General features: G+C 32.2%; 207 protein-coding genes and 2 tRNA genes (2 of these 209 cut by a window edge). 77 read left to right on the top strand and 132 right to left on the bottom strand.

Annotated features, from left to right (window positions below):
- Both ACH5TW_RS13145 and ACH5TW_RS13140 read left to right on the top strand, forming a co-directional pair.
- A protein-coding gene (locus ACH5TW_RS13145) for a YCF48-related protein (RefSeq protein WP_439336958.1) crosses the window boundary here: on the top strand, nt 1–781 show its 3' portion. Its footprint begins 494 nt before the window's first position; 781 of the gene's 1,275 nt are visible here — the last part of the coding sequence; its start codon lies off the left edge, out of view; it ends in the stop codon at nt 779–781.
- Nucleotides 782–876: 95 nt separating this feature from the next.
- On the top strand, nt 877–1,419 hold the full coding sequence (locus tag ACH5TW_RS13140; RefSeq protein ID WP_439336957.1) for a DUF2911 domain-containing protein: 543 nt from the start codon (nt 877–879) through the stop codon (nt 1,417–1,419).
- A gap of 92 nt (nt 1,420–1,511) precedes the next feature.
- On the opposite strand, the gene ACH5TW_RS13135 is transcribed toward ACH5TW_RS13140, so the two are convergent.
- Nucleotides 1,512–2,141, bottom strand: a complete 630-nt coding sequence (locus tag ACH5TW_RS13135) for a 7-carboxy-7-deazaguanine synthase QueE (RefSeq protein ID WP_439336956.1) — start codon at nt 2,139–2,141, stop codon at nt 1,512–1,514.
- A 153-nt stretch (nt 2,142–2,294) separates the two neighbouring features.
- Between ACH5TW_RS13135 and ACH5TW_RS13130 the strand changes: the two genes are divergently transcribed.
- From ACH5TW_RS13130 to ACH5TW_RS13115, 4 genes are read left to right on the top strand one after another with little or no spacing between them, the layout of a single operon-like run.
- Nucleotides 2,295–3,839 carry a helicase HerA-like domain-containing protein gene (locus ACH5TW_RS13130; RefSeq protein ID WP_439336955.1) on the top strand — a complete coding sequence of 515 codons (1,545 nt, stop codon included), beginning with the start codon at nt 2,295–2,297 and terminating at the stop codon, nt 3,837–3,839.
- 46 nt (nt 3,840–3,885) lie between these two features.
- Entirely contained in the window at nt 3,886–4,440 is a 555-nt protein-coding gene (locus ACH5TW_RS13125; RefSeq protein ID WP_439336954.1) for a hypothetical protein, read from the top strand.
- A gap of 42 nt (nt 4,441–4,482) precedes the next feature.
- Complete coding sequence (locus tag ACH5TW_RS13120) at nt 4,483–5,310, top strand: alpha/beta fold hydrolase (RefSeq protein ID WP_439336953.1); 828 nt, start codon at nt 4,483–4,485, stop codon at nt 5,308–5,310.
- Between the two features lie 19 nt (nt 5,311–5,329).
- The gene (locus tag ACH5TW_RS13115) at nt 5,330–6,097 is read left to right on the top strand and encodes a pseudouridine synthase (protein WP_439336952.1); all 768 of its coding nucleotides are present in this window, start codon (nt 5,330–5,332) and stop codon (nt 6,095–6,097) included.
- Between the two features lie 78 nt (nt 6,098–6,175).
- On the opposite strand, the gene folD is transcribed toward ACH5TW_RS13115, so the two are convergent.
- The 4 genes from folD to ACH5TW_RS13095 form a co-directional block, all read right to left on the bottom strand.
- Complete coding sequence (gene folD, locus ACH5TW_RS13110; protein WP_439336951.1) at nt 6,176–7,054, bottom strand: bifunctional methylenetetrahydrofolate dehydrogenase/methenyltetrahydrofolate cyclohydrolase FolD; 879 nt, start codon at nt 7,052–7,054, stop codon at nt 6,176–6,178.
- 39 nt (nt 7,055–7,093) lie between these two features.
- Nucleotides 7,094–7,471, bottom strand: coding sequence for a four helix bundle protein (locus ACH5TW_RS13105; protein WP_439336950.1), 378 nt, complete (start codon nt 7,469–7,471; stop codon nt 7,094–7,096).
- Between the two features lie 47 nt (nt 7,472–7,518).
- Entirely contained in the window at nt 7,519–8,847 is a 1,329-nt protein-coding gene (ffh, locus tag ACH5TW_RS13100; RefSeq protein WP_439336949.1) for a signal recognition particle protein, read from the bottom strand.
- 372 nt (nt 8,848–9,219) lie between these two features.
- On the bottom strand, nt 9,220–10,971 hold the full coding sequence (locus ACH5TW_RS13095) for a hypothetical protein (RefSeq protein WP_439336948.1): 1,752 nt from the start codon (nt 10,969–10,971) through the stop codon (nt 9,220–9,222).
- A gap of 114 nt (nt 10,972–11,085) precedes the next feature.
- On the opposite strand from ACH5TW_RS13095, the gene ACH5TW_RS13090 reads away from it, so the two are divergent.
- The 3 genes from ACH5TW_RS13090 to ACH5TW_RS13080 all read left to right on the top strand — a co-directional run bounded on the left by ACH5TW_RS13090 (nt 11,086) and on the right by ACH5TW_RS13080 (nt 14,943).
- On the top strand, nt 11,086–11,601 hold the full coding sequence (locus ACH5TW_RS13090; RefSeq protein ID WP_439336947.1) for an RNA polymerase sigma factor: 516 nt from the start codon (nt 11,086–11,088) through the stop codon (nt 11,599–11,601).
- A gap of 95 nt (nt 11,602–11,696) precedes the next feature.
- Complete coding sequence (locus tag ACH5TW_RS13085) at nt 11,697–12,596, top strand: FecR family protein (protein WP_439336946.1); 900 nt, start codon at nt 11,697–11,699, stop codon at nt 12,594–12,596.
- 37 nt (nt 12,597–12,633) lie between these two features.
- The gene (locus ACH5TW_RS13080) at nt 12,634–14,943 is read left to right on the top strand and encodes a TonB-dependent receptor plug domain-containing protein (protein ID WP_439336945.1); all 2,310 of its coding nucleotides are present in this window, start codon (nt 12,634–12,636) and stop codon (nt 14,941–14,943) included.
- Nucleotides 14,944–15,206: 263 nt separating this feature from the next.
- Here the strand turns inward: ACH5TW_RS13080 and ACH5TW_RS13075 are convergent, their stop codons facing one another.
- The 3 genes from ACH5TW_RS13075 to argS all read right to left on the bottom strand — a co-directional run bounded on the left by ACH5TW_RS13075 (nt 15,207) and on the right by argS (nt 21,147).
- Nucleotides 15,207–17,417, bottom strand: a complete 2,211-nt coding sequence (locus tag ACH5TW_RS13075) for a rhamnogalacturonan lyase family protein (RefSeq protein ID WP_439336944.1) — start codon at nt 17,415–17,417, stop codon at nt 15,207–15,209.
- 403 nt (nt 17,418–17,820) lie between these two features.
- Nucleotides 17,821–18,939 (bottom strand): hypothetical protein, encoded by a 1,119-nt coding sequence (locus tag ACH5TW_RS13070; protein ID WP_439336943.1) that lies wholly within the window; start codon nt 18,937–18,939, stop codon nt 17,821–17,823.
- Between the two features lie 423 nt (nt 18,940–19,362).
- Nucleotides 19,363–21,147, bottom strand: a complete 1,785-nt coding sequence (gene argS / locus ACH5TW_RS13065) for an arginine--tRNA ligase (protein ID WP_439336942.1) — start codon at nt 21,145–21,147, stop codon at nt 19,363–19,365.
- A gap of 446 nt (nt 21,148–21,593) precedes the next feature.
- Here argS and ACH5TW_RS13060 point away from each other — a divergent pair, with 446 nt between their 5' ends.
- Complete coding sequence (locus tag ACH5TW_RS13060; protein ID WP_439336941.1) at nt 21,594–23,666, top strand: tetratricopeptide repeat-containing sensor histidine kinase; 2,073 nt, start codon at nt 21,594–21,596, stop codon at nt 23,664–23,666.
- On the opposite strand, the gene ctlX is transcribed toward ACH5TW_RS13060, so the two are convergent.
- From ctlX to rpsL, 37 genes are all read right to left on the bottom strand, one after another.
- Nucleotides 23,663–24,598: a citrulline utilization hydrolase CtlX gene (ctlX, locus tag ACH5TW_RS13055; RefSeq protein WP_439336940.1), complete on the bottom strand. Its 936-nt coding sequence runs from the start codon at nt 24,596–24,598 to the stop codon at nt 23,663–23,665. The genes ACH5TW_RS13060 and ctlX overlap by 4 nt on opposite strands.
- 4 nt (nt 24,599–24,602) lie before the next feature.
- Nucleotides 24,603–25,517, bottom strand: a complete 915-nt coding sequence (locus ACH5TW_RS13050) for a dimethylarginine dimethylaminohydrolase family protein (RefSeq protein ID WP_439336939.1) — start codon at nt 25,515–25,517, stop codon at nt 24,603–24,605.
- Nucleotides 25,518–25,712: 195 nt separating this feature from the next.
- Complete coding sequence (locus ACH5TW_RS13045) at nt 25,713–26,999, bottom strand: citrate synthase (RefSeq protein ID WP_439336938.1); 1,287 nt, start codon at nt 26,997–26,999, stop codon at nt 25,713–25,715.
- 165 nt (nt 27,000–27,164) lie between these two features.
- On the bottom strand, nt 27,165–28,457 hold the full coding sequence (eno, locus tag ACH5TW_RS13040) for a phosphopyruvate hydratase (protein WP_439336937.1): 1,293 nt from the start codon (nt 28,455–28,457) through the stop codon (nt 27,165–27,167).
- Between the two features lie 155 nt (nt 28,458–28,612).
- Nucleotides 28,613–29,719, bottom strand: coding sequence for a glutamine-hydrolyzing carbamoyl-phosphate synthase small subunit (gene carA / locus ACH5TW_RS13035; protein WP_439336936.1), 1,107 nt, complete (start codon nt 29,717–29,719; stop codon nt 28,613–28,615).
- A gap of 89 nt (nt 29,720–29,808) precedes the next feature.
- Nucleotides 29,809–30,282 (bottom strand): 50S ribosomal protein L17, encoded by a 474-nt coding sequence (gene rplQ / locus ACH5TW_RS13030; RefSeq protein ID WP_439336935.1) that lies wholly within the window; start codon nt 30,280–30,282, stop codon nt 29,809–29,811.
- Between the two features lie 59 nt (nt 30,283–30,341).
- A complete protein-coding gene (locus tag ACH5TW_RS13025) occupies nt 30,342–31,334 on the bottom strand; it encodes a DNA-directed RNA polymerase subunit alpha (protein ID WP_415863350.1) in 993 nt (330 codons plus the stop codon).
- Between the two features lie 96 nt (nt 31,335–31,430).
- Nucleotides 31,431–32,036 carry a 30S ribosomal protein S4 gene (gene rpsD / locus ACH5TW_RS13020; RefSeq protein WP_439336934.1) on the bottom strand — a complete coding sequence of 202 codons (606 nt, stop codon included), beginning with the start codon at nt 32,034–32,036 and terminating at the stop codon, nt 31,431–31,433.
- Nucleotides 32,037–32,208: 172 nt separating this feature from the next.
- A complete protein-coding gene (rpsK, locus tag ACH5TW_RS13015) occupies nt 32,209–32,592 on the bottom strand; it encodes a 30S ribosomal protein S11 (RefSeq protein WP_298339242.1) in 384 nt (127 codons plus the stop codon).
- 97 nt (nt 32,593–32,689) lie between these two features.
- A complete protein-coding gene (gene rpsM, locus ACH5TW_RS13010) occupies nt 32,690–33,064 on the bottom strand; it encodes a 30S ribosomal protein S13 (protein WP_194766089.1) in 375 nt (124 codons plus the stop codon).
- Nucleotides 33,065–33,066: 2 nt separating this feature from the next.
- A complete protein-coding gene (gene ykgO, locus ACH5TW_RS13005; protein ID WP_013305171.1) occupies nt 33,067–33,183 on the bottom strand; it encodes a type B 50S ribosomal protein L36 in 117 nt (38 codons plus the stop codon).
- Nucleotides 33,184–33,187: 4 nt separating this feature from the next.
- Complete coding sequence (gene infA / locus ACH5TW_RS13000) at nt 33,188–33,403, bottom strand: translation initiation factor IF-1 (protein WP_007094967.1); 216 nt, start codon at nt 33,401–33,403, stop codon at nt 33,188–33,190.
- 15 nt (nt 33,404–33,418) lie between these two features.
- Nucleotides 33,419–34,777 carry a preprotein translocase subunit SecY gene (secY, locus tag ACH5TW_RS12995; RefSeq protein WP_439336933.1) on the bottom strand — a complete coding sequence of 453 codons (1,359 nt, stop codon included), beginning with the start codon at nt 34,775–34,777 and terminating at the stop codon, nt 33,419–33,421.
- A gap of 15 nt (nt 34,778–34,792) precedes the next feature.
- Nucleotides 34,793–35,245, bottom strand: coding sequence for a 50S ribosomal protein L15 (gene rplO, locus ACH5TW_RS12990; protein ID WP_439336932.1), 453 nt, complete (start codon nt 35,243–35,245; stop codon nt 34,793–34,795).
- A 12-nt stretch (nt 35,246–35,257) separates the two neighbouring features.
- Nucleotides 35,258–35,440, bottom strand: a complete 183-nt coding sequence (gene rpmD, locus ACH5TW_RS12985) for a 50S ribosomal protein L30 (RefSeq protein ID WP_439336931.1) — start codon at nt 35,438–35,440, stop codon at nt 35,258–35,260.
- 11 nt (nt 35,441–35,451) lie between these two features.
- The gene (rpsE, locus tag ACH5TW_RS12980; RefSeq protein ID WP_439336930.1) at nt 35,452–35,976 is read right to left on the bottom strand and encodes a 30S ribosomal protein S5; all 525 of its coding nucleotides are present in this window, start codon (nt 35,974–35,976) and stop codon (nt 35,452–35,454) included.
- Nucleotides 35,977–35,982: 6 nt separating this feature from the next.
- Nucleotides 35,983–36,339 carry a 50S ribosomal protein L18 gene (gene rplR, locus ACH5TW_RS12975; RefSeq protein WP_439336929.1) on the bottom strand — a complete coding sequence of 119 codons (357 nt, stop codon included), beginning with the start codon at nt 36,337–36,339 and terminating at the stop codon, nt 35,983–35,985.
- A 10-nt stretch (nt 36,340–36,349) separates the two neighbouring features.
- Entirely contained in the window at nt 36,350–36,892 is a 543-nt protein-coding gene (gene rplF / locus ACH5TW_RS12970; RefSeq protein ID WP_439336928.1) for a 50S ribosomal protein L6, read from the bottom strand.
- Between the two features lie 17 nt (nt 36,893–36,909).
- On the bottom strand, nt 36,910–37,308 hold the full coding sequence (rpsH, locus tag ACH5TW_RS12965) for a 30S ribosomal protein S8 (RefSeq protein ID WP_439336927.1): 399 nt from the start codon (nt 37,306–37,308) through the stop codon (nt 36,910–36,912).
- 74 nt (nt 37,309–37,382) lie between these two features.
- On the bottom strand, nt 37,383–37,652 hold the full coding sequence (rpsN, locus tag ACH5TW_RS12960; protein WP_298239217.1) for a 30S ribosomal protein S14: 270 nt from the start codon (nt 37,650–37,652) through the stop codon (nt 37,383–37,385).
- 3 nt (nt 37,653–37,655) lie between these two features.
- A complete protein-coding gene (rplE, locus tag ACH5TW_RS12955; protein ID WP_439336926.1) occupies nt 37,656–38,207 on the bottom strand; it encodes a 50S ribosomal protein L5 in 552 nt (183 codons plus the stop codon).
- 2 nt (nt 38,208–38,209) lie between these two features.
- A complete protein-coding gene (gene rplX, locus ACH5TW_RS12950; RefSeq protein ID WP_439336925.1) occupies nt 38,210–38,521 on the bottom strand; it encodes a 50S ribosomal protein L24 in 312 nt (103 codons plus the stop codon).
- Nucleotides 38,522–38,535: 14 nt separating this feature from the next.
- The gene (rplN, locus tag ACH5TW_RS12945; RefSeq protein WP_069831953.1) at nt 38,536–38,904 is read right to left on the bottom strand and encodes a 50S ribosomal protein L14; all 369 of its coding nucleotides are present in this window, start codon (nt 38,902–38,904) and stop codon (nt 38,536–38,538) included.
- A gap of 2 nt (nt 38,905–38,906) precedes the next feature.
- Nucleotides 38,907–39,164 (bottom strand): 30S ribosomal protein S17, encoded by a 258-nt coding sequence (rpsQ, locus tag ACH5TW_RS12940; protein WP_019386276.1) that lies wholly within the window; start codon nt 39,162–39,164, stop codon nt 38,907–38,909.
- A 12-nt stretch (nt 39,165–39,176) separates the two neighbouring features.
- Nucleotides 39,177–39,368 (bottom strand): 50S ribosomal protein L29, encoded by a 192-nt coding sequence (rpmC, locus tag ACH5TW_RS12935; RefSeq protein ID WP_298532135.1) that lies wholly within the window; start codon nt 39,366–39,368, stop codon nt 39,177–39,179.
- A gap of 13 nt (nt 39,369–39,381) precedes the next feature.
- Complete coding sequence (gene rplP / locus ACH5TW_RS12930) at nt 39,382–39,801, bottom strand: 50S ribosomal protein L16 (RefSeq protein ID WP_439336924.1); 420 nt, start codon at nt 39,799–39,801, stop codon at nt 39,382–39,384.
- A gap of 21 nt (nt 39,802–39,822) precedes the next feature.
- The gene (gene rpsC / locus ACH5TW_RS12925; RefSeq protein ID WP_439337516.1) at nt 39,823–40,548 is read right to left on the bottom strand and encodes a 30S ribosomal protein S3; all 726 of its coding nucleotides are present in this window, start codon (nt 40,546–40,548) and stop codon (nt 39,823–39,825) included.
- 7 nt (nt 40,549–40,555) lie between these two features.
- The gene (gene rplV, locus ACH5TW_RS12920) at nt 40,556–40,963 is read right to left on the bottom strand and encodes a 50S ribosomal protein L22 (RefSeq protein ID WP_439336923.1); all 408 of its coding nucleotides are present in this window, start codon (nt 40,961–40,963) and stop codon (nt 40,556–40,558) included.
- Between the two features lie 6 nt (nt 40,964–40,969).
- The gene (rpsS, locus tag ACH5TW_RS12915) at nt 40,970–41,248 is read right to left on the bottom strand and encodes a 30S ribosomal protein S19 (RefSeq protein WP_042499126.1); all 279 of its coding nucleotides are present in this window, start codon (nt 41,246–41,248) and stop codon (nt 40,970–40,972) included.
- 3 nt (nt 41,249–41,251) lie between these two features.
- A complete protein-coding gene (gene rplB / locus ACH5TW_RS12910) occupies nt 41,252–42,079 on the bottom strand; it encodes a 50S ribosomal protein L2 (RefSeq protein ID WP_439336922.1) in 828 nt (275 codons plus the stop codon).
- Nucleotides 42,080–42,089: 10 nt separating this feature from the next.
- Nucleotides 42,090–42,380, bottom strand: coding sequence for a 50S ribosomal protein L23 (rplW, locus tag ACH5TW_RS12905; RefSeq protein WP_439336921.1), 291 nt, complete (start codon nt 42,378–42,380; stop codon nt 42,090–42,092).
- A gap of 5 nt (nt 42,381–42,385) precedes the next feature.
- Nucleotides 42,386–43,015: a 50S ribosomal protein L4 gene (gene rplD, locus ACH5TW_RS12900; RefSeq protein ID WP_439336920.1), complete on the bottom strand. Its 630-nt coding sequence runs from the start codon at nt 43,013–43,015 to the stop codon at nt 42,386–42,388.
- Entirely contained in the window at nt 43,015–43,632 is a 618-nt protein-coding gene (gene rplC / locus ACH5TW_RS12895) for a 50S ribosomal protein L3 (protein WP_439336919.1), read from the bottom strand. Before rplC ends, rplD begins: the two co-directional genes overlap by 1 nt.
- Before the next feature lie 122 nt (nt 43,633–43,754).
- Nucleotides 43,755–44,060, bottom strand: coding sequence for a 30S ribosomal protein S10 (gene rpsJ, locus ACH5TW_RS12890; protein WP_007650482.1), 306 nt, complete (start codon nt 44,058–44,060; stop codon nt 43,755–43,757).
- Between the two features lie 11 nt (nt 44,061–44,071).
- Complete coding sequence (gene fusA / locus ACH5TW_RS12885; protein ID WP_439336918.1) at nt 44,072–46,198, bottom strand: elongation factor G; 2,127 nt, start codon at nt 46,196–46,198, stop codon at nt 44,072–44,074.
- 6 nt (nt 46,199–46,204) lie between these two features.
- Nucleotides 46,205–46,681, bottom strand: a complete 477-nt coding sequence (gene rpsG / locus ACH5TW_RS12880) for a 30S ribosomal protein S7 (protein WP_439336917.1) — start codon at nt 46,679–46,681, stop codon at nt 46,205–46,207.
- Nucleotides 46,682–46,704: 23 nt separating this feature from the next.
- Entirely contained in the window at nt 46,705–47,079 is a 375-nt protein-coding gene (gene rpsL / locus ACH5TW_RS12875) for a 30S ribosomal protein S12 (RefSeq protein ID WP_114299995.1), read from the bottom strand.
- Between the two features lie 364 nt (nt 47,080–47,443).
- Here rpsL and ACH5TW_RS12870 point away from each other — a divergent pair, with 364 nt between their 5' ends.
- The 6 genes from ACH5TW_RS12870 to rlmB all read left to right on the top strand — a co-directional run bounded on the left by ACH5TW_RS12870 (nt 47,444) and on the right by rlmB (nt 56,692).
- On the top strand, nt 47,444–49,087 hold the full coding sequence (locus ACH5TW_RS12870; RefSeq protein WP_439336916.1) for a POTRA domain-containing protein: 1,644 nt from the start codon (nt 47,444–47,446) through the stop codon (nt 49,085–49,087).
- Nucleotides 49,088–49,204: 117 nt separating this feature from the next.
- The gene (locus tag ACH5TW_RS12865; RefSeq protein WP_439336915.1) at nt 49,205–52,327 is read left to right on the top strand and encodes a SusC/RagA family TonB-linked outer membrane protein; all 3,123 of its coding nucleotides are present in this window, start codon (nt 49,205–49,207) and stop codon (nt 52,325–52,327) included.
- Between the two features lie 50 nt (nt 52,328–52,377).
- A complete protein-coding gene (locus ACH5TW_RS12860; RefSeq protein ID WP_439336914.1) occupies nt 52,378–54,036 on the top strand; it encodes a SusD/RagB family nutrient-binding outer membrane lipoprotein in 1,659 nt (552 codons plus the stop codon).
- Between the two features lie 15 nt (nt 54,037–54,051).
- Complete coding sequence (locus ACH5TW_RS12855) at nt 54,052–54,981, top strand: hypothetical protein (RefSeq protein WP_439336913.1); 930 nt, start codon at nt 54,052–54,054, stop codon at nt 54,979–54,981.
- A 33-nt stretch (nt 54,982–55,014) separates the two neighbouring features.
- On the top strand, nt 55,015–55,893 hold the full coding sequence (locus ACH5TW_RS12850) for a hypothetical protein (protein ID WP_439336912.1): 879 nt from the start codon (nt 55,015–55,017) through the stop codon (nt 55,891–55,893).
- Between the two features lie 64 nt (nt 55,894–55,957).
- Nucleotides 55,958–56,692 carry a 23S rRNA (guanosine(2251)-2'-O)-methyltransferase RlmB gene (gene rlmB, locus ACH5TW_RS12845; RefSeq protein ID WP_439336911.1) on the top strand — a complete coding sequence of 245 codons (735 nt, stop codon included), beginning with the start codon at nt 55,958–55,960 and terminating at the stop codon, nt 56,690–56,692.
- 5 nt (nt 56,693–56,697) lie between these two features.
- On the opposite strand, the gene ACH5TW_RS12840 is transcribed toward rlmB, so the two are convergent.
- Together ACH5TW_RS12840 and ACH5TW_RS12835 are read right to left on the bottom strand one after the other, a co-directional pair.
- On the bottom strand, nt 56,698–57,975 hold the full coding sequence (locus ACH5TW_RS12840; protein ID WP_439336910.1) for an aryl-sulfate sulfotransferase: 1,278 nt from the start codon (nt 57,973–57,975) through the stop codon (nt 56,698–56,700).
- Nucleotides 57,976–57,996: 21 nt separating this feature from the next.
- Nucleotides 57,997–58,725: a rhomboid family intramembrane serine protease gene (locus tag ACH5TW_RS12835; protein ID WP_439336909.1), complete on the bottom strand. Its 729-nt coding sequence runs from the start codon at nt 58,723–58,725 to the stop codon at nt 57,997–57,999.
- Between the two features lie 179 nt (nt 58,726–58,904).
- On the opposite strand from ACH5TW_RS12835, the gene ACH5TW_RS12830 reads away from it, so the two are divergent.
- The gene (locus ACH5TW_RS12830) at nt 58,905–60,182 is read left to right on the top strand and encodes a replication-associated recombination protein A (RefSeq protein WP_439337515.1); all 1,278 of its coding nucleotides are present in this window, start codon (nt 58,905–58,907) and stop codon (nt 60,180–60,182) included.
- A 109-nt stretch (nt 60,183–60,291) separates the two neighbouring features.
- Here ACH5TW_RS12830 and ACH5TW_RS12825 read toward each other — a convergent pair whose 3' ends face one another.
- The 4 genes from ACH5TW_RS12825 to radC all read right to left on the bottom strand — a co-directional run bounded on the left by ACH5TW_RS12825 (nt 60,292) and on the right by radC (nt 64,000).
- Complete coding sequence (locus ACH5TW_RS12825) at nt 60,292–61,155, bottom strand: hypothetical protein (protein WP_439336908.1); 864 nt, start codon at nt 61,153–61,155, stop codon at nt 60,292–60,294.
- 105 nt (nt 61,156–61,260) lie between these two features.
- Complete coding sequence (locus ACH5TW_RS12820; protein ID WP_439336907.1) at nt 61,261–61,953, bottom strand: YjjG family noncanonical pyrimidine nucleotidase; 693 nt, start codon at nt 61,951–61,953, stop codon at nt 61,261–61,263.
- Complete coding sequence (locus tag ACH5TW_RS12815) at nt 61,940–63,244, bottom strand: polysaccharide deacetylase family protein (protein ID WP_439336906.1); 1,305 nt, start codon at nt 63,242–63,244, stop codon at nt 61,940–61,942. Before ACH5TW_RS12815 ends, ACH5TW_RS12820 begins: the two co-directional genes overlap by 14 nt.
- 57 nt (nt 63,245–63,301) lie before the next feature.
- Entirely contained in the window at nt 63,302–64,000 is a 699-nt protein-coding gene (radC, locus tag ACH5TW_RS12810) for a RadC family protein (RefSeq protein WP_439336905.1), read from the bottom strand.
- Nucleotides 64,001–64,049: 49 nt separating this feature from the next.
- Between radC and ACH5TW_RS12805 the strand changes: the two genes are divergently transcribed.
- Nucleotides 64,050–64,508: a VOC family protein gene (locus ACH5TW_RS12805; RefSeq protein ID WP_439336904.1), complete on the top strand. Its 459-nt coding sequence runs from the start codon at nt 64,050–64,052 to the stop codon at nt 64,506–64,508.
- 20 nt (nt 64,509–64,528) lie between these two features.
- On the opposite strand, the gene ACH5TW_RS12800 is transcribed toward ACH5TW_RS12805, so the two are convergent.
- Nucleotides 64,529–65,884 carry a UDP-N-acetylmuramate--L-alanine ligase gene (locus ACH5TW_RS12800; protein WP_439336903.1) on the bottom strand — a complete coding sequence of 452 codons (1,356 nt, stop codon included), beginning with the start codon at nt 65,882–65,884 and terminating at the stop codon, nt 64,529–64,531.
- 216 nt (nt 65,885–66,100) lie between these two features.
- Nucleotides 66,101–67,051 carry a tetratricopeptide repeat protein gene (locus tag ACH5TW_RS12795; protein WP_439336902.1) on the bottom strand — a complete coding sequence of 317 codons (951 nt, stop codon included), beginning with the start codon at nt 67,049–67,051 and terminating at the stop codon, nt 66,101–66,103.
- Nucleotides 67,052–67,239: 188 nt separating this feature from the next.
- Here ACH5TW_RS12795 and ACH5TW_RS12790 point away from each other — a divergent pair, with 188 nt between their 5' ends.
- The 4 genes from ACH5TW_RS12790 (at nt 67,240) to ACH5TW_RS12775 (ending at nt 75,843) form a co-directional block, all read left to right on the top strand.
- A complete protein-coding gene (locus tag ACH5TW_RS12790; RefSeq protein ID WP_439336901.1) occupies nt 67,240–73,317 on the top strand; it encodes an alpha-2-macroglobulin family protein in 6,078 nt (2,025 codons plus the stop codon).
- 107 nt (nt 73,318–73,424) lie between these two features.
- Nucleotides 73,425–73,793 (top strand): DoxX family membrane protein, encoded by a 369-nt coding sequence (locus tag ACH5TW_RS12785; protein WP_439336900.1) that lies wholly within the window; start codon nt 73,425–73,427, stop codon nt 73,791–73,793.
- Nucleotides 73,794–73,900: 107 nt separating this feature from the next.
- On the top strand, nt 73,901–74,425 hold the full coding sequence (locus ACH5TW_RS12780) for a hypothetical protein (protein ID WP_439336899.1): 525 nt from the start codon (nt 73,901–73,903) through the stop codon (nt 74,423–74,425).
- Between the two features lie 2 nt (nt 74,426–74,427).
- Nucleotides 74,428–75,843: a M64 family metallopeptidase gene (locus ACH5TW_RS12775; RefSeq protein ID WP_439336898.1), complete on the top strand. Its 1,416-nt coding sequence runs from the start codon at nt 74,428–74,430 to the stop codon at nt 75,841–75,843.
- 10 nt (nt 75,844–75,853) lie between these two features.
- Here ACH5TW_RS12775 and ACH5TW_RS12770 read toward each other — a convergent pair whose 3' ends face one another.
- From ACH5TW_RS12770 to ACH5TW_RS12760, 3 genes are all read right to left on the bottom strand, one after another.
- Nucleotides 75,854–76,375: a DUF4136 domain-containing protein gene (locus ACH5TW_RS12770; RefSeq protein WP_439336897.1), complete on the bottom strand. Its 522-nt coding sequence runs from the start codon at nt 76,373–76,375 to the stop codon at nt 75,854–75,856.
- 281 nt (nt 76,376–76,656) lie between these two features.
- Nucleotides 76,657–77,655: a GTPase ObgE gene (gene obgE, locus ACH5TW_RS12765; RefSeq protein WP_439336896.1), complete on the bottom strand. Its 999-nt coding sequence runs from the start codon at nt 77,653–77,655 to the stop codon at nt 76,657–76,659.
- A 172-nt stretch (nt 77,656–77,827) separates the two neighbouring features.
- Nucleotides 77,828–78,937 (bottom strand): adenylate kinase, encoded by a 1,110-nt coding sequence (locus tag ACH5TW_RS12760; protein ID WP_439336895.1) that lies wholly within the window; start codon nt 78,935–78,937, stop codon nt 77,828–77,830.
- Nucleotides 78,938–79,073: 136 nt separating this feature from the next.
- Here ACH5TW_RS12760 and ACH5TW_RS12755 point away from each other — a divergent pair, with 136 nt between their 5' ends.
- From ACH5TW_RS12755 to ACH5TW_RS12715, 9 genes are all read left to right on the top strand, one after another.
- Nucleotides 79,074–80,228, top strand: a complete 1,155-nt coding sequence (locus ACH5TW_RS12755) for a 5-(carboxyamino)imidazole ribonucleotide synthase (protein ID WP_439336894.1) — start codon at nt 79,074–79,076, stop codon at nt 80,226–80,228.
- A gap of 2 nt (nt 80,229–80,230) precedes the next feature.
- On the top strand, nt 80,231–80,710 hold the full coding sequence (purE, locus tag ACH5TW_RS12750) for a 5-(carboxyamino)imidazole ribonucleotide mutase (RefSeq protein WP_439336893.1): 480 nt from the start codon (nt 80,231–80,233) through the stop codon (nt 80,708–80,710).
- A gap of 154 nt (nt 80,711–80,864) precedes the next feature.
- Nucleotides 80,865–82,901 carry a M3 family metallopeptidase gene (locus ACH5TW_RS12745; RefSeq protein WP_439336892.1) on the top strand — a complete coding sequence of 679 codons (2,037 nt, stop codon included), beginning with the start codon at nt 80,865–80,867 and terminating at the stop codon, nt 82,899–82,901.
- 28 nt (nt 82,902–82,929) lie between these two features.
- On the top strand, nt 82,930–83,712 hold the full coding sequence (locus ACH5TW_RS12740) for a hypothetical protein (protein WP_439336891.1): 783 nt from the start codon (nt 82,930–82,932) through the stop codon (nt 83,710–83,712).
- Between the two features lie 48 nt (nt 83,713–83,760).
- On the top strand, nt 83,761–84,264 hold the full coding sequence (locus tag ACH5TW_RS12735; protein WP_439336890.1) for a GbsR/MarR family transcriptional regulator: 504 nt from the start codon (nt 83,761–83,763) through the stop codon (nt 84,262–84,264).
- Between the two features lie 54 nt (nt 84,265–84,318).
- The gene (locus ACH5TW_RS12730; protein ID WP_439336889.1) at nt 84,319–84,759 is read left to right on the top strand and encodes a hypothetical protein; all 441 of its coding nucleotides are present in this window, start codon (nt 84,319–84,321) and stop codon (nt 84,757–84,759) included.
- Nucleotides 84,760–84,769: 10 nt separating this feature from the next.
- A complete protein-coding gene (locus tag ACH5TW_RS12725) occupies nt 84,770–85,645 on the top strand; it encodes a methyltransferase domain-containing protein (protein WP_439336888.1) in 876 nt (291 codons plus the stop codon).
- Nucleotides 85,646–85,728: 83 nt separating this feature from the next.
- Nucleotides 85,729–86,283, top strand: a complete 555-nt coding sequence (locus ACH5TW_RS12720; RefSeq protein ID WP_439336887.1) for a sigma-70 family RNA polymerase sigma factor — start codon at nt 85,729–85,731, stop codon at nt 86,281–86,283.
- Between the two features lie 2 nt (nt 86,284–86,285).
- Nucleotides 86,286–86,546, top strand: a complete 261-nt coding sequence (locus ACH5TW_RS12715) for a hypothetical protein (RefSeq protein WP_439336886.1) — start codon at nt 86,286–86,288, stop codon at nt 86,544–86,546.
- On the opposite strand, the gene ACH5TW_RS12710 is transcribed toward ACH5TW_RS12715, so the two are convergent.
- Nucleotides 86,539–87,372, bottom strand: coding sequence for a UbiA prenyltransferase family protein (locus ACH5TW_RS12710; RefSeq protein ID WP_439336885.1), 834 nt, complete (start codon nt 87,370–87,372; stop codon nt 86,539–86,541). The genes ACH5TW_RS12715 and ACH5TW_RS12710 overlap by 8 nt on opposite strands.
- A gap of 120 nt (nt 87,373–87,492) precedes the next feature.
- Between ACH5TW_RS12710 and gcvP the strand changes: the two genes are divergently transcribed.
- The 4 genes from gcvP to ACH5TW_RS12690 all read left to right on the top strand — a co-directional run bounded on the left by gcvP (nt 87,493) and on the right by ACH5TW_RS12690 (nt 92,898).
- Nucleotides 87,493–90,342 carry an aminomethyl-transferring glycine dehydrogenase gene (gcvP, locus tag ACH5TW_RS12705; protein ID WP_439336884.1) on the top strand — a complete coding sequence of 950 codons (2,850 nt, stop codon included), beginning with the start codon at nt 87,493–87,495 and terminating at the stop codon, nt 90,340–90,342.
- A gap of 101 nt (nt 90,343–90,443) precedes the next feature.
- Entirely contained in the window at nt 90,444–91,502 is a 1,059-nt protein-coding gene (locus ACH5TW_RS12700) for a 3-oxoacyl-ACP synthase III family protein (RefSeq protein ID WP_439336883.1), read from the top strand.
- Nucleotide 91,503: 1 nt separating this feature from the next.
- Nucleotides 91,504–92,025: a class I SAM-dependent methyltransferase gene (locus ACH5TW_RS12695; RefSeq protein ID WP_439336882.1), complete on the top strand. Its 522-nt coding sequence runs from the start codon at nt 91,504–91,506 to the stop codon at nt 92,023–92,025.
- Nucleotides 92,026–92,049: 24 nt separating this feature from the next.
- Nucleotides 92,050–92,898, top strand: coding sequence for a glycosyltransferase family 2 protein (locus tag ACH5TW_RS12690; RefSeq protein ID WP_439336881.1), 849 nt, complete (start codon nt 92,050–92,052; stop codon nt 92,896–92,898).
- A gap of 58 nt (nt 92,899–92,956) precedes the next feature.
- On the opposite strand, the gene ACH5TW_RS12685 is transcribed toward ACH5TW_RS12690, so the two are convergent.
- Nucleotides 92,957–93,763 (bottom strand): DNA/RNA non-specific endonuclease, encoded by an 807-nt coding sequence (locus ACH5TW_RS12685; RefSeq protein WP_439336880.1) that lies wholly within the window; start codon nt 93,761–93,763, stop codon nt 92,957–92,959.
- A 154-nt stretch (nt 93,764–93,917) separates the two neighbouring features.
- On the opposite strand from ACH5TW_RS12685, the gene ACH5TW_RS12680 reads away from it, so the two are divergent.
- Together ACH5TW_RS12680 and ACH5TW_RS12675 are read left to right on the top strand one after the other, a co-directional pair.
- A complete protein-coding gene (locus ACH5TW_RS12680; RefSeq protein WP_439336879.1) occupies nt 93,918–94,655 on the top strand; it encodes an MlaE family ABC transporter permease in 738 nt (245 codons plus the stop codon).
- A complete protein-coding gene (locus ACH5TW_RS12675) occupies nt 94,655–95,422 on the top strand; it encodes an ABC transporter ATP-binding protein (protein ID WP_439336878.1) in 768 nt (255 codons plus the stop codon). The genes ACH5TW_RS12680 and ACH5TW_RS12675 overlap by 1 nt, the downstream gene beginning before the upstream one ends.
- 1 nt (nt 95,423) lies before the next feature.
- Here the strand turns inward: ACH5TW_RS12675 and ACH5TW_RS12670 are convergent, their stop codons facing one another.
- The 3 genes from ACH5TW_RS12670 to ACH5TW_RS12660 form a co-directional block, all read right to left on the bottom strand.
- Entirely contained in the window at nt 95,424–96,890 is a 1,467-nt protein-coding gene (locus ACH5TW_RS12670; RefSeq protein WP_439336877.1) for a DUF389 domain-containing protein, read from the bottom strand.
- An 85-nt stretch (nt 96,891–96,975) separates the two neighbouring features.
- Nucleotides 96,976–98,055, bottom strand: a complete 1,080-nt coding sequence (locus ACH5TW_RS12665; RefSeq protein ID WP_439336876.1) for a mannose-1-phosphate guanylyltransferase — start codon at nt 98,053–98,055, stop codon at nt 96,976–96,978.
- Nucleotides 98,048–98,656 (bottom strand): SprT-like domain-containing protein, encoded by a 609-nt coding sequence (locus ACH5TW_RS12660; protein ID WP_439336875.1) that lies wholly within the window; start codon nt 98,654–98,656, stop codon nt 98,048–98,050. The genes ACH5TW_RS12665 and ACH5TW_RS12660 overlap by 8 nt, the downstream gene beginning before the upstream one ends.
- Nucleotides 98,657–98,919: 263 nt before the next feature.
- Between ACH5TW_RS12660 and ACH5TW_RS12655 the strand changes: the two genes are divergently transcribed.
- Nucleotides 98,920–101,424 carry a pectate lyase family protein gene (locus ACH5TW_RS12655; RefSeq protein WP_439336874.1) on the top strand — a complete coding sequence of 835 codons (2,505 nt, stop codon included), beginning with the start codon at nt 98,920–98,922 and terminating at the stop codon, nt 101,422–101,424.
- Between the two features lie 118 nt (nt 101,425–101,542).
- Here ACH5TW_RS12655 and ACH5TW_RS12650 read toward each other — a convergent pair whose 3' ends face one another.
- Nucleotides 101,543–102,229, bottom strand: coding sequence for an SDR family NAD(P)-dependent oxidoreductase (locus ACH5TW_RS12650; protein ID WP_439336873.1), 687 nt, complete (start codon nt 102,227–102,229; stop codon nt 101,543–101,545).
- Entirely contained in the window at nt 102,219–103,169 is a 951-nt protein-coding gene (locus ACH5TW_RS12645) for a M28 family metallopeptidase (protein WP_439336872.1), read from the bottom strand. The genes ACH5TW_RS12650 and ACH5TW_RS12645 overlap by 11 nt, the downstream gene beginning before the upstream one ends.
- Nucleotides 103,170–103,309: 140 nt before the next feature.
- Here ACH5TW_RS12645 and ACH5TW_RS12640 point away from each other — a divergent pair, with 140 nt between their 5' ends.
- From ACH5TW_RS12640 to ACH5TW_RS12630, 3 genes are all read left to right on the top strand, one after another.
- The gene (locus ACH5TW_RS12640) at nt 103,310–104,416 is read left to right on the top strand and encodes a nickel-binding protein (RefSeq protein WP_439336871.1); all 1,107 of its coding nucleotides are present in this window, start codon (nt 103,310–103,312) and stop codon (nt 104,414–104,416) included.
- Nucleotides 104,417–104,535: 119 nt separating this feature from the next.
- Nucleotides 104,536–104,910, top strand: a complete 375-nt coding sequence (locus ACH5TW_RS12635; protein ID WP_439336870.1) for a group I truncated hemoglobin — start codon at nt 104,536–104,538, stop codon at nt 104,908–104,910.
- A gap of 20 nt (nt 104,911–104,930) precedes the next feature.
- Complete coding sequence (locus ACH5TW_RS12630; RefSeq protein WP_439336869.1) at nt 104,931–106,322, top strand: FAD-binding oxidoreductase; 1,392 nt, start codon at nt 104,931–104,933, stop codon at nt 106,320–106,322.
- Between the two features lie 80 nt (nt 106,323–106,402).
- Here the strand turns inward: ACH5TW_RS12630 and ACH5TW_RS12625 are convergent, their stop codons facing one another.
- The 5 genes from ACH5TW_RS12625 to porU form a co-directional block, all read right to left on the bottom strand.
- Nucleotides 106,403–108,022: a pyruvate dehydrogenase complex dihydrolipoamide acetyltransferase gene (locus tag ACH5TW_RS12625; protein ID WP_439336868.1), complete on the bottom strand. Its 1,620-nt coding sequence runs from the start codon at nt 108,020–108,022 to the stop codon at nt 106,403–106,405.
- Nucleotides 108,023–108,025: 3 nt separating this feature from the next.
- Complete coding sequence (gene pdhA, locus ACH5TW_RS12620; protein WP_439336867.1) at nt 108,026–109,024, bottom strand: pyruvate dehydrogenase (acetyl-transferring) E1 component subunit alpha; 999 nt, start codon at nt 109,022–109,024, stop codon at nt 108,026–108,028.
- A gap of 211 nt (nt 109,025–109,235) precedes the next feature.
- Nucleotides 109,236–109,718 carry a cytidine deaminase gene (gene cdd / locus ACH5TW_RS12615; protein WP_439336866.1) on the bottom strand — a complete coding sequence of 161 codons (483 nt, stop codon included), beginning with the start codon at nt 109,716–109,718 and terminating at the stop codon, nt 109,236–109,238.
- 187 nt (nt 109,719–109,905) lie between these two features.
- Complete coding sequence (gene porV, locus ACH5TW_RS12610) at nt 109,906–111,144, bottom strand: type IX secretion system outer membrane channel protein PorV (protein ID WP_439336865.1); 1,239 nt, start codon at nt 111,142–111,144, stop codon at nt 109,906–109,908.
- A gap of 32 nt (nt 111,145–111,176) precedes the next feature.
- Nucleotides 111,177–115,055: a type IX secretion system sortase PorU gene (gene porU / locus ACH5TW_RS12605; RefSeq protein WP_439336864.1), complete on the bottom strand. Its 3,879-nt coding sequence runs from the start codon at nt 115,053–115,055 to the stop codon at nt 111,177–111,179.
- A 265-nt stretch (nt 115,056–115,320) separates the two neighbouring features.
- On the opposite strand from porU, the gene gldJ reads away from it, so the two are divergent.
- A complete protein-coding gene (gene gldJ / locus ACH5TW_RS12600) occupies nt 115,321–117,018 on the top strand; it encodes a gliding motility lipoprotein GldJ (protein ID WP_439336863.1) in 1,698 nt (565 codons plus the stop codon).
- Between the two features lie 85 nt (nt 117,019–117,103).
- On the top strand, nt 117,104–118,384 hold the full coding sequence (locus tag ACH5TW_RS12595) for a UDP-N-acetylmuramoyl-tripeptide--D-alanyl-D-alanine ligase (RefSeq protein ID WP_439336862.1): 1,281 nt from the start codon (nt 117,104–117,106) through the stop codon (nt 118,382–118,384).
- 182 nt (nt 118,385–118,566) lie between these two features.
- Here ACH5TW_RS12595 and ACH5TW_RS12590 read toward each other — a convergent pair whose 3' ends face one another.
- The 8 genes from ACH5TW_RS12590 to ACH5TW_RS12555 form a co-directional block, all read right to left on the bottom strand.
- On the bottom strand, nt 118,567–119,334 hold the full coding sequence (locus ACH5TW_RS12590) for a LuxR C-terminal-related transcriptional regulator (RefSeq protein ID WP_439336861.1): 768 nt from the start codon (nt 119,332–119,334) through the stop codon (nt 118,567–118,569).
- Between the two features lie 98 nt (nt 119,335–119,432).
- Nucleotides 119,433–119,507: transfer RNA gene (locus ACH5TW_RS12585), tRNA-Val, on the bottom strand.
- Between the two features lie 64 nt (nt 119,508–119,571).
- On the bottom strand, nt 119,572–120,789 hold the full coding sequence (locus ACH5TW_RS12580; protein WP_439336860.1) for a bifunctional folylpolyglutamate synthase/dihydrofolate synthase: 1,218 nt from the start codon (nt 120,787–120,789) through the stop codon (nt 119,572–119,574).
- Nucleotides 120,790–120,791: 2 nt separating this feature from the next.
- Nucleotides 120,792–121,667 carry an energy transducer TonB gene (locus tag ACH5TW_RS12575; protein WP_439336859.1) on the bottom strand — a complete coding sequence of 292 codons (876 nt, stop codon included), beginning with the start codon at nt 121,665–121,667 and terminating at the stop codon, nt 120,792–120,794.
- A 3-nt stretch (nt 121,668–121,670) separates the two neighbouring features.
- Nucleotides 121,671–122,060 (bottom strand): ExbD/TolR family protein, encoded by a 390-nt coding sequence (locus ACH5TW_RS12570; RefSeq protein WP_439336858.1) that lies wholly within the window; start codon nt 122,058–122,060, stop codon nt 121,671–121,673.
- Between the two features lie 3 nt (nt 122,061–122,063).
- A complete protein-coding gene (locus ACH5TW_RS12565) occupies nt 122,064–122,765 on the bottom strand; it encodes a MotA/TolQ/ExbB proton channel family protein (RefSeq protein WP_439336857.1) in 702 nt (233 codons plus the stop codon).
- Nucleotides 122,766–122,872: 107 nt separating this feature from the next.
- Nucleotides 122,873–124,273 (bottom strand): sodium:proton antiporter NhaD, encoded by a 1,401-nt coding sequence (gene nhaD / locus ACH5TW_RS12560; RefSeq protein ID WP_439336856.1) that lies wholly within the window; start codon nt 124,271–124,273, stop codon nt 122,873–122,875.
- Nucleotides 124,274–124,512: 239 nt separating this feature from the next.
- A complete protein-coding gene (locus tag ACH5TW_RS12555) occupies nt 124,513–125,577 on the bottom strand; it encodes an anhydro-N-acetylmuramic acid kinase (RefSeq protein ID WP_439336855.1) in 1,065 nt (354 codons plus the stop codon).
- Nucleotides 125,578–125,671: 94 nt separating this feature from the next.
- On the opposite strand from ACH5TW_RS12555, the gene ACH5TW_RS12550 reads away from it, so the two are divergent.
- From ACH5TW_RS12550 to ACH5TW_RS12505, 10 genes are all read left to right on the top strand, one after another.
- Nucleotides 125,672–126,814, top strand: coding sequence for an acyl-CoA dehydrogenase (locus ACH5TW_RS12550; RefSeq protein WP_439336854.1), 1,143 nt, complete (start codon nt 125,672–125,674; stop codon nt 126,812–126,814).
- A gap of 174 nt (nt 126,815–126,988) precedes the next feature.
- Entirely contained in the window at nt 126,989–127,324 is a 336-nt protein-coding gene (locus tag ACH5TW_RS12545) for an arsenosugar biosynthesis-associated peroxidase-like protein (RefSeq protein ID WP_439336853.1), read from the top strand.
- A 38-nt stretch (nt 127,325–127,362) separates the two neighbouring features.
- A complete protein-coding gene (arsS, locus tag ACH5TW_RS12540) occupies nt 127,363–128,418 on the top strand; it encodes an arsenosugar biosynthesis radical SAM (seleno)protein ArsS (RefSeq protein ID WP_439336852.1) in 1,056 nt (351 codons plus the stop codon).
- A gap of 20 nt (nt 128,419–128,438) precedes the next feature.
- Nucleotides 128,439–128,939, top strand: coding sequence for a rhodanese-like domain-containing protein (locus ACH5TW_RS12535; RefSeq protein WP_439336851.1), 501 nt, complete (start codon nt 128,439–128,441; stop codon nt 128,937–128,939).
- Nucleotides 128,917–129,561 (top strand): TIGR04282 family arsenosugar biosynthesis glycosyltransferase, encoded by a 645-nt coding sequence (locus tag ACH5TW_RS12530; protein ID WP_439336850.1) that lies wholly within the window; start codon nt 128,917–128,919, stop codon nt 129,559–129,561. The genes ACH5TW_RS12535 and ACH5TW_RS12530 overlap by 23 nt, the downstream gene beginning before the upstream one ends.
- Entirely contained in the window at nt 129,554–130,366 is an 813-nt protein-coding gene (locus ACH5TW_RS12525) for a purine-nucleoside phosphorylase (protein WP_439336849.1), read from the top strand. The genes ACH5TW_RS12530 and ACH5TW_RS12525 overlap by 8 nt, the downstream gene beginning before the upstream one ends.
- 68 nt (nt 130,367–130,434) lie before the next feature.
- Nucleotides 130,435–131,406 (top strand): arsenosugar biosynthesis arsenite methyltransferase ArsM, encoded by a 972-nt coding sequence (gene arsM, locus ACH5TW_RS12520; protein WP_439336848.1) that lies wholly within the window; start codon nt 130,435–130,437, stop codon nt 131,404–131,406.
- A gap of 164 nt (nt 131,407–131,570) precedes the next feature.
- A complete protein-coding gene (locus ACH5TW_RS12515; protein WP_439336847.1) occupies nt 131,571–132,449 on the top strand; it encodes a DUF547 domain-containing protein in 879 nt (292 codons plus the stop codon).
- A gap of 43 nt (nt 132,450–132,492) precedes the next feature.
- On the top strand, nt 132,493–133,212 hold the full coding sequence (locus ACH5TW_RS12510; protein WP_439336846.1) for a TIGR04283 family arsenosugar biosynthesis glycosyltransferase: 720 nt from the start codon (nt 132,493–132,495) through the stop codon (nt 133,210–133,212).
- A 77-nt stretch (nt 133,213–133,289) separates the two neighbouring features.
- Nucleotides 133,290–134,810, top strand: coding sequence for a carboxypeptidase-like regulatory domain-containing protein (locus tag ACH5TW_RS12505; RefSeq protein WP_439336845.1), 1,521 nt, complete (start codon nt 133,290–133,292; stop codon nt 134,808–134,810).
- A 2-nt stretch (nt 134,811–134,812) separates the two neighbouring features.
- Here ACH5TW_RS12505 and ACH5TW_RS12500 read toward each other — a convergent pair whose 3' ends face one another.
- Together ACH5TW_RS12500 and ACH5TW_RS12495 are read right to left on the bottom strand one after the other, a co-directional pair.
- On the bottom strand, nt 134,813–135,544 hold the full coding sequence (locus ACH5TW_RS12500) for a metallophosphoesterase family protein (RefSeq protein ID WP_439336844.1): 732 nt from the start codon (nt 135,542–135,544) through the stop codon (nt 134,813–134,815).
- An 80-nt stretch (nt 135,545–135,624) separates the two neighbouring features.
- Nucleotides 135,625–136,632, bottom strand: coding sequence for a glycoside hydrolase family 113 (locus ACH5TW_RS12495; RefSeq protein WP_439336843.1), 1,008 nt, complete (start codon nt 136,630–136,632; stop codon nt 135,625–135,627).
- A gap of 92 nt (nt 136,633–136,724) precedes the next feature.
- On the opposite strand from ACH5TW_RS12495, the gene ACH5TW_RS12490 reads away from it, so the two are divergent.
- The 4 genes from ACH5TW_RS12490 (at nt 136,725) to ACH5TW_RS12475 (ending at nt 141,984) form a co-directional block, all read left to right on the top strand.
- Complete coding sequence (locus ACH5TW_RS12490) at nt 136,725–138,068, top strand: NAD(P)/FAD-dependent oxidoreductase (protein WP_439336842.1); 1,344 nt, start codon at nt 136,725–136,727, stop codon at nt 138,066–138,068.
- A 10-nt stretch (nt 138,069–138,078) separates the two neighbouring features.
- Nucleotides 138,079–139,659 carry a 4Fe-4S binding protein gene (locus tag ACH5TW_RS12485; RefSeq protein WP_439336841.1) on the top strand — a complete coding sequence of 527 codons (1,581 nt, stop codon included), beginning with the start codon at nt 138,079–138,081 and terminating at the stop codon, nt 139,657–139,659.
- 145 nt (nt 139,660–139,804) lie between these two features.
- Entirely contained in the window at nt 139,805–140,497 is a 693-nt protein-coding gene (locus ACH5TW_RS12480; protein ID WP_439336840.1) for a glycosyltransferase family 2 protein, read from the top strand.
- Nucleotides 140,494–141,984: a cellulose synthase family protein gene (locus ACH5TW_RS12475; RefSeq protein WP_439336839.1), complete on the top strand. Its 1,491-nt coding sequence runs from the start codon at nt 140,494–140,496 to the stop codon at nt 141,982–141,984. The genes ACH5TW_RS12480 and ACH5TW_RS12475 overlap by 4 nt, the downstream gene beginning before the upstream one ends.
- 215 nt (nt 141,985–142,199) lie before the next feature.
- Here the strand turns inward: ACH5TW_RS12475 and ACH5TW_RS12470 are convergent, their stop codons facing one another.
- Together ACH5TW_RS12470 and ACH5TW_RS12465 are read right to left on the bottom strand one after the other, a co-directional pair.
- Entirely contained in the window at nt 142,200–142,685 is a 486-nt protein-coding gene (locus tag ACH5TW_RS12470; protein WP_439336838.1) for a hypothetical protein, read from the bottom strand.
- A gap of 123 nt (nt 142,686–142,808) precedes the next feature.
- Complete coding sequence (locus tag ACH5TW_RS12465; RefSeq protein ID WP_439336837.1) at nt 142,809–143,477, bottom strand: hypothetical protein; 669 nt, start codon at nt 143,475–143,477, stop codon at nt 142,809–142,811.
- Between the two features lie 165 nt (nt 143,478–143,642).
- On the opposite strand from ACH5TW_RS12465, the gene meaB reads away from it, so the two are divergent.
- Both meaB and ACH5TW_RS12455 read left to right on the top strand, forming a co-directional pair.
- Nucleotides 143,643–144,647: a methylmalonyl Co-A mutase-associated GTPase MeaB gene (gene meaB, locus ACH5TW_RS12460; protein ID WP_439336836.1), complete on the top strand. Its 1,005-nt coding sequence runs from the start codon at nt 143,643–143,645 to the stop codon at nt 144,645–144,647.
- A gap of 469 nt (nt 144,648–145,116) precedes the next feature.
- Nucleotides 145,117–145,416 carry a GIY-YIG nuclease family protein gene (locus tag ACH5TW_RS12455; protein ID WP_439336835.1) on the top strand — a complete coding sequence of 100 codons (300 nt, stop codon included), beginning with the start codon at nt 145,117–145,119 and terminating at the stop codon, nt 145,414–145,416.
- Nucleotides 145,417–145,975: 559 nt separating this feature from the next.
- On the opposite strand, the gene scpA is transcribed toward ACH5TW_RS12455, so the two are convergent.
- The 8 genes from scpA to mce form a co-directional block, all read right to left on the bottom strand.
- The gene (gene scpA / locus ACH5TW_RS12450; protein WP_439336834.1) at nt 145,976–148,108 is read right to left on the bottom strand and encodes a methylmalonyl-CoA mutase; all 2,133 of its coding nucleotides are present in this window, start codon (nt 148,106–148,108) and stop codon (nt 145,976–145,978) included.
- Nucleotides 148,105–149,922, bottom strand: coding sequence for a methylmalonyl-CoA mutase family protein (locus ACH5TW_RS12445; RefSeq protein ID WP_439336833.1), 1,818 nt, complete (start codon nt 149,920–149,922; stop codon nt 148,105–148,107). Before ACH5TW_RS12445 ends, scpA begins: the two co-directional genes overlap by 4 nt.
- Before the next feature lie 26 nt (nt 149,923–149,948).
- On the bottom strand, nt 149,949–151,238 hold the full coding sequence (locus tag ACH5TW_RS12440) for an acetyl-CoA hydrolase/transferase family protein (RefSeq protein ID WP_439336832.1): 1,290 nt from the start codon (nt 151,236–151,238) through the stop codon (nt 149,949–149,951).
- 50 nt (nt 151,239–151,288) lie between these two features.
- Nucleotides 151,289–152,608 (bottom strand): sodium ion-translocating decarboxylase subunit beta, encoded by a 1,320-nt coding sequence (locus ACH5TW_RS12435; protein ID WP_439336831.1) that lies wholly within the window; start codon nt 152,606–152,608, stop codon nt 151,289–151,291.
- Nucleotides 152,609–152,677: 69 nt separating this feature from the next.
- Nucleotides 152,678–153,103 (bottom strand): biotin/lipoyl-containing protein, encoded by a 426-nt coding sequence (locus ACH5TW_RS12430; protein WP_439336830.1) that lies wholly within the window; start codon nt 153,101–153,103, stop codon nt 152,678–152,680.
- A 24-nt stretch (nt 153,104–153,127) separates the two neighbouring features.
- A complete protein-coding gene (locus tag ACH5TW_RS12425) occupies nt 153,128–153,490 on the bottom strand; it encodes an OadG family protein (protein WP_439336829.1) in 363 nt (120 codons plus the stop codon).
- Complete coding sequence (locus ACH5TW_RS12420) at nt 153,490–155,049, bottom strand: acyl-CoA carboxylase subunit beta (protein ID WP_439336828.1); 1,560 nt, start codon at nt 155,047–155,049, stop codon at nt 153,490–153,492. The genes ACH5TW_RS12425 and ACH5TW_RS12420 overlap by 1 nt, the downstream gene beginning before the upstream one ends.
- Nucleotides 155,050–155,089: 40 nt before the next feature.
- Nucleotides 155,090–155,497, bottom strand: coding sequence for a methylmalonyl-CoA epimerase (mce, locus tag ACH5TW_RS12415; RefSeq protein ID WP_439336827.1), 408 nt, complete (start codon nt 155,495–155,497; stop codon nt 155,090–155,092).
- 184 nt (nt 155,498–155,681) lie between these two features.
- Here mce and ACH5TW_RS12410 point away from each other — a divergent pair, with 184 nt between their 5' ends.
- On the top strand, nt 155,682–157,082 hold the full coding sequence (locus ACH5TW_RS12410; RefSeq protein WP_439336826.1) for an MptA/MptB family glycosyltransferase: 1,401 nt from the start codon (nt 155,682–155,684) through the stop codon (nt 157,080–157,082).
- Between the two features lie 52 nt (nt 157,083–157,134).
- Here ACH5TW_RS12410 and ACH5TW_RS12405 read toward each other — a convergent pair whose 3' ends face one another.
- From ACH5TW_RS12405 to ACH5TW_RS12370, 8 genes are all read right to left on the bottom strand, one after another.
- Nucleotides 157,135–157,356, bottom strand: coding sequence for a hypothetical protein (locus ACH5TW_RS12405; protein WP_439336825.1), 222 nt, complete (start codon nt 157,354–157,356; stop codon nt 157,135–157,137).
- 15 nt (nt 157,357–157,371) lie between these two features.
- The gene (locus ACH5TW_RS12400; protein WP_439336824.1) at nt 157,372–157,692 is read right to left on the bottom strand and encodes a hypothetical protein; all 321 of its coding nucleotides are present in this window, start codon (nt 157,690–157,692) and stop codon (nt 157,372–157,374) included.
- A gap of 279 nt (nt 157,693–157,971) precedes the next feature.
- Entirely contained in the window at nt 157,972–158,826 is an 855-nt protein-coding gene (locus ACH5TW_RS12395; protein ID WP_439336823.1) for a pseudouridine synthase, read from the bottom strand.
- An 80-nt stretch (nt 158,827–158,906) separates the two neighbouring features.
- Nucleotides 158,907–159,809, bottom strand: coding sequence for a geranylgeranylglycerol-phosphate geranylgeranyltransferase (locus ACH5TW_RS12390; RefSeq protein WP_439336822.1), 903 nt, complete (start codon nt 159,807–159,809; stop codon nt 158,907–158,909).
- A 52-nt stretch (nt 159,810–159,861) separates the two neighbouring features.
- Nucleotides 159,862–160,788, bottom strand: coding sequence for a mevalonate kinase family protein (locus tag ACH5TW_RS12385; RefSeq protein ID WP_439336821.1), 927 nt, complete (start codon nt 160,786–160,788; stop codon nt 159,862–159,864).
- 50 nt (nt 160,789–160,838) lie between these two features.
- Nucleotides 160,839–161,918 carry a diphosphomevalonate decarboxylase gene (mvaD, locus tag ACH5TW_RS12380; protein WP_439336820.1) on the bottom strand — a complete coding sequence of 360 codons (1,080 nt, stop codon included), beginning with the start codon at nt 161,916–161,918 and terminating at the stop codon, nt 160,839–160,841.
- Nucleotides 161,919–162,458 carry a DUF1697 domain-containing protein gene (locus tag ACH5TW_RS12375; RefSeq protein ID WP_439336819.1) on the bottom strand — a complete coding sequence of 180 codons (540 nt, stop codon included), beginning with the start codon at nt 162,456–162,458 and terminating at the stop codon, nt 161,919–161,921.
- On the bottom strand, nt 162,459–163,670 hold the full coding sequence (locus ACH5TW_RS12370) for a BaiN/RdsA family NAD(P)/FAD-dependent oxidoreductase (RefSeq protein ID WP_439336818.1): 1,212 nt from the start codon (nt 163,668–163,670) through the stop codon (nt 162,459–162,461). It lies immediately after the preceding gene.
- Between the two features lie 49 nt (nt 163,671–163,719).
- Here ACH5TW_RS12370 and ACH5TW_RS12365 point away from each other — a divergent pair, with 49 nt between their 5' ends.
- Nucleotides 163,720–164,562, top strand: coding sequence for a hypothetical protein (locus ACH5TW_RS12365; protein ID WP_439336817.1), 843 nt, complete (start codon nt 163,720–163,722; stop codon nt 164,560–164,562).
- Nucleotides 164,563–164,674: 112 nt separating this feature from the next.
- On the opposite strand, the gene ACH5TW_RS12360 is transcribed toward ACH5TW_RS12365, so the two are convergent.
- Genes ACH5TW_RS12360 through msrB form a run of 6 tightly spaced genes read right to left on the bottom strand, consistent with a single transcriptional unit; the run spans nt 164,675 to nt 172,215 of the window.
- On the bottom strand, nt 164,675–168,376 hold the full coding sequence (locus ACH5TW_RS12360; protein WP_439336816.1) for a metallophosphoesterase: 3,702 nt from the start codon (nt 168,374–168,376) through the stop codon (nt 164,675–164,677).
- 43 nt (nt 168,377–168,419) lie between these two features.
- The gene (locus ACH5TW_RS12355) at nt 168,420–169,373 is read right to left on the bottom strand and encodes an aldo/keto reductase (protein WP_439336815.1); all 954 of its coding nucleotides are present in this window, start codon (nt 169,371–169,373) and stop codon (nt 168,420–168,422) included.
- Nucleotides 169,374–169,406: 33 nt separating this feature from the next.
- Entirely contained in the window at nt 169,407–170,969 is a 1,563-nt protein-coding gene (locus ACH5TW_RS12350; protein WP_439336814.1) for a protein adenylyltransferase SelO, read from the bottom strand.
- The gene (locus tag ACH5TW_RS12345) at nt 170,966–171,211 is read right to left on the bottom strand and encodes a glutaredoxin family protein (RefSeq protein ID WP_439336813.1); all 246 of its coding nucleotides are present in this window, start codon (nt 171,209–171,211) and stop codon (nt 170,966–170,968) included. Before ACH5TW_RS12345 ends, ACH5TW_RS12350 begins: the two co-directional genes overlap by 4 nt.
- Nucleotides 171,212–171,227: 16 nt before the next feature.
- Entirely contained in the window at nt 171,228–171,767 is a 540-nt protein-coding gene (msrA, locus tag ACH5TW_RS12340; protein ID WP_439336812.1) for a peptide-methionine (S)-S-oxide reductase MsrA, read from the bottom strand.
- The gene (msrB, locus tag ACH5TW_RS12335; RefSeq protein ID WP_439336811.1) at nt 171,760–172,215 is read right to left on the bottom strand and encodes a peptide-methionine (R)-S-oxide reductase MsrB; all 456 of its coding nucleotides are present in this window, start codon (nt 172,213–172,215) and stop codon (nt 171,760–171,762) included. Before msrB ends, msrA begins: the two co-directional genes overlap by 8 nt.
- A gap of 184 nt (nt 172,216–172,399) precedes the next feature.
- On the opposite strand from msrB, the gene ACH5TW_RS12330 reads away from it, so the two are divergent.
- The 3 genes from ACH5TW_RS12330 (at nt 172,400) to ACH5TW_RS12320 (ending at nt 177,390) form a co-directional block, all read left to right on the top strand.
- Nucleotides 172,400–173,602: a Pycsar system effector family protein gene (locus ACH5TW_RS12330; RefSeq protein ID WP_439336810.1), complete on the top strand. Its 1,203-nt coding sequence runs from the start codon at nt 172,400–172,402 to the stop codon at nt 173,600–173,602.
- Between the two features lie 177 nt (nt 173,603–173,779).
- Nucleotides 173,780–176,200 carry a TonB-dependent receptor domain-containing protein gene (locus tag ACH5TW_RS12325; RefSeq protein WP_439336809.1) on the top strand — a complete coding sequence of 807 codons (2,421 nt, stop codon included), beginning with the start codon at nt 173,780–173,782 and terminating at the stop codon, nt 176,198–176,200.
- Between the two features lie 59 nt (nt 176,201–176,259).
- A complete protein-coding gene (locus ACH5TW_RS12320) occupies nt 176,260–177,390 on the top strand; it encodes a PepSY-associated TM helix domain-containing protein (RefSeq protein WP_439336808.1) in 1,131 nt (376 codons plus the stop codon).
- Here the strand turns inward: ACH5TW_RS12320 and ACH5TW_RS12315 are convergent.
- The 11 genes from ACH5TW_RS12315 to ACH5TW_RS12265 all read right to left on the bottom strand — a co-directional run bounded on the left by ACH5TW_RS12315 (nt 177,387) and on the right by ACH5TW_RS12265 (nt 197,034).
- On the bottom strand, nt 177,387–179,771 hold the full coding sequence (locus ACH5TW_RS12315) for a GAF domain-containing protein (protein WP_439336807.1): 2,385 nt from the start codon (nt 179,769–179,771) through the stop codon (nt 177,387–177,389). The two genes, ACH5TW_RS12320 and ACH5TW_RS12315, sit on opposite strands and share 4 nt — an antisense overlap.
- A gap of 250 nt (nt 179,772–180,021) precedes the next feature.
- Entirely contained in the window at nt 180,022–181,527 is a 1,506-nt protein-coding gene (gene araA / locus ACH5TW_RS12310; protein WP_439336806.1) for an L-arabinose isomerase, read from the bottom strand.
- A 19-nt stretch (nt 181,528–181,546) separates the two neighbouring features.
- Entirely contained in the window at nt 181,547–183,136 is a 1,590-nt protein-coding gene (locus ACH5TW_RS12305; protein WP_439336805.1) for a solute:sodium symporter family transporter, read from the bottom strand.
- A gap of 47 nt (nt 183,137–183,183) precedes the next feature.
- Nucleotides 183,184–183,891, bottom strand: a complete 708-nt coding sequence (locus ACH5TW_RS12300) for an L-ribulose-5-phosphate 4-epimerase (protein WP_439337514.1) — start codon at nt 183,889–183,891, stop codon at nt 183,184–183,186.
- Nucleotides 183,892–183,895: 4 nt separating this feature from the next.
- Nucleotides 183,896–185,569: a ribulokinase gene (locus ACH5TW_RS12295; RefSeq protein ID WP_439336804.1), complete on the bottom strand. Its 1,674-nt coding sequence runs from the start codon at nt 185,567–185,569 to the stop codon at nt 183,896–183,898.
- A 124-nt stretch (nt 185,570–185,693) separates the two neighbouring features.
- Nucleotides 185,694–186,380: an NUDIX hydrolase gene (locus tag ACH5TW_RS12290; RefSeq protein WP_439336803.1), complete on the bottom strand. Its 687-nt coding sequence runs from the start codon at nt 186,378–186,380 to the stop codon at nt 185,694–185,696.
- Nucleotides 186,381–186,403: 23 nt separating this feature from the next.
- Nucleotides 186,404–187,060, bottom strand: coding sequence for a fructose-6-phosphate aldolase (gene fsa / locus ACH5TW_RS12285; RefSeq protein ID WP_439336802.1), 657 nt, complete (start codon nt 187,058–187,060; stop codon nt 186,404–186,406).
- A gap of 10 nt (nt 187,061–187,070) precedes the next feature.
- On the bottom strand, nt 187,071–189,107 hold the full coding sequence (locus ACH5TW_RS12280) for a transketolase family protein (protein ID WP_439336801.1): 2,037 nt from the start codon (nt 189,105–189,107) through the stop codon (nt 187,071–187,073).
- A 381-nt stretch (nt 189,108–189,488) separates the two neighbouring features.
- Nucleotides 189,489–192,782, bottom strand: coding sequence for a DUF5107 domain-containing protein (locus tag ACH5TW_RS12275; RefSeq protein ID WP_439336800.1), 3,294 nt, complete (start codon nt 192,780–192,782; stop codon nt 189,489–189,491).
- A gap of 8 nt (nt 192,783–192,790) precedes the next feature.
- Nucleotides 192,791–195,619 (bottom strand): DUF8487 domain-containing protein, encoded by a 2,829-nt coding sequence (locus ACH5TW_RS12270; protein ID WP_439336799.1) that lies wholly within the window; start codon nt 195,617–195,619, stop codon nt 192,791–192,793.
- Between the two features lie 11 nt (nt 195,620–195,630).
- Nucleotides 195,631–197,034 carry a sugar porter family MFS transporter gene (locus tag ACH5TW_RS12265; RefSeq protein WP_439336798.1) on the bottom strand — a complete coding sequence of 468 codons (1,404 nt, stop codon included), beginning with the start codon at nt 197,032–197,034 and terminating at the stop codon, nt 195,631–195,633.
- Nucleotides 197,035–197,233: 199 nt separating this feature from the next.
- Here ACH5TW_RS12265 and ACH5TW_RS12260 point away from each other — a divergent pair, with 199 nt between their 5' ends.
- The gene (locus ACH5TW_RS12260) at nt 197,234–198,109 is read left to right on the top strand and encodes an AraC family transcriptional regulator (RefSeq protein ID WP_439336797.1); all 876 of its coding nucleotides are present in this window, start codon (nt 197,234–197,236) and stop codon (nt 198,107–198,109) included.
- A 62-nt stretch (nt 198,110–198,171) separates the two neighbouring features.
- Here ACH5TW_RS12260 and ACH5TW_RS12255 read toward each other — a convergent pair.
- Nucleotides 198,172–198,253 (bottom strand) — tRNA-Leu (locus ACH5TW_RS12255).
- A 100-nt stretch (nt 198,254–198,353) separates the two neighbouring features.
- Here ACH5TW_RS12255 and ACH5TW_RS12250 point away from each other — a divergent pair.
- The 3 genes from ACH5TW_RS12250 to ACH5TW_RS12240 all read left to right on the top strand — a co-directional run bounded on the left by ACH5TW_RS12250 (nt 198,354) and on the right by ACH5TW_RS12240 (nt 201,657).
- Entirely contained in the window at nt 198,354–199,742 is a 1,389-nt protein-coding gene (locus ACH5TW_RS12250; RefSeq protein WP_439336796.1) for a dipeptidase, read from the top strand.
- Between the two features lie 193 nt (nt 199,743–199,935).
- Nucleotides 199,936–201,036, top strand: a complete 1,101-nt coding sequence (locus ACH5TW_RS12245; protein WP_439336795.1) for a DUF4407 domain-containing protein — start codon at nt 199,936–199,938, stop codon at nt 201,034–201,036.
- Nucleotides 201,037–201,228: 192 nt separating this feature from the next.
- Nucleotides 201,229–201,657 (top strand): YybH family protein, encoded by a 429-nt coding sequence (locus ACH5TW_RS12240; RefSeq protein ID WP_439336794.1) that lies wholly within the window; start codon nt 201,229–201,231, stop codon nt 201,655–201,657.
- Nucleotides 201,658–201,786: 129 nt separating this feature from the next.
- Here ACH5TW_RS12240 and ACH5TW_RS12235 read toward each other — a convergent pair whose 3' ends face one another.
- From ACH5TW_RS12235 to ruvC, 8 genes are all read right to left on the bottom strand, one after another.
- Nucleotides 201,787–202,365, bottom strand: a complete 579-nt coding sequence (locus ACH5TW_RS12235; RefSeq protein WP_439336793.1) for a PhnA domain-containing protein — start codon at nt 202,363–202,365, stop codon at nt 201,787–201,789.
- 110 nt (nt 202,366–202,475) lie between these two features.
- On the bottom strand, nt 202,476–203,303 hold the full coding sequence (locus tag ACH5TW_RS12230) for a hypothetical protein (RefSeq protein ID WP_439336792.1): 828 nt from the start codon (nt 203,301–203,303) through the stop codon (nt 202,476–202,478).
- A 160-nt stretch (nt 203,304–203,463) separates the two neighbouring features.
- Nucleotides 203,464–203,826 carry an MmcQ/YjbR family DNA-binding protein gene (locus ACH5TW_RS12225; protein ID WP_439336791.1) on the bottom strand — a complete coding sequence of 121 codons (363 nt, stop codon included), beginning with the start codon at nt 203,824–203,826 and terminating at the stop codon, nt 203,464–203,466.
- A 59-nt stretch (nt 203,827–203,885) separates the two neighbouring features.
- Nucleotides 203,886–204,494 carry a DUF4230 domain-containing protein gene (locus ACH5TW_RS12220; RefSeq protein ID WP_439336790.1) on the bottom strand — a complete coding sequence of 203 codons (609 nt, stop codon included), beginning with the start codon at nt 204,492–204,494 and terminating at the stop codon, nt 203,886–203,888.
- Between the two features lie 5 nt (nt 204,495–204,499).
- Nucleotides 204,500–204,850, bottom strand: coding sequence for a DUF4260 domain-containing protein (locus ACH5TW_RS12215; protein ID WP_439337513.1), 351 nt, complete (start codon nt 204,848–204,850; stop codon nt 204,500–204,502).
- Nucleotides 204,850–205,599, bottom strand: a complete 750-nt coding sequence (locus ACH5TW_RS12210; protein ID WP_439336789.1) for a cyclase family protein — start codon at nt 205,597–205,599, stop codon at nt 204,850–204,852. The genes ACH5TW_RS12215 and ACH5TW_RS12210 overlap by 1 nt, the downstream gene beginning before the upstream one ends.
- Nucleotides 205,600–205,611: 12 nt before the next feature.
- Nucleotides 205,612–206,760 carry a radical SAM family heme chaperone HemW gene (gene hemW / locus ACH5TW_RS12205; RefSeq protein ID WP_439336788.1) on the bottom strand — a complete coding sequence of 383 codons (1,149 nt, stop codon included), beginning with the start codon at nt 206,758–206,760 and terminating at the stop codon, nt 205,612–205,614.
- Complete coding sequence (gene ruvC, locus ACH5TW_RS12200; protein ID WP_439336787.1) at nt 206,760–207,314, bottom strand: crossover junction endodeoxyribonuclease RuvC; 555 nt, start codon at nt 207,312–207,314, stop codon at nt 206,760–206,762. The genes hemW and ruvC overlap by 1 nt, the downstream gene beginning before the upstream one ends.
- Nucleotides 207,315–207,380: 66 nt before the next feature.
- On the opposite strand from ruvC, the gene ACH5TW_RS12195 reads away from it, so the two are divergent.
- The gene (locus tag ACH5TW_RS12195) at nt 207,381–208,352 is read left to right on the top strand and encodes a lysylphosphatidylglycerol synthase domain-containing protein (protein WP_439336786.1); all 972 of its coding nucleotides are present in this window, start codon (nt 207,381–207,383) and stop codon (nt 208,350–208,352) included.
- A gap of 2 nt (nt 208,353–208,354) precedes the next feature.
- The gene (locus ACH5TW_RS12190; RefSeq protein WP_439336785.1) at nt 208,355–209,470 is read left to right on the top strand and encodes a glycosyltransferase; all 1,116 of its coding nucleotides are present in this window, start codon (nt 208,355–208,357) and stop codon (nt 209,468–209,470) included.
- Between the two features lie 60 nt (nt 209,471–209,530).
- On the opposite strand, the gene ACH5TW_RS12185 is transcribed toward ACH5TW_RS12190, so the two are convergent.
- Complete coding sequence (locus tag ACH5TW_RS12185) at nt 209,531–211,111, bottom strand: NADP-dependent glyceraldehyde-3-phosphate dehydrogenase (RefSeq protein ID WP_439336784.1); 1,581 nt, start codon at nt 211,109–211,111, stop codon at nt 209,531–209,533.
- Between the two features lie 258 nt (nt 211,112–211,369).
- Here ACH5TW_RS12185 and ACH5TW_RS12180 point away from each other — a divergent pair, with 258 nt between their 5' ends.
- Genes ACH5TW_RS12180 through ACH5TW_RS12170 form a run of 3 tightly spaced genes read left to right on the top strand, consistent with a single transcriptional unit; the run spans nt 211,370 to nt 215,369 of the window.
- On the top strand, nt 211,370–212,776 hold the full coding sequence (locus ACH5TW_RS12180) for a 3-keto-disaccharide hydrolase (RefSeq protein WP_439336783.1): 1,407 nt from the start codon (nt 211,370–211,372) through the stop codon (nt 212,774–212,776).
- Between the two features lie 14 nt (nt 212,777–212,790).
- The gene (locus ACH5TW_RS12175) at nt 212,791–214,140 is read left to right on the top strand and encodes a Gfo/Idh/MocA family protein (protein WP_439336782.1); all 1,350 of its coding nucleotides are present in this window, start codon (nt 212,791–212,793) and stop codon (nt 214,138–214,140) included.
- A 50-nt stretch (nt 214,141–214,190) separates the two neighbouring features.
- Nucleotides 214,191–215,369 carry a Gfo/Idh/MocA family protein gene (locus ACH5TW_RS12170; protein ID WP_439336781.1) on the top strand — a complete coding sequence of 393 codons (1,179 nt, stop codon included), beginning with the start codon at nt 214,191–214,193 and terminating at the stop codon, nt 215,367–215,369.
- A 10-nt stretch (nt 215,370–215,379) separates the two neighbouring features.
- Here ACH5TW_RS12170 and ilvA read toward each other — a convergent pair whose 3' ends face one another.
- From ilvA to ilvD, 5 genes are all read right to left on the bottom strand, one after another.
- A complete protein-coding gene (gene ilvA / locus ACH5TW_RS12165) occupies nt 215,380–216,645 on the bottom strand; it encodes a threonine ammonia-lyase IlvA (RefSeq protein ID WP_439336780.1) in 1,266 nt (421 codons plus the stop codon).
- 77 nt (nt 216,646–216,722) lie between these two features.
- Complete coding sequence (gene ilvC / locus ACH5TW_RS12160) at nt 216,723–218,198, bottom strand: ketol-acid reductoisomerase (RefSeq protein ID WP_439336779.1); 1,476 nt, start codon at nt 218,196–218,198, stop codon at nt 216,723–216,725.
- Nucleotides 218,199–218,212: 14 nt separating this feature from the next.
- A complete protein-coding gene (gene ilvN / locus ACH5TW_RS12155) occupies nt 218,213–218,746 on the bottom strand; it encodes an acetolactate synthase small subunit (protein ID WP_439336778.1) in 534 nt (177 codons plus the stop codon).
- Nucleotides 218,747–218,759: 13 nt separating this feature from the next.
- Entirely contained in the window at nt 218,760–220,493 is a 1,734-nt protein-coding gene (gene ilvB, locus ACH5TW_RS12150; protein ID WP_439336777.1) for a biosynthetic-type acetolactate synthase large subunit, read from the bottom strand.
- A 51-nt stretch (nt 220,494–220,544) separates the two neighbouring features.
- The gene (gene ilvD / locus ACH5TW_RS12145) at nt 220,545–222,227 is read right to left on the bottom strand and encodes a dihydroxy-acid dehydratase (protein ID WP_439336776.1); all 1,683 of its coding nucleotides are present in this window, start codon (nt 222,225–222,227) and stop codon (nt 220,545–220,547) included.
- 605 nt (nt 222,228–222,832) lie between these two features.
- Between ilvD and metK the strand changes: the two genes are divergently transcribed.
- The gene (gene metK / locus ACH5TW_RS12140) at nt 222,833–224,086 is read left to right on the top strand and encodes a methionine adenosyltransferase (RefSeq protein ID WP_439336775.1); all 1,254 of its coding nucleotides are present in this window, start codon (nt 222,833–222,835) and stop codon (nt 224,084–224,086) included.
- 83 nt (nt 224,087–224,169) lie between these two features.
- Here the strand turns inward: metK and gldC are convergent, their stop codons facing one another.
- Together gldC and gldB are read right to left on the bottom strand one after the other, a co-directional pair.
- Nucleotides 224,170–224,505, bottom strand: coding sequence for a gliding motility protein GldC (gene gldC, locus ACH5TW_RS12135; RefSeq protein WP_439336774.1), 336 nt, complete (start codon nt 224,503–224,505; stop codon nt 224,170–224,172).
- Nucleotides 224,505–225,467, bottom strand: coding sequence for a gliding motility lipoprotein GldB (gene gldB / locus ACH5TW_RS12130; protein ID WP_500691800.1), 963 nt, complete (start codon nt 225,465–225,467; stop codon nt 224,505–224,507). Before gldB ends, gldC begins: the two co-directional genes overlap by 1 nt.
- 92 nt (nt 225,468–225,559) lie before the next feature.
- Here gldB and nadE point away from each other — a divergent pair, with 92 nt between their 5' ends.
- Nucleotides 225,560–226,348 (top strand): NAD(+) synthase, encoded by a 789-nt coding sequence (nadE, locus tag ACH5TW_RS12125; RefSeq protein ID WP_439336772.1) that lies wholly within the window; start codon nt 225,560–225,562, stop codon nt 226,346–226,348.
- Nucleotides 226,349–226,451: 103 nt separating this feature from the next.
- On the top strand, nt 226,452–227,081 hold the full coding sequence (locus ACH5TW_RS12120) for a response regulator (protein ID WP_439336771.1): 630 nt from the start codon (nt 226,452–226,454) through the stop codon (nt 227,079–227,081).
- Nucleotides 227,082–227,292: 211 nt separating this feature from the next.
- Here the strand turns inward: ACH5TW_RS12120 and dnaG are convergent, their stop codons facing one another.
- Nucleotides 227,293–229,254 carry a DNA primase gene (gene dnaG, locus ACH5TW_RS12115; RefSeq protein ID WP_439336770.1) on the bottom strand — a complete coding sequence of 654 codons (1,962 nt, stop codon included), beginning with the start codon at nt 229,252–229,254 and terminating at the stop codon, nt 227,293–227,295.
- Between the two features lie 209 nt (nt 229,255–229,463).
- On the opposite strand from dnaG, the gene ACH5TW_RS12110 reads away from it, so the two are divergent.
- Nucleotides 229,464–229,874 carry an SMI1/KNR4 family protein gene (locus tag ACH5TW_RS12110; RefSeq protein ID WP_439336769.1) on the top strand — a complete coding sequence of 137 codons (411 nt, stop codon included), beginning with the start codon at nt 229,464–229,466 and terminating at the stop codon, nt 229,872–229,874.
- 190 nt (nt 229,875–230,064) lie between these two features.
- Here the strand turns inward: ACH5TW_RS12110 and ACH5TW_RS12105 are convergent, their stop codons facing one another.
- Nucleotides 230,065–230,686, bottom strand: partial view of a hypothetical protein gene (locus ACH5TW_RS12105; RefSeq protein ID WP_439336768.1) — the 3' portion only. The gene runs 440 nt beyond the window's last position; the window shows 622 of its 1,062 coding nt (coding positions 441–1,062); its start codon lies off the right edge, out of view — the gene reads right to left on this strand; the stop codon is at nt 230,065–230,067.

The raw sequence follows: 230,686 nt of genomic DNA, 5'->3' as shown, positions 1-230,686 counted from the left end.
TTACGCCAACGCATTGGTAGAAATTCATTTTTTAACAGAGAAAATTGGTTTTGTTAGCGGTAGAAACAATAGTGGAGCAACTGTACTAAAAACTATAGACGGTGGCAATACATGGACAGAAATTTTCAATTCTAATATTATAGGAGAATATGTATGGAAGCTTCAAATCTTTGAAAATGATACAGATATCATATTTGGTTCAATTTCGTCGATATCTCCTAATATTGGAAAATTAATAAAAACAACCGATGGTGGTATAAATTGGGATTCATTCGATGCTCCAGAAATAGACATACAAGCTATAGGTTTTATCTCTGAAAACCATGGCTGGATGGGAGGACATACTACTGGGTTTTATGAAACAATAGATGGTGGACAAAACTGGACAAACCTAAATATTGGAAATAACCTAAACAGGATTTTTATTATTAACTCTAATTTGGCTTATGCAAGTGGCACTTCCATTTACAAATTTACTGATGAAGCTCTTGGAAACAATAATACTAAAGAACAGAGTAGAAAAAAATTAAACATCAAATTTAAGAGCAACCCTGTTGAATCAACTTTAAATTTCAGCATCGAATTCTTATCAAGTGACAATATTCTAATTGAATTATACAATACCCAAGGTCAATACATTAAACAGTTATCTAGAGATATAATTACATCTCCAATTACTAAAAAATACAAATTTAATATTAACAACTTATCTTCAGGACCTTATATAATTAATTTCCACAACAACACAGGAAGAGAATCCATAAAATTTATTAAAAATTAAAATTATCAAAGTTAAACTTTAACATTAATAACCAACTTTTATAAAAACATTAAGACAGTTTCAGTTTATCTTTAAAAAAATCTAAAAAAAACATTATGAAGAAATCAACTTTTTTAACAACCATCGCTTTAGCATTTATAATGCTATTATCTTTAAATGTAAATGCTCAGGAATTTGCAAAACTAGACAAAAGCCCCATGGATGCTGCGGCATTTCCAACGAGCTATAAAGAACCTAACAAACTTATTAAAATAATTTATAGTAGACCTCAACTAAAAGGACGCGAATTAAGCAAACTTGCTCCTAACGGAAAAGTATGGAGAACAGGCGCAAACGAAGCCGCTGAGTTAACACTTTATACCGATATGAAACTAGGGAACACCATTGTTAAAGCTGGTACTTATACATTTTATGTAATTCCTGGCGATAATGAATGGACAGCTATTATTAGTAAAGAACTAAACGTTTGGGGGTCTTATTTCTATAAAGAATCAAATGATGTAGCACGTTTAACGGCTCCTGTAACCTCAGGAGAATCTATTGAAGCTTTTTCAATTGCTTTTGATGAAGCTGATGGAAATATAAATATGCATTTAGGATGGGGAACGACAAGAGTTGCTGTACCTTTTACAAAATAAACTAGCAGTTAGTAAAATTAAAAAGTTCCGATAGTATATTTACGTATCGGAACTTTTTTGTTTTATATCTTAGAGTAACTGAATACTGAAATTTAAGGAATATTCAAATACTTATGTGTTTGTAAAGACACTTTCCATTTAGGGTTTGCCATCACATAATCTACAATTTCTGGCACTACTTTATCGCGTTTGCTCCATTCGGGTTGTAAATATAAAATACAATCTTTATTAACCTTTGCTGCTTGTTCTTCCGCGAAGCGAAAATCATCTTTATTATAAACAATCACTTTTAATTCGTGAGCATTCTCATAAACTTCTTTAGTAGGAAGTTTCATTTTTTTAGGCGATAAACAAATCCAATCCCAAATACCAGTTAGCTTATAAGCTCCCGATGTTTCAATATGCACTTGCAACCCTTCGGCTTTTAACTGAGTTGTTAAAGGAGCCATATCCCAAGTTAAAGGTTCACCTCCTGTAATCACAATAGTATCACTGTACTTTTTTGCGTTTTCTACAATTTTTGTAATACCTGTAGGCGGGTGTAAATCGGCATTCCAACTTTCTTTAACATCGCACCAATGACAACCAACATCGCAACCTCCAACACGTATAAAATAAGCTGCTGTTCCTTTATGAAAGCCTTCGCCTTGAATGGTATAAAACTCTTCCATTAAAGGTAGCATCTCGCCTTTATCTACTAACTCTTGTATCTCTTTTTTCATCGTTTGCAAAGATACATATAACTTAAATTACTTTAGTAATTTTAAGTTTCAATTCTAAAAAACACTTTTGGTTGTTATATATGTTATAAGAATTAAAAAAGTCTATTTTTTTCTTGTTCGTTTTTCCTGTATTTTTACGCAAATTTATTTGGCATGAGTAACAAGGACACTTTTTTAAAACACATAACAGAAGGCAATACTACAAAGGGCGATTTTATTCCAGTTGGAGCTGCTATGTTAGATGGCGAAACCATAACAGGGGCTCATGTAAAAATTCCGCTAAAAACTCTAAACCGTCATGGTTTAATTGCTGGAGCTACTGGAACAGGAAAAACAAAATCGTTACAGGTTTTAGCCGAAAACTTAAGCGACAAAGGTGTTCCTGTATTACTAATGGATATTAAAGGTGATTTAAGTGGATTAGCTCAACCAAGTCCTGGACACGCTAAAATTGATGAACGTCATGAAAAAATTGGGCTTCCTTTTGAAGCTAAATCATTTCCAGTTGAAATTTTAACTTTATCGAAACAAGATGGTGTACGTTTAAGAGCTACCGTTAGTGAATTTGGACCGGTACTACTTTCAAGAATTTTAGATTTAAGTGAAACACAATCTGGCGTTGTTGCTGTTATTTTTCAGTATTGCGATGACAATAAAATGCCTGTTCTTGATTTAAAAGATTTTAAAAAGATTTTACAATATGCTACCCAAGAAGGTAAAGCTGAATTTACCGAAGCTTACGGAAGAATTTCTACCGCGTCAACAGGTGCTATTTTAAGAAAAATTGTAGAACTTGAACAACAAGGAGCTGATTTGTTTTTTGGTGAAACCTCGTTTGATGTTGATGATTTATTAAGAGTTAATGATGAAGGTCGTGGCTACATTAATATCATGAGACTGACTGATATTCAAGATAGACCCAAATTATTTTCAACGTTTATGTTGAGCTTATTAGCTGAAATTTATTCAACATTTCCTGAACAAGGTGATAGCGACAGACCAGAACTTATTATATTTATTGATGAAGCACATTTAATTTTTAATGAAGCTTCAAAAGCATTACTAAGTCAAATTGAAAGTATTGTAAAACTAATACGAAGTAAAGGTGTTGGTTTATATTTTGTTACACAAAACCCAACCGATGTTCCAGAAGGTGTATTAGGTCAACTAGGTTTAAAAATACAGCATGCTTTAAGAGCTTTTACTGCAAAAGACCGAAAAGCTATAAAGCTAACCGCAGAAAATTACCCAGATTCTGAGTATTACGATACTACCGAAGTTTTAACATCGTTAGGTATTGGAGAAGCTTTGGTGTCTGCTTTAGATGAAAAAGGACGTCCAACACCATTAGCTGCAACCATGATGCGCGCACCTATGAGTAGAATGGATGTTTTAACAGAAACTGAGTTAAGTAATTTACTTTCAAAATCTAAACTTGTAAAAAAGTATAACAAAACGGTTGATAGAGAAAGTGCTTATGAAATGCTTAATGAAAAAATTAAATTAGCTGAAACCGAAGAAGCTAAAGAAAAAGCAAAACAAGAAAAAGAAGCTCTTAAAAAAGCCGAATCTAAGAAGCGTACACGTTCTACATCAAGAAGAAAAAGTACAGCTATGAATCCTATTGTTAAAGTACTTACCAGTGCTACATTTATACGTAGCGTTTTTAGTATTCTAACTAAAGTCATGAAAAAATAAGTCGGCAACACGACATTTAATTAACAAGATAAACAAACCCCATTTAATGCGTCATTCATTTTTAGGCTTTTTAGCCATTACCCTATTATTAGCTAGTTGTAACCAAGAACAAAACCCATTTGAAATTAGCAAACAACATATTGGTTCCTTAACAGATTCTACACAAATAAAAGATTTAAAAACTATTTTCAGCAACGATTCTATTGTAAAATTTATTAGTGGTGATGAGTTTACTGGAAACAGAAATAATATAGACATCTTTGAGAAAGGTGGTAAAAAGCTATTAATCCTTACTCCAAAACAAACTTTAGATTCTACATCGGTAATTGAAAACATTCAAGTTATAGATCCGCGTTATAAAACGTCTAAAAACATATCTACATTAAGCACCTTTAAAGATATATCTAGCGCATATAAAATTTCAAAAATTAGCAACTTAATAAACTCTGTTCTTGTAACTGTTAATGAACTAAATGCTAGTTTTGTAATAGACAAAAAAGAACTTCCTGCTAATCTTAGATTTGATATGAATTTAAAGGTTGAAGCTATGCATATTCCAGATGATGCTAAAATCAAATATTTTTTCTTGAACTGGAATTAAAATACGACTCTTAAAAATTCATTGTAAATACAAATCATCTAAATGAGTAAATATATTCCTAAAATCATAGGACATACCATAAACTTTACAAGTTATTTTTCATCTAAATATGCTGCAAAACTGGCTGTTAAAATATTTTCGACACCCACGAAAGGTAAAATAAGTGAAGAAGAAGCAAGCTACCTTAAATCGGCTGTTCAAGAAGATATAACTTATAAAGATTTTTCTATAAAAACGTATCGCTGGAGCGGAAAAAAAGATACTGTATTATTAGCTCATGGTTGGGAAAGTAATGCTTATAGATGGAAAGACTTAATCGATCTATTAAAAAAACACGATTACAACATAATTGCTATTGATGCACCAGCACATGGTAATTCGGGCAGTAAAATATTTAATGCCGTTTTATATTCTGAATGTATACATCTGGTTGCTAAAAAATTTGATACAGACATTATCATAGGGCATTCTATTGGTGGTACTGCTGCTGCTATTTCATTAAACAAATACAGTTCGTTAACTACAAATAAACTAATATCGTTAGGAGCACCTTCTAACTTTCGCGGATTGGTTAATAACTATATTAATATAATGGCTTATAACAAAAAGGTTTCAAAAGCAATGAATGCTTATTATTTGAAACATTTTGGACAATTACCGGAATACTTTTCTGTTTCGAATTTCACAAAAAACATTCGAGCAAAAGGACTTATTATTCACGACAAAAAAGATAGAATCATTTCATATCGAGATGCTTTAGACTATTCTAAACACTACAAAAATTCTGAACTTATAAGAACCATTGGTTTTGGACATGGTTTAAAATCTGAAAAGGTTTACAATCATATTTTAGACTTTTTAAAGGCATAAAATATTGTACTTTTGCCCTATGGAAGAACAACTAAAACGCATCAATAAATTTTTAAGTGAAGTTGGTTATTGCTCACGTAGAGAAGCCGATAAACTTATTGAAGCAGGAAGTGTTACCATTAATGGTGTGATACCTGAAAAAGGTACAAAGATAGCGCCTAATGATGTCGTGCATGTTGATGGTGTAGAAATAGCAAACAAAAAAGAAGCTTTTGTTTATTTAGCGTTTAATAAACCTGTTGGCATTGTTTGTACAACCGATACCGGTGTTGAAAAAGACAATATCATTGATTTTATAAACTACCATAAACGTATTTTTCCTATTGGTAGATTAGATAAACCAAGTGAAGGCTTAATTCTTTTAACAGATGATGGCGATATTGTAAACAAAATTCTTCGAGCTAGTAATAACCATGAAAAAGAATATATTGTAACAGTAGACAAACCTATTTCTCAAACTTTTTTAGAGCGTATGCGCAATGGTATTTTACTAGAAGAGTTAAAGAAAACAACTAATAAATGCGCTGTTAAAAAGATAAACTCACATACCTTCAGTATTATTTTAACTCAAGGATTAAATAGGCAAATTAGACGTATGTGCGAATACTTAACGTATGAAGTTGAAACGCTTAAACGGGTTCGTATTATGAATATTAATTTAGATGTTCCTGTTGGGGAATACAGAGAACTTACTAAAGAAGAGTTCTTAGAATTAAATAAACTTTTAGAAGATTCTACTAAAGAATACAAAGCTAGTTTACCTAAAAAAAGCAAAAAACGCTTTTAATACATTTACAAAAAGCATAAAAAAACGCCTTATAAATTAAAATTTATAAGGCGTTTTTGCTAAGCTATATTTAATATTTTATTTCAAATTTCTTTCTCTAGCAAGTAACGTGTTTTTAAGTAGCATAGCAATTGTCATTGGCCCCACACCACCAGGAACAGGTGTTATATAACTCGCTTTTTTACTTACACTTTCAAATTCTACATCGCCAGCTAATCTGTATCCGTTTTTCTTGGTAGCATCTGGAACACGTGTAATACCAACATCAATAATAACAACATCTTCTTTAACCATATCTCCAGTTAAAAACTCAGAAATACCAATAGCAGCTACTATAATATCTGCTTGCTTAGTAATGTCGTTTAAATTTTTAGAACGACTATGAACTACGGTTACTGTAGCATCTCCCGCTTGCCTTTTCTGACTCATTAAAATACTCATTGGGCGACCAACAATATGGCTTCTTCCCATGACAACTACATTTTTACCAGAAGTCTCTACTTGATACCTTTCTAACAGCTCAAGAATTCCGTAAGGTGTTGCAGGTAAAAAGGTTGGTAAATCTAAAGCCATTTTTCCAACATTTGTTGGATGAAACCCATCAACATCTTTATCTGGATCTACTGCCATTAAAACCTTTTGTTCATCAATATGATCTGGTAAAGGTAATTGCACTATAAATCCATCAATATCATCATTATTATTTAGGTCATTTATTTTAGCTAATAATTCTTCTTCACTAGTATAATCTGGTAAATCTATAAGTGTAGAATTAAAGCCAATACGCTCACAAGCTTTTACTTTAGCATTCACATAGGTCATACTTGCACCATCTGTACCTACTAAAACAGCTGCAAGATGTGGTACTTTTTCTCCTTTAGAAACCATTGCCTTAACATGCTCAGCGATTTCATCTTTTATATCGTTACTTACTTTTTTACCGTCTAAAATTGTCATAAAAAATAGTGTTCAGTTGCAGTCGCAGTCACAGTTTGTTTACTCGTTTCCTGTGTTAACCCCGAACTTGCTTGGATTATTAATCATATAATTTATAAGTTTCCCAATTTCAACACCTAGCTGGGTTAACTTTAAATGTTTTTCTTTATCTATGTAATTACAGGCTAAAGCAAATTCTAACCATGTATTAGTTTCTGAATTTTCACCATCAGCATCAGTAAGTTTACTTATAAAATGCTTTGGGTATCTTCTTTTTCTATAAGCTTCTGATATGTTTGCACATACTGATCGTGAACTTCTTCTAATTTGATCTGTTAATGAATATGTTTCCTCTTTTGGAAAAGATTTAGAGATTTCAAAAATCAACATAGCTAATTCAAAAGATTTTTGATAAGCTAATAATTTTTTGAAATCCATAAAGTTTCTTTTTCTGTTTAAACTGAAAACTGAGACTGTAAACTAAATCACTTCATATTCTTCATCATCTGCATCATCTTTTTACCGCCACCACCTTGCATCATCTTCATCATTTTGCTCATTTGGTTAAACTGTTTTAAAAGCTGATTTACTTGCTGAACAGACGTTCCTGAACCTTTTCCTATTCTAATTTTTCTACTTGCATTTATTATTGAGGGGTTCGTTCTTTCTTTAGGCGTCATAGAGTGAATGATAGCTTCAATACCTTTAAAAGCATCATCGTCAATATCAACATCTTTCATCATTTTTCCAGCACCAGGAATCATGCCCATAAGGTCTTTCATGTTCCCCATTTTCTTAATCTGCTGAATTTGCTTTAAGAAATCGTCAAACCCAAATTGGTTTTTAGCAATCTTCTTTTGCAACTTACGAGCTTCTACCTCATCAAACTGTTCTTGAGCACGTTCTACTAACGACACCACATCTCCCATACCTAAGATACGATCTGCCATACGAGATGGATAGAACACATCAATAGCTTCCATTTTCTCACCTGTACCAATAAACTTAATTGGTTTATTTACTACAGATTTAATAGAAATAGCAGCTCCACCACGAGTATCACCATCTAATTTGGTTAGAATAACACCATCAAAATTCAAGACATCGTTAAAGGCTTTTGCTGTATTTACAGCATCTTGCCCAGTCATAGAATCTACAACAAACAAAGTTTCTTGTGGTTTAATAGCATTATGAATATTAGATATTTCGGTCATCATCGCCTCATCTACAGCTAAACGACCAGCGGTATCTATAATAACGACATTAAATCCGTTTGCTTTTGCATGGGCAATACCTGCTTTAGAAATAGCAACAGGATCGTTATTTCCTTTATCGCTAAAAACCTCCACACCAATTTGATCTCCAACTACATGTAATTGGTCTATTGCTGCAGGACGATATACATCACAGGCTACTAATAAAGGTTTCTTTGTTTTTTTATTTTTAAGGTAATTAGCTAGCTTACCAGAAAAGGTTGTTTTACCAGAACCTTGTAAACCCGACATTAAAATAACGCTTGGTGTACCAGAAAGGTTAAGCCCTTCGGCATCGCCTCCCATAAGTTCGGTTAACTCGTCTTTAACTATTTTAACCATTAATTGCCCTGGTTGTAATGTTGTTAAAACATCTTGCCCAAGAGCTTTTTCTTTAACTCTGGTAGTAAACTCTTTTGCTATTTTAAAGTTAACATCGGCATCTAGTAAAGCGCGTCTTACTTCTTTTAAAGTTTCGGCAACGTTTACTTCTGTAATACTTCCGTGTCCTTTAAGAACGTGTAAGGCTTTATCTAATTTATCGCTTAAATTATTAAACATAGGTTTATATATTCTGTAAGCAGTGTGGTATTAATAATCTGCTTTATGATTAAAAATGAAGTTGCAAAGTTAATGATTTGCTATGTATTAATAAAGTTGGTTTTTATAAAAAAAATGATTGTTTTTTGTTTGCTTGTTTTTTTTGCGTTAAGGATTGAACGGTCTGTTTGAGCTCGCCGACGATAGGAGGAAGCGAGTAGTGAAAGCCCGACCTTTATCCTGAAATTAATTCAGGATAAAGGTAACGCCTAAAATATATTTATAAAAAAAAAGGTTGCCAAATAAAATTGACAACCTTTATAAAGGAAACTTAACTTATAAATTAACCTAACAAACCGAAAAGATAAGGGGTTCCTTTTTTACCAAAACATATTATACTTTCTTTTCAAGAACTAAAATACGTTCTATTGCTCCAGTAGAACTATAGTCTTTCAACTCTATTCTATTTTGAGTAATTTCTTTAATTTTCCATCTATGATTTAAGTCATCAAACGGTGCATTATTTCCGAAAAACATTCCTAGGTATAAACCTTCATTTCTATATGCTAACCAAGAACCACTGAAAATGCCATCATTAGGATCGGTAACTTTAGCGCGTCCAGATTCCATAAAGTTTAAAGTGTACATATAAAATTCTTCTGGTTTATTTTCTCCATTTACATGATAAGCAGCAACTTCCCACTCACCATTAATTAAAACACTATCAACAAAGGTTAAATCGTTATCGGCATCTGGACAATGTCTTTTTAAAACCATTTTGTTGTTAGCATTTTCAAGCTTAATTAAACCTGACTCCAAGAAAGTAATTAACCATTCTAGATTTAAATTTGGTCGTCCTTCTAAATTAACTTGTAAAATAAAACCAGTGTTTCTAACACCAATTTCATAAGTTCCTGCTACCAACTCTCCATTAACTCTAAGTTTTACAACGTTATTTTCTAAAAATTTAAGTGGTGTACCAATATAATCTTTTTCATTATCTGTTCCGTTTACATTTAAACGAGATACTCTCCAGAAACATTCTTGTAAATAGTTTTCTATTCTTTGTTTAGTAATATCAATAACTACTTCACAATTTTTCTTTAAAATAATTCTGTTCCCTCCTGCTTGGTATAACTTTATTCTACCAGGTCCTAAATCATATACAAACCATTCTAAAGTAAAGTCTGCTAAATTATTGAACTCTAAGTTTATTAAAGCTCCATTATCTGTTACACGTGTAGACCAAGTACCTGTTAACATATCGCCTCCTCTAGCACGCATTTTTACAACATTATCAGCTTTAAATTGAATGGCATACTCATTATACTGTTCTATTAAATTATCTTGATTTCTTTCAAATTCATGAACAACCCAAGGGCAAGTCATCAATAAATTATCTAAACGCTCTTTATCAAAATCGTTATCATGATAGTCATTATCATCATCTTCATCACAAGCATCTTTTGCTTCTTTAATAACACGTTGTAATTCTTCATTATTGGTTACAACAATTTCAGAACCATCGGCTAAAACCATATTTATAGGAAAGTTAAGACTTGCTAAAAACTCTGAACTTCTAACACGTTTTAAGAAACGATGTAATGCTCTGTCATTTTCAACATTAACAACATCTATAACTTCAAAGGCTGTATCGTATACAGAAAATGCTAATGGATATTTAAAATCAATACATTCAATATCATCATCTTCTTCATTTTCACCAACACAATCTTGAATTAACTCTTGTAGCGCTTGACGGTTTTCTAAAATAAACTCTTCAAATTCTGATGTAATAATAGTAATAGGAAATACAATTTCTAAAATATCATCATCATTTTCAAACTCATCAAATATGGCTTTAATAACCTTATAATCTTCTTCAGAATCAACTGTAATTTCAAGACCATTTACAATAACCGTAACTGGCAACTCTATAGATAAGCAACTTGCTTTATCAATAATATTATCTTTAGATCCATCTAACTTAGCAGTAGAAGTCATTAAAGATGTAAGTTCTGAAGTTGCAGTGAGAGCTTCTGCTTCTTCAGGAACTGAGATATCTGTTACTTCATCTTGACACGAAGTAAATATTAAAAGGGCAAAAAAAGGTAATAGCAATAATGTTTTTAATTTAATTTTCATGATTTTTGAATTTGGGTTAAACATAGCTTTTTGAATATAAAACAGGATAACTTTAAAAATTCCTACCCTGTATCTCCTTTTTTTTTATTTTAGTGCCACCAACTACCAATAATAATGGGGAAACAACTACATGAAAATATTTGCAAGGAACATATATTTTCTGCAATATTTAATAAATACTCTAAAGATTTACATAACTTTTTATATTATAAGTTTGGTGATTTATTAAACCCGAAGGACAAGGTACAGGAAGCTTTTGTTAAGTTATGGCAAAACTGCGCTAAAATTTCACCAGATAAAGCAAAGAGTTTTGTTTTTACTACAGCTAATAATTTAATGCTAAATGAGGTTGCCCACCAAAAGGTAGTCTTAAAGCACCAGCAAACCAAACCTAAAATGTATACTAACGAAAGCCCTGAGTTTTTAATGCAGGAAAGTGAGTATAATGATAAATTACAAAAAGCGCTTAGTAATTTAACTGAAGCACAACGCGAAGCTTTTATGATGAATCGTGTTGAAGGAAAACGTTTTAAAGAAATTGCTGAAATTTTAAATATTTCTACCAAAGCTGTTGAAAAACGTATTTATGGCGCTTTGACTAAATTACGGAAGGATATTAAAGAGTTGTAAAAAAGACTGAAGACTGAAATTTAAGTTTTTGAAAAAAAATTAAATTAAAGGGTAGGAAAAAATAAAACACAACTGTTATATAATTGAATAAGCAAATGATGAACAGAGAAAAGCTCATATCGAAATGGTTAGACAACGATCTAAATGATCTAGAACTTGAAGCGTTTAAAAACCTTGAAGACTATGATGATTTAGTAAAGTTAGACAACAGTTTACAGGCTTTTAAGGCAAATGATTACGACACATCTAAAGAACTGGAAATCGTATTATCTACCCTTAAAAGTAAAAAGCAAGAATCAACACATTGGTTTAAACCTTTTATGCGTGTTGCAGCTATACTTGCCATTTGCTTTAGTTTATACTACTACACAACAACTATAGACACAACCATAACAACTACAGTAGCTCAAAAAACAACTATTGAGTTACCAGATGCATCTAGTGTTTCCCTAAACGCTAAATCGTTATTAGTTTTTAATAAAAAAGATTGGAAAAACGAACGCGAAGTAGAACTTCAAGGTGAAGCTTTTTTTAAAGTTGCCAAAGGCTCTTCTTTTAGCGTTATTACAAAATTAGGAGCTGTAACAGTTTATGGTACTCAATTTAATGTAAAACAACGAAATAATTATTTTGAGGTTATTTGCTACGAAGGTTTAGTTGGAGTCACCCACAATTCTCATGAAACGAAATTAAAACCTGGAGACAGTTTTTTAATTATAGATGGGGAAATTATTGCTAAAGAAAAAGAAAACCGCACTACACCTTCGTGGTTAAATAACGAAAGTACTTTTAAAAGTTTACCATACAAAACAATTATTGCCGAATTTGAAAGACAATATGATGTAAATATTACTTTAATTAACATTGATTCTACTAAATTATTTACAGGTAGTTTTACCCACAATAATTTAGAAGTTGCTTTGAAATCCATTTCCTTACCCTTACATTTAACATATAGTAAAACCAACAATACTATTATATTAAAAGGTGAATAAAAACAGGTGTTTTTCTATTTTTATATTATTGTTTTTTTTGAATATTGCTTATCTAAAAGCTCAAACCATTCAAGAAGGAAAGCAGCCACTTATCTCCATTTTAAAAACACTCGAAAAAAACTATAACATCCGTTTTTCTTATATAGATGAAACTATTAAAGACAAAAAAGCAACGCCTTTAAAAAACGATTTAACGTTACAAGAAGCTTTAGAGTTTTTAAAGCTAGAGACCAATCTAGATTTTGAGCTATTAAACAATAGGTTTGTGGTTATAAAAAAACCTCGAAAAGACAATCATCTTAATAGCACACAACGATTAAAAGAAATTGTAGTAAGTAATTATCTTACAACGGGTATTACAAAACTAAACGATGGGTCTATTACTATAAAACCTGAAACATTTGGTATTCTTCCTGGATTAATAGAACCCGATGTTTTACAAACTATCCAAGCGCTTCCAGGTGTTTTAAGTGCCGATGAAACTGTATCGAACATTAACATTCGTGGTGGAACACACGATCAAAATTTACTATTATTAGATGGTATTAAAATGTACCAATCTGGACATTTTTTTGGGCTCATTTCGGCCTTTAATCCTTATACAACTAAACATGTTAATGTATACAAAAACGGATCGCGTGCTAAATACGGCGATGGTATTTCTAGTATTATAGACATGCAACTATCGGATAAGATTGATAACGAATTTAAAGCAGGCTTAGGCTTTAATTTAATAAATGCCGATGGTTATGCTAAAATTCCGTTATCTAAAAAAACCGAATTACAATTATCAACACGTCGTTCTATAACCGATTTAATAAATACCTCAACCTTCGAGCAATATTCAAAGCGTATTTTTCAAGATTCCGATTTTAATACGGCTAAAAATGATGACAATTTTATTTCACAAAATGAATCGTTTTTCTTTTACGATGTTACTGCTAAATTTCTATATGATATTACTAAAAAAGATAAAATAAGACTTCACTTTTTAAATATCTATAACGATTTAAAATATGATGAACAATCTACTATAAACGACAGAGACGAAGCTTTAAACAGTAAATTATCACAACGTAATACAGCTATCGGGGTTACTTATACAAGAGACTGGAGTAAAACACTATCTACAACCTCACAAATTTATATATCTAATTATGATTTAGATGCTACCAATTTTGATGTTTTAAATAACCAACGCCTTATTCAAGAAAACGAAGTGTATGATGGTTCTGCTAAAATGGATATTAATTTCACACCAAATGACCAATTTAAAATTAATGGAGGTTATCAGTTTAGTGAAGTTGGCATCAGTAATTTAGAAGATGTTAGCAACCCCAATTTCAGAAGCTATATAAAAGAAGTTATAAGAAGCCACGCTATTTATGCTGAAACTAACTTACTATCGAATAATGCAAAAACTAAATTAGTTTTGGGTGGCCGTATAAACTATTTTGAAAAACTGGATATGGTTTTAGCAGAGCCAAGGTTTAATTTTAGTCAACGATTTTTAAATTATTTTAGATTTGAGGTTTTAGGAGAATTTAAAAGTCAGACAACTACACAAATTATAGATTTACAAAACGATTTTTTAGGCATAGAAAACAGACGATGGATTTTAGCAAACAACAACAAAGAGGTTGAAATCAACAATAACAAAACCACATACCCTGTACCCGTTTTAAAAAGCAAACAAGCTTCTGCAGGTATACACTACAACAAAAACAAACTACTAATAAGTGCCGAAGGTTATATAAAAAAAGTAGATGGTATTACAGCTAGAAGTCAAGGTTTTCAAAACCAATATCAATTTGTAAACAGCATTGGAAGTTATAACATTAAAGGTATTGATGTTTTACTAAACAAACAATTTAATGATATTGTTAGCACTTGGATATCATATTCCTACAGTAGTAACAATTATACGTTTAACAATTTAAATGAAGGTCAACCATTTCCGAACAATGCAGATATAAGACACGCTATAACTTTTGCTGGTACTTACACATATAAAGATATAAAAGTAGCTTTAGGTTTAAATTGGCATTCTGGAAAACCTACAACATTACCAGATGCTAACACTCCTGTAGAAGATGGAGGAATAATCTACCAAAGTCCAAATAACTCTAATTTAAACGATTATTTAAGAACAGACTGCTCTGCTACTTATAGGTTTCACATTTCTGATACGGCACGTGCTACAATTGGTGCTTCTATTTGGAATATTTTAAACAAAAAAAACATCATTAATACTTATTATACTCTAGATGATGCAAATGAAGTTAACAAAGTTGAAAACCAGTCGTTAGGCATTACTCCAAATGTAAGTTTTCGGGTAATTTTTTAGTTTGATTACCTAAGAAGTTTCAAATATCTTCCTTTAACGATTGATTTCAATCAATTATACTGAACTTGTTTCAGTATAATAATAGAAGAAAACCACAAAGTAAGACTTATTCAAAAACTCATGATAAATAGAACACTAGTAATAATATTATTATTTCTTTTAACAGTTGATGGATTCTGTCAATTCAAAAAAACTTATCTCCTGCCATAAAAAGAAATAAAAAGTGTCATAAAATCTCCAATTAACTACTTTTTGTTAGCTAATTAATCTGTTTTTATAATCTTTAGGGTCACTGGTTCTGTTAAATTAATTTTCAAGAAATACATTCCAGCAGGTTTATCTGCAATATCTAGTTTAAAGTTCCTTCCATTTAACTCATGATTTTGTTTAGAAATCAACGCTCCATTAGTATTATATAATTCGACATTGACATTATTCATGAATATAGGTAGGTTTATTTCGAAAACCCCATTAGAAGGATTTGGATAAATATTTACACCCTCTGTTTTTTCCTTTTGAACCACGTCTAACGATCCCCCTGCATTTACCAATTGAATATTAGGAGATGGAGGTGCATCCATTCCGCCTCCAAAATAAAATCCAAGATTTGGAGGCTGGTTATACGAATTGTTCTGCCATGCAATAGCCGACCTGTAGTTAGGATCATGCATTAAAGTATACATTCTTTGCTCAGTAGTGAAAGGAGTAACAAAGACAACCATACCAGTGTTATCAGTACGCCTGTATATAACCTCTTCTCTCCAATCCCCCAAAATATCAGCCATAAGACAAGGATTCGATTTAGTAGAATTATTGTCACTAATTGGTGCTATATTATATAATGAAGCTACCCTGTCGGTCCCATTTCCATTCCATTTAGTTATTACAGTTCTGTCGAGTATTTCACGTTGAACATCATCATCCCACCAAACACCAAAATTATAAGAAGATCCGTTACCCGCAGTAGTTGGTATTGAATTTGATATAAGTTGACCTGTACAGCTACGGAGACCAGAACCGTCAGAGCCCCATACTTCCATACCTTTGTATTCTGGGTCTACATCGGCAGCCATACATCGTCCAATATCACCACTTGACCAATTTGCCCATTGTACTGTACCTGTCTCAGCATTTCTAATTGATATACCTGGGATTGCTCCACCAGCATGCTCTTGACAGCTAAAATATTCCAAACCAGGAATATCAGGATTAATATCTGCTAAATGAGCAGCATCACCATGACCAAAAGTGGTGGAGTAAAGACCATTACCATATTCATCAACTGTCATGCCTCCATAAGTTATCTCGTCTCTACCGTCACCATCAACATCTCCGGCAGCAAGATTATGATTTCCTTGTCCATGATAAGCAGAAGCAACACCATTAGGACTACTATCCCAAGCCCATTCTTGTGTTAATTGACCATCTCTAAAATGCCATGCTTCAAGTTTTGTGCGTTCATAAATCCCTCTACCGATTACAAAGCTTGGATTTACACCATCTAGATAAGCAACTGCCCACATGCATTTGGTAGCCCTATGACCAAGTTGTGAAAGGTTTTGTCCTGGTTGCCCCCATTGTTCTATTGGTGCTAAACTTATGTAGAAATCCCATGCAATTTCTGCACCTGTCATACCATCAAAAATTGATATATAATCTGGGCCGTAGGTTCTGAACCAAAAAGGGCCGTTTTGTTTTGCTGAAGCACGATAATTGATAAATCCATCTTCATCTCTGTCTCCAATATCATTACCTAAACCGTCAATCATACCATCTGAAGTTCTGGTAGCAACTTCGGCTTTTCCATCGTTATCAAAATCGTAAACCAAAAAGTTTACCTCAACCGCGTGTAATAAATTAGGTCCCAAATCGATAGCCCACATAAATGTGCCATCAAGTTCATACGCTTCAAGATAGTGATTATAGGGTGAGGTAGGAGATTCATCATTTGAAAGTCTTTTTATAACAATTTCGTATTCTCCATCTCCATCAAGATCACCAACAGAAGCATCATTAATATTATGAGTTGTGTAACCATCATTAACCGACCTGACTGGAATAGTAAAAAAGGATTCTGATATACGACTTTTAGCTTCGGAACGTGCTTGCTCTACTCCATCAATAACAGCAGACACACTGTAATCTCCAGGAAAGAATCCCTGGGTATCAGTATAATTTGAAACACTAAGATTGGAAGCAATTTGTGCCCCTCCACGGTATACATTATAGGTAGCATTCTGAGCATATTCATCACCGGGAATTCGCCAACTTACTAGTACAGAATTACCACCAGTTACCATTGCTATTAGTCCTCTGTCGAGGTTTTCCATGTAACGTTGCCCGAAAAGCGAGGAGCTCCAAAGCGTAATGACACTAATTAAAGACAAGCTCATAAGTAACCTGCTCTTAAATATTTTTTTAACCGTAAAATGATAAACTAATAAGGTGTTTTTAATTATATGTTTCGTTTTCATGAATAAACTTTTAAACTAGAAAAATAACTTTGAGTACAAGAGTAATTATAATATTGAATGTTTCAATAAATTGACTACTATTACAGGGAAACAAATTAGTTTAGCTGATAATTTGTAAACGTTTTGAATATAGCTATTTTATAATGATAAAAATATTTATGTTTTCGCACTATTCTGTCCTGTACTTACCTGTTATAAATGTATTATTTACAAATATTCCAAAAAATCGCAAATTAAAGTTTAATTCTAAGGCCTGGAATAAAATATGCTTGTATTGTAAACAGGGTTTTTACAACTTGACGCTTTTTTTTGTGGGGATAGAGATTGGAAAATGTATTTTAGCGGAGCAGGAGCTGTACTGTCAATTTAATTATAAACCAATTATAAAATGAAACGATTTCTTTTATTTTTTTTTAAAATACACCTGATTCCATTTATCAGGAAAATCATTGTAACGAAGTACTGCCCATGTTTGTTTTTTGCATTCCTCGCTAAGCTTATAATGATTTAACATAAGAACGATTCCTTTCTTAGAAAGATAAAAATCGGGAAAACGAAAAGTTTTTTCATTAGTATAAGAACACTTTGAGTTGTTTATTTCTTTTGAATAAGAATCGTTTAGATATTTCTCTATTTTTTCCTCAAAAACATCAATTCGATATTTAAAATATTCTCGAGATCCATTTCGAGGAACTTCTCCTTCTCCAAACCAGAGTAAATCTTCAAGATTTAATGTTTTAAGATTTTTTAAATCTAGAGTTAAGTAAACAATAGAATCAGTTGCTTTAGTGTTACTAATATTACTTTTTATTGATTTTACAATACTTAGTAAATATGCACTTGCATAGTGAATATTTATTTCTGTTTCATAATTTTCGTAATTATAACCGTTAAGTATATCTTTTATAAAAAATTGTTCAAGATAATTATTTATTTTAACCATAGTAGAATCAGAATATCCATCAACGAAACGAAATAATTTAATTTGAGATCCTGTTTCAGTAAGCCATTCTATTTTCACCCCCTTTTTTAACTTTTGAATCGATGTTGATTCATATTTTATTTCACTAAGCAGACTATAGTTATAAGGTGATAATGTCTTTTTAAAATCTTCATTTTTTATAGCATGGGGTTTAGATTGATTTATCATAATAGGTCGAAGAAAAACCTCACAAACCTTACCGCCTGGAGTTCTTTGTTTTCCGAACCAATTATGAAACGAATCTTCAGTTATAACAATCTGCTCAAATGATTCCTGTTTTTTTGTTTCTAAATTGTATCTCAACGAATTTAAGGTGAATGTAAGAGAATCAAATTCAACCTCCATGTAAATAGTTTTTTTTTCATCACGAAAACTATATCTCCCGTTATAATACCCCTCAACACTTCGAAGTTCCATAATTACTTCTCGATCACCTATAGTACCTTCTAGACTATACACCTTTTCTACATGTGCTATTACAGTCATGGTAGTAAAAAAAAACAACAGACATAATAGAATGCCTTTTTTAAAATTGATCATAGTAATTGGTTTCGTGAATTCAAGTGTCCAATTCAATAATTTATAATTTAAAACACAGTGCAAATTAGCATAAATTTAGCTTAGTTTAATAGACGTGTACATTTTTTTATAAATCTAATAGTTGAGCTCGCATGTTCACACTCCTTTTGTTATTTGTTTTAAAGTTTAACTTAACATAGTTAGACTGAACATTTGTATGCTAGATTTAAAGTAACCAGAATTAACTTTGAATCATAAAATAGAGAATGGAAGATTTAAAGCAATATGTGAAATACCAGTTTGCCTGAAACTACAACTGAATATTTAAACTAAAAACACTATTTTAAACAACACCAATGATAGAATGAAGTTTATAAGTAAGCCTTATTTGGTAGTGATTTCTAATTTTCACTCCATCATAACTAGACGTTAAACGAACAAAACCTACATTCTTTCAGGAACTTGAATTCCTAAAACACTAAAAGCGTTTTTTATAGTATTTGCTACGGTATTTGAAAGCTGTATTCTAAGTAACTTTTCATTATCGGTATCAGCACCAAGAATCGACACATTTTGGTAAAAAGAATTAAATTCTTTTACTAAATCATATGTATAGTTTGCTACTAATGCTGGACTATGGTTCTCTGCAGCATTTTGTATAACCTCTGGAAACAATTGCAATTGCTTAATAAGTTCTTTCTCTTTAATATGTAAAGGCAAATCTTCAACAGTTTGTGCAACTGCTTCTTCTACATTTGCTTTACGTAAAATAGATTGAATTCGAGCATAAGTATATTGAATAAAAGGCCCTGTGTTTCCTTGAAAATCTATAGATTCTTTCGGGTCGAACAAAATACGTTTTTTAGGATCTACTTTTAATATATAATATTTTAAAGCACCTAAACCGATGATTTTATATAAGTCTTGCTTTTCTGCATCAGTATATCCATCAAGTTTTCCTAATTCTTCTGAAATCTCACCAGCAGTACCTGCCATTTCCTCAACTAAATCGTCTGCATCAACAACAGTACCTTCTCTACTTTTCATTTTTCCACTAGGCAAATCAACCATACCATAACTTAAATGATATAAATTTTCAGCCCATTCAAATCCTAATTTTTTCAGAATTAAAAACAATACTTGAAAATGATAATCTTGTTCGTTTCCAACCGTATAAACCATACCTCCAACATCTGGAAAATCTTTTATACGCTGTATAGCGGTACCAATATCTTGCGTCATATAAACGGCAGTACCATCGGCACGAAGTACTATTTTTTTATCAAGTCCGTCCTCAGTTAAATCACACCAAACAGAACCATCTTCTTCTTTTACAAAAACACCTTTTTTTAATCCTTCGGCAACAAATTCTTTTCCTAATAAATAGGTGTTACTTTCATAATATAAGGTATCAAAATCTACTCCCAAGTTTTTATAACTTTCAGCAAACCCGTCATAAACCCAACCGTTCATTTTTTTCCAAAGCGCTACCACTTCTTCATCACCTGCTTCCCATTTTAAAAGCATATTTTGCGCTTCTAATAATAATGGCGCATTCTTTTTAGCGTCTTCTTCTGTTTTACCTTCAGCAATTAAATCTTGAATTTCCTTTTTATATTCTTGATCGAACTTTACATAGTAATTACCTACTAACTTATCACCTTTTAAACCTGTACTTTCTGGAGTCTGTTCATTACCAAACTTTTCCCAAGCCAACATGCTTTTACAAATATGTATACCACGATCGTTTATAATTTGTGTTTTATAAACTTTTTTACCTGATGCTTTTAAAATTTCGGCAACACTATATCCTAAAAGATTATTTCTAACATGTCCTAAATGAAGTGGTTTGTTAGTATTAGGTGACGAATACTCAACCATGATGGCTTTCTCTTCGGCTGAAGGCGAAACAAAACCATAAGATTCTGTTTCTTTTATATTATTAAAAAAGTTTATATAATACGAATCACTTATTTCAATATTCAAAAAACCTTTAACAACGTTAAACGCTTTTACTTCTTCTACAAACTCAACTAAATAGTTACCAATGGTTTCTCCTATTTGTACGGGGTTCCCTTTTACAAAACGCAACATTGGAAAAATAACAACAGTAATATCTCCAGCAAATTCTTTTCGAGTTGCTTGAAATTCTACCGAATCTAATGTTATATTAAAACTTGTTAAAACAGCTTGTTTTACGTGGTTTGATAAGGTTTCTTGAAGACTCATTAATCTTTACTTTTTTAAGAGAGCAAAGATAAAACTTTTATTTATGCTTCATTATAAAAATTAATTTTAATAAGGCTATACCTTTAATAATTAATTTAATATCAAAACAATAAGAAATGACCTATAAAAAATATTTTAAAATTCAAAAAAACAGCGTGTATTTCATCGATAAAAGTGCTGTTTTCCTATGATTTTTACCGTTCATCTATTCGTCGATTTTTTGCAAAATTTAGACCTCTCCATTCATCTAATTTTTTGGTATTAAAACCTATAAATTAGATTTTAACAAGCCTTTTTACAACTTTTGCTAAGTAAAGCTATTTATATTTTTTTGTGTTTTATTAAAAACACTAATAATAAATTACAGTATAAAATAGAACTTTCTTTATTTCCCTCCAATAAAGACAAAATAATTTTGTTTGAAATATTGTAATACTAATAATTGTATGAGGAAAATAATTACTTTAATTATTGCATGTTTATCTATATTCTTTGGTTTTTCTCAAACTAAGGAAATAGATAGTATTTCCATACAATTAGCCTTTCAAAATCAAGATTCTACAAAGGTAGAAACATCTTTAAAATTAATTAAATCGCTATACGAAATTAAAGAATACGACAAAGCATTAAAATATATTGTTCAAAGTGAAAAACTTTCTTCAAGCCTAAACTACAACAAAGGTATTGCCGAAATAACGTATTACAAAGCCTTAATTTATGCTGCAAAAGATGATTACATTAATGCTAGTAGTGGCTACAACAAAGCCAAAGAGTTATTTATTCAATTAAATGACACCCTAGGAGTTGCTAACGTAAATAATAGTATTGGATTAATAGAAATTAAACGTGGTAATTATACTAAAGGAATAAAGCACTTATTATCTGCCATTAAAGAATTAGAAAACAGACGTCTTAAAAACACACTTGCTTTAGCTTATAGTAATCTTGCCAAAGCTTTTTATGAAATTAAGGACTTCGACCAAGCTATAGATTATAATTTAAAAGCTTTAGAAATTCAAGAACAACTGAATGACACCTTAGAAATTAGTCATACAAATAATCAACTAGCTGAATTATATTCCATTAAAAAAGAACACAGAAAAGCTATTGAATATTATGAAAAAGTTATAGAAGGTAATATTGGCGGTAATGATTCTATTCGTGCCCAAATATTCCCTAAACTTGGTGGAGAATATCTAAAGTTTAACGATTATGAAAAAGCCTCCAAATACTTGATTGAAGGCTATACACTAAATACACGCTTTAAAGATGAAGCTAATTTATTAATTGTATTAAACAATCTTGGAGATTTAAACTTACAACAAAGCAGATTAATTTTGGCTGAAAGACAATTACTTCAAGCTGGAGCTATTGCTGAAAAAATTGATAATAAAACAGAATTATTAAAGCATTACAAATTAATGAAAGCTTTAGATTCTACTAAACGTAAATTTGACAGAGCCTTTATTTGGCAACGTAAATATTATGATTTAAAAAACAGTCTTAACAAAAACTCTACTGTCACAATAGACACAAAAACAAAAGTATCTAATGAGTTAGAATTAGATTCTAATTTTAATAAAGAAGAATTAATCCAACCTAAAGAAAAAGTAGTTAAAGTTGAAGATCAAGAATTCTTTAATAAATATAAACTTATATTTTATGGATTAATAGCAGCATTAGCTATTGTTTCAATCTTCTTAGTTCTTATCTATTTAAAAAGAAACAATAATATAAAATACACCCAAGAGTTAGAAGAAAAAAACATTAAAATTGAATTACAAAATGAAGCATTTTTAGAACAAACTAAGCACCTAGAAAATGTTAATAATGTAAAAGACAAATTATTCTCTATTGTATCCCACGATTTAAAAGACTCTCTTTCCTCTATTAATGGCTTTATAGATTTACTTAGAGAAGGTTCTTTAACGAGAGAAGAATTTGACAACTTAATTCCTGAATTAAGTGAAAACGCTAATAATGCTTCATTATTGTTATTCAATTTACTAAACTGGTCTAAGTCGCAAATGCAATCATTAGAACCTAAACCAACTTTATTTGATATTCAAGAAGTTTTTGAAGACAAGGTAAAACTTATTGAACAACGTATGGAAAGCAAAGGCATTGAATTAATAGATCATTCACTTCGCGATTTTGCTTACGGCGATAGAAGTATGTTTGAAATTGTTGTTCAAAACTTACTTGCCAATGCTTTAAAATTCTGTAAAGATGGAGATACGATTACTATTGCAAACCACATTAGTAACGGCAGCTGTATTGTAAGTATTGCTGATACTGGAGTTGGCATTTCTAAAGAGAACATTGATAAGTTGTTTAAAAACAATAGCTCTTTTACTACCATAGGTACTAACAACGAAAAAGGTACAGGTTTAGGGTTATCAATTTGTAAAGAATTAATAGAGCTTAATAATGGTAAAATTTGGGTAGAAAGCACTCAAGGCATAGGAAGTACATTTTATGTGCAACTACCAAAATCTAGACCTAATGGAGACCGCTAAGCTTTAGGTAAAAACACTTCTGCCATCATACATCTTGCACTACCTCCACCACAAATTTCAATAGTATTTAAAGAACTAGAAAGTATAGCAGTATGTTTTTCTAATTTTTGTATTTGAGAAGCTGTTAATGATTCATAAGCAGATTGACTCATTATTAAAAATAACTCATCATTAGTCCCTCTCACCTGCAACATATTACCAGCAAAATTATTAACCTGATCTTCTGTTATATCAATAATTTCTTTTCCGTCTTCTTTTAAATGTTTAATTACATTTTTACGTTCTTTCTTATCATCAATACTACTTAAACACACAACTGCAAAGGTTTCACCTAAACACATCATAACATTAGTATGGTAGATTGCTTTACGCGTATTATCTACAGTTTGATTTGCTGAAAAAACAACAGGAAAATATTCAAAATCTTCACAAAACTCAATGAATAAATCTTCATCTGCACGAGGCGATAATGCACAATATGCTTTACGATTTACTCTATCCAATAAAAGGCTTCCTGTTCCTTCTAAAAAAACATGTTCTTCTTCAGCACTTGTGTAATCTATAATATCATTTATTAAAAACCCTGCTTCTTCTAATTTTAAAAGAATATCTTCTCGACGCTCGAAACGTCTATTTTCTGCAAACATAGGATACAAACCAATAGTTCCATTTTCATGAAACGACACCCAGTTATTAGGAAAAATAGAATCGGGAGTATCAAACTCAATAGTATCATCAACCACAACCACATTAACACCTATCCCTATAAGCTTTTCTACATAAGTATCAAATTCTTGTTGTGTTTTTGCATTAACAGCAGCTGGTAACAAACCTGTTAATTCCTTTTGGTAATAATTATTAACCGCAGTTTGCTCATTCATCCTAAAATTAATAGGACGAATCATTAATATAGTATTTGTAGTTTGTTGCATATTTTTAATCTCTAATTAACGGCATCGTTGTACAACGTAATAAGCCTTCTTGTTTTGAAATTTCAGTATAAGACACTTTTTCAACCGTAAACCCTTGTTGTTCTAGCCAAGTATTTAAACGCATAAAACTTTTATCTGATATAATAACATCTTCAGAAATAGAAAAAACATTACTATTCATATTATACATTTCGTTTTTATCTATTTCGAACACGTTTTCTTTTCCAAAAAAACTAACTAACCATTGATATTCACTTTCAACCAAAAACCCGTTTTTATGGATAATAGCTTTATCTTTTCCTATTGGTTGAAAACAGCAATCTAAATGTAGTGCATTTTCTTTAGCATTGGTATTAGACTTTCTAAGCTCAAATGATTTAACAATTTTATGAGGAAACAATTCTTGTATAGCAATAACCGCATCCATATTTGTGCGAGCAGTTATTAAATCTGGATAATCATCACCTGAATAAGTCCCAACAAAAATATAATCGTTCCAAGGCATTACGTCGCCTCCTTCAATATGGCACTCTTCAGGTAAAACAATACGATTAGTTTCACTTACTTGATCCCAAATATACTTGATGGCTTCAACTTCTTCTTCTCTATTAGGCAATATATTAGACCGTAACATCTTATCTTCAATGACAAAAGCAATGTCTCTAGAAAATATTTGATTGCAATTTTCTATAACTTCTGGTCTTAAAACAGTAACGTCATATTTTTTAAAAACAGCAGCTACAGCTTCTAATTCAAGAATCATGTCTTCTTCTTTAGGGTAAGTACCTGCCAATACATGTTCAATACTTTTAGGGTCATAACAGTCTTCTACTTTAGGTGTAGAACCATTACTTATTGCAGTTCCTAAAACAACCGTACGTAACCTAGAGGTTTCGTTATTTACATTTAATTTAAGCATGCACAAACCTAAAAAATATATTTCGTTTTGCTTAAACAATTAACAATATAATTTACATTTAACTAAGAATATCCTATTTAAAAACCAAAAAACGACTAAATATTAAATTAAAATCATTTCAAAGAACATAACACAAACAAAAAAAGCTTCATAATAATAATTATGAAGCTTTTAATATATAATTTATAAAAATATTTATCTTTCATCAATTGGCACAAAAGATCTTTCAGTTGCTCCAATATATAATTGCCTTGGTCTTCCAATTGGCTCTTTACGTAAACGCATCTCACGCCACTGAGCTATCCAACCTGGCAAACGTCCTAAAGCAAACATAACAGTAAACATATCTGTTGGTATACCCATACCTCTGTAAATGATACCTGAATAAAAATCAACATTAGGATACAATTTTCTATCAACAAAGTATTGGTCTTCTAAAGCTTCTTTTTCAAGACCTTTAGCAATATCTAAAATAGGATCTTCAATACCTAAATCACCTAAAACTTCATCTGCAGCTACTTTTATTATTTTAGCTCTTGGATCGAAATTTTTATAAACACGGTGTCCAAAGCCCATTAAACGAAAAGGGTCTTCCTTATCTTTAGCTTTAGCCATATATTTTTTAGTATCTCCTCCATCTTCCTTAATAGCTTCTAACATTTCTAAAACGGCTTGGTTTGCACCACCATGAAGTGGTCCCCAAAGAGCAGAAATACCAGCAGAAATAGATGCAAATAACCCTGCATGTGATGACCCAACGATTCTTACTGTTGAGGTAGAACAATTTTGCTCATGATCTGCATGTAGAATTAAAAGTTTATCTAAGGCGTCTACTAAAATTTTATTTTGATTATAATCTCCATTAGGTTTTCTAAACATCATCTTTAAAATGTTTTCAACATAACCTAAAGAATTATCACCGTAATCAAGAGGTAAACCTTCTTTCTTGCGGAAGGTCCAAGCTACCAAAACAGGAAATTTTCCTAATAATCGAACTACCGATTTATACATATCTTCCTCTGAATCTACATTAACTGAAGACGGATTAAAAGCTGTTAAAGCACTTGTTAAAGAGGAAATAACACCCATTGGATGCGCTGACTTAGGAAAGGCATCTAGTATCTTTTTTACATCTTCATCTACAATAGATTGAGCTTTAATATCTGCATGAAACTTATCATTTTGCTCTTTTGTAGGAAGTTCTCCAAAAATTAAAAGATAAGCGACTTCTAAAAAATCAGCTTTTTCAGCTAATTCTTCAATAGAATACCCTCTATATCTTAAAATCCCCTTTTCTCCATCTAAAAAAGTAATAGCACTTTCACAAGAACCTGTATTTTTATAACCAGGATCTAAAGTAATAACGCCACCACTAGCAGCTCTAAATGTTTTAAAATCTATTGCAACTTCATTTTCGGTTCCTGTGACTAAAGGAAACTCATGTTTCTTTCCATTGATTTCTATAGAAGCATTATTTGACATATTTTAAATAAATTTATTATGTTTAGTGGGTCGCTAATTTACGAAATAAGTGTTGATTTAAGAAACAGATTCGCAAAGGTTTTAATTATTAACATATCATTAATATTGATGCAAAAAAAAAGCGATTATTAAAAATAATAACCGCTTTCTTAAAAAATAATTTTCTTATTTTATTTTAAATGCTTTTTCTTGTGGAAAATAAGCAACTTCTCCTAACTCTTCTTCAATACGAAGTAGTTGGTTATATTTTGCCATACGGTCACTACGTGATGCAGAACCTGTTTTTATTTGACCACAGTTTAAAGCTACTGCTAAATCGGCTATAGTATTATCTTCTGTTTCTCCAGAACGGTGAGACATTACTGAAGTATAACCAGCATTTTTAGCCATGTTTACAGCTGCAATAGTTTCTGTTAAAGAACCAATTTGGTTTACTTTAATTAAAATTGAATTAGCAATACCTTCTTCAATTCCTCTAGATAAACGCTCAACATTAGTTACAAATAAATCATCACCAACTAATTGTACTTTATCTCCAACTAATTCAGTTAAATATTTCCAACCTTCCCAGTCGTTTTCATCCATTCCATCTTCAATAGAAATGATTGGGTATTTCGCAACTAATTCAGCTAAATATTCAGCTTGTTCTTTAGATGTTCTTATAACACCAGCATCTCCTTCAAATTTCTTGTAATCGTATTTTCCATCAACAAAAAACTCAGCAGAAGCACAATCTAAAGCTATTTTAACTTCGTCTCCAAATTTATAACCTGCATTCTCAACTGCTTTTGCTATAGTATCTAGAGCATCTTCAGTACCTCCAGCTAAGTTTGGTGCAAAACCACCTTCATCTCCTACTGCAGTACTTAAATCTCTATCATGAAGAACCTTTTTTAGGTTATGAAAAATCTCAGAACCCATTTTCATTGCATCTGTAAAAGTTTTTGCTTTAACAGGCATAATCATGAACTCTTGAAACGCTATTGGCGCATCACTGTGAGATCCTCCATTAATAATATTCATCATTGGTAATGGAAGCGTGTTAGCAGATACACCACCTACATAACGATATAATGGTAAACCTAACTCTCCTGCTGCTGCTTTAGCAACTGCTAAAGAAACACCTAAAATAGCGTTGGCTCCTAATTTTGATTTGTTTGGTGTTCCATCTAAATCAATCATTATTTGATCGATTGCATTTTGTTCAAAAACAGATACACCCAATAATTCTTGAGCAATAATTGAATTTACATTCTCAACTGCTTTTAAAACACCTTTACCCATATAATCACTTCCACCGTCTCTTAATTCGACAGCTTCATGCTCTCCTGTTGATGCTCCTGATGGTACAGCAGCTCTACCTAATACATCATTTTCTGTTACAACATCTACTTCAACAGTAGGATTTCCTCTAGAATCAAATATTTGTCTAGCGTGAATATTAATTATTACACTCATAATTTGTTTATTTTAATCTTAATTATTACTTCAAATTTACGGTTATTTCTTATTTATTTTCGGATGTTTTTAAATAAATATTGAAAAACACGTCTATAACGTTTTAGTAAAGAAAATCCTCAAAAAACAATGATTTTTTTGAGGATTTACAAGTATTACTTATTTTTTATATTTTCTATAAACTGATCGAAAAGATAAGATGAATCATGTGGTCCAGGACTCGCTTCTGGATGATACTGTACCGAAAAACAATTTTTATTTTTCATAGCTAAACCAGCTACAGTATTATCATTTAGATGCACATGCGTTATTTCTAAATCTTTATTAGCTTCAGCTTCTTCTCTATTCACAGCAAAACCATGATTTTGAGATGTAACTTCACCTTTACCTGTAATCATATTTTTTACAGGATGATTAATACCTCTATGTCCATTATGCATTTTATAAGTAGAAATGCCATTTGCACGAGCTATAACTTGATGACCAAGACAAATACCAAACAGAGGTAAATCTCTTTTTATAATTTCTTTAGCAACTTCTTGAGCTTCTACTAAAGGTTCTGGATCTCCAGGTCCATTTGATAAGAAATACCCATCTGGGTTAAAAGCTTCTAAATCTTCGAATTTAGAATTATATGGAAACACTTTTATGTAAGCATCTCTTTCTGCTATATTTCTAAGAATGTTCTTTTTAATACCAATATCTAAAGCAGCTACTTTATAAGTAGCATTTTCATTACCAAAATAATAAGGTTCTTTTGTTGATACTTTTGAAGCCAACTCTAAACCTTCCATATTTGGAACTTCGGCTAATTGTTTCTTCAATCCTTCAATATTATCAACATCTGTAGATATAACGGCATTCATAGCACCGTGATCTCTAATATAACTTACTAAAGCTCTAGTATCTACGTCAGATATTGCTAATAGGTTATTTTTATCTAAGAAATCTTCTAGAGAGCCATCAGCAGCATCTCTTGAATATTCATAGCTAAAGTTTTTCACTATAAGACCAGCAATTTTAATAGAATCTGATTCTATTTCATCTACATTGGTTCCATAATTACCAATATGTGCATTGGTTGCTACCATTAGTTGTCCATAATAAGATGGATCTGTAAAAATCTCTTGGTATCCAGTCATACCGGTATTAAAGCATACTTCTCCAAAAGAAGTTCCTTGTTTATTACCTACTGCCTTACCGTAAAAAATAGTACCATCGGCTAATAATATGATGGCTTTTTGTTTCTTTTGATATTTCATCTATTCGCTAAAAAAGTTTTACAAAATTGCACAAAAAAAAGGATAAACTAAAATAGTTTATCCTTTATATTTTAAATGCTTATTAACATTTATTCTTCTTCGTTTGATGCTTTAGTTTCTACAACAGGAGCAGCAGCTGGTTTAGAACCACCTCTTCTACTTCTTCTTGTAGTTTTCTTAGCTTTCTTATCTGCATTGTAAATTTCATTATAATCTACAAGTTCGATCATAGCCATATCAGCATTATCACCTAAACGATTACCAAGTTTAATAATTCTTGTATAACCTCCTGGTCTATCAGCAATCTTTGGAGCTACATCTCTAAACAACTCTGTTACAGCATCTTTTTGTCTTAATTTTGCCATAACAATACGTCTGTTATGTGTTGTATCTGCTTTTGATTTAGTAATCATTGGCTCAACAAATTGTTTTAATGCTTTAGCTTTAGCAACGGTTGTATTAATACGTTTGTGTTCTATTAAAGAACAAGCCATATTAGCTAACATTGCTTTTCTGTGAGCAGTTTGTCTGCCTAAGTGATTTACTTTTTTTCCGTGTCTCATGACATTTGTTTTATCATCTTGCTACTAAACTCGATTAGCGAGGAGCAAAATATGATTAATTAATCTTTATCTAATTTATATTTGCTTAAATCCATTCCGAAGTTTAAACCTTTAACATTTACAAGCTCTTCAAGCTCAGTTAAAGACTTCTTACCGAAGTTTCTGAATTTCATTAAATCATTTTTATTGAATGATACTAAGTCGCCTAAAGTATCAACTTCTGCAGCTTTTAAACAGTTAAGTGCACGAACAGATAAATCCATATCGATTAACTTAGTTTTAAGCAACTGTCTCATGTGAAGTGATTCTTCATCATAAGTTTCAGTTTGTGCTATTTCATCAGCTTCTAAAGTGATACGCTCATCAGAGAATAACATGAAGTGGTGAATTAATGTTTTAGCTCCTTCTGTTAATGCATCTTGAGGTGTAATTGATCCATCAGTAATGATTTCAAAAACTAATTTTTCATAATCAGTTTTTTGTTCAACACGATAGTTTTCAATACTATACTTAACATTTTTTATAGGCGTGTAAATTGAATCTGTAAAGATTGTTCCAATTGGAGCAGAAGCTTTTTTGTTTTCTTCTGCAGGAACATATCCTCTACCTTTTTCAATAGTAATTTCCATATTAAAATTCACTTTAGGATCTAAGTTACAGATAACTAATTCTGTATTTAATACTTGGAATCCTGAAATAAATTTTTGAAAATCTCCAGCTGTAATTTGTTCTTGACCTGAAATTGAAATAGAAATTGATTCGTTATCAATATCTTCAATTTGTCTTTTAAAACGAGCTTGTTTTAAGTTTAAGATGATTTCTGTTACATCTTCAACAACTCCTGCAATTGCAGAAAACTCATGGTCTACACCTTCTATTCTAACCGATGTAATTGCAAATCCTTCTAATGAAGATAATAAAACTCTTCTTAAAGCATTTCCAACTGTTAAACCATAACCTGGTTCTAACGGTCTGAATTCGAATTTCCCTTCATAATCGGTAGAATCAATCATGATTACCTTATCGGGCTTTTGAAAATTAAATACTGCCATATTGTTCTTCGTTTTAATTGTTATTTGGTTGCGCGGTATAAAAGTTTGAAGAAGTACTTATAAACCCTTTGGCCAAATACCAATGTTAATAATTTATTATTTAGAGTATAATTCGACGATGAATTGTTCGTTAATGTTTTCAGGAATTTGAAGTCTTGCAGGTACAGAAACATAAGTTCCTTGTTTTGTATCTGAGTTCCAAGTAATCCATTCGAAAACTTGACTTGAATTTGAAAGTGATCTTTCAATAGCTTCAAGTGATTTAGATTTTTCTCTAACAGCAACAACATCACCTGCTTTTAACGAATAAGAAGGTATGTTTACCAACTCACCATTTACAGTAATATGTCTGTGAGAAACTAATTGTCTAGCACCGCTTCTAGTAGGAGCAATTCCCATTCTAAAAACTACGTTATCTAATCTAGACTCACAAAGTTGTAAAAGAACTTCACCGGTAATACCTTGTGCAGCTCTTGCTTTTTTAAATAAACCTCTAAATTGTCTTTCTAAAATACCGTAAGTATATTTAGCTTTTTGCTTCTCCATTAACTGAATTGCATATTCAGATTTTTTTCCACGACGTCTAGCGTTTCCGTGTTGACCTGGAGGGTAATTTCTTTTTTCAAAAGATTTATCTTCTCCAAAAATAGCTTCGCCAAATTTACGTGCTATTTTAGTTTTAGGACCAGTATATCTTGCCATTTTAAATTGTTTTTAAGAGTGATTATGAATTAAGGTCTTAATCTTATCCTTCGATAATCGTTGATCTCTTGTTGATACTTGTTAATTATTTTTTCAGTTTGCAAATTTACATATAAAAAAGTTAATACCAACTGTATATTGAGTTGATATTAACTTTTAATATTTATGTAGATTATACTCTTCTACGTTTTGGAGGACGACATCCATTATGAGGTAATGGAGTAACGTCAATAATTTCTGTCACTTCAATTCCTGCATTATGAATAGAACGAATAGCAGATTCTCTACCATTACCTGGTCCTTTAACGTAAACTTTTACTTTCTTTAAACCAGCTTCTTGAGCTACAGCAGCAGCATCTTCAGCAGCTAATTGAGCAGCATAAGGTGTGTTTTTCTTAGAACCTCTAAACCCCATTTTACCAGCAGAAGACCATGAAATAACGTCTCCTTTTTTGTTGGTAAGTGAAATTATGATGTTATTGAAAGAAGCTGTTACATGTGCTTCTCCAACAGCATCTACAATAACTTTACGTTTTTTTGTGCTTGTTTTTGCCATATTATTTTAGTTTCTAGTTGTTAGTTGTTAGTATTAGAATCCTAAACTTTTACATTTCAAACAGATTCAATCCAACTACTAAATACTAATGACTTAATTATTTAGTTGCTTTCTTTTTGTTAGCAACAGTTTTTCTTCTACCTTTTCTAGTTCTAGAGTTGTTCTTAGTACGTTGTCCTCTTAAAGGAAGACCCGATCTATGACGAATACCTCTGTAACACCCAATATCCATTAAACGTTTAATGTTTAATTGAGTTTCAGAACGTAATTCACCTTCGATTGTAAAAGTTCCAACAGCTTCACGAATACCACTAATTTGGTCATCGGTCCAATCTTGAACTTTTGTACTTTCATCAACTTTAGCCTCAGCTAAAATTTCTTTTGCTCTACTTCTACCTATTCCATAGATATAAGTTAAAGAGATCACTCCTCTTTTGTTTTTTGGTATGTCTACACCTGCAATTCTTGCCATAATTACCCTTGTCTTTGTTTAAATCTAGGATTCTTCTTGTTTATCACGTAAAGTCTACCTTTTCTACGCACGATTTTACAATCTGCACTTCTTTTTTTAACTGATGCTCTTACTTTCATCGTATTAGTATCTATAAGTTATTCGAGCCTTCGTTAAATCGTAAGGACTCATTTCTAATTTAACTTTATCTCCTGGTAAAAGCTTAATGTAATGCATACGCATTTTACCTGAGATATGTGCTGTCACAATGTGACCATTTTCTAATTCAACACGAAACATTGCATTTGATAATGCTTCTATTATGGTTCCGTCTTGCTCTATTGCTGCTTGTTTTGCCATAGTATAATAATATTATTAAGCTACTGCTTTTCTATTTTTACCAGTTTTCATCAAGCCATCATAGTGTCTATTTAGCAAATAAGAATTCACTTGCTGCATAGTATCTATAGCTACTCCAACTAAAATTATTAATGAAGTACCACCAAAAAATAACGCCCAACCTTGTTGAACCCCCATAAGATTAACTATAAATGCTGGGAACACAGCAATAAGTGCTAAAAATATAGAACCCGGTAAAGTAATTTGAGACATTATTTTATCTAGATATTCTGAAGTTTCAGAACCTGGACGAATTCCAGGAATAAAACCACCACTACGTTTTAAATCATCTGCCATTTTATTTGTTGGCACTGTAATCGCAGTATAAAAATATGTAAATACAATTATTAATAAAGCGAAAGTAATATTATATGCCATTCCGAAAATATCAGAATAATTTGTTTGTAACCATGCTCCAAAAGTAGAATCTTTTAAAAATGAAGATCCTCCAATCCAACTTGGTACAAACATAATTGCTTGAGCAAATATAATAGGCATAACTCCAGAAGCATTAAGCTTTAATGGAATATATTGTCTAGAACCAGCCATAGCACTTTTTTCGTAACCACCTGAAGCGGTTCTTCTTGCATATTGAACAGCTATTTTTCTAACTGCCATTATAAGTAATATAGCAGCCAAAATAATAACAAACCAAACTACAAGCTCTATTAAAATCATCATCAATCCTCCATTACCACCACCTTCAATTCTAGAAGCGTAATTTTGAACAAAAGATGCAGGCATACGTGCTATAATACCAACCATAATTAATAATGAAATACCGTTACCAATACCTTTATCTGTTATTTTTTCACCTAACCACATTGCAAAAATACAACCAGTTACTAAAATAACTACAGATGAAAAATAAAAAGTAAAACCAGTACCTAATAAAAATGCTGAAGATGGTATACCAAAGGCAGGTTGCAAACTAGCTAAATATCCTGGCGCTTGAAATAAACATATCAAAATAGTTAACCAACGTGTAATTTGATTAATTTTCTTTTGACCACTTGCTCCTTCTTTTTGTAGTTTTTGTAAATAAGGAATTGCTATCCCCATTAATTGTACAACAATAGAAGCCGAAATGTATGGCATAATACCCAGAGCAAATACTGAAGCATTTGCAAATGCTCCACCTGTAAAGGCATTAAGTAAACCTAATAATCCTCCATCAGCTTTATCGGCTAATCCTCCTAATTGAGCAGCATCAATACCTGGTAAAACAACTTGTGCACCAAAACGATAAACTAATAACAGACTCAAAGTTACTATGATTCTGTTTCTTAGTTCTTCTATTTTCCAAACATTTTTAAGCGATTCTATAAATTTCATACTTATATATAAGTCTTATAAAGTTACAACTTCTCCTCCTGCAGCTTCAATAGCAGCTTTTGCTGAAGCAGTAAACTTATGAGCAGATACTTTTAATTTTGCTTTTAATTCTCCTCTACCTAATATTTTAACTAGATCATTTTTTCCAGCTAAACGGTTTGCGAATAATAAATCAAAATCTACTGTATCTTTAATTTTCTTATCGTCAACCAATTGTTGTAAAGTATCTAAATTGATACCTTGATATTCAACGCGGTTAATATTAGTAAAACCAAATTTAGGAACACGTCTTTGAAGAGGCATTTGACCACCTTCAAATCCTAATTTCTTAGAATAACCAGAACGAGACTTAGCACCTTTGTGACCACGAGTTGCAGTACCACCTTTACCAGAGCCTTGACCTCTACCTATTCTTTTTCCTTGATTTTTTACTGAACCTTCTGCAGGTTTTAAATTACTTAAATCCATTTTTCAGTTATATTATTTTGTTTCTTCAACAGAAACTAAATGTGAAACTTTAGCAACCATACCAAGTATATTTGGTGTAGCTTCATGCTCTTTTACTTGACCAATCTTTTTAAGACCAAGAGCTTCTAAAGTTCTTTTTTGTCTTAGTGGGCGATTGATTGCGCTTTTAACTTTTGTTACTTTAATTTTTGCCATCTCTGTCTTTATTAAGCGTTAAAAACTTGTTCAAGTGAAATACCTCTATCTTTAGCAATAGCATTCGCATCTCTTAATTGTAATAAAGCATCAAAAGTAGCTTTTACAACATTATGAGGATTTGAAGACCCTTGCGACTTAGATAATACATCGTGTACTCCAACTGCTTCAAGTACTGTTCTTACAGCACCACCAGCAATAACTCCTGTACCAGGAGCTGCAGGAATAATATTTACTCTTGCACCACCGTATTTACCTTTCTGTTCGTGTGGTAACGTTCCTTTAATAATAGGAATTCTAACAAGGTTTTTCTTAGCATCTTCAACAGCTTTTGCAATTGCACTAGCAACGTCTTTAGATTTACCTAAACCTTGTCCTACAACACCAGCTTCATCACCAACCACAACGATTGCTGAAAAACCAAATGCTCTACCACCTTTAGTTACCTTAGTAACTCTTTGTACACCAACTAAACGATCTTTAAGATCTAATCCACCTGGTTTTACTAACTCTGCACTTTTATATTTTTGAAACATAATTTCTTAGAATTTAAGTCCTGCCTCTCTGGCTCCTTCAGCTAATGATTTTACTCTTCCGTGATATAAATATCCTCCTCTATCAAAAGCGATAGTTTCAATACCTGCCTTTAAAGCTTTTTCAGCAACAGCTTTCCCTACTAGAGTAGCTACTTCTGATTTATTTGCTTTAGCAGAACTAATATCTTTATCTCTTGAAGATGCAGCACTGATAGTTTTACCAGATACATCATCAATTATTTGAGCATAAATTTCTTTATTACTTCTATAAACAGCTAATCTAGGTCTTGCTTCTGTACCAGAAACAACCTTACGGATTCTGTTTTTTATTCTTAATCTTCTTTGATTCTTTGTTAATGCCATAACTAATTTTTTAAGCTGATTTACCTGCTTTTCTTCTTATTTCTTCACCAACAAACTTAACACCTTTTCCTTTGTAAGGTTCTGGTCTTCTAAAACCACGAATTTTTGCAGCAACTTGACCAACAAGTTGTTTATCAAATGATGTTAATTTCACTATTGGATTCTTCCCTTTTTCTGAAATAGTCTCCACTTTTACTTCTGGAGCTACATTTAAAATAATATTATGAGAAAATCCTAAGGCTAAATCTAATTTTTGACCTTGGTTTGAGGCTCTATAACCTACACCAACCAATTCTAATTCTTTAGTCCATCCTTTAGATACACCTTCAATCATATTATGCATTAAAGATCTATATAAACCATGTTTAGCTTTTTGATCTTTAGAATCAGAAGAACGAGTAACCCAAACGCTACCATCTTCAACTTTTATTTCAATAGAATCGTAATTTTGTGTTAACTCTCCTAATTTTCCTTTTACAGTAACAACGTTATCTTTAACGTCTACTGTTACACCTTCTGGAATGGCTACTGGATTATTTCCTATTCTTGACATTTCTTCCTGGCTTTAAATTAGTGAACGTAACATAAAATTTCTCCACCTACATTATCTCTTTTAGCTTGTTTACCTGTCATTACTCCGTGAGAAGTAGAGACAATAGCAATACCAAGACCATTAAGAATTCTAGGTAATTCATTAGCACCAGCATACTTACGTAAACCTGGAGTACTAATTCTTTGAAGTTTTTTAATTACTGGTTCTTTTGTTTCTTTGTTGTACTTAAGAGCAATTTTAATTGTTCCTTGTACTGTTGAATCATCAAACTTGTAACTTAAAATATATCCTTGTTCGAATAATATTTTAGTAATGTCTTTTTTCAAATTAGATGCAGGTATCTCAACCACTCTGTGGTTAGCACGCACTGCATTTCTAATTCTCGTAAGATAATCCGCGATTGGATCTGTATACATATTTATTAATTTGCGGTAGTGGTTTTCAAAAAACTCTTTTTCTTGAACCTAAAACCAATTTATAATCTTTTTTATTACCAACTTGCTTTTCTAACACCTGGTATTAAACCTTGGTTAGCCATTTCTCTGAAAGTTACACGAGATATACCAAAAGTTCTCATATATCCTTTAGGTCTTCCAGTTAATTTACATCTATTATGCATGCGAATTGGAGAAGCGTTTTTTGGTAACTTTTGTAATGCTTCATAATCTCCAGCTTCTTTTAAAGCTTTACGTTTTTCGGCATACTTTGCTACTGTTTTAGCTCTTTTTACCTCACGGGCTTTCATTGATTCTTTAGCCATAACTTAGTTCTTTTGAAAAGGTAATCCTAATTCGGTTAATAATGATTTTGCTTCTTTATCAGTATCTGCGGTTGTTACAAATGTAATATCCATTCCTGAGATTTTATTAACTTTATCAATATTAATCTCTGGGAATATAATTTGTTCAGTAACTCCTAAATTGTAGTTACCACGACCATCAAATCCTGTAGCTTTTATTCCGTTAAAATCTCTTACACGTGGAAGTGCAGAAGTAACTAAACGATCTAAAAACTCATACATTCTTTCTCCACGTAAAGTAACTTTTGCGCCGATTGGCATTCCTTTACGTAATTTGAAAGTTGCAACATCCTTTTTAGATAATGTAGAAATCGCTTTTTGTCCAGATATTGTAGTTAATTCTTCTACAGCGTAGTCAATTAACTTTTTGTCTGCAACGGCAGCTCCAACACCTTTAGATATTACTATCTTAGTAAGTTTAGGAACTTGCATTACATTTTTATATCCAAATTCGTCTGTAAGAGCTGCAATTACTTTGCTTTTATACTCTTCTTTAAGTCTAGGTGAATATGCCATAACTATATTACTTCATTAGATTTTGTTGAAAATCTTACTTTTTTATCGCCTTCTACTCTATAACCAACTCTAGTTGTTTCTCCTTTTGAAGTTAACAAAGATAAATTAGAAATATGAATAGCAGCTTCTTTCTCTACGATTCCTCCTTGAGGATTTTGTGCACTTGGTTTAGTATGTTTCTTAACCATGTTTACACCCTCAACTATCGCCTTGTTCTTTTCTATCAATACTTTTTGTACAGTACCTTCAGATCCTTTATGATCTCCAGCAATTACTTTTACAGTATCTCCAGTTTTTATTTTAAGCTTTCCCATCTTAATATTCTGTATTAAAGCACCTCAGGTGCTAATGATACGATTTTCATGAATTGTTTATCACGAAGCTCTCTAGCAACAGGACCAAAAACACGTGTTCCTCTCATTTCACCCGTTGGGTTTAATAAAACACAAGCATTATCATCAAATCTTATATAAGATCCGTCTGGTCTTCTTACTTCTTTCTTAGTACGTACAACAACTGCTGTAGAAACTGCTTTTTTCTTAATGTTTCCATTAGGAGTTGCATCTTTAACAGAAACAACTATCTTATCTCCAACAGAAGCGTATCTTCTTTTAGTTCCTCCTAAAACACGGATAACTAAAACTTCTTTAGCTCCGGTGTTGTCTGCTACTTTTATTCTTGATTCTTGTTGTAACATAATTATTTAGCTCTTTCTAGGATTTCTACTAATCTCCAACATTTAGATTTACTTAAAGGTCTTGTTTCCATGATCTTTACTGTATCACCAATGTTACAATCGTTCGTTTCGTCGTGTGCAACATATTTCTTTGTTTTTAACACGAACTTACCATACATAGGGTGTTTTACTTTTTTAACCTCTGCAACAACTATTGATTTTTGCATTTTGTTACTAGTAACAACTCCTATACGTTCTTTTCTTAAATTTCTTGTTTCCATCTTTCAGCAGAATTATTGTAATTCTCTTTTAGTTAATTCTGTCGCAATTCTAGCTACTGTTCTTCTTACTGAACGTAATTGAATTGGATTTTCTAAAGGAGATATTGCATGAGCCAATTTTAGGTCTGAATAACTCTTTTTTGTTTCACCAAGTTTCTCTTGTAACTCAGCTACAGATAATTCTTTAATTTCTGATTGTTTCATAATATCAAATAAATTATGCTTCGTAATCTCTAGCGATTAAGAACTTAGTTTTTACTGGTAATTTTTGAGCTGCTAAGCGTAATGCTTCTTTAGCTACATCAAGAGGTACACCTCCGATTTCAAAAATAACTCTTCCTGGTTTACATACTGCTACCCAGTATTCAACCGATCCTTTACCTTTACCCATACGTACTTCAAGAGGCTTTTTTGTAATTGGCTTGTCTGGAAATACTTTTATCCAAAGTTGCCCTTCTCTTTTCATGTAACGTGTAGCGGCAATACGAGCTGCTTCAATTTGACGTGATGTCAAAAAGGTTGCATCTAACACTTTTATTCCAAAAGTTCCGTTTGATAATTGGCTTCCTCTTTGAGAAAGACCTTTCATACGTCCTTTTTGCTGTTTACGAAATTTTGTTCTTTTAGGCTGTAACATTTTTCTTTACTTTATAAAAAATTACTTTCTACGACGAGGGTTAGATTTATTTCCACCACGTCCTCCGGCTCCACCTTTTCCTTGCTTTTTGGACATTCCAACAAGCGGAGAAAGTTCTCTTTTACCATATACTTCACCTTTCATGATCCATACTTTAACACCTAATCTACCATAAGTAGTGTGTGCCTCAACTAAAGCGTAATCAATATCGGCTCTGAAGGTTGATAAAGGAATACGTCCTTCTTTGTAGTGTTCAGAACGTGCCATTTCAGCACCATTTAAACGACCACTAATTTGGATTTTAATTCCTTCAGCGTTCATACGCATTGTAGCAGCAATAGCCATCTTAATTGCACGTCTGTATGAAATTCTATTTTCAATTTGACGAGCGATGCTTGATCCTACTAAAAATGCATCAAGTTCAGGTCTTTTAATTTCAAAGATGTTAATCTGAACTTCCTTACCAGTAATTTTCTTAAGTTCTTCTTTTAACTTGTCTACCTCTTGACCGCCTTTACCAATAATGATACCTGGACGAGCCGTTGTGATAGTAACGGTTACAAGTTTAAGAGTTCTTTCGATAATTACTCTACTAACACTAGCTTTAGATAAACGTGCGTGAACGTATTTTCTAATTTTATCGTCTTCGGCAAGCTTATCTCCATAATCATTACCTCCGTACCAGTTAGATTCCCATCCTCTGATAATACCTAAGCGATTCCCGATTGGATTTGTTTTTTGTCCCATATCTATCTTAGCTTTGTGTGTTATTGTTTGCTCCAACTACGATTGTTACGTGGTTTGAACGTTTTCTAATTCTGTGTGCACGACCTTGAGGAGCTGGACGTAATCTTTTTAACATAGATCCGCTATCAACTTTTATCTCTTTAACGATCAATTCAGCCTCTTCAATATTAGCTTCTTCGTTTTTAGCTTGCCAGTTTGCAATTGCAGACAATAACAATTTTTCTAAACGACCAGATGCTTCTTTTTGGTTGAATTTTAATATATTAAGTGCATGTTCTACTTTTTCGCCTCTTACTAAATCGGCTACTAAACGCATTTTTCTTGGTGATGTAGGACAATTATTAAGTTTAGCAAAAGCAACTTGCTTTTTAGCTTCCTTAATAGCGTCTGCCATTTGTTTTTTACGACTTCCCATAGCTTACTACTTTTTACCTTTATTTTTAGCACCTGCATGTCCACGGAATGAACGTGTTGGTGAAAATTCTCCTAATTTATGACCTACCATATTTTCTGTAACATATACTGGTACAAATTGACGGCCATTGTGAACTGCAATTGTTTGTCCTACAAAATCTGGAGTAATCATACTTGCTCTTGACCAAGTTTTAATTACTGTTTTTTTGTTAGATTCAACATTAACAGCTACTTTCTTTTCTAATTTATAATGAACGTAAGGTCCTTTTTTTAGTGATCTTGCCATGTCTTATTTCTTTCTACGTTCTACAATATATTTATTACTTGCTTTAGTCTTAGAACGGGTTCTATAACCTTTAGCTGGTATACCGTTTCTAGAACGAGGATGTCCACCTGCAGATTTACCTTCACCACCACCCATTGGATGATCAACTGGATTCATAACTACTGGTCTAGTACGAGGTCTTCTTCCTAACCATCTTGTTCTACCTGCTTTACCACCTACTAATAATTGGTGATCTGAATTAGATACAACACCTATTGTAGCCATACAGTTAGCAAGAATTAATCTTGTTTCTCCTGATGGTAATTTAACAGTAGCAAACTTACCATCTCTTGCCATTAACTGAGCAAAAGCACCAGCACTACGAGCCATAACAGCTCCTTGACCTGGACGTAACTCTATGCAAGAAATAATAGTTCCTAATGGAATTTGACTTAATGGCATTGAGTTTCCAATTTCTGGAGCAATACCTTCTTCACCTGACACTATATTTTGCCCTACTTGTAAACCGTTTTGAGCAATAATATATCTTTTCTCGCCATCTTGATAGTTCAATAGAGCAATAAAAGCTGTTCTATTTGGATCGTACTCGATAGACTTAACTTCAGCTGGGATTCCAGTTTTGTTACGTTTAAAATCGATAATACGATACTTTCTTTTATGACCACCACCTATATAGCGCATGGTCATTTTTCCTTGACTGTTTCTACCACCAGACCTTTTATTCGGAACGAGTAAACTCTTTTCCGGCTTATCAGTAGTTATGGCATCATAGCCATTTACTACTCTAAAACGCTGTCCTGGTGTGATTGGTTTTAATTTTCTTACTGACATCTGTCTTTAATTACATGTTACTGTATAAATCAATCATTTCACCTTCCGCCAGTTGTACAATTGCTTTTTTAACAGCATTTGTTTTACCATGTTGAATACCTGTCTTTGTATGACGAGTTCTTCTATCTGGACGGACATTTATAGTACGAACTTTTTCAACAGAAACACCATAAACAGCTTCCACTGCTTTTTTGATTTCTACCTTGTTCGCCTTTGTATTCACCGCGAAAGTATAGCAGTTATTTAACTCGCTATCTGCTGTCGCTTTTTCTGTGATTATAGGTTTAATTAAGATACTCATTGTTTCTATTTACTTAAATTTGTTACAATTCCTTCTAAAGCTCCTTCTAAAAGCACTACTTGATTTGCATTCAAGATTTTATAAGTACTTATTTCTGAAGAAGTTACAACTTCAGAGCCTTTTAAATTGCGCGATGACAAATATACATTATTATTCGACCCACCCAACACAAAGAGCGTTTTTTTGTTTTCTAAGTCTAAAGCTTTTAAAACAGCTGTAAAGTTTTTAGTCTTTGCTGTGTCAAAACTAAAGTCTTCTAAAACAGTAATTGACTTCTCTCCTGCTTTGATACTTAAGGCAGATTTACGTGCCAAACGTTTCAAGTTTTTATTAAGTTTGAAACTGTAATTTCTAGGTCTTGGACCGAACATACGACCACCACCTTTAAATACACCAGACTTAATACTACCTGCTCTCGCTGTACCAGTTCCTTTTTGCTTTTTAATCTTACGCGTACTTCCAGAAATCTCAGCTCTTTCTTTCGATTTGTGAGTTCCTTGACGTTGGTTTGCTAAATATTGTTTAACATCCAAATATACTGCATGATCATTAGGCTCAATAGCAAACACATCCTTAGAAAGGTCTGCCTTTCTACCTGTGTCTTTTCCGTTTATATCTAAAACTGCTATCTTCATTATTTTCTAATAATTACATAAGCGTTTTTGTGACCAGGTACACAACCTTTAACCACAAGTAAATTCTTTTCAGAAACTACTTTTAAAACTCTTAAATTTTGAACTTTAACTGTGTCTCCACCCATTCTTCCTGCCATTTTCATTCCTTTGAAAACTCTTGCAGGGTAAGATGCAGCTCCAATAGATCCTGGCGCTCTTAAACGGTTATGTTGACCGTGAGTAGCTTGACCTACACCACCGAAACCATGACGTTTTACAACACCTTGAAATCCTTTACCTTTAGATGTTCCTGCTACATCAACAAATTCACCTTCAGTGAAATGTTCAACAGTGATTGCATCTCCTAATTTGTACTCCTCATCAAAACCTTTGAATTCAACAACTTTGCGTTTTACAGAAGTACCCGCCTTTTTAGCATGACCTAAGTCTGCTTTAGTAGCGCTTTTTTCTGTCGCGTCATCGAAACCAAGTTGGATAGCTTTATAACCATCTACTTCTTCAGTTCTGACTTGGGTAACGATACATGGTCCAGCTTCGATTACTGTACAAGGAATATTCTTCCCGTTTTCATCAAAGATGCTGGTCATACCGATTTTCTTTCCAATTAACCCAGACATAATTATTTATTTAATTTATTACTATTTGTTATTAAAATTCAAGGCTGAAAATACGTTTCAGCCTTGAATTGTATTTTTACCGTTTTTCCCTCGCTCGCAGCTCAGGACATGTAAGTTTAAAACTAAACTTTTATCTCTACTTCAACACCACTTGGTAATTCAAGCTTCATTAACGCATCAATTGTTTTTGATGACGAAGAGTAAATATCTAACAATCTTTTATAAGAAGATAATTGAAATTGTTCTCTTGATTTCTTGTTTACGTGTGGAGAACGTAATACAGTGAAAATTTTCTTGTGTGTTGGTAATGGAATTGGTCCAGTTACAACAGCACCTGTACTTTTTACTGTTTTTACAATCTTATCAGCAGACTTATCTACTAAGTTATGATCGTAAGACTTTAATTTTATTCTGATTTTTTGACTCATTTTCTTAACTTTTAAGATTGTTCTCCTTTTGCTGCTTTAATAACTTCTTCAGATATATTTGAAGGAGTTTCAGCATAGTGTGAAAATTCCATTGTTGATGTTGCACGACCAGAAGATAATGTTCTTAATGTTGTTACATATCCAAACATTTCTGATAATGGCACAGTAGCTTTTACAGTTTTTGCACCAGCTCTATCACCCATATCACTTACTTGACCTCTTCTTCTATTTAAATCTCCAACAATATCACCCATGTTTTCTTCAGGAGTAATTACCTCAAGTTTCATAATAGGTTCCATTATTACAGCTTTAGCAGCTTTAGCACAAGCTTTAAATCCTAACTTAGCAGCTAATTCGAAAGATAGTTGATCTGAATCCACATCGTGGTAAGAACCATCTTTTAAAGTAACTTTCATAGCATCGATTTCGTAACCTGCTAAAGGTCCGTTTACCATCGCTTGTTTAAATCCTTTTTCAATTGAAGGGATAAATTCTTTAGGAACGTTACCACCTTTAATTATAGATTCGAACTGAAGACCTACTTGACCTTCTTCTGCTGGTTCAACTGTAAATACAATATCAGCAAACTTACCACGACCACCAGATTGTTTTTTATAAACCTCTCTATGATCAGCCGATTGTGTAATAGCTTCTTTATATTCAACTTGTGGTTGTCCTTGATTTACTTCAACTTTAAACTCACGTTTAAGACGATCAACAATTACATCTAAGTGAAGCTCACCCATTCCTGAAATAATTGTTTGACCTGAAGCCTCATCTGAACGTACTGTAAAGGTAGGGTCTTCTTCAGCTAATTTAGCTAAGCCCATTCCTAATTTATCAACATCTGCTTTAGTTTTAGGCTCAACCGCGATACCAATTACAGGATCTGGGAAGTCCATAGATTCTAAAACAATAGGACTTTTTTCAGCTGAAAGTGTATCTCCTGTTTTAATAGATTTAAATCCAACAGCAGCTCCAATATCTCCAGCTTCTATATAATCAATTGCATTTTGCTTATTAGCGTGCATTTGGTAGATACGTGAAATACGTTCTTTTTTACCTGAACGGTTATTTAATACATAAGAACCTGCATCTAAACGACCAGAATACGCTCTAAAGAAAGCTAAACGACCTACGAAAGGATCGGTAGCAATTTTAAATGCTAAAGCAGCAAACGGCTCCTTTACATCTGGTTTACGTAAAATTTCTTCTCCAGAATTTGGATCTGTACCTACAATACCTTCTTTATCAACAGGAGAAGGTAAATAACGACATACAGCATCTAATAAGAATTGTACACCTTTATTTTTAAAAGCAGAACCACAAATCATAGGAATGATAGCCATATCCATTACAGCAGCTCTAAGTGCAGCATGCACTTCTTCTTCTGTAATAGAATCTTCATCTTCCATGAATTTTTCTAAAAGATTCTCATCATAACCTGCTACTTCTTCAATAAGTAATGCACGATATTTATGAGCTTCTTCTTTTAAATCTTCTGGAATCTCAATAACATCAAAAGTTGCTCCTTGAGTTTCATCGTGCCAAACAATAGCACGGTTTTTTACTAAATCTATAATACCTTTAAAATCATCTTCGTCACCAATATTTAAAACGATTGGCACCGCGTTAGATTTTAACATATCTTTTACTTGTTGACAAACACCTAAAAAGTCAGATCCTTGACGGTCCATTTTATTAACGAAACCAATTCTTGGTACTTTATAGTTATCAGCTAGTCTCCAGTTAGTTTCAGACTGAGGCTCAACACCATCAACTGCACTAAATAAAAACACTAAACCATCAAGTACACGTAACGAACGATTTACTTCAACAGTAAAATCTACGTGACCCGGTGTGTCAATTATATTAAAGTGATAATCTTTTGCATCAGCTGTAGGCTCTCCATTTTCAATAGGGAATTTCCACTCACAAGTTGTAGCAGCAGAAGTAATAGTAATACCTCTTTCTTGCTCTTGCTCCATCCAGTCCATTGTAGCAGCACCATCATGCACTTCTCCAATTTTATGAGATACACCTGTATAATAAAGAATACGCTCTGTAGTAGTAGTTTTTCCTGCATCAATATGTGCAGCAATACCTATATTTCTAGTTAATTTTAAATTTCTTGCCATTTCTTATTAAAATCTAAAGTGAGAGAATGCTTTATTTGCTTCTGCCATTTTGTGAGTATCAACTCTTTTCTTAACCGCTGCTCCTTCTTCTTTAGCTGCTGCTAAAACTTCTGAAGCTAAACGTAATGCCATAGATTTTTCGTTTCTTTTTCTTGAATAGCTAATTAACCATTTCATAGCTGTTGAAACTTTTCTGTCTGGACGAATTTGCATTGGAATTTGAAATGTTGCACCACCTACTCTACGACTACGCACTTCTACGTGAGGCATAACGTTTGATAAGGCATCTTTCCAGATTTCTAAAGCTGTTTTTTCTTCGTCAGTTTTTTTCGATTCTACAATGTCAATCGCATCGTAAAACACTTTAAAAGCTACCGATTTCTTCCCATCCCACATCATCATGTTAACAAAACGAGTTACTAACTGATCGTTAAAACGTGGATCTGGTAAAAGCGGTCTCTTTTTTGCTGCTCTTTTTCTCATGTCTTCTTCTTAAAGTTTTTTAATTACTTCTTAGGGCGTTTTGCACCATACTTAGATCTACGTTGGGTTCTTCCTGAAACACCAGCGGTGTCTAAAGCTCCACGAACTACGTGATATCTAACTCCTGGTAAATCTTTTACCCTTCCACCTCTAACCAATACTATCGAGTGCTCTTGTAAATTGTGACCTTCTCCACCGATGTATGCATTTACTTCGTTTCCGTTTGTTAAACGAACCCTTGCTACCTTACGCATTGCTGAGTTAGGTTTTTTAGGAGTCGTCGTGTAAACACGAGTACACACACCACGTCTTTGAGGACACGAATCTAAAGCAGCCGATTTACTCTTCTTGGTTATTTTGGCTCTTCCTTTTCGTACTAATTGTGAAATTGTTGGCATATATATTATATATAAATTTTAAAATCCTCTTCTAAGAGGGCTGCAAAGGTAGAAATTAAAATGAATATTTCAAACCCTAATTCATTAATTTTCATAACATAGTCAAAAATTTCCCTAAGACCTTGTGTAATCAATAAAATTACAAAGCTATTTACCTCCTTATTTTCTAGTTTTTTAAAACTATAACAGCTTTTTTTTACAACAAACCTTCCCTAAGTGATTTTAATAGAATTTAAAATTTATACATATCTCCATATTATAAGTGTGGTTTTTCCGTTAGATTTACACAATTAAATAAGTTGTTTGTAGCGTGTTAAAAAACTTTTCCATTACTCTTATTATATGTTTACTTTTTTCAATAAAGTTGGCATCCCAAAATCTTAAACTTAAAATTAGAGGGGATTCCGATTATGAAACTGAGATAATCGATTCTTTAAACTACAAAAAAACTCATTTAGATTTTAATTCGATTAAGCTTGAAGTAGATTCTATTGAAAAAAAACTTTATAAGATAGGTTATATTGAAAACAAACGAAGTCTAATAGAAAAAATAAACGACTCAACATTCATTACTCAATTCCAATTAAAAAAGAAATTTGACTCCTTATTTATATACTATAATAAAAACTCAATAGACCCTCAAATTTTAAATTCAATTTCGAAAAATATTTTTGATGATTATTTTATAATAAATTTCAACAAAGCTGAAAGCGTTTTAAACTTTATTAATTCAAAAATTTCAAATCAAGGACTTCCTTTTTCAAAATTACAATTATCAAATATTGAAATTATAAAAAGCAACAGTCTAAAAGCCGAACTTATTATTGAATCAAAAACAAAGGAAAGAAGTATTAGTAATATCATTATTAAAGGATACGAAAAATTTCCGCACTCCTATTTAAAACATTATTTAAAAATTAAACCTAACCAACCTTTTAATTTAAATTCAATAAAAAGAAAAACCGAACGCTTAAATGATTTAAAATTTGCGAACCAAATAAAAGCTCCTGAAGTATTATTTTCTAAAGATTCCACATCATTATATATATACCTTGAAAAATCTAAAAGTAATGCCTTTGATGGCTTTTTAGGATTTGGCACTAATGAAGAAACTAACAATCTAGAATTTGATGGCTACTTAAATTTAAACCTTACTAATAATTTAAACTTTGGAGAAAGTTTTAGACTCCTATACAAGAGTGATGAAAACGATCAAAAAACTTTCAACACCAATTTAACACTTCCATATATATTTAAATCACCTATTGGTGTTGATTTGCAATTACAGATTTTTAAAAGAGATTCTTCTTTCACAACTGTGAATCAATCGACAAAACTTCACTATCAAATTAATTCTAAACACAAACTATATACTGGGTTATCAAACTTAGAATCTAACAACCTATTAACAGAAGGAACCACATCTAATAACATAGCAGACTACAAAACATCTTATTACACTTTTGCATATGAGTTTTTAAAACCTCAATCCTATAATTTTTTATTCCCCATAAATTCTAAGTTTTATTTTGAAGCTAACTTTGGAAAAAGAAATGCAACAAATGAATCTCAAAAACAATCACAATTTAGTATTGATGCATTTAAGACTTTCAATCTTAACCTTAAAAACAGTATTTATATAAGAATAAATAGTTCAATTCTAATTTCTAACACCTACTTAGAAAATGAATTATTTAGATTTGGTGGCATCAATTCCATTAGAGGCTTTGAAGAAAACAGCTTACTAGCATCATCATTTGGTATTATTAACGGAGAATACAGGCTTCAATTAACAAACAGCATCTATATAAATTCTATTACTGATGTTGCCTATTTTGAAAATAAAATTCTAAACACAAAAGAAAAACTATTTGGATATGGATTTGGATTTGGCGTTTTAACCAAAGCAGGGCTATTAAAATTTAATTATGCTAATGGTAAAATAGAGAATCAAAAATTTAAACTATCAAATTTTAAGATACATATCAATATAACTACAGATTTTTAGTGTTTTTCTGTTATTTCCTTAAAATTCACACCTGAAAAGCAAATTTTAACCATTATTTATTGTTTTATTAACTTTTTATTATGATTTTTGGCATTGACTAATTCAAATAATTATAAAATGAAAACAAAGTTTAGTGGAATTTTAACGCTATTACTAGCGTTTGTCGTGCAAATAACATTTGCACAAGAAAAGACAATTTCAGGTACGGTATCAGATGAATCTGGCCTACCACTTCCTGGAGCAACTGTCTTAGTTAAAGGTACTACTTCTGGTACTTCAACAGATTTTGATGGTAATTACTCAATAAATGTAAGTCAGGGTTCTACTCTGGTTTTTAGTTTTGTTGGTAATAAAACCAAAGAAGTAGTTGTAGGTGCTTCCAGTAAAATTAACGTTATTTTGGAAGAAGATGCAGAATCTTTAGAAGAAGTTGTTATTACCGCCCAAGGTATTAAGCGTGAGAAAAAAGCACTTGGGTATGCCGTAACTACAATATCGGCACAATCCATAGAAAGCAAACCTGAAGCAGATGTTGCTAAGTTACTTACTGGTAAAATTGCTGGGGTTCAAGTTAATACTGCCGGAGGTTTTTTAGGACAATCACCAAGTGTAATTATTAGATCTAAAAACTCTATTACGGGAAACAATCAACCGTTATATGTAGTTGATGGAATTCCAATTGCAGGTGATCGTTCTTTTGATATTGACCCTAACAACATTTCTTCAACAAGTGTTCTTAAAGGTCTAGCTGCATCTACACTTTATGGTGAGGATGGTAGAAATGGAGTTATTTTAATAACTACCAAAACTGGATCTCCTATTTTAAAAGAAGGGAAGTTTGAAATACAAATTATAAATACAACCTCATTATTGGAAGTTGCAAACCTACCTGATTTTCAAAATACTTACGGGCAAGGTTCAGACAATAATATTAATACAACTTTCTTAGGGACTTGGGGGGCAAAATTTAATGGTCAACAAGCACCACACCCTCTTGCTATTGGAGAATACGCAGAATCTTTTCCTCAGTTTCAAGGCCAAACTGTAGAATATAAAGCGTTCCCTAATAACGTTAACGACTTCTTCAATACTAATTTTGGACGCAATACTTCTGTATTGGTTACAAAAAGTACTGAAAACGCTTCTTTTAGTTTTAACGTAAGTCATACAGATCAAAAAGGTGTTGTTGAAGCAAGTAAATTACAAAGATTAAACATGTCGTTTGGTGGTTCTGCAAGGTTAAGTAATAATTTTGTTTTAAATGCAAAGGCTGATTACTCAAATACAGTATCATCTAGACCTACATTAAATGTATTTGATATATTAACTTGGATACCAAGAAACTTAGATATTCAAAACCTACCATTTGAAGACCCTAATACAGGTGCAAATGTTTACTACAGAGATGATTTCGCAAACCCTTTATGGCAGTTAAAAAATAGTGGATATGCTGATGATAGTGATCGTATAACTGCTAGTACTAACTTAGTATATACACTTAATGATAAATTAAGCTTAGGCTATACATTTGGTTTAGATAAATACAACGAAATTAATAGAGATCACCAAAATAAAGGTGGTATAATTGCTCCATTAGGTTTTTTACAATACTACGTTAACACTAGCAAAGTAACAAACCATCGTTTCTTATTTAATTTCAGTGACATTAAATTAACTGAAAACGTTTCTATACAAGGTCAATTAGGTATGGAAACAAAAAACACTGTTAGAGAAATTAATGGCGTTGTTGGAAGTGACCAAGTTGTATTTGGGTTTGTAGATTTAGATAATTACAGAACTTATACACCACAAACAGATTTTACAACTTTAGATGGCGAAGTTATTACATCATCAGAACAAAACAGAATCGGTGTTTTTGGAGGTGTAGATTTTGCATTTAAAAACTATCTTTACTTAAACCTACAAGCAAGAAATGATTGGGGTTCTACTGTTGAAAAAGACCAACAATCTGTATTTTACCCTAGTGTTTCTGTATCATTTTTACCAACTGCTGCATTTGATGGATTTGGAAGTAATGGTGATTATTTAAAGATTAGAGGTGGTTACGGTTCTTCAGCTAGTTTCCCTTTAGCATATTTAACTCGACCGGAATTAAATGCTAATCCAAACTCTTGGATAAATCCTTATGACAGTTCTGTAATAGCAACAAACTTCGTAAGTAGCTTTTTACCAAACCCAAATTTAAAACCAGAATTTTTAAAAGAGTTTGAAATTGGTGTAGAAGGAAAGTATTTAAATAATCGTTTGATTTTTGATATTTCTGCTTATAAGAAAACAACCGAAGATCAAATTTTATACTCTAACTTACCTAATTCAACAGGATATACACAAACTGCAATAAACGCAGGTGATGTTGTTACTGAAGGTTTAGAGGTTGGTTTAATTGTTACTCCACTTTTAACCGATGATTTTTCTTGGAATATTAATACAAATTTCACAGCCTATGAATCTACTGTTGAAAACCTTCCTATTGATTTAGTACAAATAGGAACACTTGGTGTAAATTCGGCTATTAATGGTGAGCCTTTTGGAGTATTCAGAGGAACATTTGCTGTTAAAGATGATGCTGGAAATTTATTAATTAACCCAACAACTGGTAAAATCATTTTTAGTGATGATGTTGGTTTAGAAGATGAAATTATAGGAGATCCAAACGAAGACTTTAGAGTTTCAACAATAAATTCTTTTACTTATAAAAACTTTAGTTTAAGTGCACAATTAGAATATGTTCATGGTGGTGACTTATATTCTACAACTGCTCAAAACTTATTAAGACGTGGTGTTACTAAAGACACAGAAGACAGAGAAGGAACCTTTGTTTTACCAGGTGTTTACGGAGACCCTGCAACTGGCTTACCAATACTTGATGGAAATGGAGATCCAATTCCTAATACCGTTCAAATTGGTCCAAACGATGTTTACTTCATTAACACACAAGATGTTGAAGAAAACCAAGTTTATGATGCTACTACCATTCGTTTAAGAGATGTATCATTAAGCTATCAACTATCTGGAAAAGCATTAGAAAAAACACCATTTGGAAGTGCTATATTTACTTTAACTGGCAACAACCTTTGGTTTTATACACCTAATATGCCAGAACATTTAAATCTCGATCCTGAAGTATTAGCTACTGGTCAAGGAAACTCTTTCGGTATTGATTTCCAAAATGCACCATCATACAAGCAATATTCGTTGAGCATTAAATTAACTTTTTAAAAGATTAAATAATGAAAATATTATATAAATCAAAAAGAATTTATTTCATTATGAGCATAATGCTGCTAGCATTAGTAAGCTCATGTGAAACTACAAATTTAGAATTACAAGCAAACCCATATGAGTTAACTGAGGAATCAGCAGATGCAAACTTTGTTTTAAATGGTATTCAAACAACATTTGGAATTCAAATGACATCATTTTCTTCTATTGTAGAACCCTTAGTAGATCATTCGAACTTATTCGGAACTTTTGCCCAATCGGCTGGTACCGATGCCATGAATGGTGTTTGGCAAAACACATATTCAATAACTAGTAATTTAAACTTCTTAGAAAGCTTATCTGAAACTAACAACTTACCTCAACATGTTGGAGTTGCTCAAGTATTAGAAGCTTACTCTTACGTTACATTAGTAGACTTTATAGGTGCAGCTGTTTATAGTGAAGCTGTAAATCCAGAGTTTGAAAATCCTTCTCTAGATAGTGGTCAGTCAATTTATGATGCTATGTATGATCAATTAGATTTAGCAATTGCTAATTTAAAGAAAGAAGGCTCACAAACCTTTGAAGATCTTTATTATGATGGTGACACATCTAAGTGGATAAAATTAGCTAACTCTTTAAAGCTAAGAATGTATGTTCAAAGCAAATTATCAACACCAAATGTTAGCGCATTAAATGCCATAGTTAGTGCTGGTAATTATATTAAAGAAGCAGATGATAATTTTGCTATTTATTTTGGGACAAGTGATAACAACCCAGATAACAGGCACCCATATTTTCAACAACAATATGCTGTAGGTACAACGGCAGGAAATACGTTTCAAAGTAATGGCTTCATGAATTTATTGCGTGTAGACAAAAATGCTAGAGACCCAAGGACTCCTTATTATTTCTATCGCCAAGATTTAAATGACCCTATTGATGAAGATATTGATCAATGTGATGACAACTATTTATATTGCTATTTAGGAAGTGGATATATTGGTAGAGACAGAGGAGATGATGACGGTATTCCTAATAATGGTGTTACTAGAACAGCATATGGTATTTATCCAGGTGGTGGTGCTTATGATGAAGCTGGTTCTCAAACAGAAGAAACAAACAATGCAAAAGACGCATATGATCCTTCTACAACAACATTAACTGAGGAAGAATTTATAGCTAACTATTTATTAAATGTTAATCCATCAACCGTAAATAGTACTAACAATGGTGGCGAAGGTATATTCCCAATATTAACTTCATCATTTATGAATTTCTTACTAGCTGAAGCAAGCTTACCTGCTCCTGCTGGCTTAGGTTCTTCTGGAAACGGAGCTACATTACTTGAAAATGCAATGCAAGAATCATTTGATTTAGTTGCTGAAGTTAGTGGTATTCCAATGGTTGAATCAGAAGTAAGTGACTATATTGATGAAGTAATTACAAATTTCAATGCTGGTTCTGATGAAGAAAAGCTAGAAATTATAATTAAAGAATATTATATAGCATCATTCGGGAACAGTGTGGAAGCTTACAATGCATATAGAAGAACAGGTTATCCTGATTTAGAAGCACACGTTTTACCTTCTGGAGGTGATTTTATTAGAAGTTTCTTCTATCCAGCAACAGAAATTGACACGAACGCTAATGAAGATTTTGAATTAAACAAAAAACTAACAGATCAAGTTTTTTGGGACACTAATCCTGCAGGCTTTATAGACTAATAAAAAAAAATGATGATGAAAAAAACAATATATATATTAACAGCACTAGTATTATTTATCGGCATATACGCTTGTACCGATGAGAGTACGTTTAATAATCCTACAGTTCATGATTTGGCAAAGGGAGGATTTGTAAAGTTTTCAGGTGCACAACCTGACGGTATCGTTTTTGAACCTCAGAATATTGAATATTCTGGTGAGATAATTGATGCAAATAACAACCTAAGTTCTTATACCTTAGCTTTAAAAGCAACTATAGGTGGAACAACTTATTACATTGACAATTATGATACATACACATCATTTCCTGCTACGTTAAACATTACTAGTCAACAAATAGCAGATAAAGCTGGGGTTTCTGTAAGTGACATTTCTTTTGGTGATTTATTTACATTCATTGGTATAGCCACTACTAATGATGGTAGAGTATTTAACGGTGAAAGAACTGAATTTGATACAGATACAGGAGTAATTGGAAAAGGCAATACAGAAGCTACTTTAGAAGTTGCTTCTTATTTTAATGCCATGAAAATTGTAATGGCAGTTGCTTGTCCACCTTCTCCTCCTGGAGTTTATACTATTGACATGCATGATTCTTATGGTGATGGATGGCAAACAGATGACGGTAATGGTGGAAGTGGTATTAAAATAACTGTCGATGATGAAGTTATTGAATTTGGTATGTGTTCACCTTACGGATCATCAAATACAGGAACATTTGCAGACGAAGCTGAAGGTGGTTGCACACCAAACGATGGTTCTGACGCTACTACTACTGTAGAAATACCAGCAGGTGCAGACCTTGTGCTTTGGGAATTCCCAGGAGACCAATATGGAGAAATTTCATTTGAAGTATACGATCCTAATGGAGACTTAATTGGCGAATATGGAACAAATACACCAGCAGGACTATTAGTATTATGTGATGCTGATCTTGGTACCTAAAATAATAACTATTTATAATAAATATAACTCAATATGAAAAATATAAAATATATAATATTAACAATAGTATGCATTGGCGCATTTTCCTGTGGAGATGACACCTTTACTAGAGCATATGTTGACGAAGAAGTTAAGACTCCACTTACTGGTACCATAACTATTGATAGTCCAATAACTAAAATTTTTAGCTCCGATGAAGTTGAGGCTACAGTTACTTTACCACAAAGTTTTACGGTAGAATCAACTGTTGAAATTACAATATCATCTTCATTTGTAGCAGCTTTTGAATTCGACCCTTATGAAGGAAAATCATATATTACAGTTCCTGCAGGAGCATCTTCAGCTTCTGGCACATTTGAAATACCAGATTTCGGTCAGGAAATTCCTTATGGAGGTGCACCTCTAACAGTTACTTTAACAGGTGTTGCGCTTACACAACCTGAAGATGGAGCTAAAGTAGATGACCCATACACTTTATCATCAGATCCGGTTACAATAAATTTACTACAATCAAATATTACGAGTAGTGCTTATTTAGCTCCAGGTGAAAATGTTTTAAAATTAAGTTTAGACTGGCAAGGCCCTTATGATTTAAATGATCTTGATTTATACGTATATAACAGTGATTTTTCTGAAGTATTTGAATCAGCAGAAAGTGGAGATAGATTTGAAGGTGATTTCTTTAACAATCCTGCAAATGAAGAATATGCTGATGGTGATTATATAATTGAAGTAGCTATTTGGAATGGAGATACTCCTATTCCTTTTCAATTGACTTTAACACAACCTGATGGTACAAGAGAAGTATTTGAAGGTACAGTAGAAGGTGGTCGTGGTGGCTATGTAGACTATGGTTTAACTCAAACAACCGATGGAGAAGGTGTTAGAACTTTTACATTATACGAACTTTAATTAGTAAATGATTTATTGATAAAAAACCACCTCAATCGAGGTGGTTTTTTTATACCTTTACCCCATGCAAGAACAAACACAAATTTTTGGTATTAGAGCTATTATTGAAGCTATAAATTCTGGTAAAACTATAGATAAAGTATTCCTTCAAAAAGGTTTAAAAGGAGAATTGTTTACCGAGTTAGAGACTGTATTAAGAAAAAAAAGTGTTAATTCATCATATGTTCCTGTAGAAAAACTTAATAGATTAACAAGAAGCAACCACCAAGGTGCAGTAGCTCAAATATCACCTATCGCTTTTCATGATATGGAAACATTAGTCACTAGTGTTTTTGAATCTGGAAAAACACCACTATTTTTATTGCTTGATCAATTAAGTGATGTACGTAATTTTGGTGCGATTATTAGAACTGCAGAATGTACAGGCGTTGATGGCATTATTATCCAGAAAAAAGGTGGTGCTCCTGTAAATGGAGATACGATTAAAACAAGTGCTGGTGCCGTTTTTAAAATCCCTATTTGTAAAGTAGATCATATTAAAGACGCTGTATTTTTCATGCAAGCATCAGATATAAAAGTAATAGCTGCTACCGAAAAAACAGACAACACGTTATATGATGTGTCTTTTAAAGAGCCTTGTGCTATTATTATGGGTTCTGAAGATAGAGGTATAAACCCATCGACATTAAAAGTTGTTGATGCTAAAGCAAAATTACCTTTAATAGGTGAAATAGAATCTTTAAATGTATCAGTTGCATGTGGAGCTTTTTTGTATGAAGCTTTAAGGCAAAGATTATAGTAAAACTAAAGTTTTAAATTAATTATTTCTGAATCAGTAAATAAGTAATTATAGGCTCGCCAAAAATTGCCTTCTGAATTATACTTCCATACCACTTCATTTTGTGGAGTTACTTCCCATATTCCATAATCTCCTTCACATATTAAAGTATTGCCATTTTTAAGTCTTACTGCGCCAGATATCCGAACATTATACAAATTAGGATCGGTAAAACTCCATATTTCTTGTGGCTCATTATCTGAATCTGCAATAAGTTCAAAATTATCTGGCATTTTAAACTCATGAACTGTAGACTGTTCTGCTTCATAATTATTATTGAAAACTAAAACATTACCAGCTCCTACTTCATCTTGTTCTAAAAAATTTGGAAAATGATTATTATAAAATAATCTCTTTCCAACAGTATTATTGTATGCCTCTGGATTACCAAAACGATAAATTAAATCACCTCCTTTATTATAACTACCTCCTTTATGTGTTGAAGATTCAGAAGTCGTGGTAGAATGGTCGATAACCCATACTTCACTATAAAAATTAATACTCATGTAAATTAAATCTTTGACAGGATCATAATCTATTCCATTTGCGTGCATTATATCTCCATTATCTCTTTTTACATAATTATGATTAATAAGTTGTGGGTTATCTTTTACAAAACCATAATTAGGAAGATTACTATCAATATCTTGAACCAAATGATCTATACTATGCCACTCCCATACTATTTGATTATTTTTAGGGTTTACCTCAATTAAAGATTCTGTATACACATCACTATCTACCTCTATACCCATATTCTTAGCATCTAAAGCTAAAACACGTTCCCAAACTATTATTAAAACATTTCCATTTGGAAGCATTTCCACATCATGATGCGCTAAATAATTTTCAGAGTAATAGTTAAATTCCCAATCTATAGAACCGTCAACATTTATTATTCTAACTATTCCTCCAAATCCTCCAAAAGAAAAACTAAGATTTGATGCTTTAAAAATACCAAGTAATCTTCCATCAGGCAATAATTCTAAATCGTTACCCAATGCTATTTCAAAATCCCAAACTTTTAATATCTCTCCTTTCTTATCAACTAAAAAAGAAGATTCTCCTCCATTTTTCACAATTAAAGCTACACTATTTTCCAGTTTATCTGCAACATATACTTCAACCTCATCAGCTAAAACAACTTCTTCAATTGGTTTTTCTATTTCATTATCATTACTACTACAAGATGCAATTACAAAAAAACATAACAATGTATAAACGCTTAAAAATCTCCTTTTCATTTATTTATCCTTTTTATAAAATTAATCTTTATTTTCTTTATAAGTATAGTTTATTTTAGGTACTTGCTCATCCTCTAGCTGAGGTTCAATAGAGTCTATAAAGTTTCCATCTGCATCAAAATGCTTTAAAAATGGGTCATCAGCTTCGTTATAATTTTCTTGTTCCCAAACATACTTTTTTGGTTTTGCTATTTGTTTTCTAAAAAACAAAGCAAATAATAGCCCTGTAATTAATCCCGACAAATGCCCTTCCCACGAAATACCTTCTTTAACTGGCATAGTATACCAAATCATACTTCCATAAAGAAAAATGACTAAAAGAGACAATGCTATTAACCGATAATGTTTAGCAAAAACACCTTTAAAAAAGGTAAAACTTACCAATACATAAATAAGTCCGCTTGCTCCAATATGATAGGATGGCCTCCCAATACACCAAGTCAACAATCCTGAAAATAAAACACCTAAAAGAATAACTTTCCATGCAATGGGTCTATAGAAATAAAATAAAGCCATTGATAGCACAAATAACGGAATTGTATTATGATATATGTGTTTTATATCGCCATGAATAAACGGGCTAAAAAGAATACCGAGTAATCCTTTTATTGTTTGAGGATACACACCATACTTACTAAAATTGAACCCAAAACGCACTTCGAACCAAAATACTAACCAAATAGTTAGCACAAAAAAGATGGGATACCCCACAACGCCTGTCGAGAATTTAAAATGTTCGTGTTGTTTCATTACTCTAAATATAGCAAATAGTTAACCAACTTAGTATTTGGTGCTAAATTGGCAGATATACCCGCGTGAGGGATTATCTTTTAGGAATACTTCCAAAACAAATACAACCATTAATTATCCAAATTCCTTAAAAGATTTCTGTTTACACAGGAATAAATCTTTAATTTTACATTATGAATGTGAATGAACCTTTAGCGGAACGATTAAGACCAAAAACTCTAGAAGACTATATTAGTCAAACACACCTAGTTGGAGAAAGCGGTACATTAACGCAGCATATAAAACAAGGTTTAATTCCATCCATGATTTTTTGGGGACCTCCGGGTATTGGAAAAACAACACTTGCCAATATTATTGCATCCGAATCTGGCAGACCTTTTTACACGCTTAGTGCCATAAATTCTGGAGTAAAAGATATTCGCGATGTTATTGAAAAAGCAAAGCAAAGCGGTGGTTTATTTACCACCAAAAACCCTATTTTATTTATTGATGAGATTCATAGATTTAGTAAATCGCAACAAGATTCGTTATTACAAGCTGTAGAAAAAGGTTGGGTAACTTTAGTTGGTGCAACAACCGAAAACCCAAGTTTTGAGGTTATTCCCGCATTGCTTTCTCGCTGTCAAGTTTACATTTTAAATGCATTTGATAAAACCGATCTAGAAACCCTTTTAAAGCGAGCTATAGAAAAAGACGAACTCTTAGCTAAGAAAGACATAAAACTTAAAGAAACCAATGCCTTAATAAGACTTTCAGGCGGTGATGCAAGAAAGCTTTTAAATATTTTTGAGTTGATTGTAAACTCTGAAGGTTCAGACTCTGTTATTATTACAGACGACCGTGTTTTACAAAAAATTCAGAACAATACGGTACGTTACGATAAAACTGGCGAACAACATTACGATATTATATCGGCATTTATAAAATCTATTCGTGGTAGCGATCCCAACGCTGCGGTTTATTGGTTAGCACGTATGATTGAAGGTGGCGAAGATGTTAAATTTATTGCGAGACGCTTACTTATTGCTGCCAGCGAAGATATTGGAAATGCCAACCCCACGGCTTTGGTTATTGCAAATAATACCTTTCAGGCGGTTTCTACTATTGGCTATCCAGAATCCAGAATTATATTAAGTCAATGTGCAACTTATTTGGCATGTTCACCCAAAAGCAATGCCACTTACACAGCTATTGGCAACGCGCAACAATTGGTAAAACAAACAGGCGATTTATCAGTACCATTAGGTATTAGAAATGCACCAACAAAGTTAATGAAAGAGCTTGGTTATGGCGATGATTATAAATATTCGCATAATTACGAAAACAACTTTGCAGAGCAAGAATTTCTACCAGACAGCATTAAAAACACCACATTTTACGAACCAGGTAATAATGCTAGAGAGAATGCGCATCGTGAATTTTTAAAACAACGTTGGAAAGATAAATACGGTTATTAATTTGGGCGTTACCCCAAGGGTCGGGCTTTCCGCTACAATCTTTTGCAAAAAGCAAAAGGATTTTCACTGCAATCCCTAACGCACTTCACGTTACAAAACAAGATTTTAGTTAAAATTTAATATTTAGAACTTCTTGCTTTAAAACATCATTCTCGTAATATTCTAAAACCCAATCAGCCCCCTTTTTAGATAACGTACCGTTTTTATTTAGAACTAAAAAAACATCCTTCATACTTGTTTTTTTAATTTTATAAACCACTCGTGGAGAGCTATCAACTAACTGAAAACCATTTTCAATTTCTTGAGCATATAAAACATTAGATACTACTTTTTTAACAGCTACTTCTTTAGGTTCTACTTTTTCTACAGGAACCTCTTCTACTATTTCAATAACAGCTTCCTCAACCTCCTGCTCAACAACCTCAGCTTTCTTTTCTTTTTTAAGAGTTTGAATTTCTTCTTTTAATTTTTTTATTTCTTCAGAAGCTTCAGCTTTAACTTCTTTCTTATTTGATGCTAGAACTACACCTTCAGCTTTTGGTTCATACTTATAATTAGCCTCTTCAATAGACTTAAAAGCATTCCGAATCGCTTCGGTATAAGCTTTGTCATATTCTTTTTCTCTACTTTCACCCAATTGAGATATAAACACAACTTGATCATTACAACCTTTTAATGTCACTAATAATTTCGTTTTAAAAAGCCCATTATCTTTTGTAACATTAGATCGTAATGCCAAACATCTGTTTCTTACTAAATCTTCAGGGTATTCATCACCTTCCATCAAAGTTTCAAATCCGTATTTATTAAACAAAAATTTAGTTAATGCATTTAATTGATACTGGTTACTCTCTTTTAAAAAATCATATTTTGTTGGAACAATCACATATTTGTAATCGTTTAAATTAGCTTGTGCAAATACAGAAGTTACAATTAAACATGTAACAAGTAAAGAAAAAAACTTAGTCTTCATTTTTAATAAATATATAGTTAAAACCTAAATGTAAATATACACTTTGTGTCTGTTAAATTATAAAATCATCTCATTTAAACGAGATAATTAACTTTTATTTTCGATTTACAAATACTTTTTCAAATCTAAAAGCGCGTTTATTTGTTTCAAATTATTATCAAATGTCACATTATTAACATCAAAAAAAATGGCATCCATTCCTATATCTAAAGCTCCTAAAATATCGGCTTCATAATTATCTCCAATCATAACACTTTTACTAACATCGGCATTTGCTAATTGTAATGCATAGTTAAATATTTTAGGATTTGGCTTTTTAACGCCAACCATTTCAGAATTTGTAACCGTTTTAAAATAATGATGAATATTAGACTTCGTTAATTTACCATGTTGTACTTCTTCAAATCCATTTGTTATTATATGAAGATTGTATGTTGTATTAAGGTACTCAAGTATTTCAAACGTATTATCAAATAAGTGATTATAACTTGTTAAGTGCGTTATATAATCATCTGACAATTTATAAATTAAAGACGATTCAATTTGAAGATTTAATGCTAAAAAAGCATCATTCAGTCTACCAAAACGAAGCGCCTCTTTCTCTATTTTTTCTTCTCTATAAAGTTTCCAATACTTTAAATTTATAGGTTCATAATGCGATAAAAAATACTGTAAATCAACTTCTATATTATTTATTTCAAATATTTTATTAAAAGTTAAGGCTGAGTTTTTGTCAAAATCCCAAAGTGTATGGTCTAAATCAAAAAACACATCGGTAATACCATTAAGCTTCTTCATTTGTTGAATCTAAAATTATATTAAACAATTCTTTAAATCCATTCCATCTTTCGTTATCGCTAAAAGTATAGTTATGAAACACAGGAACAAACTCCCCATTTACTTGCTTTACTTCATTAATAATTTCGTTTAGAACTTTCTTTTTATCTAATAACGATTTTGTTTTTAATAACGCATAGTCCATAAGATGGTATGGGCAAATTTTCAATGGTGTCTGTGTTTCATAATCTAAATCGTAAAATAAAAAAGGTGTGCATGATCCTGCTCTAAACCCAATTTCATTTACATAGCCCATGGTATAATCTTCTCTAATTTCTAATTCGATATAGTTTCTATAAGATTCTGGCAAATTAAGTTTTGAAAACGACTGCCTTGAAGCTTTTAATGGGTTGTTAATAATATCTTCCATTCGCATTTTTTCCTTTTTCAATATAACAGCATCATCAATTGCAAAAAATGACGTTTTTAAACCTACTTTACAATAATCTGCCACATGCTTTATAAGTGAAACGAATTTTTTATTATTGACATTAATACCCTTATCGTAAGTTGAATAATCGCCAATCATGAAGAAAAACAAAAACTTAAACTTTGATTGTTTCTGCCTATTGATTATATACTTAAAAGTATCAAATGGATCGTGTTTAAAACCAAGAATTACCATGAATCTATAATACAAACTTTTAAACCTTAACCTAACCAAATCTTTTACAGTACCACCCAAAGTTCTCATTATGCCTTTTAACTTATAACTATAAGCACAAGGCACATCTATAACAGGTTTAATGCGATACGTTCTTTCTGAAAATTGATATTCTGGAAATTGATTTTTTAAAGCTTCTTTAAACTTATAGGCCCAAATATCAACGACTGGTTGATGTAAAAAATTGTTCTTATAAGCTATACTTTCAGAAGCTGTAAAACGTCCGTATTCATCTTTTACATGTGGTAAATATTCTTCGTAACGCGATAACAAATAAAAGGACGCAGAAAAAATATCAAACGGTATGGAGCATTTATCGCCTATGTAAAAAAAGCATTTTGTAGCATCCCAATCGTGTATATTAAATTCAACATCACTTAGTCCTTGCTCAAATAAAATATCATGACTTTTTACAAAAAACTCATTACCCAGTTGTTGTTTTGTATAAGACATTTTTAAACTATCATGAGCAATAAAAGCCTCAATTTTTGTTGTAAAAGAGACCTCAATACCCAAAATTCGGTTACAAATATGTTTAAAAACATATTTTACGCGTGGTGTTATTTTATGTGTATAAACTAAAAGCATAGTCCCTCTTTGTCCTTTGAACATCTCTCCCAAAGGGAGAGAATATCGTTAATCAATTTATAATATTCCTTCATCGGCAAAACTAAAATATGCATTTTCGGTTATAATAAGATGGTCTAATACTTTTATATCTAAACTTTCTGCTGCTATTTTTAATTTTGAAGTAATATGCTTATCGGCTTCACTAGGCTTTAAAGCTCCAGATGGATGATTATGTGCCAAAACCAATCCTGTAGCACCAACTTCTAACGAACTTTTTATTACCAATCGCAAATCAACTAATGTACCTGTAATTCCACCTTTACTTAATTGATTTTTTTGAATAACCTTATTAGAATTATTTAAATAGATAACCCAAAACTCTTCATGTTGCAAGTCGCCAATAACAGGTTGCATAAGTTCGAAAACCGAATTACTAGATGTTATTTTCTTTTTATCTAAAGCTAGCTCTCCTCTTCGGCGTCTTCCTAATTCTAACGCTGCTACAATAGTTATTGCTTTTGCTTCTCCAATGCCTTTAAATTCTGTGAGTTGCTTGATTGATAGCTTTCCTAATTCGCTTAAATTATTATTAACACTTGCTAAAATTCGTTTACATAATGCTACCGCGCTTTCGTCTCTGTTACCCGATCCTATTAAAATAGCAACCAACTCTGCATCACTTAAAGCAGCCTTACCTTTATAGAGCAACTTTTCGCGAGGTTGATCGTCTTGACTCCAGTTCTTTATTGAAAACGATGATGGCTTTTCTTGCATTTGTTAAAGATAAATATTGTAACTTTCAGAAGCAATAAAAATTTGTACAATGAAAAAAATAGTTTTATTAATATTTATCATTCAATTTTACAGCCCAACATCAGCACAAATCAACTCTGATTTTTCTATAAATTTTAATCATGTAGCACTTTCTGTGAAAAATCTAGATCAATCGGCTGAATTTTATACAAACACTTTAAACCTCAAAGAAATCACAAATAAAACAAAAAAAGCAAGTAGAAGATGGTTCTCATTAGGCGAGGGTAAAGAATTACATTTAATCTCAGATTATAAAGGTGAAGTCACTGTAACTAAAGCAGTGCATATGGCATTAACAACATCTAATTTTGACGCCTTTATAAAAAAACTTCAATCGATGCAAATTAAATATTATGATTGGCCTGGAAACCTTGACGTAATAAGTATTAGGGCAGATGGTATTAGACAAGTATTCTTTCAAGACCCTAATGGATATTGGATTGAAGTTAATAGTGTGGGAGAAAACTAGTGTCGTATTGTAATAATAAACTACTCTATAAGTCCCTTAACCGCATCAAAATCTAAACCACCATAATTACCTGAACTCATTAAAAGCAAAGCTTTATTATCAAAATTTTGTGAGAATAAAAAGGCTTTAAAATCGTCTGGATTGGTATAAATAATTAAATCGTCTCGCTGAAAAGCATTTGCTATTTGATCGTGTGTTACTTCTTCTAATTTTTTAATTTCAACCGCGTGTGGAGAATAAAACACTACCGCAACATCGGCAGCATCTAATGCGCCTTTGTATTCTTTTAAAAACTCAGCATTTAAACTACTATAAGTATGTAGTTCTAAACAGGCAACCAAGGTTCTGTTTTGGTATTGTTCTTTTACGGCTTTGGTAGTAGCTTCTACTTTACTTGGTGAGTGTGCAAAATCTTTATAGGCAACACTGGTTTTAGTTTCTGCTATTTTTTCCAAACGTTTGCTGGCGCCTTTAAAAGTAGCAATGGCTTCGTAAAAATCGTCTTCATCAATGCCCATATGTTGGCAAATCCACTTAGCACCTGCTAAATTGTTTAGATTATGTTTCCCAAATACTTCGATAGGTAATGCGCCTTCTGGCGTTTCTAAAAGTGTTTCGCCGTTTTCAACGGTGTATTCTGGAGTTTTATAAGCTATTTTTCTAATGGTATTTTCGCTAGCTTCAACAACGCGTTTAACTTCTGGATCTTCTTCGTTGTAATTAATACTTCCTCCGTTAACAATAGAATCGACAAAAATGCTAAACTGCTCTACATAATTCTCGTAGGTTGGAAACACGTTAATATGATCCCAAGCTATACCACTTAACAAAGCAATATTGGGTTTGTATAAATGGAATTTTGGTCGCATATCTATTGGCGAACTTAAATACTCATCACCCTCTAGCACCATGAAATCATTATCGTCAGTAAGTTTTACCATAACATCAAAACCTTCAAGCTGCGCGCCTACCATATAATCGACATCACGATCGTGATAATGCATTACGTGAAGAATCATAGAAGTTATAGTTGTTTTACCATGACTTCCACCAATAACCACACGAGTTTTATGTTTTGACTGTTCGTACAGAAACTCTGGATATGAATAAATTTTAAGCCCTAATGCTTGCGCTTTTAAAAGTTCGGGATTATCAGCTTTTGCATGCATGCCCAAAACAATAGCATCTAAATTTTGAGTTATTTTTTCTGGATACCAGCCAAAAGTTTCTGGCAAGAGTCCTTTGACATCTAATCTAGATTTTGATGGTTCAAAAATAGTATCGTCGCTTCCTGTTACTTGGTATCCTTTATTGTGTAATGCAATGGCTAGATTATGCATGGCAGAACCTCCAATAGCTATAAAATGTACGTTCATGGTATTGTTTTGAATACTTCAAATATACTTTTTTGCCACGAATACACGAATATTTTATGTTTGAATTTTGGCTATAAATTAAAAAGAAAATGGTGCTAGTTAAAACTGAAAACAGCAAATAAACCCGCGTTAGGGATTGAACGACCTGTTTGAGCTCTCCCGTTTTTTTCGGGAAGCGAGTAGTGAAAGCCCGACCTGAAAGGTAACGGCCAAATACTAAAGATTTGAAATTTTCGTCTTTAGTTTAGAGAATATCTTGATTTTTGGCAATTCGGCAAGCGCTAAATCAATATACTTTAAGGCTTTTGTTTTATTATTTTTATGCATATAAATTTGTGCCAACCGGTAATGCGCCCATGCTTTTGGAACGCCATCGGCTTCTGAATAATTTTTTAAATAAGTGTTTAAACATTGCTCCCCTTTTTCTAATTCGACATTATACTCTGCAGCCACTTTTCCTATTTGATAATGCAAAGCATTTCGGTTATGTTTCTTTTGAGCTTCTTGCATGTTTTTAATAGCTTTTTCGGGCGCTTTCTCTTTTTCGTAGAGCTTTGTTAACTTATTAAAACAGGTTAACGATCCGCCTTCTTTTATTGCCATTTTATAATATTTTTCGGCTTGTTCAGGTTCGTCGTCATACTCATAAATATAGCCTTTTGCTAGATAGCCATCGACTTTTGAAAGGTTTTCTAGCTCTTCTGCATAATGTAGCGACTTGCTTTTACTACCCCCAATAATTCCGGGTAATTGCATGTACAATTCTACTAAAGCCCAACGGGTTTCTATATGGTTGGGATCTAACTCGGCAGCTTTAATAAATGATGCTTTTACATCACCTATAAAACCAACAGCTTTTAGTTTATTTTGTAATGCTTTCATCCCCAAAACACCACCGTACTTGTAATGATAATTTGCGCTTTTAGGATTGATTTTTACTAATTTTTTATAAGAATCAATAGCCTCATTCCATTTTTTTTGATGTCCGTAAGCATCTCCTAAAAGCTCAATGGCTTCTATATTATTAGGGTTTGTTTTGAGATATTGGCTAATTAAAGTTTCTGCTTTTTTAAATTGATTATTTTTAAAAAGCATTTTTACATCATCAAAACTTGTTTGGCTAAATGCCAATACAGGATAAATCAATAAGAACCAAAAGATTTTCATAGAAATTGAGTCGGTATCACAAAAATAAGCTTTCAGTAATAAACTGAAATTATTTTAACATTTACACTTAAATATTGACTTCGGTTTTATTGATAAAAATCCTACCTTCACTAAACCAAACAATCGCTTTACTCATTTCTGTTTTTTGGTATAACTTTTGAAAGTAATTTAGAGGTAAACTTTTAGCTATGAAATACGCACTATCTATATTAATGATTATTCTTTTTTCTAATTTCTCTAAAGCACAAACCAATGATTACAAAAATCTTTGGAGCAAAGTTGATGCGTTTGAAATACAAGGTTTACCAAAATCGGCTTTAAAAATTGTTGAATCTATTGAAAAGCAAGCCACAAAAGAAAACAACGCACCTCAACTTATAAAAACGATGCTTTATAAAAGCAAATTCGCCTTAATTTTAGAGGAAGACGCGCAATTAAAAATTATTAATGATTTTAAAACTGAAATTAAGAAAAGTACATTTCCAACAAAAAACATTTTAGAAAACTTACTTGCCAATTTATACTGGCAATACTTTAACCAAAACAGATGGAAATTTTATAATAGGACTAAAACATTGGAAAAAGTAAATTCTGAAGATTTTAGAACTTGGGATTTAGAAACACTTTTTAACGAGGTTCATGTGTATTACCAAAACTCGTTACAAAACGGATTAATGCTTCAGTTAGAACCTTTAAACAAGTATGATGATATATTAAAACTTCAAAAGGATTCTAAAATATACAGACCAACATTGTTTGATTTTTTAAGCCATAATGCCTTAGAATTTTATAAAACAAATGAAACTAACATTACCAAACCTGCTTATAAGTTTAAAATTGATAATGCTGAATTTTTGAGTGACATGCATACATTTTCAAGTTTAAAAATAAAATCAAAAGATTCAACATCACTACAACTACATGCTTTAAAAATTTACCAAAACTTATACAAAGCCCATATATTTGATGCGTCACCTTACGCTTTTATTGATATTGATATTGAACGCTTAAAATTTGTAAATCAACGTGCCACTTTCAACAATAAAGAAAATATATTACTTAAAACTTTACTAAAAGCTAGTGAATTAAATAAAGCATATGATATGTCGGCTTTATACGATTTTGAAATCGCCTCCATATACTACAACCAAAGCAATCAATACGAGCCAAAAACAAAGGAAGAACACCGTTGGAAAGCTAAAGAGGCTATTGATATTTGCAACAACGTAATTTCTAAATTCCCAAAAAGTAAAGGTGCAGAAAAATGTGCTGTTTTAAAGCAACGTATTGAGCAACAAACCCTTCAAATTACAACAGAAAGTTATCTTCCAATTCTTCAAGATGCACGTTTGTTAATTAGATATAAAAACTTAGATCAACTACAATTTAAAGTTTACAAACTAACTCGAAATGAATTAGAAACATTTAATAAAATTTATAAAAAAGAAGAACAATTAGATTTTATTAAGAAGCTAAAAGCAACAACCAAATGGGATACAAACTTACTTAACGAAAACGATTACCAAACGCATACAACTGAAGTTTTATTGCCAAAATTACACAACGGCAATTATTTAATTTATGGGGCTCCTGAAAACGATAAAAACACGTTTGCGTTTAGCACTATACAAGTTACAAATTTAGCACTCGTTGAAAACGATAATGAAGACTATAAAACCTTTCAAGTTATAGATAGAAATAACGGAAAACCAATTGTTTATGCTAAAGTTGAACTTAGTTTTATAAAAAATAATAGCCGAAACATACAAACTAAAAATTACACAACAAATACAAAAGGGCTTATTAAATTTGAAAAAAACAACAACTCCTACAGAAATTTTAAAGCAAAAGTTAACTACGAAAACGACTTAGCATATTTTGGGAATTACTATGTGAACCGAAAATACAAACAAGAACAAGAAACAGTAAATTATAAATCTTTCTTATTTACTGATAGAAGTATTTACAGACCTGGACAAACCGTATACTTTAAAGCCATTGCTATGAAAACTAAAGATGGTAAATCTGAAGTTATAGAAAACGAAAAGGTATATGCCATTTTGCATAATGTAAATGGAGAAGACATTAAAGAGCTTAAATTCACAACCAATGAATTCGGCTCAATTTCAGGAGCATTTATTTTACCAAACAATGGATTAACAGGTGCATATTCTATTGAATTTGACACAGAATCTGGTTATGATATGGAAAGCCTCCAGTACTTTTCTGTTGAAGAATATAAACGTCCAAAGTTTGAAACCAAATTTAATCCAGTAACCGACACCTATAAAGTAAATGATTCTGTAACTATAAAAGGCAATGCTTTGGCTTATGCTGGCAGCAATATTACCGATGCTAAAGTGGTGTATCGTGTACACCGAAAAGTAGAATATCCACGTTGGTATTATTGGTATCGTCCAAATTTCAACAGTGAATCTCAAGAAATAACGCATGGAGAAACTATTACAAACGAAAAAGGTGAATTTGAAATTACTTTTAAAGCGCAACCAGACCAAAGTGTAGATAAAAGTAGTCTCCCTATTTTTAAATATGAGATTACTGCCGATGTTACCGATTTAAATGGTGAAACACGAAGTACAACAACCATTGTTAATGTTGGGTATCATGCCTTAGTGGCAAATATGTCAATCGAAAATCGTTTAGATAAAACAAAAAAGACACACGTCATAAATATTGATACAAAAAACTTAAACGGAGAATTTGTTCCCGCTAAAGGAACAATTAAAATTTATAAATTATTAGCTCCAAATTCTGTTTTAAGAGTGCGTCCTTGGCCAGCTCCAGATTATCAAAATATTCCTGAAGAAACTTTTAAAAACCTTTTTCCGCATGATGCTTATACCAATGAACAAAATTCTAATAATTGGAAAAAAGGAAAACTTGCTTTTATAGCGTCTTTTAATACAGCAAACACAACCAAACTTAATCTTGGTAAAATTAAAAAATGGCAATCGGGAGAATACATCATCACTTTAGAAAGCAAAGATAAATTCGGGCAAGTTGTAAAAGATGAAATTAAAACAACACTTTATAGTGATACAGATAAAACTTTAGCAGACCATCAACTATTTAGTATTACAAGTAATAAACCTAGTTACAATAGAGGAGATACAGCTATTATAACATTAGCCTCGGCAGCCTACAATTTAAACGTTACTGTTTCTATTGAGAAACAACATAAAATTATAAAAACACAGGTTATTCAATTAAACAACAGCAAAGAAACAATTCGAATTCCAATAACCTCTGAGGATATTGGTGGATTTTCTATACAGTATAGTTTTGCTGCCTTTAATAGTTTTAAATCTGGTAGTTTAAATATTTCTGTACCATATCCTAAAACTGATTTAGATATTGAAACCTCCACTTTTAGAGACAAGCTACAACCAGGAGCTGATGAAACTTGGAGTTTTAAAATTAAAGGACCGCAAGGAGAGAGAGTTAGTGCAGAGTTACTAGCAAGTATGTATGATGTTTCTTTAGATCAGTTCAAACCTCATACTTGGAATTTTAATCCCATTACCAATCCAACGTATTATTCATATAATAGAAGTACTGCGAGACAAAGCTTTGGAACACGTAGTTTTAGAGTTTATAATGAACGGTTTCGCTCATATTATAAACATCAAAATTATGACCAGCTGAATTGGTTTGGATTTAATTTTGGGAATAATGAATTTAAACGTTTGAGCATATTTAGAGAATATGCAGTGGAAGAAAAAGAATCTAATTTAGATGAAGTTGTGGTTGTTGGATATAGCACTCAGAAAAAAAGAGCTTTAACAGGTGCTGTGGCTTCGGTTAGAAATGAGTCAATAGAATTAGACGACAAATTTAATTCTGATATGGAATTACCAAATGATTCAATTTCTATAACCGAAAAACCAAACTTCGACAATGTCAAAATCCGTAAGAACCTTCAAGAAACAGCTTTTTTCTTTCCGCAGTTAAAAACAGATGAAGAAGGCAACGTAAGTTTCAGCTTCACAACACCAGAAGCTTTAACCCAATGGAAACTGCAATTATTAGCACACACCAAAACATTAGAAAGCACTACTAAAACTTTAACCACAGTCACCCAAAAAGAATTGATGGTTATTCCAAATGCTCCACGTTTTTTACGTGAAGGCGATAATATTACTATTAGCTCTAAAATTGTAAACTTAACAGAAAAAGAACTTACAGGACAAGCCTTTTTAATACTAACGGATGCTATTTCTGGAAATGAAGTTGACACGAAACTTGGCAACTCAAAAAACAACAAAGTATTTACTGTAGATGCCAAAGGCAATACCCAAGTATCTTGGAATTTATCAATCCCTGATGACGTACAAGCTGTGCAATATAAAATAATAGCTAAATCAGGAACCTTTAGTGATGGTGAACAAAACGCTATGCCTGTTTTAAGCAACCGCATGTTAGTTACCGAAACATTGCCTATGTGGATTCGCTCTAACGAAACAAAAACATTCTCTTTAGATAAGCTAAAAAGTGCAGGCTCGTCAACAACACTTAAAAACCACAAACTGACTTTAGAAATAACTTCCAATCCAGCATGGTATGCGGTACAGGCGCTTCCTTATTTAATAGAATATCCTTATGAGTGTAATGAACAAACGTTTAGTAGATATTATGCCAATGCTTTAGCAAGTCATATAGCAAACTCTAACCCTAGAATTCAAGAAGTTTTTAATCAATGGAAGTCTCAAGATGTGTTAACTTCTAATCTTGAAAAAAATGAAGAACTTAAGTCTATCTTAATTCAAGAAACACCTTGGTTACGTGATGCACAAAGTGAAACTGAACAAAAAAAACGCATTGCTTTGTTATTCGATTTAAATAAAATGAATAACGAATTACAATCTGCCATGCGCAAATTAGAAAACACCCAAATGCCATCAGGAGGTTGGGCTTGGTTTAATGGTGGTCGAGAAAACAGATACATTACACAACATATTATTACTGGCTTTGGACATTTGAATAAGTTAGGTGTTACTCTTAACGCCAATGAGGAGGCTCATAATAAAATAATAAAAAATGCTATCAACTATTTAGATGCTCAATTTATAAAAGAATACAAAGACATTAGAAAATACAATGCAAAAGCAGATTTAACCAAAGACCATTTAAGCCATACGCAATTACATTATTTATACATGCGAAGCTTTTACCCGGAGATTAAAAAATCCAAAGAAGTTGAAAGCATTATAACATATTATCAAACTCAAATTCAAAAATATTGGTTGAGTCGTTCTCTATATTCAAAAGGATTAATGGCTTTAATTTCATATAGAAACAACGATTCTAAAACGGCTTCTAAAATATTGAAGTCTTTAAAAGAAACGAGCATTACTTCCGAAGAATTAGGTATGTATTGGAAAGCAAACACTAATTCTTTGTATTGGTATCAAGCACCTATTGAAACACAAGCGCTTTTAATTGAAGCTTTTTCAGAAATTGAAAACGATACTAAAACCATTGACAATTTAAAAATATGGCTTCTTAAAAATAAGCAAACTAACCGTTGGAAAACTACCAAAGCAACAACCGAAGCTGTTTATGCCTTATTGCTTCAAGGAAATGATTGGCTAAGTGTAACCGATATGGTTGATGTAGTTATTGGCGGACAACAAATAGCGCCATCAAAACTTGAAAACGTAAAAATTGAAGCTGGAACGGGTTATTATAAAACAGCATGGAATTCTGAAGAAATTAAACCTGAAATGGCCGAAGTTACCCTAACAAAAAAAGGAAATGGTATTGCATGGGGTAGTTTATACTGGCAATATTTTGAAGATTTAGATAAGATAACATCTTCTGAAACGCCTCTTAAATTGAGCAAAAAACTATTCCTTAAAAAGAATACTGATACTGGTGAAGGAATAACTGAAATCACAAAAAGTACGCATTTAAAAGTAGGTGATTTGGTTCGTGTTAGAATAGAATTACGAAGCGATCGTGCTATGGAATTTGTGCATATGAAAGATATGAGAGCATCTGGTTTAGAACCTGTAAATGTTTTATCGCAATATAAATGGCAAGATGGCTTAGGATATTATGAAGCGACTAAAGATGCCTCAACAAACTTCTTTTTTGATTATTTACCAAAAGGTGTTTATGTATTTGAATACAATTTACGTGTAAATAACGCTGGTAATATGAGTAATGGCATAACAACCATACAAAGTATGTATGCTCCAGAGTTTAGTAGTCATAGCGAAGGAAAAAGAATTAATATAGAATGATTTTTAACACAAAATAGTTGTTTTCAATAGACACTTCATACAAAGGTTTATGTGAGATTTATTTTTATTTTACTATCTTTCAAGTTACTAACTAAAAACATTTTATTATGAATTCAAAAGTTTTTATGGCTCTAAGAATCCTTCTTGGAGTATTCGTTTTGGTTTTCGGACTAAACAAATTTCTTCATTTTATTCCAATGGGAGAAATGCCTGCAGAAGCAGGAGCGTATTTTGGTGCTTTAGCATCGGCAAAAGTAATAACACTTGTTGCTATTGTTGAAATTGTAGCAGGCTTAGCTTTAATTTTTAACAAGTACGGTGCTTTATTGGCATTAATTTTAATGAGTGTTTCTGTAAATGCTGTACTATTTCATGCTACACTTGCACCAGAAGGTATTGGACCAGCTTTAGCGCTTTTAATCCTTAATATCATAGCACTTTACAGCTATAAAGACAGTTACAAAGCGCTTTTATAAAAAAAATATAATTTCACATTACTAAAAGAGGCTTTTTTAAGTCTCTTTTTTTTATAACAGCATTGCGTTTTAATTCTTAACTTTACACGAACTAAATAATTATTAGTTTGAAAAAACTATTGCTCCAAAACAATTCTATTTACAAATACTTTAATGTAATTATTTTACTTCTTATTGCATTATTAGGAATGACTTGTGGCATAAAAAAAAGCATCGCCCAAGAAGATGTAACACAAGATATAAATCCAAAACTTCTTTTTTTAAACTATACCATTTCAAAAGATGAGAATAGTAAAAAATCAATCCAGTTTATTAACAAAATAGTTACTGATGGCATAGCAAAATCTAACAGTAACAAATACATTAAAACGAGTAGAATAGGCGATTTAAAATGTTTTCAATTAGATAAAGATTCTATAGAAATTAATCATGTTATTATCAGAAACCCATTATCAAAAACAATTGAATCTGTTAACGACTCTCTTATTTTTGAAAACACAAATATTATATTAAACAAAGCACCTATATCTTTAAGACTACAATTACATAATAAAACCAAATTAATTGTTGTTAGTGAAATAATAGATGCTTTAGAAAATAGCACCCCTTTAATTTCTACAAAGCTTGATTAATCATGAAATATCTCTTTATATTTATTTTACTAATTAGTTTTCAACCTATCTCTGCTCAAGTTTTTGAAGTAGTACCTATTGAAGTTAATGGTGATGATAAAAGAATAAACCTAGTAATTTTAAGTGAAGGCTATCAAGAAAATGAACTTGATAAGTTTATAACAGACGCTACTAATTTTACAAACAAAGTATTTAACGAATCTCCTTTTAAAGAATATGCAAGCTATTTTAATGTTTATGCAATAAAAGTCCCATCAAACGAAAGTGGTGCAGATCATCCTGGAACTGCTACTAACGTTACAGAACCTTATAACAATTTAGCAACTACCTTTGTAGACACATATTTCAATGCTACTTATGATTCTTTTGGAACCCATTGGCTCCTATATTATGAAATAGATGGTAATAGTGCTAGTAATACCGAGGTAAAAATAAATACTGTTTTAGCTACTAATTTCCCAACTTACGATCAAGCTTTAATTCTAGTAAATTCTTCTGAATACGGTGGTAGCGGAGGTGATTTTCCTATGGCATATACTGGATATTGGGGAACCAATGTTATTATGCACGAAATAGGTCATTCTTTATTTGATTTAAAAGACGAATATTATCCTGGTGATATTTTAGCTGCTGAAGCTATAAATATGACAAAAGAAACAGACAGAAATTTGGTAAGATGGAAAAACTGGTTAGATGATAATGGTGTTGGAATTCACCAATACACTTGTACTACTGGTAATTGTGCCGACTGGTACAAACCTCATCAAAATTGCATTATGGAAAGCATAGACAAAACGTTTTGCTCCGTTTGTAAAGAGGGCATGATTGAAAAAATACATGAATTAGTATCACCAATCGATACTTATACTCCAACATTAAACGCACTTGACAACTCTAGCTTTCCTATTGACTTTCACTTAGAATTAATAAAACCAAACCCGAATACCTTAAAAAGTAAATGGACTTTAAACACAGTAGATTTTGCAACTGATGTTGACGATGTTTCTATTTTAGAGACTGATTTAAATACTGGAATAAACACATTAACTACCGTTGTATATGATGACACCTCTTTTTTAAGAATTGATAATCATGATACATTTCATGTTTACACCGTAACTTGGACTATTGATAATACTTTAAGCATTAACAATATTACAGCGGAAACAAATAATTACAACATATCCATGTTTCCTAATCCTTCAAATAACCTAGTTAATTTTAAATTAGAAAGTACTGGTGATACTATAATGACAATTGAAATTGTTTCGTTAGATGGTAAAAAAATAAAAAAGACTACAATATCTAATTACGAAACGCATCAAGTAGATATTAGCAATTTAAGTGAAGGTATTTATTTGACTAATTTCTATGCTAACAAGGTTCTTATTGCTAGTAAAAAATTAGTTAAAAAATAATAAATCTAATCTACCTTTTAGGCGGATACTGCACCAATACTTTTTCGACAATAGCATTTAAACGAGCTTCTTTTTTTTCGGGTGTAGCTCTAGGATTAAAATTTGATTCGCTTACTGCCTGCCAAAATAATTGTTTCTTATTCTCGTCTACAAAATCGATAGTAATTTCACGATTTACATTAGCCTGACCAATAGGTAAACCAATAGAGATTCCGCCACCCATGTTTCCGCCACCGCCTCCTACTCCAACACCTACGGTTTGTCGTTGAGAAGCTTGAAATTCACTACTTTTTATATCAATAAAAAAATCTGGCACATCAGATAACGCAAAGCCTTTCTCTTTCATTTTAAGGTCTAAAGCATCTAAAAGACGTTTGGTATCTAATTCGCTTAAACCCGTTTTCATATCACTATAATAATTATAGGTTTTATACTTGGTAAAGTCTGTCCCCTTTTCATAATCGTAGTTCACATAAATTGGAGCGCAAGAAGCTACTAACAGAAGCAAGGCGATTTTTTTAATAAATTTCATATTCATTTTTTTTATAAAATTAATCAAAAATTATTCCAAGAATATAAGTCTACGCTAGAATTGCATTAGGTATTACTCTTTGATTTTATTTCAATAAATGTAAAACCGTGAATGCTTCGCATTTGATTAGGCATCCTTTTGTTTTTTTAAGTATTACCGAATTTAAAATATACATTTACTCCACTAATAGATACCTATCTGAGCAGGAATCACAAAAAAACAAAAGATATATTGGAAAGTCCGACCTGTTCCTGAAATTAATTCAGGATAAAGGTAACGCCCTAATTATTCAACATTTTCCATAACTTGTCTTTAAGTTCTGTAATTCCTTGTTGGGCAACAGACGAAATAAATAAATACGGAATAGGTAATTCGTTATCAAGCTCTACTTTAAGTTCTGCTTTTAACTCATCATCTAACATATCAGATTTAGAAATAGCTATAATACGTTCTTTATCTAGCATTTCTGGGTTGTAACGACGAAGTTCATCTAATAGAATATCGTATTGTTTTTTAACATCTTCGGCATCAGCAGGAATTAAAAACAGTAAGATTGAGTTACGTTCAATATGACGTAAAAAATAATGTCCCAATCCTTTTCCTTCGGCAGCTCCTTCAATAATTCCAGGAATATCTGCCATTACAAAGGTTTGAAAATCGCGATACTCAACAATACCTAAATTAGGCTTTAGAGTTGTAAACTCATAATCGGCAATTTTTGGTTTTGCAGATGTTACAACCGATAAAAGTGTAGACTTTCCTGCATTAGGGAAACCAACTAAACCAACATCGGCAAGTACTTTTAATTCTAAAGTAATATGCCGTTCTTCTAACGGCATACCAGGTTGTGCATAACGTGGTGTTTGGTTGGTAGACGATCTAAAATGCCAGTTTCCTAATCCGCCTTTTCCACCTTGAGCTATAATTTTTTCTTCACCATCATCTGTAATTTCAAAAATAATCTCATTGGTTTCTGTATCTCGAACCACGGTTCCTAACGGCACATCAACATACATATCTTCACCATCGGCACCAAAACTTCTACTTTTACTACCACTACCACCATGACCTGCTCTAATGTGTTTTTTAAACTTTAAATGAAGTAGTGTCCAAAGGTTTGAATTCCCTTTAAGAATAACATGTCCTCCACGACCACCATCACCACCATCGGGTCCACCTTTTGTAATATATTTTTCGCGATGTAAATGCGCAGATCCTTGCCCTCCTTTACCAGAGCTTACATACATTTTTACGTAATCTACAAAATTGCCTTCAGTCATGATTCAAGTTAAAAGTTATGAGTTAAAAAGTTAAAAGTTTTATGACTCTTACTTTTTATTTTTTCCGCGAAAGCGAAACATTTATAATATATAGTTCTATAAAACTAGAAACTATATCTTTTAATTTGAGATATAGTTTCTAATTCTTGAGATTTGTGCTTTCGCAAAAACCTTATAATGTATCAATTACACTACTGATACGTTGTGTAATGTCTTCAATACTACCAACTCCATCAACACCATAGTATTTATTTTGAGCCGAGTAGTAATCTTTTAAAATAGCTGTTTTATTATAATATTCTGTAATTCTATTTCTAATAATAGATTCATCAGCATCATCTGCTCTTCCACTAGTTTTACCTCTACCAAGTAAACGCTCAACTAAAATTTCATCGTCTACTTCTAAAGCAATCATCGCATTTATTTGCGAATCTTTGCTATCCATTAATTCGCTTAAAGCATCAGCTTGTGCATTTGTACGAGGAAATCCATCAAAAATAAAACCATTAGCATCGGCATTTTTTTCTACCTCAGCATTTAACATATCAATAGTTACTTGGTCTGGAACCAATTCGCCTTTATCTATATAAGATTTAGCTAACATACCTAAAGCTGTTTCGTTTTTAATATTGAATCTAAAAACATCGCCTGTAGAAATGTGTACTAAATTGTATTTTTCTTTTAAGAATTCTGCTTGTGTTCCTTTCCCTGCTCCTGGAGGGCCAAATAGCACTAAATTTGTCATGTGTTTTGTTTCTTTTATTTGATAAACTTCTGGAATATCTCTCCCCAATCCATCATAGTCTAAGCCGTAACCTACTATAAATTTATTAGGAATTTCTATACCAACATAATGTAATTTAAAGTCTTTTTTATATGCTTCGGGTTTATAAAACAGCGTGGCAATTTTTAAAGATTTTACATGTTCATTTTTAAAAATCCTGTGTACTTCTGCCAGTGTATTTCCCGTATCTATAATATCTTCTAAAATAACAACGGTACGCCCTGATAAATCTTGAGTAAGTCCAATTAAACGTTGAATATCCTCGGTAGATTTAACACCTTCATAAGAAGCCAATTTTATAAAAGTAACTTCACATGGTTTTGGGTACTTTTTAACAAAATCGCTTACTACCATAAACGATCCGTTTAAAATACCAATAAACACAGGAATTTCGTCGCCTATATCATTTGCTATCTCCTCTGCCATTTTAGACAACGCACTATCTATCTCTTGTGCAGAAATAAATGGTTTAAAATATTTGTCATGTAGCTTTATCACCGTAATTATTTTTTGAAGAGGCAAAGATAATCAATAGATTAAGGAATTACGCTTTTTTGATTTACGAATTAAGAAGTAATTTAAGATTTAAATGTATTTTTGCATATCAATTAACAATATCTCGTAATTATAAACAATGAATTATTTCTCTTCAAATTTTAAACTTGGCATTCTAGGTGGCGGTCAATTAGGTAAAATGCTACTTTATAATACTAGAAAATTTGACATTTATACAAGTATTTTAGAAGCTAGTAATGAAGCGCCTTGTAAAATTGCTTGTGATGAATTTCACTTAGGCAATTTAATGGATTATGATGCGGTTTATAATTTTGGAAAACAAGTTGATGTTTTAACTATTGAAATTGAAAACGTTAATATTGATGCTTTAGAAGCTCTTGAAAAAGAAGGGGTAAAAGTATATCCAGCTTCTAAAACGTTGAGAACAATTCAGAATAAAGCGACTCAAAAGTTATTTTATATTGACAATAATTTACCAACGGCACCATTTTCTAGATTTGCTTATACATCTGAAATAAAAGACGCTATAAACCACGGTGGATTAACCATGCCTTTTGTTTGGAAATGTGCTCAGTTTGGGTATGACGGTACGGGCGTTAAAATTGTAAAAACAATTGAAGATTTAGAAGACTTACCTAACGTGGAATGTATTGCAGAAAACCTAGTGCCGTTTAAAAACGAACTAGCTGTTATTGTAGCAAGAAATGCTTCAGGTGATGTTAAAACCTACCCTGTTGTAGAAATGGAATTTCACCCAGAAGCGAATCAAGTAGAGTATGTTATTTGTCCTGCTAGAATTTCTGAAACAGTTGCAAAAAAAGCAGAAGAAGTTGCTTTAAAAACATCTGAAGCCTATAATCATGTTGGGCTTTTAGCTGTTGAAATGTTTCAAACACAGGATGATGAAATTTTAATAAACGAAGTCGCTCCCAGACCACATAATTCGGGACACCAAACCATTGAAGCTAGTTACACCTCACAATTTGAACAACACATTCGTGCTATTTTAGATTTACCATTAGGAAGAACCGATAGTAAAGTTGGTGGCGTTATGGTAAATTTAGTGGGAGCTGAAGGATTTACGGGAGATGTTGTTTATGAAAACATTGAAACTATTATGAATATGGATGGCGTAACACCACATATTTATGGTAAAAAACAAACACGTCCTTTTAGAAAAATGGGACATGTGACAATAGTAAATGAAGATTTAGCCGAAGCTAGAAAAATAGCCGAAGCAGTAAAGAAAACAATAAATGTAATAAGTAAATAATTATGAGTAAAGTTGGAGTTATTATGGGGAGCAAAAGCGACCTACCAGTTATGCAAGATGCCATCGATATTTTAAAAGGTTTTGATATAGAAGTTGAAGTAGATATTGTTTCAGCTCACAGAACTCCCGAAAAATTATTTGATTATGGTAAACACGCACACACTAGAGGTTTCTCTGTCGTTATTGCTGGTGCTGGTGGTGCTGCACATTTACCAGGTATGATAGCTTCTCTCTCACCTATACCAGTTATAGGTGTTCCTGTAAAAAGCAGTAACTCTATTGACGGATGGGATTCTGTACTTTCTATTCTTCAAATGCCTGGTGGTGTACCTGTTGCAACAGTAGCATTAAATGGCGCAAAAAATGCTGGAATTTTGGCAGCACAAATTATTGGATCTTCTGATAAATGTGTGCTTGATAAAATTATAGCTTACAAAGAAGGCCTGAAAATTAAAGTAAACGAATCAGCTCAAAATTTATAATAAAAAAAGCCTCAAATTAAACTCGAGGCTTTTTAGCTATTAATAAAAATTCTATTGAGTTAGTCACTCTTTAATATTTTTCTGACTCAAATATATAAAAAATTTATTATGTATGCATAGTAAATTTTATTTTTTTAACATATTTTCATACAAAATGATAAAGAAATCATTAAAAACACCATTTAATACCAAGTATCATACGGCTCCGTTCTCAAAAATTGAAAACGAAGATTATCTTCCTACTTTTAAAGATGCTATAAAACAAGCTAAAGCAGAAATTGATGCTATTGTTAACAATGAAGAAGAACCTAAATTTAAAAACACCATTGAAGCATTAGACTTTTCGGGAGAACAATTAGATAGAATTTCTAGTATTTTCTTTAATTTGAATTCGGCTGAAACCAATGAAACTATTCAAAAAATAGCACAAGAAGTTTCACCATTATTATCAGATTTTAGTAACGACATTACTTTAAATGCCGATTTATTCAAACGTGTAAAAGCGGTTTATGATTCTAAAGATGAATTAGATCTAACTACCGAACAACAAACATTACTAGATAAAAAATATAAAGGTTTTTCACGAAACGGTGCTAATTTACCTGAAGACAAAAAAGAAAAACTTCGTGAAGTTGACAAAAAATTAAGTCAGTTAAAATTAAAATTTGGAGAAAACGTATTAGCAGAAACTAATAAGTTTGAAATGCTAATAACCAATGAATCTGATTTATCGGGTTTACCAGAAGGCACCAAAGAAGCTGCAAAACAATTAGCTGAAAGCAAAGATAAAACAGGTTGGTTATTTACTTTAGATTACCCAAGCTATATTCCGTTTGTTACTTACGCAGATAACAGAGAACTTCGTAAAAAAATAACACTTGCAGCAGGAAGTAAAGCTTTTAATGGAGATGCTTTAGATAATCAAGAAAACGTTTTACAAATAGTAAAGCTTCGTCATGAGCGCGCCAATTTATTAGGTTATAAAACACATGCCCATTTTGTTTTAGAAGAACGTATGGCAGAAACGCCAGAAACCGTTCTTAATTTTTCTAACGAATTATTAGAAAAAGCAAAACCAGCTGCGGAAGCTGAATTTAAAAATTTAGAGAAGTTCGCTAAAGCATTAGATAATATTGATAGATTAGAAAAATGGGACGGATCTTATTATTCTGAAAAGCTAAAACAAAAATTATTTAGATTAGATGACGAGTTGCTAAAACCTTATTTCAAATTAGAGAATGTTATTGATGGTGCTTTTACTGTTGCTAATAAATTATTCGATTTAAACTTTGAAGAAATTAATGATATTGACAAATATCATGAAGATGTCCTTACTTATAAAGTAACCAATAATAATGGTGATTTAGTATCTATTTTTTATGCCGATTTTTTCCCAAGAGCAGGAAAACGAAACGGTGCGTGGATGACATCTTACAAACCACAATACATAACTAATGGTGAGAATAGCAGACCTCATGTTTCTATAGTTTGCAACTTTACAAAACCAACAAAAAGCAAACCGTCGCTTTTAACCTTTAATGAGGTTACCACCTTGTTTCATGAATTCGGTCATGCACTGCACGGTATGTTAGCCAACACCACCTACCCTAGTTTATCTGGAACTAGCGTATTTTGGGATTTTGTAGAATTACCTAGTCAGGTTATGGAAAACTGGTGTTTTGAAAAAGAAGCTTTAGAGCTGTTTGCTAAACATTACGAAACAGGAGAAATCATTCCAATTGAATTGGTTGAAAAAATAAAAGAATCATCAACCTTCCATGAAGGGATGCAAACCTTACGTCAGTTAAGTTTCGGACTTTTAGATATGAGTTGGCATAGTGAAGATCCTTCTAAAATAACAAATGTAAAAGCTTTTGAATCTGAAGCTTTTAAAAATACATCTTTATATCCTGAAACTAAAGAGACCTGTATGAGTACTGCCTTTTCTCATATTTTTCAAGGTGGTTATTCATCTGGATATTACAGCTACAAATGGGCCGAAGTTTTAGATGCCGATGCGTTTGAATATTTTAAAGAAGCTGGTATTTTTAATAAAGAGATAGCTACTAAATTTAAAGACAACGTACTTTCTCAAGGCGGTACAGAAAACCCAATGACACTTTACAAACGTTTTAGAGGGCAAGAGCCAAAACCTGAGGCGTTGTTGAGACGCGCTGGGTTATTGAAATAAACCAAAGAGTTTATGCGTTTAGAGGTTTATGAGGTTTATTAAATTTTTTGGCCATCTAATAATTATTATATTCTTAACTGCTATCACCCAAATTGGAGGAATCATTTGGGTGATAGCGTTATTTCTTTCATCAAAATTTAAAAAGAAGAAACGAATAATTTTTCCAATTATTTATTTAGCAAGTAATCTTTTTATAATTCCACCATTAGCGAAGGTTTTTGGCAGAGAACCTCTACCAGTTTTTAATAAAAAACTGAAACCTAGAAATTTAGTATATCCTTTACTATTTAGACATTACGTTAAGTCGTCTTTAAAAAATGAACTTGAAAATTCTGCGAATGTATTATTTAAATCAGATATATCAATTACCTATCTAGATGCCAATTTTCCTTTTTTAGATAAATTCCCTTTACTACCTCATTTAAGTCATAATGATGGTAAAAAAATAGATATCTGTTTTATGTATTTAAATGAAAACAAAAAATCGACAGATAAAAAACCTTCCATATCAGGCTATGGTGTTTATGCAAATTCTGAAAAGAATTTTACTTCCAATAATTGTAAAAGAAAAGGCTATTGGCAATATGATTTTTCAAAATATTTTTCTTTCGGAAAAATTAATAATTTAACTATTGATGAATTTAAGACGAAAAAATTAATCAAACAGTTACTTTCTAATTCCGATACTAAAAAAATATTTATTGAACCTCATCTAAAACAATCTTTAGGTTTAGCTAATGAAGCTAAAATCCGTTTTCACGGATGTCAAGCAGTTCGTCATGATGATCATATTCATTTAGAAACAAAATAAACTTTCAATAATTATTGAAAGTTTAGAAATTATTTATATCTTTGAGTCATGGAATATCAAGAGGCAAAAGAAAAATTTATAAATACCTGGGGAAGCTTAGGTACGCTTTGGGGTATTAATAAAGCCATGGCACAAATACAATCGCTTCTTTTTATTTCAACAAAACCATTATCTATGGAAGAGATTATGGATGAACTTAAAATTTCTCGTGGTAATACGAGTATGAACCTTCGCCAGTTAATGGATTGGGGCATCGTAACTAAAGAGCTTGTTCCAGGAGAACGCAAAGAATTTTTCACTACTGAAAAAGATGTACAAGAACTAGCTAGACATATTGCAAAAGAACGTAGTAGAAGAGAAATTAAACCCGTTATTAAAATATTAAAAGATGTGAGTTCTATTAAAGATGATGGCACAGAAAAAACTAAAGAGCTTATTAAACAAACAAAAGCATTACACGATTTAGCTGAAACTGCCGACTCATTAATGAATAAAATAGTAAACCAAGAACAAAACTGGATAACAAAGTCTTTACTCAAACTTATTAAATAAAAAAATTTAAAACATAGTTTCAGTAATTATTGAAAGTTTAAAAATAATAAAACTATGAATACACAAATCCCTAACTGGTTAATCATTCTTGGAGGATGTGGTCAAATATTCACTGCACTAATCTATCCATTCATTCGTCATAAAGTTTTTGATTGGTATAATGATGTTAAACAACTAAAGCCATTAAACCAAGAGATAGCTAAAACCTATGGCAGGTACATTCAAGGTTTAAACTTTTCTTTTGGAATAATTGCCATTTTAATTCCTAATGATTTAAAAAATCACACAAATTTAGCTATTGCAATAACAGGACTCATTGCAGCTTATTGGGTAGGCAAAGTGATAACACAAATAGCATATTATCCAATGTATGAAATTCCAAAAAAATTGATTTTTAAAATAGGCAGTTATTTCATGAATACGCTCTTCACACTCTTTGCTTTTGTATACTCATGGTTATTTATATACAATCTAATACTTCATTTTAATCTTTAAAAAACAAAATATGGAAACTAATACAATCACATTATCAAAAAATAGAGAAACAAATAAAATTGAAATGATTGATTTCTATAATGAAGCTACAGAAGATTATGAATTCTGGAGTAAAGATTTCAACATGCACTTTGGATACTTTATTCCTTTTAAAACAAATCCTTTTAAAAGAGACACCATGCTAAATGAGATGAACAATCAAGTAATTAATCACTTAAATATTAACCAAGAAAGAAAAACATTAGCAGATTTAGGTTGTGGAATGGGAGGAACAATGAGGTATGCCCTAAAAAAGAATAAAAAGCTTTCTGCATTTGGAGTAACACTATCCAAATTCCAAGTGAAGAAGGGTAATGAGTTATTAAAGAATTACAATGGAACTATATTAAAAGAAAACTACAATAACACGTCTTTCAAATCGAACACATTTGATGCAGCACTTGCTATAGAAAGTTTTTGTCATTCAGGACATAGTAAAAAATCAATAGAAGAAGCTTTTCGAATTTTAAAACCAAACGGAAAATTAGTTATTGCTGATGCATTCCTTAAGAAAAGTGAAACTAATTTATGCTTAGGGAGTAATTACGCTTATAAAAAGCTATGCAGTCATTGGAGTCTAGATAAACTAGAAACCATAGATAACATGGTGAAAAAATTAAAAGAACAGGGGTTTACAAAAATTAAAATTGAAAACGCATCCTTTAGAGTAGCGCTATCTGTATTACATGTGCCATTTACTATTATTGGTTTTGTAATAAAACAGATTTTTAATTCTAAAATATTAAAACGTGAAAGCTTACATAATCTCAAAGGATCATTTTACGCATTATTATCTGGGTTACACATGAAAAGTTTTGGGTATTATATAATAAGCTGTACTAAATAATTCAAATAGTTATAGGCTTAAATAAAAGCAACCAAAATATTCATTTTTTTACCTTATTTTTGGTATTCAAAAAATTCGCAACAATGCCCAAACATGAAATTAATCCCAATAAGTGGATCGATTTATATTCCGATTACCTCTACAACTATACGATTTCTCGTGTTAGCGATAGAGAGATTGCGCAAGATTTGGTTCAAGACACCTTTTTTGCTGGGCTAAAATCAATGAAAAATTTTAAAGGAGAAGCTAGTGAACGCACTTGGCTTATCTCAATTTTAAAACGAAAAATTATTGATCACTATCGTAAAATAAATTCTAACAAAGGAAAAGCTGAAGTTAGGATTAGTTACAATGACGATAGCGAAAGTGAAGGTGATTGGCTTGAAGAACGTGTTGCAGATCCTTTTGATAAAACGGCTGAAGACAGTATGCAGAATGAAGAACTTGGTGATGCCATACATAACTGCTTAAGTAAATTACCTCAAAAACAAGCGAACGTTTTTAAAATGAAAACCATTGAAGGTTTTGAAACCGAAGTAATTTGTAATGAACTAAATATTACAGCGTCTAACCTTTGGGTTATCATTCATAGAGCTAGAACGGCTATGGCTGATTGCTTAAAAGAAAATTGGTTTTAATTATGAGTAAAATTAAAGTTGTAGTTCCTTGTGAAGAAGCAAATCATGTTTGTGATAAAACGCAATACAAAGAAGCCACATTATGGGAAATGATAAAACTCAACATACATTTAATTTATTGTAGAGCTTGTAGAAAATACACTAAAAACAACACACTACTCACTAAATCAATTGCAGAATCGAAAGTTGAATGTTTAGATAAAGATTGTAAAGAGAAAATGAAAAAAAATCTTGATAAAGCAATAAAGGAAACAACTAATTAAATAAAAGTAATAAAAGAAGCCATAGAACTGGCAAGCCTTCTACCCAAAACGCACTATAATATTTCCCCTGCTCAACTTTAGAATACACAAGTAATAAAAGTGTCAAAATCGCTATAGTTAGTAAAGCTAAAATTTTACCAAATGTTATTTCATCTTTTAAAAATTCTAAAAAGAAAAATATAACCAATAGCACAACTCCAATTATTTTGGTTTGCTTCACGCCTATTTTCTGTGGCACTGTAGAAAGTTTCAAACTATCATATCGTAAATCTCTAATTTCAAAAGGAAACATTAAAACAATTACAAAAACATAACGCTGTAAACCTGTTATTATAACATCTGTATCTATTCGATAATTGTTATTTATTAACGGAAGAAAAACAGTTACACCACTCCAAACCAATCCTATTAAATATATTTTAAGTCCGCCAATACTTCTTAAATTATGCTGACTATCTAAAAACATCCGTTTTGGCAAAAACGGAATGGCATATAAAAAAGTTACAAGACCAAAACCTGCTATATAAAACATAGTGGTTTCAGTCAATTTAAGTCCATAATAACACATCAATAGAAAACACAAAAAAGAAAATACCTGAATGGTTTTCAACCAATTTGTTAAACTTCTATGATGAAATTTTGCAATCCCAAAATATTTCACAAAGTTATACCCTGTTATAGTAGCATAAAACACAAAATACAGCACATTCTCATCATAAGAAAGATCAAACTCTATAAGACTTAACCAAGTTAATGAATAGACGGATAATGCTACATGAATACTACTATTTATATAAAAATTTAAAAGTTTCTTTAGCACTCCCATTTTACAAAAATAAACAAACTGTTAATAACGTTTCCAAATGGTTAAAAACTTTCCTTTTCACAGAATAAAACGCGTTAATTATTACTTATTTTTGCGATTTACATAACAAATCATAACTTAATGAACACAAACGCTTTTGCATTGCGTCATATTGGACCTAGAGAAGAAGACAAAAATCTTATGTTAAAAACCATAGGAGTTGATACACTAGACCAATTAATATATGAAACCATTCCAGATGATATTCGTTTAAAAAACGGGTTAAATTTAGAAGAACCTATGACCGAGCATGAATATTTGCTCCACATTCACGAACTTTCTAAAAAAAACAAAGTATATAAAACCTATATTGGCTTAGGATATCATCCAACCATCTTGCCTGCAGTTATTCAAAGAAATATTCTTGAAAACCCAGGTTGGTATACAGCATACACGCCTTATCAAGCTGAAATTGCTCAAGGAAGATTGGAAGCACTTTTAAATTTCCAAACCATGGTTATTGATTTAACTGGTATGGAAATTGCAAATGCATCACTTCTTGATGAGAGCACTGCCGTTGCTGAAGCTATGAGCCTGTTATTTGCAGTTCGAGATCGTGCACAAAAAAAAGCTGGTGTAAATAAGTTTTTTGTTTCAGAAAATATATTACCTCAAACTTTATCGCTTCTTCAAACGAGAGCATTCCCTATTGGCATTGAATTAATAGTTGGTAGTGAAGATGATTTTGATTTCTCATCAGAATTCTTTGGAGCTATTTTACAATACCCTGGAAAAGATGGACAAATAACTGATATAAAATCATTTATTAGTAAAGCTAATGAGGCACAAATAAAAGTTGCTGTTGCCGCCGATATTTTGAGCTTAGTTAAACTAGAAGCTCCAGGTAAATTTGGTGCCGATGTGGTGGTTGGAACTACTCAACGTTTTGGAATCCCAATGGGATATGGCGGTCCTCATGCAGCATATTTCGCAACCAAAGAAGCTTATAAGCGTGATTTACCTGGTCGTATTATTGGTATTACAAAAGACGCTAATGGCAACAGAGCATTACGTATGGCTTTACAAACACGCGAACAACATATTAAACGAGACAAAGCAACTTCAAATATATGTACCGCACAAGTTTTACTTGCTGTTATGGCTAGTATGTATGCTGTTTATCATGGCGCAAATGGTTTAAAATTTATTGCGAATAAAGTTCATAATAAAACAGTAACTCTATCAAATGCATTAGAAAAACTTGGTTATAAACAAGTAAACACCTCTTATTTTGACACGCTTAAAATAAAAACAAAAGCTAAAAAGATTAAAAAGGTTGCTACCGAAAAGAAAGTAAATCTTCATTATCCAGATAAAGAAACGGTTACCATTTCTATTAATGAAACGACTTCTATTAGAGATATTAATTATTTAATTTCTGTTTTTGCTGAAGCTGCTAATAAAGAAACAATAACTATATCTACTATAGAAAGCTTTAACAACATTGAAGAATCAATACAAAGAACATCTGAATTTTTAACGCTTGATGTTTTTAAAACATACCATTCTGAAACAGAACTGATGCGTTATATAAAATCATTAGAACGTAAAGATTTATCGTTAAATCATTCCATGATCTCTTTAGGGTCTTGTACCATGAAACTAAATGCGGCATCTGAAATGCTGCCTTTAAGTATTTATAAATGGGCAAACATTCACCCATTTGTTCCTGCTAAACAAGCTAAAGGGTATTTAACTGTTTTAAAAGAATTAGAAGATCAGTTAACAGAAATCACTGGTTTTGCTGCTACTTCGTTACAGCCAAACTCAGGTGCACAAGGTGAGTTCGCTGGACTTATGGTGATAAAAGCATATCATGAATATCGTGGAGATCATCATAGAAACATATGTTTAATTCCATCTTCTGCTCACGGAACAAACCCTGCAAGTGCTGTTATGGCTGGCATGAAAGTTATTGTTACTAAATCAACAGAAGAAGGAAACATTGATGTTGACGATTTACGTGAAAAAGCAGAATTACACAAAGACAATTTATCATGTTTAATGGTTACATACCCATCTACACATGGCGTATATGAATCTGCCATTAAAGAAATTACTAAGTTAATTCATGATAACGGAGGACAAGTTTATATGGATGGTGCCAACATGAATGCCCAAGTAGGACTTACCAATCCAGGAAATATTGGAGCCGATGTTTGTCACCTTAACTTACATAAAACATTTGCTATTCCTCATGGTGGTGGTGGACCAGGAGTAGGACCAATATGTGTAGCAAAACAACTCGTGCCATTTTTACCTGGAAACCCTATTGTTAAAACTGGTGGAGACAAAGCTATTACAGCTATTTCTGCAGCGCCTTTTGGATCTGCATTAGCTTGTTTAATATCTTATGGATATATTAAAATGCTTGGCGCAGAAGGCTTAACAGAGTCTACTAAAATAGCCATTTTAAATGCCAACTATATTAAACAACGTTTAGAAGGTAACTTTGATACCCTTTACTCTGGTGAACGGGGTAGAGCTGCTCATGAAATGATTGTAGATTGCCGACCTTTTAAAGCAAATGGTATTGAAGTTTCAGATATTGCTAAACGTCTTATGGATTACGGTTTTCATGCACCTACCGTTTCTTTTCCTGTAGCTGGCACATTAATGATAGAACCAACAGAAAGTGAAAGTAAAAGCGAAATTGACAGGTTTTGTGATGCTATGATTTCTATTAAAAAAGAAATAGATAGTGTTACAAAAGAAGACGATAATAATGTTTTAAAAAATGCGCCTCATACGTTAGAAATGATATCTGCCAACGAATGGAATTTACCATACTCACGTGAAGCAGCTGCCTTTCCGTTAGACTATGTAAAAACGAACAAGTTTTGGCCTAGTGTAAGACGTGTTGATGACGCCTATGGAGACAGAAACTTGGTGTGTTCATGTATACCTATTGAAGTTTATGCAGAAGTATAAATAGTCGGTTGAACATCGTAAAATAAAACCAAAATAAGTTGCCTTTAATTATAAAGTATTTATATTGCTAATACTTAAACTAAAGGCAATTTTTCTACAATATGAATATCAAAATCACTGGCACAGGAAGTTACATACCTGCCAATATCGAGAAGAATAAAGCATTTTTTAATCACGAATTTTTAAATAGTGATGGCTCAACAATAAATGCACCTAATGAAACTATTGTAAGGAAGTTTAAAGCAATAACAGGTATTGAAGAAAGACGTTATGCTAAAAATCATTTAAATACATCAGACTTAGCTTCTTTTGCTGCTGAAAAGGCTATTGAAGATGCTAAAATTAATCGTGAAGATTTAGATTATATTATTGTAGCACACAACTATGGAGATGTAAAACACGATAGTATACAAAGTGATACCGTGCCAAGTATAGCCTCTAGAGTAAAACATCTTTTAGGCATTAAAAACCCTAAATGTGTAGCATACGATATTCTTTTTGGTTGCCCTGGTTGGGTTGAAGCCACCATTCAAGCAAATGCATTTATAAAGGCGGGAATTGCAAAAAAATGTTTAGTTATTGGAGCAGAAACCTTATCTCGAATAATTGATCCTCACGATAGAGACTCTATGATTTATAGTGATGGTGCTGGTGCCGTAGTATTAGAGTCTACAAATGAAGATGGTGGTATATTAACTCATAATACAGCTACTTTTGCCTTTGACGAAGCTCATTTTATATATTTTGGAGAAACCTATAAACAAGAAACTAAAGAAGACCGTAGATATATAAAAATGTACGGTAGAAAAATTTACGAATTTGCTTTAACCAATGTACCGCTTGGAATGAAATCTGCTCTTGATGAAAGTGGCATTAACATTAAAGATGTTAAAAAAATACTCATTCATCAAGCAAACGAAAAGATGGATGAGGCAATAGTAAAACGATTCTACGAGTTATTTAATCTTGAAATGCCTAAAAACATTATGCCTATGAGCATTGGTAAATTAGGTAATTCTAGCGTAGCGACGGTACCTACTTTATACGATATGATTTTAAAAGGAGATTTAGAAAACCAAGAAATTAACAAAGGAGATGTTATTATTTTTGCAAGTGTAGGAGCAGGAATGAATATAAATGCTATTGTTTACAAACAGTAATATGTACGAGAAAACATTTCCGAATAAACGATTCAAGCATACCATTCAGTTTTTACAAAAACACATTTCTAATTCTGAAACTATTTTAGATTTAGGAGTAACTAATCCTTTTTCTAAAATAATGAAAGGAAACGGATTTAAAGTAGAAAACACAAAAGGGGAAGATTTAGATGAAGACACTTCAATTATAACAAATTCTCAAGCTGATGTTGTTACTGCTTTTGAAATTTTCGAGCATTTATTATCTCCCTACACGGTTTTAAAAGCTATTAAATCAGATAAGTTAGTAGCAAGTATACCACTTAAACTATGGTTTTCTCCTGCATATAGAAGTAAAACCGATATGCTTGACAGACATTATCACGAATTTGAAGACTGGCAGTTCGATTGGCTTTTAGAAAAAGCTGGTTGGAAAATTATTGACAGGCAGAAATGGACGAATCCAACAAAAAAAATAGGTGTTCGACCTATTTTACGCTGGTTCACACCAAGATATTATATTGTATATGCCGAAAGAGTTTAACTTTGAACAACTAAAATTTCAATCTTGAATTTCTACATTATTATTCCTGCTCATAACGAAGAAAGCTCCATAGGCTTAACAATAAATTCATTAGCAAATCAAACACATTTACCAAAACGTCTAGTTATTGTTAATGATAATTCAACTGACAAAACCGAAGATATAGTTGAAGCTTATGCGTTAAAACATACTTGGATTTCTTTAATTAACTCAAAATCATCAAACCAACATCTACCTGGTTCAAAAATAATTAATGCGTTTTACAAAGGCTATGAAACTTTAGACAACAACTATGATGTAATTTGTAAGTTTGATGCCGATTTAATTTTTCCTAATAATTATTTAGAAGTACTTTCTAATCATTTCAAAAAAAATGATAAACTAGGTATGGCTTCTGGGTTTTGTTACATTGAAAAAAACGATAATTGGGTTTTAGAAAATTTAACCAATAAAGATCATATTCGAGGCGCATTAAAAGCTTATAAAAAAGAATGTTTTATTAAGATTGGAAAATTAAAACCATCTATGGGTTGGGACACGGTTGATGAGCTACTGGCTAAATTTTATGGTTGGAGCGTACTAACTGATGAATCGTTACATGTTAAGCACTTAAAACCTACTGGAATTTCATATAACAAAGCTTCTAAACACTTGCAGGGTGAAGCCATGTACAAAATGCGATATGGTTTTTTTATCACATTAATTTCTGCTTTAAAACTAGCTTATAAAAAAGGAAGTTTTTCCTTATTTAAAGATTATATAGCTGGTTACTTTAAGGCAAAAAAAGAAAAAATAACTTTTTTAGTTTCTGAAGAGGAAGGTAAATTTATTAGAAACTTACGATGGAAAGGCATGTTGAGTAAATTGAAATAATCAACAAAGTTTTAACAGAAATAGACTTCGACTACGTTAAGCAAGACTAACAAAACTATTAAAAACTCCACCCCTTATAACTACTAGAAGCTTCTAATTTATTCTCAATATCATCATCTAATTCAGAAAAGAAATCAATTCCTGTTAGTTTTTCAATAGTATCTACTGGTACAACAAACTCATATAAAGGCCTCTTAGAATCTTCATGAGGCATTAAAAAGGCTATCATTTTAGTTTTCCCAGAATTATTATCAATCAAAACTTTATAAAACTGATTAGGCACCGAAACATGTTCATCTCCAATAGTTTTTAAGTTATTTTTTAAAACACCTCCAGTAATTACAAAAACACCATCATATTTACTTGCCCAGTATCGCGTTTTTTGTTCTAAAGTATTCCAAATACCAGCATTAAACTGATGTTCTTGCGGACTAATATTACTCGTTAAAAAGGTTTCATCATGCGCAAATCGACTATAACTTCTATCGCCGGCAGGACATAAATGTCCGCGATCGTAACCAGATTTTTTATAATTTTTCCAATGTGCTGCTCCTGTTTTTACTGCTTTATCAATCTCAAAATAAGGACGCTCAAAGTTAGTTTTTGACAAATGTGATTTTTTCAATTCGTAAGCCACCCATTCTGCCTGCTCATGCCGTTCACTGTAGGATAAAGAATAACCTTCATGATGTATAATTTGTCCTGTTGTACTTGTGGGTAAAAAGTATTCGTTGGTACTCTCTTTTACTTGTTTTCCATCTAAAACAATCTCGTCTTTTAATTCTTCATTTAAAAAATGTTCATAACCAAATATCCCTAAAAGAATTAACAATGCTATAAGTGAGTAAATCGATTTTTTATTCAAGATAATAATTATAAGATCAATAAAAGAGTTCCTGTTTTTTTTGACATAACATTTTTCTTATGATTGTCAAAAATACAGATTTAAAAACATCATAATTTAAAATTAAAGTTAAATAACATCAACTTTTTTTTACTTTAGCATTTCAAATTTTAATATGAATTACCTAAATAATATAGGAGCTTATTTTTTAATGATTGTCGAAATGTTTCGTAAACCTACTAAGTGGAGTGTTATGAAACAATTAATCTTAAAAGATATTGATGACTTAATTATTGGATCGCTTGGAATTATTGCATTCATTTCATTTTTTGTTGGAGGTGTAATAACGATTCAAACCGCTTTAAATATAGAAAGCCCTTTAATTCCAAAATACTTAGTAGGTTTTGCTACTAGGCAATCGGTGATTTTAGAGTTTGCGCCAACATTTACTTCCATTATTATGGCTGGAAAGGTAGGCTCGTTTATTACTTCTAGCATAGGAACTATGCGAGTTACAGAACAAATTGACGCTCTAGAGGTTATGGGAATTAATTCGCTTAACTATTTAGTTTTTCCAAAAACCATAGCATTAATGCTATATCCATTTGCCATTGCTATTGGCATGTTTTTAGGAATTTTGGGTGGTATGGCCGCTTGTGTTTTTGGTGAATATTCGACACTAGCAGATTATATTATTGGTATTCAAACAGATTTTGATGGCTTCCATGTAATTTATGCATTTATTAAAACATTTGTTTTTGCTTTTATATTAGCAACCATACCTTCATTCCATGGATATTATATGAAAGGTGGAGCGTTAGAAGTTGGTAAAGCAAGTACAACAGCTTTTGTTTGGACTGCTGTAGTTATTATTTTATTAAATTATTTATTAACCGATATGATGCTAGGATAATGATAGAGGTTAAAAATTTAAATAAATCGTTTGGTGATGCTCATATTTTAAAAGGTATAAGCACCACATTTGAAAAAGGAAAAACCAATTTAATTATTGGTCAAAGTGGCTCTGGAAAAACTGTTTTTCTAAAATGCTTACTTGGTTTATTTGAATACGAAGAAGGATCTATAGCATATGATGGAAAAATTTTTTCTAATCTATCTGAAGATGACAAACGTAATCTTCGTGCAGAAATAGGTATGGTATTTCAAGGAAGTGCTTTATTTGATTCTATGACGATTGCTGAAAATGTGATGTTTCCTTTAAAGATGTTTACTAAAATGAGTAAAAGCGAAATGCAAGATCGTGTAGACTTTGTTTTAAATCGTGTAAATCTTGAAAACGCGCACAATAAAATGCCTAGTGAAGCTTCTGGTGGTATGCAAAAACGTGTTGCCATAGCTAGAGCTATTGTAAATAATCCGAAATACCTATTTTGTGACGAACCTAATTCTGGTTTAGACCCAAAAACAGCTATTGTAATTGATAATTTAATCCAAGAAATTACAGACGAATATCAAATTATAACAGTCATCAACTCTCACGACATGAATTCTGTAATGGAAATTGGAGAAAAAATCGTATTCTTAAAAGATGGATTAAAAGCTTGGGAAGGCTCAAACAAAACCATTTTTAAAACCGACAATGAAGTGGTTACCGATTTTGTTTACTCTTCTGAACTCATGAAAAAAGTTCGTAAAATGTATATTGAAGAGAAGTATTAAATTAATTTCTCTTCACTCTTATTTTCTCAGTTTTAAGTTCTTCTTTTAACCACGATATTAATTCAACTTCTTTAACTTTAACAATACTATCATTGAGTGAATTTTTCCATTTTACATTAGCAATGGTTAATGTATCTACTTTTATAAAATCATTTGATTCTAACATTTTAGCATAACCAAAATATTCTAAATCATTAAATCTTATTTTGGCATCTTTAGCCAAAGTAGAAAATGCTATTCCTCCTGTAGCATTTTGAGCTTCTAATTGTTGGTTAAGTCCCGAAATATTTTCTTGTAATTCGCTTATTTCTTTTTGTAAACCAGAAATTATATTATCTTTTTTATCAAGTTCTAAGATAGCTCTATCATAAGCATTAGAAATTTTATCAAAGCTTCTATTCTTATTTCCACTTATATCTAAACTAAAATCGCTTATCTTATCATAACCCTTCAATTCATTACGTAAATCAGTTTCAGTAGCTTCAGCAATTTCACCATTAAAATAAAGCGTGATTTTTTTATCTTCTGTATTTAGAGTACCTCTTTGAAGCCAAAGTTCATTATTAGATTTTATTTCATCTGTTATAAAATTGTTATAATCATTTTCAAAACCACTATATTTTAAAACCCTCAAAAAGGTAATTGTTGGATAAATCATCACTAAAAAAGCTACCAAACCTGCAAATCTTGCTATTCGCCTTCTCTTAGCAGAATTAGCATACTTAAGCATTGGAAATCTAAGTACCTTTAACACAATAAATGTTGCTAATGCAATAAATATGGTATTAATAGTAAACAAATTCATTGCTCCTAAAAAATAAGACCAATTGCCATTTGCTAAACCATAACCAGCAGTACATAGAGGTGGCATTAAAGCTGTAGCAATAGCCACACCAAAAATCACAGAAGCAATAGTACCTTTTTTAGTACGCGCTATAATTAAAGCCAAACCACCAAAAAAGGCTATTAACACATCTCGAATATCAGGTTTCACTCTACCCAACAATTCAGAAGTTTCCTGATTTCCAAGAGGGAAAAATTCAAAAAACATATACGCTGTTAACAAACTTAATACAATCATTGTAGCTAAGTTTATTAACGATTTTCTTAAAGTATCTATATCATTAATAGCAAGGGACATTCCAATCCCTAAGATTGGCCCCATTAATGGAGAAATTAACATGGCTCCAATTACTACAGCAGTAGAATCTGCATTTAAGCCAACAGAAGCCACAAAAATAGAACATATTAAAATCCAAGTTGTTGCTCCTTTAAACGAAATATCTGCTTTTATAGCTGCTATGGTTGCATCTCTATCGGTATCATCTCTAAAATCTAGAAGTTCACTTAAAAACTGCTTTAAACTTTGAAAAAGTCCTTTCGCATCTTGTTTTACTGCTTCTTTTGATTGTTCGACAGAAGCTTCTTTTTTTTCTTCTTCTGAAAAACTAAACTTACTTTCTTCCATAATGTAATTATTGCCTCTAAAACACTAATATAAATTAATTTAGGTAAATCTTCCTAAAAACATTTTAATGACACATATTTATGACCTAACCATATTGCTCTCCAAATTTATCTTTTACTTTTTGAAGCACTTTTTTAATATCTTGCTCTTTTGTTTTTGGATAGATTAATAAAACCTCATCTTTATCAACAATAATATAATCATTTAAACCATCAACAACTACAATTTTATCGCCTTTAGTGCGTATCATATTACCAGAAGCATCCTCTGTTAATGTTCTTGAATTAACAACAGCATTTCCACTTTCATCTTTATCTAGTTTATCATATAAACTACCCCAAGTACCAAGGTCGTTCCAATCAAATTCTGCAGCAATTACATAGACATTTTTTGAAGTTTCCATTATAGCATAATCTACCGAAATATTTTCTGCCTTAGGATAATTTTCTTTTATAAAATCTGATTCCAAACTAGTGTTATATGAACTAATACCAGATTCAAACAATGCATATAAATCTGGTTGATTCTTTTTAAAAACGTCAACTACAGTTTTAACACTCCACATAAAAATACCTGCATTCCATAAAAAATTACCCTGCTCTATAAATGATTTTGCAGTATCATAATCTGGTTTTTCTCTAAACTGATTTACCGATTTTATTGATTCAGACGAACTTTTATCAAACTCAATATATCCATAACCTGTATTGGGAAATGTTGGTTGAATACCAAGTGTCATTAACGCATTGTTATCCGAACAAAAATCAAAAGCTTGTTGTACATTTTTTGAAAACGTAACTTCATCCTCAATCCAATGATCACTAGGCGCCACTATCATTACAGCATCTGGATTTTCTTTTTGAATCTTTAACGATGCATATAATATACATGGTGCTGTATTTCGCATAGCGGGTTCTAAAACTACTTGCCTCTGTTTTACTTCTGGTAATTGTTCTAGAACTAAATCATTATAACGTTCATTGGTTAATATAAAAATATTTTCCTTTGGAATTAAATGTGTAAGTCTTTTAAACGTTTTTTGAATTAACGTGTCTCCTGTTCCTAACATATCGTGAAATTGCTTAGGAAAATCTTGCGTGCTAACTGGCCAAAATCTTGAGCCAACTCCACCAGCCATTAGTATGGCATAATAATTTTTATTCATTAATATTATTGATTAATTCAACTTCTGCGTTTGGATTAAAAAGATATATTTTGCCTGATTTTACTTCAGCACATTCAAAACGTTTTGTTCTTTTTTCTCCTCTTTTAAATATTTTACCGTTATACAATTTAAAAGTATGACCTAAAGGTACTTCAAAAATATAAGTTTTACCATTGGGTTCGTCAAATTGCTTTAATGCTAAGGCTAATGGTGCATCAGAATCACTAGATGCCTTTGGATTTTTAAAATGTTTAGCGAGAAGAGGTAATAAATGGTTTGGAAAAATTTCGGGATTTAAAAAAGGTAACATTAAGTGCTGAAATGTTCTTTTCCATTCTATTCCGTGTGGCTTTATACATCTCCCATAAATCTTATAAGCTTCGAAATGAGCTATTTCATGAATAAGTGTTATTAAAAACCGATATTCATTTAAATTTGAATTTATAGTTATTTGATGTTCATTATTAGGTAATCGCATATAATCACCATGACGCGTTTTTCTTTCGTTCTTAATTTTAACAACCAAATTATCGTGTTCCAAAAGTTTTAAAACCTTTGGCATTGCTTTATATGGAATGAAATCTTGGAGTTTGCTTTGCATTAAAACAAAAATACTTTAATTAAAAAAATGATTCAACCTTTTATGAATTTTATTTTAAACAGACTATATCTTAAATATAACAAATGACTTTTTTCTATTTAAATTAACATTTACATCTTTTATCGTTAAAAAACCATATTATATCTTTTTTACTATTTTTTTTAATTCTAATAACAATAAAATATTTACTTTCGTGTAATCGATTACATTTAATGTTGTATCTATAAAAGAAATATAAAACCAATTAATACTGCTCAAATAAGATGCTAAAAAAATTAACATTTTCAACATTTTACTTATTCGTTTCAGTGTTTGCATTAGCTCAAACTGTTACAATTAATGACTCCGGAAGCTGGTTAGAAACTGCTTATGTAAAATGGCAGCCATTTACAGGAGCTGAAAGTTACAACGTATATTATACAGGAGAAGGTATAACAAATCAAAAAATAGACACCCAACTTATTCGTTGTTATGACGGATATTTTCGCGCAGACATATTAGGACTTAAAGCTGGATCTTATACTATATCTGTAGCACCAGTTATTGGAGGCACTGAAGGAACTCCTAGCGTCACAGATGCTATTTCAGTCTTAGCACATGACAGAACTGGCTTTGCTTTTAGTAAAGGTAGAATACCTGGTGCATACAATTTAGATGGTACACCAAAATCTAACGCTGTAATATTATATATAACTGAAGATTCTAAAGATACTATTGAACTTACTGTTACGGGTGCCAATGCTAACCCATGCATTGGTTTAGAAACCATTTTAGAAGGTTTTAAAAAAGGTAATGACAACAGACCTCTTATTGTGAGGCTTATTGGTCAGATAACAGATTTAGCCTATATGAGTAAAGGTGATATTGTCTTAGAGAACAGCAATAACATAAACGGCTCTATTACACTTGAAGGTGTAGGTGATGATGCCGTAGCTGATGGATGGGGAATTAGAATTAAAAATGCATCGAATATTGAAATTCGCAATATTGGCACCATGAATTGCGACAGTGATGAAGGAGATAATATTGGGTTGCAACAAAACAACGATCATGTTTGGGTACATAATGTCGATTTCTTTTATGGTAATGCTGGAGGCGATTCCGATCAATCTAAAGGAGACGGTGCTTTAGATTGTAAAAGATCAACCTATGTTACGTTTTCATATAATCACTTCTGGGATTCTGGAAAATCTAATCTTCTTGGGCTTAGCGAAGGCAACGTTCCTGATTTATATATAACATACCACCATAACTGGTATGACCACTCTGATTCTCGTCACCCAAGAGTACGCTACTACTCAGCTCATGTTTATAACAACTATTATGACGGTAATTCTAAATATGGTGTAGGATCTACATTAGGCTCTTCTGTTTTTGTAGAAAATAACTATTTCCGTAATTGTAGATATCCTATTCTTACCTCAATGCAAGGTTCTGATGTATATGATGAAAATAGTGGAACAAATGATTATAATGACAATCCAACTTTTTCAAAAGAAAATGGTGGTACTATAAAAGCTTTTGGTAATTATATTGAAGGGGCTAAACGATTTGTGCCTTATGGAGATACTGAGTTTCCTAATTCGACTGTAGATTTTGATGCGTATGTTGCTTCAACAAGAAATGAAACGATTAACAGTAGTATAACTTCTGCTTTTGGTTCAAATACATATAATAATTTTGACACCGACTCATCAGTCATGTATACTTATACACCTGACAATCCTGAAGAGGCAAAGAACAATGTAATGCAATATGCAGGACGAATGAATGGCGGTGATTTTGATTGGACTTTTGACCAACCAAACGATGATACGTCTTATGCTGTAAATACAGCACTTAAAACGGAGCTTACGAGCTATACGACAGGACTTCTTTGTGTACAAGGAGAAAGTGAACCACCAAGTAGCCAAACTTTAACAATTACTACGGCAAATAACGATCAAACTGTACAAGAAGGAAATGCAATTGATTCTATTATATTTACTTGGGGTGGTGATGCAACAGATGCTAATATTTCGGACTTGACTGGATCTGGGCTAAGTTCGATAAAAGATATTCCAAATAAAACAATCACTATTTCGGGAATACCAACAGAGACTATTTCATATTCAGTTACTACATCTGGAACTGCAGGAACACCGGTAACTCAATCTGGAACCATTACAGTAGGTGTAATTAATTCTAGTGACCAAATACATAATTTTACTGAATCTGGAAAAACTAGTACCTTCTATTCTATTACAGGCAACCTATCAACATCAAAAGGGACCGTAAACTATAACGGACTTACTTTAACACAATGTTTAAAAATTGAATCAAGTACAAATATTTCATTCACAACTACAAGTGAATCTACATTAATACTGGTTTTTAATGAAGGTTTTTCTGGGGAAATTAAAATTAACGGAACAAGCCACAATATTAATAACGGTCTTCTTACACTTACAATAGCAGCTGATTCTTATGTAATTACTAAAGATGTTACTGCGAATCTTTATTATATGAGTGTAACAAATTCGTTAGGTCTTGATGATTTGAAAGCAACAAAACTAATTCTATATCCAAATCCAGTAACAAATACGTTACACCTTTCTTCAAAATCTAAAATAGAAAAAGTTGAGATTTATAGTTTATTAGGTGTTTTTGTTAAAAAGATAGAAGACCATATTGAAACAATAGATATGAGTCACTTAAGCAAAGGCAGCTATTTAATAAAAGCCTATACTAATCAAGGTGTAGTAAATAAAATTATTATTAAGGAATAGTTTGAAATAACTTTAATATTTATTTATTTTTAAATTAAAAAAAAGCAGAAGGTTTCAATTTGAAATCTTCTGCTTTTTTTATTAATCAACACTTTTTCAAAGTATTATTATTAAAGAATTAAGGCGTAGAACTAGAAACCTGTAGCATTTTTCCATTATAATATTTATTCCCATTTAATGAAAAATCAAAAATATAATGTGCCATTTCTAAAGCAGTTGTTGGTGCTTTATAACCTGGAAACGCTTCTTCTAGCATTTCAGTTTGAACAGCACCTAGAGCTAATACATTAAATGACACATTAGAATCTTTATATTCTTCTGCTAGTAATTCGGTTAAAGTAATTACTGCTGCTTTACTAGAACTGTATGCTGCTAAACCAGGGAATTTCATGCTCCCTTGTACACCACCCATAGAACTTATAGTAACTACATGACTTTTCCCTTTCATAAAAGGCAATACAATTCGAGTTAACTCGGCAACTCCAAATACATTTGTTTTATAAACCACTTCAAAATCTTCCATTGTGATTTCTGCAAAAGGTTTATTCACCAACATACCTGCATTATTAATTAAAACATCTACTTGTTTCCAATTTTCATTTATAAATTCTTCAACTTTAGCATAATTACTACTATTAGCTAAATCAAAAGAAAATGTAGTAACATCATCTAATTTCAAATTTTTAATAGGCTTTTCATTCCGCGAAAGCGCTAAAACGTTATGACCTGCTTTTGAGAAAAGTTGAACTAACTCAAAACCTATACCTCTACTTGTTCCTGTAATTATAATATTTTTACTCATCATTCATTTTTATTTCCTTTTCCGATGCATTTATCATGCCCTCTAAAGCTGGAATCATTTTATTTATAAAATTTATCATGTGCTCAAAATCCATTTTATCTGCTTCGTCATCAACATGATGGTAATAATCAAAATTAGTGAAATCGAATGTAGAAATTGCATGCGCAGGCACTTTAAATGCTTTATAAAACGGATAGTTATCTGATCTCTTAAATAATTGAAACTCTTTTGCTTTTGGGAAAAAGCTTATTATTTTTGTTTCTCCATACTCATTCAACTTTTTAGCCATGTTTGATTTTTCATAACCAGAAATATACGCCATAATTTCATTTTCTGCTCTAGGCACACCTATCATTTCAAAATTTAACATGGTATATAAATTTAAATTTGCTGCTTTTAATCGTTTCGCTAAATGTTCTGAGCCTTTCAAGCCCATTTCTTCGGCAGAATATAGCGTGAATAACATACTGCGTTTATTACTTTTAGTTTTCGAAAAGTATTTTGCCCATTCTAAAACAGCAACTGTTCCCGAAGCATCATCATTTGCACCATTAGCTATACTATCTCCATTTACTGCTTTTATTGTTCCTATATGATCATAATGCGCTCCTAGAATTACGAATTCATTTTTTAGTTTTACATCATTCCCTTCTAAATAGCCAACGACATTATAACCTATAACTTCTTTTACATTAAAACTATCTCTATAGGTTTCAAAATATGGTTTTATATCATTCTCTTTAAATAAAGTTTCTATAAAAACTGATGCTTTTTCTATGCCTACAGTCCCAGTATTTCTACCTTCTAATTCATCAGACGCTAAATAAATCAAGCTAGCTTTAACTTCCTCTTCATCCACTGTAATTGTTTTAACACTATTAGTTATTGTGGATTTACATCCCAGAATGATTAATAAAATGAACGTGAAAAATATTTTATTCATATAAAATTTTATTTGTGCTTAAAGATAAAAAACTCATAGAAACCATTCTACTTTTAACTCTAGTTTAAATAGCGACAATTTAAAGCCCCCAACCTTGCATAACCCGTTAAAAATCATTAATTTGTATAAAAATTAACCATATGCCAATATATTTAGACCTTCATGAAATGCCTGATGGAGTAACCGCAGAGCATGTAGCAGAAATGCATCAAGCTGATTTAAAAATTGAACATGAATACAATTGTCGTGGTTTAACATATTGGTGCGATGAAAAAAGACAAACAGCTTTCTGCTTAATTGAAGCCCCTAACAAACAAGCTCTTAAAGATTTACATGCAAAGGCACACGGGGATGTTCCTCTAAAAATAATAGAAGTTGATGACACTATAGTTGAATCATTTCTAGGTAGAATAGAAGATCCAGAAAAATCACAAAATACTGAGCTAAACATTATAAACGACCCTGCTTTTAGAGTTTTAATGGTCATAGAAACTAGCAATTATCTAAATCGCCTTGAAGCAAATCAATTTACCATATTTGCTCAAAAATTTCATAATAATGTATCTAAAACTTTAAAAAAATTTAACGGTCGTATTGTAAAAAAAGATAACAACTCTTATTTAGTATCATTTAAATCTGTAACAGATGCCGTTTTATGTGCTTTAAAAATTCAGTTTCAATTCAAATATGTTACTCCTAATTTCGACCCTTCTACACGTAGGCTAAATATTGCATTAAGTTCGGGGGTTCCTATAACTAATAAAGATAATATTTTTGAAGAAACGATTACCCTAGCTACACGCATGTGCGATATTGTTAAAGAGCAACTAGTAATTACTAGCGAAGTAAAATTATTATACGAAAGTGAAAATAGAAATGCTGCTATTGATGATAAAATGATTAAAATACTCCAACCTAATGAAGAAAAATTTCTAAATCAACTCATTGATTTTGTAGAACAGATATGGAACAAACCCAATTTTAATGTAAATGATTTTAGCAATGCTTTAGGCTTAAGTAAATCACAACTTTATAGAAAATTAACTAAATTAACTGGGCAATCACCAAATTGTTTTTTGAAAGAATTCCGTTTACACAAAGCTTTAAACTTATTACATAAGCAATATGGCAACATTTCTGAGATTGCTTTTGAGACAGGTTTTAATAGTGCTGCATATTTTTCAAAATGCTTCCTTGATAAATATGGCATCCTCCCCTCAAAATATATTCAGCAACATATAACTTAAGGTGTGTGTGTTTTTGATAAAATCATAAATGGTTCAAAATTCTACTTTTTTGAATTAAATGTAGCAGTCTATTCATTTTGCTATATATAGTTTTGACATATAACCAAAACTAAAACATTATGAGTAAAACACTTTTTGAACGATTAGGTGGTAGAAATGGTATTTCTTTGATTGTTGATGATACCGTTGAAAATCACATGAACAATCCAGCAGTAAATGCAAGATTTCTTCCTTTTAAAGAAAAACCAGAACAATTAGCTATTATAAAAAATCATACGATTGATTTTTTTAGCGCTGGAAGTGGCGGACCCAATAATTATACAGGAAGGGATATGGCATCAGCACATACAGGTATGAATATAAGTCCTGCTGAATATATGCATGTAATAGATGATATTTTTATGGCTTTAGATAAAAATAATATTGATGAAGGCTCTAAAAAAGATGTACTTTCAATCCTATGGTCTTTAAAAGACATGATGATTGGCAAATAAACAACCAAAATTAATTTAACATGAAAAATCCAGTCAAAGATTTAAACCCCGAATTAATTGAAGCATTTACTCTACAGATAAGAGGTAAAATTATATTACCAACAAATGCAGAGTATAACGAAACACGAAAAGTATATAACGGTATGATTAACAAACATCCTGGAATGTTTGTGATGTGTGTTGATGTTGCCGACGTTATAGCTTCCGTGAATTTTGGAAGAGAAAATAATTTATTAATTGCAGTTAGAGGTGGTGGTCATAATGGTGGTGGTTTAGGATTGTGTGACGACGGATTAGTTATCGATTTATCTGGATTAAAATTTGTTCGGGTAAACACTTCAAACAACACCGTTAGAGTTGGAGGAGGGAATCTTTGGGGCGAAGTAGACCATGCGACACACCCATTTGGCTTGGCAGTTCCTGCTGGTATCATTTCTACAACTGGTGTTGGCGGATTAACCCTTGGTGGTGGTGTAGGTCATTTATCTCGAAAACACGGATTAACTATTGATAACCTACTTGAAGCTGATATGGTTTTAGCTGATGGCACTTTCGCTACAGTTAATAAAAATCAAAATACAGATTTATTTTGGGCCATTCGTGGAGGTGGTGGTAATTTCGGGATTGTAACTTCTTTTAAATTTCAAGCACATCCAGTAAAAACTGTATTTGGAGGTCCTATATTATGGCCAATTGAACAAACAGAAGAAATTATGGAATGGTATCATGAATTCATCCATAACGCACCTGATGAACTAAATGGATTTATAGCTACCATGGTTATTCCTGGCGCTCCTTTTCCTGAGCATTTACATAAAAAACATTTCTGTGCCATTGTATGGTGTTATTCAGGAGATATGGATAAAGCAGAAGCGGCTTTCAAACCTATTTTAGCTAAAAATCCTTTGTTTGAACATGTAGGCGAAATGCCTTATCCATCTATCCAATCTTTATTCGATGGTTTATTACCACATGGATTCCAATGGTATTGGAGAGCCGATTTTTTTAATGAAATAGGACCTGAATTAAGAAAACAACATTTAAAATTTGGATCAAGCATCCCTTCTCTATTATCTCAGATGCACATGTATCCTATCAGTGGAGCTGCAAGTAGAGTTGGAGCAGAAGAAACTCCTTGGGCATATCGTGATGCCAAATATGCTGGTGTTATTTGTGGTATAGATCCTGATCCTAAAAATGCAGATACAATAACCAAATGGTGTAAAGATTATTGGGAAGCCTTACATCCCTACTCTTCTGGCGGTGCCTATTCAAATTTTATGATGGATGAAGGACAAGAACGCGTGAAAGCTAGTTATAAACACAACTATGAGCGGCTTTCAGAAATCAAAAAAACATATGATCCAAATAATTTATTTAGAGTCAATCAGAATATTAAACCAAGTAACTAAAACAAAAAAACCTGTTTCAAATGATTGAAACAGGCTTTTTTGTTTTATAAGAGATTCTAAAATAAATTCAGAATAACAAACTACACTAACATTGTCACTGGATTCTCAATATATCCTTTTAATGTTTGAAGGAATTGAGCTCCTGTTGCTCCGTCCACAGTTCTGTGATCACAAGCTAAAGACAATTTCATGGTATTACCAACAACTATTTGTCCGTTTTTAACCACTGGTTTTTGAACTATATTTCCAACAGAAAGAATTGCTGAATTTGGCTGGTTAATAATAGATGTAAATGTATCTATACCAAACATACCTAAGTTAGAAACTGTAAACGTACTACCTTCCATTTCGGCAGGAGTTAGTTTTTTATTTTTAGCTTTACCTGCTAAATCTCTAACATCAGCTCCAATTTGTTGTAACGATTGCTCGTTTGCAAATTTCACAACTGGTACTACTAATCCATCTGGAACAGCTACTGCTACACCAATATGGACATGATTATTTAAGCGCATTTTATCTGCGAACCATTGTGAATTTACTTGTGGATGTTGTTTTAATGCTAAAGCACATGCTTTAACAACAATATCGTTATAAGATATCTTAGTATCTGGAACGGTATTAAATTGTGTACGGAATGCTATGGCATTTTCCATATCAAACTCAACACTTAAGTAATAATGAGGTGCTGTGAATTTAGAGTTTGTTAATGCTTTAGCAATAGCTTTACGCATTTGCGAATTCGTTACATCTTCAAAATCTTCTTGTCCTGTTGGTACGAATTTACCAACTGATGCTCCTCCTGATTGCGCAGGAACAAAATTCTCAACATCACTTTTTACAATACGTCCGTTTTCACCAGACCCTTGAACTTGAGCTAAATTAATCCCTTTTTCTTCTGCTATCTTCTTTGCTAAAGGCGACACAAACAATCTTCCGCTTGCCGTAACTGGCGTTGGAGCTGGCGCACTTGTTTTTACAGCAACTACAGGTGCTGATTTCGGCGCTTCTTGTTTTGGTTCAACTTTAGGAGCTTCCTCTTTTTTAGCAGGTGCACTAGAAAAATTAGCTGCAACACCAGAAACATCTGTTCCTGCAGGTCCAATTATAGCTAATAAAGCATCTACTTTTGCCGATTCTCCTTCTTGTAATCCTATTTCTAATAAAGTTCCAGATTGAAATGACTCAAACTCCATAGTGGCCTTATCAGTTTCAATTTCAGCTAATATATCACCTTCATCAACTACATCTCCAACTTTTTTAAGCCAAGTTGCAACCGTTCCTTCTTCCATCGTATCACTTAAACGTGGCATAGTAACAACTATAACACCTTCTGGTAATTCTTGAGCTGGTGCATCAGCACTAGCACTTTTTTCTTCAACCTCATTAGAAGGTTTAGCTACTTCTTCTTTCGCTTCCGCGGAAGCGTTACCTCCTCCATTTAATAATTCAGAAATATCTTCACCTTCATCGCCAATAATGGCTAAAAGCTCATCAACTTTAGTTGTTTCACCTTCCTGCACACCAATATGAAGTAATGTTCCTTCGTTGAAAGACTCAAACTCCATAGTAGCTTTATCGGTTTCAATTTCAGCTAATATATCTCCTTCTTCAATCTTGTCTCCAACTTTCTTTAACCAAGCTGCAACAGTTCCTTCTTCCATTGTGTCGCTTAAACGCGGCATATTTACTACTATAGCCATAGCTTATATTTTATGTTGTATAAATGGGAAATCTTCTTGTTCGTAAACCATATCATAAAGTTGTTGTACTGGTGGAAATGGAGATTCCTCTGCAAATTTCTCACATTCAGCTACTTTTTCTTTTACGCGTTTATCAATAACTTTAATATCATCTTCAGAAGCATATTTTTTCTCAAGAATAACATCTTTCACCTGTGTAATTGGATCAATTTTCTTGTATTCTTCAACTTCATCTTTCGTTCTATAATGTTGAGCATCACTCATTGAATGTCCTCTATAACGATATGTTTTAAGCTCTAAAAAAGTTGGCCCTCCACCTGTACGTGCACGTTGAATTGCTTCATCAAAAGCTTCAGCCACTTTAATAGGATTCATTCCATCAACTGGTCCACAAGGCATATCATACCCTAAACCTAATTTCCAAATTTCTGTATGGTTGGCTGTACGCTCTACAGAAGTCCCCATGGCGTACCCGTTGTTTTCACAAACAAATACTACTGGAAGATTCCAAAGCATCGCTAAGTTAAAAGTTTCATGTAAAGAACCTTGTCTTGCAGCACCATCACCAAAGCAACATAATGTTACACCGTCAACACCGTGAAATTTATCTCCAAAAGCAATACCAGCTCCTAAAGGAATTTGACCTCCAACAATACCATGACCTCCATAAAAACGAAACTCTTTTGAAAAAATATGCATCGAACCACCCATACCTTGAGAGGTTCCTGTTACTTTTCCATAAAGTTCAGCCATAACACGCTTAGGATCTACGCCCATACCTATTGGCTGTACGTGATTTCTATATGCTGTTATCATTTTATCTTTAGTCAAGTCCATAGCATGTAAAGCACCTGCTAATACAGCTTCTTGACCATTGTATAAGTGAAGAAATCCTCTTACTTTTTGTTGTATGTATACAGCAGCTAGTTTGTCTTCAAACTTTCTCCAGAATAACATATCTTCATACCATTTGAGGTAAACCTCTTTTGTGATTTTTTGCATCGACTAATATTAGGTTTTACTTAAGCGAACCACAAAAGTAATACTTTGAACGTTATTGCGAAAACCTAAATTAATTAAAGTATAAAAAATATCAAAAAAAAAGCGGTTTACACACAAGATTGTATAATTAATAATTTTTTTTAATAATTGCTATTACATTGAAAATTTTAATCGATTACATTAATTAGAAATTATTAATATTATTAAATATTTACAAAACTGATTTATCAAATACCAGTGGCAATAAATTCGCTAGTGAATTTGATTTTACAACCTTACCTTTTTCTCCCATGAAATAAATTTCTATGGGTGTTCTTTGCTTCACTTCATATTCAGCAATAGCTTGTCTACAGGCACCACATGGAGGTATAGGAGTTATTGTTGTTTGATTTTTAGAAGCTGCAGAAATTGTCATTTTTAGAACTTTAGCTTCAGGATACTGAGAACCTGCATAATAAATAGCTGTTCTCTCTGCACATAAACCAGATGGATATGATGCGTTTTCCTGATTGTTTCCCATAATTATTTCTCCGCTATCTAAAAGCAATGCGGCACCAACATGAAATTTAGAATAAGGTGCATAGGCTTTTTCTCTAGCTTCTACAGCCCTTTCCATTAAAGCACATACATCTTCTGGAAGTTCATTTAAATTTTCATAAACATATAGTATCGACTCTAATTTTACTTCCTTCATAAATTATTAATATCAATAAAGTTAAGAAATATTATTACTCCCTTAATAGTAAATTACAAAATAAACATTTCTTAATTTAGATTCCAGCATTCGTGAGAATGCCAATTAACTAAAAAACCATTTTAAACAAAAAAACTATTGCTATTCGCAATAGTTTTTTTTAAACTTATTCTTTATTTAATTCTTTCTAATATTCGTTATATTCTCCATCCCCTATATTAAACGTTAAAGAAAAACGTAACGTGTTTTCTAATGGGCTTTGCACTTTAGATGCAGAGAATAAATAAGATAAATCTATATTAACCACATTTGCTTTAAACCCAGCTCCTAATGCTAAAAATTTCCTAGCACCCTTATCTTCACTTTCGTTAAAATATCCCATTCTAAAAGCAAACGAATCTTGATATACATATTCTGCACTAAGCGCCCATGTAAATTCTTTTAATTCTTCACTAAAACCATCTGGCGCATCTCCAAACGACTGAAACATACCTGATAAGAAGCTTACATCTGGATCTTTACCTTTTAAAATAACCGCATCTCTTCTAACAAGACTTCCTAATTCGTCAGTACCCTCTTCATAGGTTCCGTTACTATTATTGTCGGTAAAGTTATACTCATCACCATATAGAGGTGGTGTAGGTACCAATAATTTAGCAACTTCAGCTGTTACACACACTTTATTATATTGATCAAATATAAAATCAAAACCAGCTCCTAAACGCAAGTTTGTTGGCTGAAAATTTTCTTGTCCTCCTTCATCATATTTAAATTTTGGTCCTATATTTTGAATTGCAAAACCTGCTCTCCAACGACCATTATAATCTGAATAAGCTTCTTCTTCACTTTGATAATACCCTGAAATATCAACTCCAAATGTACTTGCGGGTGTTGTGTCGCCATCTACACCAGGCAATCTTAAATTTGAACGCAAATAACGCATAGCTACAGACATAGCAAATTGATCTGAGAGGCGTAACGCATAAGAAGCATCAAGAGTTAATTCGTTTGGTCTTTGTATTAAAGCTTCCGAAAATTCATCATTTACAAATTCTATATCACCTAAAGAAAAATATTTTAAACTAAAGGCAAAAGCACTACGGTCGTCTATTCGGTTAAAATAAGTAACATTTCCTAAAAAAATATCATTTACCAACTTACTCAAATACGGTGTATAACTAACACCTATCCCTGACTTGGTTTCTGAAAAGACATATTTGGAAGAATTCCATTGTTGTGAAAAGGCATCTACAGAAGTAGCCACCCCCATATCTCCTAAAGCTGCGGCACGTGCATCTGGAGCAATTAAAACAAAAGGAACTCCTGTTGTTATAACTCTTCTATCTTCACTTGGTAAAATAACAGTTTGAGCACTTATCTTTAATACAAAAGCAAATGCTATTAATAGCAATAATTGGTTTTTCATGAATTCGTTTTATTTAGCAAATATAATTGTTTTTATAATATTACAAGTTTCTCTATTTTTTCTACTTTCTTATTTAAAAAACTAGAATACACTTTAAGTTTATAAATATAAACTCCTTTTCCTATTTTTTCTCCAAAATCGTCTCTACCATCCCAAACAATATCTCTTGATAAGGAACTTGTAGTTATTAGACCTCCTTTTGTTTGACCATTAAGTGTTCTAACCAATTTTCCAGAAACAGTGAATATCTGTATAGAAACGTCTAAAGGCTCCGAACTATTGTGATTAAACCAAAATTCTGTATAATTTACGAACGGATTTGGATAATTAAGCACATTATTTATAACTAATTCTTGATCTTTATCATATACAACAAACTGAATTTCAGACACTGAAGAATTATTATACACATCCCATGCTTTTAATGTTAAAGTATGAAGACCTGGTTCTAAATCTCTTAAAGGAAAACTCAATACGCCTTTTTTATAATCATCTACTTCAGTTTGATAGTAATCATTTAAAACAATAGGGTTTGTTTCATCTCCATCAATTATTGCTACAATATCATGACCAATACCACTTGCCGTATTTATACCGTTTTCATCTTCCATTTTAGCAAGAAGCGTAGGTGATTCGTTTGTTATGCCCCCTGAAACAAAATTTTCATCATTCATATACAAATTTATAACAGGACCTATATTATCTTCTGCTGCATTTTCATTTATGCCACCAATTTTAACAGTTCCAACACTTGCTCCAGAGGTATCTTGTAGTAACTCTTCGTTCTTAGCATAAAAACTTACTTTTCCAAACCCTACAGGAATACCAATATCTTTAGGCACAACAAAATCAAATTCAAACTGACCATTATTAACGGAGGCTTGCCCTCTAAAAATAATTTCACCAAGTGTTTTAAAATCTAACTTAACTAACTGTCCATTTAAACGTGTTCCATCATTTGCCAAAGTTTGCCTGTCAATAGATTTATCGTAAATAGTTGTAGAAAGTGTTCCTGTATAATTATTTAATACATTCCCAGATATATCAGTTACTTCTCCTGCTAGTTTAATATAGCTTAATGCTTTTAATGTATCTGTACTTTGCGCTATTGGTATATCATTAATTTTTGTTAATCTGATATTTGGTTTTGAAATTGCTAATTTCATAGCTGGATCTCCAATAAAAAACACTAATCGCCTTTGGGAATTGGATGAAATAAACGGATCGTTTTTTGTTAACATTAAAGCTTCTGCCATTGAAGGATACTCATAATCTTGATAATTATCATTGTCACTATAGGAAAACAAATATTGCCCCAAAGTATTATTAAAAGTAATGGCAAAATTTACAAAAATCTGCCTAGTAGTTGTAATCAAACCTATGGCTCCTGCTTGCTTATTCCAATAAGTAAACTCCCCTGCTGTTTGCCTAAACGGATTATCAAATTTTGTAAACTCACAAGTAACCGTTACAAAACAATTCAGTTTATAAAAATTCCTTAAACCTTGTACATCTGGTTTTAACAAAATACGCTCTTGCGCCAAACCATCTTCTCCACCATGACCAAAATAATTAACTACTAAAGCACCATTATCTATAGCATTTGCTAGTTCTGTATTTACTTTTGGATACCTATTTCCTCCTGCTGATGATTCTTGTTTAAATGCATCTGAATGAATTTTAACCACATTCATAAATGATTTTTCTTGAGTCACCAAGTTACCAACATTATCTGTTGTTTGTTGTAAAATACCTTCCCAATCTTTATCAACATCATCAGAGACTACTACAAAATTATTTCGCCAACTTCCTAATGCCTCTTTTACATAATAGGACTCAACTTTATCAACCATTTCTTTTGCTTGCTGCGGTGAATCGACTAACATACGCCCTACTGCAATATCTAATTTATTACTTGTAGCCATCGTCCCTTCATTATCATCCATCATACCATAAAAATCATCAGAAACAAATGAATTAGTCAAATTAAAACTTCCATAAGAATACCATGAAGGAACAATATTGGTATTATTCTGAATTCTATCTTTATAATCGAAAGAACCATCTCCAAATAAACATAGATATTTTATTCTATTTTCTGGCACACTTGCATTATCATAAACGTATTTAACCATATTTCTAATTGCACCTACATCTTGATTCCCTGTACTAAACTCGTTATAAATTTCATCTAAACCAATAACTTTCACATTTAAACCATACTGTTTTCTATTAATTTCTGCTAAACGTTCCGCTTGACTCAACAAACTATTTGGCGACACTATTATATAATCTACATCTTGAAATTCACCTTCATCATTAATAAAAACAGTACCTTTTATATTCTGATTATTTACAGTTGTATTAGAGTCAAATTGAGGCTCATAATAATCTGACGGTGTTATTGCTACATAAGTTTTTAAAACTCCTAATTGTGAAGTAAAACTAAGATTAGAAACTGAATCTTCATTTACGAAATTTGAAACATTGTAAATATCTGTTACCTCCCATACTTCAGAAACTTTAGATGCATTTGAAATATTATATTGACCTATACCAGAACTAGAAGCTACAATACTGTTTTCAAACTGAAACTGTTTTTCACGAAAATTTAATGTGCTAATTGCTTTTACAGATATATAATCTAAATAACCTAATGCACTTGGATTCCCTTGATTATCATAATTAAGTTCTACAGAGACTAATGAAGAATTAACGCTAATATCTCCAACAAAAGCTCTTTCAGTTGCCAAACTAGGACTTGTTGCTGCTGCTATTGAAAGTGTGGAAATTAAATTCCCGTTCACTAAAAGACCCATTGAAGTTGATGTTGCAGATGTTGTTGCTACATAAACTTTTAAACTTATAGGCTCTGATGTTACTAAATCAGGAAAATCAAACTCAAACTTCTTATTAGAATCTACATCAAACCTATCACCAAACCAACGTCTTCCTAAAAAAGCGATATTATATTCATCAATTTCATGAAACTTATAATCTTCATAAGTATCAATAACTAAATCAACAGTTTCCGTTGGTTGGACAAATGGCTGAATTCGTTTACCAGAACTTGAACTTACATTAATGAAATAATACGTCTTATCTGTATAACAATTAATATTGGTATTACTTTCTGCATTAAATTCCTTTGGCCCTTGAGCATAAAACAAAATATAATCTTCTGCATCAAAAACTCCATCTTCCTCTCCAATAAATTTTATTGCATTTTCCTGAACATCAATGGGGTAAGAAATCGAATTAGAATAAGGAATCATACGTCCTCCATTTCCATATAATTTAATATTTCTAGGATCTACACTATTAACATTAACACCTAAGCGCTGTAAAAAACTTCGCGACAACTTAAAAACCCCAGTAGTATCTACATAAAACTTATACCATTCACCAGAATTCAATACCGAATTATTTATAACTTTAGTCTTATTAGTTTTTTTAACTGCTGACAACGCATTAGTACCAAGGTTATAATTTAGTTGAAATGACACAACCTTTTGATAAACTCCATTTTCATCCTTAATAATAGGAGAAAGTTGAAAAAAAGCAAATAATTTATTTCTAGCCTTAGAATTATTTAAGCTAAATTGTATGTTATTTGGAATGTTATTGATATTCAAATCCTTTAAATCAGTTTTTGAAATAGAAGCATAAGCCACATTACTAATAGTAACTGAAGATTCGTTTATAACATTAGAAATCTCCCATTGATCAACAAACTTTAAACCTGAATCAAAATCATAGCTTAAATTCTTTTTATCAAAAGATGGTATTTCAATAGTATATGTCCCAGCAGAAATTACCTGAGATTGATCCCAAGTAAGTACATATTTTTTTTGCTGTGAAAACACAACAAGGCTGCAAACTAAAAATAATAGTAATAATTTTTCTTTCATTGATAAAATAACGTCATTAAAAGCCTGTTATTATTAATTAAAAACAACAATTTTAAAAACAGCATCAAAAATACAATAATAAATTTGTAAAACACGCGTTAATACTTCACAAAAGAACGATTGAAAACAGCTAAATCATCGTTGTAATGCATAAAAAACAAGGTGAAATACACTTTTTTTTGGTTAAAATGCAAAAAATAGCTTGCGTTGTTAGGTTTAATTCTTATATTGCAGCTCCAAAAATATTATTAGCTTACTTAAAAGTATGGATATGAAAAAAGTAGTAGCATTCAAGATTTTGTTTGTTTTGACTTTAACAGTGGTCTCAACTAGTTGCAAAAAATCTTCGAGTTCAAAGAATAGCTCTAGAGCTACAGGTTGGCAAATAAACTCCAGAGAAGGTGGTTTTCAATACAATTCAGATTTCAAAGAACAGGAAACATCTCCTGGCTTAGTATTTGTTGAAGGTGGAACTTTCACTAAAGGACGTGTTCAAGATGATGTCATGCATGATTGGAATAATAGTCCAAATCAGCAACACGTTCAATCTTTTTATATGGACGAAACTGAAGTTACAAACGCCATGTATTTAGAATATTTAGATTGGATAAAAAGAGTTTATCCACCATCTGATGAAAATTTTAGAGCCATTTATCATGGTGCTTTACCAGACACACTTGTTTGGAGAAATCGTTTAGGTTTTAACGAGGTAATGACTGACAACTATTTACGTCACCCTGCTTATGGTGAATATCCAGTGGTTGGAGTAAGTTGGATTCAAGCAGTCGAATTTGCCAACTGGCGTTCTGATCGTGTTAATGAATATAATTTAGAAAAAGCAGGTTACTTAAAGCGTGATGCAAAAATACTAGATGTAAATGCCGATTCTAACTTTAGTACAGATACTTACATTAATGCTCCAACATTAACTTACGGAGGAAACGAAGAAGTTATTAATGGTGAAACTCGAGGAAGAAGAAATGTTCAAACTGACGCTGACGGTAATGAAACGGGAATTTATGCTACTCGTGAAACTGGAATAATTTCTCCGAAGTATAGACTTCCTACTGAAACAGAATGGGAATATGCTGCTTTAGGATTAAGCGAGATAAGAAGTTATAATCTATATCGTGGGCGTAAAAAATATCCTTGGGATGGACAGTACACACGTTCTGGAAAACGTAAAACTCGTGGTGACCAAAAAGCTAATTTCAAACAAGGTAAAGGTGATTATGGTGGAATTGCAGGATGGTCTGATGATGGAGCTGATATAACAAATGCAGTCAAATCGTACGAACCTAATGACTTTGGCTTATATGATATGGCTGGTAATGTTGCAGAATGGGTTGCTGATGTATACAGACCAATAGTAGATGACGAGTTTAACGATTTTAATTACTACCGTGGTAATGTTTATACTAAAAACGCCATTAATGATGATGGATCTGTTAAAATCGTAACTATGGACAATGTGGTTTACGATACTTTATCAAACGGAAAAGTTGTTGCGAGAAACTTACCTGGTGAAATATTACAAGTTCCTGTTGATGAAAACGAAACTTACTTACGTACTAACTTTGATAAAAGTAACGAAATAAACTTTAGAGATGGAGACAAGCGTTCATCTCGTTATTATGAAGATTTTAATGATGATGAAGAAATAGATGGAGAAACAAAAGAATCAGACACAAGAAAAATGTACAATTCTCCTAAGCATAAAATTACTAGAGATTCTTTAGGAAACATTGTTAGAGAATACGACAAAGGAAACAATAGAACATCTTTAATTAATGACGAAGTTAGAGTTTATAAAGGTGGCTCATGGAAAGACAGAGAGTACTGGTTAGACCCAGCTCAAAGACGCTACTTTCCTCAAGACATGGCTACAGATTATATCGGATTTAGATGTGCTATGTCTCGTGTAGGTTCAAAAACAAAAGCAAAAAACAAAACAAAAAACTAAATAAGTTTTTTCATAATAAATTAAAAGTCCTAACAATTTGTTAGGACTTTTTTTATACATTTAATTTTAATTTAAAATCTCATAATTGGAAATTAAAGACATACACACATTATTTTTACAATGTAACAACGTTTGTACTGATACAAGAAAAATTCAGGGAAACGATCTGTTTTTCGCCCTTAAAGGCGATAATTTTAACGGAAATACCTATGCTAAAAAAGCACTAGATAATGGTGCTAAATATGCAATAGTAGATGAAATAGAATTTAACACATCTCCAAAAACTATTTTAGTAAACAATGTTCTTGAAACACTTCAGCAACTAGCTTCTTATCATAGAAACTTTTTAAAAAAACCCGTTATTGCATTAACAGGTAGCAATGGAAAAACAACAACAAAAGAACTCATCTACGCTGTTTTGTCTCAAAAATTTAAAACAACAGCAACTATTGGTAATTTAAATAACCACATTGGTGTACCATTAACCCTATTATCTATGAATGAATCTACAGAAATAGGTGTTATTGAAATGGGTGCTAACCACCAAAAAGAAATTGAATTTTTATGTAACATCGCACAACCTGATTACGGATTGATCACAAACTTTGGTAAAGCACACCTAGAAGGTTTTGGTGGTATTGAAGGCGTTATAAAAGGCAAAAGCGAAATGTATAATTACTTAATAAGCAACAACAAAACTATATTTGTTAATGCCAATGATTCCATCCAAATTGAAAAAACAAAAACAAGCAGTAGAATCACCTTTGGTAAAAATGAAACAAAAAGTGATATTATTATAAATTTAGTAGACGCCAAACCTTTTGTAAACCTAAGTTACAATAATCTGAATATAGAAAGTCAACTTATTGGTGATTACAATTTTAATAACATCGCAGTTGCTATAACTATTGGGAATTATTTTAAAGTTGAAGACAACCAAATTAAATCAGCTATTGAAAACTACACCCCTACCAATAATCGATCTCAGATCATTCAAAAAAATTCCAATAAAATCATTTTAGATGCCTATAACGCAAACCCATCAAGCATGCAAGTTGCTTTACTTAATTTTGAAAAACAAGAAGGCAAAAAAATAGCAATACTAGGTGATATGTTTGAACTTGGGAATGAAGCCGAAGAAGAGCATCAAAACATTGCAGACTTAGCTATTTCACTAAATATTGATAAAATCATTTTTGTTGGGAAGAATTTTTATAAATCTAAAGTTGATCCTGAAAAAGCATCTCAATTCAAATCTTTTGACTCTTTTAAAGAAACATTTAATTTATATAAAGTTAGAAGTACTACAGTTTTAATTAAAGGATCTAGAGGTATGGCTTTAGAGCGCACATTAATATCAACCTAGAAAAGACAACAAAAAAAAGTGCCTAAATAATAATTATATACTTAGACACTTATTTTAAAGTCCTCCTTAAGAACTAATTAATAGCAATTGCAAGTTATAATTCTTAAGAACGACTCACAATACTCAATTTGAGTATTTTCTTATTTAGTTAGAAACTAAATCTTTTAATGAAAACTCTAATTCTATATTATATTTTTATTCATTTTCAACATTCCTATAAGTTCACCTGTTGAAGACATATTCAATTTTTTAAGAATATTTCTACGATGTGTATCCACAGTATTAGAGCTTATATTTAATTTTTTACCTATTTCTTTACTCGTATAATTCAAAACAAGTAACCTAATCACATCACGTTCTCTATTACTTACTCCATCGGATAAAAGTCTTTGAGAAAAGTTATTAAAATAAACTGTTTCGTATTCATTATTTTTATTTAGCACCTTAGCTGATGCACAAACTTGTAATTTAATTTCCTTAGCCAGCACGGTATAGTGAGCTAAACCAATAATAGGTTTATTTTTACCATCAAATTCTAAAGGTGTTGTGTTTTGCACAATATTCACATACTCATCATTAATATTCTTAAAACGATAATTCCATGTATAACTCATTTTACATCTATCTTCGTGATGAATCTCTTTTAAAGTGAAAGTCATGAGTTCATTTAATGCTAAAAGCCATGTTTCTAAATCATCTGGATGTATTCTACTCCAGAAATAACGCATGCCTTTATTCTCTAATAAACTTCTATCTATACCCAGGCAAGATTGCATATTTTTACTAACAAACTCAAATGATAAATCTTGAGTATTGGTAACACAGAAAAAAGTTGAGCTATAGGGCAAGAAAGCATCTAACTCAATAATTTTTTCGATATGCTTCTCCAATGAAGGGTTATCGTAAGATTTAAATATCTTTTTATAAACATCTTTTATATGCCCCGTCATATTTTGTTTTTTATAAAAATATAAAAATAAACACAAAAAGAACTCTAAAAAGAAGGTATAAAAAAATCCTGATGAATATTCATCAGGATTATGTTCTGTGGGCGCGAAGGGATTCGAACCCCTGACCCCTTGGGTGTAAACCAAGTGCTCTGAACCAACTGAGCTACGCGCCCTATTTATTAGGAGGTGCAAATATAAGCTAGATTTTGAATCTGCAAAAGCTTTTTTGAAAAAATTTTAAATTATTTCTGCAACAACAAATGTACTTCCACCAATAAAAACAAAATCATTTAGAGACGCCTTTTCTAAAGCAGTTTTATAAGCTTCATTTACAGAATTATAAGCTTTACCTTTTAATCCAAATCCGGTTAAAACAGTTTTCAATTCATTAGCATTTAATCCACGAGAAATATTTGGTTTACAAAAATAATACGTCGCTTTTTTAGGCAATAAATCAGCAATAGATGTTAAATCTTTATCATTTACAACTCCAAAAACAATATGTAAGGTCTCAAAAGTCTCTTTTGACAACTGATTCATCACATGAATTAACCCTTCTCTATTATGTCCTGTATCACAAACTACTTTAGGCACATCATTTAAAACTTGCCATCTACCTAATAAGCCGGTACTCTTTACAACTTGAAGCAAACCTGTTTCTAAATGTTTTTCACTTATGCTATACCCTTTTTCCTGAAGTTTTTTAATGGTTTGTGTAACTGTTTTAATATTTTTAGCTTGATAACTCCCAATTAAATCAGATTTAAAAACTTCTGAAATATTTTTATCAGCAAACACAATTTCAGAATTATTTGTTTTAGCTAAGTCTTTAAAAACAGTTTCTGTTTCCTTTTGAGTTTCTCCAATTACAACTTGGACAGAAGGTTTTATAATACCTCCCTTTTCAAAAGCAATGGCTTCTAGTGTGTTTCCTAAAAACTGTGTATGATCTAAGCCAATATTAGTAATAACAGAAACTTCTGGAGTAATTATATTTGTAGAATCTAAACGGCCTCCTAATCCAACTTCAACAATTGCAATATCGACTTTCTGCTTAGAAAAATAATCAAAAGCCATACCAACAGTCATTTCAAAAAACGATAATTGATTGGCTTCAAAAAACGCTTTATTACGCTTTATAAAACCTATTACAAATTGTTTACTTATTTCCTTTCCATTAATTTTAATACGCTCTCTAAAGTCTTTTAAATGCGGTGAAGTATACAATCCTACTTTATAACCTGCTTCCTGCATAACAGAAGCTAACATATGACTGGTTGAACCTTTTCCGTTAGTTCCAGCAACATGAATTGACTTAAAGTTTTTATGAGGATTCTTTAAGTGATTTATTAACAATATAGTATTGCTTAAATCTACTTTATAGGCCGACTTGCCTTGTTTTTGATACATTGGCAATTGCGAAAACAACCAATTAAGAGTATCTTGATATGTCATGATTATTGACCCAATTTGAAGTTTACTTTTACAAAACCAATTTGGTTTGCTGGCGCTTTAGAGTCTGCTGGCCATTTATGAGATAAAGCTATTTTTTTTGCTGGCTCTAATAAGCAAGGAGCTGTATTAGTTGTTCCTCGTTGTCCTGGTTCTGCTGAAACAACGTTACCGCTTCGGTTAACAATAATCTTCACAATCACCATTCCAGATTCATTACAATCTTGTTTAAGCGTTTTATAGGTAGCTCTACCTCTACCATTTAAACCATAACCCACACCACCATTTCCAGTTCCTTGTCCTCCAAAATAACTTGGTGCATAAGGATCACCATCTAATTGTCCTTTATCTCCAGACTTATTGTCATTACCTTCACTTCCTGTATCTGTTCCTTCAGATTTACTAACACCACCAATTAAAGCGTCTAATTTTTTCCTTTTCTCTTCTTGTTCGCGTTTTTCTTTCGCTATTCTATCGGCCTCTGCTTTTGCTTTAGCCGCTTCAGCTTTCAGCTTAGCCTCTGCTTCTGCCTTAACTTTAGCTTCTGCTTCTTTTTGTTTCTTTATAGCAATTTCTTCTGCATTATCGGCAGTTAAAACTTCTTCTTTAACTTCAGATGTTTTTGTAGGTGTAGGTTCTGCCTTAGAAACGTCAGGCTGAGGCGGTTCATAAATCTCTTTAGGTTCCGATTTTATTGGCTTTTTAGGCTGAACCTTTCCTTTACCAAAATCTGTTGTTCCAAAATTTACTGCAACACCATACTCTTCTGGAGGATCCATATACGGTGCACCAACCACAAATAATAATAACAACAAAATAACAGTAATTAAAGCTGTTATTTTTGCTGAATTCTTTTCGTGTTTGGTTTCTAGATATTTCATTAATTAAGGCTTTACCGCTAAAATCACTTTAAATTTATTTCTATTAGCTATATCCATAACCTTAACCACATTTTCTACAGGCACCGATTTTTCGGCCCTTAAAACAATAGTTGGTTTTTCTTCTGACGAAAGCGCTGCCATTAATTCGTTTTCTAAAACACTTTCTCCTACCCTTTTTTGATCAATATAATAGGTTAAATCTTTCTTTATACTTACCGCTACCGATTTCTTATTCTCTGTTTTACCACTAGCTTTAGGCAATAAAATATCTATAGCATTTGTAGAAACCAAAGTAGAAGCTATCATAAAAAAGATAAGTAACAGAAATACAATATCTGTCATTGAAGACATATTGAATTCTGGTGATACTTTATTCCTTCCTCTAATATTCATATACTAAGATGGTTCGTTTAAGTGATCTAAAAATTCTAGTGAATTTGCTTCCATTTGATAAACTACTTTATCTGTTTTTACAACCAAATGATTATAAGCCATAAAAGCAACAATACCAACAATTAAACCAGCTACAGTAGTTGTCATAGCGGTATAAAGTCCGCTAGCTAAGACATCCATTTGAATGGTTCCACCTGCATTTGCTAATTCAAATATTGCTAAAATCATTCCAATTACTGTCCCAAGAAACCCAATCATAGGACCTGCTCCAGAAATAGTAGCCAATATACTTACGTTTTTTTCTAGCCCATAAACCTCTAATCGCCCTGCATTTTCTAATGCGGTATTAATATCGGCTAGTGGTTTTCCTATTCTAGAAATACCTTTACCAATTAATCTAGATACTGGCGAGTTTACTTGAGCACAAAGCATTTGAGCCGAATCAATTTTACCATTACTTACATGGTCTTTAATTTGATTCATAAAATTAGCATCTACAACAGATGCAGCTTTAATAGCAAAAATGCGTTCAAAATAAATATAAATAGCTCCTATAAGTAATAAGAATAATAATAGTATAATTATTTGTCCTGCAGTTCCTCCACTACTAATTAATTCTATAATGGAAAGTGTTTTTTCTACAGGTTCTCCATCAGTTAGTAATTCTGCTCCTTCTTGGGTGTTTTGTAATAATGTATTTAGCATATAATTTTAAATTTATTGCAACTGTATAACGCCTATATATACGCTAAAGTATAACAAAAGGATTACTTTTTTTCGCTTTCGCGGAAAATTACTAAAATATTAATTTCCTAAAATAATGTTCTTGTAAACATAAATGCAATGGCTCCTACTAAGAAACCTACTAAGGCTAACCAAGCAATCTTTTTTAAGTACCAGAAAAAATCTATCTTTTCCATTCCCATAGCAACCACACCTGCTGCAGAGCCAATAATTAACATACTACCACCTGTACCAGCAGAATATGCTATAAAATGCCAAAGTTCATTATCAAGAGGCTCATGGAACATACCTAAACTAGCTGCTACTAAAGGCACATTATCTATAACCGCAGATCCAACACCTAATAAAAGCACTACTAAATCTGAGACACCTTCATGTCCTCCTGGATGAATTTCAGTACCTAACATTGGCATAGAATCTTGTAATGAACCAGCAAAGTTGAATAGAATACCTAACGATTCTAAAGCAGCTACCGCCATTAATATCCCTAAGAAAAAAAGGATACTAGGTAACTCAATTTTAGATAGTGAGTAATGTACCGGACTATGCATAGCGTGGGCATCGCTTTCTTCCGCGCCGTGCTCGGTTAAACTAAATTTAGAACTACTATAAATTTCAGCAAAAGTAGCTACAATACCTAAAGATAACATCATTCCTACATAAGGAGGTAAATGTGTAATCATTTTAAAAATAGGCACAAATACAATAGCGCCTAATCCTAAATAAAGCATAGTACCACTAAACTTTGATTTCTTTTTTTCTTCAACTTCTTCTACATCTAAATCTCCTTTAAAGGCTGGTAAAAATGACGCTATAAACGTAGGTACTGCCATACATAAAAATGATGGTAACAATAAATAACCAATTAAATGCCCCGTAGTTACCTTTTTACCAATCCAAAGCATTGTTGTTGTTACATCACCAATTGGTGACCATGCTCCACCTGCATTTGCAGCAATTATTATTAAACCAGCATACCAAATACGAACATTTCTATCTTTTACAATTTTTTGAAGTATTGAAATTAATACGATAGTAGCAGTTAAATTATCAATAATAGCTGATAAAATGAAGGCTAATATGGAAAAAACCCAAAGGATTTTACTTTTTTTCTTAGTTTTTATAAAATCTTTAATAGTAGAAAACCCATCGAAATAATCAATAATTTCAACAATAGTCATAGCTCCTAAAAGAAATACCAATATTTCAGAGGTTTTACCTAAATGATGTAGCAAAGTTTCCTCCATCATGTGCATCTTTTCCTCTGAACCTAAGCTACCAAAACCTTCTAACAAAGAATGATTCCCAGAATCGAACCATTGTGGAAAACCTTCAATTCCTAAAGCAATTAGAGCCCAACAAATAGCCATCATGACCAGAGCTGGTATTAATTTGTCTATTTTTATACTATGCTCTAAAGTAATGGCTAAATACCCCATTACAAATACTAAAATAATTGCTGCTTCCATAAATTTATAATTAAATAATTTGCTTTAGCGCTGTTCAACAACGCATTAACACTAATTCTTATTGTATTTTTATTGTTTTATACTTTTCTAAATAATTCTTTTATTTTAACCAATGTTTAAATTTGATTTTAATAAAAGATAACTATAACAACCATTACTAAGTAATGATTGAAAAGATATAAATTAATTTCAACAAATATAAAAAACTAAAGAGCTTTACTATTAATTTTTTGTTATTTTTAAGGAAGAAATATATTACCAGAACTATGGTTTTTTAAAGCGCCCGTAACACTCTGTAAGCAATTGACTTCATTTCTAATTTTTAAAACTCCTAGAAATCCAAAAATTAAAGCTTCTTTAAATTCTACAATAATTTTTACCGGTTCTATAATCTTATTTTCCGCATAAGTTTTGAGCCTGTTTATCAAATACTTATTATAAACACCACCTCCAGTAATAAAAACAGAAGCCTTATTTTTTTTATTAATTTCAACAGCAAGCTGAATAGCAATATGCTCAACAAATGTTTTTAATACATCTTTTACGTCAAGCTGAAAATCATCTATTAAGGGAAAAATATTTTTATCTACCCATTCTAATCCTAAAGATTTTGGGTGCTTCAACTTATAAAATTCTAAATTATTTAGTGTATCAAGCAATTGATTATTAATAACCCCAGTTGAAGCTATATTCCCTTCATCATCATAATCAAAACCTAATAATTTTACATAATGATTTAAAACGATATTAACCGGACAAATATCATAAGCAATTCGGTTACCTTCAAACTCGGTAGATATATTTGCAAAGCCTCCTAAATTTAAACAAAAATCATATTCAGAAAACAAGAGTTTATCACCAATAGGAACCAATGGAGCGCCTTGACCTCCTAACTCGACATCTTGAACTCTAAAATCGCAAACCACGTTCTGGTTTAACAACGTTGCTAAAAAAGGTTTGTTCCCTATTTGATAGGTCAGCTTTTTTTTAGGCTGATGCAATGCTGTATGTCCATGAGAACATACAGCATCAATATTTTTTATATGATTCCTTTTAATAAAACTATTTATAATAACTGCTAAATAAGTGGTATAGTCTTCATCTATTCCCTGTAATTCCTGTAACGAATAAGTCACTAGCTGTTTTAAAATATTTTTCCACTTTGCTTCATATTCAACTGTTTCAGCATTTAAAATTTTAAAGCTCCAAACCTTATCAAATTGAAATTGAGCAAAAACTAAGTCTATTCCATCTAGCGATGTCCCAGACATCACACCAATAACATTGTATTCTTTTTTCTCCATGCGCAGTAAAAATAGTAATCCAAATTAAATAATTCACACTAAAAAGCTATATTTGTGTATAATTTTTATCAAAATATCACTTTAATTACGAATTATGAATTTCAGTCTTTCAGAAGAACATATTATGATACGCGATGCAGCTCGCGAGTTTGCACAAACAGAATTACTTCCAGGTGTGATTGAACGTGACAACAAACAAGAATTTCCCGATGCATTGGTTAAAAAAATGGGTGAATTAGGATTTATGGGAATCATGGTAGACCCTAAATATGGAGGCAGTGGAATGGATGCCATTTCATATGTTATTATTATGGAAGAATTATCTAAAATTGATGCCTCTGCTTCAGTAATTGTTTCGGTTAACAATTCACTGGTATGCTACGGATTAGAAGCTTATGGTAGCGAAGAGCAAAAAGAAAAATATTTAACAAAACTTGCCTCTGGCGAATGCATTGGTGCTTTTTGCTTAAGTGAACCTGAAGCTGGAAGTGATGCGACTTCACAAAAAACAACTGCTATTAAAAAAGGCAACCATTATATTTTAAATGGCACAAAAAACTGGATCACGAATGGAGGACGTGCCGACTTTTATATAGTAATTGCACAAACCGATAAAGACAAAGGCTCTCATGGTATTAACGCCTTTATTATTGAAAAAGGCATGGAAGGGTTTCATGTAGGTCCCAAAGAAGATAAATTAGGAATAAGAGGAAGCGACACACATACATTACAATTTAATGATGTAAAAATCCCAAAAGAAAATAGAATTGGTGTTAATGGTTCTGGATTTAGATTTGCTATGAAAACCTTATCTGGAGGACGTATAGGTATTGCGGCACAAGCTTTAGGAATTGCTCAAGGCGCTTACGAGTTAGCTTTAAAATACAGTAAAGAACGTAAAACATTTGGTACCGAAATTTGCAACCATCAAGCCATTGCTTTTAAACTGGCCGATATGCATACCGATATAGAAGCCGCTAGAATGCTTGTTATGAAAGCTGCTTGGGATAAAGACCAAGGCAACAATTATGATATGTCTAGCGCCATTGCAAAACTATATGCGTCTAAAGTTGCTATGGAACACACTGTTGAAGCTGTACAAATTCATGGTGGTAATGGTTTTGTTAAAGACTATCATGTAGAGCGTTTAATGCGTGATGCAAAAATCACTCAGATATACGAAGGCACTTCTGAAATTCAGAAAATTGTTATTTCAAGAAGTATTTTAAGAGATTAATTAATTCTTTTAAAACAATTATACACTTATTAAGATACAGTTTAAACAAAGTAAAAGTAGAACATCTATGTATTCTTTTTAAAAGAAACGATGTTCTACTTTTTTTTTGTTAAGTATTACAAAACTTAACGACTTAATAAATTAGATTTTTATCTTTAGTCCAAAATAGACAACATGCAAAAAACATATTACGATCCAGCAGATTTAAAGAAATTTGGAAAAATAAGTGAATGGAATGAAGAACTAGGTGATAAATTTTTTGAATACTACGGAAAAGTATTTGAAGAAGGCGCATTATCTGCACGAGAAAAATCATTAATTGCATTAGCTGTAGCACATACAGAAAGCTGCCCATATTGCATTGACGCCTATACAAAAGACAGTCTACAACGTGGCATTACTAAAGAAGAAATGATGGAAGCCTTACATGTTGGAGCGGCTATAAAAAGCGGAGCAACCTTAGTTATGGGTGTTCAAATGATGAATAAAGTGAATAAGCTTGAAATGTAAGCGAGCTAAAATCTTCTTCAAGAAAATTAAACATATTAATGACAACAAAGTCTTTACATAAACGCGAAAGCGATTTAGCTAATAGCAACCGCCAATTAGAAATTTTATCGAATGGTATTTTCCAAAACGGAGAACTACCAACCTTTAAAACTAAGATTACCGAGTCTAATCAATTTCCGCTTAAAGCGAAAAAACTAGAAATCCTACAAATCAACGTCGGGTACATGTGCAACCAAGTTTGCGAACATTGCCATGTAGATGCAGGTCCAGATCGCAAAGAGATTATGACTCGAGACACTATGCAGCAGTGCCTAGATGTAATAAAAAACACAGGAGCTCACACTTTAGATTTAACAGGTGGCGCTCCAGAAATGAATCCTGATTTTCGCTGGTTTGTTGAAGAAGCTGCCAAAGCAGGTATTAAAGATTTCATTGTCCGTTCTAATTTAACCATAATAAGAGCCAATAAAAAATATTACGATTTACCCGAATTCTTTAAAAAACACAACATCCATGTCGTGAGTTCTATGCCGCATTGGACAAAAGGAAAGACAGATAAACAACGCGGTGATGGTGTGTTTGCTAAATCAATAAAAGCGCTTCAAGAGTTAAACGCCATTGGTTATGGTATGCCAGATAGCAAGCTTAAACTGGATTTAGTTTACAATCCGTCAGGAGCCTTTTTACCAGGAAACCAAGCTTCAATGGAAAAAGAATTCAAAAAAGCTTTAAAAGAAGATTTCGATATTCAATTCCATAATTTATTCGCGATAACAAATTTACCTATTAGCAGGTTTTTAGATTATTTAATAGCTTCAGAAAATTACGAAGATTATATGTATTCATTAGTTGAAGCTTACAATCCAACTGCTGTTGCAAACGTGATGTGCACCAATACACTTTCAGTAAGTTGGGACGGGTATTTATTCGATTGCGATTTTAATCAAATGCTAGAATTACCAGTTAATAGCAAAGCAAAACATATTTCTGAATACAATAAAAACCTTCTTGAAGGAAGAGATATTGTTATTTCACAACATTGCTATGGTTGTACTGCGGGAGCAGGAAGTAGTTGTCAAGGGGTTGTTGCTTAGCAGTTAGTAACCGTGTAATTATGAAACTAAAAGTTTACTACATATTCGTTTTTTTATTGATTGTCCAAATAAGCAGTGCTCAAAAAACGTTAAATAAATTACTAAAAAAATACAACGACAATAGTATCCCTTATATTTCTGTTGACACATTACAAACTAAAATACAAGACGTTATTATTTTAGATGCTAGAGAGTTTTTAGAATATAAAATTAGTCATATTAAAAGTGCGATTCATGTTGGTTATAACAACTTCAATTTAAAAAATATCACAAATCAACTTAACAATAAAAACATCCCTCTTGTAGTATATTGTTCATTAGGAATTCGATCTCAAGATATTGCTAAAAAATTTAAAAAAGCAGGCTACAACAATGTTGAAAATTTATACGGTGGTATTTTTGAATGGAAAAACAAAAACTTAAAAGTTTATAATTACAAAGAAAAAGAAACGGATAGCATTCATGCATTTTCAAAAGCATGGAGTAAGTGGCTAACAAATGGAATTAAAATTTATGACTAAAGAACTCATCATCGTTTTTGTAAAAAACATAAAACTTGGCAAAGTTAAAACACGACTTGCCAAAACTATTGGTAATCAATCGGCTTTTGAAGTTTATAGCGAGTTAGTTAAAATAACAGAGCTAGTCACAGAGGACATACAAACCGACAAGCGTATTTATTTTTCTGATGCTATTGTAGAATCTAAATGGAAAAACACATATAAAGCGATTCAAGAAGGTGAAGACTTAGGAGTACGCATGAAAAACGCATTCAAAAAAGGGTTTGAAGATGGTTACGAGCGCATCGTTTTAATTGGATCGGACCTTCCTGATATTAACTCACAACATATAGAAAATGGACTTAAAGCTCTAAGCGAAAGAGAGGTTGTTTTTGGTCCAGCTGAAGATGGTGGTTATTACTTAATTGGCTTAAACAAAATGCATGATTTCATTTTTAAAAACAAGCCATGGAGTCAATCCGATTTATTAGAAAAAACATGTTCTGAATTAGATAAAAAAAATATCAAATTCACTACATTAGTATCACTAAATGATATTGATACTTTTGAAGATTTAATAGCTTCATCGTTCTATAAATCAAACAATAAATTACAACAAAGAATACAACAATTAAATGATTAAATACATAGAAGAAACCGTAAGCTACCTAAAAGAAAAAGGATTTGAAAACCCAGAAATAGGTATCATACTAGGCACAGGATTAGGACAACTTATTAATGAAATTGATATTATCAAAGAAGTTAGTTACAATCACATTCCCAACTTTCCAACTGCGACCGTAGAATTCCACAAAGGAAAATTGATATACGGTACTTTAGAAGGCAAAAAAGTCATCGTTATGCAGGGGCGTTTTCATTTATACGAAGGCTACACTTTACAAGACGTTACCTACCCTGTTCGTATCATGGAAAAATTAGGTGTCAAAACCTTATTGGTTTCTAATGCAGCAGGTGCTATCAATTTGAACTTTAAAAAAGGCGAATTGATGCTTATTGAAGATCACATTAATCTTCAAGGCAGTTCTCCATTAGCATTTAAAGGTGTAGAATTATTAGGCGAACGCTTTACAGATATGAGCGCTCCTTATGATGCTCAAATCAATGCAACCTTTAAAAACATTGCTAAAGCCTGCAACATTAAATTACACGAAGGTGTTTATGCCAGTGTTGTTGGTCCACAATTAGAAACTAGAGCAGAATATCGCATGCTAAATATTATAGGAGCCGATGCTGTTGGTATGAGTACCGTTCCAGAAGTTATTGTTGCCAATCATTTAAAATTAAAAGTCGCAGCCGTGTCAGTTTTAACAGATGAATGCGACCCAAATCATCTAGAACCTGTAAATATTGCCGATATTATTGCAAATGCTGAAAGAGCAGAACCAGACATGATTGTATTATTTAAAGAGCTTATTAAATCAATTTAAACGAGAAAATAATTTGCAGTCCTTAACAACTGCCTACTGAAGACTGTTTTACTGAAGACTAAAAAAACATGAGCAACTATTTAGAAACCACACACAACGTATATAAAGAAGCAGCCTTAACTCCAGATGTTGGTTTATGCTGTACCACGAATCCTATTTGGGAATTACCGGGTTTAAAAATCCCAAAAATAATGCAAGAAATGAATTATGGATGTGGCTCAACAGTTCATGCTCGCGACTTAACCAACAATCCTAAAATTCTTTATGTAGGTGTTGGTGGCGGTATGGAATTATTACAATTTTCTTATTTTAATCGTCAAAAAAACGGCGTTATTGGTATTGATGTTGTTGACGAAATGCTAGAAGCCTCTCGTAAAAACTTTATAGAAGCTGAAGCTGAAAACGATTGGTTTAAAAGCGAATTTGTAGATCTTAAAAAAGGCGATGCTATGCATTTACCTGTTGAAGATAATAGTATTGATGTTGCGGCTCAAAATTGTTTATTCAATATTTTTAAAGCAGACGATTTAAAGAAAGCTATTGCAGAAATGTATCGTGTTTTAAAACCACATGGTAAATTAGTAATGAGTGATCCAACTTGTGAGCAACCTATGAATGATGCGTTAAGAAATGACGAGCGCCTACGTGCTTTATGCCTTAGCGGAAGTTTACCAATTGCCGAATACGTAAAAGCATTAACCGATGCTGGTTTTGGAACCATTGAAATTAGAGCTCGTAAACCATACCGAATTCTAGACACTAAAAATTACCCAACCGATGAACTCATTTATATAGAATCTATTGAAGTTGCTGCCATAAAAGACCCAATGCCTGCCGATGGCCCTTGTATTTTTACTGGTAAAGCCGCTATTTATTATGGCGAAGACGAGTACTTTGATGATAAAGCAGGACATGTTTTATTAAAAAACCAACCTTTGGCTATTTGCGACAAAACCGCAGGTGCTTTAGCATCGCTAGGTAGAGACGATATTTTTATTAGCGAGTCTACTTATCATTATGATGGTGGAGGATGCTGTTAAATGATAACCACCATTAAATTATAATTTTAAAAGATGCTTTTTTTGTAAAGGCATCTTTTTTATTTATACCAATTCTGTATTAAACCTTAAATCATTAGTTTGAGATATATTCATAAAGCCGTAAGGTTTAATAAGATTACCGACTTAAAACATCAAACAATCCTATGAAATACCTATACTTTTTTTTAACGATTCTCATTATCACTTCGTGTTCTGGTCAAAAAAAAGCAGCACAAGTTGCCTCAAAAACAAATGACGTAATTATCACGTCTTTAGATTCATTAAAAAAAGTAGAGACTGTCAAAACAGAAGAAAAAACTAGTTTTTCAACAAAAATAGATTCTGTTAAAAACATGATTAATACAGAAACACCAGAGATTAAACACAATACAAACTCTAAAACTTTTAATCACAAAACATGGAACGATTTACTACAAAAACATGTTTCAAAAGAAGGCAATGTAAATTACAAAGCCTTTAAATCTAATAGAAAATCATTAACTGCTTACATCACACTTTTAAGCCAGAAACTTCCTGATGAAAATTGGACAAAAGAAAACAAACTCGCCTATTGGATTAACGCCTATAATGCCATGACTGTTGATTTAATTTTACGCAACTACCCCATAAAAAGCATCAAAGACATTAAAAACCCATGGAAACAACGTTTGTGGAAATTAGGAAATAAATGGTATAACCTTGAAGATATTGAGCATCAAATTTTACGTAAAATGAACGAACCACGTATTCATTTTGCCATTGTTTGTGCATCATATTCTTGTCCTAAATTATTAAACGAAGCATATACCGCTTCCAACTTAGAATTACAATTAACCAATGCCACAAAAAACTTTTTAACCGATAGCAAAAGAAACAACATCACTAAAAACCATCTTAAACTTTCTAAAATATTTCAATGGTTTTCAAAAGATTTCAAACAAGACAGTTCGTTAATCGACTTTTTAAATAAATATTCAGAAATTAAAATATCAAATAAGGCAAAAACAAGTTTTAATGATTATAATTGGAGTTTAAATGAGTAAATAATTGCTATAAACAATCTTTCAAAACAACAAACACGAATACGTGAAACATCTAATTTCAATAATAATTCCGGTTTTTAATGAAGTAAATAACATTTCACCACTATTAAACCACCTTTCAGAAAACGCTTCAAAAGAAAATATTTCAGAAATTATTTTTGTTGATGGTGGTAGTACAGATGGTTCTCAAGAAAAAATTCAATCCTTTGAATCTTTAAATAATTTCAAAATCCTTTTATTAAACGCAGAAAAAGGACGCGCAAAACAGATGAACTTTGGTGCTAAATATGCTCAAGGAAATATTCTTTATTTTCTGCATGCCGATTCATTACCTCCTAAAAATTTTGATGCTTTTATTACAAACCAAGTAAACAATGGCAATCAAGCAGGTTGTTTTAAAATGAAATTTAACAGCAATCATGTATGGCTAAAAATTGCAGGTTGGTTTACACAATTTAATTGGAAATCTTGCAGAGGTGGCGACCAAAGCCTCTTTATAACGCCCTTACTTTTTAACACAATGGGTGGTTACAACGAAGACTTTATTATTTATGAAGACAACGATTTTATAAGTAAACTGTATGCTCGCAATCAATTTGTAGTCATTCCAGAATGGCTAACAACCTCAGCCAGATGCTATAAGTCTAATGGCATTGGCAAACTTCAATATCATTATTGGACCATTCATATAAAAAAATGGTTGGGTGCTTCTCCAAAAGTGTTAAATGATTACTACTTTAAACATATAAATGTTAAAAACTGATAAAACTCCCTTAAGGAAATTTTAAATGTTACAATTAGCCCATCTAATCGTCTACTTTTATACAAAACAACGATTAGATGACACAATTTTACAACGTTTGCTTCCTATTTCTTTTTATTTCATTTCAAGCCGCTGCACAAGAGTCTATCAATGCTAAAATACTAGATTCTACTTCGCAAAAACCCATTCCTTTTGCTACTATTTCAATAAATAGCAACTCGGGTGTTATTAGTAATAACAATGGTGAATTCTTATTATATCTAAGAAAAAAAACTTCGAAAAAAGATTCTGTAATAATTAGATGTTTAGGTTATGAAAGTAAACGCTTTTTAGCTAAAACATTCCATGATAGTATTGTTTTTTTGAGCCCAAAATCGATTGAACTTGACGAGGTCTTGGTTTCTAACAAAAACTACACAACCGAAGAAATTATAGAAAAAACAAAAGAGAACTTAGCAACTAATTACGATTTCAATTTTATAAAAAGCAAACTATTTTATAGAGCGTCTTATTTTACAAACGTTTTAAAAAACGACGTTAAAATAAAGAAAACCACCATACCAGAATTCAACCAAGTATTTATCGACAGCCTTCTAATAGCAATGCCTAAAAACTCTGATGATTATATAGAAATATTAGCCAATATGTATGGTAAATCAGGCACTATAGATTCACAGAAAATGGATATTATTAAAGCCTCGCGTTTATATGATAAAAGTAAAGAAATAAACTTTGAAAGCTATGAAGAAAAAATTAATAGCATTATAAAAACACACGTAAAACGAGATTCTTATTTTAAAATTAAATCGGGCATTTTTGGAACGAAACAAGAAATAGATTCTAGCTTCTATGATTCTGAAAAACCTAAAAAAGACGAAACCGAAGCTTTTATTGAAGAACAAAAGAAAAAAGAAAAGGAGCGAAAAGAGAATTTTTTAAAATACAGAAAAGGCTCTATTTCTAGACTACAGCAGAACAGCTTTACTTTTGAAGACAGCGACTTAAACTTTTTAGAAAAATCAAACAGATACGATTTCAAACTAGAAGACTACAGTTTTTTAAACGACGATTTTGTTTACATTATAAGCTTTACTCCCAAAAGAAGTGAAGATTACAAAGGCACTATTTATATAAACACAGACGATTTCGCCATTATTAGGGTTGATTATGAAAACGTTAAAAACCTTAGAAACTTTAAATTATTAGGTATTTCATATCAACATTATTTAAAACGCGGCACTTTAATTTACGAAAAAAACACCAACGAAAAATATGCACTTAAATATGCCGAAGAAGAAACGGGCAATAAATTCGGCATTAAAAGACCTTTAAAAATTATTGAAAAGAACAAACACACGAAAGGCAAAAGAAAACAGAACGAATTATCATCAGACATTCATTTTATACTATCTAATAGAGAGAAAAAAGAATTGGTAGTTTTTGAAAACAACCCTATAACAGAAACCATTTTTACAACTTTTGAAGAACAACCAAAAGTAGAACCTATTACCTTACCTAAATACGATCCTGAATTCTGGAAAGGTTATAATGTAATTGAACCCAACCAAGCTATTAAAGATTTTAAGAGTATTGAGTAACATTAATCTTTATTTCGTCCCTTTTCATCAGGATAAAGGTCTCTAATATTATCACTTTGCAAATATGCTTTGGTGTCAATATTCATACCTGTTAGTTTACCAGAAAAAGCAACACCAGTATCTACGTTCCATACATTGGCAGCGTTCATAGGTTGCAAAGAATTGAAATTAGTTGTTGGCGTATGGCCAATATAAACCTCATGATAATGCTGTAATCGTTTTGGAAACAAAACAGACTCTTTACCTATACTTTTATCTAAAGCCAAAGCCATTTCCCAAAGGGTTCTATCAAAGTAAAGGGTTTCTTTAAAAACCTCTTTAGCAACACCATGCATCGATGTAAAACCTGCATGTAGAAACAATCGGTTTTTATCATCTAAATGATACATCCTTAAGTTTTTAAAAAACGCTAAATGTTCCTTTTTTTCTTCAGCAGAAAACCCTGTATAACTTTCCATGGTTTGCTTTCCTCCATGAATATACCAAGTTGGATTCACCTCACCAGAATTCAACCAGTTTTCACACCAAACATCATGATTCCCTTTTATAAAAACACAGTTTATTTTTTCAGATAATTCTATAAGAAATTGAACAACTTGAGCAGCTTCACTCCATCCATCAACATAATCGCCCATAAAAATAAGAGTATCATCATCTTTAACTTCCAGTTTATTTAATAACTGAACTAAAGCTTTTAAACCGCCATGAATATCACCTATTGCAAATGTTCTCATCGTACTATCTATTTGTTTTCTGCAAAACTAATAGATTTCATTTAGAATTATAAAGCAGAAGATTAATTTTATATTAAATATTAATAAGTTGCATACATCTCTTTTATCAAAGCTTCCGCAGGCTTATTTTGTGGTGTAAAACGTGCGTTATTTTTACCACCAGCTTTTTCGTAGTTATGATGCCATTTCCAAAGAAAGCCACCAGCAAACCAATTTTCTCCCCAGAACGTTTCAAACAAAGCTTGCGTGGTATTTTTTTGAGCTTCTAAATTCACTTCGGTCATACTTCTATCACTTCTCCAAGGTTGTTTTCCTGAAAAATCGACACTCCTATAACCAAACTCGGTAAATAAAACAGGCTTCTGCAACTTATTAGATAGTTTAGCAACAGCTGTTTTATAGGTTACTAAACCAGCTTTACAAGTTTCAACGCTAGGTGTTTTTTCATCACTTACAGGAAAATAAGCATCAATACCAATATAATCTAACTGATTCCAAAAAGGCGTTCTATCATATTCATTCCAATTGGCAGCGTAAGTTAATTTCCCTGAATATAGTTTTCTAATGTCTTTTATTAATTGCTTCCAATAATCTGGTCTATTATCAACAAAGGTTTCCAATTCGGTTCCAATGCAAAATATGTCGGCATGCATAGTTTCAGCTATACGCGCATAATTAAGAATAAATTTAGAATATGTGGTTTCCAATTGCAACCATTCAGTCTCGTTATTCATTTTAATAAACCCTGTAAATTCGCCTTTCGACACCCAAATTTGAGGTTTCACCATCACTTTAATGCCTTTACTTTTTAAAGCAGTTCCATATTGTTTTACACCATTATTCGTTTCACCAAACCATTGCCTACTGGAATTATACATAACTTCTGGATGTTCCAAATTCCGAATAAAACCAAAAGGCATTAAAGCAGCATAATTTGCATGTAAATTAATTACAGGTTTAATATGGGAATCGTTTATAGAATCTCTAGACGCCACAAAACTAACCCCATTTATTTTCAGGGGTTTTATGGATGTCATTGAACACGACGTTAACAATACTGATAAAGCAAAAACTAAAAAGGTTCTCATATTCTATTTTTTTGACTAAATTTAAACAAATTGAACATGCAATATAAGGTTTTAACAAAACCTTCGACAAAACAGTTTACTAAAACAGTCCTATGGAACATATTGTTATTATTGGTAATGGCATTTCTGGAGTTACAGCTGCCAGACATATTAGGAAGCTCTCTGATAAAAAAATTACCATTATTTCTGCTGAAACCGAATACTTTTTTTCTAGAACAGCACTCATGTATGTATATATGGGACACATGAAGTTTGAACACACGCAACCTTATGAAAATTGGTTTTGGGAGAAAAACAGAATAGAACTAAAAAAAGGTTTTGTAAAAAACATAGAAACAACATCTAAAACCCTTCATTTTGCTGATGGCGACACCATGCCATTTGATAAACTTATTATTGCAACGGGTAGCAAACCAAACAAATTTGGATGGCCAGGTCAAGATTTAAAGGGCGTTATGGGTATGTATCACAAACAAGATTTAGACAACCTTGAAAAATACGCATCCAATAACAAAGTTTGTAAACGTGCTGTTATTGTTGGCGGTGGTTTAATTGGTATTGAATTAGCCGAAATGTTACATTCCAGACACATTCCTGTTACTTTTTTAGTGAGAGAAAACAGTTTTTGGAATGGTGTTTTACCTGCTAGCGAATCTGAAATGATAAATAAAGAAATTCTAGATAATGGCATCGATTTACGTTTAGGCGTTAATTTAAAAGAAATTAAATCTGATGAAAACGGTCATGTTAAATCTATAGTTATTGCCGAAACAAATGAAGAAATTCAATGTAACGTGGTTGGATTAACAGCAGGCGTATCACCTAATATCGATTTTATAAAAGATTCTAATATTGAAACAGGACGTGGCGTAAAAGTAAATCGGTTTTTAGAAACCAACATTTCTGATATTTATGCTATTGGCGATTGTGCCGAACAACATGAAGCTATAGACCAACGCAGACCTATTGAAGCGGTTTGGTACACAGGCCGTATGATGGGAGAAACTGTAGCGCAAACTATTTGCGATAACAAAACAGCATACAAACCCGGACATTGGTTTAACTCTGCAAAATTTATAGATATAGAATACCAAACTTACGGATGGGTTTGGGCGCAAGCAAAAGATAACGAAGCTCGTTTTTATTGGGAACATGAAGATGGTAAAAAATGTATACACCTCAATTACGATAAAAACACACGCGCATTTATTGGTATTAATACGTTCGGAATTAGAATGCGACACGAATTTTTCGATAAGGTTTTAAACGAAAACCAATCGGTTGATTATGTTTTAGAACATTTAGCCGATGCTAATTTCGATCCTGAATTTTACAAACTTAACGAAAAAGACATTGTTGCAAAATTCAACCAAGAAAACAACACGAATATTCAACTAAAAAAGAAAAGTTGGAAACGCATTTTTCAAACTTCATAAATAAATCAAAATGAAAAAGATTCAAAACATAGGACTTGGTTTATTTCTAGCAGGACTTGCTATATTTATTTCACTCATCTTTTTAGGCAAATACGAGCTCACACCAACACAGTTTGAAACCTTCGTATCTAATAAAGGTATAAAAAGTGAAATTTTCATCAACGATATAAAAACCAATGTGGTTGGTAAAACATTTACAAACCCGTTTTCATTGTCATCAAAAATTACATCGGCATTAGAAAACGCCAATAAAACCCACGTAACCAATAAAGAATGGAGTAAAAAAATATGGGGCAAACCACATGCTTTTGCCTACGAAGTTGCTAAAACTTCAGGCACAGGACTCATACAAGAAAACAAAGGACTCTTTTGGTGGCTCACCTTTGGTTTAGGAATTCTTGGTGCTTTACTATTTATTATTCCAAACGTAATTACTTTAGGACCTCCAGGTATTAAAAACAATGGCGTGTTTGATAGTACAGCTACCAACCGTGGTTGGATAGGCTGGTCGGTATTCATCTTTTTAGTCACTTTTTATTTACTGTTGTATTTCCGTCCAGAATACATTGTTAACTGGACTTACATTGTAGATCCTATAAGCGAAAACCTTAGCGAAAACCCTGCTGGTCAATGGTTTTTGTACGGCTTTTTATACTGTGTCGTTATGGTAGTTATGGCCATACGTATGTATATAAAATACCGCCATAACAAATACCAAATATTACGAACCACATCGGTGTTATTCTTTCAAATTGTATTTGCGTTTTTAATACCAGAAATCTTAGTGCGTTTTGATAAACCTTGGTACGATTTTAAAAACGCCTTCCCTTTAGATTACGATTTCTTTTTTAAATGGAATTTAAACGAACTTACTAATAGCGGTGGTTTTGGATTGTTTATATTAATTTGGGGTATTGTTTTAACACTTGTTATTGTACCTGTTATGGTGTATTTCTTCGGAAAACGTTGGTACTGTTCATGGGTTTGTGGCTGTGGTGGTCTAGCCGAAACTTTAGGCGATCCTTACCGCCAACTATCAAATAAGACACTTAAAACTTGGAAACTAGAACGCTGGTTAATACATGGTGTTTTAGTATTTGCATTGGTTATGACGGGTTTTACACTCTACTCCTATTTCTCTGGAGCCAAAGCAGTTTTAGGCATAGAAACACAAACCATTCAAAATATTTACAGCTTTTTAATAGGCTCGGTTTTCGCAGGTGTTATTGGCACGGGCTTCTACCCTATTTTTGGCAACCGTGTATGGTGTCGTTTTGGATGTCCACTAGCTGCTTATTTAGGATTTGTACAACGTTTTAAATCAAGATTTAGAATTACCACCAATGGCGGACAATGTATTTCTTGCGGAAACTGTTCAACCTATTGCGAACAAGGTATTGATGTGCGTGCCTATGCTCAAAAAGGCGAAAACATTGTACGTTCTAGTTGTGTAGGCTGTGGCATTTGTAGTGCTGTTTGCCCAAGAGGGGTTTTAAAACTAGAAAACGGACCAGAAGAAGGACGTATCAATCCTACCGATGTTTTATTGGGGAATGATATCGATTTAATGGATTTGGTCAACAAAAAATAATGTCAAAACTTCTATAAAAAAACCCTTTTAAAATCAAAACAAGCGTACAAGCTTCTAGTCTATAATCAAAATCAACAAAATCATAATATTTTGTTAAAATTTTAGCTAAAAGTATTGTACTTTTGCAGTTAGAAAGCAACACTTAATGCCCAATATAAAAGTCATCATTCCTGCTTATAACGAAGCAAATTCTATTGCCAATGTCATTCATGACATTCCAGCAATTGTTGACGAAATAATTGTGGTAAATAATAATTCTACTGATGCTACAGAAGCCAATGCAAAAAAAGCGGGCGCAACGGTTTTAACCGAAATCAACAAAGGCTACGGATACGCTTGTTTAAAAGGCATGGAATACATTGCTAACCAAAGCGAAAAACCAAATATTATTGTATTTTTAGACGGCGATTATAGCGATTACCCAGAAGAATTAACCAAAATAGTAGCACCCATAATTAACGACAATATAGATTTTGTAATCGGCACACGTGTAAAAGAACTACGTGAAGCAGGATCCATGACCACACCACAAATATTCGGTAATTATCTAGCAACCAATTTAATGCGTTTGTTTTTCGGTGCAAAATTTACAGACCTCGGCCCATTTAGAGCCATCAAATACAACAAGTTACTAGCGCTCAATATGGTAGACAAAACCTATGGTTGGACCGTAGAAATGCAATTAAAAGCTTTAAAACATAAACTAACATATACCGAAGCACCTGTAAACTACCGAAATAGAATTGGCATTTCTAAGGTGTCAGGAACAATAAAAGGTGCTATATTTGCAGGCGTAAAAATCTTGAGTTGGATTTTTAAATACAGTATTAAAAAATGATTTTAAACACCATTATTATAGTTCTTTACACCATTTCGTTGTTAATGATATTAGCATACGCATTGGCGCAATTAAACCTGTTATTTAACTACCTAACCTCTAAAAGAAAAAAATTCACAGGAGAGATATTCGATTTCTCAAAATCTGAAGAAATTCCATTCATCACCATACAACTGCCCGTATATAACGAAATGTATGTTATGGAACGCCTGTTAGATAACATTGCTAAAATTGATTATCCAAACGATAAACTAGAAATTCAAGTACTAGACGATTCTACCGATGAAACCGTAGCAACAACTCGCGCACATATTGAAACCTTACAAGCAACAGGTTTAGACATACAACACATTACCAGAACAGACCGTAAAGGTTTTAAAGCAGGCGCTCTTAAAGAAGGTTTAGAAATAGCAAAAGGCGAATACATTGCCATTTTCGATTCCGATTTCCTTCCAGAAGAAGATTGGCTAAAACGTACCGTACCTTACTTTAAAAACCCAAAAATAGGAGTCGTTCAAACCCGTTGGGGACACATAAACCGAAACTACTCCATACTAACAAAAATACAAGCCTTTGCTCTTGATGCGCACTTTACATTGGAGCAAGTTGGCCGAAACAGTAAAGGACATTTTATAAATTTTAACGGTACCGCAGGCGTTTGGAGAAAAACCTGCATTTTAGATGCTGGGAACTGGGAAGGCGACACCCTTACCGAAGATCTAGATTTAAGCTACCGCGCCCAATTAAAAAACTGGGAATTTAAATATTTAGAAGATGTAGAAACTCCTGCCGAACTTCCTATTGTTATAAGTGCTGCACGTTCGCAACAATTTAGATGGAATAAAGGTGGTGCCGAAAACTTCAAAAAAATGATGTGGCGCGTTCTAAAAAACCAAAACATCTCTACAAAAACAAAAGTACACGGACTTTTACATTTACTTAATAGCACCATGTTTTTAAACATATTAATTGTGGCTATTTTAAGTATTCCAATGCTATACATAAAAAACGAATACGCCCATTTAAAATCGTATTTCATCGTTATGAGTTTCTTTGTACTAAGTACACTCATCTTTTTTATATGCTACTGGTTTATGTATAAAAACACCTATGGCGGTGGCTTTAAAAACTTCTTTAATTATATAGGCATGTTTTTCGTGTTTTTCTCAATAGCCATGGGCTTTTCATTACACAACACTATTGCCGTTTTAGAAGGTCATTTAGGTAAAAAATCAGAATTTGTACGTACACCAAAATTTAATATTGGTGCGCTAAAAGATAATTGGAAAAAGAACAAATACATTAAAAAAACCGTCTCTATACATGTTATTTTCGAAGGCATCCTCATGCTATATTTCGCATTCGGTATGTATAGCGCCTTTATTGTTGGCGACCAAGGTGGCGATTTCGGACTTTTCCCATTCCACCTTATGCTATTTTTAGGCTTTGGCTACGTGTTTATAAAATCGCTAACCTCTAAGGTTTAAAACCTCTTATTCTTTAAAAAATATTTAGTGTTTGGGCGTACCCTTTATCCTAAATTTAGTTCAGGACCAAGGTCGGGCTATTCGTTACAAGTCCTCGCTCGTACCTCGCTGTGGGTTTTCCTCTGCTATCCCTAACGCGGAAAAAAGGTTAATTGTTGACTTAGAAACATTAAACTTCACTAAATAATGCTATTTTATGTGCCTTTTTTTTAAACTTAGTCAATCTTAGTTTTCATAACTTTATAAACTTTCAATATAAAATCCTCATTATAAAACTTCCTCGAATATGTTGAATCAATAGCAATTTGTTCATTTGTAACTTTAACATTATGTTCAGAAATTAAAGAATTATTATTGTATTTTTTCATTAACCAGTTAGAACTATTAATATTTATATATTCTAAAGAAATTTGGTAATCAACATTTTTTATATATAAGTCATATGACCAATAACTTTTTCCTTCAAGACTTTTATGTTCTAAAATTTTACAATTTTTAATATCCTTGACTTTCTCTTTCACTTTTATTATTTGTTTATCTGAGTTATCAAAACAAAAGCAAGATCTCAAGATAGAATCTTTTTTATGAAAATAATTATAACTAATAAAATCAGGTATTTCAACTATAATTGTATCCGATTGTGCCATCAGAGTTAAAGGAAACAATAATACTATTGTGTGAATAATTTTTATTCTTTTCATAATTTATTATAACTTATAGATAAAGAATCGTTTTTACTATTTTTTATCAAAAAAAACTAAGTGAGTTAAAAACCCCAAAACATTCATCTAATTTTTTAACATGATTAGACTTATAATTTAATTTTATTTACAATTATCAGGCACAAATAATTTAACATCAATCATATTATAATTGTTAAGCTTATGTTTAAATATAAAATTTTCTAAGTAATCATAAGAATAACGTTCTTTATAAATTCCATATGGTAAATCAATATTTAAATTTTCAGTATCTAATAAAACTGTATGAGTTTTTATTGGTAAATGAAAAGTTGTATTATTTTCTATGATATAAAAAAGTGAGTTGTACTTTTTCTTTTTATTCCTTTTTCTATTCGTATAATTTATTTTATAACGTTTATATACTTGTTTTTCAATAATTGTATCCTTTAAAAGAACAGTTTCAAAATACTTTTTATCCTTCTTTGAAATTACATCTACTGATTTAGTAATATTACTGCAATCAATATTTATAAATTCTGCTTTATAAAAATCTGATTTAAGCACTTTCACATTGGAGTATACTCCATTTGGCTCAATTAAATTTAACTTAAAACTCAAGCTATCTAATTCTGTTAAAAAAGCATTATAGCTATTATCTTTAGAATTAGTCAAATAATAAATCTTACTAAGATTTCCTATAAAATCATTAGATTTAACCAAATCATATTCAATTAAATAATCAAACACATATTGCTTCTGAGAAAAGCAAAAGGTTGAAAAGAAGAATACAATAAGTATAATAAATTTCATTTATCAACTTTTTTAAACAAGACACTAATTTAAAATAATTTTCTGACAAAATAAATAAGTTGAGTTTTTATTTATTTCTATTAAAAAATCACTATAAAATCGATTAATTTACATGGTGCTTTTTTTCATTATCAGTATCTTTATATCAGTAATGTTATTCAAAAAATGAAAGACTACAAACCAAAAAGCAGACTCACCGCACAGGCCTATATTGACGGTATTTTAAGTGGTAGCAGGGTTATTTTATCGAGAGCCATAACCATTATAGAAAGTAATTTAGAAAGCGACAAAATACTTGCCAAAGATATTATTCAGCATATTTTACCAGCTTCTGGCAACTCTATACGCATAGGTATTACGGGTGTTCCTGGTGTGGGTAAAAGTACATTTATCGAGGCGTTTGGAAAACACCTTATAAATCAAGGTCATAAAGTAGCTATTTTGTCTATCGACCCAAGTAGTCAACGTTCCCGAGGTAGTATTTTGGGCGATAAAACCCGTATGGAAGAATTAAGTAATTTAGAAAATGCTTATATCCGTCCGTCGGCTTCTGGCGAAACGCTTGGTGGTGTTGCCAATAAAACAGCCGAAAGTATGCTGCTTTGTGAAGCGGCTGGTTATGATGTTATTTTAATTGAAACCGTTGGGGTGGGGCAATCGGAAACCGCTGTTCATGGTATGACCGATTTTTTCCTGCTTCTAATGCTTGCTGGTGCTGGCGACGAACTGCAAGGCATCAAGAAAGGCATTATGGAAATGGCAGATATGGTGGTTATTAATAAAGCCGATGGCGATAACATTCAAAAAAGTGAAATGGCGCGTTTACAATATCAAAATGCGTTGCATATTTTTCCGCAATCAGATTCTGGTTGGTCGCCGGTGGTTACAAAAGCATCGTCTACAAAAAACACAGGTATTGATGCCGTTTGGGATGAAATTACAAAGTACAAACAACTTGTTACCGACAATGGCTATTTTGATGAAAACAGAAATCAGCAAAAAATACGCTGGATGTTCGATAATATTAATGATGAGTTAAAACAGTTGTTTTATGGCTCGAAAGATATTGCAAATCAGCTTGATGTTTTAAAAAAGGATATTATTTCTTCTAAAATATCGCCTGTAAAAGCCGCTCAAAAAATAATTGAGGAGTTTAAGGAATCGTTTTGATTAATTGTCATTCCTGCGCAGGCAGGAATCCATAATTACAGTAAAGTATAAATTTTGTAAAAACTGGGTGCGATGTCTCCTATCGTCGACATGACTAACGAACATTAATTTATATCTAAAACTTAAAAACAAAACTCTCAGTCATTTCGAGCGCAGGGAGAAATCACATAAAATAGCTCTAGTATTGTGTAAAAAGCAGGATGTGATGTCTCCTCTCGTCGACATGACTAACCAAACTAATTTATAATTAAAACTTAAATAAAAACTCCCAAGTCATTTCGAGCGCAGAGAGAAATCACATAAAGAAACTCAAATATTACGTATAAACAGGATGCGATGTCTCTCCTATCGTCGACATGACTAACCACACTAATTTATAACTAAAACCTAAATAAAAACTCCCAAGTCATTTCGACGAATGGAGAAATCACACAACAGTAAGTTTTATAAATTTTTCTTACATTTAAAAATGCAAAAACGGTATTTCGTTTATATTCTCACCAATCAATACAGAACCACTTTATACATTGGTTTCACTAATAATATTCAAAACCGACTAGCACAACACTACTTCGATAGTCAAAACGCAAAAAAGTCTTTTGCAGGAAAATATGGTTGCATCTATTTAGTTTATTACGAAACTTTCGAATTTCCAAAACTCGGGATTGCAAGAGAGAAAGAATTAAAAAAGTGGCGTCGCGAAAAGAAAAATAATTTAATCTCGAATTTTAACCCAAAATGGGAAACATTGAATAATGACATTTTTTAATGTTTGTGTTTGTCTATGCGTGTGCGATGTCTCCTTTCGTCGACATGACTAACGAACATTAATTTATATCTAAAACTTAAAAATAAAACCCTCAGTCATTTCGAACGTAGTGAAAAATCACATAATATAGCTCAAGTATTACGCAAAAAACAGGATGCGATCTCTCAGTCCTTCCTCCTTCGACATGACTAACGAACAACTATTTATCTATAAAACTTTCAGTCATTTCGACGAATGGAGAAATCACATAAAACAGCTCAAGTATTACGTAAAAAGCAGGATGCGATGTCTCCTCTCGTCGACATGACTAACGAACAACTATTTATCTATAAAACCTAAATAAAAACTCCCAAGTCATTTCGAGCGCAGGGAGAAATCACATAACAGTAAGCAATACATTGCCTTAAAATAGGATGTGATGTCTCTGTCCTACCTCCTTCGACATGACTAATAACAAACATCATGTCATTCCTCAGCAGGAATAAAAAACCCCATTTATGTTTAAACACAAATGGGGCTTCCAATCAAATCAATTTACTGAGTAAGTCACTCTGTCACTCTAGTCTTGTTCTAAATATTTCTCCATAATAGTAATTGCCGATTCTGAAATAACCGTTCCAGGTCCGAAAATAGCAGCTACTTTTCGTTCTAATAAATAATCGTAATCCTGCTCTGGTATCACACCACCAGCAAACACCATGATATCTGGTCTTCCTAATTTTTCTAATTCGGAAATTAATTGCGGAATTAACGTTTTGTGTCCTGCAGCTAAACTAGAAGCGCCTACAAAATGCACATCGTTTTCAATGGCTTGTTTTGCTACTTCTTCTGGTGTTTGAAACAAAGGTCCCATATCAACATCGAAACCTAAATCGGCAAAACTAGAAGCGACAACTTTCGCGCCTCTATCATGTCCGTCTTGTCCCATTTTAGCTATCATCACACGTGGACGACGCCCTTCAATTTCTGCAAATCTATCGGCAACTGCCTGCGCTTTTGCAAATGTATTATCGTCATTTACTTCTTTACTATACACACCACTTATTAATTTAGTATCTGCTTTATGTCGTCCAAAATGCACTTCTAAAGCATCTGATATTTCTCCTAAAGTTGCAAAATTTTCTGCAGCTTCAACAGCTAATTCTAATAAATTTCCTTTTCCAGTTTCAGCACAAGCTGTTAATGCTTTTAATTTAGCATCAACCACATCTTGGTTTCTATTGGCTTTCAACTTCTTTAATCGCTCTATTTGAGACAGTCTTACTACCGAGTTATCAACTTCTAAAATCTCGATATCCGATTTCTCATCAGTTTTAAATTTATTAACCCCAACCAAAATATCTTGACCTGAATCTAAACGCGCTTGTTTACGTGCCGAAGCTTCTTCAATACGCATTTTAGGAACACCCGTTTCAATAGCTTTGGCCATACCTCCAAGTCCTTCAACTTCTTCAATAAGTTTCCAAGCTTTTTTAGCAATTTCTTGCGTTAAGTATTCTACATAATAAGAACCCGCCCAAGGATCGACAGATTTAGTAATCTGTGTTTCATCTTGAATATAAATCTGCGTGTTACGTGCTATTCTTGCCGAAAAATCGGTTGGTAACGCAATCGCTTCATCTAAAGCATTGGTATGTAAAGACTGTGTACCTCCTAAACCTGCTGCCATAGCTTCAACACATGTTCTAGCAACATTATTAAAAGGATCTTGCTCACTTAAACTCCAACCCGATGTTTGACTATGCGTACGCAACGCCATCGATTTTGGGTTTTGCGGGTTGAATTGTTTGATGATTTTTGCCCAAAGCATACGTGCTGCACGCATTTTAGCAATTTCCATAAAGTGATTCATACCTACTGCCCAGAAAAATGATAATCTAGGAGCAAACTCATCAATTTTTAATCCAGATGCTAAACCTGTTTTAATGTATTCTAAACCATCGGCTAAGGTGTAAGCCAACTCAATATCTGCCGTTGCACCTGCTTCTTGCATGTGGTAACCACTAATTGAAATAGAGTTAAACTTAGGCATATATTTTGTGGTATATTCAAAAATATCACCAATAATTTTCATCGATGGTAATGGTGGATAGATATACGTATTACGCACCATAAACTCTTTTAAAATATCATTTTGAATGGTTCCGCTCAAGTGATCTAAAGAGACTCCTTGCTTTTTGGCTGCTGCAATATAAAACGCCATAATTGGCAATACCGCACCATTCATTGTCATAGAAACCGACATTTTATCTAACGGAATTTGGTCGAATAAAATCTCCATATCCAAAATAGAATCGATAGCTACACCTGCTTTACCAACATCTCCAGTAACACGTGGGTGATCGGAATCGTAACCACGATGCGTTGCTAAATCGAATGCTACCGACAATCCTTTTTGACCCGCAGCTAAATTTCTTCTATAAAACGCATTAGACTCTTCTGCTGTAGAAAACCCAGCATATTGCCTAATAGTCCAAGGTCGCGTTGCATACATTGTGCTGTAAGGCCCTCTTGTAAACGGAGGCAATCCTGCTGCAAACTGTAAATGCTCTGCGTCTTTAATATCTTCTTTTGAAAAATGCTTTTTTACAGGAATGCCTTCTGGGGTATTCCAAATATCTTGATTGTCTGAAACAGCAGTGTGCTGTTTAGAATCTGTGTCTAATGTTAAATCTGAAAAATCCCGTCTCATACTTGTAAAGATTTAATTTTTTTTTGAATTTTATTCTGAACACTTGAAATAGTTTGTATCACATCCGATTTTAAATGAATGTATCCATCTAATCCAGCTTCATTTAATGCCTCAGCAATACCCACAGGGTTTCCTGCTAACAAAAGTACTTTATCTGTATTAAGTGACCTAAATGTTTCTACAAATGCTAAAGCGTGTGCTTCATAATCGGCATCTGAACTACAAATAACCACCACATCAGATTCTGATAAGGCTGTGCATTTTGCAGCTTCAATAGCATCTTCATGACTTTTTTCTTGCCATACTTCAAATCCTGAAACCCCTATAAAATCATACGAAAAAGCAGCTCTCGCTTTTCGCATGGTTAAATTACCAAAACTGGTGAGTTCTACAATAGGGCGTTTATTAGTTTCATCAACCAATTGCTCTGTCACCTTTCTTACAGCTTCTATTTCTAATGACGCTCTTCTTGGTGTTAGTACTTTTGAATTGGATACATCTCCTTCTGAAAGTATTTCTGAAGGTACCGTTTCCATAAGATTAGGATATTTATTAACCCCAACCATTGGTAATCTTCTTTGGCTTATCAACTTTATTTTTTCTTGACGAATCTCGGCAATTTGTTGTTGAATAAATTCACTTTCAAACGCTTTGTAAAATCCGCCTTGTGCTTCAATATCTTTAAAAAGCTCTAAAGCTTTTTGAGCAATTTTAGTACTTGCTTCTTCTATAAAATAAGAACCATCAACCGGATTTGCAACTTTACCAAAATAAGATTCTTCTTTTAAAATGGTTGAAATGTTTCCTGCTATTCTACTTGAAAAATCGGACGCATTATTAAATTCTTTATCGTAAGCATCAATAAGCACGCCACCTACATTCCCTAGAATAGCAGACATTGCTTCTGTAGTTGCTCTTAATAAATTGGTGTGTGCATCGGTTACCGATTTACTCCAAATAGATGTTTTAGCTGTTAAAGCATGTTTAAACTCAGTAACACCATATTGTTTTGCGACAGCACTTAATAAACTATTAAAAGCTCTAAACTTTGCAATTTCAATAAAATACTCTGAGCCTATTGCTAGTTTCACATGTAAATTATTAAATATAGGTTGTACATCTATACCTTTATCGAAACACTGCTCTATTAAATACACTAAAGCATTTAACGAATATGCTACTTCTTGAACCTGATTAGATCCTGAATCTAAAAATGTGGTTCCAGACACCGTAATAGTTTTAAACTCTGGATAAGAGGCTCCTAATTTTAAAAGCGCTTCTATAGTTTCAAACTTGCTTGTATCAAGGTTTCCTTTAGTAAGATACTCTGATATGATTTCTAAATCGAAATACCCTCTCAGGTTTTTAGAATTATTTAAATTCTGTTCTGCAAAAGCAAAGAAATCCTTAGCAAAAACAACCACGTTATTATCTAAAACAAACGAAACTGCAATTTTATTGATATCTACTTGATTTAAAAGAACAGCTGTAGAAACAGGATCTTTCATATGAAATAATAGTCCTGTAACACCTTCTTTAATCGCTTTTAAAGCAGCCTTGTTACCAGCTTCTGCCGAGGGAACACATATCGCTCTATAATTAATTAAGTCTTGTGAATTCTCTCCTGTATTAGGAAGATACTCTAAAGCGTCTTCTGTATTATAAAAAGGTTGAAATTCTAATTTATTTAAGTTTTTCCAAACTAATTTTCTATTGAAATCTGCTCCTTTTAAATCGACATGCACTCTTTCAGTCCATGCCTCTTTAGTAACAGGATTGAAATCTGAAAAAAGTATTTTTTTATTAGTTTCCATATAATCTATATTATGTTCAACTTATATTAAACCATGACACTATTGCTTCCAAAACGCTCAAAAATAGCTTCATCTAATTCTGCTCTATGATCTGGATGTGCAATATCTCTAAGTGCTTCTGCACGTTGTTTTAAGGTTCTACCAAATAATTCGGCAACACCATATTCTGTTGCTACATATCTGGCATGTGCTCTTGTTGTTACCACACCTGCACCTGGTTTCAATGCTGGTACTATTTTAGAAACACCTTTTAATGTTGTTGATGTGATTGCTATAATTGGTTTTCCTCCCTTTGATAAAGCAGCACCACGCATAAAGTCCATTTGCCCTCCAACTCCAGAGAACATTCTAGTCCCTATTGAATCTGCACAAACTTGACCTGTAAAATCTATTTCGATAGCTGAGTTAATAGCCGTTACTTTTGGATTCTGACGTATAATAGCAGTGTCGTTTACATAGGCAATATCATTCATTTCTATTTCAGGATTGTCATCCATAAAATCGTATAAACGTCTGGTTCCCATAGCAAATCCAGATATAATCTTATAAGGATTCACCTTTTTTTGCGAACCATTAACGATTCCTTTCTCTACCAAATCAACAATACCTTCAGAAAACATTTCTGTATGCACTCCTAAGTTTTTATGATTATGAAGAAACGTTAATACAGCATTTGGGATACCTCCTATACCCATTTGAAGCGTTGCACCATCTTCAATAATTCCTGCAATGTTTTTTCCAATCTCTTTTTCTTGTTCAGTTGGAGCAACAAATTTCATTTCATAAATTTCCTCTTCAACTATTACACAGGCATCAAATTTATTTACATGAACCAATGCATCACCAAAAGTACGAGGCATTCTAGAGTTAATTTGTGCAATCACTGTTTTACCTTTTTCAATGGCTGAAATAACAATATCTACAGAGACTCCTAAAGAACAGAACCCGTGTTTATCTGGTGGTGAAACGTTTACTAAGACGACATCTAAATCCATATATCCATCGCGGAATAAACTTGGTATATCACTTAAAAAGATTGGAATATAATCGGCTGTATCACCTATTCTTTTTCTAATATTCCCTCCAATAAAGAAGGCACTTGTATGAAAACTTTCTCTTAATTCAGGATTTGTATATCCGCATTCTCCTTCAGTATGCAAATGGCAAATTTCAACTTTTCTAAGTTCTGGTGCGCGATCCACCATTGCTCTAATTAAAGTTTGAGGAGTAGCAGAACCGCCTTGAATTAACACTCTATTTCCTGATTCTATAAGCTTGACAGCTTCAGAAGCTGTCATTACATTTGGAATTTTCATATTTAAAAATTTTATTTTGTTTGTATTTTCATTTAATTAATAGTTTATTTCTATCCTAAGAAACTTAGTATAATACCCGCAGCAATCGCAGAACCAATAACCCCTGCTACATTTGGTGCCATAGCATGCATTAATAAATAGTTTTGTGGATCGGCTTTAAGTCCTTCGGCATGTACTACCCTCGCACTATCTGGAACAGCAGATACACCAGCTGCACCAATAAGTGGATTTAATTTATCGTCTCCTTTAAGGAATAAGTTCATGAATTTTGCAAATAATAAACCTCCACAAGTTGCTATTACAAATGATATAGCTCCTAAAGCAAATATCATCATGGAATCTTTGGTGATAAAAATATCGGCTTGCGTTGATGCTCCTACTGTAACACCTAACAGAATGGTAACAATATCAATTAATTTTGTTCGAGCCGTATCTGCAAGTCTTTCTGTTCTTCCTGATTCTTTAAGTAAATTCCCAAAGAACAACATGCCTAATAAAGGCAATGCACTAGGCGATATAAAGGTTGTTAACAACAATGCCACTATTGGAAAAATCATTTTTTCCTTTTGCGAAACTGCTCTAGGTGGTTTCATTCTAATTAATCGTTCTTTCTTTGAAGTTAACAACTTCATTAATGGTGGTTGAATTACTGGTACCAATGCCATATACGAATATGCTGCTATAGCAATAGGTCCTATTAGGTTTTTAACCGTTGTGCCATCTGCTAACACATTAATACCATTTGCTAATTTTGACGACAGGAATATCGCTGTTGGACCATCTGCACCTCCAATAATACCAATAGCACCCGCTTCCGGAAGACTAAAACCTAAATAAAGGGCTCCTAAAAACGTTGCAAATACACCTATTTGTGCAGCTGCTCCAAGAAGCATTAACTTAGGATTTGCAATCAAAGATGAGAAATCGGTCATGGCTCCAATTCCTAAAAATATAAGTGGCGGATAGATACCTTTTACGACTCCAAAATAAAGGTAATTTAATACCGATCCTGCTTCATAAATACCAGTTTGATTTCCTGCTACAAATGGAATATTACCTATAATAACCCCTGTACCAATTGGAATTAACAAAAGTGGTTCGTAATCAAATTTAATACCTAGGTATATAAAAATAATACCTATTAAAATCATTATAAGATTTCCCGATTCTGCATTTGCAAAACCTGTGTATTGATAAAATTGTTGTATCCCGTTTATCGCTTCGGAAATAAAACTATCTCCAGCAGCTACTTCTAAATCTACAACTGTAGTTGAGACTGTTGCTGTAGCAGAATTAGAGGTTAGCCCCAAAACTGGTCTAGCAAAAACAAGTAACGATAGAACTCCAAATATTAATATTACTTTCTTCATTTTTTTCTTTTTTAATCACTTCGAAATGTAAAAAGACTTCTTTTTTACCTAGAATGATATTGACTCATTTTATTCTAATTCTATCATGACTTCTCCTTGCAGAACTTGTTGTCCAACAGCTACATTTACAGCCGTAACAACTCCAGATTTTTCTGAAACAATATTATTCTCCATCTTCATAGCCTCAAGAACTAACAATTGATCGTTTTCTTTAATAGCATCTCCAACTTTTACATTAAGAGATAAAATAACACCAGGAATTGGTGCAGAAATTTTAGTTTTAGCCGAAGAACTTGGATTCACTTTTACAGGTTCAACTGGTGCTGCCATGGAAGGTTTACGCACTAAAGTTGGTGTTTTTCGTGTTTTTATTTCTTCTTTCATTTTAACGGAATATTTAGTTCCGTTTACTTCCAACTGTATCGTATTATTTTCTTGAGAAACAATTTTAACACCGTAACTGTTCTCGTTTATTTTGAATGTGAAATTTTTCATGTCTTTGTCTTTCTTATAAGATTCTTAAAATCTATTGGTATATGCGCCGTATATTTTAGAACTCCAAGGAGAATATAATTTACGAGCTTGTTTAATAGTTAGTATCGCATTTTCTTTATCATGCTGTACATCTAAATACATGTGAATGGCTACCGATATTGCTGCCGCTATTTCTCCGGTAAACTCCTCATTTACTTTTGGAGAAATCTCTTTAGCCTTTTTATCAGGTCCTTTAGAAATTAATTTATAGACATAAAGCATCAGAGGTAACCCGAATTTAAAAACCAATGTTAAAAGCAGTAAACCACTAAAAACAATTGTTAAACCTGTAACTAGGATTACATATCCTTCGCTTAATGGATCGGCATATAATATTAAGTGCATCATTATAGTGGAATGTTTGAATGTTTCTTAGGTGGATTCACCTCTTTCTTATTAGCTAATAACTCTAAAGCTCTAATAATTCTAAACCTTGTGTTTCTTGGTTCAATAACATCATCAATAAAACCGTATTTAGCTGCTACATAAGGATTAGCAAACTTGGTATTATATTCATTTTCTTTTTCTTCAATGAAGTTTTGTTTTTCATCGGCATTTTCAATTTTACGAATATTAGAACCTTCTAAAACTTCAACTGCACCTTTAGCTCCCATTACAGCAATTTCTGCGGTTGGCCATGCATAATTTAAGTCACCTCTTAATTGTTTACAACTCATAACATCATGAGCGCCTCCATAAGATTTACGGAGTGTAATAGTTACTTTTGGCACCGTAGCCTCTCCATAAGCAAATAATAATTTGGCTCCATGTAGAATGATTCCAGCATATTCTTGTCCTGTTCCTGGTAAAAATCCTGGTACATCTACTAAAGTGACAATAGGAATATTAAACCCATCGCAGTAACGAACAAATCGGGCTGCTTTTCTTGACGCTTCACAATCTAAAACACCTGCGTAATATTTAGGCTGGTTAGCGACAATACCAACAGAGCGTCCATTGAAACGTGCAAAACCAACAACAATATTTCGAGCATAATTTCTATGAACTTCTAAAAACTCACCATTATCTGTTATGGTTGAAATAACGTCTAAAATATCATAAGGTTGATTGGCGTTTTCTGGAATAATATCATTTAAAACATCATCTAATCTATCAATAGGATCAGATGTTACTATTATTGGAGGATCTTCAAGATTATTTGAAGGTAAGTAACTTAATAACTTTCGAATAAGTATTAAGTTTTCTTCATCATCTTCTGCTAAAAAGTGAGACACCCCAGATTTTGTAGAATGTACTGTTGCACCTCCTAATTGTTCGGTAGTTACCACCTCTCCTGTTACTGCTTGTACAACCTTTGGCCCTGTTACAAACATGTAACTTGTTTTATCGGTCATAATGGTAAAATCTGTTAAAGCAGGCGAATAAACGGCTCCACCAGCACAAGGTCCTAAAATGGACGATATTTGAGGTATAACGCCAGAAGCCATAATATTTCTTTGGAAAATCTCAGCATATCCTGCAAGCGATCTTACACCTTCTTGAATACGTGCTCCTCCACTATCATTAAGTCCAATTACAGGTACACCAATTTTCATTGCCATATCCATAACTTTACAAATTTTCAATGCATAGGTTTCTGAAAGCGAACCTCCAAATACTGTAAAATCTTGTGCAAAAAGGTAAACAATTCTACCATCAATGGTTCCATGCCCTGTAACAACCCCATCTGAAAGATAAATTTGTTTATCTAATCCAAATGATTTTGTTCTATGAGTTACGAACATATCAAACTCTTCAAAACTATCGTCATCTAAAAGAATATCTATTCTTTCACGAGCTGTTAACTTTCCTTTAGCATGCTGAGAGTCTATACGCTTTTCGCCACCTCCCATTTTTGCTTTAGCTCTCTTTGCTATGAGTTCGTTTATTTTATCTTGATTTGCCATAAATTTCTATTTTTGCTTATCTACTTTTATTTACTCAATATTAGTCTTGTTTTGAACATAGCTCTGTAAGAACACCCAAAGTTGATTTTGGATGTAGAAAACCAATATTTAATCCTTCGGCACCTTTTCTAGCTTCTTTATCTATAAGTTTTACACCACGTTCTTCTGCCAACTTTAATGCTGTATTAGTATTATCTACTGCAAAGGCTATATGGTGAATTCCTTGCCCTTTTTTAGCAATAAATTTACCTATAGGGCCATCTGGCGATGTGCTTTCTAATAATTCAATTTTTGTATTCCCTACTAAGAAAAAAGCAGTCTTTACTTTTTGATCTGCAACCTCTTCTATTAAATAGCATTTCATTCCTAAAACGTCTTCATAATACTTAATGGATTCTTCTAGATTATCAACTGCAATTCCCAAGTGTTCTATATGTGAAATATTCATAACTAATATGTTTATTATAATATGTTTAGACTTTTAATAATATGTCAAAATTAGAATAGGAGTGTTTTTTAATTCATGATAGATGTCATGTAATCCAATTATTTTCATATAAATATTAACTACAACGTAATAGTCAGGTTAAATTTTCGACTGCATGATGAACAAATAAGTTTATATTTGGAATATGCTTTTAAATCCTACTTTTTTTAAATTGAATAGGGTGCCTTTACTTATGGTTTTGGTAAGTTTTCTGTTTTACATAACGTTTGCATACGATTTATTACGTACCGATTATGTAAAATTAATAATGCTTTATACGGCATTGTTTTTTTTGTTTTATAAGCTAATTCACTTCTTTAAAAGCAATATCACTTTTTTAACCTATTTGGCTTTTGGATTTAGAGCTATTTTCATTTTAGCAATCCCGAATTTATCACAAGATTTTTATCGTTTTATTTGGGATGGACGTATGATTTTAGAGGGTTTTAATCCTTATCTTTTTACTGTAGAATCGTTTATATCTAAAGATGTTTTTCCTGTAGCACAAGCACATGAACTCTATACTGGTATGGGAACTTTAAATGCGAGTCATTTTACAAACTACCCACCAATAAACCAATTATGTTTTGTTATTGCTGGTTTGTTTTCTGGCAATAGTATTTTAGGTTCGGCAATCGTTATGCGACTACTTATAATTTTTGCCGATTTTGGAACACTCTACTTTGGAAAAAAGTTTTTAGAAAAGCTAAAACTACCTGTTCACAACATTTTTTGGTATGTTTTAAATCCGTTTATAATTATAGAACTTACAGGTAATCTTCATTTTGAAGGCGTTATGATTTTCTTTTTAGTTTGGAGTCTGTATTTATTACATGTTGGAAAATGGCCATGGGCTGCGGTTGTTTTAGCGTTGTCAATTTCAACAAAACTGATTCCTTTAATATTTCTACCTTTATTTTTTCAGTGGTTTATGAAACGTGATAAAAAATGGATTCCTACCTTCGGAGGCATAATAAAACTTATTAAGTTTTATGGTATTGTAGGCTTCATAACTTTGCTACTATTTCTTCCTTTCTATTCTTCTGAATTTATAAATAACTATACACAAACTATAGCGCTTTGGTTTCAAAAATTTGAGTTTAATGCCAGTTTGTATTATATAGCTAGAGAAATAGGATATACTTTTAGAGGTTATAACGAAATTGAAATTATTGGAAAAGTTATGGCGCTTTTGGTTGTGCTGTTTACACTCGCTATTAGCTTCTTTAGAAAAAACAAAACAACCGTAGAACTTATTACTGGCATGTTATTGGTTTTAAGTTTTTTTTATTTTACAACCACCACATTACACCCTTGGTACGTAGCTATGCTTTTAATACTTTCGGTATTTACAAAATATAAATTCCCGTTGGTTTGGAGTTTTGTAATTATACTGAGTTACTTGGCGTATATAAACATTAATAAGCAAGATAAATCTGAGAACTTATGGATTATTGGGTTAGAATACACCATAGTTTATGGCGTATTTATTTGGGAAGTGTTTTATAAAAAACAGCTGAGTAAAAAGCAAATCAGTTTATCCTAACAACAAATTAATTCATTAGAGTTGGGTAATCTTTTGCTTTACAATCGTAAGCTTAAAGTGGTTTTAAGCTTTGTACTGTATAAATAACATCATCATCATTTCCATCTTCAACAAATGTTATTTTAAATTCTTTGTCTATTAAACTTTCATCATTTTTTAAATCGAATTGTTTTAATACTCTAGGATGTACGTCCTCAAATACCAATTCATCACCATTGTCAAACCAAAATGTATAAAATTCATTTTCGTAAGACTTAAAAACAGCTGTTCTCATTTATATTAATTATTCTTAATCTTCTTTGTTATCATTGTCTGGTAAAACGGGATCTTGCACAGCTTGTGGATCATTATTATCAAAATCCTCATAATCATCTTCGTCATAATTTTCCATAGTAGTAGCTAGTTTAGAACTTACTTTTACAAGATATTTAGTGTCCTCAGTTGTAACTTCTACTGCTTCAATTAAATCGTTATGATGGTTTCTAAACGATATAATATGATCATCATCATAGCCGTCAGGGTACTTAGCAACTAATAAAGCTAAAATCTCAGGTGTCAGTTTTTTAAAATCAACAATGACACGTTTTAAATTATCATTACGGTTTTTCATTTGAGTAAAATTTTAAACTTGGTTATAAGATTAAAGTTTACATATCTAAAATACAAAAAAAATAATTTATCACACCAATTTCTTGTTTTAGTGATAACATGATTCCTTCTGATTTTTAAAAAAACCAAAGATGTAATCCGTAAGTTAACAGAGTGTTAATTGAATAAAAAATAAATAATATCAATTTAAAAAATAAAGAATCTATGAAGAAAATAGAACAAAAAAGAGGTGTGATCAAATGATCACACCTCTTTTAAATAATAAAAATTATCTTATATTTTATAACATCTTCAATGTATTCAATTCCTGCTCGGTTAAATGTTTCCAGCTACCGCGTGGAATATCTTTTTTGGTAAGATGACCAATGGCAACACAATCTAAATTAACTACTTCGTAATGTAAATAATCAAAAATAGTTCTAATAATAATGTTACCAGTATTCTTAATTTTTAAGCCAATTTCTTTTTTAGAAGCGCCATCAATATAACTAATCTCTTCAACAGCTATAAGCTTTCCTTCTACTTTAAAACCTTCTTGAATTTTCTTTAAATCTTCAAGTCTTAAATTTTTATTTAATTCTATATGAAATAAACGTGCAACACCTGTTTTAGAATTTGTAAACTTATCGGCAATAACATCATCATTAGTAAAAAACAATAAACCTTTAGAGTTTCTTCCTAAGCGCCCAATTGGTTTTATACGAGACGATGTAGCATTGGCTACCAAATCCATAACGGTTCTACCTTTACCTTCACTGGTAGTTGTAGCAAAACCTTTTGGTTTATTAAGTAATACATAGGCTTTTTGCTCTGGATTAATACGTGCTCCATCATAACGCACCTCATCATCCAACTTTACTTTATAACCCATTTCGTTAATTACTTTACCATTAACAGTTACCAAACCTATAGCAATATGCTCATCGGCTTCACGACGTGAACAGATTCCTGAATTAGCAATATATTTATTAAGTCTAATCTCGTTTGGATTGCTCGGTTTTTTAGGTTTAGGTGTTGATGATGCGCCTCCTTTTTTTATAGGTGCATTTCCTCTTGCATAACTCTTTCCTTTACTAGTATCACCACCTCTACCTGATGGTTTTCCTTTTCCTTTACTGCCTTGATGCCTATTCATTGATTACAAAATTTTTGCAAAGATACAGAAAGCTTTATTGCTTTCAATCTTCAAAATAACAAATCTAAAATTACGATTTTTTATATCCGATTTAAAATAACTCCAACATCTATTAATAAAAGACTAAAAACACCTGTTAGAATTATAAATTTAAGAATATTATGAAGTATTAAATAATGTGTTTTAGTATTCGATTTCCATAAAATAATCAGAAACAAAATCAATAAAACAACACTTAAATAAAAGAAATAATACATATATCCAATCTCATATTTATATAACAAAAAGTATGTTGGTATTAATGCAAATCCTGCTAAAACAGTTAACATTATTTTTGATGCTTTTTCGCCATAAAGAATTGGAATGGTATGATAATCCTGAACTAAATCGCCTTTAATGTTTTCTAAATCTTTAGTAAGTTCTCGCATAGAAATAATTAAAAACAAAAACATAGCATGCACAAAAACAACATGCTCAAAATTTTTGTAATACATGAAAATAGCAAAAAACGGTGTGATGGTTAAAATAGCAGATGTTAGATTACCTATAAATGCGAGTTTTTTTAATTTATGTGAGTAAAACCAAATACCAAAAATATAAAGCGCAAAGAAAACAACTGCCCTAAAAGACACATAACTAGCCATAACCACCGCCATGAAATTAAGCACAAAATAAAATGATAATTTTGTATTTTGACTTACCAGTCTATCTAACTTAGATTTAAAAGGCTTATTGATTAAATCTTTTTCTGAATCGTAAAAATTATTAATAATATAACCTGCAGCAATAGTTACTGAAGATGCTAAAACAAGCATTAATAAATTAACATCGAAAAGAACCGATTTTAAAGGCTTATCATGCGCCAACACATATACAGATGTGATGTATTGAGCAATAACCACAATAAGAATATTGTAGCCTCTAACTACAGAAAACATACTAAAAAATTTAAGTAAAATATGTTTCTGTTTTCTGCTTAACATAAAAACTTATTTGAAAATACTTGGACTTAACTCAATATAGCAAGCTTAGTAATTAGAAATTATAAACGACTTCTAATTTATAATCTGAAAGTAATTGTTTTGCTTTTTTAATATCTTCAGTAAAACCAAGGATATAACCACCACCGCCAGAGCCACAAAGTTTTAAGTAGTACTCGTTCGTATCAATACCCTTTTTCCAAAGTTCATGAAACTGATGTGGAATCATAGGTTTAAAATGGCTTAAAACAACTTTAGAAAGTTGTTTCGTATTACTAAACAAAGACTTGATATCTCCCTTTAAAAAATCGTCTACACAAGCATCGGTATGTTTTATAAATTGATTTTTAAGCATACTACGGAAACCTTCTTGTTTCATATTTTCCATAAACAAACTCACCATGGGTGCCGTTTCGCCAATAATACCACTATCAATTAAAAACACAGCGCCTTTTCCATCACTTTGTGCTGGAATACCGGTAGCTTCAATATTATCTTTTGAATTAATAAGAATAGGAATACTTAAATAACTGTTTAAAGGATCTAAACCAGATGATTTTCCATGAAAAAAAGATTCCATAGCCGAAAAAATGGTTTTCAATTTTAATAGTTTTTCTCTCGTTAAGTTTTCTAGAACTGTAATTTTATCAAAGGCATATTTATCGTAAATAGCAGCGACTAAAGCACCACTACTACCAACACCATAACCTTGAGGAATTGAAGAATCGAAATACATTCCTGAATTCACATCACTTAATAAGGCTTCATTATTAAAACGCACTAAATCATCATCTATACTTTGAATATGTTCAGCAAAACGTTTTAAACTTATATTAGATTGGATAGCTTCTTCTGAAGGATTTTCATCTTTCTTTAAAGCACCATTATAGAAACTGTAGGGAATAGATAAACCTTTAGAATCTTTTATGATTCCATATTCTCCGAAGAGTAATATTTTTGAGTAAAACAAAGGTCCTTTCATGTGTTTATAATTATTGTTTTCTAACAACTTTTAAATTGGGTTTTACAAAATTACAACAGTTTTGCTCCAAAACCAATTCTATCACTAATATAGTGACCTTTTTGACAAAATGCAACTAATTCATTTTGAATGAATTCCAAAACCTGTTTACATTCATTTTCTGGATACAAAACGTGTACATTGGCTCCTGCATCTAGTGTAAAACACACTTTTGAGCCTGTGCTTTGTCTGAACGCCCATATTTTATTAATAATTTCTAACGTGTTAGGTTTCATTAAAATAAAATACGGCATACTCGTCATCATCATAGCATGAAGCGTTAATGCTTCACTTTCTACTAAAGCAATAAACTTATCTAAATCGCCACTTTTTAAAATTGAAATAATATCAGAAAGGTTTTTATTTGCCTGTTTAAAACGTTCTTGAGCAAATGGATGTCCGTGCATTAAATTATGACCAACCGTACTACTTACTTGTTTTTCACCTTTATCAACTAACAAAATAGTGTCTTGATAGTTTTTAAAATTCTCATGTACTTCAAACGGATATTTTACTCCAAACAAATCAGAACTTCCATCAATTTCGTCGTGCTTTCCCCAAACTACTAGATCGCCTTCTAAACTTCGGCAAGCACTTCCTGAACCCAATCTTGCTAAAAAAGATGCTTTTTGAGTAAAAAACTCATCAGAAGTACTTCCTCCTAATTGCTTTTCAATACTCATTAAACACAACGCTAAGGCACTCATACCTGAAGCCGACGAAGCTATTCCTGAACTATGCGGAAAGGTGTTTGATGTTTCAATTTTAAAATGATAGTCTTTCAAAAAAGGCAAATACGCTTCAATTCGTTTAAAAAACGTTTCAATTTTTGGTTTAAAATCGTCTTTCTTTTCATCACCTAAAAAGACATCAAAAGAAAAATCATTTTGATTTTCCTTTCTTGAAAAACTTAATTTAGTTGTCGTCTTACAATCGTTAAGCGTAAAACTTATAGATGGATTTTCTGGAATTTGATGTTCTTTCTTACCCCAATATTTAACTAAGGCAATATTACTTGGAGACGACCATGTAAAACTTCCACTTTCAATAGAAGCGGTATATGGTTTGGGAATAAATTGTTGTACTGTCATTTAACCTATTTCAGTTGACAAAGATAATAACTTTAGCATGGTTTTATAATTTCTTGTGGTAACTGATACTTTTAATTTTCGTTCGAAGAAATTATTATTACATTTCGCTTTTCCGTAACCTATAGATGAATAGATATACACACAATTATTGGTGATTACAAATTCTTCATTTGGGTATTGAATTTCTTGGGTCTCTTCAATTAAATTAACATCTGGAACTGCATTTAAAATTGAAAAATAACTCTTTTCTTTTTTTACTTCTGAAAACGGACAGGTATTAAAAATAGCTTTTAGTTCTTCTGAAGTTCTTACTAAAACAGGAACTTCAAACCCAAAGTGATCGAGAATCAATATTTGAATATTATTTTCTAAAGCTTTTTTATTTTCTTCGGAATGTTGAAATATAACGTTACCACTTTGAATATAAGTTTGCACATTTTCTAAACCAAATTTAGAGAGTAACTCACGTAATTCTGCCATAGGGACTTTTTTCTGACCGCTAACATTTATGCCTCGTAATAATGCGATGTATGTATTCATTTATTTCGAAATATTCTGAGCTACAATATAAGCACCTGTCCAAGCATTCTGAAAATTGAATCCACCTGTAACCGCATCAATATTCAATACTTCACCTGCAAAATATAAACCTTTATGTAATTTGCTTTCAAAGGTTTTAAAATTTACCTCTTTTAAATTGACTCCACCTGCTGTTACAAATTCTTCTTTAAAAGTACTTTTTCCATCTACCTTAAAAACAGCCTTTGTGAGTTGCCCCGCCAAAGTTTCTAATTGCGCTTTATTTAAATCTGCCCAACGTGTTTCGGTAGTCATATTTGAAGCCAGCACCAATTTATGCCAAAGGCGTTTTGGCAAATCAAATTGAGTGGATTTAAACACTGCTTTTTTAGCCAAATCCTGCTTCAGTGTTTTTAACATATCTAAACAATCATCAAAGGTTTGTCTGATAAAATTGACTTCAATTTCAAATTTATAATCTCTCTTTGCAAATTCTATCGCACCAAAAGCAGATAATTTTAAGATTGATGGCGCACTCATACCCCAATGCGTAAAAAGTAACGGGCCTTCACTCCACAAATCGGTTCCTAAAACTTTCACTTCTACATTTAAAGCGACTACTCCTGGAATATCTTGTATGCGTTCATCTTTTATATTAAATGTGAAAAGCGACGGAACAGGTTGTGACACCGAATGTCCTAAATCTTCTAAAAGTTTCCAAATTTTAGGATTACTTCCTGTTGCTATCAATATTTTTTTTGAAGAAAAAAGGCCTTGTGTTGTTTCAATTTGAAATGATTCAGCGTCTTTATCAATTGACTTTACCGAATGATTCATTAAAACCTCAACCTGATGCTTTTCAGCTTCACTTAAAAAACAATCTATAATTGTTTGCGATGAATTTGACACTGGAAACATACGCCCATCATCTTCAATTTTAAGTTCTACACCACGTTTTTCGAACCATTCAATGGTATCACCCGTCATGAATTTATGAAAAGGCCCTAACAGTTCTTTTTCACCACGCGGATAATTCTGAACTAATTCTTGCGGAATAAATTCAGCATGCGTAACATTACAGCGTCCGCCACCAGAAACTTTAACTTTGGTAAGCACTTCCTTTCCGCGTTCTAGAATAGCAACCTTTAAATCAGGGTTTTGTTCAGCAATATTAATGGCAGCAAAAAAGCCTGCCGCACCACCACCAACAACTATAATGTCTTTTTCTATCATAAGTCTTAAAATCTCTGTAAATTTAGCATTATAAATTATCACAGCCTAAATGAATAAATTTCTTTTATTAGTCATCCTCCTAAATGCCTCTTGCTATAATAATGATTCTAAAATTATAGCCGATTTACCAAAAGATTTAGCAGAAGTTTCAGGAACAGAAACCCTTATCGATTCCGAATTCATTTGGATGCTAAACGATAGTGGCAATAAGCCCAAACTTTACGGCGTCAGTAAAAAAGGAAACATAAAAAAAGAGCTAAAAATAAAGGCTAAAAATAACGATTGGGAAGATTTAACTTCCGACAAAGCTGGTAACCTTTATATTGGTGATTTTGGAAACAACTTAAATAAACGCAAAAACTTAGCAATACTTAAAGTAAAACATTCCGATTTAAAAAAGGATAAAACCATTAAGGTAGAACGTATTTCATTTTATTATCCCAACCAAAATAAATTTCCACCTAAAAAAGACAAAATGTATTTTGATTGCGAAGCGTTCTTTCATTTTAATGACAGTCTTTATTTATTTACTAAAAGCCGCGTAAAAGGTAATCACGGAAAAACAGATGTTTATAAAATTCCTGCTACTAAAGGAAACCATGAAGCTAAATTCGTTGACACTTTCACGACTTGTGAAGGTTTAACCTGTTGGACAACCTCGGTAGATATTAGTGATGATGGTAAAAAAATTGCTTTACTAACTCAAAAAGCAGTCTGGATATTTTCAAACTTTAATGCCGATGATTTTTTTAGCGGCAGCATTGAAACTTATAATTTTAGTTCAGAAACTCAAAAAGAAGGTGTTTGTTTTAAAAACAATAACACCCTTTACATTACCGATGAAAGAGCTCATGGTGGTGATGGAAATTTGTATGAGCTTAAGTTGAAATAGTTTAGAGCTTCTTTAATATTATTCTATTTTTTGACCATTCAAGAATACTATAACCAACCATCAACCCCCCTACCTTAAATTGATGAGATCCTGAATCAAGTTCAGGATAAAATTAAAACCCGAAACCAACTTTAAACGCTAAGCGCAAACCGTCATTGCCATGAAATGCCGACAGATTAAGCGTTAATATATCTGCTGCATTTGCAAACACACCACCTCCAATGGATGTATTCCAAGTGTTTGAGTTAAACGCCCTATTATTATTTGAAATTAATTCGTTATCTACCCAAACACGCCCATAATCGAAACCTCCATACAACCCGATATTTAGAGGCAGTAATCCTGTTTTTACTTTTCGAAGATTTAATCGTAAATCGGTACTTTGATAAAAAGCATTTTTACCAGAAAATCGTTCGTTTCTATACCCACGCAATCCGTTATTAGCTCCTAAATTTGCGGATTGATAAAACTCGAAATCATCACCAAAAATAAAATGTGCTTTGGCGTTAGTAGCCAAAACTAATTGTCCGCTAGAAACCAATTTATAATCGAAACCTAACTCAGGAATAAAATATGCAAAGCCTTTTGATTCCTCTAAATTCGATTTATATCCCACTTGTAAACTCGTTTGCATGCCTAAAGTTGGAAAAGCCTCGTTGTCTTTATTTTTATAATTATAAGTCGCTTCGGCTCCAAGAAAATCTTTTTGATTTTCCATACCGTTTGCTATATAAAAATCATTAACAAATCTATCGCTAGTTTCTTCTACTTCAATAGACTCATAACTCAAACCTAGTTTAAAATGCGCTCCTGTACTTCCTCTCCAATTTAGTGATGGTGAAAATTTTAATGTACTTAATTTTACACGGTTATAATCCATACTAAAATTAGCTTCGTCATCAACATTTAAATTAGGTGTACTATTTCCGTAACCAAAGAAATTAATAGCATAATTAGGACTTGTATATTTAACATTTAAACCCAAGTTCCATGAACCAACAACATTAGCGAACTCGCCATGATATTCAAAATCATAGCCGCTTGTAGCAAAATAATATGCCGCAGAAAAGGTATGCTGCGAACTAAACGGATTACGTTTAAACCCATAATTAGTAAGTGTATTTACAAAGCCTATTTTAAATCCATCATCAGGATTTGCTCCTATAGTTGGTATAAATTGATTAATCGTATTTTTAGGTTTGCTATAATCATACACATTGGTTTCATAATCATCCGTTAAGTTTTTCTTCCCTTTATTTGTAGTAAACTCACTTTTCTTAGACTTGTAATCGTACATCTTAACCTTCTTACCGTTTTCAATAATATAGGTATCCTTATTTTGCCCACCAACAAGTCGTAATGTTATTAAATCACCACCTTCACCAAAGACTTTGAACACATCTTCATCATCTAAACCATAAACCCAAAGTTCTTTAGTTTCAGATTTACTATATGTTTTCTCATGCAACAAAGCCCCTTTTTCCCCATTCTTTATTCTATATGCAGTTAGTTTTGTTTGTCCGTTTGGCAAACGCTCAATTTCAAACAAATCATCTTTATCGGTTCCTTTTATTAAAGGTGTTTTATTGATTGCTTCATAATATGTATTAGCAATTTCAGGCAAATTTTTAAGTCTTGCTTTCAGTACACGTTTTATTTCTGTTATAGTTTCATCCTGCACTTCTTTTGGAAATGCTTTAAATGCTTTATCAATAAAAGCATCGGTTAAGTTCTTTTGAAGAAACGCCACTTGAGTTTTCCACTGTTTTTTAGTCGTATTAGATAGTAACATCATATCTAATGAAAACGGACTTGAATTAAACCCTTTTACATTTCTAATATCATCATTAAAGCCTTCCATGAGGTTTAAAGATGGTACAATTCGGGTTGCTAACTTCATTAAAGCACCATCTCCCATAATAGAAAAAGCTTGATCTCTATCTCTAGGAATGGGTCTATAAACCACTTTGCCTGATTCTTTAAATTTAGCCCAACGCCATTGATCGGTATGTCTATCCCAATCTCCAATTGCCATATCAAACAATCTTGCTCGCAAAAACATGACATCATCAACTACATATTTTTCATCTTTACGTAATTGCTTCATTAAATCATTGGTGCTTTCAATTTTATTGGAATTCCCAAAACTTTTAAGATTTCCATGACCATCCGAAACATGTTCTTCAATCATATACAATTCATCTCCAAAACTAGTATTAAAACTAGCTAAAGCCTTTTGTTTAGGCACGAAATACAATACCGGATTTGTATGATATAAGTTAACGGCATCAGACAAACCTCCTGTTACAAATGGTGCGTATGGATAAGATCCTGTATAAAAATCTTGCAATATGCTCTCGGTTACGGTACCATCAAATTGTCCTTCTATATATTGATCTTTAAAAGCCATGGCTTGTAAATACACCGTCGCACTTTTTCTCATAGCACGCATCACATAACGTTTTCCTTCTTTATTTATTAATTGAAGTGATTTAGATTGATGCCCACCACCTCGTCTTGTTGGTGTTAAACCTCCAAAAAGCGTATCTAAATTTACTGTTGGTACATTTACTTTTGTACCATAATATTTTCTGTAACGATCTCCCCAGACGGATTTATAAAAATTACTTTTTTCAATTTCTTTTTCAGAATAAATTGAAGCCGATTCTCTGTTTGAAAATGATGTATTATAATTTTGAATAACATCTTTTTTATCTTCAGGATAAATTTCTGTTTGAAAAATGACTTTATCTGTTTTTGCTGAATAAAACCGAACAAATGAAGAACCATCTTTAAAAACATCTAATCTAGCAAACCCATTATCACTAGAAGTAAACGCTCCACTTACATTACGCGTTTTTGTGGCTTTAGAACCCGCGCCACTAATAATTTGAGCCAAATTATCTTGCTCTAAATATTGTAAACTATGCTCGTGCCCCGACACAAAAATGACTTTATCATTCTCCTGAGCCAAGGTTACAACACGCTTTTTAAAAGCACTATACTTTTGATTTTGTAAATCGGCAGGCGATACGCCACTTGTTTTTCTTAATAGATTTTTAAGCGTTCCTAAAACGGGAATGGGTTTTAAATTTGAAGCAAAATCGTATTGCCCTCCATGTGGCCCATTACTAAACATAGGATGATGTAAAGCTATAACGGTTGTTTTACCTCGAGCTTTTTTTATTAAACTTTCTAATTCTTCGAAAAACTTAAATCGTGTTTTAATTTCGCAATCATCATTAATAGTTGGGTGCTTGTCCCAGTTTGTAATATACCATTCAGAATCAATAATAATCATAACAACATCATCTGAAATATTAACCTTTTCTATAGGACAGCCATTTTCTGGTAGAAAGGTGTTTTTCCCTAGAATGTCTTCAACAAAATTTTCTTGACGTTTTAAGCCTTTTAAACCGTCACTATACCAATCATGATTTCCAGGGATAAAAATAGCTTCTCCTTTAAAATCTTTTACGGCATTTGTTTGAACGACTAACTGATGTTCGGCAAAAGCGCGACTTTCTTCACTCTTTTTTGGCATGCCTTTCGGATAAATATTATCGCCTAAAAACAATACCGTACTATTCTCTGAAGCTTCTTTTAAAGTTTCATTAAGATCTTTTATAGCTTTAGATTGAGACCCTAAAGGCGAATTACCACCATCTCCAATTAAATAAAAAGAGTGTGATATTTCCTTATTAGGAAAAACAGTTTCAGTTTGAGAGGTTTTATATTGAGTTTTATATGTTGCACAAGCATTTAAAATAATGACTACTACAAACAAGTATGCTGATTTTTTAAACTTCATCATAAGGTTGGTTTAGTTTATCAAAGATAATAATTGCAAATTTCACTTAATTCCAGTTCATTTTACCACGTTCTTCCCAATAATTTTCTGAAGAAACTTTTAATGTCTTGAGAACATCTAATTCCTTTTCAGAAAAACTAAAACTTAGAGCTTTTAAATTTTCTTCTAATTGAATTTTATTAGACGCTCCACTTAACACGTAAGCAGGCTTTAAATTATCAATTACAAAACGTAAAGCTAGCGCATCAAAACCAACTTTATATTTTTCTGAAAGCTGTTTCATTATTTTATATGCATCTTGATAATTTAAAAACTTCTCATTTTCAAATACACGACCATTCGCTAAAGCTTCTTTTATAATAACCGTTTTTCCGCTTTTAATAAGTTTATTTAAAACAGAACATGTAGATTGCTCAAATACATTATAGGTTACCTGAAAGCTATCAAATAATGGTTCGCCTTCAACTTCTATTTTCAACGCGGCTTCTAAAACATCTTTTTGATTCTCACCACTGGTGGTAATACCAATTTGCAAACCTGTTTCTTTTTTTAATTTATAAAGCTGATTTAAAACATCTCCATTTTCTAACAAACCACTTTCAAAAGTTGCCGAATGTACTTGGTAGTATTTCAACTTTGGAAGCATGTCTTTTGATACTTGCCATTGTTCCATTAACTTTTCTAACGAATGTTCTTTAACTTCATGTTTCCCAGCATAACCAAGTTGCCAATTCGCTTTATAGGTGTAACCCCATTTTGTGCCCAAAACAACATCAGTGTAGTTTTTAATATTATTCCATTCCTGTAAAAAAGCTTCTCCCTTACCGTAAGATGGCGCCGTATCAAAATAACGAACTCCTAATTTATAGGCTTCATCTAACACTGAAAACGTATTGTTTTTAAACGCTTCTTCAGATTTATCTATGCTATTATTGGTTCTAATATTTATATATTCTGGTCTGCCCAAAGCAGCCAATCCTAACCCTATTTGTGTTTCCAAATTCCTGATAACTCTTATTTTTAATTTACCTTTTTATGAACTGCATGACAACATAGAACAACCTGCCTTATGACGTGCCCATTCTGGTCGTTTTGCAAACCATTTTTCGTTTTCTGGTTGTTCGGCATAAGGTTGTTTTAAAAGCTGAAACAATTCGTCTATCAATTCATAATTCCCCTTATCTGCTTCATCAATTGCTAATTGCGACATATAATTGCGTAATACATACTTAGGATTTACCGCGTTCATGTTTTCTTTTCGCTTTTCTGAAGTGATTTCTTCTTGCTCTAAACGTTTTGCATAACGTTGAAACCATGCATGCCATTTTTGTTTTATTTTATCTGAAAGCTCTTCAGCATTATAAAACGCATCATTTATAATTATTAATCCTTCTGAAGGTTTTTCTTTATTAAAATCGCTTAATTTTCTAAAGAAAATCGTCATATCAGTTTCTGTAAGCAACAGATTATCTTCTAAATTTTCAATTAAAGATGCATCAAAAGGATCTTCCATTTCTAATCCTAATTTAGAACGCATCATTTTTAATGAGTTTGCTTCAAAATCTATTTTGTATTGATCTAAAATACGTTCTAAAGCTTCAACATCTTCAATTAAAGGAAACAATGCGTTTGCTAATTTGTATAAATTCCAAAGCCCTATATTAGGTTGATTCCCGTATCGGTATCTTTTATGCTGACTATCGGTAGTATTTGGCGTCCAACCATAATCGAAACCTTCTAACCATCCGTAAGGCCCATAATCTATAGTTAAACCTAGAATTGACATGTTATCGGTATTCATAACACCATGCACAAAACCAACACGTTGCCAATGAATAATCATCTCTAAAGTACGTTGCATCACGTCGTTAAAAAACGCTAAATAAGTATCTTTTGAAGGTTCTCCTAAATGACTAAAAAAATGTTTAATCGTATAATCTACCAATGTTTTTAAAGTCTCTGTATCTTGTTGTGCAGCAAATATTTCATAACTACCAAACCTTAAAAAAGAAGGTGCTGTACGGCAAACCACGGCTCCTTTTTCGTAAGCAGCATTGCCATCATACAACATATCTCTTAAAACATGATCGCCTGTTAACGACAACGACAAAGCTCTGGTTGTTGGCACGCCTAAATGATACATGGCTTCGCTACACAAATATTCCCGAACGGAAGAACGCAACACAGCTAAACCATCAGCTGTTCTGGAATACGGTGTTTCACCTGCTCCTTTTAATTGAATAGCCCAATGCTTATTATTGTGTTCTACTTCTGCTAAATTAATAGCACGTCCATCACCCAATTGTCCTGCCCAATTTCCAAATTGATGCCCTGCATAACACATGGCATATGGTTTTGAATTAGGCAACACAGTGTTTCCTGTAAAGACTTTTAGAAATTCTTCACTTTTTGAATCTGTTTCTGAAAGTCCTAAATTGCCTAACATTTCTGGAGACACATGAAGTAATTTAGGGTTTGCTGTTTGCTTTGGTGTAACATAAGAAAAACAGGCTTTTTCAACCTGTCTTCTTGTATTTTCAAGAACAGGATCTGCCGGTAATTCTTTATTAAAAGTGTCTTTTATATTTAATTTCATATCAATTTACCTAACCATTTATTCAAATCCTTTTCTGAAGGGTTTCTTAATCGCTTTTCTCCAATTGTAATTGTTGGAAAATGAAGTTCTTTCGTTTCGTACAAATTACGTAATTCTTCTGCTGATTTTTTATTTCCTTCAACATCAAAAAACTGATACTCGACTTTTTTCGCTTCTAAAAAAGCTTTGTAATATTTAGTTTTATGGCACCTATCGGTGCCATAAAGTTTAATTGCTTTCAAAAATAATGTCCTTTCTTTATTTTAATTTTTCGGCATGCATTTTACGCAATTTTGTAAGCTTTGGTGTAATTACAGCACTACAAAAACCTTGCGTGGGATTATTTGCATAATAATCTTGATGATAAGCTTCTGCACTATGAAAAACGCCCATTTTACTTATTTCTGTAACTATTGGGTCTTCATAGTATTGTGCCATTTCTTTAGTAACGACTTCAGCTATTTCTTTTTGAGTATCATTATAATAATAAATAACCGAACGGTATTGTGTACCTGTATCTGCACCTTGTCGGTTTAAAGTTGTAGGATCATGACTCGTCATAAAAACAACTAATAAATCTTGATACGAAATTATATTAGCATCAAACGTTACTTGTACCACTTCAGCATGCCCTGTTAAACCAGAACACACTTCTTTATATGTTGGTGTACCAGGAACCGTACCACCTGTATAACCCGAAACTATTTTTTCTACACCTTTTAATTCTTTTAAAACAGCTTCAACACACCAAAAGCATCCACCTCCAAGTGTTGCCAATTGTAAATTTTGTTTATTCATTTTCTTCCCTTTCAATTATCATAGATTCTGAATTAATACAATACCTTAAACCACTTGGTTCTGGACCATCTGGAAATACATGTCCTAAATGCGCATCGCAGGTATTGCACATTACTTCAACGCGAACCATTCCAAAAGCGGTATCTCTTTCGTATTTAATAGCATTTTCTTTAATAGGTTGTGTAAAACTAGGCCAACCCGTACCTGAACTAAACTTAATAGTAGAATCGAACAATGGTGTATTGCAACACACGCAATTGTATTTGCCTGCATCATGAATACTACAAAGAGCACCACTGTGTGGACGTTCTGTTCCTTTTTGTCTTGTAATTCTGAATTGTTCTGCTGTTAATTGAGATTGCCATTCGGAATCTGTTCTTTCAACACGTTTATCTGGAATTGGGTTTCCTTTTACGGAAAAGTTGATGACTTCTTTCCAAGTTAGCATAATTATGTATCCTTTCTTTTTTAGTTAATTATAATATGCATTTTCAACCTAAATATAGTCAAAATTTTATTCAAATATTTACACTTTAACTTCTTTGAAAGTATTCGTATAATTTACGACAAATTATTACGTTACTTTATATTGTCAAAGTTTAGTATTTTTACTAAATAAACTGATACAATTTATGAATAAACTTGTTGTTGAAGCCGAAAAATTTGCAACTAACCTTTTAAACGAATCGTTAGACAGCTCTTTTATATACCATAACTTGACGCATACACAGCGTGTAGTTGAAAAAGCAAAGGAATTGGCTGAACAATCTGGTTTAACAGATTCTGAAAAAAATGTACTAACAATTGCAACTTGGTTTCATGATACGGGTTATACAAAAAATATAAAAAAACACGAAGAAGAGAGTGTTACTATAGCTAAAGCTTTTTTAAATTCTCTAAACTGTCCTGAAAAAGATATTGATTCTGTTTGTGATTTGATTTTAGCTACAGCAATAAATCACGTCCCAAAAAATCAATTAGAAAAAATAATAAGAGATGCAGATTGTGCCCATATTGGCAGCAAGAATTATATTGAAATCTCAGAATTACTTAGAAAAGAATGGGAACTTACATGCAATAAAACGTTAACTGAAACGGAGTGGCTAGATGAAAACATAAACTTTTTATCTACGAAACATAAATTTCATACCAACGAAGCTGCTTTAAATTGGGATAAAAGAAAAAGTAAAAACATTTCTGAATTACTAAAAGCTAAAAAAAAGCTAGACATTGACAGCAAAAAACTTAAACAGAGAAAAGAAGAATTATCTTTTAAGAAAAACAAAGTAGAATTACCTGAACGTGGCATTGAAACCATGTTTAGGGTGACTATGAAAAACCATATTACATTAAGTAATATTGCTGATACGAAAGCCAATATTCTGCTATCGGTAAATGCTATTATTGTGTCTTTAGTCTTATCAAACCTCATTCCTAAATTAGATAACCCATCAAATCATTATCTTATAATTCCAACAGTTGTTTTTGTGATTGTTACGGTTGCATCAATTATTTTATCGGTTTTAGCAACGAGACCGAATGTTACTAGCGGAAAATTCACGAAAGAAGATGTCGCTAATAAAAAAGTAAATTTATTGTTCTTTGGAAACTTCCATAAAATGAGCCTTAAAGATTTTGAATGGGCTATGGGTGAAATGATGCAAGATAGAGACTACTTGTATTCTTCCATGAAAAAAGATTTATACTTTTTAGGTTTAGTCCTTGACAAAAAATACAAAATCCTTAGACTTACTTACTCAGTTTTTATGGTGGGTATTATATTAAGTGTAATTGCTTTTACAATTGCTTTTCAATATTCAGGAAGAGTTATTTAATAGAAATACACCCTTTTAATCTCTACACTTACAAAATATCAACCGGTTAACACTAGCTTAATCAACACTTCAAATAATTTTATTTAGATTAATTATAAATAACTTGCAAAATTCGTAACTAGAATCTACTTTTGCATTCTTAAATCAATTATTTATATTAAGTCTAAATAAAAACAAATGAAACAAATAATTACTTTTTCACTTTTCATTATGCTAAGCGCATACTCATTTGCACAAACTGGAACAATAAAAGGAACAGTCTCAGATGATTCAAAAAAACCAATACTTGGAGTTAATGCAATTATTAAAAACAGTACAAAAGGATCTCAAACTAATGAAAATGGAACTTTCGAAATAACAGCTCTAAATAATGGAGAATACACGCTTATTATTTCTTACTTGGGTTATAAAACTAAAGAATTAACTGTTACAATAAATAACAATGTTGTAAACTTAGGATCTATTGTTCTTTTTGAAGGAAACGAACTTCTACAAGCCGTTGTTCTAGAAAACAAACGTAAAAACAAGTTTTCGAGAAAACAAAGTGCTTATGTGGCTAAAATGCCTCTTAAAAACATTGAAAACTCACAAGTTTACAGCACGGTTACCAATCAATTATTAGTGTCTCAATCTGTATATAACTTTGAAGATGCTTTAAAAAATGCTGTAGGTGTAGACAAATTATGGTCTTCTACTGGTAGAAGTGGTGATGGTGCAGGCTACTATTCTATTCGTGGTTTTTCTGTACAACCTCAACTCGTTAATGGTGTATCTGGTATTACAAATGGTTTTATTAATCCATCAAATGTAGAACGCGTTGAAGTAATCAAAGGCCCTTCTGCAACTCTATTTGGAAGCTCTGTAACCTCTTATGGAGGCTTAATTAACATTGTTACAAAAAAACCTCATAACGGCACAGATGGAAGTATTTCTGTTTCTGGAGGCTCTTTCGATTTTAGAAAACTAAATGTTGATGTAAACGTAAGTGAAAATGATAATTTTTCAATGCGTTTTAATGCAGGTTATCAAAAAGAAAACAGTTTTCAAGATGCTGGGTATAGAAAATCTGTATTTTTAGCCCCTTCTATGTCATATAAAGTAAACAATAAATTATCATTAAACTTTGCATACGAAGCATCTTCAAACGAACAAACCAATCAAACTTTTTTATTTTTTAACAGAACAGTTCCTTTAGCTTTTAACACTGTAGAAGCGTTAAATTATAACAGAGATTTATCTTTAACAAGCAACGATGTTATTATTAAAAACCCGACACAAAATTATAGAGGAGAGGTTGCATACAAAATATCAGACAGTTGGTCTTCACAGACTATTATTGCTGGAGGATTAGCAAAATCCAATGGTTTTTACACCTATTTATGGAATGCTGCAGACTGGACAATTCCTACGGCGCCAATAGCAACAACAAACTTTGCTTTATATGCTCAAAACACAAACGCAAGAACAAAAACATTCAACGCACAACAAAACTTTACAGGCAATTTTAATTTAGGTGATTTAAAAAATAAAGTTTTAATTGGCATTGATTATTTAGAATCTAATATAATTGATAAAAGTTCTAATTGGGGTTACTTACATACTGTATCTGCTCAAGGTGATTTAATATATGGAGAACCAGCAATAAACGCTGCTAATTTAAACACTGCATTGTCTGTTTTAGGAAATATTAATACAAATACTAAACAAAATGTTTTAGGAATTTATGCCTCAGATGTTCTAAACATCTTACCGAATCTATCGGCCATGGCAAGTATTCGTTATGACAGATTTAAATATGAAGGCGATATAAACAATCCTTCTGATGATCATCAAGCTTATGATGAGTCTACATTTTCTCCAAAATTTGGTTTAGTCTTTCAACCTATATTAAATGAATTATCTGTTTTTGCAAACTACCAGAATAGTTTTTCATACGTAAATCCTGAATTGGTTCCTATAGATATTAACGACCCAACATTAGGAACCCAATTACAATCCTATGATTTAGAACAAGCAAACCAATACGAGTTTGGAGTTAAAACAAATCTTTTTAATAATAAATTAGAAGCAACTGTAAGCTATTACAATATTGAAGTTAAAGACAAAGTCATGGGCTTTGGCGCAGCAAAACAACAAGATGCCACAGTTAAAAGCCAAGGTATAGAACTTGAAGTAAATGCAAACCCCTTAGATGGATTAAATGTACGCGGTGGTTTTAGTTTTAATGATGCAGAAGTTTCAAAATCTGAATCAAGACCTGATTTAATTGGAGTACGTCCAGCAGAATCAGGATCTGATATTCTTTACAACTTCTGGGGAGATTACCAATTTAAAGAAGGTGTTGCAAAAAACTTTGGCTTTGGAGCAGGTTTTAATGGCGCAAGCGATTATAACACCATGGCAGATTATACAAATTCTGGCGGGTTCACGTTGCCTGCCTACACGGTATTTAATGCATCTATTTATTACGAAGCTGAAAAATTTAGAATTAGCGTAAAAGGCAATAATTTAACTGATGAAGCTTATTATTCGGGTTGGAGTACATTAACACCTCAACAAAATAGAATGTTTATAGCTTCTTTTGAATACAAGTTCTAATAACGAATATATATTTACCAGGGCAATCTTATAAAGGTTGCCCTTTATTGATTTATACTATGAGCTTTAAAAAAAATATTCTTACACTTCACAAGGTTTTAGGATTAGTAACAGGAATTGTTATTTTTATTGTAGCAATAACAGGCTGTTTTTGGGCTTTTAGAACCGAAATTGAAAGTCTTTATTCTGATTACAAAAAGGTATCACCTCAAAATCAACCCATTTTAACGCCAACCGAAGTTAAAACCATTGCTGGAAAAGTTTTTCCAAACAATACCATACATGGCAGTCTTTTTAAAAAAGCAGATGATGCCATTGAAGTTATTTTTTATGATGCCGATCCAGAGTTTTATCAGAGTGTGTTTTTAAACCCGTATTCGGGTAACCTCATTCAAATAGATGACCATCTTTCAGGCTTTTTTGCCTTTATTTTAAAAGGTCATATGCGTTTATGGTTACCAAAAACTATTGGTGAACAAGTAGTAGGTGCATCCATTCTAATTTTTATTTTAATAATCATTTCAGGTTTTATATTGTGGCTGCCTAAAAAGCGTAAAAACTTAAAGCAACGATTAAAATTCGATTGGAAATCTACAACACGTTGGAAACGTAAAAACTTCGACTTACATACTGTTATTGGATTTTATATTTGTTCTTTAGCACTCATCTTAGCCTTTACAGGTTCTGTTATGTCTTATAACTGGTTAAAGTATGTACTTTACAAATCTACTGGTGGTGATAAAGTTGCTGCATTTATTATTCCTGAAAATAAAAGCAAAACTAAAACCAACAGCTCCACGCTTCCAATTGACAAACTGATTATAAAACTTCAAAAAGAATCGCCAAATGCTGAAAGTTTTGAATTGCACTATCCCGAATCTGATTCGTCAAGCGTTTATATAGAAGTATCAAATAGTAAAGATTTATTTTATGACTCAGATTTTCGATTTTTCGACCAAAACACTTTAGAAGAAATTGAAACACCTGGGGTTTATGGAAAATATAGCGATGCTAAAGTTCCTGAAAAAATACTTCGGATGAACTACGACATACACATTGGAGCCATTGGTGGCATTATTGGAAAAATAATCGCTTTTATTATTAGCTTACTAACCGCTAGTTTACCCGTAACAGGATTTCTTTTATGGTACGGAAGACATTATAAAAAGAAAAAAACAGTTAACACCTAAGCCTTAATCTCCTTCATTAAATCATCATAAGTGTAGAACGATTTGTCTTCTTCATTTTTATGATACAGTACACTTACTCGAATGGCCTTTAAGCCTGTTACTGCCTGTAAATCTTGCAGTTCTACTATTTCAATATCTGTATCTAAATAATGTTTAGATTGAAGGAATTTAATATACCTTAAGTATTCATTCTCATCTTGTTTTTGAGAATAAACAATACTAATTTTTCCTTTTTGAGTAACACGTTCTTTAGTGCCTTTTATATAAGCTTTATCTACACGTTTTTTTACAATTTCGTATCTTGCATTATAAGTGCCATCTACATCAAATTGCTTTTCATCCATTCTAAAACTTATTGATAAAGGTTGATTAAACACCAAAACCATAGAAGCTACATCCAGTGAGATAGGGAATTTTGATTGCATTTGATAAAATGAATTTTCCATTTCACACATGACTTGCAATTGCCATAACCTTAAATTATATAAATAAATAGGATTAAAACTATCTTCTTTTGTAATAGCTTCACCTATATACATGTTATGCTCTACACCATCCGTCTTAAAACGTTCGAAATAATGCGGATACATAGCCTGTGCTTCTACTTGTTTTTTATCTAAAAGCGACGCCATTTCCTTATTAATTAAGGCTACAGTTTCATCGTAATCTTTTCTATGACTATAAAGCACTTCTACTTTATCATCTATACTATCAAAATAAGCATTGATTTGTTCTTTTAAAGCTTCTAAAGTAAATAAATGCTTAAATACAGGCTCTATATCTTCCTTAAAAAACTCCGAAATTTGCTGTTCGCTATCTACCTGAAAATGCGAAGTCAATCCTTCTAAATAATCATTGATTTGATATATATATTGGTCATATATAGGTAATGATTCAATTTGCGATGCGCTTTCAAAAATACTTTTTGCAGCTTTCAACTGCAGTGTTAAATCTTGTTTTGTTGCTTCATTTCTTGCTTCCGAAGATCCTTTTATATCAATCTGCCCATACAAAGGATAAACATCATCAAATGCTATTTTCTTAAATATAGCTTGTTCTCCTTTAAATTCTGATTTAATAAAGTTTTTAGCTTCTTTTTGAAATCTCCATTGTACACTAGGATGAATAGAAGTACATTCCTTTTGAATAATAGCATCAATTAAATTTTCCTCTTCACTTTTCGAACGTTCAACTGCCGATACAATATATGGCATCACATCTATAAGCTTATTAGCATTTATACTATTAAGCACTTTGGGTTTATCTGATACTATTTCTATGATTCCCATTAAGCCATCATCATTTGCTATAGGAGCAAAAATGACACTCTTAATACCTTGATTGTGTAAAGCCATTACTTGTGGCACATGTGATTCTGGATCTTGCTTTAATTTCTTAACATTTTTATCAATATCAGATATTGCAAAGCAATTATTTTCCTTTATTAATTTATTATAAGACCAACCACATAAAGCATCAGAACAAGATATACTTTCCTTTTCGTTTAATAAAAAACTATTCATACCTGCACCATAAATATGCTCGAAACTATTCTCCTCTTGATTATATATTGAGAAACCTACTTTAATATCTTTTAATCCGAAAAGTGATCTAAAAATCTCATGAAACGACTCTATAAAAGTCTCATCCTTACGTTTGTCTTCTCCTATTAAACTTGACTTAATATTTGAAATAGATTGATCCTCTGTAACATCGAATATATTTGAGATAACAAAACCTTTAAAAATATAACTATTAGGCGGAAATTTTTCTTTCCATAAATCTATATTATCAAAATTATCTAATAATTCGTCATAATCTTCTTGAGTTATTTTACACGCATTTTCAGTTGGTGTAATTTCACAAAAATCGGCATTATACAATATTTTATAATAACGTATTACACCGTTTTCATCTGGTATTTCGTAATAAAATGGACGTTTAAAATTTAAATCGTAACCATAACAAAAATTTAAAACAATGGTACAAGCAATAATATACCTATCATTCTCAGGCATGTTTTTAATTTTCAATTCAAAATCATTACCACCTGTTTTTATAATATTCTTAAATCTTTCTGAAGAATTAAAAATCAGATTTTGAAAAGGTACTGTAGCTGCTTTTATCTCATTTTTAGTTAAAACAGGACTAAATACATCTTGCAGTATAAACTGTATTTCTTTTTCATAAGTTTCTAATAATGAAAAATCTGTAAAACCTGCTCTTAATTCCGGATATGGTTTTTGAATTTCTAATATATGTCTTGCTTTAGCAGCAACAAACTCATCCTCGCTATTAACAAGCGCTTCATATTGCTCAATAAGCTTATTAAAGCTTATTTTTAAATATAGGGGCGATTCTGATTGATCAAAGAATTTCATAATATTAGATTTCTGATATAACAAAGTTACGAATAATTGGTTGAAACCAATTCAAATATTATATACCGCATGTGTCTCGTTCTTTTTTAGTACACTATTTTATATTCTATTTGGTATTAGTCGTTAAGAACTAGACTATCTAACATTAAAAATGTTACCAATATTTATGTTAAATATTTACTTTTTTAAACAAATACAAAAAGACCACCTTTTCAGGCAGTCTTTTAGTTTTATTAATAAGTTTTATTACTTAATAACCTTTATTTAAAACATAAGCAGCATCATTCCAACGAAGCTCTTGTTTAAATCTGTATAAATCTGTTTTTTCATCTATTAGTAAAAACTCTATATCCATTATTTCAGCATAATCTTCTAAAGACTCCGCAGAAATATTTTGACTATAACAAGTATGATGAGCACCTCCAGCATAAATCCAAGCTGCTGCTGCAGTTTGTAAATCTGGTTTAGCATCCCAAAGCACACGCGCCACAGGAAGTTTTGGTAAATCATTTTTAATATCGACTGCTTCAACAGTATTTACAAGCATTCTAAAACGATTCCCCATATCTACCACAGATGCATTTAATGCTTTACCTGCACCACCGTTAAACACTAATCTTACAGGATCTTCTTTTCCTCCTATTCCTAACGGATGGATTTCACAAGACACATCGGCTTTAGCAATTGACGGACAAATTTCTAACATATGAGATCCTAAACAGGTTGAGTTATCTGGATCGAAATGATAGGTGTAATCTTCCATAAAGCTATTACCGCCTTCTAAACCAGCTCCCATAACTTTCATGGTGCGTACTAAAGCTGATGTTTTCCAATCGCCTTCACCACCAAAACCATAACCACTAGCCATTAAACGTTGTGTTGCAATACCTGGCAATTGTTTCATACCATGTAAATCTTCAAACGTATCGGTAAATGCTGTATAGCCACCTTCTTCTAAAAAGGCACGCATTCCTAATTCTATTTTAGCGGCATCTTTTAAAGCAGATCGCATCGTGCCATCTGTTTTAATTTTTGCTGCCATTACATAAGTATCATCATATTCTTGAACAAGTCTATCAACTTGAGCATCTGAAATACCATCAATGTATTTTACTAAATCGCCAACACCGTAACCATTAACTTCATACCCAAATTTAATTTGAGCAGATACTTTATTTCCATCGGTTACAGCAACTTGTCTCATATTGTCTCCAAAACGAGCCACTTTCATTTTTCTACTATCGGCAACTGCATTAGCAACGCGACACCAATCGGCAACTTTTTTAATTACTTTTTCGTTTTGCCAGTGTCCAACAACTACCTTACGGTTTAAGCGCATTCTTGATGCTATAAATCCAAACTCACGACCACCATGTGCCGATTGGTTTAAATTCATAAAATCCATATCAATAGAATTCCATGGAATATCTCTATTGAACTGCGTATGTAAATGTAAAAATGGTTTTTGTAAAGCATTTAAACCTGCAATCCACATTTTAGCTGGTGAAAAAGTATGCATCCAAGTAATAATACCAATACATGTATCATCATTATTAGCCGCTTTACAAATGGCATGAATCTCTTCAGGCGATTTTACCGTTGGTTTAAAAATGACATTTACTGGAATAGTTGTATTTGCTGTATAAGCATTTGCAATTTCCTTTGAATGTTCGGCTACCTGTTTAAGTGTTTCTGGACCGTATAAATCTTGACTTCCAGTTACAAACCAGATGTCTCCTTGCTTAAAATTGATCATTATTTTTAAAATGTTTTTCTTATGATAAATAAATGTAAAGTCCGACAACTGCAGCAACAACTGTATATCCAACTGGTTTTAAATATTTCCATTCAGTAATATCAACTTGTTTAGTATATACTTGTTCATAATCAGTTTCTCTTGGGAAGAACTTACTAACAACAAACATAATTAATACTACAAGAACGAAAAGCGCTCCCATTAAATGTAAGAAATGTGGAAAATACGAACCAGACTCTATACACATTGGTCTAACAACATACAATAAAATTAAATAAGTAATAGCACTAAATAAGATGGCGATATTAGCAGCTTTTCCTGATACACGTTTAGAAAATATACCAACAATTATAATAGCTAAAATTGGCACACTGTGCGTCCCGTTTAATTCTTGTAAATATGTAAAAATACCACCTTGTACACCATACAATAAAGGCGCTATTGCCATTGAGAATATAGCTAAAACAATACCAAACGTTTTACCAGCTTTTACAACTTGTTTTTCAGAAGCATCTTTGTTTATATATTCTTTATAAAAATCTAATCCGAATAATGTTACCGAACTATTTAAAGCACTATTAAACGAACTTAAAATAGCTCCAAAAAGAACAGCTGCAAAGAAACCAATAAATGCTACTGGCAACACAGCTTTTACAACCATTGGATATGCCTCATCTGCATTTGCTAAATCACCATTAAAAATGTAAAAAGCAATAATACCTGGCAGTACCACAATAAATGGCCCTAATATTTTAATAAATGCAGCTAACAAAAGTCCTTTTTGACCCTCTTTTAAATTTTTAGCACCAAGTGCTCTTTGAATAATAGCCTGATTGGTTCCCCAATAATAAAAATTCACAATAATCATTCCTGTAAAAAGTGTCCAAAATGGGACATCAGAATCTGGCCCTCCAATAATATCAAACTTTTCAGGAAGCTTCGTTACTAATCTATCTAAACCAGTAAACACATTACCATCACCTATTTTCATTAAACCAAAAATTGGAATTAATGATCCCCCAACAATTAATCCAACTGCGTTAATTGAATCTGAAACAGCAACAGCTTTTAAGCCTCCAAAAATAGCGTAAATACTACCTATTATACCAATAGTCCATACAGTTACCCATAAGGCTGGTTCTGCTTCCATTCCTAACATCTCAGGAATATCAAACATAGTGTTTATTGCTAATGCTCCAGAATATAACACTGTTGGTAACATAGATATAGCGTAACCTAATAAGAATAATAATGAGACAATTGTTTTTGTGCTTTTACCATATCGGTTTTCTAAAAACTGAGGAATGGTAGCAATTCCACTTTTAAGATATTTAGGCAGTAATACAAATGCTGTAAATACCATCGCAATAGCAGCTATAACTTCGTATGCCATAATTGGAATACCATCTCTAAAAGAAACACCATTCATTCCCACAATTTGTTCTGTAGATAGATTGGTTAACAGTAACGATCCTGCTATAACTGGACCAGTAAGACTTCTTCCACCAAGAAAATAGCCATCTGATGAACTCTCATCTGTTTTTCGTGTAGACCACCATGCTATAACAGCAACAAGTAATGTAAAGGCAACAAAAGATAAAATACTCATATTTATTTAGTTTAATTAATATTAAGGTTAATTGGTTTATTTTATTTTTAACATCCTTGTCCGTAATAAGCATCAGTTCCATGCTTACGCTCAAAATGTTTCTTTTTTAATGCATCTTTCAAAATAACAGCATTTGGATTAATCTGCAAAGTTAAATATGCCATTTTTGCAACTTCCTCACAAACAGCACTATTATAAACGGCTTTAGCAGCAGTTGCACCCCAAGTAAATGGCGCATGGTTGCCAACTAAAATCATTCCTATTTCATTATAATCCAAGCCACGCTCTTTTAAGCAATCTATAATTTGATACCCAGTCATATGTTCATAATCTCCAGCAATATACTCATCTTTCATTGGTGGTGCACAAGGAATATCAGAGATTAAATGATCGGCATGTGTGGTTCCAAAAATTGGCACATCTTTAATAGCCTGAGCCCAAGCAGTTCCATAAGTAGAATGTGTATGTACCACGCCTCCAATATCTCCCCATTCTTTATATAAAACAGCATGTGTTTTTGTATCTGAAGAAGGCCTCATAGTTCCTTCAACTATTTTAGCATCAAAATCACAAATCACCATATCTTCAGGCTTCAAATCTACATAAGGAACACCGCTAGGTTTTATAGCAAATACACCTTTATCTCTATCAACAGCACTAGCATTACCAAATGTAAATAGCACTAAGCCTAATTCTGGAAGCTCCATATTGGCTTCGTAAGCTTCTTCTTTTAATGTTTTATAGATACTCATAATTTTATTATTGCATGATATGATTTTCCATAGCTATACATAATTCGCTATAGTTTTTATATACTTCTTTATAAGCTTCTACATTTTCTTTTATAGGCTCATAGATCTTTTCAAAAGGACTTGCCATAGCATTCATTGCAGATTCTGTATCTACATAAACTCCTGCTGTAACTGCTCCAAAAATAGAAGCTCCTAAAGCACATGCTTGTTCCGATTTTGCAACTTTAATTGGGGAATTTAAAACATCTGCCATAACTTGCATAACAAAAGATGATTTTTTTGCGATACCACCTAATGCAATTACACCTTTTACAGGAATACCTTCACTGATAAATCTATCGGCTATTTTTTTAGCTCCGAAGCAAGAAGCTTCTACTAAAGCTCTAAATACTTTAGGCGATGTACTTCCTAAATTAATTCCAGAAATAACTCCTTTTAAGTTTTGATTCGCATCTGGTGTTCGTCTTCCATTCATCCAATCTAAAGCCAGTTCTCCTGAAGCACCAATAGGTTCTTTTGAAGCTGCTATACTTAATTTCGGAAGTATATTAGCTATTGATTCTTCAACTAATTTTTCTTTTATATCTTCACTTATTAAACTAGAATCTCCAATAAGTTCTTTAATTGGCCAAGAAATTAAACGCTCGTACCACGCATAAATATCGCCAAAAGCAGATTGTCCTGCTTCTAAACCTAACATATTTGGTACTACTGACCCATCTACTTGTCCGCAAATACCTTTCACTAAATGCTCTTCTTCTTGTAAAGGCGTTACTAAAATATCGCAGGTTGAAGTCCCCATTACTTTTGTTAAATAATAAGGCTCTATATTAACGCCAACGGCTCCCATGTGACAATCGAAAGCACCAACAGCAATTTCAACAGATGTTGATAACCCTAATCGTTTTGCCCATTCCTCTGAAAGTGTTCCAACAGAAACATCAGAAGTATATGTTTCTTTATACAATCTATCTGTTAAACCATCTAAAACAGGATCTAGAGCAGCAAAGAAATCATTTGGAGGCAAACCACCAAAAGATTCATGCCATAAGGCTTTATGACCTGCAGCACAACGACTACGTTTCATTTGACTAACATCATTTCCTCCTGTTAACAAAAATGGCACCCAATCGCAATGTTCCACCCAAGAATGCGCTGCTTCATATACTTGCTTATCTGCTCTTGAAACGTGTAAAACTTTAGACCAAAACCATTCTGAAGAATAAATCCCACCTTCAAATTTAGAATAATCAATATCCCATTTTTCACAAAGCGTATTAATTTCATCAGCTTCTTTTATTCCGGTATGATCTTTCCATAAAACAAACATCGCATTTGGATTTTCTTCAAATCCGTTTAACAACGCTAATGGTGTTCCGGCTTTATCAACTGCAACAGGCGTAGACCCTGTAGTATCGACACCAATACCAACTATATTGTTTACAACATCTTTAGACACCTGAGACACCACTGCTTTAATAGTATTCTCGATTCCTTCAATATAATCTAAAGGATGTTGTCTGAATTTATTTTTTGAAGGCTCACAATATTTACCGCTTTTCCATCGTGCATAATAATGAACGGCAGTAGCCATTTCTTGCCCCGTTAGAGTATTAACTATTAAGGCTCTCACTGAATCTGAGCCAAAATCCATTCCTATGGTATATTTTACATCACTCATAATATTAATCTAAATAGATTTTATTGCTGACGGCAAGATAAGACATATTTTTATAAGTGTAACATAGACGCTTATAAATTTTAAACAAAAAAAAGCAACTTATATATAAGTTGCTTTTTTTATATTATAAATTAAAGTTTTGTTCTTTATTATAAAGATCTTCATCAAAACAATAGAAATATGCACCTTTTCTAGATTCGGACATATCCTTCTCTTCTAACTTGACTAAAAACCTCATTTGAAAAACTTTCCGTCTAAAATTTCTTTTATCAATAGTTTCATTCAAAATACCTTCATAAAGCAATTGCAACTGTGGCAAAGTGAATTTTGGAGGTAATAAATTAAAAGCTATCGGGAAATTTCTAACGCGTCTTCTCAATCGTCTTATTGCTGATTCTACCATATCTTTATGGTCGAAAACAAGTTCTGGAAGCGCATCAATAGGAAACCACTTTGTGTTATAAGCACTTACTTTTTCTTCATCGTACTCTGATTTCAAAATCATAGCACTATAGGTTGTCGATATTACTCGACCTGATGTATCTCTATTCGCTTTACCCCAAGTACGAACCTGTTCCATATAAATATTCTGCAAACCAGACAAATTATATAGAACTCTATTAGCGGCTTCATCAAGATCTTCATCATTACCAATGAAACCGCCAATTAGAGACCATTTACCTTTTTCGGGTTCGAACCCTCTGTGAATTAAAAGCAACTCTAATCTATTGTCATTAAAGCCAAAAATAATACAATCAACAGCTAATTTTAGCTTTTGCGTTTCTTCGTATATTCTACTTTCAATTCTCATTTATTACAATCAACAACTATTAATTATTGATTTCCTTTTTTATAATCTTCTAAAAACTTAGCTAAACCGCTATCTGTTAAAGGATGTCTTAATAATCCAGTAATTGAAGATAAAGGACCTGTCATAACATCAGAACCTAATTTAGCACAGTCAATAACATGCATAGTGTGACGTACTGATGCCGCTAAAATTTCTGTATCAAAACCGTAGTTGTCATAAATTAATCTAATTTCAGCAATTAAGTTTAAACCATCTGTAGAAATATCATCTAAACGCCCTAAGAAAGGAGATACATAAGTTGCTCCAGCTTTTGCTGCTAACAAAGCTTGACCAGCTGAAAACACTAGTGTTACATTCGTTCTAATACCTTTATCTGAAAAATACTTACAAGCTTTAACTCCAGCAGCAATCATAGGTAACTTAACAACAATTTGAGGGTGTAAAGCAGCTAATGCTTCACCTTCTTTAACCATACCTTCAAAATCTGTTGAGATAACTTCAGCACTTACATCGCCTTCAACTAAATCACATATTTTTTGATAATGTGCTAAAATATTTTCGGCTCCAGTAATACCTTCTTTTGCCATTAATGATGGGTTTGTCGTAACACCATCTAATACTCCTAAAGCCTGAGCTTCTGCAATATCATCTAAATTTGCTGTATCAATAAAAAATTTCATATCTGTAGTTTTATACTGTTTTTAAATATTCTAATACTTCTTTGCTTACTTTTTCTCCTGTAAAACCAAACTTATCATCTAGTACAGTTGCTGGTGCAGAATAACCAAAGTGATCTAAACCAAACACTTTACCGTTAGCTCCAACCAAACCTTCTAAATTTACTGGTAATCCTGCTGTTAAACCAAATAAAGGTTTGTTTTGAGGAATTACAGAGTTTTGATATTCTTTAGATTGTAATCTGAAAACACCTTCTGAAATTACAGAAGCAATATTTACTTTCAATCCGTTTTCAGCTTCTAAAATTTCTGCTGCAGCAAATAACGTTGCTACTTCCGATCCGTTTGCTACTAAAACAACATCTGGATTTTCAACTTCTTTAACTAAATAACCACCTTTTTCAGCAGCTAAAGCATCACTATATCTTGAAGCTCCTTTTGCAGGAAGATCTTTAATACCTTGTCTAGACAAAATTAATCCTGATGGTGTCGTTTTATTTTCTAAAGCCATTTTCCAAGCCACACTTGTTTCAGCTGAATCAGCAGGACGTAATGCTAAGAAACTTGGTTTCCCACTATGGTTTTTAAGTTTTTCTAACAAACGAATTTGAGCTTCTTGTTCTACTGGTTGGTGTGTTGGTCCATCTTCACCTACACGGAATGCATCATGCGTCCAAACATATTTCACACCTAATTCTTGAATACCACTTAAACGAATGGCTGGTTTCATATAATCTGAAAACACAAAGAATGTAGCAACTACAGGAATAATTCCTCCGTGTAATGCTAATCCGTTTGCAATACAAGCCATAGTTAACTCAGCAACACCTGCTTGTAAGAACGACCCTGAGAAATCACCTTTTTTAAGTGCATGGGTTTTCTTTAAGAAACCGTCTGTTTTATCACTGTTAGATAAATCAGCAGAAGACACAATCATGTTTTCTACGTTTTCAGCTAAATAAGCTAATACTCCAGAAGAAGCAGCTCTAGAAGCTAATCCTGCTTTATGCTCGATAGATTCAAAATCTAATTCTGGTAATTCTCCAGATAAGAAGAAATCTAATTTTGCAGCAAGATCTGCATTTGCTTGTCTCCAAGCTTCAATTTCTGCTTTTTTCCCTGCTGCCTTAGCAACTTTTTCTTTTAATATATCTTTATAAAAAGTACTTACATCTTCGTAAATATCAAACGGACTTTCAGGATTTGCTCCTAAGTTTAATAAAGTCTTAGCATAATCTGCTCCTGTATGTCCTATTGGCTGACCGTGTAATTCACACTCACCTTCAAACATAGCGTCGTCTGCAGTCACACAACCTTTACCCATTATTGTTTTACCAATAATTAAAGTTGGTTTTTCAGTTTCATTATTAGCATCTGTTAATGCTTTTCTTATTTCATCATGGTTATGACCATCGATGGTAACAACTTTCCACCCCCATGATTCATACTTCATTGCTGTATCTTCAGTAGTCACCTCATCTGTAGATGTTGACAATTGAATATCGTTAGAATCAAAAAACATAATAAAGTTACTCAACCCTAAATGTCCTGCAATTCTACCTGCACCTTGAGATATCTCTTCCTGTACACCACCATCAGAAATGAAACCATAAACTTTATGATTCATCCAGTCTCCAAAACGAGCTTGTAAAAACTTTGCTCCAATTGCAGCACCAATACCCATAGTATGACCTTGACCTAATGGTCCAGATGTATTTTCAATACCTCTAGCTACATCAACCTCTGGATGCCCTGGTGTAATAGAACCCCATTGTCTAAAATTAGCAACGTCGTCCTTTTCATAATTACCTAAAAGATAATACTGCGCATACATTAAAGTAGATAAATGTCCTGCATCCATAAAAAAGCGATCTCTAAAAGCCCATGTCATATCAGATGGATCGAAATTAAAGAACTCTGAGTATAAAATATGCATAAAATCTGCACCTCCCATTGGCCCTCCAGGATGTCCTGAATTTGCTTTTTCTACCATTGCCACAGCTAATGCTCTAATATTATCTGCCGCTTGTTGATCTAATTTTTTGTTCATTTCAATTTTGGTTAATTTAATAGCTTGATGTGTATTGTTGTTTTTCTATTTAATTTCCATAATATTTTAAAGTTTTTACAACAAAAACTATTATTAAATACAATAGAAACTTATATTTGCAAATATAATATAAAAAATCCATAAGTGTTACAAAAACACTTATGGATTTTTTGTTTTAAAACGCACGAACAACAACCTCTATCTTAAATAATTAAATAAATTAACACCAAGAATAATCACCTAATATATGCAAAGCCCTTTATTTTAAATGTTTCTGAAGGATTAACACTTTTACAAAATATGCAATCGGTTGCGTAAAATATTTTTATCTTTTACTAGAAAAAAATCATTGATTAGAAAAAAAACAAAGAATTTTATATCTTATAAAGCCATATTTTGATGAATTTTTGCAGCTAAATGATATAAATTTTGGTCTAAAACTTTATTAAAAGCTTCTTTTGCCCCTTCTAAGTCTTTCAACCCTAATTTCCCTAAACCAATTAAATAATAACAATGTACTTTATTAAGATCATTTAAATCTTCTTCCCATATTAAAAGATCTGGTAATGAGATTGCAAAATAATCTAATTTTATATGGTCGTTCATATGAGCTTTACCATAATTTATTAAATTATTGAATCGATAATTGGCTTCTTCTATTTTTCCTAACATAAGCAAAGCCAATCCTTGATAAAATATTTTGTCTGGTTGCTGATCGTTATAGAAAATAGCCGGACTAGGATCGCTAAGCCCTTCAGAAGCTAATTCCCAACTAGCTTCGGCATTCTCTAATTCACCTAATTTTTCATAAGCACAACCTAACCAATAATTAATGTCGTTTTCTTGAGTACCATGTAACTTACCCTCTCCTAAATTATGAGGATATACTTGAGCAGCTTCTAAATGCGTAATCGCCTTTTTATAATTACCTGTTTTTATAGTTTGCTTCGCTACTTCTACTTGAGCTGTTATGTGCTGAAAAGAAACTTTGCCTTCCCCGCCTTCCCAAGGATGGAATTGTCTTTTTTGAACTAAATTTAAAGCTTTAGAAAAATTACCTTTAAAATTATACAAAGCAACACGTTCTAAATATAAATCGTCTCTAGATTCTGTTAAATCGATATGCTTTTCTAAGATATCTAATCGCTCATCAACAGAAACATTCATCTTTTTATAAAGCTGATCTAACTCCATTAACAAACGTGCATCTGTAGTATCTAATTTAAAAGCAGTTTCTAAATGTTGCTTTGCTAAGCCTCTTTTATTCTCTTTATTGAAGTATAATAGGGCTAAATTTCTATGCGTAATAGGGTTTTCATTATCTAAACTAACAGCTGTTTCCCATACTTGCTTAGCATTTGTATATTGTTTATTTGCATACCAAAAGTTACCTAAATAATAACATGCAATTGCATCGTTTGAATTAAATTGAATAGCAGATTGCAGCACAATAACTTCTTCTAATCGATTTGGAAAACAATAATCGCTAGACATTTTTTGTGCTAATCCATAAGCCTTTTTAGCTTCTCCTTCATTAAAATTTTGCTCGTGATACCATCCTAAGAAATAATAAACCATTGGATATAATTCTTTTTTAGTATCAATTAATAAACCAATAAAATCTATGGCTTGATTAAATTGACCACATTGCGCATAATCTAAAGAGTATTCAATATAATTATGGTCGTAATTTCTTAACAGATTTTTTAATTCATTAAGATTTTCTTTATCACTTGTTAAAAGATACTTTTCATATAATACACCAAAATTGAAATTATCTATAGCTAAAGAATCTTTTACTAGTTGAATGGCCTCTTCAATTCTTCCTAGCTTTTTTAAAATGATAATTTTTAAATGACGCGCTTTATGATTGTGCCAATTTTTAATTAAGGCTTTATCTATATGCTCCAAAGCTCTTGTGTAATTAACTTTTACACAATCTATTTGAGCTATATTAAAATAACCTGCATCTTGCCAAGCGGCATTCCAACATGATTTATAAAATGCAGCATAAGCTTCGTCTGTTCTTCCCAAATATCGAAGCGCTAAACCTCTATTAAAATAAGGTTCGCCATCATACGGGTTTGGATTACGTTCTATTAAGGTTTCTATAGCTTTATCAAAATATTCTAAAGCTTTTTCGAATTTCGCTTTTTTAAGACACCATAAACCCATAGCGTTGTTACATCGTACATCATAAGGATCGCGAGACAAGCCTTCTAAATAATAATCTGTAGCATTATAAGTCGCATGTCTATATTGCTCTAAGTGCTGGCCTCTTAAGAATAATTGTTCGACACTTTCTATGTCTTTTGGTTGTTTTGCAGCAACTGCAGAATTAGGAATATCACCTTCTTTTAAGGATTTCGGCGACCATGACACTAATGTAGTTCCGCTAGCATCTTTTACTGTAGCTGTTAAATCTTGATAAGAAGCTCCTTTTAAAGCAATGGTTTTTTCAAAACCATTTTTAGGATCTAAATCTTGATCTATTTCAAATAATACTTTTTCTGAAGATTCTAAAATTAATTTACTCTTTGGATATATAGATGTAACATGAACTTTTACAGTCACTTCTTTTTCTGATGCTTCAATATTTAAAAGCGCTTCTTTAGTCGCATTTTTTACAACTCCTACATTATAATAGGGCATAAAATACTGCTTAAACGTTTTTTCTTCATAAGGATGCATCCATGAAAAATCGGGCTGATTATCGGTATACACTCCACACATTAATTCAATATAAGGCCCGTCACTATCTGTTAAATTCCTATCCCATGCTTTACCAAAATCGCCATTACCCCAAGTCCATTGTTTTTTTCCTGGAGACACATGATGATCTGCCACATGAAGCAATCCGCCTTTGGAATCATTTTCATAACCGCCCACAAAATCGTAATCAGACTGAATAGCCATATAAGACGTTGGAACAGGAATGTTTTTATATCTTGAAATATCGGTTCCTGGGGCATAATCGACTTTATAATATTCACCTTTTGCTATAGGAAATTCGGAAACATCACGTTTTCCATGATCGAAAACAGCATTCACATCTGGTGGAAAAACAGATTGATAATGATCGTTAACAGCAACGGCTGGATTTGCCCACCATAAAAAGGTTTGTGGATGCGGTGTACGATTATATAATTGTGCTTTAATTTCTAAATACGCTTTATCTGGATGCAATGTAAATCCAGCCATTCCTTTGGTACGGAACATACGCTCTACTTCGCTAACCCAAACCGTAACACTTCCATCTTTATTTTCTTCAATTTTAAAATCGGTAGGATCATAAGTACTTGGTCGGTGATGTTGTGGCCAGTTAAACTCAATACCACCAGAAATCCAAGGTCCTGTTAAACCAACTAAAGCCGGTTTAATAACTTGATTATAATACACAAAATGGCGTTCTCTAATTTTATCATAAGCCATTTGAATCCTTCCTCCCAAGGCTGGAATGACCATGATTTTTATATAATCGTTTTCAATGAAAACGACTTCCCATTCTTTATCTACTTTTTCATCACTTATTTTTTCTATTACAGGATGCGGATATACAGCACCACTACTTGCTTGATAGACTCTTTTGTCTAAAAAAACAGGATATTTCTCTGGTGTTCCTACCTCGTAAGTTGGAATCACAACAATCTCTTTCCAAGCTTTAACTGCATTCATTTACGTTACTATTTATATAAATTTACAATGGATTTGATATCTAATTCGACTGAAGGATTGAAAGCTTCAGAAACCATATATTTTTTCAAACTATAAAGCAATTGCTGTGCTTCTGGTCTATTCTCTATATCTGATATTAAGTCGACTCCTGAAACTAATAGTTTTCCTTCACCTATTTTCACTTCAAAGACCAAAGCCAATCTGCGATTAGTAAACCAATCGTCAATGACTCGCACCACTGGTTTTAAATCTGGTGAAAATTCATCTAGAATAATTGCATTGGAATGACTCATAGCATCCCACCATTGCCAATTAGAATGATATTCTGTTGGAAATTCAGTTAAAGCAGGATGATTAGGATTACACAAAACTCCTAAAGTATGAGGCTTTTGTCCCTGAGTCCATGCCGTATTCCAGAAAATACTTGAAAAACCAATACCTACTTCACCGCCTTTTTCAGCTTTCACACTACCTTTTTTGGTAGTCAACAAAACCTTTCCGCCATTTTTCAAATAAGAAATAGTAGCTTCATCTAAAGCATTAACTACTTTAAACTGTGTTTTATCTATTTCTTTTTTTATGGAAGGATACACCCAAACATCCCAACTATTTGAAAAATCACCAACATTTACAGTCAGTGTTAGTTTTTGAGATGTTTTGATTTCATTTAGACTCACATCTATCTCCCCTAAAGGAATACCATTATCTTGAAGGATATCTCTTTTTTCAAAATCGCCTTGTTTAATTACATTTCCAGAAACAGCTGTAAGTTTCCATGAGGTTGTAGCATTCCTTAATGGATGCTCTCCAAAATGTGCGACTTCAATAGCAGCTTCTAAATTTTCATTATTAAAAAACACGCGTTTCTTTAAACGTGCTAAAGGCACTGTTTCATTACAAAATCTACTATATTCTTCAGGTGAAATATAACCTTTTTCATCCCAAAAGGCATCTAGCACACCAATTAAAGCAGTGCCTTGACCTGGGAAATCATGTAAATCTAATAACTGAAATCCTCCAAAACCTTTAGTTCGTAAAGCCGCTTCAATATCTGCTTTATAACATAGCGCTTGTAATTTACCAGAAGCTAACATTAAACTATCTGAAAGTTGCCCCATGTGATTATCTTCCAAAGTTTCTTTAAAAATCTCAAAATTCTTTGGCTTTAAAACACCTGTGTATTTTGCAATTTCCTTAAAATTTGGATAGACACACCACTGTCCTATTTCATGGCTCACATATGGCATTGGTATCGTATCTGTAAAATAATTAAAATCGAAATCTGTTTGAGGTCTCTTATTTATAATGCTGTTTTCTCCTTCACCCCACCTCTGAATACGTGCATACGAATTATTATAATAATCTAAATTATCTAAATAAGGTCTATCAGCTGCTCCTGTATAAAGTCTACGGTTGTCAATTTTTCTAAAATGATCTACATATTTTCGCAAATAGGGTTTGTGATTTCTTCGAAGTGGCTCATTACCAGAAGTCATCATTACAAAAGAAGGATGATTACCATAAGCATCTAAAATAGCTTGCGTTTCCTTATACAACCATTCATCAACTGGAAAACCATCACCTATAGACGAATTACCATTTGGCCAAGTAGAAGCTTCTATTTGCAAATAAACTCCTAATTCATCGGCTGCTTCTAAAGCGGCTTCAGGAGGACACCATGAATGAAAACGCATATGATTTAAACCATGTGCCTTAACAATCTTTAAGATTCTTTTCCAAGAGGCAACATCTGTTGCTGGATAGCCTGTTTTTGGAAATATGGCACATTCAAGTGTGCCACGAAGAAAGACAGGTTTGTCGTTTATAACAAAACGAGTGCCTTTCGTTTTAAACTCTCGCATACCAAAAGTAACTTCTCCAGTATCTTCACCTAAAGGTGATTTTAAACTCAAAGACATCGAATACAAATTAGGGTGAAATTCATCCCAAAGCAAAGGATTATCTCCCATTGGATAATCTAATTCAAAAGTACCTTCAGTATTAGTTTCAATATCCTTTATAACCTCTTCTAATAATTGAGGATTCTCTCCAACACCTTTTACTTTTACTCGCAATTGGACTTTTTTATTTTCACCTGTACTATTCTTAATCGCTCCAATTATGGTTACTTTCTTCTGAAGTACATCAGGAAAAATTTTCACATCTTTAAATACTATTGAAGATTTAGCCTCCAATTTAATAGCTCCCATGATGCCATTCCAATTTGTTTGCGTATGATCGGTCATACTATGGGCATTTATACCAGGATTAATATCATGAATGGCATTATCTATTCTTATTGAAATAGTATGCTTACCCTCAGGCAAACTTCCTAAATCATAATTATGAGGCGTACCTAAACTATTTTGCATGCCTACATATTTATTATCAATCCAAACTTGTGTTTCCCAATGCGGGCGCTCTAGTTTTAATTCTATATTCTTAGTTACCCATGATGAAGGAATATCAATTTCTTTCTGATACCATGCTACACCTACATAGTGTTTATTAGGCTGAAGCCAAAAGGGAATCTTTACATTTCCGTCAGCTCTATATTTAGCATACTTTTCAACCGTATACCATGCACTATCCACAATTTGCCCAGTCCATTTTGTTTTAACAGAAATATCGTTTCCTTTACCATTCTCGGTCATAGAGCCTGGCAACTTAACTTGTTCAGGTAATTTTTGAATATACCACTTTTCAGAAATACCTTTATTTAGTGAATCGATTTTAAATTGCCAATCACCAGATAAATCGAACTCTCTAGGTTCTTGCTTTCCACAAGAGACTATGACTAAAAAGAGAAGTACTATAGTTATGTTTATAAATTTCATACTATGATTATTTATTTTTCTTCTTTTGATAACTCCTGTTCTATTTCTTCTAGACTTTTTCCTTTGGTTTCAGGAAGTTTTTGTTTGATAAAAACAAACCCTAAAACACATATAAAACTATAGACCCAAAACGTGCCATACGAACCTAATGCTTCATTTAAAATAGGAAACGTAAAGGTTAATATAAAGGAGGCTACCCAAAGTGAAAAAGTAGCTATTGCCATAGCAACACCTCTTAATCTATTAGGGAATATTTCTGAAAGTACTACCCAAGTAATAGGAGCCAGTGACATAGAATAAATGGCAATAGCTGTAATTACTAACACTAAAACAGGCCAGCCTTTAAATTCAAAATAATACGCCGCGCCTAAAATAGCATACACAACTGCAAGACCAATTGAACCAAAAAGCATTAATTTTCTCCGTCCCCAACTATCAACCGTTCGCATAGCAACAAACGTGAAGATTAGATTAACACTACCTGTAATAACGATATTGAATAACATATCACCAACACTATAACCTGCAGAGGTAAAAATTTCTTGTGCATAATTAAAGATAATATTAATACCACACCATTGCTGAAATATTGCTAACACAACACCAATTACTAAAACGGGTAATACTTTTTTACTGCGATATTCTGAAATAGAAAATGTTTCTTTAACAGCTTCTTTAAATGAATCTTTAATGTTAGCTAATTCCTGTAAAGCATATGCATCGCCTCCAATTTTATTTAAAACACGACTTGCTTTTTCATCTTCATTAACCTTAACTAAAAACCGTGGACTTTCAGGTACTAAAAACATGAATATAAAAAATAGTCCAGCGGGAATTAATTCTGCCCAAAACATAATGCGCCACCCTGTTTGGCCATTCCAAGAATTTAAAATATCTATAGGAGTTGCACTATCTGCAATAGGATCTGCAATTAACCAATTTGCAATTTGAGCCGCCAAAATACCAACAACAATGGTTAGCTGATTAATAGCGACAAACCGACCTCTAAATTTAGCTGGTGCAATTTCTGCAATATACATAGGCGATAATGTAGAAGCCAAACCTATGCCCAATCCGCCAATTAATCGATACCAAATAAAAGGCGTAAAGGTGTCAACCCAACCTGTTCCAAATGCTGATACGGTAAATAAAACAGACGCAATAATTAAAGATTTTTTTCTACCTAATTTATCGGCTATAACTCCAGAAATAACGGCACCAAAAATACAACCAATAAGTGCACTACTCATAGCCCAACCTTGTAAAGCAGGCGAATTCGTTATCTCAAAATTAAGCTCGTAAAAAGGTTTTGCACCTCCAATAACTACCCAGTCGTAACCGAATAGTAATCCTCCCATGGCAGACACAAACGCTAATGACAGTAAATAGGGAATATTAAATTTAGTTGGTTTCATTTACAAATTAGTTTTTAATAAAAATATAGATTATTCTTTGATAAACATTCAAATTCTAACCCTTAACTTTTTAAGTTATATTTACATGCTATTTTTAGTTATTTACATCTTTTTAAACACTTTTTTTTGATTACAATATACTAAAGCACTAAATAATTGAAAACTAAGCATTAATAAAATAGACTATTTTTTAATAAACATGGACAAATCAACTTTAAAAGAAGGTTTTTTAGGTCAACGAATCATTATACTGCCTAATGAGGTGAAAAGCAGATTAAAAAACAACACCATTACAAGTAATTTTCACATTTCTGACATTGGATATTTCCCGAAAGCAAGCAACCACTTTAGAAAACGAAAAAAAGATCATGGTACTTATATTTTCATTTATTGTGTTGAAGGGTCTGGCTGGGTAAAAACGGATGGTGTAAAAACAATTATTTCTCCTAATCAATATATAATTATTCCTAAATATTTGGCTCACACCTATAAATCGGACAAAACAGATCCTTGGAGTATTTACTGGATGCACTTTGATGGAAAAATTGCAGAAGAATTATACAACAAACAAAGACAAAACAGAAACGAAACTATTGCTTTTAATAATGATCGTATTAAACTATTCAACCAAATATTTGAAATTTTAAACAACACTTATTTAGATGCTCAACTTGAATATGCTAATATTTTAAGCCTAAACTTTATTAGTGCTTTTATTTACAATAATATTGACGCTACTGTAAATATTAACAAACACGATAATTTAGTTGGTTCTATCACTGCTTTTTTAAACAACAATCTTAGTAAATCATTAAAATCTGAAGACATTGCTAAAGCATTTAATCTTTCAACATCTTATACACAAACCTTATTTAAAAAAGGAACGGGTTATTCATTAATACATTTTTTCAATCTTAAAAAAACTCAAAAAGCGTGCGAATATCTTAACTACACCGATTTAAGCATAAAAGAAGTAAGTGTAAAATTAGGTATCAAAGACCCTTTATACTTTTCAAGATTATTTAAAAACTATATGGGAGTTTCTCCTAAAGCTTATAAACAGAGGAATAATTAGAAATATGAATACTTTTTAAAACAAAAAAGCCAACTTTTAAAAAGTCAGCTTTTCCTTTACAGTGCGGGCGGGGAGACTCGAACTCCCACACCTCGCGGCACTAGATCCTAAGTCTAGCGTGTCTACCAATTCCACCACGCCCGCTAAAGGACTGCAAATATAAACAAGATTTTTAAATTGCAAACTTCTTAGCCCTAAAAAACATTCTTTTTTTTATACTTTTGAGTGAACTATAGAAAAACTCATGAATCAAATACAATCTTACATATCAGAACATAAAAATCGTTTCTTAAACGAACTCATCGAACTTCTTAAAATACCGTCTATAAGTGCCGACTCTGCTTATAAAGATGATGTTTTAAAAACTGCCGATGCCATAAAAATTAGTTTAGAAAAAGCAGGATGCGATGCCGTTGAAATTTGCAAAACAGATGGCTACCCTATTGTTTATGGTGAAAAAATAATTGACAAAAATTCACCAACCATATTAGTGTACGGCCATTACGATGTACAACCACCAGACCCAATCAATTTATGGGATTCTCCTCCTTTTGAACCTGTTATCAAAAAAACAGACAAACATCCAGACGGTGCTATTTTTGCACGTGGAGCTTGCGACGATAAAGGACAAATGTACATGCACGTGAAAGCCATGGAATTCATGACATCTACCAACCAACTCCCTTGTAATGTAAAATTCATGATTGAAGGCGAAGAAGAAGTTGGAAGCTCTAACTTGGCAACCTTTGTAAAAAACAATCAAGAGAAATTAAAGAATGATGTCATTCTTATATCTGACACAGGCATGATAGCTAACGATGTGCCATCAATAACAACTGGATTACGCGGATTGAGTTATGTTGAAGTTAAAGTAACAGGTCCTAACAGAGATTTACACTCTGGACTTTACGGCGGTGCCGTAGCAAACCCAATAAACGTATTAACTAAAATGATTGCGTCTTTGCATGACGAAAACAATCACATTACCATTCCTGGGTTTTACGATCAAGTTGAAGAACTTTCAAAAGAAGAACGTGCAGAAATGGCAAAAGCGCCTTTCAGTCTAGAAAACTATAAAAAAGCATTAGATATTGATGCTGTTTATGGCGAAACAGGATACACAACCAACGAACGTAATGCCATCAGACCAACTTTAGATGTAAACGGCATTTGGGGTGGTTACACTGGCGAAGGTGCAAAAACCGTTATTGCAAGTAAAGCTTATGCTAAAATATCTATGCGATTGGTTCCAAACCAAGACTGGGAAAACATTACCGAATTATTCACCAAACACTTTGAAAGCATCGCTCCAAAAGGCGTTACCGTAAAAGTGACACCACATCATGGCGGACAAGGTTACGTAACACCAATAAACAGCATTGGCTATAAAGCAGCCAATAAAGCCTATAACGACACCTTCGGAAAAACACCAATTCCACAACGTAGCGGTGGGAGCATTCCTATTGTGGCATTATTCGAACAAGAATTAAAAAGCAAAACTATTTTAATGGGCTTCGGGCTAGATAGCGACGCCATACATTCACCAAACGAGCATTTCGGCGTTTGGAATTACCTAAAAGGCATCGAAACCATTCCACTATTTTATAAATATTTTACAGAACTTTCAAAATAATTTGGGCGTTACCTTTACCCTGAAAAAAGATCAGGATAAAGGTCGCGCTTTCAACTATATCTTTTTCTCGTACCTCAAAAAAGGATGCCGTTTCAATCGCTAACGCAAATCCGAACTATTTTCACACCAATTAATGTAACATTTTGATACGTTTTGCGTTCTAATAGACAATCATCAATCAAAATCAATCATTATGTTAAAGCAATTCTTCATTATTTGCTCGGGTGCAGATACCGATATTTTAGAGCAATGCTCTAAAGGCGAACAAAACAAATATGCTGGTGTTGGAGCTACAGTTTTCTTTACAGCAGTTATGGCTTTTATAGCTGGTAGTTATGCACTTTACACTGTTTTCGACAATATTTATACTGCTATATTTTTCGGACTTATTTGGGGTTTACTCATTTTTAATTTAGACCGCTATATTGTTTCTACCATCAAGAAAACAGGAAACATTATAGACGAATTAATACAAGCATCTCCCAGAATCGTATTAGCAGTAATTATAGCTATTGTTATTTCAAAACCTTTAGAATTAAAAATTTTTGAAAAAGAAATTAATCAGGTTTTATTAGAACAAAAAAACGAATTAACCCTTGCTAATAAAAACCAAATTTCGGAACAATTCACACCTACTATCGCTTCGCTTCAAAATGAAATAACTAATTTACAAAAAGACATAGCAACCAAAGAAGCTGAAGTAAATGCACTTTACAACACTTACATTGCTGAAGCCGAAGGAACCGCAGGAACCAAACTTTTAGGAAAAGGTCCTGTTTACAAAGAAAAAAGAGAAAAACACGATGCGCTTTTAGCCGAATTACAACAACTTAAAGCCGCTAACAAATCAAAAATTGTAGCTATTGAAAACCGAATAGTACAACTAAATGGTGATTATGATACACAAGTTGCAACTACGCAACCCATTATTAATAACTTTGATGGCTTAATGGCGCGTGTTAATGCTTTAGGAAAATTACCTTGGTTACCATCATTTTTTATATTCTTATTGTTTTTAGCTATTGAAACCTCTCCTATTCTTGCTAAACTATTATCTCCAAAAGGCGTATACGATTATAAATTAGAAGACCAAGAAACAGCTATAAAAACAAACGTACTTCAAAATAAAAGTCAAAGAGACGCCATGTTAAAAGCAGATTTTGCTATTAACGACCGTATTTATACAGACCTAGAAAACGAAGACGAATTATACACTTATAAGCGCAAAAAAGCGAGGGAACTTATACAACTTCAAGCAGATGCCTTTTATAAGCATCAAAAAAATGTTTTGTGATATTATATATTAAGGAGCAGCTTGTGATTTGAAATGATTGTATTGAAAACACAAGTAGATTAATTAATAGATGAGTAACATATTTTAAACAAGATTTCCTATTTTTACTTCTAATGCTAAAGTATTCATTTTAATATTTAACAACTATAGAATTAAAAAGACCCTAAAAAACTCATTTAAAATAAAACAATCATGAAAAGGCTCCTTATATTAACCTTTATCCTCACTGCTTTTAATAGCTATTCTCAAACTGAAGAACAAGATAAAAAAGCTATAAATAAAGTTTTAAAAGCACAACGTATTGCATGGTCTAAAGACAATATTGAAGAATTTATGGAAGGCTACTGGAAAAGTGATTCGCTTAAATTTTATGGAAGCAATGGCATTACCTACGGATGGGAGAACACGTTAGAACGCTACCTAAAAAGCTACCCAACTAAAGACCACACAGGTACATTAAGTTATAAAATTAATGACATTAGTAAAATAAGTGATGGTGCTTATTATGTTTTAGGCGAATTTCATTTAAAACGCGAAGTTGGAAATGCTGATGGTATTTTTATGCTTGTTTTCAAAAAGATTGATGGAAAATGGAAGATTATTGCTGATACGTCTTGTTAAATTTTAGTTTGCTGTTTAAATAAAAAACACTTACACCTTTTTAATTAAAAAGGTGTAAGTGTTTTTTATTTATGGTAGGATAAGGTATTTGTTTAAGCTCTCCAGATTTTTCAGGGTAACACCCAAATACTATAATTTTTTAACGTATTTAGTAACAATAACAGTTAAAGTAGGCCCTACTTTACCTTCAATAAATTCGGCATTATCTCTATCTAAACGAATGTTTCTAACCGCCGTTCCTTGCTTAGCAACCATGCTAGATCCTTTTACCTTAAGGTCTTTTACTAAAACAACCGAGTCTCCATTATTAAGGACAACTCCGTTTACATCTCTATGTATAATTTTCTCGCTCTCGTCTTTATCTTCACCTGTTGCACGCGCTAGTGCTAAAGCATCATCATCTAAATACATCATATCTAGTAAATCTTTAGGCCAACCTTCTGCACGTAATCGTTGAAGCATTCTCCAAGCCATAATTTGTACTGCTACAAACTCACTCCACATACTATCATTTAAACATCTCCAATGGTTAGTATCCATTTCTTCATTACCTTCTATTTGGTCTAAACAGTTTTTACACACCAATACATCGTTAGCCACGTTTTCATTTAATGATGGCGGTATGGTATATTGTGATAAATCGGTATTAGATGCACACAATTCACATGTGTTATTACTTCTGTCTTTTAAAGTTTCTAGTACACTCATTTTGCTATTTTGTTTTTGCAATATTACACCTAAATAAAAGCTCCTACAAATTGATTACAAATAAAAAAAGGACACTAAAAGCATCCTTTTTTATTAATTGAAAATTCTTATTATTTTGAAAGTTCAGCTAGAAATTTATAAACAGCATCTCCATGAACACCTGTAAAATAAGTATTCATTTTTTCGCCTCTTGCTTTACGAACAGCTTCGTCTGGCCATGCTTCTTTCATAAGATCTGGAAGCCCATCAAACATAGCTTCTAAATCTGCCATGGAATCTAAAAAATAACCTTCCATAATTTCTGTTCCATCACTACCCCAAGCATGTCTGTGTGGATAATAACCTTTAATTAACGGGTTATCTTTAATTAACTTATTAAAGTTTTCAGTCATAAAATCCTTAATTTCAGAATTTTCAACATCTTCTGGATACGCAAAATGTGTTTTTCTAACATAGCATATCATATCTTTTGTATTGTCTTGAGGTATTGGCTTAACTAAAGGCAATGTTGTATATATTTCATCTGAATGCTCATGAGAATAATACGCTTGCTGTTTCTTTAAAAACGCTTTTCTTTCTGTTTCATCTGGCCATGCTTCCTTTTCTAATTCTCCAGATCTCACACTTGCTTTTTCAATAGCACCCCATGACCCGTAAACATTAACATAAATTATCTCTGTATTATCCGCTGTCATTTGGTGCAAATAAAAAGAAGATGCCATAATATGCTCATTATTTTTGGTCACTTTGTCTAAATATTCTTTTTCTACAGATTTCCATGTATCCATATCAAAATCTTCATAATCCATATTCCAATGCATCGTAGTTACGGTAATGTACTGTGGTCCTTCTTGCTGCTCTTGGGCTGAAATAATAGAGGTTGTAAACAACAAAAGTGCAGCTGCCATTGTTGAAAATAATTGGTTGATTGTTTTCATAATCTGTTAAAAATTAAAGTTTATATTATGGTTAAAATTAAATACTACTTTAAGATTTAAGGGCGTTTTGATTATGCTATTAAAATAAATTAAGGAGATGAAAGTATATAAATGTACAACAAAAAAACGCTTATTTTACATTTCATATTATTTTTTTAGTTTAAAAAAGACTGTCTTTCAAGTTTTTAGACATTGTTTTAATAACCATATCATAAGAATGATCTATAAGCTCTTTAATAAGTTGTGATTGTAATTCACCTTCGTGCAGATAAAGTGTATTCCAATGCTTTTTGTTCATATGAAATCCTGGACGAATGCTATTATAGTTAGTTCTAAGTTCTTCAGAATATTCTGGATCGGCTTTTAAGTTAATAGATGACTCCCCTTGTTCCCATTTTTTTAAAGAGGTTAATGCAAACATTTTCCCTAGCACTTTAAAAACTAATGTATGTTGGTCAAATGGAAGCTCTTCGGTTGTTCCTTTTTTGCTTAAACAATAATTGCGAAGTTGTTCTATGTTCATTTAGGTCAAATTAAATTCGAAACAATCTACAGATTCCTGCCTTTGCAGGAACGACAAAATCACTCTAATTTCTTAGTAGTTCCTGTTTCAATTTTTAATGCCGAATAATCCAGTTTCCAACCAATGGTTTCAACAATAGTTTCCATAAGCAAGATGGTTTCTAAGGCTTCTTTTTGTGCTACTTGAATCAAGCCGCTTTCTGGCACTTTATCTTGAATATGTTGTTTAGCTTCTTGATGTAATCCTGTTAAATCTGAAGCTTCAAACTTATTAAATATACCATCCGATTTATCGTAATAATTCAAATTGGTTTCTATAGATAAAATTTCTGGTTGCGGAAAATGTTCTAAAACAATGATCTTCTTTATCGTGTCTGCTTGCAACTCTATCTTTGCTAAATCATAACCCACATGAGCTTTAGCATTAATAACAACCAATGCTTTTTTCTTGCTGGTTATCATTTTTAAAAAACGTTCTTTTACATCTTCGTAATGATATATTTCAGCAAAATCACCTTCAACAGTTATAAACTTACAAACCTTTTTTATTTTATCTAAAAGTAAAACCGACTGTGCGTTTACTAACTGTTTTTTCTTTATAGATTTAAAGTAGGTAACAATTCCTAAACTAACTAAAACGCCTATAATAATTCCTAAAAATGCTTCCATAATTATTAATTCCCTATTTGACCTAAATGCGTATTCTTAAAATTATCTGAATACTTTAAACCGTAACCCAAAGCTCTATCAAACGATGCGTGTGAAAACAAAATAATTCCTACTAGTTGCAAAACATCATTTTGTAAATAAATCCCAATAATATAAAATAGAATAGCTAATCCCTTGTGATGAAAAATATTGTAGACAATACCACCAATTTTTGTATTTATTACATAGCCCAACATGCCAACATCTGGTGTTAAAATAAGTGCTAAAAACCACCACCAAGCAAAATGTAATTGATTAAAAGCAAAGATTCCTAAAATAAACATTGCCAATTCTTCTAATTTCAGCGTTGTCTTCATCATTCAATTATTTTATATAAAATAGGTTTACTAGGAGTAGCATCGTTTTCAAAAGGTGCTATTTGAAGGTTTAAAAAATAGCAACCATCATCAACCGTATTTGGTACAAAAATAAATTCGGTGATAGTAGCATCTAATCGCAATTCTCCTTTAGTATTCCAAAAAGCATTATGCGACAATAATTCGCAATTATCACGCTCTTTATCTACACTTGGCAAATCTATAAGCAAATGCTTAATGCCTTTTTCTCTTAAATAAATGGCAGCTTCCTCTAATAAATAAGTAGGATTGGTATTGGAGTATTGCCTAGAAATTTTATCGTTTGTATTAGGAATGGTTCTTATAACAATAGCATCTCTTTTCTTGTTACCAATGGCAAATTGTAATTGCTTTTTTGAAATAACCATATCCTCATTCAACTTTTCTGGAGCAACTGTTACAACTTCTGCTAAAAAGAAAAACTGTTTTAAATTCTGGTTTATAGAATGTACTTTCTCGGTAATATGTCCCACACATTCAGTATGTGTACCATGAGCATGCGGATTAAAAAATATATTATTAAAATTTATACAAGCGCCTTCTTTTACACTTGCAATCCATTCGCCATCTTTTGCTGGTTCTATTTTTGGCTCATCAATATACCATGCATTTACATTACTTTTTGATGCACGCAATGGCATTGAAATATCAATTGGATTTGATAAATTTATCTGAAGTTTTCTTGAATTGTATTGAATAGTAGCTAACATATTCAAATATACTTAAATCATAAACAAATCTGCTGCTATTCCGTCAACTAAAAATTTTCCTTTTTGAGTTGTTATTAGTTTTTCTAATGGAACAGATTCATTTGTTTCATTTACAATAACAAGTAGTTCTTGCTTTATGAACTTTTCAGCAGAAGCTTTTAAATGTTGAAGAAATTCTTGTTCAAACTCACTTTCAATTTTTGTTAATGAAACTCCCCAGATAGTACGTAAACCTGTCATAACATATTCGTTATACTGATCTTTCTTCGATAAAACCTCAACAGTATTTGGTAAGCTATTATTCTGAATGGCTTGAATATATTTTGAATTATTTGCCACATTCCAACTACGCTGAGTTTTAGAAAAAGAATGTGCCGAAGGCCCAATACCCAAATACGATTTCCCTTGCCAGTAACTCGTATTGTGTTTTGAGAAATAGTCTGGCTTACCAAAGTTTGAAATCTCGTAATGCACAAAACCTTGCTCTGTTGTTTTTTCTATTAAATGATTAAAATGCTGAAGTGCTAGATTTTCATCTATTGGCGGATATGTTCCTTTTTTAATAAAAGTATCTAAGGCTGTTTTAGTTTCAACCGTAAGCGAATAACTTGAAATATGATTAATTCCAAAACCAAAGGCAACGTCTAAATTTTTATTCCACTTCTCTAGACTCATATTCGGAATACCGTAAATAAGATCAATAGTTATATTATCAAAGTAGCGAGTTGCTATCTGCAAGCAAGCCTTAGCTTCCTCTGATGAATGTGCACGATTCATACTTTTTAAATCGTCTTCAAAAAAAGATTGAATGCCAATTGAAAGCCTGTTTATAGCACTTTTAGATAATTTGATTATTGCTTTTTCAGATAAATCATCTGGATTGGCTTCTAAAGTAATTTCCGGATTATCTGAAACATTATAGTTGTTGTAAACTTCAGAAACCAAAAAATTTAATTCCTCTATTGATAATATAGATGGTGTGCCTCCTCCAAAATAGATGGTTTCAATGGTTTTGTCTTTCAGTTCATCTTTTCTAAGAACCAATTCTTTTGCTAAAGCCTGAATTAGTTCGTCCTTCTTTTTTAAAGATGTTGAAAAATGAAAGTCGCAATAAAAACATGCTTGTTTACAAAAAGGTATATGTATGTAGATGCCTGCCATTACTTCTTAACTCTAGCCTCATTCTGCTTCACAAAAGCATCCCAACCGGAATAACTTTTACCCACTTCTATTCTACCAGAATTATAAAAATGACACACTGCAGCTGCTAAACCATCAGTGGCATCTAAATTTTTAGGCAATGTTTTAAGTCCTAATACACTCTGAAGCATTTTAGCAACCTGTTCTTTACTAGCGCTACCACTACCTGTAATGGCCATCTTTATTTTTTTTGGCAAATATTCGGTAATTGGTATCTCTCTACTTAAACCCGCTGCCATAGCCACACCTTGAGCTCGACCAAGCTTTAACATACTTTGTACATTTTTTCCAAAAAATGGTGCTTCAATAGCTATTTCATCTGGATTGTGTGTATCAATAAGTTCTATGGTGCGTTCAAAAATAAGCTTCAGTTTTAAATAATGATCGTCGTACTTTTTTAAATTTAGCTCATTCATCTGAACAAATTGCATGGTTTTACCAACCACTTTTATGAGTCCGAACCCCATAATAGTTGTTCCAGGATCAATACCTAAAATAATTCTTTCTTTACTCATTAATTAATAAAATCTATACTATCATGATGATAAAGTATATTAATGATTTATTTTGCGTTTGTATTTATGACATATTCACTTTCATACAAAACTAAACAATTCTTTTTTGTGCTTATTAAATTAAGCATTGTAGTTGTGGCTTTTTATTTTATTTACCAAAAACTAACAAACAATAACGAATTACAGTTTTCTGTTTTTATTGATTTTTTGAATGAAAACAACATTTTTTCAATAAAAAACATCACTTTTCTACTCATTTTAAGTTTTTTTAATTGGTTTTTCGAAATTACAAAATGGCAAAATTTAGTAATTCCTATTAAAAAAATTACTTTTAAAAATGCTACCGAACAAAGTTTAGGATCACTAACAGCATCATTATTTACCCCTAACCGTATTGGAGAATATGGAGCAAAAGCTATTTACTTCACTAAAAATTACCGAAAACAAATTATGCTTATTAACCTAATAAGTAACTTACTTCAAATGAGTGTTACGGTTATTTTAGGCATTATAGGATTGTCTTTTTTTATTTCAAATTATAACTTAACTATAAACAACAACAATCTGCTCATAATACTATTAAGTAGCATCACGCTTATCGTTTTAATTACTTTCGGAATTAAAGAAATAAGCAAGTTCACTATTAAAGGGGTTTCTTTTGAAAAAATTAAACATTTTATTTCAAATTTCCCCAAAAACAAAATAGGATTCGGGTGGTTTTTATCATTAATACGATATGCCATTTTTTCATTTCAATTTTACTTTCTACTAATCATTTTTGATACTGAAATAACATATTTTAATGCTATAACAGGCATTACTTCTATGTATTTACTTTCCTCTATTATTCCTAGTATCTTTATTTTTGATGTGATTATAAAAGGAAGTGTTGCCGTTTATTTATTTGCTTTTTTGGGCATTAACGAACTCACTGTTTTAAGCATCATCACCATCATGTGGTTACTTAATTTTGTATTACCAAGTATCATAGGAAGCTATTTTGTACTTAAATTTAAACTTCCCAAAAACGATAATTAACAATGATTTTAGCAAGCATCATCATAACCATTTTTTATCTAATTTTAATAGCAAGTTTTGCTATGGGATTTGATAAAGTTCCTGTTTTTAAATTAGAAGATTTACCTTCTAAAACAAAATTCTCTGTTATTATTCCTTTTAGGAATGAAGCTGAACATTTACCCGAATTATTAAAATCTATTAAAACACTAAATTACCATAAACACCTTTATGAGATTATTTTTGTTGATGATGATTCTAATGATGATTCGGTTGCATTAATTGAAAAAATCATTAATACTAACTATTCAATTATTCAGAATGAAAGAAAAACAAATTCCCCTAAAAAAGACGCTATAACCTCTGCCATAAATCAAGCAAAAAACGACTGGATTATTACTACCGATGCCGATTGTGTATTACCTAAATATTGGTTAGATAGTTTTGATGAATACATTCAAAAAACAAACGCTCAATGTATTGCTGCTCCTGTAACATACCTATCTACAAATTCATTTTTAAACAGGTTTCAGTTACTCGACTTACTAAGTTTACAAGGTGCAACCATTGGTGGTTTTAGTTTAAAAAAACCTTTTTTATGTAATGGTGCAAACTTTGGCTACCAAAAAGCTTTGTTTAAAAAATTAAACGGATTTGATGGCAATAGTAATATTGCAAGCGGTGATGATATTTTTCTACTAGAAAAGGTTGCAAAAAAACAACCTAAAGCGCTTCATTATTTAAAATGCGAACAAGCCATTGTTTCAACAGAATCTCAAAACTCGTGGAAACATTTAATATCTCAACGGCTTCGTTGGGCTGCAAAAACAAGCGCTTATAATAATTGGTTTGGTAAACTCGCAGGCATTATTGTTTTAGTTATGAATGCTTTAATAATTACGTCTGTATTACTTACTATTATTGGAAGTTTCAATTTTAAAATTTTGCTTTATATCCTTTTTATAAAATTGAATATCGATTTCTTTTTAATTTACAAATCGGCTACTTTTTTTAATCAAAAAGAGATATTAAAATCTTTTGTTTTTGGCTTTTTACTGTATCCTTTCTTTAGTGTTTATATTGCTTTTCTATCTACATTTTCAAACTATAAATGGAAAGGAAGAACCTTTAAAAAATAAAAAAACCTCAAAAACTATATAAAGTTTTTGAGGTTATAGAGATATCTAAATTATTATTTTTTACAAGATATAATCTGTACTTATAAAGTTTGATGTTTTGTTTTTTAATAATTCTTCTAAAATAGTCTTGTTATACTCATTATCTTTTGATGCAACAAAAGTCCTAATAGAAAATGATCTTAAAGCATCATGAACACTTAAAGTACCATACGCTGAATCCTTTCTTCCTGTAAATGGGTATACATCTGGTCCACGCTGACAAGAACTGTTTAAATTAACACGACACACCAAATTTACTAACGTATCTATAAGCGGCGATAAGGTTTGTATATTTTTACCAAACAAACTCACTTGTTGTCCGTAATTAGATTCTGCCATGTCATCTAAAGGTTCATCAATATGAGAAAAAGACACCACAGGAATAACGGGACCAAATTGTTCTTCCTTAAAAACCCTCATATCTTTACTCACAGGATATAAAACAGCTGGAAAAATAAAATTCTCTGTTGTTTCTCCTCCTTTTTTATTTAAAATTTTCGCGCCTTTTTTTTGAGCATCATCAATTAAATCTTGGATATATGCTGGTTTGTCTTCTTCTGGCAAAGGTGTTAATTTAGAACCATCTTCCCAAGGATTTCCATATTTAAGCTGGTCTACTTTATATGAAAAACGTCTATTAAATTCTTCAACAACAGACTCATGAACATACAATACTTTTAACGCTGTACAGCGTTGTCCATTAAAAGATAAAGTACCAGCAATACATTCATCTACAGCTAAATCTAAATCGGCGTCTGGTAAAACAATCGCTGGATTTTTAGCCTCTAGACCCAAAACCATTCGCAGTCTATTTCCTTTAGGATGTTGCGATTGCAAAGCATTAGCAGATTTACTATTACCTATTAAAGCGAGCACATCTACTTTTCCTGATTTCATTATTGGTGTAGCAAGCACTCGCCCTCTACCATAAACAATATTTACAACACCTCTAGGAAAGCTATCATGAAAAGCTTCTAATAATGGTGAAATTAACAAAACCCCTATCTTTGCTGGTTTAAAAATTACAGGATTACCCATAATTAATGCCGGAATAAGTAAAGTAAATGTTTCATTTAAAGGATAATTATAAGGCCCTAAACATAAAACAACACCCAATGGCCCTCGACGAATATGAGCATAAACACCATCATTTTTTTCAAACTTAGCTGAGTCTCTATCTATTTGCTTATAAGCTTCAATAGTATCATAAATATAATCAACGGTTCTATCAAATTCTTTTTCAGAATCTGGAAGGTTTTTACCAATTTCCCACATTAAAAGTTTTACAACTTCTTCTCGCTTGGTTTTCATTTGTTCAACAAACTTTTCCATACAAGCAATACGATTTTCAACCTTCATTGTTGGCCACAACCCCTGTCCTTTATCATATGCATTTAGCGCTGAATTTAAAGCCGACACAGCTTCTTTTTCGCCTAAATTAGGAATAGTTCCTAACAAAGTTGGTTTATAATCTAGTGTTGAAGATATTGTTGAAAAAACTTCTGTAACATCTCCTTTCCATTGTTTTAATTCACCATCTACTAAATATGTTTTTTGGTGTAAAAGTGATTTGATTTTATAAGCTTCTGGAATTTCTAACATAGTAGTTTTATTTGTTAAAATATAGTGTTTTAAGTATAGCTAAGATACTCATATTTTAACCAAAAATTATTTATAACAGTAACTGTAAATAAAAAATATTGTATTGTTAACACTTTGATTACTTGATAATAATATACTTAAAACTCAAACGTTTTCGACAAACGTTTTAATAAAAAGAAGTTAATTTATTTGGCTAATCAATAGAAATAAACCAACTTTACGTGTGCGCACACAATTACAACAAAACAAATAAAAGAAATGAAACAACTACAATTTAGCCTTTTTTTTATAACTAATTTACTATTAATTAACCTTATAGGCAATGAAGCTAATTCGCAAAATTCAGAAGATGGATGGGTATTGCTTTTCAATGGCAAAGACTTAACGGGTTGGGAACAACTTAACGGAACTGCAAAATACAAAGTAGAGAACAATGAAATTATTGGCATTACAAAAACCAACACAACCAATAGCTTTTTAACTACTAATAAAAATTATGGTGATTATATTTTAGAATTTGATGTTATGGTTGATCCATCTGTTAATTCAGGAGTTCAATTTAGATCCAATAGCACTAAAGACTATATGAACGGTAGAGTCCATGGATATCAATTTGAATTAGATCCTAGCAATCGTGCTTTTAGTGGAGGTATTTATGATGAAGCTAGAAGAGGTTGGATGTACCCTTTATCTATAAACCAAAAAGCACGAAAGGCTTTTAAAAACGGCGTTTGGAATAGATGCAGAATAGAAGCAATTGGAAACCACATTAGAACCTGGATTAATGGAATACAGTGTGCAAATTTAATTGATAGTGAAACTGCTACAGGTTTTATTGCTTTACAAGTTCACAGTATTGGGTCTAAAAATGAAGACGCTGGTAAAAAAATTAGATGGAAAAATATTAGAATTAAAACAAATAACTTAGATGAAGAACTTTGGCCATCAGATCCAGAAGTAAGAGAGGTTAGTTATCTAAAAAACTCATTAACTAAAAACGAAGTAAATAAAGGTTGGCGTTTACTTTGGGATGGCAAAACTAACAAAGGATGGAAAGGTGCAAAAATAGACCAATTTCCAAATTCTGGATGGGAAATAAAAGACGGCGAATTAACCATTCTAGCAACTGACGGGGGAGAATCGACAGGTCCAGGAGACATTATTACTATAAATACTTTTAGCAGTTTTGAATTAGAATTAGAATTTAAAATTACAAAAGGTGCTAATAGCGGTATTAAATACTTTGTTGATTCTGAATTAAACAAAGGCCCTGGTTCTGCAATAGGTTGTGAATTTCAAATTTTAGACGATGAAAATCATCCAGACGCTAAAGCTGGTATTAATGGTAATAGAACTGTTGGTTCCTTATATGATTTAATAACCGCAGAAAACCTTTCAGTACAAGGAAGAAGCAAACAATTTAAAGGCGTTAATAGATGGAATAAAGCAAGAATAGTTGTTATAGGGTCTAATGTTGAACATTGGTTAAATAATGAAAAAGTAATAGAATACGACAGGCAATCCCAAATGTTTAGAGCACTCGTAGCATACAGTAAATACAAAAAATGGTCTGACTTTGGTCAATGGGCTAGCGGTCATATTTTACTTCAAGATCATGGGAATACCGTGCATTACAGAAGTATAAAAATTAGAGAATTTAATTAAAAAATAATTTAAATATGAGTTCAAATAGAAGAGATTTTATAAAAAAAGCAACAACAGGTGCCGTTGGTGTAGCATTAACTGGTGGTCTAACAAGTGCTTCTGCGAAAAGTTATTCAAGAATTATTGGATCTAATGATAGAATTCAAGTTGCTATTCAAGGGTTAGGCAGACGATGGGGTGCTTACATAGAAGCTATCTCAGATAAAACTAATAATGTGGAACTCGTGTATTTATGCGATGTTATGAAAAGTCAGCGCGAAAAAGCAGCTAAGACCATCTCTAAGTCAATTAATTACAAGCCAAAATTAGAAAATGATATTAGAGTTATTTTAGATGACAAAAATATAGATGCCATATTTATGGCTACACCAGACCATTGGCATGCTCCAGGAGCATGTATGGCTATGCAAGCTAACAAGCATGTGTATTTAGAAAAACCATGTAGCCATAATCCAAGAGAAGGAGAATTACTAATTGCATATCAAAAAAAATATGGTAAACTCATACAAATGGGGAACCAACAACGATCATCAATAGAATCAGCATCTATTATTAAGGATATCCATGATGGTGTTATTGGAGATGTATATAAAGCAATTGCATTTTACACAAATTCTAGAAGTGAAGTTCCAATTCCTAAAAAAGCAAATCCTCCTGAAGGTTTGGACTGGGATCTTTTTCAAGGTCCATCGCCACGAAAAGATTATATGCATGATACTTGGGATTATAATTGGCACTGGTACGGATGGGATTTTGGAACTGCAGAAACAGGAAATAATGCCACACACGAATTAGACATAGCCCGTTGGGCACTAGATGTTAATTATCCAGAGTATGTAGATGTATATTCAGGGAAATTTCAATATCAAAATGACGGCTGGGAAATGTACGACACTATGGAAGCTACATTTAAATTTTCTAATAACAAAACCATACAATGGGATGGACAAAGTAGAAATGGATACGATAAATATGGAGCTGGCAGAGGCACAATAATTTATGGATCTAAAGGGTCAGTTTTTATAGACAGAGAAGGCTATAAATTATTTGATTTAAAAGGAGAGTTAATTAGAAATAAGAAACTTCAAGGTGTTAGTGAAGGCGGGCTTGCCCTTGGTGGTGGTGGTAGTCTCTCAACAAGACACTCATTAAACTTTTTTCAGGCCATTAGAGGAAAAGAACCCTTAAGGTCTCCTATTGAGCAAGGTGTTGTTAGTCAAATGCTAACACATTATGCTAATATTTCATCTAGAATAGGCAAATCATTTGAAGTAGACGATAAAACTGGTACAATCTATGATCGTGATGCCATGAAATTATGGTCTAGAACTTATGAACCAGGTTGGGAGATTAAACCTGTTTAATCAGCAAAACAATAATTAATTTCACAATTAGCAGTATAATATCATAGTAAATGAAAAGAAGAGAGTTTATAACTAAAGGTGGACTTGTAACAGCCGGTATAATTACAACCTCATCAACTTTAGGAGCATTATCTAAAAGATTTAGTAGTAATAATATTAATATTGGAATTATAGGCACAGGAAGTAGAGGCTGTGGACTCATTTCTGTGTTAAACAAAATTGAAGGTGTTAATGTTTCTGCAATTTGTGATACTTTACCTTTTCAATTAGAAAAAGGTGCTTCGAGAGCTAAAAACAAAGTTAATACCTATGAGAATTACAATAAATTATTAGACAATAAAGATATTGATGCCGTATTAATTGCAACACCTTTTAGTACGCATTCTGCTATTGCTATTGATGCTTTAGACGCAGGGAAACACGTTTACTGTGAAAAGACAATGGCTAAAGGTTTTACTGAAATTGATAACCTTGTAAAGAAAGTAGCTTATTCAAAATTGATTTTTCAAACAGGACACCAGTATCATAGTTCTAAACTATATAATCATGTTGTGAACCTAATAAAAAATGGAGCGATTGGTCAAATATCTTCCTTTGAATGCCAGTGGAATAGAAATGGTAATTGGAGAAGACCTGTTCCTAATCCGTCATTGGAACGTGAAATAAACTGGAGAATGTATCGGGAATACTCTGGTGGATTAGTAGCAGAATTATGCTCACATCAAATAGATTTTGTGCATTGGGTTTTAGATGAAAATCCAAAAAAGATAATAGGAACAGGAGGTATTGACTTTTGGAAAGATGGCAGAGAAACATTCGACAATGTTCATTTAATCTTTGAATACCCTAGTGGTGTAAAAGCAAAATTTACATGCTTAACCAATAATTCACTTGGCGATTATCAAATAAAAGTACATGGAAGTAAAGGCACTATACTTCTGGACTACAATAATGCATGGATTTATCATGAAAAAGAATTTAAAAAAGAAATAACAGATGTAGATGGTGTTTCTGGAGCAACGGCTAACGCATATTTACAAGGCAAAGGTTATCCTATTGAAATATCTCATTTAGACCCAAGTAAACAAGCTTTAGCTGATTTTAGAGATTCTATTATAGAAAACAAAGAACCTATTTCAAATGTGTATACAGGCGCAGATACAGCAAGATCTGTTCAATTATCTTTAGATGCTATGTATAATGAAGATATTCAATATTGGATAAAATAAGTTCTCAGTCTTAAACCAAAAACTGAAACAAATCTGGTTTATCATTTAGATAATCACCATAAAAATTATGTTCCTTCATTCGATCTATTAAAGGCTTTAAATCATTGGCCGATTTTAATTGCACACCAACAACAGCTGAACCATTTTCTCTGTTTGTTTTTTTAGCATATTGAAAGTATGTAATATCATCATTAGCTCCTAAAATATCAACTACAAATTCTTTTAATGCACCTGCTCGTTGCGGAAACTTTACTATAAAATAATGTTTTAAATTGGCGTATAATAAGGCACGCTCTTTTATTTCTGAAGTTCGCGTAATATCGTTATTACTTCCACTAACAACACATACTACGTTTTTTCCTTTTATGTCTTCAGCATAAAAATCTAATGCCGAAATACTAAGTGCTCCCGCTGGTTCTACCACAATAGCATCTTTATTATAAAGTTCTAAAATGGTTTGACACACCTTTCCTTCCGGAACGGTAATCATAGCATGCAAATTTGTTTTACAGATATCAAAAGTTAAATCGCCTACTCGTTTTACTGCAGCTCCATCAATAAACTTTTCAATATGTTCTAACTCGGTATTTCTATTATTTTTAATAGACACCGACATAGACGGTGCACCTTCTGGCTCTACACCTATTATCTTGGTATTAGGAGACAATGCTTTAAAAACAGTTGATAAGCCTGATGCTAATCCGCCGCCACCAACAGCTATAAACACATAATCTATTGGTTCAGTTGCTTGTTCTAAAATTTCTAAACCAATGGTTGCCTGACCTTCAATAACTTTTGGGTCGTTAAACGGATGAATAAATGTTTTCTGAAGTTCATCACATTCTATCATTGCAGCATGATACGCATCATCAAAAGTATCACCAACAAGCTTAATTTCCACATATGCTTCACCAAACATTTTTACCTGCTCTACTTTTTGATTTGGCGTAGGTGCAGGCATATAAATAGTGCCTTGAATTTTTAATAATTTACACGATAAAGCAACACCTTGCGCATGATTTCCTGCGCTAGCACAAACCACTCCATTTGAAGCCTCCTCTTTTGTTAGCGAACTAATTTTATTATATGCTCCTCTAATTTTATAAGAACGAACCTGTTGCAAGTCTTCGCGCTTTAAAAGGATATTTGCATCAAACTGTTTTGAATATCTTAAACTAGAGCTTAGAGGCGTAACTGCCGAAACCTTCTTAATAGTTTCCGCAGCAGCTTTCACATCACTAAGACTAGGAAAATATGTGTTTTTTTCCTGATTCATATGCTCATTATTTTTTATACAACAAGACCTGCCAAACTTGACAGGTCTTGAACATTAATTATATTTAATAGTTTTTATTAAACTATTGGTTTCATAGCTGTCATAGAAGCTCTTAAAAACTCACCTACTTTTTCAACTGGGTGATTTCTTAATGCTTTATTTACTTCAATTAACTTCGCGTTATCAACACCTTCTCCATTATCTGCAGCATAGGTTTTACCAATAACATCAGTATCAATAGTTTTCATGAAATCAGTTAATAAAGGCTTACAAGCATGATCGAATAAATAACATCCGTATTCAGCTGTATCAGAAATTACACTGTTCATTTCATAAAGTTTTCTTCTTGCAATTGTGTTAGCAATTAGGGGTGTTTCATGTAATGATTCGTAGTATGCAGAAGCATCAATAATTCCAGAATCTGTCATAGCTTCAAACGCTAATTCCACACCTGCTCTTACCATCGCAACCATTAACACACCGTTATCGTAATATTCTTGCTCTGAAATTACAACATCACCTGCTGGAGTTTTTTCAAATGCTGTTTCAGCAGTTGCAGCTCTCCATCCTAATAAATCTTTATCATTATTAGCCCAATCTGCCATCATACCACTAGAGAAGTTACCCTCCATAATGTCATCCATATGTTTTTGGAATAACGGACGCATGATATCTTTTAATTCTTCTGATAATTCAAAAGCTTTAATTTTTGCTGGGTTAGATAAACGATCCATCATATTAGTAATACCACCATATTTAAGACCTTCAGTTATAGTTTCCCAACCATATTGAATTAATTTTGAAGCATAACCTGCATCAATTCCTTTTTCAATCATTTTATCGAAACAAAGAATAGATCCTGTTTGTAATAAACCACAAAGAATAGTTTGCTCTCCCATTAAATCAGACTTAACCTCAGCAACAAAAGAAGATGCTAACACACCAGCTCTATCACCACCTGTAGCAGCAGCATAAGCCTTAGCTTGTGCCCAACCTTTTCCTTCTGGATCATTTTCTTCATGTACCGCAATTAATGTTGGCACACCAAAACCTCTTTTATATTCTTCTCTAACTTCAGTACCTGGACACTTAGGTGCCACCATAATAACAGTTAAATCTTCACGAACTTGCGTTCCTTCTTCAACAATATTAAAACCGTGAGAATACGATAATGTTGCTCCTTTTTTCATTAAAGGCATCACCGCATTTACAACATTTGTATGTTGTTTATCTGGTGTTAAGTTTAACACTAAATCGGCCGTTGGAATTAACTCTTCGTAAGTTCCTACATTAAAACCGTTATCAGTTGCATTAACAAATGATTGACGTTTTTCTGCAATAGCTTGTGCTCTTAAAGCATAAGAAATATCTAATCCAGAATCTCTCATGTTTAGCCCTTGATTAAGCCCTTGCGCTCCACACCCTACAATGACTATTTTTTTACCTTTTAATGCATTTACTCCATCTTCAAATTCTGAAGAATCCATAAATCGACACTTCGATAATTGACTTAATTTATCTCTTAACGATAGTGTGTTAAAATAATTTCCCATTTTAATTTTAGTTATTATTGATTATTGAATGCTAATAGCATCTCTGTTACTTTCATTTCATCTTTAGTTACTGCAATACGTCCTGCACGCACAAATTGCATAATACCAAACACATTTAAATCTCTACGTAAAGATTCTATTTCATTTCTTCTACCCGATTTTTCAAGTACAAAAAACTCTTTATTTACCGTAACGATTCTAGAATTACTTTCTTTAATTATATTTTGAATTTGAGGTTCTTCAAACAATAAAGAAGACTTAATTTTAAACATACAAGACTCTGTATAAATAGTTTCTTCGTCGGTATGGTAATAAGCACGTATTACTTCTATTTGTTTTTCAAACTGCCCTACAATTTTTTTAGCTTGAGATTCTGTAATATTAACTACAATAACAAAACGATTTACACCATCTATTTCTGATTGCGATGTTGTTAAGCTTTCAATGTTTATAGTTCTTCTCTGAAAAATTGCAGAAATACGATTAAGTAATCCGATGTTATTTTCGGTATAAATTGAAATCGTTATTGATTTTATTTCTTCGTTCATTTTTTCTAAATATTTAGCTTAAACGTATATCTGAAACTGATGCTCCCGATGGTACCATTGGGAAAACATTATCTTCTTTTTCTACACAAACCTCTAAGAAATATGATTCTTTAGATTGTATCATTTCCTTAACAGCTTCTTCTAACTCTTCACGTTTAACAACTTTCCTTGCTTTAATATAATAACCTTCTGCTATGGCTACAAAATTTGGATTTATCATTTCAGTAGACGCATAACGTTTATCAAAAAACAATTGTTGCCACTGACGTACCATTCCTAAAAACTCATTATTTAAAACAACAATCTTTACAGGCGTTTTTTGCTGAAAAATAGTACCTAATTCTTGAATATTCATTTGAAATCCACCATCTCCAATAATAGCAACTACCTCTCTGTTAGGCTCAGCCATTTTAGCACCAATAGCCGCAGGAAGCGCAAAGCCCATAGTTCCTAATCCGCCAGAAGTAATATTACTTTTGGTAAGATTAAATTCTGAATAACGACAAGCAATCATTTGATGTTGTCCTACATCTGATACAATGGCAGCATTCCCTTTACTTTCAATATTTATTTGATTTAATACCTCTCCCATAGTTAAACCTTCTTTGGTTGGAGAAATATCATCTTTTATAACTTTTTCAAATTCTATTGCATACAAATCTTTAAACTCTTGTAACCAAGAATCATGGGAATTGGCATTTAGCAAAGGTAATAGTTTTGCTAAACTATCTTTAGAATCGCCTATTACAGCGACATCTGTTTTTACATTTTTATCAATTTCAGCAGGGTCTATATCAAAATGAATGACTTTAGCTTGCTTTGCATATTTACTTAAATCGCCAGTAACACGGTCATCAAAACGCATTCCTATAGCAATAAGCACATCACATTCGTTAGTTAACTTATTAGGCGCATAATTACCATGCATTCCTACCATACCTATATTTAATGGGTGCGACGTTGGTATAGCTGATGCCCCAAGAATAGTCCATGCTGATGGAATTCCTGCTTTTTCAACAACTGCTTTCAGTTCCTCTTCTGCTTTACCAAGTATAACACCTTGCCCCCAAACAATCATAGGCTTTTTTGCTACGTTTATTAATTCGGCAGCAGCCTTAACTGATTCTGGGTTAGTTTTTGGTACAGGAATATAACTTCTCACACCTGTACATTTTTTATATTCAAAATCTAATTCGCCAAACTGTGCATCTTTAGTAATATCTATTAATACAGGACCTGGACGACCACTTTTTGCTATATAAAATGCTTTAGCTAAAACTTCTGGAATTTCTGAAGCTTTAGTAACTTGATGATTCCATTTAGTTACTGGTGTAGAAATACCTACGATATCAGTTTCTTGAAATGCATCACTACCTAATAAATGAGAAGGCACTTGACCAGTAATACAAACTAATGGTGTAGAATCTATTTGAGCATCGGCGATTCCTGTTATTAAATTCGTAGCTCCTGGTCCTGAAGTTGCCATAGCAACCCCAACTCTACCAGAAATACGGGCATAACCTTGAGCAGCATGCGCTGCACCTTGCTCATGTCTTGTTAACACATGATGAATATCATCTTTAAACTTAAATAATTCATCGTATACAGGCATAATAGCACCTCCTGGATATCCATAAAGAACATCAACACCTTCTGCTATTAAGCTTCTTACTATGGCTTCACTACCTGATATGCGCATTTTTTTATTAGTTACTTCTTGTGTTTTGTTTTCTGTTTCTGTATTCATAGTCTCAACGTTTAATGATGAGATTCCTGCGTATGCAGGAATGACAATTTATTATGCATCAGTAACACATCCTTTAGATGCAGAGGCTACTGATTTTGCATATTTATATAATATTCCTTTTTTATGTTTTAACGCTGGCTGAACCCATTGTGATTTTCTTTCTGCCAATTCTTCATCAGAAAGCAATACATTAATAGAATTATCTTCAGCACTTATTCTAATTTTATCTCCCGTTTTTAATAATCCAATAGCCCCACCTGATTGAGCTTCTGGAGTAATATGTCCTACAACAAAACCATGAGTTCCTCCTGAAAAACGACCATCTGTAATTAAAGCTACCGATTTTCCTAAACCTGCCCCCATAATTAAAGACGTTGGTTTAAGCATTTCTGGCATCCCAGGACCTCCTTTTGGACCGACATATCTAATGACGACCACATCTCCTTTTTCTACTTCTCCGTTTGAAATTCCTGTATTTGCAGCTTGCTCTCCATCATAAACAACGGCCTTACCCTCAAACAACAACCCTTCATTACCAGATATTTTGGCTACAGCTCCTTCTGTTGCTAAATTTCCATAAAGAATCTGTAAATTTCCTGAAGATTTTAAAGCTTTATCTTTTGGATATATAACATCCTGATCATCTTCAAAAGTAAGCGGTTCAACATCAGCTAAATTTTCAGCTAAAGTTTTTCCTGTTACCGTCATACAATCGCCATGTAAATACCCGTTATCTAATAAATATTTCATTACCGCTGGTGTTCCTCCAATGCCATGAACATCTTCCATTAAATATTTTCCACTAGGTTTTAAATCAGCTATTAAAGGCGTTCTATCACTAACTCGTTGAAAATCTTCTAATGTAAATTCTATATCTGCAGCATGTGCAATAGCTAAAAAGTGTAATACGGCATTTGTAGAACCTCCTAAAGCATTTACAATTGCAATAGCATTCTCAATAGATTTTTTAGAAATAATATCTAATGGCTTTAAATCTAATTCTAAAAGGTTTTTAATAGCAATTGCAGTTCTTTCACTTTCTGATAATTTATTCGGATTTTCTGCTGGAATAGAAGAATTATAAGGTAATGCAAACCCCATACATTCTATAGCCGAAGCCATTGTATTTGCAGTATACATACCGCCACAAGCTCCTGCCCCAGGAATAGCACTTTTAATAATTTCTCTATATTCTTCTTCTTCAATTTCTCCTGCTACTTTTTGCCCTAAAGCTTCAAAAGCCGAAACAATATTTAATTTTCTTCCTTTATATTTCCCTGAAGCTATAGTCCCTCCGTACATCATAATTGATGGACGATTTAAACGCAACATCGCTATAACAGCTCCTGGCATATTTTTATCACAACCAACAACAGAAATAAGCGCATCATAACTTTGAGCATTCATTACCGTTTCAATAGAATCTGCAATAATATCACGAGACGCTAAAGAGTAATTCATACCAGAAGTCCCCATAGAAATACCATCACTAACACCTATAGTATTGAATCCTAAACCAACTAAATTGGCTATTTTACATTCAATTTTTACTTCAGCAGCCAAATTATTTAAATGCATATTACACGGGTTACCATCGTATCCTGTACTAGCAATACCCACTTGGGCTTTATTCATATCTTCATCAGTCAAACCAACCGCATATAACATTGCTTGAGATGCAGGTTGAGATTCGTCTTGAGTTAGTCTTTTACTATGTTTATTAAGTTCTTTCATTTTTATTGCAGATAATTTAATCTTTATCTTGGTTTAGTTCTCATTATTCCAAACATTTAAGACTTTTTCCTCAGAATCAAAATATTTGAAATAACGCTCGAAATTAATTTATTAGGTTTTTATTTACGTATTTATTTGATTTACATGGTTAAACTCACAACCACCAAAACAACCATAACCAACTCAAAAACAATGCGTTAACACGTTATTTTTATGATGTTCAAAAAAAAATAAAAAAAGCAATAAAAAAGCCTTCCTTTTACGGGAAAGCTTTTAATAAATATTTTATGTTTAACTATAGCCTTCCTATCTTCATAAAATAATCACAATGACCACAATAAGAATGCTATTTAAAATTTGTTTTTTCATTTTGCTTCAACAAATATTTACAATTAAAATGTAACTACCAACTTTTTATTGAAAAAAGCAAAAAGGAATTCTTTTTTCCTTTTATTTTTTTACTTTTGCAAACACAAATAACAGAGGAAAGATTTGACTGATTGCAACCTCTTTATACAGAATTAAATTCAGTATAAATAAAAATGCTAAAGGCAGTGTAAACTTCCTTCGACGTTATCGTCAAATCTTACTGTAAAATAAATTATATGGCTTATTTATTCACTTCAGAAAGTGTTTCTGAAGGACACCCAGATAAAGTTGCTGATCAAATTAGCGACGCCTTAATTGACAACTTTTTAGCGTTTGATAGCGACAGTAAAGTTGCTTGTGAAACACTGGTTACAACAGGACAAGTTGTACTTGCAGGCGAAGTAAAATCTACCACGTATTTAGACGTTCAAAAAATTGCTAGAGACACCATAAACAAAATTGGTTACACTAAAGGCGAATATATGTTTGACGGAAATTCGTGTGGTGTTTTATCGGCAATACATGAACAATCTGAAGACATTAACCAAGGTGTTGATCGTGGAAGCAAAGAAGAGCAAGGTGCTGGAGACCAAGGGATGATGTTTGGTTATGCTACAAACGAAACTGAAAACTTCATGCCTTTGGCTTTAGATTTATCGCATAGAATTTTAAAAGAACTTGCTCAATTACGTCGTGAGAATAAAGACATCACTTATTTGAGACCAGATTCTAAAAGTCAGGTAACTATAGAATATAGCGATGATAATATTCCGCAACGTATTGATTCTATTGTTGTATCTACACAGCATGACGATTTTGCTGATGATGATACTATGCTTGCAAAAATTAGAAAAGATATTGTTGACATTTTAATACCAAGAGTTGTTTCTAAACTCCCTGAGCAAATTCAGGTATTATTTAATGATGATATTACTTATCATATTAACCCAACAGGAAAATTTGTTATTGGTGGACCTCATGGTGACACTGGATTAACAGGACGAAAAATTATTGTTGACACCTATGGAGGTAAAGGTGCTCATGGTGGTGGTGCTTTTTCTGGAAAAGACCCTAGTAAAGTAGATAGAAGTGCTGCTTATGCAACACGTCATATTGCTAAAAACTTAGTAGCTGCGGGTGTTGCCGATGAAATTTTAGTACAAGTAAGTTACGCTATTGGCGTGGTAGAACCTATGGGGATTTTTATTGACACTTACGGAACTTGCCCGTTTAATATGACCGATGGAGAAATTGCTAAAAAAGTATCAACTATTTTTGATATGCGACCATTTGCTATTGAAGAACGCTTAAAATTACGTGCTCCTATATATAGCGAAACTGCTGCTTACGGACACATGGGGCGCACAAACGAAACGGTTACAAAAACATTTAGCCAACCCAACGGAGATACAAAAACGCTAGATGTAGAATTATTTACATGGGAAAAACTAGATTACGTTGATAAAATAAAAGAAGTTTTTGAATTATAGACTTCTATTTATTATTTATAAAAACAAAAAAGACTCGCAATTGCGAGTCTTTTTTGTTTAACCTATAAGCAAGTTAATTTCTTCTATTTTTTAATTTCTAATTTTTCGGCAAAATAATCACAAAAATCTTTCATTGTAGCAGTCATTCTTTCATCTTGTGTTGCTCTTTTAAAAGTATCACTCATAGCAACTAAGGTTTGATGAAAAAACACTTTCATTTCATCTACAGGCATATCTTTGGTCCATAAATCTATTCGCAAGGATTCCTTTGCTTTAGAATCCCATACGGAAAGCATCATAGCTTTTGCTTCTTCATTTGTAATGCCTCCATCTTCTGCTGTCCAAAATAATTTTTCTGGCACTTTATTAGCATCAAGTTCTACATTCAATTCTATTTTAGAGGTTTTATTCTCAGCCATTATTTACGTGGTTTAAATTTTGAGTTATTAAAAATATCTTCAGTGCTTGTTATAAGCATCTGTTTTAAGGTTACATCATTTTGTTCCATATAAGCCCTTACAATTTGCCAACCTATATATTGACCTAAGCGACCAGGTGATGCAGCATCAATTTCTTCTAAATAAAACTTAGAAAAGGGTGCAGGATTTATAAAACGCCCTAATAGTTTTGCATCGGTACTAAACAGCAATTCACGTTCAACAAAATAAATCCAAATTAAACTTTCATTTGCCATTGCCCAATTTAATCCTTCTTGCGAATAACCAATACGCTGCGACTCTGTTTTAAAAGGTACAACTGCATCTTTAAAATATAATTGCTTACCAAAATAAATCATTTCATCTAGAAACGTTTTATTTGGCTTTTGGTAAATATATCGTTTAGAATATTCACCAGCTAAATCAACAACAATTTGCTCTTTAGTTAAATCTTCTCTTATATATTTTGGTATGTTAGCGTAAAATTCATGCTCGCCTCCTAAATAAGTATCTAAAGCTATAACATCAATAGTATCTGAAACAAAAATTTTATTTCTATAATCTACATAACTTGTAGTAGTTATAACTCTAGGCGGATTAAATTCTGGGAAATAATATTTAATATGATTAAAAAGCGACTCTATTTCTTTTTCTGTTTCTGAAAAATCTGAAAACACTTTACTTACTTCAGCATATAACTGTAATTGTAACGTGTCTTTTTTTGTTTCTGCCCAAGTTGAATCGGTATAATTTTCAGAAAACATAAATGGATATGCTTTCCTTAAAGCAGGCAAATCTTTTAAATTTGTTTTAGAAGCCAGCAGATCGAACCTTTCTACCATTACATTATTATCAATTTCAGCTATTCTAGCTTCTAAATCATTATCATTTTTACAAGAAAAAACAATCGATAACATTAATATAGGCAATAATAAGTGTTTCATAGCAAACTTAAACGTCATAAATTTTTATTAATTGAGCGATTCGTTTATTTTTGTTTGCAAAGGTACTATTCTCAGATTTAAATTCATTTAATATGCATACAGAAAAAGTTGTAGACTACATTGTTAACTGGTTAAAAGACTACGCAACAAATGCGGGAGTTAATGGTTTTGTAATAGGAATTTCAGGCGGTATAGATTCTGCTGTTACATCTACATTATGTGCAAAAACTGGATTAAATGTATTATGTATTGAAATGCCTATTCATCAAGCTGAAAGTCACGTTACAAGAGCTCAAGAACATATTAAACAATTGAAAAGCAAATTTGGTAACGTTAGCGATACTAGAGCCGATTTAACACCCGTTTTTGAAGAATTTAAAACAGAAGTATTTTTTGATGGCGACCAAGCTACCATTGACATGGCCTTAGCAAATACAAGAGCGCGTTTACGAATGACAACTTTATATTATTATGCTGGACTATACAAACTATTAGTTGCAGGAACTGGTAATAAAGTAGAAGATTTCGGAGTTGGTTTTTACACTAAATATGGTGATGGCGGTGTTGATTTAAGTCCAATTGCAGATTTATTAAAATCTCAAGTTTATGAATTAGGAAACTATTTAGAAGTTCCTGAATCTATTATGAAAGCTGCTCCAAGTGATGGCTTGTTTGGTGACGCTAGAAGTGATGAAGACCAAATAGGGGCTTCATACCCAGAGCTTGAGTGGGCAATGAAAATGGATGCTGAAGGTAAAACAGCAAATGATTTTTCAGGCAGAAAACAAACCGTATTTAAAATATACAAAAGATACAACTCGACTAACAAACATAAGATGATTCCGATTCCAATTTGCGAAATTCCTAACAATTTGCTTTAACCTTTGCAAAATATATAAAAAAGCATTACTTTTACCGCAAGCTTATTCTCTCAATTATAATACTCTCTCTTATATTAACTATTATAAAAAAAGCTTTAAGATTATGATTAAATTATTAATAGCAGATAATCACCCAATTATCAGAAAAGGTTTAGAACTACTTTTTACAGCTTCATCAAACATTGAAGTAGTAGGAAGCTTAGAAGACGGAGATGAAATCCTTGATTTTATCAAAAAAAATCCTGTAGACATTATTTTAATGGAAGCTGATTTCCCAAAACTTAATGGTTTAACTGTGTTACGTTATTTAAAAAATGACTATCCAGATATTAAAACTATTATTTTTAGTGGTCAACCAGAAGAAGTATATGCCATAAACGCCATTAAAGCTGGTGCTTCTGGATATATTTCAAAATCAGTTAACATTATTACTATTAGTGAAGCTATAGTAAAAGTTTATGAAGGTGGCATTCATTTAAGTAATGAATTAACACAACAATTAGCTTTTGGTACGCGCACTAACAAAAGTGGTTCCTTTTACAAAAAACTATCAACTAGGGAAGCAGAAGTTTTAAAACTTTTGACTGTTGGTAGAAAAAACAAAGAAATTTCTAAAGAATTAAACATTAACGAAAAAACGGTTAGTACTTATAAAGCCCGCTTAATGCGCAAGCTTAAAGTTACAAATTTAGTTGATTTAGTTAACCAAGCAAAAATTGCTTCGGAGTTATAAAACTCTGTTTAGCTTTATAGACAGTAACATTTTAAGCCTGAGTAGTGTTTTACTTTTTTCAAGTAGTATAACCTCTTGTTACTGTTATTTTATAAAGTTTATTGCTAGAATTCTTTTACTTTAAATCTATTAAAACTAAATAGATTTAAAGTAATTTCTAAAACTAAAAAATAACGCTAATTTTCTAAAAGAAAATTAGCGTTATTTTTTTCTACAAAACTCTATTTAACTTTCTAGACAACAGCATTTTTAAACCAGAATAATCCTTTACTTCTTCAAGTATATTTCTATTGGAGTCACTTATATTTTGCATCGTTTCTTGTTGAAATTCTTTTACTTTTAAATCTATTAAGAAACAACGTAAACTTAAAATAGTTTCACTAACTAACTGCGCAATACTATGTGTTTTTTCTTTTGGGAAGATATTCATTCTATTCCAGTTATCTAAAGTATAACGTTCGTCCTCCATTAAGATAGTGGTTATTTCGTTAGACATATCTGGATCTACTGAATTTATAAATGTTTTAAGTTCAAAATCTGGACTTTGGTTTAACCTATCTATAATCGTATAATACATGATTTTAAAATGAGGATTTGTAAATTCCATTTCATCATCCTGTAAATCCAAAAACACCTTCTCGAACACTTTAGTCCGATGTATTTCTGGTTCTAAAACCAATTCACCTTTATCATTTTCTTTTAAAACCAAGTCTTCAAAATCCTCTTCTTTATTTCCATAAAGCAATAGCACTTCAATTATTTTACGCTCTAAAAGGTATTGCACATCTACCTTCTTAACAGGTTGTGGTTCATGCTTAATAACATCAAATGCTTTTTGGCTCTTTTTAAGCTGCTTGGTTTCTTCTTGAGTTTCTTTTTTATCAATTTGAGCTAGTGTACTAAAAAGCACCTCCTCACTAATATCCATAATTCTAGCACATTCCTGTATATAAATTTCCTTTTTTATATGATCTGGAATTTTAGAAATACTATTTACAATATCTCTAACTGTTTCTGCTTTTTTTATAGGATCGTTTTTAGATTCTTCAAATAAAATAGATGCCTTAAACTGAATAAAATCTTTAGCATTATCTGCTAAATAAAGAGACAACTCTTCAAGTGTATTTTGTTTAGCAAAGCTATCGGGGTCTTCACCTTCTGGAAACGTACAAACTTTAACGTTCATACCTTGCTCTAGAATTAAATCGATACCTCTTAACGACGCTCGCATACCTGCAGCATCACCATCAAAAAGCACCGTAATGTTTTTTGTAAGCCTATTTATTAATCGTATTTGTTCTGAAGTTAAAGCCGTACCAGAAGAGGACACCACATTTGTAATTCCTGTTTGGTGAAACTGAATAACATCTGTATACCCTTCAACTAAATAACAATTATCTTCTTTAGCAATACTTTGCTTTGCATGAAAAATACCATACAACACTTTACTTTTATGATAAAGCTCACTCTCTGGCGAGTTCACATATTTTGCAGCCTTTTTATCTGCAATAAGAATACGACCGCCAAAACCTAAAACACGACCACTCATACTCTTAATAGGAAACATAATACGGCCTTTAAATCTATCAAAGCGTTTATCTTCCTTAACAATAGTCAATCCTGTTTTTGCTAAAAAATCAAGTTTATAACCTTGTTTTAAAGCTTCATCTGTAAAGGCTTGCCATTCGTTTAGAGAATAACCTAAATCGAATTTTTTTATAGTATCTTCTGTAAAACCTCGTTCTTTAAAATAACTTAAACCTATAGATTTACCTTGATCTGTTTTATGTAATATTTTTTGAAAATAGGTGTTAGCAAACTCACTTACCAGGTATAAACTTTCACGTTCATTGGCTTGTTCTTTTTGTTCATTGCTTTGCTCGGTCTCTTCAATTTCAATATTATATTTTTTGGCAAGATATTTTATAGCTTCTGGATACGTAAAATGCTCATGCTCCATTAAAAAAGATACCGCAGTTCCTCCTTTACCTGTAGAAAAATCTTTCCATATCTGCTTTACTGGCGATACCATAAAACTAGGAGAACGCTCATCACTAAACGGACTTAAGCCTTTAAAATTACTTCCCGCTTTTTTTAACTGAACAAAATCACCTATAACCTCCTCTACTCGAGCGGTTTCAAATACTAAATCTATGGAAGCTGGCGATATCAATATGGAAAATTTAGTTTAAAAAGTTAAAACTTTATATTTAAAATGTAAATGTAATTATAAACTATTGATTTTTGAAATTTACAATTATTTAGACACTTGAATTTGTCAGAAAAAATAGCTAACTTCGTTTAGCGTATGATCTAAAACATTAAAACGATTTCATATCAACTTAGTTCGCATTAATTTAAAGCAACCTACATTTAAACTTTATGTTAGAGAAAATTATAATTGAATTAAAACAGTTTGGAATTACTTTCAACAGAAAATCTCAAAAAGAAGATTTAATAAAACTGACAAAGACTGTTGATTTTGACTTTCCAAATGACTTTAAAGATTTCTATCTCTTTGCTAATGGATATTCAGACTATATTGGCTTTGAAAGACAACACATATGGGATATTAATAAAATATCTGAAGAAAACACTAGTTTAGATAAGGTTTATATAAAGTTTTGCGACACGATGTTATCCTGCCCTTGGATTGGTTTTTCTAGAAAAGACGGAAAAATCTATAAAGGTTATGGGCTTGAAAATGAATTTGATGGAAATGCTGAATATGTAGCAGAAACTTTTACAGATTTTTTAAAACTTCTGACTTGCGATTCGAAAAAATTATATTAAAAAATTAATGCTAACAAAGTATAAAAATAATGATTAAATTTATTCCTAAATCAAAAAGACAGCTCGTATTTGGTCTCTCTGATTTTCCTATGGAAAATCCTCAGACACAAAACCGTACTATTCTTATACACAACCGCTAAACGAACAAACAAAAAAAGACCTCATAAGTATGAAGTCATTTTGTGATTAATTAATCCATATCAAAGCGTAAACCCACAGAAATATTATGTTTGTCAACAATTTGATCTTTAAAAATGGGTGACAAGTCATATTTCACATATAATGCGGTATCTCCAAAAGCTAAATATGTACTTAAACCATATATTAAATTACTGGTATTTAAGCCTCCTTTTTGTTTGTCCTTTTTACGTTTTCCATCTAATTCATATTTTAATTTTTGACGTGTCCCAATATTAAAACCTCCATAAGCTCCTATTCCAAATTTAAATTGTTTTTCTGTTGAATATCTAAAATAAGTGTCCCTTTCTATTTTTTTAGATGGTCCGAATTCAAAATGCACAGGAAACACTAAATTGGTCATAGATAATTTAGATTTCTTAAGGTTTTCAGGAAACACCTGCAACACTGTTTCATCACCTTGCTTAACAAAATATTGATTATCATTTGGTTTTAAACCATTTATTTGAAGCGAATACCCGTACTTAAGACGCAAGAAATTAGTATTCTTAAACACTCGTGTTTTCCACGCCCAACCTATTTCGAAAAAGCGAGATCCTCCAAACTTATATGGTGAATCATCTAGATTTTCATTTTCTACAATAGCATTATTTAAACCAAAAGCTAATACAAAA

This window comes from Thalassobellus sediminis, assembly GCF_044386045.1.
Classification (GTDB): Bacteria; Bacteroidota; Bacteroidia; order Flavobacteriales; family Flavobacteriaceae; genus Thalassobellus; species Thalassobellus sediminis.
This window is presented reverse-complemented; position numbering and strand designations above follow the sequence as displayed.

Coding starts and splice junctions, on each gene's coding strand:
- ykgO (WP_013305171.1), bottom strand. CDS start 33,183: ATGAAAGTAAGAGCATCAGTTAAAAAAAGAAGTGCAGATTGTAAAATC.
- ilvD (WP_439336776.1), bottom strand. CDS start 222,227: ATGAAAGAACTTAATAAACATAGTAAAAGACTAACTCAAGACGAATCT.
- ACH5TW_RS12855 (WP_439336913.1), top strand. CDS start 54,052: ATGAAAAAAACAATATATATATTAACAGCACTAGTATTATTTATCGGC.
- rplR (WP_439336929.1), bottom strand. CDS start 36,339: ATGGCATTAACAAAGAATCAAAGAAGATTAAGAATAAAAAACAGAATC.
- ACH5TW_RS12805 (WP_439336904.1), top strand. CDS start 64,050: ATGAAAAAAATAGTTTTATTAATATTTATCATTCAATTTTACAGCCCA.
- ACH5TW_RS12655 (WP_439336874.1), top strand. CDS start 98,920: ATGCTAAAAAAATTAACATTTTCAACATTTTACTTATTCGTTTCAGTG.
- ACH5TW_RS12395 (WP_439336823.1), bottom strand. CDS start 158,826: ATGAATAGGCATCAAGGCAGTAAAGGAAAAGGAAAACCATCAGGTAGA.
- ACH5TW_RS12385 (WP_439336821.1), bottom strand. CDS start 160,788: ATGAAAGGACCTTTGTTTTACTCAAAAATATTACTCTTCGGAGAATAT.
- ACH5TW_RS12220 (WP_439336790.1), bottom strand. CDS start 204,494: ATGGAAGCATTTTTAGGAATTATTATAGGCGTTTTAGTTAGTTTAGGA.
- ACH5TW_RS12700 (WP_439336883.1), top strand. CDS start 90,444: ATGAATATCAAAATCACTGGCACAGGAAGTTACATACCTGCCAATATC.
- rplC (WP_439336919.1), bottom strand. CDS start 43,632: ATGTCTGGGTTAATTGGAAAGAAAATCGGTATGACCAGCATCTTTGAT.
- ACH5TW_RS12435 (WP_439336831.1), bottom strand. CDS start 152,608: ATGAAGAAAGTAATATTAATATTTGGAGTTCTATCGTTACTTGTTTTT.
- ACH5TW_RS12530 (WP_439336850.1), top strand. CDS start 128,917: ATGGAATTAAAATTTATGACTAAAGAACTCATCATCGTTTTTGTAAAA.
- rpsE (WP_439336930.1), bottom strand. CDS start 35,976: ATGTTTCAAAAATATAAAAGTGCAGAGTTAGTAAAACCAGGTGGATTA.
- ACH5TW_RS12175 (WP_439336782.1), top strand. CDS start 212,791: ATGAGTTCAAATAGAAGAGATTTTATAAAAAAAGCAACAACAGGTGCC.
- ACH5TW_RS12515 (WP_439336847.1), top strand. CDS start 131,571: ATGAAATACCTATACTTTTTTTTAACGATTCTCATTATCACTTCGTGT.
- ACH5TW_RS12320 (WP_439336808.1), top strand. CDS start 176,260: ATGAGCTTTAAAAAAAATATTCTTACACTTCACAAGGTTTTAGGATTA.
- ACH5TW_RS12650 (WP_439336873.1), bottom strand. CDS start 102,229: ATGATGAGTAAAAATATTATAATTACAGGAACAAGTAGAGGTATAGGT.
- rplB (WP_439336922.1), bottom strand. CDS start 42,079: ATGTCAGTAAGAAAATTAAAACCAATCACACCAGGACAGCGTTTTAGA.
- ctlX (WP_439336940.1), bottom strand. CDS start 24,598: ATGCAACAAACTACAAATACTATATTAATGATTCGTCCTATTAATTTT.
- rpmC (WP_298532135.1), bottom strand. CDS start 39,368: ATGAAACAATCAGAAATTAAAGAATTATCTGTAGCTGAGTTACAAGAG.
- ACH5TW_RS12240 (WP_439336794.1), top strand. CDS start 201,229: ATGAAAAGGCTCCTTATATTAACCTTTATCCTCACTGCTTTTAATAGC.
- porV (WP_439336865.1), bottom strand. CDS start 111,144: ATGAAAAACCAATTATTGCTATTAATAGCATTTGCTTTTGTATTAAAG.
- ACH5TW_RS13025 (WP_415863350.1), bottom strand. CDS start 31,334: ATGGCAGTATTTAATTTTCAAAAGCCCGATAAGGTAATCATGATTGAT.
- ACH5TW_RS12495 (WP_439336843.1), bottom strand. CDS start 136,632: ATGAGAACCTTTTTAGTTTTTGCTTTATCAGTATTGTTAACGTCGTGT.
- pdhA (WP_439336867.1), bottom strand. CDS start 109,024: ATGCAAAAAATCACAAAAGAGGTTTACCTCAAATGGTATGAAGATATG.
- ACH5TW_RS12500 (WP_439336844.1), bottom strand. CDS start 135,544: ATGAGAACATTTGCAATAGGTGATATTCATGGCGGTTTAAAAGCTTTA.
- purE (WP_439336893.1), top strand. CDS start 80,231: ATGAGTAAAGTTGGAGTTATTATGGGGAGCAAAAGCGACCTACCAGTT.
- arsM (WP_439336848.1), top strand. CDS start 130,435: ATGAGCAACTATTTAGAAACCACACACAACGTATATAAAGAAGCAGCC.
- folD (WP_439336951.1), bottom strand. CDS start 7,054: ATGACAATTTTAGACGGTAAAAAAGTAAGTAACGATATAAAAGATGAA.
- ACH5TW_RS12315 (WP_439336807.1), bottom strand. CDS start 179,771: ATGAAATTCTTTGATCAATCAGAATCGCCCCTATATTTAAAAATAAGC.
- eno (WP_439336937.1), bottom strand. CDS start 28,457: ATGAGTGTAATAATTAATATTCACGCTAGACAAATATTTGATTCTAGA.
- fusA (WP_439336918.1), bottom strand. CDS start 46,198: ATGGCAAGAAATTTAAAATTAACTAGAAATATAGGTATTGCTGCACAT.
- ruvC (WP_439336787.1), bottom strand. CDS start 207,314: ATGAGTAAAGAAAGAATTATTTTAGGTATTGATCCTGGAACAACTATT.
- ACH5TW_RS12425 (WP_439336829.1), bottom strand. CDS start 153,490: ATGATGCACTTAATATTATATGCCGATCCATTAAGCGAAGGATATGTA.
- ACH5TW_RS13075 (WP_439336944.1), bottom strand. CDS start 17,417: ATGAAAACGAAACATATAATTAAAAACACCTTATTAGTTTATCATTTT.
- rpsL (WP_114299995.1), bottom strand. CDS start 47,079: ATGCCAACAATTTCACAATTAGTACGAAAAGGAAGAGCCAAAATAACC.
- rpsK (WP_298339242.1), bottom strand. CDS start 32,592: ATGGCAAAAACAAGCACAAAAAAACGTAAAGTTATTGTAGATGCTGTT.
- ACH5TW_RS13095 (WP_439336948.1), bottom strand. CDS start 10,971: ATGAAAATTAAATTAAAAACATTATTGCTATTACCTTTTTTTGCCCTT.
- ACH5TW_RS12835 (WP_439336909.1), bottom strand. CDS start 58,725: ATGAAACAACACGAACATTTTAAATTCTCGACAGGCGTTGTGGGGTAT.
- ACH5TW_RS12250 (WP_439336796.1), top strand. CDS start 198,354: ATGAATCAAATACAATCTTACATATCAGAACATAAAAATCGTTTCTTA.
- ACH5TW_RS12720 (WP_439336887.1), top strand. CDS start 85,729: ATGCCCAAACATGAAATTAATCCCAATAAGTGGATCGATTTATATTCC.
- ACH5TW_RS13085 (WP_439336946.1), top strand. CDS start 11,697: ATGATGAACAGAGAAAAGCTCATATCGAAATGGTTAGACAACGATCTA.
- ACH5TW_RS12590 (WP_439336861.1), bottom strand. CDS start 119,334: ATGACGGGGCATATAAAAGATGTTTATAAAAAGATATTTAAATCTTAC.
- ACH5TW_RS12710 (WP_439336885.1), bottom strand. CDS start 87,372: ATGGGAGTGCTAAAGAAACTTTTAAATTTTTATATAAATAGTAGTATT.
- ACH5TW_RS12695 (WP_439336882.1), top strand. CDS start 91,504: ATGTACGAGAAAACATTTCCGAATAAACGATTCAAGCATACCATTCAG.
- ACH5TW_RS12370 (WP_439336818.1), bottom strand. CDS start 163,670: ATGATAGAAAAAGACATTATAGTTGTTGGTGGTGGTGCGGCAGGCTTT.
- ACH5TW_RS12785 (WP_439336900.1), top strand. CDS start 73,425: ATGAATTCAAAAGTTTTTATGGCTCTAAGAATCCTTCTTGGAGTATTC.
- ACH5TW_RS12770 (WP_439336897.1), bottom strand. CDS start 76,375: ATGAAATTTATTAAAAAAATCGCCTTGCTTCTGTTAGTAGCTTCTTGC.
- ilvB (WP_439336777.1), bottom strand. CDS start 220,493: ATGAATACAGAAACAGAAAACAAAACACAAGAAGTAACTAATAAAAAA.
- ACH5TW_RS12265 (WP_439336798.1), bottom strand. CDS start 197,034: ATGAAACCAACTAAATTTAATATTCCCTATTTACTGTCATTAGCGTTT.
- ACH5TW_RS12235 (WP_439336793.1), bottom strand. CDS start 202,365: ATGAGTGTACTAGAAACTTTAAAAGACAGAAGTAATAACACATGTGAA.
- nhaD (WP_439336856.1), bottom strand. CDS start 124,273: ATGGAAGCAGCAATTATTTTAGTATTTGTAATGGGGTATTTAGCCATT.
- gcvP (WP_439336884.1), top strand. CDS start 87,493: ATGAACACAAACGCTTTTGCATTGCGTCATATTGGACCTAGAGAAGAA.
- ACH5TW_RS12210 (WP_439336789.1), bottom strand. CDS start 205,599: ATGTTAGCTACTATTCAATACAATTCAAGAAAACTTCAGATAAATTTA.
- rplV (WP_439336923.1), bottom strand. CDS start 40,963: ATGGGAAGTCGTAAAAAACAAATGGCAGACGCTATTAAGGAAGCTAAA.
- ACH5TW_RS12305 (WP_439336805.1), bottom strand. CDS start 183,136: ATGAGTATTTTATCTTTTGTTGCCTTTACATTACTTGTTGCTGTTATA.
- nadE (WP_439336772.1), top strand. CDS start 225,560: ATGCATACAGAAAAAGTTGTAGACTACATTGTTAACTGGTTAAAAGAC.
- rpsJ (WP_007650482.1), bottom strand. CDS start 44,060: ATGAGTCAAAAAATCAGAATAAAATTAAAGTCTTACGATCATAACTTA.
- ACH5TW_RS12275 (WP_439336800.1), bottom strand. CDS start 192,782: ATGAATGCAGTTAAAGCTTGGAAAGAGATTGTTGTGATTCCAACTTAC.
- porU (WP_439336864.1), bottom strand. CDS start 115,055: ATGAAAGAAAAATTATTACTATTATTTTTAGTTTGCAGCCTTGTTGTG.
- msrA (WP_439336812.1), bottom strand. CDS start 171,767: ATGAATAAACAAAATTTACAATTGGCAACACTTGGAGGTGGATGCTTT.
- ACH5TW_RS12325 (WP_439336809.1), top strand. CDS start 173,780: ATGAAACAAATAATTACTTTTTCACTTTTCATTATGCTAAGCGCATAC.
- araA (WP_439336806.1), bottom strand. CDS start 181,527: ATGATCAATTTTAAGCAAGGAGACATCTGGTTTGTAACTGGAAGTCAA.
- ACH5TW_RS12485 (WP_439336841.1), top strand. CDS start 138,079: ATGAAAAAGATTCAAAACATAGGACTTGGTTTATTTCTAGCAGGACTT.
- ACH5TW_RS12665 (WP_439336876.1), bottom strand. CDS start 98,055: ATGAATAAAAATTATTATGCCATACTAATGGCTGGTGGAGTTGGCTCA.
- ACH5TW_RS12260 (WP_439336797.1), top strand. CDS start 197,234: ATGGACAAATCAACTTTAAAAGAAGGTTTTTTAGGTCAACGAATCATT.
- ACH5TW_RS13105 (WP_439336950.1), bottom strand. CDS start 7,471: ATGGATTTCAAAAAATTATTAGCTTATCAAAAATCTTTTGAATTAGCT.
- ilvC (WP_439336779.1), bottom strand. CDS start 218,198: ATGGGAAATTATTTTAACACACTATCGTTAAGAGATAAATTAAGTCAA.
- msrB (WP_439336811.1), bottom strand. CDS start 172,215: ATGCTAACTTGGAAAGAAGTCATCAACTTTTCCGTAAAAGGAAACCCA.
- ACH5TW_RS12725 (WP_439336888.1), top strand. CDS start 84,770: ATGGAAACTAATACAATCACATTATCAAAAAATAGAGAAACAAATAAA.
- rpsD (WP_439336934.1), bottom strand. CDS start 32,036: ATGGCAAGATATACTGGTCCTAAAACTAAAATAGCACGTAAATTTGGC.
- carA (WP_439336936.1), bottom strand. CDS start 29,719: ATGAAATATCAAAAGAAACAAAAAGCCATCATATTATTAGCCGATGGT.
- ACH5TW_RS12795 (WP_439336902.1), bottom strand. CDS start 67,051: ATGAAAATCTTTTGGTTCTTATTGATTTATCCTGTATTGGCATTTAGC.
- ACH5TW_RS12410 (WP_439336826.1), top strand. CDS start 155,682: ATGCTTTTAAATCCTACTTTTTTTAAATTGAATAGGGTGCCTTTACTT.
- ACH5TW_RS12390 (WP_439336822.1), bottom strand. CDS start 159,809: ATGTTAAGCAGAAAACAGAAACATATTTTACTTAAATTTTTTAGTATG.
- ACH5TW_RS12800 (WP_439336903.1), bottom strand. CDS start 65,884: ATGAACGTACATTTTATAGCTATTGGAGGTTCTGCCATGCATAATCTA.
- ACH5TW_RS12865 (WP_439336915.1), top strand. CDS start 49,205: ATGAAAACAAAGTTTAGTGGAATTTTAACGCTATTACTAGCGTTTGTC.
- infA (WP_007094967.1), bottom strand. CDS start 33,403: ATGGCAAAACAAGCAGCAATAGAGCAAGACGGAACCATAATAGAAGCA.
- ACH5TW_RS12505 (WP_439336845.1), top strand. CDS start 133,290: ATGACACAATTTTACAACGTTTGCTTCCTATTTCTTTTTATTTCATTT.
- ACH5TW_RS12680 (WP_439336879.1), top strand. CDS start 93,918: ATGAATTACCTAAATAATATAGGAGCTTATTTTTTAATGATTGTCGAA.
- rpsG (WP_439336917.1), bottom strand. CDS start 46,681: ATGAGAAAAAGAGCAGCAAAAAAGAGACCGCTTTTACCAGATCCACGT.
- ACH5TW_RS12120 (WP_439336771.1), top strand. CDS start 226,452: ATGATTAAATTATTAATAGCAGATAATCACCCAATTATCAGAAAAGGT.
- ACH5TW_RS12225 (WP_439336791.1), bottom strand. CDS start 203,826: ATGAACATAGAACAACTTCGCAATTATTGTTTAAGCAAAAAAGGAACA.
- ACH5TW_RS12245 (WP_439336795.1), top strand. CDS start 199,936: ATGTTAAAGCAATTCTTCATTATTTGCTCGGGTGCAGATACCGATATT.
- rplN (WP_069831953.1), bottom strand. CDS start 38,904: ATGTTACAACAAGAATCAAGAATAAAAGTAGCAGACAACACCGGAGCT.
- ACH5TW_RS12470 (WP_439336838.1), bottom strand. CDS start 142,685: ATGAAAAGAATAAAAATTATTCACACAATAGTATTATTGTTTCCTTTA.
- gldB (WP_500691800.1), bottom strand. CDS start 225,467: ATGAAACACTTATTATTGCCTATATTAATGTTATCGATTGTTTTTTCT.
- ACH5TW_RS12735 (WP_439336890.1), top strand. CDS start 83,761: ATGGAATATCAAGAGGCAAAAGAAAAATTTATAAATACCTGGGGAAGC.
- rpsM (WP_194766089.1), bottom strand. CDS start 33,064: ATGGCAAGAATTGCAGGTGTAGACATACCAAAAAACAAAAGAGGAGTG.
- gldC (WP_439336774.1), bottom strand. CDS start 224,505: ATGGCTGAGAATAAAACCTCTAAAATAGAATTGAATGTAGAACTTGAT.
- ACH5TW_RS12280 (WP_439336801.1), bottom strand. CDS start 189,107: ATGAACAAAAAATTAGATCAACAAGCGGCAGATAATATTAGAGCATTA.
- rpsN (WP_298239217.1), bottom strand. CDS start 37,652: ATGGCTAAAGAATCAATGAAAGCCCGTGAGGTAAAAAGAGCTAAAACA.
- ilvN (WP_439336778.1), bottom strand. CDS start 218,746: ATGAACGAAGAAATAAAATCAATAACGATTTCAATTTATACCGAAAAT.
- ACH5TW_RS13115 (WP_439336952.1), top strand. CDS start 5,330: ATGGAAGAACAACTAAAACGCATCAATAAATTTTTAAGTGAAGTTGGT.
- rplO (WP_439336932.1), bottom strand. CDS start 35,245: ATGGATTTAAGTAATTTAAAACCTGCAGAAGGTTCAGTAAAAAATCAA.
- meaB (WP_439336836.1), top strand. CDS start 143,643: ATGAAAGACTACAAACCAAAAAGCAGACTCACCGCACAGGCCTATATT.
- ACH5TW_RS12715 (WP_439336886.1), top strand. CDS start 86,286: ATGAGTAAAATTAAAGTTGTAGTTCCTTGTGAAGAAGCAAATCATGTT.
- ACH5TW_RS12555 (WP_439336855.1), bottom strand. CDS start 125,577: ATGGAGAAAAAAGAATACAATGTTATTGGTGTGATGTCTGGGACATCG.
- ACH5TW_RS12465 (WP_439336837.1), bottom strand. CDS start 143,477: ATGAAATTTATTATACTTATTGTATTCTTCTTTTCAACCTTTTGCTTT.
- ACH5TW_RS12170 (WP_439336781.1), top strand. CDS start 214,191: ATGAAAAGAAGAGAGTTTATAACTAAAGGTGGACTTGTAACAGCCGGT.
- ACH5TW_RS12190 (WP_439336785.1), top strand. CDS start 208,355: ATGATTTTAGCAAGCATCATCATAACCATTTTTTATCTAATTTTAATA.
- metK (WP_439336775.1), top strand. CDS start 222,833: ATGGCTTATTTATTCACTTCAGAAAGTGTTTCTGAAGGACACCCAGAT.
- ACH5TW_RS12270 (WP_439336799.1), bottom strand. CDS start 195,619: ATGAAATTTATAAACATAACTATAGTACTTCTCTTTTTAGTCATAGTC.
- ACH5TW_RS12815 (WP_439336906.1), bottom strand. CDS start 63,244: ATGCTTTTAGTTTATACACATAAAATAACACCACGCGTAAAATATGTT.
- ACH5TW_RS12405 (WP_439336825.1), bottom strand. CDS start 157,356: ATGAGAACAGCTGTTTTTAAGTCTTACGAAAATGAATTTTATACATTT.
- rpsH (WP_439336927.1), bottom strand. CDS start 37,308: ATGTATACAGATCCAATCGCGGATTATCTTACGAGAATTAGAAATGCA.
- gldJ (WP_439336863.1), top strand. CDS start 115,321: ATGGATATGAAAAAAGTAGTAGCATTCAAGATTTTGTTTGTTTTGACT.
- mce (WP_439336827.1), bottom strand. CDS start 155,497: ATGAATATTTCACATATAGAACACTTGGGAATTGCAGTTGATAATCTA.
- ACH5TW_RS12840 (WP_439336910.1), bottom strand. CDS start 57,975: ATGAAAAGGAGATTTTTAAGCGTTTATACATTGTTATGTTTTTTTGTA.
- secY (WP_439336933.1), bottom strand. CDS start 34,777: ATGAAATTTATAGAATCGCTTAAAAATGTTTGGAAAATAGAAGAACTA.
- ACH5TW_RS12360 (WP_439336816.1), bottom strand. CDS start 168,376: ATGATGAAGTTTAAAAAATCAGCATACTTGTTTGTAGTAGTCATTATT.
- rplD (WP_439336920.1), bottom strand. CDS start 43,015: ATGAAGATAGCAGTTTTAGATATAAACGGAAAAGACACAGGTAGAAAG.
- ACH5TW_RS13130 (WP_439336955.1), top strand. CDS start 2,295: ATGAGTAACAAGGACACTTTTTTAAAACACATAACAGAAGGCAATACT.
- ilvA (WP_439336780.1), bottom strand. CDS start 216,645: ATGAATCAGGAAAAAAACACATATTTTCCTAGTCTTAGTGATGTGAAA.
- ACH5TW_RS12575 (WP_439336859.1), bottom strand. CDS start 121,667: ATGAAATATCTAGAAACCAAACACGAAAAGAATTCAGCAAAAATAACA.
- rplP (WP_439336924.1), bottom strand. CDS start 39,801: ATGTTACAGCCTAAAAGAACAAAATTTCGTAAACAGCAAAAAGGACGT.
- ACH5TW_RS13120 (WP_439336953.1), top strand. CDS start 4,483: ATGAGTAAATATATTCCTAAAATCATAGGACATACCATAAACTTTACA.
- ACH5TW_RS12825 (WP_439336908.1), bottom strand. CDS start 61,155: ATGAAGACTAAGTTTTTTTCTTTACTTGTTACATGTTTAATTGTAACT.
- ACH5TW_RS12630 (WP_439336869.1), top strand. CDS start 104,931: ATGAAAAATCCAGTCAAAGATTTAAACCCCGAATTAATTGAAGCATTT.
- ACH5TW_RS12645 (WP_439336872.1), bottom strand. CDS start 103,169: ATGAATAAAATATTTTTCACGTTCATTTTATTAATCATTCTGGGATGT.
- ACH5TW_RS12475 (WP_439336839.1), top strand. CDS start 140,494: ATGATTTTAAACACCATTATTATAGTTCTTTACACCATTTCGTTGTTA.
- ACH5TW_RS12660 (WP_439336875.1), bottom strand. CDS start 98,656: ATGCAAAGCAAACTCCAAGATTTCATTCCATATAAAGCAATGCCAAAG.
- ACH5TW_RS12365 (WP_439336817.1), top strand. CDS start 163,720: ATGAATAAATTTCTTTTATTAGTCATCCTCCTAAATGCCTCTTGCTAT.
- radC (WP_439336905.1), bottom strand. CDS start 64,000: ATGCAAGAAAAGCCATCATCGTTTTCAATAAAGAACTGGAGTCAAGAC.
- ACH5TW_RS12185 (WP_439336784.1), bottom strand. CDS start 211,111: ATGTTAGAAATTCCAGAAGCTTATAAAATCAAATCACTTTTACACCAA.
- ACH5TW_RS12350 (WP_439336814.1), bottom strand. CDS start 170,969: ATGAAATTAAATATAAAAGACACTTTTAATAAAGAATTACCGGCAGAT.
- ACH5TW_RS12195 (WP_439336786.1), top strand. CDS start 207,381: ATGACATATTCACTTTCATACAAAACTAAACAATTCTTTTTTGTGCTT.
- ACH5TW_RS12790 (WP_439336901.1), top strand. CDS start 67,240: ATGAAATACGCACTATCTATATTAATGATTATTCTTTTTTCTAATTTC.
- ACH5TW_RS12535 (WP_439336851.1), top strand. CDS start 128,439: ATGAAACTAAAAGTTTACTACATATTCGTTTTTTTATTGATTGTCCAA.
- ACH5TW_RS12290 (WP_439336803.1), bottom strand. CDS start 186,380: ATGAGAATTGAAAGTAGAATATACGAAGAAACGCAAAAGCTAAAATTA.
- ACH5TW_RS13135 (WP_439336956.1), bottom strand. CDS start 2,141: ATGAAAAAAGAGATACAAGAGTTAGTAGATAAAGGCGAGATGCTACCT.
- ACH5TW_RS12480 (WP_439336840.1), top strand. CDS start 139,805: ATGCCCAATATAAAAGTCATCATTCCTGCTTATAACGAAGCAAATTCT.
- ACH5TW_RS12430 (WP_439336830.1), bottom strand. CDS start 153,103: ATGAAAAATTTCACATTCAAAATAAACGAGAACAGTTACGGTGTTAAA.
- ACH5TW_RS12670 (WP_439336877.1), bottom strand. CDS start 96,890: ATGGAAGAAAGTAAGTTTAGTTTTTCAGAAGAAGAAAAAAAAGAAGCT.
- ACH5TW_RS13060 (WP_439336941.1), top strand. CDS start 21,594: ATGAGGAAAATAATTACTTTAATTATTGCATGTTTATCTATATTCTTT.
- rlmB (WP_439336911.1), top strand. CDS start 55,958: ATGCAAGAACAAACACAAATTTTTGGTATTAGAGCTATTATTGAAGCT.
- ACH5TW_RS12730 (WP_439336889.1), top strand. CDS start 84,319: ATGAATACACAAATCCCTAACTGGTTAATCATTCTTGGAGGATGTGGT.
- ACH5TW_RS12850 (WP_439336912.1), top strand. CDS start 55,015: ATGAAAAATATAAAATATATAATATTAACAATAGTATGCATTGGCGCA.
- argS (WP_439336942.1), bottom strand. CDS start 21,147: ATGAGTCTTCAAGAAACCTTATCAAACCACGTAAAACAAGCTGTTTTA.
- ACH5TW_RS12545 (WP_439336853.1), top strand. CDS start 126,989: ATGCAAAAAACATATTACGATCCAGCAGATTTAAAGAAATTTGGAAAA.
- rplE (WP_439336926.1), bottom strand. CDS start 38,207: ATGGCATATTCACCTAGACTTAAAGAAGAGTATAAAAGCAAAGTAATT.
- ACH5TW_RS12580 (WP_439336860.1), bottom strand. CDS start 120,789: ATGACATATCAAGATACTCTTAATTGGTTGTTTTCGCAATTGCCAATG.
- ACH5TW_RS13090 (WP_439336947.1), top strand. CDS start 11,086: ATGGGGAAACAACTACATGAAAATATTTGCAAGGAACATATATTTTCT.
- rpsQ (WP_019386276.1), bottom strand. CDS start 39,164: ATGGAAACAAGAAATTTAAGAAAAGAACGTATAGGAGTTGTTACTAGT.
- ACH5TW_RS12455 (WP_439336835.1), top strand. CDS start 145,117: ATGCAAAAACGGTATTTCGTTTATATTCTCACCAATCAATACAGAACC.
- fsa (WP_439336802.1), bottom strand. CDS start 187,060: ATGAAATTTTTTATTGATACAGCAAATTTAGATGATATTGCAGAAGCT.
- cdd (WP_439336866.1), bottom strand. CDS start 109,718: ATGAAGGAAGTAAAATTAGAGTCGATACTATATGTTTATGAAAATTTA.
- hemW (WP_439336788.1), bottom strand. CDS start 206,760: ATGGCAGGCATCTACATACATATACCTTTTTGTAAACAAGCATGTTTT.
- ACH5TW_RS12640 (WP_439336871.1), top strand. CDS start 103,310: ATGCCAATATATTTAGACCTTCATGAAATGCCTGATGGAGTAACCGCA.
- ACH5TW_RS12110 (WP_439336769.1), top strand. CDS start 229,464: ATGTTAGAGAAAATTATAATTGAATTAAAACAGTTTGGAATTACTTTC.
- ACH5TW_RS12445 (WP_439336833.1), bottom strand. CDS start 149,922: ATGGAAACTAATAAAAAAATACTTTTTTCAGATTTCAATCCTGTTACT.
- ACH5TW_RS12490 (WP_439336842.1), top strand. CDS start 136,725: ATGGAACATATTGTTATTATTGGTAATGGCATTTCTGGAGTTACAGCT.
- scpA (WP_439336834.1), bottom strand. CDS start 148,108: ATGAGACGGGATTTTTCAGATTTAACATTAGACACAGATTCTAAACAG.
- ACH5TW_RS12375 (WP_439336819.1), bottom strand. CDS start 162,458: ATGAATACATACATCGCATTATTACGAGGCATAAATGTTAGCGGTCAG.
- rplX (WP_439336925.1), bottom strand. CDS start 38,521: ATGGGAAAGCTTAAAATAAAAACTGGAGATACTGTAAAAGTAATTGCT.
- ACH5TW_RS12775 (WP_439336898.1), top strand. CDS start 74,428: ATGAAATATCTCTTTATATTTATTTTACTAATTAGTTTTCAACCTATC.
- rplF (WP_439336928.1), bottom strand. CDS start 36,892: ATGTCAAGAATAGGAAATAATCCAGTAGCCATTCCAGAAGGTGTAACA.
- ACH5TW_RS12215 (WP_439337513.1), bottom strand. CDS start 204,850: ATGAAGACAACGCTGAAATTAGAAGAATTGGCAATGTTTATTTTAGGA.
- ACH5TW_RS12860 (WP_439336914.1), top strand. CDS start 52,378: ATGAGCATAATGCTGCTAGCATTAGTAAGCTCATGTGAAACTACAAAT.
- ACH5TW_RS12180 (WP_439336783.1), top strand. CDS start 211,370: ATGAAACAACTACAATTTAGCCTTTTTTTTATAACTAATTTACTATTA.
- ACH5TW_RS12330 (WP_439336810.1), top strand. CDS start 172,400: ATGAATAAACTTGTTGTTGAAGCCGAAAAATTTGCAACTAACCTTTTA.
- ffh (WP_439336949.1), bottom strand. CDS start 8,847: ATGTTTAATAATTTAAGCGATAAATTAGATAAAGCCTTACACGTTCTT.
- mvaD (WP_439336820.1), bottom strand. CDS start 161,918: ATGACAGTACAACAATTTATTCCCAAACCATATACCGCTTCTATTGAA.
- ACH5TW_RS13045 (WP_439336938.1), bottom strand. CDS start 26,999: ATGTCAAATAATGCTTCTATAGAAATCAATGGAAAGAAACATGAGTTT.
- ACH5TW_RS13125 (WP_439336954.1), top strand. CDS start 3,886: ATGCGTCATTCATTTTTAGGCTTTTTAGCCATTACCCTATTATTAGCT.
- obgE (WP_439336896.1), bottom strand. CDS start 77,655: ATGACTGAAGGCAATTTTGTAGATTACGTAAAAATGTATGTAAGCTCT.
- rpsC (WP_439337516.1), bottom strand. CDS start 40,548: ATGGGACAAAAAACAAATCCAATCGGGAATCGCTTAGGTATTATCAGA.
- ACH5TW_RS12550 (WP_439336854.1), top strand. CDS start 125,672: ATGAATTTCAGTCTTTCAGAAGAACATATTATGATACGCGATGCAGCT.
- ACH5TW_RS12230 (WP_439336792.1), bottom strand. CDS start 203,303: ATGAAAACAATCAACCAATTATTTTCAACAATGGCAGCTGCACTTTTG.
- ACH5TW_RS12740 (WP_439336891.1), top strand. CDS start 82,930: ATGAGGTTTATTAAATTTTTTGGCCATCTAATAATTATTATATTCTTA.
- rplW (WP_439336921.1), bottom strand. CDS start 42,380: ATGAGTATCTTAATTAAACCTATAATCACAGAAAAAGCGACAGCAGAT.
- ACH5TW_RS12295 (WP_439336804.1), bottom strand. CDS start 185,569: ATGAGTGATGTAAAATATACCATAGGAATGGATTTTGGCTCAGATTCA.
- ACH5TW_RS12570 (WP_439336858.1), bottom strand. CDS start 122,060: ATGAATATTAGAGGAAGGAATAAAGTATCACCAGAATTCAATATGTCT.
- rpmD (WP_439336931.1), bottom strand. CDS start 35,440: ATGGCAAAAATTAAAGTAACAAAAGTTAAAAGCGCAATCAATCGCCCA.
- ACH5TW_RS13140 (WP_439336957.1), top strand. CDS start 877: ATGAAGAAATCAACTTTTTTAACAACCATCGCTTTAGCATTTATAATG.
- ACH5TW_RS12420 (WP_439336828.1), bottom strand. CDS start 155,049: ATGGCAAATCAAGATAAAATAAACGAACTCATAGCAAAGAGAGCTAAA.
- ACH5TW_RS12525 (WP_439336849.1), top strand. CDS start 129,554: ATGATTAAATACATAGAAGAAACCGTAAGCTACCTAAAAGAAAAAGGA.
- ACH5TW_RS12820 (WP_439336907.1), bottom strand. CDS start 61,953: ATGAAGAAGCTTAATGGTATTACCGATGTGTTTTTTGATTTAGACCAT.
- arsS (WP_439336852.1), top strand. CDS start 127,363: ATGACAACAAAGTCTTTACATAAACGCGAAAGCGATTTAGCTAATAGC.
- ACH5TW_RS12440 (WP_439336832.1), bottom strand. CDS start 151,238: ATGAAAATTCCAAATGTAATGACAGCTTCTGAAGCTGTCAAGCTTATA.
- ACH5TW_RS12745 (WP_439336892.1), top strand. CDS start 80,865: ATGATAAAGAAATCATTAAAAACACCATTTAATACCAAGTATCATACG.
- ACH5TW_RS12625 (WP_439336868.1), bottom strand. CDS start 108,022: ATGGCTATAGTAGTAAATATGCCGCGTTTAAGCGACACAATGGAAGAA.
- ACH5TW_RS12635 (WP_439336870.1), top strand. CDS start 104,536: ATGAGTAAAACACTTTTTGAACGATTAGGTGGTAGAAATGGTATTTCT.
- ACH5TW_RS12400 (WP_439336824.1), bottom strand. CDS start 157,692: ATGAAAAACCGTAATGATAATTTAAAACGTGTCATTGTTGATTTTAAA.
- rpsS (WP_042499126.1), bottom strand. CDS start 41,248: ATGGCAAGATCACTAAAAAAAGGACCTTACGTTCATTATAAATTAGAA.
- ACH5TW_RS13050 (WP_439336939.1), bottom strand. CDS start 25,517: ATGCTTAAATTAAATGTAAATAACGAAACCTCTAGGTTACGTACGGTT.
- ACH5TW_RS12755 (WP_439336894.1), top strand. CDS start 79,074: ATGAATTATTTCTCTTCAAATTTTAAACTTGGCATTCTAGGTGGCGGT.
- ACH5TW_RS13070 (WP_439336943.1), bottom strand. CDS start 18,939: ATGATCAATTTTAAAAAAGGCATTCTATTATGTCTGTTGTTTTTTTTT.
- rplQ (WP_439336935.1), bottom strand. CDS start 30,282: ATGAGACACGGAAAAAAAGTAAATCACTTAGGCAGACAAACTGCTCAC.
- ACH5TW_RS12565 (WP_439336857.1), bottom strand. CDS start 122,765: ATGCTAAATACATTATTACAAAACACCCAAGAAGGAGCAGAATTACTA.
- ACH5TW_RS12675 (WP_439336878.1), top strand. CDS start 94,655: ATGATAGAGGTTAAAAATTTAAATAAATCGTTTGGTGATGCTCATATT.